The sequence below is a fragment of the Paenibacillus sp. FSL R5-0928 genome (assembly GCF_037970385.1).
GTDB lineage: Bacteria > Bacillota > Bacilli > Paenibacillales > Paenibacillaceae > Paenibacillus_AQ > Paenibacillus_AQ odorifer.
Genome location: NZ_CP150225.1, coordinates 1,326,441 through 1,557,126 on the forward strand (window position 1 = coordinate 1,326,441; position 230,686 = coordinate 1,557,126).

General features: G+C 44.6%; 215 protein-coding genes, 6 tRNA genes, 1 pseudogene, 1 riboswitch and 1 other annotated feature (2 of these 224 only partly in view). Of the genes and pseudogenes, 171 read left to right on the forward strand and 51 right to left on the reverse strand.

Going from position 1 to position 230,686, the window contains the following annotated elements:
* A protein-coding gene (locus MKZ16_RS05730) for an S-layer homology domain-containing protein (protein ID WP_076104661.1) crosses the window boundary here: on the forward strand, nucleotides 1-725 show its final stretch. It extends 6,139 nt beyond the left edge of the window; the window shows 725 of its 6,864 coding nt (coding positions 6,140-6,864); its start codon lies beyond the left edge, outside the window; it ends in the stop codon at nucleotides 723-725.
* A gap of 422 nt (nucleotides 726-1,147) precedes the next feature.
* Here MKZ16_RS05730 and MKZ16_RS05735 read toward each other — a convergent pair whose 3' ends face one another.
* Complete coding sequence (locus tag MKZ16_RS05735) at nucleotides 1,148-1,576, reverse strand: Lrp/AsnC family transcriptional regulator (RefSeq protein ID WP_076104660.1); 429 nt, start codon at nucleotides 1,574-1,576, stop codon at nucleotides 1,148-1,150.
* Between the two features lie 129 nt (nucleotides 1,577-1,705).
* Between MKZ16_RS05735 and MKZ16_RS05740 the strand changes: the two genes are divergently transcribed.
* From MKZ16_RS05740 to MKZ16_RS05800, 13 genes are all read left to right on the forward strand, one after another.
* Nucleotides 1,706-2,458, forward strand: a complete 753-nt coding sequence (locus MKZ16_RS05740) for an MBL fold metallo-hydrolase (RefSeq protein ID WP_076104659.1) — start codon at nucleotides 1,706-1,708, stop codon at nucleotides 2,456-2,458.
* A 142-nt stretch (nucleotides 2,459-2,600) separates the two neighbouring features.
* Nucleotides 2,601-2,676: transfer RNA gene (locus tag MKZ16_RS05745), tRNA-Asn, on the forward strand.
* 7 nt (nucleotides 2,677-2,683) lie between these two features.
* A tRNA-Ser gene (locus MKZ16_RS05750) sits at nucleotides 2,684-2,772 on the forward strand.
* Nucleotides 2,773-2,946: 174 nt separating this feature from the next.
* Nucleotides 2,947-3,393, forward strand: a complete 447-nt coding sequence (locus MKZ16_RS05755) for an oxidoreductase (protein ID WP_076106957.1) — start codon at nucleotides 2,947-2,949, stop codon at nucleotides 3,391-3,393.
* Between the two features lie 144 nt (nucleotides 3,394-3,537).
* Nucleotides 3,538-4,143: a class I SAM-dependent methyltransferase gene (locus MKZ16_RS05760; protein WP_076106955.1), complete on the forward strand. Its 606-nt coding sequence runs from the start codon at nucleotides 3,538-3,540 to the stop codon at nucleotides 4,141-4,143.
* A 401-nt stretch (nucleotides 4,144-4,544) separates the two neighbouring features.
* Nucleotides 4,545-5,006, forward strand: coding sequence for a DinB family protein (locus MKZ16_RS05765; protein ID WP_036681655.1), 462 nt, complete (start codon nucleotides 4,545-4,547; stop codon nucleotides 5,004-5,006).
* Nucleotides 5,007-5,477: 471 nt separating this feature from the next.
* Entirely contained in the window at nucleotides 5,478-6,383 is a 906-nt protein-coding gene (locus MKZ16_RS05770) for a branched-chain amino acid ABC transporter permease (protein ID WP_076106953.1), read from the forward strand.
* 11 nt (nucleotides 6,384-6,394) lie between these two features.
* Nucleotides 6,395-7,363: a branched-chain amino acid ABC transporter permease gene (locus MKZ16_RS05775; RefSeq protein ID WP_036681661.1), complete on the forward strand. Its 969-nt coding sequence runs from the start codon at nucleotides 6,395-6,397 to the stop codon at nucleotides 7,361-7,363.
* Nucleotides 7,332-8,114 carry an ABC transporter ATP-binding protein gene (locus MKZ16_RS05780; RefSeq protein ID WP_076106951.1) on the forward strand — a complete coding sequence of 261 codons (783 nt, stop codon included), beginning with the start codon at nucleotides 7,332-7,334 and terminating at the stop codon, nucleotides 8,112-8,114. The genes MKZ16_RS05775 and MKZ16_RS05780 overlap by 32 nt, the downstream gene beginning before the upstream one ends.
* A gap of 6 nt (nucleotides 8,115-8,120) precedes the next feature.
* Nucleotides 8,121-8,822 (forward strand): ABC transporter ATP-binding protein, encoded by a 702-nt coding sequence (locus MKZ16_RS05785; RefSeq protein WP_076106949.1) that lies wholly within the window; start codon nucleotides 8,121-8,123, stop codon nucleotides 8,820-8,822.
* Between the two features lie 71 nt (nucleotides 8,823-8,893).
* A complete protein-coding gene (locus tag MKZ16_RS05790) occupies nucleotides 8,894-10,084 on the forward strand; it encodes an ABC transporter substrate-binding protein (protein WP_036681667.1) in 1,191 nt (396 codons plus the stop codon).
* Between the two features lie 138 nt (nucleotides 10,085-10,222).
* Nucleotides 10,223-10,294: transfer RNA gene (locus MKZ16_RS05795), tRNA-Glu, on the forward strand.
* 6 nt (nucleotides 10,295-10,300) lie between these two features.
* A tRNA-Leu gene (locus tag MKZ16_RS05800) sits at nucleotides 10,301-10,383 on the forward strand.
* An 87-nt stretch (nucleotides 10,384-10,470) separates the two neighbouring features.
* Here MKZ16_RS05800 and MKZ16_RS05805 read toward each other — a convergent pair.
* Nucleotides 10,471-11,094 (reverse strand): hypothetical protein, encoded by a 624-nt coding sequence (locus MKZ16_RS05805; protein ID WP_051491199.1) that lies wholly within the window; start codon nucleotides 11,092-11,094, stop codon nucleotides 10,471-10,473.
* A gap of 227 nt (nucleotides 11,095-11,321) precedes the next feature.
* Here MKZ16_RS05805 and MKZ16_RS05810 point away from each other — a divergent pair, with 227 nt between their 5' ends.
* Nucleotides 11,322-11,687 carry a helix-turn-helix domain-containing protein gene (locus tag MKZ16_RS05810; RefSeq protein WP_036681672.1) on the forward strand — a complete coding sequence of 122 codons (366 nt, stop codon included), beginning with the start codon at nucleotides 11,322-11,324 and terminating at the stop codon, nucleotides 11,685-11,687.
* A gap of 88 nt (nucleotides 11,688-11,775) precedes the next feature.
* Nucleotides 11,776-11,858, forward strand: a tRNA-Leu gene (locus MKZ16_RS05815).
* A 67-nt stretch (nucleotides 11,859-11,925) separates the two neighbouring features.
* On the opposite strand, the gene MKZ16_RS05820 is transcribed toward MKZ16_RS05815, so the two are convergent.
* Both MKZ16_RS05820 and MKZ16_RS05825 read right to left on the reverse strand, forming a co-directional pair.
* Nucleotides 11,926-12,435: a GyrI-like domain-containing protein gene (locus MKZ16_RS05820; protein WP_076104853.1), complete on the reverse strand. Its 510-nt coding sequence runs from the start codon at nucleotides 12,433-12,435 to the stop codon at nucleotides 11,926-11,928.
* A 170-nt stretch (nucleotides 12,436-12,605) separates the two neighbouring features.
* Nucleotides 12,606-13,085, reverse strand: a complete 480-nt coding sequence (locus MKZ16_RS05825; RefSeq protein ID WP_036681674.1) for a glutathione peroxidase — start codon at nucleotides 13,083-13,085, stop codon at nucleotides 12,606-12,608.
* A 180-nt stretch (nucleotides 13,086-13,265) separates the two neighbouring features.
* Between MKZ16_RS05825 and MKZ16_RS05830 the strand changes: the two genes are divergently transcribed.
* The 15 genes from MKZ16_RS05830 (at nucleotide 13,266) to MKZ16_RS05900 (ending at nucleotide 26,677) form a co-directional block, all read left to right on the forward strand.
* Nucleotides 13,266-13,688: an organic hydroperoxide resistance protein gene (locus tag MKZ16_RS05830; RefSeq protein WP_036681676.1), complete on the forward strand. Its 423-nt coding sequence runs from the start codon at nucleotides 13,266-13,268 to the stop codon at nucleotides 13,686-13,688.
* A 190-nt stretch (nucleotides 13,689-13,878) separates the two neighbouring features.
* On the forward strand, nucleotides 13,879-14,157 hold the full coding sequence (locus tag MKZ16_RS05835; protein ID WP_036681678.1) for a hypothetical protein: 279 nt from the start codon (nucleotides 13,879-13,881) through the stop codon (nucleotides 14,155-14,157).
* Nucleotides 14,158-14,251: 94 nt separating this feature from the next.
* Nucleotides 14,252-14,671: a thiol-disulfide oxidoreductase DCC family protein gene (locus MKZ16_RS05840; protein WP_038569098.1), complete on the forward strand. Its 420-nt coding sequence runs from the start codon at nucleotides 14,252-14,254 to the stop codon at nucleotides 14,669-14,671.
* A 79-nt stretch (nucleotides 14,672-14,750) separates the two neighbouring features.
* Complete coding sequence (locus MKZ16_RS05845; RefSeq protein WP_076104852.1) at nucleotides 14,751-15,662, forward strand: copper amine oxidase N-terminal domain-containing protein; 912 nt, start codon at nucleotides 14,751-14,753, stop codon at nucleotides 15,660-15,662.
* Nucleotides 15,663-15,693: 31 nt separating this feature from the next.
* Entirely contained in the window at nucleotides 15,694-16,128 is a 435-nt protein-coding gene (locus MKZ16_RS05850) for a DUF6526 family protein (RefSeq protein WP_036681683.1), read from the forward strand.
* Nucleotides 16,129-16,313: 185 nt separating this feature from the next.
* Entirely contained in the window at nucleotides 16,314-17,477 is a 1,164-nt protein-coding gene (locus tag MKZ16_RS05855) for a hypothetical protein (RefSeq protein WP_051491201.1), read from the forward strand.
* Entirely contained in the window at nucleotides 17,470-18,702 is a 1,233-nt protein-coding gene (locus MKZ16_RS05860; protein ID WP_076104851.1) for a CpaF family protein, read from the forward strand. The genes MKZ16_RS05855 and MKZ16_RS05860 overlap by 8 nt, the downstream gene beginning before the upstream one ends.
* 29 nt (nucleotides 18,703-18,731) lie before the next feature.
* The gene (locus MKZ16_RS05865; protein WP_076104850.1) at nucleotides 18,732-19,535 is read left to right on the forward strand and encodes a type II secretion system F family protein; all 804 of its coding nucleotides are present in this window, start codon (nucleotides 18,732-18,734) and stop codon (nucleotides 19,533-19,535) included.
* A gap of 13 nt (nucleotides 19,536-19,548) precedes the next feature.
* Nucleotides 19,549-20,421, forward strand: a complete 873-nt coding sequence (locus tag MKZ16_RS05870) for a type II secretion system F family protein (RefSeq protein ID WP_076104849.1) — start codon at nucleotides 19,549-19,551, stop codon at nucleotides 20,419-20,421.
* A gap of 13 nt (nucleotides 20,422-20,434) precedes the next feature.
* Nucleotides 20,435-20,623, forward strand: coding sequence for a Flp1 family type IVb pilin (locus MKZ16_RS05875; RefSeq protein WP_036681690.1), 189 nt, complete (start codon nucleotides 20,435-20,437; stop codon nucleotides 20,621-20,623).
* On the forward strand, nucleotides 20,620-21,291 hold the full coding sequence (locus MKZ16_RS05880) for a TadE family protein (protein WP_235219464.1): 672 nt from the start codon (nucleotides 20,620-20,622) through the stop codon (nucleotides 21,289-21,291). Before MKZ16_RS05875 ends, MKZ16_RS05880 begins: the two co-directional genes overlap by 4 nt.
* 27 nt (nucleotides 21,292-21,318) lie before the next feature.
* Nucleotides 21,319-23,547, forward strand: a complete 2,229-nt coding sequence (locus MKZ16_RS05885; protein WP_076104848.1) for a hypothetical protein — start codon at nucleotides 21,319-21,321, stop codon at nucleotides 23,545-23,547.
* Nucleotides 23,548-23,565: 18 nt separating this feature from the next.
* Nucleotides 23,566-24,546: a TadE/TadG family type IV pilus assembly protein gene (locus tag MKZ16_RS05890; RefSeq protein WP_076104847.1), complete on the forward strand. Its 981-nt coding sequence runs from the start codon at nucleotides 23,566-23,568 to the stop codon at nucleotides 24,544-24,546.
* A gap of 25 nt (nucleotides 24,547-24,571) precedes the next feature.
* A complete protein-coding gene (locus MKZ16_RS05895) occupies nucleotides 24,572-25,081 on the forward strand; it encodes an A24 family peptidase (protein WP_076099045.1) in 510 nt (169 codons plus the stop codon).
* Between the two features lie 18 nt (nucleotides 25,082-25,099).
* On the forward strand, nucleotides 25,100-26,677 hold the full coding sequence (locus MKZ16_RS05900; RefSeq protein ID WP_256715483.1) for a DUF6382 domain-containing protein: 1,578 nt from the start codon (nucleotides 25,100-25,102) through the stop codon (nucleotides 26,675-26,677).
* Nucleotides 26,678-26,704: 27 nt separating this feature from the next.
* On the opposite strand, the gene MKZ16_RS05905 is transcribed toward MKZ16_RS05900, so the two are convergent.
* Both MKZ16_RS05905 and MKZ16_RS05910 read right to left on the reverse strand, forming a co-directional pair.
* On the reverse strand, nucleotides 26,705-27,607 hold the full coding sequence (locus MKZ16_RS05905) for a TIGR01777 family oxidoreductase (RefSeq protein ID WP_305953732.1): 903 nt from the start codon (nucleotides 27,605-27,607) through the stop codon (nucleotides 26,705-26,707).
* 48 nt (nucleotides 27,608-27,655) lie between these two features.
* Complete coding sequence (locus MKZ16_RS05910) at nucleotides 27,656-28,117, reverse strand: DUF2621 domain-containing protein (RefSeq protein WP_036681700.1); 462 nt, start codon at nucleotides 28,115-28,117, stop codon at nucleotides 27,656-27,658.
* A 172-nt stretch (nucleotides 28,118-28,289) separates the two neighbouring features.
* Here MKZ16_RS05910 and MKZ16_RS05915 point away from each other — a divergent pair, with 172 nt between their 5' ends.
* The 14 genes from MKZ16_RS05915 to MKZ16_RS05980 all read left to right on the forward strand — a co-directional run bounded on the left by MKZ16_RS05915 (nucleotide 28,290) and on the right by MKZ16_RS05980 (nucleotide 43,846).
* A complete protein-coding gene (locus tag MKZ16_RS05915; protein WP_038569120.1) occupies nucleotides 28,290-29,399 on the forward strand; it encodes a deoxyribonuclease IV in 1,110 nt (369 codons plus the stop codon).
* A gap of 65 nt (nucleotides 29,400-29,464) precedes the next feature.
* A complete protein-coding gene (gene purU / locus MKZ16_RS05920; RefSeq protein ID WP_036681703.1) occupies nucleotides 29,465-30,364 on the forward strand; it encodes a formyltetrahydrofolate deformylase in 900 nt (299 codons plus the stop codon).
* Between the two features lie 175 nt (nucleotides 30,365-30,539).
* Entirely contained in the window at nucleotides 30,540-31,289 is a 750-nt protein-coding gene (locus tag MKZ16_RS05925; RefSeq protein ID WP_076099042.1) for an SAF domain-containing protein, read from the forward strand.
* Nucleotides 31,290-31,300: 11 nt separating this feature from the next.
* Entirely contained in the window at nucleotides 31,301-32,365 is a 1,065-nt protein-coding gene (locus MKZ16_RS05930) for a hypothetical protein (RefSeq protein WP_076099041.1), read from the forward strand.
* A gap of 110 nt (nucleotides 32,366-32,475) precedes the next feature.
* On the forward strand, nucleotides 32,476-33,807 hold the full coding sequence (locus MKZ16_RS05935) for an ATPase, T2SS/T4P/T4SS family (protein ID WP_178420242.1): 1,332 nt from the start codon (nucleotides 32,476-32,478) through the stop codon (nucleotides 33,805-33,807).
* A gap of 12 nt (nucleotides 33,808-33,819) precedes the next feature.
* Entirely contained in the window at nucleotides 33,820-34,869 is a 1,050-nt protein-coding gene (locus MKZ16_RS05940) for a hypothetical protein (RefSeq protein WP_036681709.1), read from the forward strand.
* An 11-nt stretch (nucleotides 34,870-34,880) separates the two neighbouring features.
* Nucleotides 34,881-35,750, forward strand: a complete 870-nt coding sequence (locus tag MKZ16_RS05945; RefSeq protein ID WP_036681711.1) for a hypothetical protein — start codon at nucleotides 34,881-34,883, stop codon at nucleotides 35,748-35,750.
* 57 nt (nucleotides 35,751-35,807) lie between these two features.
* A complete protein-coding gene (locus tag MKZ16_RS05950) occupies nucleotides 35,808-36,017 on the forward strand; it encodes a hypothetical protein (protein WP_036681712.1) in 210 nt (69 codons plus the stop codon).
* 5 nt (nucleotides 36,018-36,022) lie between these two features.
* Nucleotides 36,023-36,166: a hypothetical protein gene (locus MKZ16_RS05955; protein WP_155288092.1), complete on the forward strand. Its 144-nt coding sequence runs from the start codon at nucleotides 36,023-36,025 to the stop codon at nucleotides 36,164-36,166.
* 15 nt (nucleotides 36,167-36,181) lie between these two features.
* On the forward strand, nucleotides 36,182-36,562 hold the full coding sequence (locus tag MKZ16_RS05960) for a hypothetical protein (protein WP_036681716.1): 381 nt from the start codon (nucleotides 36,182-36,184) through the stop codon (nucleotides 36,560-36,562).
* 20 nt (nucleotides 36,563-36,582) lie between these two features.
* Nucleotides 36,583-37,080, forward strand: coding sequence for a hypothetical protein (locus tag MKZ16_RS05965; RefSeq protein WP_036681717.1), 498 nt, complete (start codon nucleotides 36,583-36,585; stop codon nucleotides 37,078-37,080).
* Between the two features lie 36 nt (nucleotides 37,081-37,116).
* Nucleotides 37,117-37,773, forward strand: a complete 657-nt coding sequence (locus MKZ16_RS05970; protein ID WP_076104844.1) for a hypothetical protein — start codon at nucleotides 37,117-37,119, stop codon at nucleotides 37,771-37,773.
* Between the two features lie 7 nt (nucleotides 37,774-37,780).
* Nucleotides 37,781-40,039, forward strand: coding sequence for a PKD domain-containing protein (locus tag MKZ16_RS05975; RefSeq protein WP_076104843.1), 2,259 nt, complete (start codon nucleotides 37,781-37,783; stop codon nucleotides 40,037-40,039).
* Nucleotides 40,040-40,051: 12 nt separating this feature from the next.
* A complete protein-coding gene (locus tag MKZ16_RS05980; protein ID WP_076104842.1) occupies nucleotides 40,052-43,846 on the forward strand; it encodes a hypothetical protein in 3,795 nt (1,264 codons plus the stop codon).
* 88 nt (nucleotides 43,847-43,934) lie between these two features.
* Here MKZ16_RS05980 and MKZ16_RS05985 read toward each other — a convergent pair whose 3' ends face one another.
* Nucleotides 43,935-44,567 carry a hypothetical protein gene (locus tag MKZ16_RS05985; RefSeq protein WP_036681725.1) on the reverse strand — a complete coding sequence of 211 codons (633 nt, stop codon included), beginning with the start codon at nucleotides 44,565-44,567 and terminating at the stop codon, nucleotides 43,935-43,937.
* Nucleotides 44,568-44,870: 303 nt separating this feature from the next.
* Between MKZ16_RS05985 and tkt the strand changes: the two genes are divergently transcribed.
* Nucleotides 44,871-46,913, forward strand: coding sequence for a transketolase (gene tkt, locus MKZ16_RS05990; RefSeq protein ID WP_036681727.1), 2,043 nt, complete (start codon nucleotides 44,871-44,873; stop codon nucleotides 46,911-46,913).
* Between the two features lie 33 nt (nucleotides 46,914-46,946).
* Nucleotides 46,947-47,264: a pyrimidine/purine nucleoside phosphorylase gene (locus tag MKZ16_RS05995; protein ID WP_036681729.1), complete on the forward strand. Its 318-nt coding sequence runs from the start codon at nucleotides 46,947-46,949 to the stop codon at nucleotides 47,262-47,264.
* Between the two features lie 779 nt (nucleotides 47,265-48,043).
* On the opposite strand, the gene MKZ16_RS06000 is transcribed toward MKZ16_RS05995, so the two are convergent.
* A complete protein-coding gene (locus MKZ16_RS06000; RefSeq protein ID WP_076099037.1) occupies nucleotides 48,044-48,946 on the reverse strand; it encodes an NAD(P)-dependent oxidoreductase in 903 nt (300 codons plus the stop codon).
* A gap of 235 nt (nucleotides 48,947-49,181) precedes the next feature.
* Between MKZ16_RS06000 and MKZ16_RS06005 the strand changes: the two genes are divergently transcribed.
* The 3 genes from MKZ16_RS06005 (at nucleotide 49,182) to MKZ16_RS06015 (ending at nucleotide 51,901) form a co-directional block, all read left to right on the forward strand.
* Nucleotides 49,182-50,537 carry a glucose-6-phosphate isomerase gene (locus MKZ16_RS06005; RefSeq protein WP_036681734.1) on the forward strand — a complete coding sequence of 452 codons (1,356 nt, stop codon included), beginning with the start codon at nucleotides 49,182-49,184 and terminating at the stop codon, nucleotides 50,535-50,537.
* Nucleotides 50,538-50,683: 146 nt separating this feature from the next.
* Nucleotides 50,684-51,316, forward strand: coding sequence for a YigZ family protein (locus tag MKZ16_RS06010; RefSeq protein ID WP_076104841.1), 633 nt, complete (start codon nucleotides 50,684-50,686; stop codon nucleotides 51,314-51,316).
* A gap of 3 nt (nucleotides 51,317-51,319) precedes the next feature.
* The gene (locus MKZ16_RS06015) at nucleotides 51,320-51,901 is read left to right on the forward strand and encodes a TetR/AcrR family transcriptional regulator (protein ID WP_036681739.1); all 582 of its coding nucleotides are present in this window, start codon (nucleotides 51,320-51,322) and stop codon (nucleotides 51,899-51,901) included.
* A gap of 146 nt (nucleotides 51,902-52,047) precedes the next feature.
* On the opposite strand, the gene MKZ16_RS06020 is transcribed toward MKZ16_RS06015, so the two are convergent.
* Nucleotides 52,048-52,449 (reverse strand): secondary thiamine-phosphate synthase enzyme YjbQ, encoded by a 402-nt coding sequence (locus tag MKZ16_RS06020; RefSeq protein WP_076099035.1) that lies wholly within the window; start codon nucleotides 52,447-52,449, stop codon nucleotides 52,048-52,050.
* A gap of 208 nt (nucleotides 52,450-52,657) precedes the next feature.
* Between MKZ16_RS06020 and cysT the strand changes: the two genes are divergently transcribed.
* The 7 genes from cysT (at nucleotide 52,658) to MKZ16_RS06055 (ending at nucleotide 60,343) form a co-directional block, all read left to right on the forward strand.
* Nucleotides 52,658-53,473: a sulfate ABC transporter permease subunit CysT gene (cysT, locus tag MKZ16_RS06025; RefSeq protein ID WP_076104840.1), complete on the forward strand. Its 816-nt coding sequence runs from the start codon at nucleotides 52,658-52,660 to the stop codon at nucleotides 53,471-53,473.
* Nucleotides 53,470-54,267, forward strand: coding sequence for a sulfate ABC transporter permease subunit (locus MKZ16_RS06030; RefSeq protein ID WP_076104839.1), 798 nt, complete (start codon nucleotides 53,470-53,472; stop codon nucleotides 54,265-54,267). The genes cysT and MKZ16_RS06030 overlap by 4 nt, the downstream gene beginning before the upstream one ends.
* 1 nt (nucleotide 54,268) lies before the next feature.
* Entirely contained in the window at nucleotides 54,269-55,333 is a 1,065-nt protein-coding gene (gene cysA, locus MKZ16_RS06035; RefSeq protein WP_076104838.1) for a sulfate ABC transporter ATP-binding protein, read from the forward strand.
* A gap of 317 nt (nucleotides 55,334-55,650) precedes the next feature.
* On the forward strand, nucleotides 55,651-56,718 hold the full coding sequence (locus tag MKZ16_RS06040) for a sulfate ABC transporter substrate-binding protein (protein WP_076104837.1): 1,068 nt from the start codon (nucleotides 55,651-55,653) through the stop codon (nucleotides 56,716-56,718).
* 139 nt (nucleotides 56,719-56,857) lie between these two features.
* Nucleotides 56,858-57,643 carry an MBL fold metallo-hydrolase gene (locus MKZ16_RS06045; protein WP_076104836.1) on the forward strand — a complete coding sequence of 262 codons (786 nt, stop codon included), beginning with the start codon at nucleotides 56,858-56,860 and terminating at the stop codon, nucleotides 57,641-57,643.
* A 316-nt stretch (nucleotides 57,644-57,959) separates the two neighbouring features.
* Nucleotides 57,960-58,541, forward strand: coding sequence for a GNAT family N-acetyltransferase (locus tag MKZ16_RS06050; protein ID WP_076104835.1), 582 nt, complete (start codon nucleotides 57,960-57,962; stop codon nucleotides 58,539-58,541).
* A gap of 17 nt (nucleotides 58,542-58,558) precedes the next feature.
* Nucleotides 58,559-60,343, forward strand: a complete 1,785-nt coding sequence (locus MKZ16_RS06055; protein ID WP_076104834.1) for an ABC transporter ATP-binding protein — start codon at nucleotides 58,559-58,561, stop codon at nucleotides 60,341-60,343.
* Nucleotides 60,344-60,414: 71 nt separating this feature from the next.
* Here the strand turns inward: MKZ16_RS06055 and MKZ16_RS06060 are convergent, their stop codons facing one another.
* Complete coding sequence (locus MKZ16_RS06060; protein WP_036681768.1) at nucleotides 60,415-61,218, reverse strand: Cof-type HAD-IIB family hydrolase; 804 nt, start codon at nucleotides 61,216-61,218, stop codon at nucleotides 60,415-60,417.
* 12 nt (nucleotides 61,219-61,230) lie between these two features.
* Nucleotides 61,231-62,178 (reverse strand): DMT family transporter, encoded by a 948-nt coding sequence (locus MKZ16_RS06065; RefSeq protein ID WP_076104833.1) that lies wholly within the window; start codon nucleotides 62,176-62,178, stop codon nucleotides 61,231-61,233.
* Between the two features lie 228 nt (nucleotides 62,179-62,406).
* Between MKZ16_RS06065 and MKZ16_RS06070 the strand changes: the two genes are divergently transcribed.
* From MKZ16_RS06070 to MKZ16_RS06095, 6 genes are all read left to right on the forward strand, one after another.
* On the forward strand, nucleotides 62,407-63,120 hold the full coding sequence (locus tag MKZ16_RS06070; RefSeq protein WP_038569151.1) for a metal-dependent hydrolase: 714 nt from the start codon (nucleotides 62,407-62,409) through the stop codon (nucleotides 63,118-63,120).
* Between the two features lie 59 nt (nucleotides 63,121-63,179).
* Nucleotides 63,180-64,991, forward strand: coding sequence for a sensor histidine kinase (locus MKZ16_RS06075; RefSeq protein WP_339815467.1), 1,812 nt, complete (start codon nucleotides 63,180-63,182; stop codon nucleotides 64,989-64,991).
* Nucleotides 64,984-66,183: a response regulator gene (locus tag MKZ16_RS06080; protein ID WP_076104831.1), complete on the forward strand. Its 1,200-nt coding sequence runs from the start codon at nucleotides 64,984-64,986 to the stop codon at nucleotides 66,181-66,183. Before MKZ16_RS06075 ends, MKZ16_RS06080 begins: the two co-directional genes overlap by 8 nt.
* A gap of 189 nt (nucleotides 66,184-66,372) precedes the next feature.
* Nucleotides 66,373-67,704 carry an extracellular solute-binding protein gene (locus MKZ16_RS06085; protein WP_076104830.1) on the forward strand — a complete coding sequence of 444 codons (1,332 nt, stop codon included), beginning with the start codon at nucleotides 66,373-66,375 and terminating at the stop codon, nucleotides 67,702-67,704.
* A gap of 107 nt (nucleotides 67,705-67,811) precedes the next feature.
* Nucleotides 67,812-68,687 carry a sugar ABC transporter permease gene (locus MKZ16_RS06090; RefSeq protein ID WP_038569153.1) on the forward strand — a complete coding sequence of 292 codons (876 nt, stop codon included), beginning with the start codon at nucleotides 67,812-67,814 and terminating at the stop codon, nucleotides 68,685-68,687.
* A 30-nt stretch (nucleotides 68,688-68,717) separates the two neighbouring features.
* On the forward strand, nucleotides 68,718-69,545 hold the full coding sequence (locus MKZ16_RS06095; protein ID WP_036681776.1) for a carbohydrate ABC transporter permease: 828 nt from the start codon (nucleotides 68,718-68,720) through the stop codon (nucleotides 69,543-69,545).
* A gap of 90 nt (nucleotides 69,546-69,635) precedes the next feature.
* Here the strand turns inward: MKZ16_RS06095 and MKZ16_RS06100 are convergent, their stop codons facing one another.
* A complete protein-coding gene (locus MKZ16_RS06100; protein ID WP_076104829.1) occupies nucleotides 69,636-70,637 on the reverse strand; it encodes a lipoate--protein ligase in 1,002 nt (333 codons plus the stop codon).
* Nucleotides 70,638-70,864: 227 nt separating this feature from the next.
* Here MKZ16_RS06100 and MKZ16_RS06105 point away from each other — a divergent pair, with 227 nt between their 5' ends.
* The 4 genes from MKZ16_RS06105 to MKZ16_RS06120 all read left to right on the forward strand — a co-directional run bounded on the left by MKZ16_RS06105 (nucleotide 70,865) and on the right by MKZ16_RS06120 (nucleotide 74,513).
* Nucleotides 70,865-71,953, forward strand: coding sequence for a threonine-phosphate decarboxylase (locus MKZ16_RS06105; RefSeq protein ID WP_076104828.1), 1,089 nt, complete (start codon nucleotides 70,865-70,867; stop codon nucleotides 71,951-71,953).
* 124 nt (nucleotides 71,954-72,077) lie between these two features.
* Nucleotides 72,078-72,815, forward strand: a complete 738-nt coding sequence (locus MKZ16_RS06110) for an adenosylcobinamide amidohydrolase (protein WP_076104827.1) — start codon at nucleotides 72,078-72,080, stop codon at nucleotides 72,813-72,815.
* 49 nt (nucleotides 72,816-72,864) lie between these two features.
* Nucleotides 72,865-73,824, forward strand: a complete 960-nt coding sequence (gene cbiB / locus MKZ16_RS06115) for an adenosylcobinamide-phosphate synthase CbiB (RefSeq protein ID WP_076104826.1) — start codon at nucleotides 72,865-72,867, stop codon at nucleotides 73,822-73,824.
* A gap of 8 nt (nucleotides 73,825-73,832) precedes the next feature.
* Nucleotides 73,833-74,513 carry a histidine phosphatase family protein gene (locus MKZ16_RS06120; protein WP_076104825.1) on the forward strand — a complete coding sequence of 227 codons (681 nt, stop codon included), beginning with the start codon at nucleotides 73,833-73,835 and terminating at the stop codon, nucleotides 74,511-74,513.
* Between the two features lie 98 nt (nucleotides 74,514-74,611).
* Here the strand turns inward: MKZ16_RS06120 and catA are convergent, their stop codons facing one another.
* Nucleotides 74,612-75,271, reverse strand: a complete 660-nt coding sequence (gene catA / locus MKZ16_RS06125; RefSeq protein ID WP_038569162.1) for a type A chloramphenicol O-acetyltransferase — start codon at nucleotides 75,269-75,271, stop codon at nucleotides 74,612-74,614.
* Nucleotides 75,272-75,413: 142 nt separating this feature from the next.
* Between catA and MKZ16_RS06130 the strand changes: the two genes are divergently transcribed.
* From MKZ16_RS06130 to MKZ16_RS06165, 8 genes are all read left to right on the forward strand, one after another.
* A complete protein-coding gene (locus MKZ16_RS06130) occupies nucleotides 75,414-75,950 on the forward strand; it encodes an ATP-binding protein (protein WP_036681786.1) in 537 nt (178 codons plus the stop codon).
* A gap of 124 nt (nucleotides 75,951-76,074) precedes the next feature.
* The gene (locus tag MKZ16_RS06135) at nucleotides 76,075-77,526 is read left to right on the forward strand and encodes a PLP-dependent aminotransferase family protein (protein WP_076104824.1); all 1,452 of its coding nucleotides are present in this window, start codon (nucleotides 76,075-76,077) and stop codon (nucleotides 77,524-77,526) included.
* A gap of 13 nt (nucleotides 77,527-77,539) precedes the next feature.
* On the forward strand, nucleotides 77,540-78,472 hold the full coding sequence (locus MKZ16_RS06140) for a D-alanine--D-alanine ligase (protein WP_076104823.1): 933 nt from the start codon (nucleotides 77,540-77,542) through the stop codon (nucleotides 78,470-78,472).
* Nucleotides 78,465-79,628, forward strand: coding sequence for an aminotransferase class I/II-fold pyridoxal phosphate-dependent enzyme (locus MKZ16_RS06145; protein WP_036681793.1), 1,164 nt, complete (start codon nucleotides 78,465-78,467; stop codon nucleotides 79,626-79,628). Before MKZ16_RS06140 ends, MKZ16_RS06145 begins: the two co-directional genes overlap by 8 nt.
* Before the next feature lie 95 nt (nucleotides 79,629-79,723).
* A complete protein-coding gene (gene cobT / locus MKZ16_RS06150; protein ID WP_076104822.1) occupies nucleotides 79,724-80,785 on the forward strand; it encodes a nicotinate-nucleotide--dimethylbenzimidazole phosphoribosyltransferase in 1,062 nt (353 codons plus the stop codon).
* Complete coding sequence (cobU, locus tag MKZ16_RS06155; protein WP_036681798.1) at nucleotides 80,782-81,330, forward strand: bifunctional adenosylcobinamide kinase/adenosylcobinamide-phosphate guanylyltransferase; 549 nt, start codon at nucleotides 80,782-80,784, stop codon at nucleotides 81,328-81,330. The genes cobT and cobU overlap by 4 nt, the downstream gene beginning before the upstream one ends.
* A complete protein-coding gene (gene cobS / locus MKZ16_RS06160) occupies nucleotides 81,327-82,142 on the forward strand; it encodes an adenosylcobinamide-GDP ribazoletransferase (protein WP_076104821.1) in 816 nt (271 codons plus the stop codon). The genes cobU and cobS overlap by 4 nt, the downstream gene beginning before the upstream one ends.
* 300 nt (nucleotides 82,143-82,442) lie before the next feature.
* The gene (locus MKZ16_RS06165) at nucleotides 82,443-82,769 is read left to right on the forward strand and encodes a YnfA family protein (RefSeq protein ID WP_036681801.1); all 327 of its coding nucleotides are present in this window, start codon (nucleotides 82,443-82,445) and stop codon (nucleotides 82,767-82,769) included.
* A 1,131-nt stretch (nucleotides 82,770-83,900) separates the two neighbouring features.
* Here the strand turns inward: MKZ16_RS06165 and MKZ16_RS06170 are convergent.
* Nucleotides 83,901-85,589: a methyl-accepting chemotaxis protein gene (locus MKZ16_RS06170; RefSeq protein ID WP_076104820.1), complete on the reverse strand. Its 1,689-nt coding sequence runs from the start codon at nucleotides 85,587-85,589 to the stop codon at nucleotides 83,901-83,903.
* 366 nt (nucleotides 85,590-85,955) lie between these two features.
* A riboswitch (PreQ1 riboswitch) is annotated at nucleotides 85,956-86,001 on the forward strand.
* 10 nt (nucleotides 86,002-86,011) lie between these two features.
* Between MKZ16_RS06170 and MKZ16_RS06175 the strand changes: the two genes are divergently transcribed.
* From MKZ16_RS06175 to MKZ16_RS06220, 10 genes are all read left to right on the forward strand, one after another.
* Nucleotides 86,012-86,725 carry a queuosine precursor transporter gene (locus MKZ16_RS06175; RefSeq protein WP_076104819.1) on the forward strand — a complete coding sequence of 238 codons (714 nt, stop codon included), beginning with the start codon at nucleotides 86,012-86,014 and terminating at the stop codon, nucleotides 86,723-86,725.
* A gap of 279 nt (nucleotides 86,726-87,004) precedes the next feature.
* A complete protein-coding gene (locus MKZ16_RS06180; RefSeq protein WP_076104818.1) occupies nucleotides 87,005-88,489 on the forward strand; it encodes an AMP-binding protein in 1,485 nt (494 codons plus the stop codon).
* The gene (locus MKZ16_RS06185) at nucleotides 88,486-89,637 is read left to right on the forward strand and encodes a thiolase family protein (RefSeq protein WP_076104817.1); all 1,152 of its coding nucleotides are present in this window, start codon (nucleotides 88,486-88,488) and stop codon (nucleotides 89,635-89,637) included. Before MKZ16_RS06180 ends, MKZ16_RS06185 begins: the two co-directional genes overlap by 4 nt.
* Entirely contained in the window at nucleotides 89,634-90,035 is a 402-nt protein-coding gene (locus MKZ16_RS06190) for a MaoC family dehydratase N-terminal domain-containing protein (RefSeq protein ID WP_076104816.1), read from the forward strand. Before MKZ16_RS06185 ends, MKZ16_RS06190 begins: the two co-directional genes overlap by 4 nt.
* Entirely contained in the window at nucleotides 90,010-90,351 is a 342-nt protein-coding gene (locus MKZ16_RS06195) for a MaoC family dehydratase (RefSeq protein WP_051491210.1), read from the forward strand. Before MKZ16_RS06190 ends, MKZ16_RS06195 begins: the two co-directional genes overlap by 26 nt.
* Before the next feature lie 2 nt (nucleotides 90,352-90,353).
* Nucleotides 90,354-91,175: an SDR family NAD(P)-dependent oxidoreductase gene (locus MKZ16_RS06200; RefSeq protein ID WP_081386965.1), complete on the forward strand. Its 822-nt coding sequence runs from the start codon at nucleotides 90,354-90,356 to the stop codon at nucleotides 91,173-91,175.
* The gene (locus MKZ16_RS06205) at nucleotides 91,176-91,976 is read left to right on the forward strand and encodes an energy-coupling factor transporter ATPase (RefSeq protein ID WP_036681818.1); all 801 of its coding nucleotides are present in this window, start codon (nucleotides 91,176-91,178) and stop codon (nucleotides 91,974-91,976) included.
* Nucleotides 91,961-92,818, forward strand: coding sequence for an ATP-binding cassette domain-containing protein (locus MKZ16_RS06210; protein WP_038569181.1), 858 nt, complete (start codon nucleotides 91,961-91,963; stop codon nucleotides 92,816-92,818). Before MKZ16_RS06205 ends, MKZ16_RS06210 begins: the two co-directional genes overlap by 16 nt.
* Nucleotides 92,811-93,614, forward strand: coding sequence for an energy-coupling factor transporter transmembrane component T (locus MKZ16_RS06215; RefSeq protein WP_076104814.1), 804 nt, complete (start codon nucleotides 92,811-92,813; stop codon nucleotides 93,612-93,614). Before MKZ16_RS06210 ends, MKZ16_RS06215 begins: the two co-directional genes overlap by 8 nt.
* Nucleotides 93,615-93,620: 6 nt before the next feature.
* The gene (locus tag MKZ16_RS06220) at nucleotides 93,621-94,586 is read left to right on the forward strand and encodes a nitronate monooxygenase family protein (protein WP_076104854.1); all 966 of its coding nucleotides are present in this window, start codon (nucleotides 93,621-93,623) and stop codon (nucleotides 94,584-94,586) included.
* A gap of 85 nt (nucleotides 94,587-94,671) precedes the next feature.
* Here MKZ16_RS06220 and MKZ16_RS06225 read toward each other — a convergent pair whose 3' ends face one another.
* Complete coding sequence (locus MKZ16_RS06225; protein WP_036681827.1) at nucleotides 94,672-95,766, reverse strand: Xaa-Pro peptidase family protein; 1,095 nt, start codon at nucleotides 95,764-95,766, stop codon at nucleotides 94,672-94,674.
* Nucleotides 95,767-95,991: 225 nt separating this feature from the next.
* Here MKZ16_RS06225 and MKZ16_RS06230 point away from each other — a divergent pair, with 225 nt between their 5' ends.
* Both MKZ16_RS06230 and MKZ16_RS06235 read left to right on the forward strand, forming a co-directional pair.
* Entirely contained in the window at nucleotides 95,992-96,834 is an 843-nt protein-coding gene (locus tag MKZ16_RS06230; protein WP_076104813.1) for an SDR family oxidoreductase, read from the forward strand.
* Between the two features lie 25 nt (nucleotides 96,835-96,859).
* Nucleotides 96,860-97,363 (forward strand): GNAT family N-acetyltransferase, encoded by a 504-nt coding sequence (locus tag MKZ16_RS06235; RefSeq protein ID WP_076104812.1) that lies wholly within the window; start codon nucleotides 96,860-96,862, stop codon nucleotides 97,361-97,363.
* A gap of 17 nt (nucleotides 97,364-97,380) precedes the next feature.
* Here the strand turns inward: MKZ16_RS06235 and MKZ16_RS06240 are convergent, their stop codons facing one another.
* Nucleotides 97,381-97,725, reverse strand: coding sequence for a helix-turn-helix domain-containing protein (locus MKZ16_RS06240; protein WP_076104811.1), 345 nt, complete (start codon nucleotides 97,723-97,725; stop codon nucleotides 97,381-97,383).
* A 91-nt stretch (nucleotides 97,726-97,816) separates the two neighbouring features.
* On the opposite strand from MKZ16_RS06240, the gene MKZ16_RS06245 reads away from it, so the two are divergent.
* The 10 genes from MKZ16_RS06245 (at nucleotide 97,817) to MKZ16_RS06290 (ending at nucleotide 105,961) form a co-directional block, all read left to right on the forward strand.
* A complete protein-coding gene (locus MKZ16_RS06245; protein ID WP_076104810.1) occupies nucleotides 97,817-98,077 on the forward strand; it encodes a YqkE family protein in 261 nt (86 codons plus the stop codon).
* 228 nt (nucleotides 98,078-98,305) lie between these two features.
* Nucleotides 98,306-99,253 (forward strand): ABC transporter permease, encoded by a 948-nt coding sequence (locus MKZ16_RS06250; protein WP_076104809.1) that lies wholly within the window; start codon nucleotides 98,306-98,308, stop codon nucleotides 99,251-99,253.
* Nucleotides 99,254-99,255: 2 nt separating this feature from the next.
* Complete coding sequence (locus tag MKZ16_RS06255) at nucleotides 99,256-100,200, forward strand: iron chelate uptake ABC transporter family permease subunit (protein ID WP_036681842.1); 945 nt, start codon at nucleotides 99,256-99,258, stop codon at nucleotides 100,198-100,200.
* On the forward strand, nucleotides 100,194-100,949 hold the full coding sequence (locus tag MKZ16_RS06260; RefSeq protein WP_036681845.1) for an ABC transporter ATP-binding protein: 756 nt from the start codon (nucleotides 100,194-100,196) through the stop codon (nucleotides 100,947-100,949). The genes MKZ16_RS06255 and MKZ16_RS06260 overlap by 7 nt, the downstream gene beginning before the upstream one ends.
* A gap of 121 nt (nucleotides 100,950-101,070) precedes the next feature.
* Entirely contained in the window at nucleotides 101,071-102,075 is a 1,005-nt protein-coding gene (locus tag MKZ16_RS06265) for a siderophore ABC transporter substrate-binding protein (RefSeq protein ID WP_303396593.1), read from the forward strand.
* Between the two features lie 166 nt (nucleotides 102,076-102,241).
* Nucleotides 102,242-102,745 carry a sigma-70 family RNA polymerase sigma factor gene (locus MKZ16_RS06270; protein WP_038569189.1) on the forward strand — a complete coding sequence of 168 codons (504 nt, stop codon included), beginning with the start codon at nucleotides 102,242-102,244 and terminating at the stop codon, nucleotides 102,743-102,745.
* Nucleotides 102,738-103,931 carry an anti-sigma factor gene (locus MKZ16_RS06275; RefSeq protein WP_076104808.1) on the forward strand — a complete coding sequence of 398 codons (1,194 nt, stop codon included), beginning with the start codon at nucleotides 102,738-102,740 and terminating at the stop codon, nucleotides 103,929-103,931. Before MKZ16_RS06270 ends, MKZ16_RS06275 begins: the two co-directional genes overlap by 8 nt.
* A 202-nt stretch (nucleotides 103,932-104,133) precedes the next feature.
* Nucleotides 104,134-104,640: a metallophosphoesterase gene (locus MKZ16_RS06280; protein ID WP_036681852.1), complete on the forward strand. Its 507-nt coding sequence runs from the start codon at nucleotides 104,134-104,136 to the stop codon at nucleotides 104,638-104,640.
* Between the two features lie 102 nt (nucleotides 104,641-104,742).
* Complete coding sequence (locus tag MKZ16_RS06285; RefSeq protein WP_076104807.1) at nucleotides 104,743-105,204, forward strand: GNAT family N-acetyltransferase; 462 nt, start codon at nucleotides 104,743-104,745, stop codon at nucleotides 105,202-105,204.
* A gap of 34 nt (nucleotides 105,205-105,238) precedes the next feature.
* Nucleotides 105,239-105,961, forward strand: a complete 723-nt coding sequence (locus tag MKZ16_RS06290) for an HAD family hydrolase (RefSeq protein WP_076104806.1) — start codon at nucleotides 105,239-105,241, stop codon at nucleotides 105,959-105,961.
* A gap of 321 nt (nucleotides 105,962-106,282) precedes the next feature.
* On the opposite strand, the gene MKZ16_RS06295 is transcribed toward MKZ16_RS06290, so the two are convergent.
* Together MKZ16_RS06295 and MKZ16_RS06300 are read right to left on the reverse strand one after the other, a co-directional pair.
* Nucleotides 106,283-107,389 (reverse strand): FAD:protein FMN transferase, encoded by a 1,107-nt coding sequence (locus MKZ16_RS06295; protein WP_076104805.1) that lies wholly within the window; start codon nucleotides 107,387-107,389, stop codon nucleotides 106,283-106,285.
* Between the two features lie 173 nt (nucleotides 107,390-107,562).
* Nucleotides 107,563-108,495, reverse strand: coding sequence for a glycosyltransferase family 2 protein (locus MKZ16_RS06300; RefSeq protein ID WP_076104804.1), 933 nt, complete (start codon nucleotides 108,493-108,495; stop codon nucleotides 107,563-107,565).
* A 235-nt stretch (nucleotides 108,496-108,730) separates the two neighbouring features.
* Between MKZ16_RS06300 and MKZ16_RS06305 the strand changes: the two genes are divergently transcribed.
* Nucleotides 108,731-109,453 (forward strand): DsbA family oxidoreductase, encoded by a 723-nt coding sequence (locus tag MKZ16_RS06305; RefSeq protein ID WP_036681863.1) that lies wholly within the window; start codon nucleotides 108,731-108,733, stop codon nucleotides 109,451-109,453.
* 139 nt (nucleotides 109,454-109,592) lie between these two features.
* Here the strand turns inward: MKZ16_RS06305 and MKZ16_RS06310 are convergent, their stop codons facing one another.
* The 9 genes from MKZ16_RS06310 to MKZ16_RS06350 form a co-directional block, all read right to left on the reverse strand.
* Nucleotides 109,593-111,173: an oleate hydratase gene (locus tag MKZ16_RS06310; RefSeq protein WP_076104803.1), complete on the reverse strand. Its 1,581-nt coding sequence runs from the start codon at nucleotides 111,171-111,173 to the stop codon at nucleotides 109,593-109,595.
* Between the two features lie 157 nt (nucleotides 111,174-111,330).
* A complete protein-coding gene (locus tag MKZ16_RS06315; RefSeq protein WP_036681438.1) occupies nucleotides 111,331-111,900 on the reverse strand; it encodes a TetR/AcrR family transcriptional regulator in 570 nt (189 codons plus the stop codon).
* Between the two features lie 19 nt (nucleotides 111,901-111,919).
* Nucleotides 111,920-112,315: a hypothetical protein gene (locus MKZ16_RS06320; protein ID WP_076099011.1), complete on the reverse strand. Its 396-nt coding sequence runs from the start codon at nucleotides 112,313-112,315 to the stop codon at nucleotides 111,920-111,922.
* Between the two features lie 47 nt (nucleotides 112,316-112,362).
* A complete protein-coding gene (locus MKZ16_RS06325) occupies nucleotides 112,363-112,884 on the reverse strand; it encodes a hypothetical protein (RefSeq protein WP_036681441.1) in 522 nt (173 codons plus the stop codon).
* Between the two features lie 153 nt (nucleotides 112,885-113,037).
* On the reverse strand, nucleotides 113,038-114,018 hold the full coding sequence (locus MKZ16_RS06330) for an RluA family pseudouridine synthase (protein WP_076099010.1): 981 nt from the start codon (nucleotides 114,016-114,018) through the stop codon (nucleotides 113,038-113,040).
* 95 nt (nucleotides 114,019-114,113) lie between these two features.
* Nucleotides 114,114-114,302, reverse strand: coding sequence for a CLC_0170 family protein (locus MKZ16_RS06335; RefSeq protein WP_038569199.1), 189 nt, complete (start codon nucleotides 114,300-114,302; stop codon nucleotides 114,114-114,116).
* An 18-nt stretch (nucleotides 114,303-114,320) separates the two neighbouring features.
* On the reverse strand, nucleotides 114,321-115,544 hold the full coding sequence (locus tag MKZ16_RS06340; protein WP_038569201.1) for a Ger(x)C family spore germination protein: 1,224 nt from the start codon (nucleotides 115,542-115,544) through the stop codon (nucleotides 114,321-114,323).
* Nucleotides 115,537-116,640 (reverse strand): endospore germination permease, encoded by a 1,104-nt coding sequence (locus tag MKZ16_RS06345; protein WP_036681452.1) that lies wholly within the window; start codon nucleotides 116,638-116,640, stop codon nucleotides 115,537-115,539. The genes MKZ16_RS06340 and MKZ16_RS06345 overlap by 8 nt, the downstream gene beginning before the upstream one ends.
* Nucleotides 116,588-118,246, reverse strand: coding sequence for a spore germination protein (locus tag MKZ16_RS06350; protein WP_076099009.1), 1,659 nt, complete (start codon nucleotides 118,244-118,246; stop codon nucleotides 116,588-116,590). The genes MKZ16_RS06345 and MKZ16_RS06350 overlap by 53 nt, the downstream gene beginning before the upstream one ends.
* Before the next feature lie 169 nt (nucleotides 118,247-118,415).
* Between MKZ16_RS06350 and recQ the strand changes: the two genes are divergently transcribed.
* Together recQ and MKZ16_RS06360 are read left to right on the forward strand one after the other, a co-directional pair.
* The gene (recQ, locus tag MKZ16_RS06355) at nucleotides 118,416-120,251 is read left to right on the forward strand and encodes a DNA helicase RecQ (RefSeq protein ID WP_036681455.1); all 1,836 of its coding nucleotides are present in this window, start codon (nucleotides 118,416-118,418) and stop codon (nucleotides 120,249-120,251) included.
* 15 nt (nucleotides 120,252-120,266) lie between these two features.
* Nucleotides 120,267-122,174, forward strand: coding sequence for a B12-binding domain-containing radical SAM protein (locus MKZ16_RS06360; RefSeq protein WP_076104802.1), 1,908 nt, complete (start codon nucleotides 120,267-120,269; stop codon nucleotides 122,172-122,174).
* A 1,372-nt stretch (nucleotides 122,175-123,546) separates the two neighbouring features.
* Here the strand turns inward: MKZ16_RS06360 and MKZ16_RS06365 are convergent.
* The 4 genes from MKZ16_RS06365 to MKZ16_RS06380 are packed head-to-tail and all read right to left on the reverse strand — an operon-like array spanning nucleotide 123,547 to nucleotide 127,100.
* A complete protein-coding gene (locus tag MKZ16_RS06365; RefSeq protein WP_036679539.1) occupies nucleotides 123,547-124,497 on the reverse strand; it encodes an alpha/beta hydrolase in 951 nt (316 codons plus the stop codon).
* A gap of 27 nt (nucleotides 124,498-124,524) precedes the next feature.
* Nucleotides 124,525-125,493, reverse strand: coding sequence for a type I phosphomannose isomerase catalytic subunit (locus MKZ16_RS06370; RefSeq protein WP_076107278.1), 969 nt, complete (start codon nucleotides 125,491-125,493; stop codon nucleotides 124,525-124,527).
* Nucleotides 125,494-125,541: 48 nt separating this feature from the next.
* Nucleotides 125,542-126,144: a class I SAM-dependent methyltransferase gene (locus tag MKZ16_RS06375; protein ID WP_036679532.1), complete on the reverse strand. Its 603-nt coding sequence runs from the start codon at nucleotides 126,142-126,144 to the stop codon at nucleotides 125,542-125,544.
* Nucleotides 126,144-127,100 (reverse strand): TIGR01212 family radical SAM protein, encoded by a 957-nt coding sequence (locus MKZ16_RS06380; protein ID WP_076107276.1) that lies wholly within the window; start codon nucleotides 127,098-127,100, stop codon nucleotides 126,144-126,146. Before MKZ16_RS06380 ends, MKZ16_RS06375 begins: the two co-directional genes overlap by 1 nt.
* Before the next feature lie 324 nt (nucleotides 127,101-127,424).
* On the opposite strand from MKZ16_RS06380, the gene MKZ16_RS06385 reads away from it, so the two are divergent.
* Together MKZ16_RS06385 and trmB are read left to right on the forward strand one after the other, a co-directional pair.
* The gene (locus MKZ16_RS06385; protein ID WP_036679526.1) at nucleotides 127,425-127,604 is read left to right on the forward strand and encodes a hypothetical protein; all 180 of its coding nucleotides are present in this window, start codon (nucleotides 127,425-127,427) and stop codon (nucleotides 127,602-127,604) included.
* A gap of 196 nt (nucleotides 127,605-127,800) precedes the next feature.
* Nucleotides 127,801-128,517 (forward strand): tRNA (guanosine(46)-N7)-methyltransferase TrmB, encoded by a 717-nt coding sequence (gene trmB, locus MKZ16_RS06390; protein WP_036679523.1) that lies wholly within the window; start codon nucleotides 127,801-127,803, stop codon nucleotides 128,515-128,517.
* Between the two features lie 86 nt (nucleotides 128,518-128,603).
* Here the strand turns inward: trmB and MKZ16_RS06395 are convergent, their stop codons facing one another.
* Complete coding sequence (locus tag MKZ16_RS06395) at nucleotides 128,604-129,719, reverse strand: UDP-N-acetylglucosamine--LPS N-acetylglucosamine transferase (RefSeq protein WP_038569210.1); 1,116 nt, start codon at nucleotides 129,717-129,719, stop codon at nucleotides 128,604-128,606.
* Between the two features lie 51 nt (nucleotides 129,720-129,770).
* Nucleotides 129,771-130,298: a phosphatase PAP2 family protein gene (locus MKZ16_RS06400; RefSeq protein ID WP_036679516.1), complete on the reverse strand. Its 528-nt coding sequence runs from the start codon at nucleotides 130,296-130,298 to the stop codon at nucleotides 129,771-129,773.
* Nucleotides 130,299-130,703: 405 nt separating this feature from the next.
* Between MKZ16_RS06400 and MKZ16_RS06405 the strand changes: the two genes are divergently transcribed.
* The 4 genes from MKZ16_RS06405 (at nucleotide 130,704) to rplT (ending at nucleotide 133,372) form a co-directional block, all read left to right on the forward strand.
* On the forward strand, nucleotides 130,704-131,942 hold the full coding sequence (locus MKZ16_RS06405; protein WP_076107274.1) for a glycosyltransferase family 2 protein: 1,239 nt from the start codon (nucleotides 130,704-130,706) through the stop codon (nucleotides 131,940-131,942).
* 78 nt (nucleotides 131,943-132,020) lie between these two features.
* Nucleotides 132,021-132,165: a sequence feature (ribosomal protein L20 leader region), on the forward strand.
* Between the two features lie 57 nt (nucleotides 132,166-132,222).
* Complete coding sequence (infC, locus tag MKZ16_RS06410; RefSeq protein ID WP_036679510.1) at nucleotides 132,223-132,720, forward strand: translation initiation factor IF-3; 498 nt, start codon at nucleotides 132,223-132,225, stop codon at nucleotides 132,718-132,720.
* Nucleotides 132,721-132,780: 60 nt separating this feature from the next.
* Nucleotides 132,781-132,981 carry a 50S ribosomal protein L35 gene (rpmI, locus tag MKZ16_RS06415; RefSeq protein ID WP_036679507.1) on the forward strand — a complete coding sequence of 67 codons (201 nt, stop codon included), beginning with the start codon at nucleotides 132,781-132,783 and terminating at the stop codon, nucleotides 132,979-132,981.
* 31 nt (nucleotides 132,982-133,012) lie between these two features.
* Complete coding sequence (rplT, locus tag MKZ16_RS06420; protein WP_036679505.1) at nucleotides 133,013-133,372, forward strand: 50S ribosomal protein L20; 360 nt, start codon at nucleotides 133,013-133,015, stop codon at nucleotides 133,370-133,372.
* 129 nt (nucleotides 133,373-133,501) lie between these two features.
* Here the strand turns inward: rplT and MKZ16_RS06425 are convergent, their stop codons facing one another.
* The gene (locus MKZ16_RS06425; protein ID WP_076107273.1) at nucleotides 133,502-134,044 is read right to left on the reverse strand and encodes an acyl-CoA thioesterase; all 543 of its coding nucleotides are present in this window, start codon (nucleotides 134,042-134,044) and stop codon (nucleotides 133,502-133,504) included.
* 309 nt (nucleotides 134,045-134,353) lie between these two features.
* Between MKZ16_RS06425 and MKZ16_RS06430 the strand changes: the two genes are divergently transcribed.
* The 5 genes from MKZ16_RS06430 (at nucleotide 134,354) to MKZ16_RS06450 (ending at nucleotide 139,658) form a co-directional block, all read left to right on the forward strand.
* A complete protein-coding gene (locus MKZ16_RS06430; protein WP_076107271.1) occupies nucleotides 134,354-135,403 on the forward strand; it encodes a BMP family ABC transporter substrate-binding protein in 1,050 nt (349 codons plus the stop codon).
* A 179-nt stretch (nucleotides 135,404-135,582) separates the two neighbouring features.
* Nucleotides 135,583-137,121, forward strand: a complete 1,539-nt coding sequence (locus tag MKZ16_RS06435) for an ABC transporter ATP-binding protein (protein ID WP_036679500.1) — start codon at nucleotides 135,583-135,585, stop codon at nucleotides 137,119-137,121.
* Nucleotides 137,114-138,187 carry an ABC transporter permease gene (locus MKZ16_RS06440; RefSeq protein ID WP_076107269.1) on the forward strand — a complete coding sequence of 358 codons (1,074 nt, stop codon included), beginning with the start codon at nucleotides 137,114-137,116 and terminating at the stop codon, nucleotides 138,185-138,187. Before MKZ16_RS06435 ends, MKZ16_RS06440 begins: the two co-directional genes overlap by 8 nt.
* A complete protein-coding gene (locus tag MKZ16_RS06445; RefSeq protein WP_036679496.1) occupies nucleotides 138,188-139,144 on the forward strand; it encodes an ABC transporter permease in 957 nt (318 codons plus the stop codon).
* A gap of 184 nt (nucleotides 139,145-139,328) precedes the next feature.
* Nucleotides 139,329-139,658 (forward strand): hypothetical protein, encoded by a 330-nt coding sequence (locus MKZ16_RS06450; RefSeq protein ID WP_036679494.1) that lies wholly within the window; start codon nucleotides 139,329-139,331, stop codon nucleotides 139,656-139,658.
* A 21-nt stretch (nucleotides 139,659-139,679) separates the two neighbouring features.
* On the opposite strand, the gene MKZ16_RS06455 is transcribed toward MKZ16_RS06450, so the two are convergent.
* A complete protein-coding gene (locus tag MKZ16_RS06455) occupies nucleotides 139,680-140,126 on the reverse strand; it encodes a GNAT family N-acetyltransferase (RefSeq protein WP_036679492.1) in 447 nt (148 codons plus the stop codon).
* 591 nt (nucleotides 140,127-140,717) lie between these two features.
* Here MKZ16_RS06455 and ilvB point away from each other — a divergent pair.
* The 5 genes from ilvB to MKZ16_RS06480 all read left to right on the forward strand — a co-directional run bounded on the left by ilvB (nucleotide 140,718) and on the right by MKZ16_RS06480 (nucleotide 149,980).
* Nucleotides 140,718-142,460: a biosynthetic-type acetolactate synthase large subunit gene (gene ilvB / locus MKZ16_RS06460; RefSeq protein WP_036679490.1), complete on the forward strand. Its 1,743-nt coding sequence runs from the start codon at nucleotides 140,718-140,720 to the stop codon at nucleotides 142,458-142,460.
* On the forward strand, nucleotides 142,457-142,945 hold the full coding sequence (ilvN, locus tag MKZ16_RS06465; protein WP_170914191.1) for an acetolactate synthase small subunit: 489 nt from the start codon (nucleotides 142,457-142,459) through the stop codon (nucleotides 142,943-142,945). The genes ilvB and ilvN overlap by 4 nt, the downstream gene beginning before the upstream one ends.
* Nucleotides 142,946-143,122: 177 nt before the next feature.
* Nucleotides 143,123-144,115, forward strand: a complete 993-nt coding sequence (gene ilvC, locus MKZ16_RS06470; protein ID WP_036679485.1) for a ketol-acid reductoisomerase — start codon at nucleotides 143,123-143,125, stop codon at nucleotides 144,113-144,115.
* A 102-nt stretch (nucleotides 144,116-144,217) separates the two neighbouring features.
* Nucleotides 144,218-145,759 (forward strand): 2-isopropylmalate synthase, encoded by a 1,542-nt coding sequence (locus MKZ16_RS06475; protein WP_036679482.1) that lies wholly within the window; start codon nucleotides 144,218-144,220, stop codon nucleotides 145,757-145,759.
* A gap of 288 nt (nucleotides 145,760-146,047) precedes the next feature.
* Nucleotides 146,048-149,980: a collagen binding domain-containing protein gene (locus tag MKZ16_RS06480; RefSeq protein WP_076107267.1), complete on the forward strand. Its 3,933-nt coding sequence runs from the start codon at nucleotides 146,048-146,050 to the stop codon at nucleotides 149,978-149,980.
* Nucleotides 149,981-150,047: 67 nt separating this feature from the next.
* On the opposite strand, the gene MKZ16_RS06485 is transcribed toward MKZ16_RS06480, so the two are convergent.
* The gene (locus tag MKZ16_RS06485; protein ID WP_051491105.1) at nucleotides 150,048-151,193 is read right to left on the reverse strand and encodes a response regulator; all 1,146 of its coding nucleotides are present in this window, start codon (nucleotides 151,191-151,193) and stop codon (nucleotides 150,048-150,050) included.
* Nucleotides 151,194-151,277: 84 nt separating this feature from the next.
* The gene (locus MKZ16_RS06490) at nucleotides 151,278-154,382 is read right to left on the reverse strand and encodes an ATP-binding protein (protein ID WP_076107265.1); all 3,105 of its coding nucleotides are present in this window, start codon (nucleotides 154,380-154,382) and stop codon (nucleotides 151,278-151,280) included.
* 118 nt (nucleotides 154,383-154,500) lie between these two features.
* On the opposite strand from MKZ16_RS06490, the gene MKZ16_RS06495 reads away from it, so the two are divergent.
* The 4 genes from MKZ16_RS06495 (at nucleotide 154,501) to MKZ16_RS06510 (ending at nucleotide 157,198) form a co-directional block, all read left to right on the forward strand.
* Nucleotides 154,501-155,067 carry an RNA polymerase sigma factor gene (locus MKZ16_RS06495; RefSeq protein ID WP_051491104.1) on the forward strand — a complete coding sequence of 189 codons (567 nt, stop codon included), beginning with the start codon at nucleotides 154,501-154,503 and terminating at the stop codon, nucleotides 155,065-155,067.
* Nucleotides 155,064-155,516 (forward strand): zf-HC2 domain-containing protein, encoded by a 453-nt coding sequence (locus MKZ16_RS06500; protein ID WP_038569222.1) that lies wholly within the window; start codon nucleotides 155,064-155,066, stop codon nucleotides 155,514-155,516. The genes MKZ16_RS06495 and MKZ16_RS06500 overlap by 4 nt, the downstream gene beginning before the upstream one ends.
* 75 nt (nucleotides 155,517-155,591) lie before the next feature.
* Nucleotides 155,592-156,089, forward strand: coding sequence for a hypothetical protein (locus tag MKZ16_RS06505; RefSeq protein WP_036680114.1), 498 nt, complete (start codon nucleotides 155,592-155,594; stop codon nucleotides 156,087-156,089).
* 17 nt (nucleotides 156,090-156,106) lie between these two features.
* Complete coding sequence (locus MKZ16_RS06510; RefSeq protein WP_076107263.1) at nucleotides 156,107-157,198, forward strand: DUF5668 domain-containing protein; 1,092 nt, start codon at nucleotides 156,107-156,109, stop codon at nucleotides 157,196-157,198.
* 74 nt (nucleotides 157,199-157,272) lie between these two features.
* Here the strand turns inward: MKZ16_RS06510 and MKZ16_RS06515 are convergent, their stop codons facing one another.
* The gene (locus tag MKZ16_RS06515; protein ID WP_036680109.1) at nucleotides 157,273-158,253 is read right to left on the reverse strand and encodes an aldo/keto reductase; all 981 of its coding nucleotides are present in this window, start codon (nucleotides 158,251-158,253) and stop codon (nucleotides 157,273-157,275) included.
* Nucleotides 158,254-158,479: 226 nt separating this feature from the next.
* Here MKZ16_RS06515 and leuB point away from each other — a divergent pair, with 226 nt between their 5' ends.
* The 5 genes from leuB (at nucleotide 158,480) to MKZ16_RS06540 (ending at nucleotide 164,013) form a co-directional block, all read left to right on the forward strand.
* On the forward strand, nucleotides 158,480-159,562 hold the full coding sequence (gene leuB / locus MKZ16_RS06520) for a 3-isopropylmalate dehydrogenase (protein WP_036680106.1): 1,083 nt from the start codon (nucleotides 158,480-158,482) through the stop codon (nucleotides 159,560-159,562).
* Nucleotides 159,563-159,733: 171 nt separating this feature from the next.
* Nucleotides 159,734-160,273 (forward strand): peroxiredoxin, encoded by a 540-nt coding sequence (locus MKZ16_RS06525; protein WP_036680102.1) that lies wholly within the window; start codon nucleotides 159,734-159,736, stop codon nucleotides 160,271-160,273.
* Between the two features lie 225 nt (nucleotides 160,274-160,498).
* Nucleotides 160,499-160,906, forward strand: coding sequence for a hypothetical protein (locus tag MKZ16_RS06530; protein WP_036680100.1), 408 nt, complete (start codon nucleotides 160,499-160,501; stop codon nucleotides 160,904-160,906).
* A gap of 391 nt (nucleotides 160,907-161,297) precedes the next feature.
* Nucleotides 161,298-162,401: an ATP-binding protein gene (locus MKZ16_RS06535; RefSeq protein WP_036680098.1), complete on the forward strand. Its 1,104-nt coding sequence runs from the start codon at nucleotides 161,298-161,300 to the stop codon at nucleotides 162,399-162,401.
* Nucleotides 162,402-162,507: 106 nt separating this feature from the next.
* The gene (locus MKZ16_RS06540) at nucleotides 162,508-164,013 is read left to right on the forward strand and encodes a leucyl aminopeptidase (protein WP_143759125.1); all 1,506 of its coding nucleotides are present in this window, start codon (nucleotides 162,508-162,510) and stop codon (nucleotides 164,011-164,013) included.
* A gap of 98 nt (nucleotides 164,014-164,111) precedes the next feature.
* Here MKZ16_RS06540 and MKZ16_RS06545 read toward each other — a convergent pair whose 3' ends face one another.
* The 4 genes from MKZ16_RS06545 to MKZ16_RS06560 form a co-directional block, all read right to left on the reverse strand.
* Nucleotides 164,112-164,258 (reverse strand): hypothetical protein, encoded by a 147-nt coding sequence (locus MKZ16_RS06545; protein WP_176462669.1) that lies wholly within the window; start codon nucleotides 164,256-164,258, stop codon nucleotides 164,112-164,114.
* Nucleotides 164,259-164,361: 103 nt separating this feature from the next.
* Complete coding sequence (locus MKZ16_RS06550) at nucleotides 164,362-164,541, reverse strand: FeoB-associated Cys-rich membrane protein (RefSeq protein WP_038569228.1); 180 nt, start codon at nucleotides 164,539-164,541, stop codon at nucleotides 164,362-164,364.
* 44 nt (nucleotides 164,542-164,585) lie between these two features.
* Nucleotides 164,586-166,598 carry a ferrous iron transport protein B gene (gene feoB, locus MKZ16_RS06555; RefSeq protein WP_036680095.1) on the reverse strand — a complete coding sequence of 671 codons (2,013 nt, stop codon included), beginning with the start codon at nucleotides 166,596-166,598 and terminating at the stop codon, nucleotides 164,586-164,588.
* Complete coding sequence (locus tag MKZ16_RS06560) at nucleotides 166,595-166,837, reverse strand: FeoA family protein (protein ID WP_036680093.1); 243 nt, start codon at nucleotides 166,835-166,837, stop codon at nucleotides 166,595-166,597. The genes feoB and MKZ16_RS06560 overlap by 4 nt, the downstream gene beginning before the upstream one ends.
* A gap of 238 nt (nucleotides 166,838-167,075) precedes the next feature.
* Here MKZ16_RS06560 and MKZ16_RS06565 point away from each other — a divergent pair, with 238 nt between their 5' ends.
* The 4 genes from MKZ16_RS06565 to MKZ16_RS06580 all read left to right on the forward strand — a co-directional run bounded on the left by MKZ16_RS06565 (nucleotide 167,076) and on the right by MKZ16_RS06580 (nucleotide 171,582).
* A complete protein-coding gene (locus tag MKZ16_RS06565) occupies nucleotides 167,076-168,035 on the forward strand; it encodes an aldolase catalytic domain-containing protein (protein WP_170914180.1) in 960 nt (319 codons plus the stop codon).
* Nucleotides 168,036-168,279: 244 nt separating this feature from the next.
* Nucleotides 168,280-170,406 carry an EAL domain-containing protein gene (locus tag MKZ16_RS06570; protein ID WP_036680073.1) on the forward strand — a complete coding sequence of 709 codons (2,127 nt, stop codon included), beginning with the start codon at nucleotides 168,280-168,282 and terminating at the stop codon, nucleotides 170,404-170,406.
* Between the two features lie 64 nt (nucleotides 170,407-170,470).
* A tRNA-Gly gene (locus MKZ16_RS06575) sits at nucleotides 170,471-170,544 on the forward strand.
* A gap of 147 nt (nucleotides 170,545-170,691) precedes the next feature.
* Entirely contained in the window at nucleotides 170,692-171,582 is an 891-nt protein-coding gene (locus tag MKZ16_RS06580) for a cation diffusion facilitator family transporter (RefSeq protein WP_036680071.1), read from the forward strand.
* Nucleotides 171,583-171,884: 302 nt separating this feature from the next.
* Here the strand turns inward: MKZ16_RS06580 and MKZ16_RS06585 are convergent, their stop codons facing one another.
* A complete protein-coding gene (locus MKZ16_RS06585) occupies nucleotides 171,885-173,240 on the reverse strand; it encodes a dipeptidase (RefSeq protein WP_036680069.1) in 1,356 nt (451 codons plus the stop codon).
* 158 nt (nucleotides 173,241-173,398) lie between these two features.
* Nucleotides 173,399-174,082, reverse strand: coding sequence for an SDR family NAD(P)-dependent oxidoreductase (locus tag MKZ16_RS06590; RefSeq protein ID WP_038569235.1), 684 nt, complete (start codon nucleotides 174,080-174,082; stop codon nucleotides 173,399-173,401).
* Between the two features lie 115 nt (nucleotides 174,083-174,197).
* On the opposite strand from MKZ16_RS06590, the gene MKZ16_RS06595 reads away from it, so the two are divergent.
* From MKZ16_RS06595 to MKZ16_RS06610, 4 genes are all read left to right on the forward strand, one after another.
* Nucleotides 174,198-174,593 carry a helix-turn-helix domain-containing protein gene (locus MKZ16_RS06595; protein ID WP_244886429.1) on the forward strand — a complete coding sequence of 132 codons (396 nt, stop codon included), beginning with the start codon at nucleotides 174,198-174,200 and terminating at the stop codon, nucleotides 174,591-174,593.
* A gap of 42 nt (nucleotides 174,594-174,635) precedes the next feature.
* A complete protein-coding gene (locus MKZ16_RS06600; RefSeq protein WP_076107259.1) occupies nucleotides 174,636-175,589 on the forward strand; it encodes an RNA methyltransferase in 954 nt (317 codons plus the stop codon).
* Nucleotides 175,590-175,621: 32 nt separating this feature from the next.
* Nucleotides 175,622-176,239: an NUDIX hydrolase gene (locus MKZ16_RS06605; RefSeq protein ID WP_076107257.1), complete on the forward strand. Its 618-nt coding sequence runs from the start codon at nucleotides 175,622-175,624 to the stop codon at nucleotides 176,237-176,239.
* 202 nt (nucleotides 176,240-176,441) lie between these two features.
* Nucleotides 176,442-176,594, forward strand: coding sequence for a hypothetical protein (locus tag MKZ16_RS06610; RefSeq protein WP_155288093.1), 153 nt, complete (start codon nucleotides 176,442-176,444; stop codon nucleotides 176,592-176,594).
* 101 nt (nucleotides 176,595-176,695) lie between these two features.
* On the opposite strand, the gene MKZ16_RS06615 is transcribed toward MKZ16_RS06610, so the two are convergent.
* Both MKZ16_RS06615 and MKZ16_RS06620 read right to left on the reverse strand, forming a co-directional pair.
* Complete coding sequence (locus tag MKZ16_RS06615) at nucleotides 176,696-177,163, reverse strand: ASCH domain-containing protein (protein WP_036680053.1); 468 nt, start codon at nucleotides 177,161-177,163, stop codon at nucleotides 176,696-176,698.
* Nucleotides 177,164-177,192: 29 nt separating this feature from the next.
* Entirely contained in the window at nucleotides 177,193-179,154 is a 1,962-nt protein-coding gene (locus tag MKZ16_RS06620) for an ABC-F family ATP-binding cassette domain-containing protein (RefSeq protein WP_076107255.1), read from the reverse strand.
* A gap of 466 nt (nucleotides 179,155-179,620) precedes the next feature.
* Between MKZ16_RS06620 and MKZ16_RS06625 the strand changes: the two genes are divergently transcribed.
* From MKZ16_RS06625 to MKZ16_RS06730, 22 genes are all read left to right on the forward strand, one after another.
* Complete coding sequence (locus tag MKZ16_RS06625; RefSeq protein WP_036680049.1) at nucleotides 179,621-179,998, forward strand: PH domain-containing protein; 378 nt, start codon at nucleotides 179,621-179,623, stop codon at nucleotides 179,996-179,998.
* Between the two features lie 694 nt (nucleotides 179,999-180,692).
* On the forward strand, nucleotides 180,693-182,270 hold the full coding sequence (ggt, locus tag MKZ16_RS06630; protein WP_076107253.1) for a gamma-glutamyltransferase: 1,578 nt from the start codon (nucleotides 180,693-180,695) through the stop codon (nucleotides 182,268-182,270).
* Nucleotides 182,271-182,588: 318 nt separating this feature from the next.
* Nucleotides 182,589-184,025, forward strand: coding sequence for an amidase family protein (locus MKZ16_RS06635; protein ID WP_256715558.1), 1,437 nt, complete (start codon nucleotides 182,589-182,591; stop codon nucleotides 184,023-184,025).
* Nucleotides 184,026-184,917: 892 nt separating this feature from the next.
* On the forward strand, nucleotides 184,918-185,130 hold the full coding sequence (locus MKZ16_RS06640; protein ID WP_076107251.1) for a hypothetical protein: 213 nt from the start codon (nucleotides 184,918-184,920) through the stop codon (nucleotides 185,128-185,130).
* Between the two features lie 750 nt (nucleotides 185,131-185,880).
* A complete protein-coding gene (locus MKZ16_RS06645; protein ID WP_076107249.1) occupies nucleotides 185,881-187,455 on the forward strand; it encodes a PucR family transcriptional regulator in 1,575 nt (524 codons plus the stop codon).
* Nucleotides 187,456-187,529: 74 nt separating this feature from the next.
* Nucleotides 187,530-188,654: an XdhC family protein gene (locus tag MKZ16_RS06650; protein WP_076107247.1), complete on the forward strand. Its 1,125-nt coding sequence runs from the start codon at nucleotides 187,530-187,532 to the stop codon at nucleotides 188,652-188,654.
* Complete coding sequence (locus MKZ16_RS06655) at nucleotides 188,596-189,168, forward strand: NTP transferase domain-containing protein (protein ID WP_179090050.1); 573 nt, start codon at nucleotides 188,596-188,598, stop codon at nucleotides 189,166-189,168. The genes MKZ16_RS06650 and MKZ16_RS06655 overlap by 59 nt, the downstream gene beginning before the upstream one ends.
* A 242-nt stretch (nucleotides 189,169-189,410) precedes the next feature.
* Complete coding sequence (locus tag MKZ16_RS06660; protein WP_036680038.1) at nucleotides 189,411-190,571, forward strand: BMP family ABC transporter substrate-binding protein; 1,161 nt, start codon at nucleotides 189,411-189,413, stop codon at nucleotides 190,569-190,571.
* A gap of 109 nt (nucleotides 190,572-190,680) precedes the next feature.
* Nucleotides 190,681-192,213, forward strand: a complete 1,533-nt coding sequence (locus tag MKZ16_RS06665; protein ID WP_076107244.1) for an ABC transporter ATP-binding protein — start codon at nucleotides 190,681-190,683, stop codon at nucleotides 192,211-192,213.
* Complete coding sequence (locus MKZ16_RS06670) at nucleotides 192,210-193,352, forward strand: ABC transporter permease (protein WP_076107242.1); 1,143 nt, start codon at nucleotides 192,210-192,212, stop codon at nucleotides 193,350-193,352. Before MKZ16_RS06665 ends, MKZ16_RS06670 begins: the two co-directional genes overlap by 4 nt.
* 3 nt (nucleotides 193,353-193,355) lie before the next feature.
* Nucleotides 193,356-194,285, forward strand: coding sequence for an ABC transporter permease (locus MKZ16_RS06675; protein ID WP_036680033.1), 930 nt, complete (start codon nucleotides 193,356-193,358; stop codon nucleotides 194,283-194,285).
* Nucleotides 194,286-194,343: 58 nt separating this feature from the next.
* Nucleotides 194,344-195,291: an FAD binding domain-containing protein gene (locus MKZ16_RS06680; protein WP_076107240.1), complete on the forward strand. Its 948-nt coding sequence runs from the start codon at nucleotides 194,344-194,346 to the stop codon at nucleotides 195,289-195,291.
* Nucleotides 195,278-197,572, forward strand: coding sequence for a xanthine dehydrogenase subunit D (gene pucD, locus MKZ16_RS06685; RefSeq protein WP_076107239.1), 2,295 nt, complete (start codon nucleotides 195,278-195,280; stop codon nucleotides 197,570-197,572). Before MKZ16_RS06680 ends, pucD begins: the two co-directional genes overlap by 14 nt.
* Nucleotides 197,559-198,095, forward strand: a complete 537-nt coding sequence (locus MKZ16_RS06690) for a (2Fe-2S)-binding protein (RefSeq protein WP_081382493.1) — start codon at nucleotides 197,559-197,561, stop codon at nucleotides 198,093-198,095. Before pucD ends, MKZ16_RS06690 begins: the two co-directional genes overlap by 14 nt.
* Nucleotides 198,096-198,099: 4 nt before the next feature.
* Nucleotides 198,100-198,612 carry a 2-oxo-4-hydroxy-4-carboxy-5-ureidoimidazoline decarboxylase gene (uraD, locus tag MKZ16_RS06695; protein WP_076099506.1) on the forward strand — a complete coding sequence of 171 codons (513 nt, stop codon included), beginning with the start codon at nucleotides 198,100-198,102 and terminating at the stop codon, nucleotides 198,610-198,612.
* 51 nt (nucleotides 198,613-198,663) lie between these two features.
* A complete protein-coding gene (gene pucL, locus MKZ16_RS06700) occupies nucleotides 198,664-199,614 on the forward strand; it encodes a factor-independent urate hydroxylase (RefSeq protein ID WP_076107237.1) in 951 nt (316 codons plus the stop codon).
* On the forward strand, nucleotides 199,614-200,018 hold the full coding sequence (gene uraH, locus MKZ16_RS06705; protein WP_076107235.1) for a hydroxyisourate hydrolase: 405 nt from the start codon (nucleotides 199,614-199,616) through the stop codon (nucleotides 200,016-200,018). Before pucL ends, uraH begins: the two co-directional genes overlap by 1 nt.
* A gap of 33 nt (nucleotides 200,019-200,051) precedes the next feature.
* Complete coding sequence (locus tag MKZ16_RS06710; protein ID WP_076107234.1) at nucleotides 200,052-201,446, forward strand: allantoinase; 1,395 nt, start codon at nucleotides 200,052-200,054, stop codon at nucleotides 201,444-201,446.
* Nucleotides 201,443-202,699 carry a Zn-dependent hydrolase gene (locus tag MKZ16_RS06715; RefSeq protein WP_076107232.1) on the forward strand — a complete coding sequence of 419 codons (1,257 nt, stop codon included), beginning with the start codon at nucleotides 201,443-201,445 and terminating at the stop codon, nucleotides 202,697-202,699. Before MKZ16_RS06710 ends, MKZ16_RS06715 begins: the two co-directional genes overlap by 4 nt.
* A 34-nt stretch (nucleotides 202,700-202,733) precedes the next feature.
* Nucleotides 202,734-203,966: an alanine--glyoxylate aminotransferase family protein gene (locus MKZ16_RS06720; RefSeq protein WP_076107230.1), complete on the forward strand. Its 1,233-nt coding sequence runs from the start codon at nucleotides 202,734-202,736 to the stop codon at nucleotides 203,964-203,966.
* A 234-nt stretch (nucleotides 203,967-204,200) separates the two neighbouring features.
* Nucleotides 204,201-206,018, forward strand: coding sequence for an adenine deaminase C-terminal domain-containing protein (locus MKZ16_RS06725; protein WP_076107291.1), 1,818 nt, complete (start codon nucleotides 204,201-204,203; stop codon nucleotides 206,016-206,018).
* Between the two features lie 358 nt (nucleotides 206,019-206,376).
* The gene (locus MKZ16_RS06730; protein WP_076107289.1) at nucleotides 206,377-206,829 is read left to right on the forward strand and encodes an IDEAL domain-containing protein; all 453 of its coding nucleotides are present in this window, start codon (nucleotides 206,377-206,379) and stop codon (nucleotides 206,827-206,829) included.
* Nucleotides 206,830-206,919: 90 nt separating this feature from the next.
* On the opposite strand, the gene hemH is transcribed toward MKZ16_RS06730, so the two are convergent.
* Nucleotides 206,920-207,933: a ferrochelatase gene (gene hemH, locus MKZ16_RS06735; protein WP_036680010.1), complete on the reverse strand. Its 1,014-nt coding sequence runs from the start codon at nucleotides 207,931-207,933 to the stop codon at nucleotides 206,920-206,922.
* A gap of 454 nt (nucleotides 207,934-208,387) precedes the next feature.
* On the opposite strand from hemH, the gene MKZ16_RS06740 reads away from it, so the two are divergent.
* Both MKZ16_RS06740 and MKZ16_RS06745 read left to right on the forward strand, forming a co-directional pair.
* Complete coding sequence (locus MKZ16_RS06740; RefSeq protein WP_076107229.1) at nucleotides 208,388-210,685, forward strand: FMN-binding protein; 2,298 nt, start codon at nucleotides 208,388-208,390, stop codon at nucleotides 210,683-210,685.
* A gap of 197 nt (nucleotides 210,686-210,882) precedes the next feature.
* Nucleotides 210,883-211,839, forward strand: coding sequence for an HD domain-containing protein (locus MKZ16_RS06745; RefSeq protein WP_076107227.1), 957 nt, complete (start codon nucleotides 210,883-210,885; stop codon nucleotides 211,837-211,839).
* A 69-nt stretch (nucleotides 211,840-211,908) separates the two neighbouring features.
* Here MKZ16_RS06745 and MKZ16_RS06750 read toward each other — a convergent pair whose 3' ends face one another.
* Nucleotides 211,909-212,565 carry a 3'-5' exonuclease gene (locus MKZ16_RS06750; protein WP_036680002.1) on the reverse strand — a complete coding sequence of 219 codons (657 nt, stop codon included), beginning with the start codon at nucleotides 212,563-212,565 and terminating at the stop codon, nucleotides 211,909-211,911.
* Between the two features lie 111 nt (nucleotides 212,566-212,676).
* Here MKZ16_RS06750 and MKZ16_RS06755 point away from each other — a divergent pair.
* The 4 genes and pseudogenes from MKZ16_RS06755 to MKZ16_RS06770 form a co-directional block, all read left to right on the forward strand.
* Nucleotides 212,677-213,192: pseudogene (locus MKZ16_RS06755) on the forward strand (TerD family protein); the annotation flags it as partial.
* A 111-nt stretch (nucleotides 213,193-213,303) separates the two neighbouring features.
* Nucleotides 213,304-213,975: a VWA domain-containing protein gene (locus tag MKZ16_RS06760; protein ID WP_036680121.1), complete on the forward strand. Its 672-nt coding sequence runs from the start codon at nucleotides 213,304-213,306 to the stop codon at nucleotides 213,973-213,975.
* Between the two features lie 183 nt (nucleotides 213,976-214,158).
* Nucleotides 214,159-214,776, forward strand: coding sequence for a DNA-3-methyladenine glycosylase (locus MKZ16_RS06765; protein ID WP_038569263.1), 618 nt, complete (start codon nucleotides 214,159-214,161; stop codon nucleotides 214,774-214,776).
* A 22-nt stretch (nucleotides 214,777-214,798) separates the two neighbouring features.
* Nucleotides 214,799-215,509 carry a DNA alkylation repair protein gene (locus MKZ16_RS06770; protein ID WP_036679998.1) on the forward strand — a complete coding sequence of 237 codons (711 nt, stop codon included), beginning with the start codon at nucleotides 214,799-214,801 and terminating at the stop codon, nucleotides 215,507-215,509.
* A 28-nt stretch (nucleotides 215,510-215,537) separates the two neighbouring features.
* Here the strand turns inward: MKZ16_RS06770 and MKZ16_RS06775 are convergent, their stop codons facing one another.
* Together MKZ16_RS06775 and MKZ16_RS06780 are read right to left on the reverse strand one after the other, a co-directional pair.
* Nucleotides 215,538-216,230, reverse strand: coding sequence for a PspA/IM30 family protein (locus MKZ16_RS06775; RefSeq protein WP_076099515.1), 693 nt, complete (start codon nucleotides 216,228-216,230; stop codon nucleotides 215,538-215,540).
* 59 nt (nucleotides 216,231-216,289) lie between these two features.
* Nucleotides 216,290-216,508: a PspC domain-containing protein gene (locus MKZ16_RS06780; RefSeq protein WP_038569266.1), complete on the reverse strand. Its 219-nt coding sequence runs from the start codon at nucleotides 216,506-216,508 to the stop codon at nucleotides 216,290-216,292.
* Nucleotides 216,509-216,794: 286 nt separating this feature from the next.
* Here MKZ16_RS06780 and MKZ16_RS06785 point away from each other — a divergent pair, with 286 nt between their 5' ends.
* Nucleotides 216,795-217,208, forward strand: a complete 414-nt coding sequence (locus MKZ16_RS06785) for a zinc ribbon domain-containing protein (RefSeq protein ID WP_036679993.1) — start codon at nucleotides 216,795-216,797, stop codon at nucleotides 217,206-217,208.
* Between the two features lie 543 nt (nucleotides 217,209-217,751).
* Here the strand turns inward: MKZ16_RS06785 and MKZ16_RS06790 are convergent.
* Nucleotides 217,752-218,855 (reverse strand): endospore germination permease, encoded by a 1,104-nt coding sequence (locus MKZ16_RS06790; RefSeq protein ID WP_076107223.1) that lies wholly within the window; start codon nucleotides 218,853-218,855, stop codon nucleotides 217,752-217,754.
* A 145-nt stretch (nucleotides 218,856-219,000) separates the two neighbouring features.
* Here MKZ16_RS06790 and MKZ16_RS06795 point away from each other — a divergent pair, with 145 nt between their 5' ends.
* The 9 genes from MKZ16_RS06795 to MKZ16_RS06835 form a co-directional block, all read left to right on the forward strand.
* Nucleotides 219,001-220,515 carry a spore germination protein gene (locus MKZ16_RS06795; protein ID WP_038569269.1) on the forward strand — a complete coding sequence of 505 codons (1,515 nt, stop codon included), beginning with the start codon at nucleotides 219,001-219,003 and terminating at the stop codon, nucleotides 220,513-220,515.
* Nucleotides 220,512-221,735 carry a Ger(x)C family spore germination protein gene (locus tag MKZ16_RS06800; RefSeq protein ID WP_076107222.1) on the forward strand — a complete coding sequence of 408 codons (1,224 nt, stop codon included), beginning with the start codon at nucleotides 220,512-220,514 and terminating at the stop codon, nucleotides 221,733-221,735. Before MKZ16_RS06795 ends, MKZ16_RS06800 begins: the two co-directional genes overlap by 4 nt.
* A gap of 6 nt (nucleotides 221,736-221,741) precedes the next feature.
* Nucleotides 221,742-221,972 (forward strand): hypothetical protein, encoded by a 231-nt coding sequence (locus tag MKZ16_RS06805; RefSeq protein WP_036675888.1) that lies wholly within the window; start codon nucleotides 221,742-221,744, stop codon nucleotides 221,970-221,972.
* Between the two features lie 287 nt (nucleotides 221,973-222,259).
* A complete protein-coding gene (locus MKZ16_RS06810) occupies nucleotides 222,260-223,819 on the forward strand; it encodes a response regulator (protein WP_076107220.1) in 1,560 nt (519 codons plus the stop codon).
* Entirely contained in the window at nucleotides 223,816-225,606 is a 1,791-nt protein-coding gene (locus MKZ16_RS06815) for a sensor histidine kinase (protein ID WP_076107218.1), read from the forward strand. The genes MKZ16_RS06810 and MKZ16_RS06815 overlap by 4 nt, the downstream gene beginning before the upstream one ends.
* Nucleotides 225,607-225,790: 184 nt before the next feature.
* Nucleotides 225,791-227,092: an extracellular solute-binding protein gene (locus MKZ16_RS06820; protein ID WP_036675885.1), complete on the forward strand. Its 1,302-nt coding sequence runs from the start codon at nucleotides 225,791-225,793 to the stop codon at nucleotides 227,090-227,092.
* Nucleotides 227,093-227,320: 228 nt separating this feature from the next.
* Nucleotides 227,321-228,133 (forward strand): sugar ABC transporter permease, encoded by an 813-nt coding sequence (locus MKZ16_RS06825; protein ID WP_235219373.1) that lies wholly within the window; start codon nucleotides 227,321-227,323, stop codon nucleotides 228,131-228,133.
* Nucleotides 228,133-228,954, forward strand: a complete 822-nt coding sequence (locus MKZ16_RS06830) for a carbohydrate ABC transporter permease (RefSeq protein WP_076107217.1) — start codon at nucleotides 228,133-228,135, stop codon at nucleotides 228,952-228,954. The genes MKZ16_RS06825 and MKZ16_RS06830 overlap by 1 nt, the downstream gene beginning before the upstream one ends.
* Nucleotides 228,955-228,991: 37 nt before the next feature.
* On the forward strand, nucleotides 228,992-230,686 hold the 5' portion of the coding sequence (locus tag MKZ16_RS06835) for a glycoside hydrolase family 2 TIM barrel-domain containing protein (RefSeq protein WP_076107215.1). 1,377 nt of this gene lie beyond the right edge of the window; the window shows 1,695 of its 3,072 coding nt (coding positions 1-1,695); it begins with the start codon at nucleotides 228,992-228,994; its stop codon lies off the right edge, out of view.

The window sequence follows — 230,686 nt, forward strand, 5'->3', positions numbered from 1 at the left end:
AGGAGGCGCTGGATGCGAAGACAGGTGTAGTCTTTATTTACGATGAACAGACGGGTTCCTTCCGTTATGTACCTGCATTGTTTGAGCCCGTTAATGGGATGACCAAGGTTACTGTTAAGAGCAGTATTGCGAGCGGTGTATTTTTCGCTGCGCTGCACCCTGTGACTTTTGGGGATATTGCTACACATTGGGCGAAAAATGAGATTGAGGGACTTGCTAGCCGACTGATCTTGACCGGACAATCCACAGATACCTTTGCACCTCAGAAATCTGTCAGTCGTGCCGAGTTCGCAGCTATGTTGATTCGATCATTGGGTCTTGTAGCTGCGAACACGACGAAGACCTTCAGTGATGTGTCCGATTTATCTTGGTATGCAGCGGATGCTAGAGCTGCTGCAGCCTTAGGACTGGTTCAAGGCTATGAGGATGGAACCTTCCGTCCGAACGCCCCTATTACACGGGAGCAAATGGCTGTTATGGCAGCCAGAGCAATGAAGCTGCTGAACCTAGAAGCTGAAGGATATGGAGCAAACGTTGCTGCAGATGTTTTCACAGACGCTTCAACTATTTCCTCATGGGCTAAAGAAGCAGTGTCTGACCTGGCTGCAAAAGGCATTATGAAAGGTCAATCATCAGGCAGCTTTGCACCTAGCAGTGATACTAGCCGTGCAGAGGCCGCCGTAATTCTTGTCCGGTTGCTTAGAGCAGCTGAATTATTGAATTAGCTACCGTAGTAGAAGCTACAATATAGCATAAGTAAAAAACAGCAGAGCAGCGATCTCCTCCGGTTATTGGAGAATCGCTGCTCTGCGTTTTTAACGTTGGCTGGCCTGCTATAAAAGCTTATGGGCAAGCAAAAGCTCATTGACTTTGAGTAACCCATTCACTTGCACCAACACCAACACCAACATCGCCGAGCTATCATTGGCTGAGGCTTACGGACCCCAATGACGCTATTGGCAAGTTTTTAGCCTTTTGGGCAGGGTTTCGGACTCAAGTGACGCTATTAGTTCGAAAGAGGCTCATATTTGGTGTTTTTCGTGCCAATAGAGGCAATGGGGTCCGATAGTATGCCAAATATGCGATTATGCTGAGTATAAGGTCAACTGGGTCCGATAGTAGCTTCATATCCTATTTCGATGCAGCCTTACTTCAGTTTTCCCATCGATAGATTGACTCTGTAATTTCCGAAATTCAGCAGTTCGTCGAGAAAGCTATTCAACTCCTCTTGGCTTCCGATATTAACACGTATCCAGTAGCAGCCTTCTCCGCTGACCCTATGTATTTCTTTTACACTATCATGCTGCTTTGCGAATGTCTGAAGGGCTGGGTGGACGGTATTCGAACCCAAAAAAACAGTAATAAAGGCATGAATAGTCTCCCCAACCTTATCCGGATTCCAGCGGACCGTGTAGCCTTCAATCACTCCAGTGTCTTGCATTTTGCGAATACGTGCGCCCACAGCCTGACCGGTCATATGCACTTGCTGCCCAATATCTCTGTGACTGATCGTGGAATCTTCAATTAGAAGCTGCAGGATGCGAAAATCTACATCATCTATAAAATAAGAACTCATTATTATCTAAAATCCTTTCTGCGTGAAAGTAAAACGGACCAATCTTTTTCCAATCTCAATGTATTCTGTTTCAAGGTCCAACTATAATTAATTGTAGCAGAAGATATCTGAAAGAAAGAAGGGCTTCCGATGAAAATACAGCATATCCGCAACGCGACCCTATGGCTAAAGTATGGTGGCAGTACATTTTTAATTGATCCTATGTTGAGTGAACAGGGTGCTAATCCGCCTATTTTTAATACTGAAAATGATCGCCGCAATCCGCTCGTTCCTTTGCCGGGAGCCGTAGAACAATGGCTGAGTCCTAATGCAATTCTTGTCACACATCTTCATCAGGATCATTGGGATGCCGCTGCCATTTCTTTGTTGCCGCATGATCTACCACTATTATGTCAGGAAGGAGATGGAGATAAATTAGCGAAGCAGGGGTTTGAGCATACCACGGAAATTAGCGATTCACTGACGTTTAATGGAATAACTATAACACGTACGGATGGACGGCATGGCACTGGAGTGACTGGTAAACTTATGGGTAAGGTATCCGGGTTTGTGTTTCAGGCGGAAGGCGAACCTGTTCTATATGTGGCTGGAGATACGATTTGGTGTGATAAGGTGAAAATGGCATTGGACGTTTTTAAACCTGAGGTGACAGTTGTGAATGCTGGTGGTGCGCAGTTTTTAAGCGGATGTCATATTACAATGAATGAGCAGGATGTCGTAGACCTATGTGAATATGCTCCTTCTACTAAAGTGATTGCTGTGCACATGGACGCCATTAACCATTGTTTGGTTACCCGAGATAAGCTAAAAGCTCATTTAGAGAAGGAATCGTTGGGGGATCGGGTACAGCTTCCGCAGGATGGAGAATGGTGTAATCTATAGTCGGAGAGGGATGGAAATCTCTTTAAAAAATCTAGAAGCGGCCGAATCATAGCATAAATTTGAAAACGATCACAAAAATTATTTTGCCCGCTTGACTAGACCTTGAAATCATGATAAATTAATTCATGTTCACTTGTAATGTTCCCTGATAGCTCAGTTGGTAGAGCACTCGACTGTTAATCGAGTTGTCACAGGTTCGAGTCCTGTTCGGGGAGCCATTTTCATGGAGAGATACCCAAGTGGCTATAAGGGGACCCTCTGCTAAGGGGTTAGACTGCGTAAGCGGTGCGTGGGTTCGAATCCCACTCTCTCCGTTCTGAATTACATAAGAAGAGCTTCCATTCTGGGAGCTCTTTTTTGTTGTGTGAATTTATTTTTCGGTTGCTATATGCGATTCTGAGAAACGGTGAATTCAATATTTTGGAAGGTGAATGGTGTGGAGGGATCGAATGTTTATTTGATAAGTGTGAAGAGTTTAAAGGAGGAGCATGAAAACTATAAATCAAATACAAACAAAACCGTCAAGCCGATATGATAGTTTTGATCCGGATCAAGAGGGAAATAAAAATACTATTTTTGCCGACGTAATAATTGATGGTAGATCTCTTTACCAAATGTTAAAAAAATATGATAGGGTTCCTTCCCTCGGGTGGGGTAGTGAAGAGCATCAAAGGAAAATGATTAACTATTTTTTGTTAAACGAAATGCATGAATATTTGTACTGCAGGTACCCAATATTAGTCTGTCCCTGGTGTGGTGATGAAGAATGTGGCTTTATATCAGTGTTTATTGAGAGAGAAGGGGATCTTATTATATGGAGAGATTTCAAATTAGAATCCGGTAATAAGGCTATTGATATAGGCCCTTTTTGCTTTAAATGGGATGAATACGAAAAAGTTATTAGAGAGACATTTGGAACTGCGGGGATTCAATAAAGTATTTTATGAGCGCATATTATATTTCCTGCAAATCATATTAACCAACCTGAAAACCCATGGAAGAGATGTGCTCAAATAATTTATATGGGAAAGATCTATGAGTAAATCCAATAACTACATGGTCAAAGGAGTGGAATCAACATGGAACTGTTTAAGCAAATCCCCTTGTACAGATTTTTGGCATTATGCAATGAAAGTGGTATGGAAAAAAACATATTAGACTGCGGAGCGGGAGGGGATTCACCTCCACTAAGTTTGTTTGCGAACTATGGATACAGTACAAACGGAATTGAGGTGAATGACGAACAAATTAAAAGAGCTAATCAGTTCGCAACTGAAAGGGGACAGATTCTAAATATACAACAAGGCGACATGAGACAGTTGGCGCTAAGTGATGAGTCAATGAGTTTTGTGTATTCGTATAACTCTATTTTTCATATGAGAAAACAAGATGTAAAAAAAGCGATAAATGAAATGAAACGAGTTCTAAAACCTAATGGATTATTATTTGTAAATTTTTTAACCCTAAAGGATTTTCGAGTCGGCGATGGAGTTGATTTGGGGGATAGTCAGTTTGAACAAATGGAAGATGATGAATTCGTAATACACTCTTATTATGATTATCATGAGGCGGATTCTATGTTTGATGATTTGCAGTTAATATACAAAGAAGATCGAGTACTGGAAAGAAAGTTTGAAGGTGAATGGATACGACAAGGATTTATCGATTACATATATAAAAAATAGCTGGATGCTGAAGAACATATTAGTAGCTCCGAAAAAGCTAGATATCTGCGAACAATACGTTCACGCTGTGGACCACGAGGTGTTGGTTCGATAGAAGGTAAAAGGTTTGAAGAAGAGTTAGCCAGGTGGACAACCCCACGAGTCTAATGCTAACGACTGTTTCCTAGGGTGATTTAAGCCGCTTGAATGTCAATCAGCACTTGATACTTGTTCGCAACTAATATACTTCGGGGGGGATTTCAGATGGATGTAATTATAAATAACTCAATGATTCATAATAAGTCGGAAATAAATAAGATTGTTTTTATATGTTTCGATGAAGCGAACTATGAACTATATAGGAATGAATTAAAGAGATTTTGTTAGAATTTTGGTGTTTATCAAAAAAAGGAGATGTGCCAATGAATAACAGATCAGATTTGCTAAATCAGTTTAAGGAATGGAATGGATTTGTTCTAGAAATTATTGATTTAGATTGGAAAACACCCATCGCTGAAGGAAAATGGACCATTCATGATGTTGTTAGTCATATTTTATTATGGGATAAATACTTCTATGAATCGACGATAGAACCGATAGCATGCGATAAAGCGATAACACTTCAACTTATTGATTTCGATCAATTCAATAATGATGCTGTTACATATGGTCAAACAAAAACCAAAGACGAATTAATAGAATTGACTGTGAAGTATCGTAACTTAATATTAGATTGTATAAGTAGTCTTGAAGAGGGGAAATACTCAGACAAATATGTGGACGGAAGGTTTTCCTTTGAGTCCTATTTAAAGGATTTTATATCGCATGACCTACATCATATGACGCAGATTAAAGAATTAAAAAAGAAAATGATGAGTAATTGACTCGTGACGGAAGTTCAAAGAATGGAGCTGACCACCATAATTAGCTTTCTCTCACTCGATTATTGTGTGGGACAGAGCTTTTTTTTGCGCGAAAATAGAGAAACAACTTGACCGGTAACTCATAATAAACTCGAAAAACACACGTCGAAAGAGACAAATGTTATATTATTTATCATTAAATGCAATCTGTAGGTAAAATCAAAGACTCTCCCTCTGAAAATCAAACTTTAAAAATCTCCATAATTCTCCTATTTTCTTCTCTTTACCCACTTTCTATCTTTATACATCCCAAAGGATTAACTTAAAATGTTATGTAATATAACATAAAATAATGAATATTATAGTAAAAACCACAAATTTTACTGACGCATGTATATTACTGTGTTAATATAAGTGACATAAAACGATGAAAATGAATGTAAGCTAAAGAAAGGTGTTTTTAAAAATAAATATGGGGATTGGGGGACGGCGATGGAGTATTTCATTCAACAGTTAATTAACGGGATTTCTGTAGGGAGCATCTATGCTCTGATCGCACTTGGGTACACCATGGTTTACGGGATTATTAAATTGATCAATTTCGCCCATGGGGATGTGTTTATGGTTGGGTCGTTTATTGGATTGTTCAGTGCCAGGTACTTGGCTTCAGCAGGGCTTCCTCCGATCCTGGTCTTACTTATCTCATTGGTGGTCTCTATGACAATCAGTGCGTTGCTGGGGATGTCAATCGAACGGCTAGCATACAAACCTCTACGAAAAGCTTCGCGAATCGCTGTGTTGATTACTGCAATTGGCGTTTCTTTTTTGCTGGAATACAGCGGTGTGTTTGTGCTTGGTCCTCAGGCTAAAGGATTTCCGGAGATTCTTAATAAGCAGCAATACAACTTGTTTGGTTCCTCGATTCAGGTGGACTCCAATCAAATCATGATCTTGGGGACGACGGTTATTTTGATGATCATCCTTCAGTATATTGTGCACCGAACAAAGATTGGTAAAGCGATGCGGGCCGTTTCTTTTGATATGGAAGCAGCACGGTTGATGGGGATTAATGTAGATCGGACCATTTCAGCCACCTTCGCGATAGGATCTGCACTTGCGGCAGCAGCAGGCGTTATTTTCGGAATGACTTACAATTCAGTGGATCCGATGATGGGGGTACTTCCGGGGCTTAAAGCTTTTGTGGCTGCGGTTTTAGGTGGCATTGGCAGTATTCCTGGTGCTCTGGTAGGGGGACTTCTGCTGGGCACAGTCGAGACAGAGGTTTCTTCTCTGGGATACTCTTCGTGGCGTGATGGTGTGGCATTTGCTGTACTCATCCTAATCCTTATCTTTAAACCATCCGGGCTATTTGGTAAAAATGTCCGCGAGAAAGTGTAGGGTGATGCCGTATGAAGAAGATAAACAAGTCATTTTGGATAGGCATTGTCTTTTCTATCATGCTATATATCGTCATTCAAGTTCTTCTAACAACGGGAATATTTGATGATGTCATGGAGTCTACGCTAATTCTAATTTGTATAAATGTCATGCTGGCGGTGTCTTTGAATCTGATTAATGGGATAACGGGGCAATTCTCAATCGGGCATGCTGGATTTATGTCCATTGGTGCTTATGTTTCTTCCATTTTAACTTTGAACTTTGATATGCCATTCGTGCTGGCGCTAGTGATCTCTGGACTGGTTGCTGCATTTTTCGGTGTGCTTATCGGGATTCCGACCTTGCGGCTGAATGGAGACTATCTGGCGATTGCTACGCTGGGATTTGGTGAGATTATCCGGATTGTCCTGCTCAATACAGAATATGTGGGCGGAGCTTCAGGCCTAAGCGGCATCCCTAATCAAACGACTTGGACGATTATGTTTCTGTTCACATTGGTCACGATTGTTGTGATCAATAACTTTATACGTTCCACTCACGGCCGGGCTTGTATAGCGATTCGTGAGAATGAAATTGCTGCTGAAGCGATGGGGATTAATACAACTTTGTACAAAGTCATTGCTTTTTCACTTGGAGCATTATTTGCGGGGATAGCTGGTGGTCTCTCTGCTCATAAGTTCTACGTCATCAATCCTGGAAGCTTTAATTTTCTAAAATCATTCGAAATTCTAGTCATGGTTGTGTTAGGTGGACTAGGAAGTACAAGCGGGGCCATCGTGGGTGCGATTGTACTGACGGTGCTCTTCACGGTGCTTCAGGAATATCCGGAGCTGCGGATGATTATTTACTCGGCGATTCTAATTCTGATGATGATTTTTCGGCCTAAGGGGCTGCTTGGCAGCACGGGTTTTTCTTTCTTGAAATGGTCTAAAAAGGAGGTCAAACCAAGTGACAGCATCAACAGTGGAAGTGCTTCTTGATGTTCAACAAGCAAGTCGTGCATTTGGCGGGCTTAAGGCGCTTAACGAGGTATCTCTCCATATTAATAAAGGCGAGTTGATTGGGCTCATCGGACCTAATGGCGCGGGAAAAACAACCCTTTTTAACTTGCTGACAGGTGTATACCCGCCTTCCAGTGGCGATATTATCCTCAGCAATCAGGCAGTAGGCGGGATGAAGCCTTATCGGATTAACCGAAAAGGGGCAGCACGGACATTTCAGAATATCCGTCTGTTTACCTCTATGACGGTGCTGGATAACGTTAAGATCGCATTTCACCAGCATGCCAGACATTCGATGTTCACTTCCATGCTCCGCCTGCCTAAGCATTTTGCAGAAGAAAACGAAATTACGCAAAAGGCTATGGATATTCTCAAAATATTTAATCTTGCCGATCAATGTGATGAATGTGCCGGGAATCTTAGCTACGGAAATCAAAGGCGTTTGGAAATTGCGCGCGCGCTTGCAGCAGGACCTAAGCTTTTGCTATTGGATGAACCAGCCGCAGGGATGAACCCGAATGAAACTCGGGATCTAATGAATCTTATTGCCTGGATCCGTGAAGAGTTTGAGCTGACGATCCTGCTTATCGAGCACGATATGTCCCTGGTTATGGGGGTGTGTGACCGGATTTATGTGCTGGATCGCGGAATGTTGATTGCTGAAGGTACGCCCGTTGAAATACGGAATCATCCCAAAGTCATAGAAGCCTATTTGGGACAGGAGGCGTAGTGGACCATGCTTAGCGTACAGGGGATCAATGTATATTATGGGGCTATTCATGCTTTGAAGGATTTAAGTATGAATGTAAAAGAAGGTGAGATTGTAACTCTAATCGGCGCAAATGGAGCGGGTAAGTCCACATTGCTTAAGACGCTTTCGGGGCTACTGAAACCCAAAACAGGCAGTATAGATTTCATGGATAAGTCTATTACGAATCAGAGTGTTCAGTCCATCGTAAAACAGGGGCTTATTCATTGTCCGGAAGGCAGGCGTGTATTTGCTAATATGTCTGTGGAAGAAAATCTGGAGCTAGGAGCTTTTTTACAAGATTCGGGCAGCTTAGCTGCTGATTTTGCCAAGGTCTACTCCACCTTCCCGCGTCTTTTAGAAAGAAAAAAACAGCTTGCCGGCACATTATCCGGCGGGGAGCAGCAGATGCTTGCTATGGGGCGTGCGATGATGGGGCATCCCAAGCTTTTATTATTAGATGAACCCTCGATGGGGCTTGCTCCATTACTCGTTCAGGATATTTTTCGGATCATCCAGGAAGTAAATGCCTCTGGAACAACAGTGCTTCTTGTAGAACAAAATGCCCATCAGGCGCTTAAAATTGCTCATCGGGCTTACGTTCTTGAGACGGGCAGAGTGGTGCTTGAGGGAGATGCCAAGGAATTGGCAGATTCGGAAGAGATCAGAATGGCTTATCTGGGACATTAATTCATCGGCTAGTTCATAACAGCATCACAGAAAGAACCTATAAATTATTTATTTTGGGAGGCTGGAAGAGGATGAAGAAAATCGGGGCCATATTGCTGACTGCGTTACTGGCTGGTGGATTGCTGGCAGGCTGTGGGAACAAGACAGACAACACTACTGCTGAAGGTGGGAATGCTGGTGGAGGGACCATCAAGATTGGAGCAGACCTTGAGCTTACAGGCGGCCAGGCTTCCTTCGGTGATTCTGCACTCAAAGGGGCAAAGCTGGCGGTAAAAGAAATTAATGACGCAGGTGGAATACTAGGCAAAAAACTTGAACTGATTGAAGCGGATAATGCCTCCAAGTCGGAAGAGGCGACACGCGCAGCGCAAAAGCTGATTACTACCCATAAAGTTGTAGCTATTATCGGTGCAACTACATCTACGAATACCCTCGGGATTGTTCCCGTTGCTCAAGAAAAAGGCATCCCGCTGGTTAGCTCCTCAGCCACCAATCCCAAAGTGACAGTTGATGAACGTACTGGAGATTTGAACGAATGGGTATTCCGGGCCTCTTTTATTGATCCTTTCCAAGGTGAAGTAATGGCTAACTTTGCTAAGGATACACTTAAAGCGAAGACGGCTGTTATTTATACGGATGCTTCAAGCGATTATTCCAAAGGGCTGCAGACCTTCTTTAAAGCAACGTTTACTAAGAACGGTGGCTCTATCTTAAGCGAAGAATCCTATCAACAAAAAGATTCTGATTTTAAAGCTGTATTAACACGTATTAAAGAAGCTAATCCCGATGTTATTTATCTTCCAGGCTATTATGAGGAGGTCGGCAAAATCGTAAAGCAAGCTCGCGAAATGGGGATCACCGTTCCGTTTATGGGCGGGGATGGCTGGGATTCACCTCAACTGGCTGAGATTGCCGGAGCGGATGCCCTAAACAATACGTTTATGTCCAATCACTATTCACCTGAAGATAGCTCGCCAGAAGTAAAATCGTTCGTAGATGCCTTCAAAGCTGCTAACGGTGATCTTGTTCCAGATGGGATGGCTGCGCTTGGATATGACGCCGTGAAACTAGTGGCAGACGCCATTACACGTGCGGATTCCACAGAACCTGAGAAGCTGAAGGATGCACTGGCGGGGACGAAGGATTTACAACTGGCCACGGGTAAAATCACTATGAATGAAACGCATGACCCGGTAAAAGCAGCTGTGGTGCTAAAGTTTGTAGATGGAGTACAAACCTTTGAGGCAAAAGTAAATCCATAAGCGTTGTGATTAGAGGCGCGTACCTTTATTGGTGCGCGTTTCTTTTAGTTTAAACTTTTTTTAAAAAAAGGCTTGTCAAAATTCTTATGGTTTGATATACTCATTTTTGTTGTGACAAGAAAATAACTTGTAAAGCATGGCCCGTTGGTCAAGGGGTTAAGACACCTCCCTTTCACGGAGGTAACATGGGTTCGAATCCCATACGGGTCATATTATGCGGTAGTGGTGGAATGGCAGACACGCTATCTTGAGGGGGTAGTGGGTGTATACCCGTGGAGGTTCGAGTCCTCTCTACCGCATACAAATAAAAAGTAAGAAACCCTTTGTTCGCAGAGGATTTCTTACTTTTTTTTATAAGATCAGAAGTGAAATTCAGTGGCCTCAGGTCATCTCTTAAAAGCCCCAGCATACTGGGGATAGAGCTGTCTTATGCAGTCTGGGCAGATATCATGGGTGAATTGCAAAGAAAGCTGATGCTTTAAGAAATGTTCAATGGTGATCCATTCATCCTTGGGATTACGAATACATTTACAGGAAGCACAGATTGGGATTAGCTCAAAAGATGATGGTAAGGTTGAACGGAGGTTTATGATCTCCGGATGAAGAGGTTCTTCTTTATAGGGGCCCACATCATATAGTGAAATTATAAAAGTGGCTTCTGGGTGCGGATCTGAGAGAAATGGATAGATCTCCAAACGGAAGATTCGTTTCCCTTTATTAGCGGTTTGTATGGAGAATTCGGAAGTATAAACCTGATGCTCTCTGCGGAGTATATATTTCACTGATTCATAAAGCTTGGCCCATTGATCGGGATCGATAATCACATCTTGCATGAGCTCTGAGTAATACGCACCAATCCATTTCTTATTAGTAGACAGACCATATTCATGACTAAAGGCCTTCCACCTACTGTTGGTGAACTGGATAATCCCATGACTGTTGATCACCACCGCATTGTGCGGTAAAGCTTCAAGTGAATGGATAATGGAAGATGATAAGCATTTTGACAAAAGTCACCGCTCCCTCCTAGAGATCATTCAGGATGATAAGTTAACAAAGGGGGCCAGACGGTATTCTAACAGATACTTGTCACCTGAGTCGCCTCTTATCGTCACTCCAGCCATATGATATAATCGGATAATACATAACAATACTAATTATATACTTTTTTACGTTATTTTGCAATAGGAAATTACGTAAATAAGTAATTTATTTTTAGATGGAGGGCGATTCACCGATGCAGACCATATACGAACGTATAGAATACCTGATTAAGCAGAAAGGTTTGACCAAAAAATCATTCTGTGAGCAGTTAAATATCAGCACAGGTAATATGGGAGATTGGAAGCGGGGGAAGACTACTCCAGGAACACATAAGCTGATTGAGATCGGTGATTTTTTTCATGTTAGTCTGGACTGGCTTATTCTCGGCAAAGATACACCGGATACTGTACGAGAGAGCGGCGTAGACTATGATTTGAGTGATGTTCAGCTATCGGAAAGCCGAGTAGATGAATTGCTTCCAGCAGAAAAGAATTTTATCAAGGAATATATAGCTTTTGCTGAATATCGTAAACAGAAAATGGTCGACGAAGAATCTTAAAATCTGTATCTTTACTTTTGAGAAAAGTACATTTATAATAATGAATGTTGACCTCAAACAAATTTATGTTCTATGTTTAACACACCGCGCGGTAGTGGTGGAATGGCAGACACGCTATCTTGAGGGGGTAGTGGGTGTATACCCGTGGAGGTTCGAGTCCTCTCTACCGCATACAGAATGAAGAAAGAGGCCTTGCGATGCAAGGCTTCTTTTTTTGTACATTCCTCAATCACATAACCTACTTCTTTACAAGCGGCACGCATAGATTGGCTTCGAATCCTTCATCATCCGGACCGGACTTTTCCGTGTATTGGATGTAAAAGACTCCATCAGGGTTGAACTTATAACCGGAATCCGGCAGCCATTCATTATGTATATAATTCCAGGTGTGTTGAAAAGCCAACTGAGGGAAACCTTTTGCAGTAAATATAGCATAGGTAGACGCAGGAAGTTTCTTATGAACAAGGCCTTCAGGGATACAATCTAACTGCTCGACTTCAACACCAAGGAAAAAATCAGTATCCCATGCGGTATGCTCCCACAGTGTAGGCACGGATGTACGGTTCTGAAATAGACCGAGATAACAACCGCTGCTTTGAACTTTTGTGGGTATAGCATCAAATTTTGCATCAATATCCAGCTCGCCAAAAACATATTCCCAAAGATTCGCGTATGGCTCCCCGGATGAGTTTACATTTGCCCAGCCAATAACATTTAGTTCGGGTATATCAAGCAGTTGAACAGTCACCGATTATCCCTCCCAGAAAAAATATTCCAACCATATTATAAAATATTCCAAGAGATTAAAGGGTGCTGATATATAGCGATATTATGACGTTCTTTCAAGTTGAAAAGGATACTTTACCGCATAACAACAGGGGGGCTGTGTGATGTGGTGAGTATCCTTTTACTAAAGAATTATTTTAAAAGCTTGGAAATATCGGATTCGATCTGCTGTGGAGTGGTTTTAGGAGCAAACCGTTTTAGAACACGGCCATCTTGGTCAACTAGAAACTTCGTAAAGTTCCATTTCACGTTTTTTGAGCCTAAGACACCAGGGGCTTCCTTAGATAAGTATTTGAATAATGGATGTGCTTCATCACCTTTTACATCAATCTTCTCGAACATAGGAAAGGTTACCCCATAATTAATCTCGCAGTATTCCGCAATTTCATCACTTTCGCCAGGCTCTTGTCCAGCAAATTGATTGCTTGGAAATCCTAATACTTCGAACCCGCGGTCCTTAAACTTCTCGTACACTTCCTGAAGACCTTTATACTGGGGAGTAAATCCACATTTGCTGGCAGTATTCACAACCAGGAGTACTTTACCTTTGTACTTTGACAATGATTCCTCTTCACCCTTAAGAGTGTTGACCTCAAAATCATAAATACTCATGGATGACACCTCCATAGTTAATTTAAGTTTTTAACAATTTAATTGTACACTATTTATGGTCTGGAGCCAAATAAGAAAGTATTATGAATCATTCCTCATCTTCGTTTCAAATCATACCTGTTGTTTAAAGTATAAAGTATGAGCATGACCAATACAGCTTGATGAAGGAGAAGATGACTCATGAAAGCATTATACACAGCAACTACAACAGTCCATGGCGGTCGTGAAGGCTCCATTGAATCCTCGGATGGCGTGTTAAAGCATAATCTAAGCATGCCTAAAGAGCTTGGAGGACCGGGAGGTTCTGGTACCAATCCAGAGCAATTATTCTCGGCTGGTTATGGAGCGTGTTACGAGAGTGCACTAGCGAATATCGCTCGTAAAGAGGGCGTGAAACTCCATGACGTGGAGGTAACTTGTAATGTGTCCATTGGGAAGGATGACAGTGATGGAGGCTTTAGACTAGCTGTGAGAATGGATGTGAAGCTGCCAGGGATTGAGCATGACAAAGCAGAGGAACTGGCGAAGAAGGCTCACGAATTCTGTCCTTACTCCAAAGCAACCAGAGGTAATATCGAGGTTGAATTAAAGATTGTTGATTAAATGTATCTGTATATATTTTATGGAAATAATGGCTAAATAGAGACGTAAATCATAAAAGAGTAATAAATAGCTGCCGTGTTAGGCGTCTTTGGTTGACATCACCCTTAAAATTCTTTAATATGTCTAAGTATCTGAGAATGTGCCTGCGTGTGCAATTTACAACCAAAAATTTAAATAATGGGTGATGAAGATGTCTTACAGACCGAATATTACGAATGTGACCAAAGCCAGCAGCAACGATAAGGAAGGATTGTACGAGTTCATTATCAAGCTTGCTGATGGAACGGAGTGCCGCGCGTTTTATCATCGGTTTCCGGAATGGAAAATGACGAACATCAGCCGCCTGCTTAAAACTCCATGTCCAATTTGCCGCAAAGATTTCATCTGCAAATGCATGGAGGCATTCACTGCTGATTTCGAAGGGCAAATGATCGGGGATCAATGGATTGAGAAAGCAATCGCAGAATAATTAAAGAACGGCACTTGATGGCGCGGGAGGATATCCCGCGTTTTTGTTTACCCAAAAAAGCAGAAATTTACGCCTTTAAGACGGAGGGGGAGCCATGAACGAAGAACTGAACCTTATGAAAGATAAGTCCATTGTGTTGATAGACGGAGTGTGTCATCTTTGCCAGGGGGTAGTTCGTTTCATTATCCCGCGTGACCCCGAGGCTAAATTTCTATTCGCACCTTTACAGAATGAGATTGCGGCAAATCTAATGAAAGAGTCCGGACTTCAGCCTGGACAATTAAACACGGTGATTTTACTGGAGAACGGAGTGTATTATACAGAGTCGGCCGCTGTGCTAAGAATTGCCCGTAAATTGAGATTTCCTTGGCCTGCCGCATACGTGTTCATCTTAGTACCACGCCCATTGCGCAATGCCCTTTATCGGTATGTAGCTAAGAACCGCTATCGTTGGTTCGGACGTGATGAGCAGTGTATGCTCCCTACCCCAGAGATCAAACGGAGATTTTTGTAAACCATAATCTGGGAGAATGTTATAATGAAACTATAAATTGGTATAGTTTTTTCATACTATCACTAGGAGTGAACGAATAGTGAAACGGAAAGGACTTCTGCTTTTTATAGTCATGTTGTTATCTTTAAGTATGATCGGTACGGCCTCAGCTGCCCCCAAGCTTCGTATTATGGTGAACAATTCAAGTGTGGATGTTGGTGTGCAAATCGTGTCGGGGAAGACGCTGGTTCCGCTGAAAGCTTTTGAAAGATTCAAGAATACTTCTATTCAATGGGATGCCAATACCAAGCAAGCTACGATTGCTAGAGATTCTATGAAGATTAAGCTTACGGTTGGTTCACGGACGGCTTGGAAGAACTCGGAAGCTGTACAATTGGATGTATCGGCCAAAATAGTGGATGGAAGAGTAGCGGTACCCCTGCGATTTATTGCGGAGGCTCTTGGAGCGAGAGTAACAGTAGATGCTGCTACGAATACAGTCTGGGTTCAGGAACGGGCCAATGCTAAACTTGTGCAGAATTATAATAGTAATGACTTAGTTGTTTCCCGCATAGCTGCTTTGCAATTCCCGGTTGAAGAAAGAGAACCCTCCAAATTGACGGGTGATAATGAAGCATTGTCCATGGCGTATTATTTTCCTGAAGGCAGATCTGATGGTTATTTTATAATGTATGGACATTTCGTAAAGTATTATGAGATCAAGGATAATATTGTAAAAGTAGTTTGGGAAGCTGATCTAGATATGTCCAAAGAGGCTACAAATAAAGATTTTACCGCGATATTCGGTTACCCAGTTGCGAAGGAATATGGTAAAGCACCTGTTCTAGCTCCATCTTATGCCTCTTTTTATACGAGTGTTTGGGGAAGTCAGATTATTTATGGAATGGTTCATGCGGATGGAACTACTAAAGTTTCAGGACAGTCTCTGACGTGGGACGATACTAGAAAACCATTTGTCGTGGCTATACCTGGAGAGACCAAGCTTCAGTAATATATAAGTCAAATAAATATGGAGATGAATTATGAATAAGGGGAAACCTAAAGGTTTTATGCGTTTTGATTGGCCTTATCATTTTGTAACTATGCCGCTTGCGCTGATTATATTTGTATGGTCGGGAATTTATGTCGTTCAGGTGTTACGTGATGATGGTGCTTTAACAGTGCCCTTGCTATTATTTGGTTTATCTCTATGCCTGTTATTTGCGATTACTCGAATTCGAATTTATGCGACAAAAAATCAGGATCGAGTAGTGAGGGTGGAGGAGCAATTCCGGTATTTCCGATTGACAGGTGAAGCATTAAATCCAGAGCTTGAATTAGCTCAGATTATTGCGCTTCGGTATGCAGGAGATGAAGAGTTTCCGGCACTATGTCAGCGGGCGGTGAAGGAAAAGCTTAGTCCTGCCGATATCCGGTCTGCCATCAAGAATTGGCGTGAAGATACGATGAGAGTCTAAAAACCACTTGATGTGCGAAAAAACTTATTGCTGCCTTCTTATATATATGCTACTATAGCTGTAAATTAAAGGGATAGTAACGGAAGCACCGTTCAATGTACCGTATCCACGGTTATTGTCGGTGCTTTTTTGCTGTCTTTTTTTTGATAATATTTATAAATTTCTTACGAAAGGAGAGAGGTTTTATGGCGGCAAGGATTGTACTCGCAGTGCGTGAAAGCCAATATATCGAACCATTGCTACACTATCTTCATCATAGTGAGTATGGAGAAATGCTGCGAATTACGGCTTTTAGCCGGCTGGATGCTTTTATCGAATTTATGAGGGGAGAGGATATGCCGGATGCTGTTGTAGGTGACGTTACTTTTATCGAGGCTTGGCTTGTGGAGGGAAGAAATAAGGTGCCTTGGGCAGTTTTGAGTGAGGAGGGTGCTTATCTTAGCAGGAGTTCTAAGAGCTTGGCTGGAGGCATTATGATTGCGAAGTATCAGGCGCTGCCTTCTCTGCTAGGAGCATTTCTTCAGCTATGTGAAGTGAAACGAGCTAGAGGTTCCTCTGTATTAGATGAAACGCTGCTGCTCGGTATCGTCTCCTCAAGCGGGAACACGGGCAAAACCACAGTAGCTATGAATATGGCTAAGCAGCTAGGTGAAATGGGGCTTTCAGTCTTTTATTTGAATCTTGAAAGTGTGGACAGCAGTGGATTATTTTTGCGCCCCCCTGCAGGGGATACGCCTGGACTAGAGCGGCTCCTTTATGAAATCAAAGCTAGTCGAGATAAGGGCGGAGCCGATACGATTGATTTGGGACAATACGTCATCAGGTATGATCACCTTCGAAGCGCTGCATTTAGGCCAATTATTAATGTAAAAGAAATGCTGCAGATGACTACGCAGGATACGCTAGATTTATTGGGGCTGTTGGTTGCCGAAAGGAATTTTGACGTAGTGATTGTAGATACCGGCAGTATTGAAGAAGAACGTGCCAAAGCTGTGTTACATAAATGCGGAATTCTATTGTGGGTAGTTAGAAATGATGAGGTAAGCATTCATAAGACCATGAGATGGCTATCCCATTGTAATGCTCCTAATTCTGGTATGCCCTCCCAAGTGATGGATAAAAGTAGATTTGCAGTGAATTTTGCTGCAGATGGTTTGGAGGTGTGGGCACCTCCCGAAGGGATAACCGTTGAAGGTGTACTTCCATATATCCCATCTTGGACACTGCAGCATCGTGAGGAGCTTTTTCTAAACTCACCACAATTCCAAAGGGAGATCTTACAGCTGTGCAAGCAGATTATAGAACCGTCGCTTCCGCAAGTATTCACTGGTAAGGGTTTACATGAATGAGGAAATGTTTAAGGCACTTCGTAGTGACATCCGGGCAGGATTAGATGTTACTTCTGCAGTTGGAAATCGTGAACTCACCCAATATATTGAAAGGACAATTTTGGACAGCGAAAATCTGCGTTATTTAACAGCACAGGAGAAACATGAGCTCGTGAAGAGATTGTTCGATTCTTTTCGAGGGTTGGATGTGCTTCAGCCCTTAGTGGATAATCCGGCGATCACTGAGATTATGATTAACAGCCATACTGAGATTTTTGTAGAAGAGGAGGGTCAGATTCGTCGCCTTCATTTGGAATTTGAGTCCAGCAGCAGGTTGGAGGATATTATCCAGACGGTTGTATCCGGTGTGAACCGGGTTGTAAATGACTCTTCTCCTATCGTTGACGCTCGGCTAAAAGACGGATCGCGTGTAAATATCGTGCTTCCGCCAGTAGCTCTGAAAGGCCCAGCGATGACTATTCGTAAATTCCCAGAAACACCGATGACGATGCAGGATTTAGTCCGTCGTGAAGCCTTAAGCTTGGAAGCCGCAGAGCTGCTGCAAATTTTAGTGGCTGCTAAATACAATATTTTTATTAGTGGCGGGACCGGCTCTGGGAAGACTACTTTTCTTAATGCGTTATCTCAGTATATCCCCCCACAGGAGAGGGTCATTACGATAGAGGATTCCGCTGAACTGCAGATTGTAACCGTGCCGAACCTTGTTTCACTGGAGACCAGGAATGCCAACACGGAAGGTAGAGGGGAGATTTCCATCCGAGATTTGATTCGTACTTCCCTGCGAATGCGGCCCAACCGGATTGTTGTGGGGGAGGTACGGGGAGCGGAATGTCTCGATATGCTGCAGGCGATGAACACCGGACACGATGGAAGCTTGTCTTCGGGCCATAGTAACAGCGCACACGATATGGTCAGTCGACTGGAGACGATGGTGCTGAGTGCTGCGGAGCTTCCGGTAGCTGTTGTTCGCCAGCAAATTTCATCGGCAATTGATATCTTTGTACACTTATCCCGTCTTCGTGATCGTTCCAGGCGGGTGATGGAGATCAGTGAGGTTGCGGGGTTGAAAGACGGGGAAGTGATCTTGAATCCCTTATATGAATTTCAAGAAGCTGGTGAACGAGAGGGAAGGGTGCAAGGGGGGCTGCTTCCCTGTGGTAACCCATTGTTGCATACAACGAAGCTTAGGATGGCTGGTGTAACCTCCTATCCATTGGCTCAATAGAGATTCAAAATTCCAGAAGGGGGGAGGTCATGCTTAAGTTTAAATTTGTTGCTGCAAAGCCTGTAGAAGCGGATCCTGATGGTCCTTCGTTATTACCAGATTATAAGGTATACGAATTGACCTTGCTGCAGAGGATTCTGACCCTTATTGCAGGTGGACTGCTGATGTATGGAATTGGATATCTTTTTTATCATCATTGGCTGCTGTCGTTGCTGCTTATGCCGGGCGGAGCTTATGCCCCGCATATACTGCGTAACTATCTACTGAAAAGACGTCGAAATGCACTGAATTTACAATTTAAGCAGACGTTATTTTCGCTGTCTTCCTCCCTTTCAGCTGGGCGTTCGGTGGAGAATGCATTCCGAGAGGCGGTTCAGGATTTACGTATGCTCGACCCGGAGGGAAGCAGTGATATGATCTCCGAGTTAAACATTATCTGTGCACGCATGGAATATGGACAGCCTGTGGAAGAAGCGCTGCGGAACTTTAGTGTAAGAGCGGGAATGGAGGACATCGAGCGATTCGCGGATGTGTTCTCGGTCTGTAAACGTACTGGCGGTGATCTTGTAGAAGTGGTGCGCCGTACATCAACGATTATCGGTGAGAAGCTGGATATTCAGCAGGATATTGCTGTAAGTATTGCTCAGAAGAAATTTGAGGCTAAGGCACTGCTGATATCTCCGCTGATCATGGTGATGTTTATGAGTTTGACGGCTGGAGAATATATGCAACCTATGTATACAGGAGCGGGTATAGCCATATCGACAATAGCGCTTGTTGCTTTATTCCTATGTTATCTCTGGACTACTAAAATAATGGACATTCCACTGTGAAGGGGGTGAAAACATGCGCTGGCTATGTGCGGTGGTTACTGTTATTTTGCTGATAGTCTGGGTTCTACTGCGAATTCAATGCGGCAACAGATATGTCGCGTTACGCAGTCTTCCTATGGAAGGATTACGGCTTCGGAAGTTAGGCGAACCGTTATTACTGCTTATTGAGAAGAGTGGTATCGCCAGTCGGTTTCCCTCACTGCTGTTCAGAATTCAGCGTTCTCTACAGCGCAGTTATGGGATGCGTTATAGCGCAGAGCGGACCCTGCTGTTCATGGGTGAGATGATAAGTTACAGCTGGCTGTTGCTTGTAGGTGGAAGCTTGATCACAGCATTTAGTGGCGAACAGGCAGGTATGATATTGGGTGCTTTTTTGGCAATTGCTCTACCAACCGCTATGGTCAGTGATCTGCACAAAAAGGTGAGGGTAAGGGAGCAGAATATTATGCTCGAATTGCCAGAGCTGCTGAACAGTATTGTGTTGTTGGTTGGCGCAGGAGAGACCGTGCAACGAGCTATTATTCGCTGTGTGGAAAGCCACCGAGGGGATACGAATCATCCTCTGTATAAGGAGCTAATGATTATGACTAGTGAATGGGAGGGCGGATATTCCTTCCAGCAGGCGTTTGAAAATTTCAGCAAGAGATGCGCTGTGCAGGAGATATCGGTATTCACAACGACAGTTCTGCTGAATTATCGCAGAGGTGGAGCGGATTTTGTGCTATCGCTACGTGATCTGTCGCGGATGCTGTGGGATAAACGAAAGGCACTTAGCCGGACGCGCGGAGAGCAGGCATCCTCCAAATTAGTTTTCCCGATGGTAGTTATCTTTTTAATAGTAATTGTACTGGTGGGAACGCCAGCATTTTTGATGTTAAAAATGTAGGAGGCTGAAGCTGATGGTATCAACAATGTTGGACAGTATGAAGAACTTTTGGGAAGACGAGGAAGGTTTAGGAACTTTGGAGATGATTTTGATTATTGCTGTCTTGATTGCGGTTGTTCTTTTGTTTAAGGACAAAATTCAAGAGGTAGTAGAAGCCTTAATTAAAACGGCGGGTGAAAAGAGCCAGGAAGTATTCGATTGAACAAGCTTAAGGGTGATCAAGGCAGCTTTACCATTGAAGCTTCACTTCTGTTGCCGATCGTCATGTTTATTACGATGCTTCTTTTGTTTTTTTGCTTGTATAGCTATCAGAAGTCCATGCTGTTGCAAGTGGCCTCAGGAGCTACTGAGCGGGCGGCTTACAACTGGGACAACAGTCACAAGGAGGTCTCTGGTTCTTACATGGCTGGTGAGTATGACTCCCTTTATTGGAGAATTGGGGATGATGCCTTGCTAGCCTCATTATTCGGTGCAGAAGCTGGCAGTGCTGGCGTGACAATAGAGTTGCCCGGTGAAGTATCAGATAAGGGTGATTTGCCAGTGCTTAAACTGGGCCATTCGTCTACCATGATTCCGGACAATATGCCAGGAACTATGCGTTATGCTCACAGCCTTACAGGACGGAGAGTAAGTGCTGAGTTAAACCGTCTGCTGAGCTTACCTGTGCTTGATAAGGTTCTATCGGATGAGGCTAAACCAACTGTTGAAGCCCAGTCTATCATTGTTGAGCCTGTTGAGTTTATTCGTACGGTCGACCTGATGCGTTATTTCGGAGCTAAATTTAAAGGGGGCCCTGAGGGCAGTGGATCAGCAGTTTACATGGATAAGAAGGATGCTTCTGCTATGCTGACCAAGCTTCAGGATAAGTAAAATCTCTGCTCAAGGGAGGGGGTTTTAATGAAAAGTAAATTTACCGGTTGTCCTGCTAAGGGCAAAACAGAAGGCTCAGTTACAATTTTTCTAATCATGGTGCTGGCTTTCGTCTTTCTTTTTACTGCTGTGCTGATTGATTATGCGCGAATTGCTGCGTTCAACGTTCAGGAGGAACGATTAGCGAGAGCCAGTGTCCGCTCTGTTATGTCTTCATATCATGTTGAATTACGAGAGAAGTACGGTTTGTTTGCATTTGGTGATAGCAATGGAGATATGCTGCTGTCCAAAGTGCTCAACGAAAATTTGCATAAAAGTGGGCGGGGGGATACGTTCAATCTCTTACCCTTTGCACTGGAATCCTCCTCCTTGGAATGGAGCCGGCCGCTGGGAAGTTATGATGTTTTTCGTCATCAAATACTGGAAGAGATGAAGTATAAGGCTCCGGTAGATTTCGCCTTGGAGCTGGCAGGTAAATTCAAACCGCTGTCAGGCGTAATGGCAGAGGCCTCAAGAGCTACCGAATTACTTAGTAAGCTGCAACCTTTATATGATGAACGTGAAGAGAATTTGGATCTAATGTTAGAGAGGAGAAGCCAAGCGGCGGAGAGTGGAAGAAGAATACTGCTATGGATTATGAATCCGCCCGGGGATTCTATCTCGGCCCATTCGCTCGGAAGCATGCAAGCAGCCGCGGATATACCAGCACAGTATAGTGACTATCTCGGGAAATATTACGACGATCTGTATCGTGATAGTAAAAAGCCTGCAAAGTACACTTATCAGTTGGCACTTTATCAGAGCCGAACTTCAGAAATGTTATCGCGGCTCCCAGCCTTATTAACAACCTTTCGTGAAGAACATGGACAATCAATGGAGGAAGCGAAGGATGCGTTAAACAAGGCGCAGCAATTGAATGACGAGATGAGAGATGTTTTGGCAGCTTCCCGAATAAGTGGCGTAAATCTGGCGGACGATCCTGCTAAAGACTGGGATATTCCGGGAAGTTCAGGGGAAATAAGTGCTGAGCCACTTAAAAAGCTGCATGAACAGGAAGATGCCTTGATCCTCTCTTCGGCTGACATTAGTAGTATGGAGAATAGTTTATTTATGCAGCAAAGTGTGTACGAATCCATTGAACCGACGGTAACAGGATTGTCAGCAGAGCTGCATGAAGCTTTGGGAGTCAACGGCGATTCCTACCAAATGATTTCCTCTGTTCTAGGGGCTTCGCATGTAGTGGACAACTATTATAAAAAATACGGTAAGAAGGGAAGTGTTATCGCTAGAGATTTGGCTTTTCTTGAACAGCATCGCAGCTCGGATAAAGCACGTAAGCAAGTAGAGTGGGAAGCCAAATCCAAGCTGGGCGAGGTTAGAGCACTGCTGGACAAAATTAGAATGCTAGGTAGCGGAGCGGCAGCTTCGATGGAACGTTATCAAATCCTTCATCAATTTTATGAGGACAATGTTTCATTTAACAACGGATTGGAGTCTCAATCCTCTGATAAATCTGAAGTATCCTCAGATCCCTATGCTGCTGGAAGTTCGGCGATGAAGGATATTGACGGGATTTATGCAGCAATGAGTGGCATTATGGGGGGCGCTAGAGACAGGCTTTTTCAAACGGAGTATTCCGCGCTTTATTTTCAGCATTTTGATGTTTCAAAGTTAGCTAGTCTGGCACTGAATTCTCTGGAAGACACTAGTGAGCTCACAGATCAGCTTGATCCTCGCGCTCAGGAGCTGGAATACATTTTATACGGATTTCATAATCCCGCGGGGAATGTGGCCGCAGCCTATGCCGAAATATTCGCGATGAGGTTGTCCATTCGCACGATGGAAGGTTTTATAGAGAAGGCAACCTTGGGAAATCCACTGGCTGTTCTAGCGGCGGCACTGTTGTATGGAATCCAGCATGCCATTCAGGATATGTTGCAGCTTTGTGAGAAGGATGCGATTCCTTTATCTAAATATATGCCGGCGCAGCTGACTTACCGTGATCATCTGCGACTGTTCATGATAATGCATGGAGGCGGGGAATTGCAGCTATCGCGGATGCTGGCTCTGATTCAACTGAACACAGGAATAAATCCAGAGGAAAGAAACACCTATGTATCATCGGACATTAAGCTCCAAATGCAGTTATGGTTTCTGCCAGGTGTAGCTAAAATGTTGAATTATACTGCTGATTTTCCGGGAGATGTACAAGGGAATAAGTATCTGAGGGCAGTAAAAGCTGATTATTCTTATTAGCGGGAGGTTGGTAAGGAGATGGGGGATGGGTATGGAATCAGAGGGGAGGACAAGGAAGAAGGTAGCATGGTAGTAGAAGCGGCGATGATTCTTCCGTTCTTCCTGCTATTCGTCCTGTTCCTGATATCTATCGTACAGATGACCTTGTATTCGACAGCTTTGCAAAGTACAGCATCAGACACTGTAAAGTCTATTTCAACTCATATGTATCCTGCGGCTTTGGCAGTGCAGAAATGGGGAACATCCAGGGAAGTAAGTGATGATTCAGGGTGGGATGACAGTGATCATTCTGCTGGCCTGAATTGGACTATTCCTCGCTTGTCACTTACTGATTGGGGCAATAGTTATGCTGAGTCTTTACCCAATCCGTTAAATGAGTGGGTTATGTCCGCTTTAGAAAGTGGTGAGGGACCGTTGCAGAAGCTTCAGGCACAGACCAGTGAAAGTGTACTTGATCTTGCGATCAAACCTTTATTGAAACCATACCTGACATCAGATTTACTGGATTATGAGCGAATTCATGTATCCAATGTTATGGTGCCGGAGCTAAAAGAGGGTACTTGTCCATACCTTGGGCTAGTGGTTAGTTATAAGCTGCCGATGAAAGTCCCTTTTCTAAACCAAAGTATTGTATTAGAAGCAAGTGCTGTTGAACGTCTCTGGATCGGGGATACAGGAGAAGGCACAACCAAGGAGGGGAACGGTACTGGCCAACCAGAAGAATTCATTGAAATCTTAGAAAAGCCGAACCCGGCTGTAGCGAATAAGCAAGGCAAGGTTCGTGCCAGAATACCGCCGGATGCTTCTGCCAGCTTGTCAGTCTTTTATAAGAGCGGGGGCAGTACTGCCAAATATTTAGGCTGGAAACAAGCGGATGCAGATGGATATATCGAGTGGGAATGGAAAATTGGCGTAAATACCACACCGGGCTCGTGGCCGTTTGTTATACAACTGGATGACGGTAGATCTGTTGAGGTTATGTTCACAGTAGTGAAGTGAAAGGGTGGAAAAAGGAGTGTAATAAATGGCAGAGTGGGCATTTTGGGGATGTCTACCGTTTTTAGCAGCGGCACTTATTACAGATTTAAAGTCGATGAGAATACCAAACTGGATCACCTTGTCAGGCTTTTTCACTGGTCTGCTTGCACAAGGGGTGATAAATAGCTGGCATGGACTGCTGAGGGCTTTCGGGGGAGCTGCTGTAGGATTTACAGTCCTTCTGATCATGCATTTAATAGGGGCGGTTGGCGCGGGGGATGTTAAGCTTTTTGCTGGAATCGGCGCGTGGACAGGGATGTTTTTTACGCTGCAAGTCGTGATGTACTCCGTACTATTTGGAGCTTTAATAGGCTGGCTAATTGTTTTAAAGAGACGGGAGGCGATCAGTCGTTCGCGTAAGATCATCAGCAGAATTTCTGGATTCATTTTATGGAAGAGCCCGTTACTATTAAAAAATAACGATAGTGAACTGTTGAAATTCCCTTTCATGCTGGCTGTTATCCCTGGTTCCATATGCGCTTATCTATACTTTTAGTTCGGGAGCTGATGTTTGTTGTTCGGATTAACCCATGATTTTATACAACAGGATGGTATATATATGATCCTTGGTGAACCCGAAGGAATACCTGCGGAGAAGCTTAATTTGATTCAGGCACGCATGCTGATGAACACCGACATTCCTCATCATTTGAGGCTGTTACTTAGAGAGATAGATATGAAGGTTACTATGGAATACGCTGTTTTACGCAAAAAAATGCTTAGTCATCTACTCAAAGGAGAGAAGCTAAGTATGAACTCGTTTTTCGGGTTATTGCTGCAAATTGCCCAAGGCATGGAAGATGGCAGGTTATATATGCTGCGGGCGGAACAGTATGCTTTGCATGCAGATTACATTTTTATTGAAGGGTCGTTACAGAGCGGTAAAGTATACCTAACCTACATACCCATTCAGGAAAATAAGTCTGGTTCAAAGCTTGGAGAGTCACTCAAGACACTGATTATGGTGTTAATGGCATCTATCACAGAGCTTACTGGCAGTGGTGTGCAAAGACTATTGCAATATTGCAGTGAAGAGGGAGTTACTCCAGCTGGCTTAAAGATTCTTTTATCAGAGTTGCTGACAGAAAGAGAGCCCGTTACACCTGAAAGACAGCTTCATGAAGGCGTAAAAGAATATCTAGTGAAAGAGGCAGCAGCTCCACCATTAAGAAAAATATATGAGCATCGCGAAGATAAGGAATTGGAGCTGCAGCCGACTGCTACTCCTTGGATCAGCAGCTATCCTAATCTTAAGATAAAAGAGGAGGAGAGCCTGTCTCTAAGCTTGGAGGATGAGCAGGTAACGAATCCACAAGCCTCAAGCTCAAGAACCTATATAGTGCTAGGGTTTCTATTAGGCGATGCACTACTGTGGAAGTTTCTATATTTGGATAGTCCCAAGCCGTTATGGCTTGCCGTCTGTGGAGTTGTGACGATTGTATTGGCTGTTTTAAGCTGGATGGTTTGGAGCGGAAGGCTAAAGGTTGGTAAAGAAGATGTTGATGGCCTGGGTGAGGATTCTGAAGATACTAACTGTAATCCGAGTCGAAAAGAATTGGAGTGGAATTTTGGCAGGAACCCTGTGACTTCTACGCGTTCTCCAGCAACAATTCCAAAGATAACTCCGCAATCCTCGGATTCAGCAGCTAGCGTTCCGGCGACACGTTATGAATCACTAGCAGAGGAACAAAGTTCTGTTAAAGCACCAGAAGCAATAGCTCCAACAACCTTATTATCACAGGAGAAACCGCCTGAGCAAGGACGACAAATCGAAAAGCTGGATCGGAGTATTCCTTATCTCCAAAGAAGCGGTGAGGAGGGCGAAGAGGCAGAGATGATCGAGTTAAATCGAACTAGCTTCATTATCGGCCGATCGGCAGAGGTGGCTCAATATGTGGAAAGATCAGAAGGCGCCTCTAGAGTACACGCTGAGATATCTAGAAGCACCAGCGGATATATTCTGAAGGATCTTGACTCCAGAAATGGAACGCTTTTTCAAGGTGAAGCCATGGTCCCATATAAAGAGTATCCACTAACAGAGGGGACCACATTTAAAATTGTAAAAGGAAGCTACACATTCCATACAGTATGAAGGTGAGTTCTAACGATGAATGTGGCTCTATAATTTTTGTTTTTTCAAATCATCTAAAGCGTCTTGAAGTGTAGGGAAGGTAAAGTCAAAGCCATGATTTAATGCCGCTGCGGGCAGGACGCGCTGACCTTTGAGTAAGATTTCGGATAATTCTCCGGCTGCTGTTTTTAACAGGAAGGCTGGCAAAGGGAACCAGTGCGGCCGTTTGTAGACTTTGCCAATCGTTCTGCCGAACTCTTCGTTCGTTACCGGATGTGGAGCAGTCGCATTAACAGGTCCGTTAATCGTTGGATTTTGCGTACAGAAATCAATTAGACGGACGATATCCGTCAGATGGATCCAAGAGAGCCACTGCTTTCCAGAGCCAATGTTTCCGCCAAAACCTAATAAATAAGGCAGCTTCATTTTGGGGAATGCTCCGCTCTCATTGCCGAGCACAACTCCGGTACGCAGCTTGACCACGCGGACATCATGGTAGGTTTCATCTGAAGCTTCTTCCCATGTCTTAACTACTTCTGAAGGGAAATCCATGACCTGGGCTGATGAGGACTCATTAAAAGTATCCTCTAAAGAGGTACCGTAAATCGCCACGGCGGAAGCCTGAATGATTACGGAAGGCTTTTGCTTCATTTGATCTACTAACTTAGCTGCTGCGGAAACGGTTGCAAGTCGGGACTGCATAATCGCTTTTTTGCGACTTGGACTCCAGCGCTGGCTAAGGGAAGCTCCGGCGAGATTAATTAGGGCAGCTGCATTTTCCACTGGAGCGGGATTAGAACTTAGACTGTCCCAGGTGTGGTAACTCAGCTTAGGATGAATTGTTGTTGCGTCTTTTGGTAAATTCCGACCTACAATAGCAACTTCATTACCTGCTTGCAGCCAGTATTTTGCTAGTTCGCTACCTATAAAACCGGTGCCGCCACATATCACATATTTCAAAGGAGGGCCTCCGTTCTAAATCGTACAATTCATTAAAAATTACTTAAACAAATGCTGGTAAGCAGAGTAATCGATTTTATTCTTTTCGAGAAAATTGACAAGAAAACGGTTATCGCGCCGCGGTGTGGCAACTATGTAACCTTTAATACAGTGATCGCGAGTAACTTCTTTTGCATTGCTCTCGACTGCGATTTTTCCGATCTCGGCAGCAATAGAATGCTTCGCAATATCACGAAATGGCCCAGGTACAGGTTGAACAAGCTGGTCCAAAAAGGCCTTTGTTTCGTCACTCCAGAGCGGGCGGCTACGTTCCACCCAGTAATTTTGCCAGTCAAGCTTTGACTTTCCATCAGCTTTGGGCAGGACCTTTAGGAATTTGCGGAACATAAAAAAACCGCCGATACACATGGAACCAAGCAGCATAAATGTCCAGAAAGCGATAGAGTTCATAAACCAATTGCTCGGTGTGGATAATAAACCAAGTCCTGATTGGATAAACATGCATACACCACCTTTTGGCAATGAGGATTCTCACACGAATTATTCTCATATTAAAGTATAGCTTATTTCCAAAGTTTTGCGAAGCAGAACCCGGCATATTGGCCTCGTCTAGATTTATTTTTCCGATCACGGTAGAATAGGGGTTAATTCGTGAAGGAAAGAGGGAAGAAGTATGCTGAAAATAGGTTCACACGTGTCTTGCTCGGACAAGGGTCTTTTGACCGCAGCAAATGAAGCAAATGAGTATGGTTCCAGCTCGTTTATGATATATACAGGAGCGCCGCAGAATACGCGCCGCAAGCCGATTGATGCCATGTATCCCAACGAAGGGAAGCAGGTTATGAAAGAAAATGGTGTAGAGGAGATTGTTGTCCATGCACCTTACATTATTAATCTCGCTTCCTATAAAGAGAATACGTATCAACTGGCTGTTGATTTCCTGCAAGAGGAAATTCGCCGTACCCATGCACTTGAGGTCAAGCATATTGTATTACATCCAGGTGCGTTCACTGATAAAGATGCTGAATATGGTATTCAGCGGATTGCAGATGGCCTGAATGAGGTGCTTGGAGGCACGAACGAAACGGAAGTGCATATCGCTCTAGAAACTATGGCTGGCAAAGGAACAGAGATCGGCCGCAGCTTCGAAGAGATAGCTTCTATTATTGCTAAGGTCGAACATAATGAACGTCTGTCGGTCTGTCTTGATACTTGCCACATTCATGATGCTGGCTATGATATCGTTAATGATTTGGACGGTGTTCTCAACAAGTTTGATGAGACTATCGGATTGAACCGTCTTGGTGTAATCCACATTAATGACAGTAAAAATCCATGTGGCGCTCGCAAAGACCGTCACACTCCAATTGGCTCGGGTTGGATTGGCTTTGATACGATTAACAAAATCGTACACCATGAAAAGCTGGAAGGTCTGCCTTTCATCCTGGAGACCCCATGGATTGGTAAAGATGCTAAGACACAACGTCCGATGTATGAGGTGGAGATCGCTTTGCTGCGTGGTAATGTAGCTGAACGATTTGGAGCGGAATTCGTGCAGGATGTTGAAACATTACGTGAATTTTTTGCCAAGCAGGAGATCGATTCCCGTCAATATGTACTTAATGTCTGGGAGCTGCTGAAGAACGATGCCAAAGCTAAAAAAGCTGATCCACGTGAACCACTGGAGCGTCTATACGATGAAGTTGTCGCTGCCCAGCTGTTCCCGCAGCTAAGCGAGGAAGCTATTAATCATCGCTTAATTGCTTGGTTAGCAGGCAAATAAGTGCTCGTGAACGCTTAAGCTATACTTCAGATTGCGTATGTAGATGAGAGGATGGGAAGAGGGTCATGGAATTACACGTAAAAAGAAACAATTCGTCAGGTGTCGAGCATTATTCCAACCGGGCACGTATGCTCATTTCCTGTCCTGACGGACCGGGAATTGTGGCGGCTGTATCACACTTTCTGTATCAGCATGGCGCAAATATTGTGCAGTCGGATCAGTATACGATGGATCCAGATGGTGGAATGTTCTTTATGAGAGTCGAGTTTGACCTACCTGAATTAGGCGATCGTCTGGAAGAGATTCGCTCTCAATTTGGCGGAGTGGCGGAGCGTTTTAAGATGGACTGGAAGATCTTTAATGTCCGTCATAAGAAGAAACTTGCCATATTCGTCTCTAAAGAAGACCATTGTCTTGTTGAACTGCTCTGGCAGTGGCAAGCGGGCGATCTCGATGCCGATATTGCCCTCGTCGTTAGTAACCATTTGGATATGAAATCTTATGTCGAGTCGTTTGGCATTCCATTTCATCATATTCCAGTCACAGCGGATACTAAGGCTGAAGCAGAAAAACGCCAGTTAGAGGTCATCGGAGACGATATCGATGTTATTATATTGGCACGGTATATGCAGATTATCTCGCCGTCCTTTATTGAGCATTATCGCCATCAGATCATTAATATTCATCACTCTTTCCTGCCTGCCTTTATTGGCGGCAATCCATACGCCCAAGCGTATCAACGTGGGGTGAAAATTATCGGGGCAACTGCTCACTATGTTACTGAAGAACTAGACGGTGGACCGATTATTGAACAGGATGTACAGCGGGTAAGCCACAGTGATGATGTTATTGAGCTGAAACGGATTGGACGTACCATTGAACGTGTTGTTCTGGCTCGTGCGGTGAAATGGCATATCGAAGACCGGATTCTCGTCCATCAGAATAAAACTGTAGTATTTAAATAAAGGTATTCTCCGGTGAAAGCAACGGTTATGCCCGAGGGCTTTCACCGGAATCCTTTAATTTAATAGTTCACTAAATCTCTATCAGGTAAAAAAGCATTTTACCAGCAGCTTGGCTATTTATGCCAAGGTGCTTTTTGTCGTTCTCAAAAATCATGTAGTTAAGGAGGTGGAAGGTTTGGCGTTACAGCGGGGACGTTTGTTAAAACGTAATTATTTTTTCGCAAGTCTCATTTTGATTACTGGATTCGGGGGATTGCTAGGTTATGATCTCTATTTCAAGCCCTACGTGCTTTCCCAAACCGTGGTCAAAGTTAAGGTGCGAGCTGGGGAGTCTCTACCTAAAAATTATGAGCTGAAAGCAAGTGATTTATATCTGGATTCTGTTCAGACCAAGGACATACCCTCTGGTGTAATTACGGAAATCGCACAAGTGGAGTACAAAATTACGAATGTGAATCTGACTAACGGTAGTATTTTGACAGCATCACTGGTGGATGTTAGTGATTTAGAGCCTTTGCGGGATGAAGGTATATTTCCTATTCCGAAGGAGGCCATCTATGCCATTAATGGTTCGTTGCGAAGCCGGGATAAGGTAGACATTTATCTTGTAGAAGGTGATCGAGAGAAGCAGCGAGAGGCGCTCGTTTCAAATACAGGGGAAAAAGAAAACGAGGAGCAGGTGAAAGAACAAAGCTGGCTTAGCGATCCTGCTAAAGAGATCTTTTTATCTGGAGTTACCGTGAACTATGTGCGAACAGAAGACAATAATGATGTGCAGGATTCTGAGAAAGGTAACAACAATAACCGATTCACTTCTACTGGCAAGGTGGCGACACCAGAATTGAAGCTGAAGAAAAATGAGGGTCAAAGGCTAGGGGAATTTTTGGAGCAGGGCAAAAAGCTGTGGATCGTACGGGTAGAGTAGGGGGGATTGCCTTGAAAATATTTAGTCTGGGCATAGATCAGTTAACGATTAATGATATCAAAAACGCGGGATTTAATGTAGTTACACAAAACGTGTATCCCGATCCGGCGCATACCGAAGGTCATATGTTAATGGTTACTAGTGACCAGGTACCTGTTCAAGCGCTTAGCGAGCTGCGATACAAATATCCAAGCTCTATGATCCTGTATTTATATCTGCAAAAGGGAATTCGGGGCTATCAAGCTGTGCATATGTTATGTGAAAGCTTAGGTCTATATTTTATTCCTCCTCGTTCTACCTCGTCAGCAGTGATAGAGAAGATTCGTTTTATCCTGGAAGAGGATGGGGAGGAACGGAGCAATTTGGTTGGTTTTTTTGGCTCAGGTCCAGGCATTGGTTGCACAAGTGTGGCGAAGCTGTTTGCAAGACGAATTGCTGCGGCAGGTCTACGTGTTCTTGTACTTGGTTTGGATCTATATGATCCCGGGTATGAGCGCAAAGCTACGATCAGTCTAGACAAACTGCGCCCCAAGCTTACAGGGAAGATGATTCATGATGAAGATTTCCAGCAATTGATTAGAAAGGATGGCTATTTGTATCTACCGGGAAATTACGACTACTTAAGTGTTCAGGATTATCTGGAGGAGGAGATCGAATATTTCTTGGCTAGAGCTGGAGCAAATGCAGATGTGGTTATTGCTGATTTCGGTTCAATTCCCGAGAGTGCTGCGTGGTATGTCGGTATGCAAAAGTCGTCGTTACGCATGATTGTCACTCATCCTAAACATGAATACAGACTTGAACCTCTACTCGAGCTTGCGGGGCATATAGATCTGCGTCCGCAGGATTTCCAGCTGATCATTAACCGCAGTAATGTGGAGGAAATATCTTCGTCCAAAAATATGGCCCTTAGATTTGGCACTGAAATCTTGCTGGAGTTACCGTATTACCAGCCCTTGCAGGAAAGCTTGCCTCTAGGCAAAAAAGAGCTGCAGCATGTGGATGATAAGGTACATTCTCTATTGGTGTCGATGGGATTAGCGCCAGAGGCCAAAAAGAAAGGGATATTTCTATGATTGAAACTCTCGCGAGTCGTCCACTCTTTTCTCTAAAACAAAGCGTGTTACGCACTAGCAAACCGGGCAAGGAAGATTTTTATGCTTTTTTACAAAAAATGAAGACCGAGATGAACGAAGGATTAGAACGTGAGGATGACGCTTACTTCGAGCTAAATGCAAAGGCTTTGATTGGCGATCCGCAGGCAGTTAGTTTTTTTATGAATGAGATTGAGAAGTACTTACGAAAAACACCTTTTACTGGAAAGGTTCCAGAAGCGTACCGAACGGCGGCAGAGGCGCTGTATCACGAGTGGAAGGGCTTTGGGCCAGCGTATCGTTGGTTTACTGATCGTGCATACAGCGAGTCAACCGGATTACAAATGATTGGGAAGCAAATTTTTTATAACTATAAAGGTGAATTTATAGCTTATCCGTATGAGATGCCTTCACTGGATCGGGTGGAGCAGCTGAAGCGTTCCTTACTAAAAAGTGATCCCAATAAAAAGCTGAACAAGGATAATCCTTCGGTGGAGTTCAAAATGGATGATCCGCTCTGGCCAGGTCGATTTATTCGGCTTGCGATTTGGGTATCACCTAGGGTCTGGGAGGGTTTTACTACGATATCACTGCGGCGACAAGTTGTAGAATTTCTGGATTTGGAGGATCAAGCGGGTACGGAATGTATTCCTGCGGAGGCGGTTGAGTTCATTCGGGCGTTATCGTCCACGTTTCGTAATACCATTATTGCAGGTGCTGTAGGGTCAGGAAAAACAACCTTTGCCAATACGATTGTTGGTGAGCAGCTGCTTGGCTCTTCATCCTGCATGGGAGTGGTGATGATAGAGAAACATCCGGAATCCATTTTACCGTATCAAATTAAAGGCCATCGGATTATTCCAATTCAAGCTGCGAATGAGGAACTGATGGAGGTGGGAGTAGAGTCGCTGCGGCATGACCCAAATATTTTGTATATGACGGAGATGCGTTATAACGAGTGGGAATTTTATTTGTGGAGTGGGGAAAAAGGGTACGACGGGATTACCGGAACCTTCCACACCGTGGATTCGGAGGACATTCCTTATCAAGGTGCGTTTGCTGTGTCGACAAGAATTGGCGGGAGTCTTAAGGGGCATTTGATCTCTGCGCTGAAATCATGCGAGCTAGTGTTTATTTTGGAGAGTGTTCCGAACGGGAAGAAGCGGCTGGCGCGAATATCAGAAATCTTTTACGAAGAGGATAGAAATTCAGTGTTTGCTAATGATCTTATGCGCTGGGAGCCGCAGGAAATGTGTTGGTCTTACAATGACAAGCTGACGAAAAATCTGATGCTGAAAATGACTAAGAAAAATGCGCAGGCTACGCAGATTGTCCAAAAAGAGCTGGGACGACTTGCTTCAACAAAGCCGATGGATCAGCCGCTTAAAGAAAGCTTGAAATCTAAGATAGTACTTAATGAGTGAGGAGGTGCAGCTATGGATTTACTATTGTATATTTTTCGTTTTGTCCTTCATTTATGGATTGCGTGGGGACTGTGGTTACTCACCAAACTGCTCATCGAAAGGCATTTACGGCAGGTAGTCCAGAAAGTGGATTTTCGAATTAAACATAAGATGAGTATTTTTGGCAAAAGAGTCAGCTCGGTTAAAAAAAGGCTGTGGCTCTACCGCCATCTGGACAAGCTTCTCTATTTCGTACACCGGAAGTATGAACCGGGCATTAGCGTTATGCGTTTTGTTATGCGTACAGCCATTTTGTTTATTGCGGTTTTCTTATCAGGACTACTGACACTTAGTGAGCTCCCTGGAAGGTTGCGTTTTAACAATCCTTTTTTTGAGGGGATTACTTTTAATGAGGGACAGCCGATTCAGGGGGCGTGGAGATTTCCGCTTTTTATAGCTGTAATATCTGCGACGATTCCTTATTTTCGTATGAGATACATCTATGCACAGCGGAAGGTACATGGAAGCTACGATCTCCTCGATGTAGTCAAAATCTCCACCAAATTCACTCATTTGTCGGTAGATTCGATTCTTGATCGTACAGCGGATTTTCTAACAGATAAAAATGTACTAAAGAGTCCTCTGAAGCTGCTAGGTGCCGCATTTTCTAATTACAGTAATGAGAAGGAGCTTGTTGAGGAGGCAGGGAGATTCTCCAGCGCGATTGGCACCACCTTCGCTTTAGAGTTTATATCAGATTTGCTCTATGCCGAGAAGGAGGGAACCCGTTATTTAAAAAGCTCGCTAATGCTGTTGAATCGTTCTATGGAGCAGCAGAGAGAGACGATTTTGACTGTAAAAGCAGGAAGTAGAGATGCGATCAGCCTTGGCTTATATGGGAATCTTCTGGTGCTGGTATCTACGGTTGGAACCTTTATGTATATGCTGAAGCCCGATGTCTATTTTCAACTGCAGTTCGAAACTAAGGTAGGTCTTTCCTTTTTGATGGTGATCGTCTCCGGCCTTTTTATCTCTTTTGTGATCAGTACTATTCTTGCCAGGCCCAAACTGGACTACCACTAAGGTGATGAACTATGGATAGATTATTACTACTAATTACAGTGATCGGAATCGTGTATGTCGCATTACTTGTGTTTGTGAGCAGCAGCAGTAAGCAGGAACGATATCTTGTCCGACTGGGCATCCGGTGGAATTCGCTGGGTGAACACGTGCAGAGTGATAGATTTCAGCAATTGTTGAATGAATGCGGTTTATCAATTTCAGCTCGAAAAGTTACGCTATTTCGTTATTCAGCGGCAATCATCTATTTATTTAGCCAAGTCGTCAGCGATTTCATCCGATCTGTTCCTTTTTCATTCTATGACCCTCTAATTGCTCTACTTATTCTCGTAATCAGCAGTCCGATGCGTTATCTTCCGCTTGGTTGGGTGTTGGCGTGGCTTCACCAAAAGACGAATATTCAAAAAGATGGCGAGTTGATCTCCTTCATTCGCCTCTATGAGAATAATCGCCTACGTAAGCGCGGATATGTGCAGTTTGGTGCTTTTTGTGGGAGTACAGCGGGACATTTTCAATATATACGTCAGGACTTGTATGAGCTGTCAGAACGGGCAGTAGATGAGGGTGTGGAGGGGGCGATTGAATGGTTTTGTGCCAAATTTCCGGATAACCATCACTTTATTAATGACATCCGGTCCATTTTACTGGCTACAGAAGGTATGGATGATGACACGGAAGCTGCAAACTATTTGCGTGAACAAGGCAAGATTATCTCCAAAATCTCCAGCGATCAGTATTTAAAAAAATGGTCATTCATCGGTGATCTATCGACGATTATTAATGTTATTCCATCGATTGCTACTTTTTTGATGATCGTTGCGATGGCGATGCAGTACATTTTGCTAATCAAAGGAAATTTTAATGGAGTCGGCATGTTCCAGTGAAAAATTGTATATTCAACCTTATTTTTAAAACCTAAAATAAAAAGGGAGAAATTAACAATGAAAAAAGACGCTATTTCTACAGGTTTGTTTATCGCTATCGGTTTTTTGTGTGTAGCCATCGTAATTGCCATTTTGATTCCTCTGGTGCGTGACGTGATTAATGCTGCCGATGATAATAGACCGACGATCCCGGGGGTATCTCTAACTCAACCGCTGGTTCCTAGCCAAACTGCTGTAACTATGTCCATGACTCACGTTTCGGTATAAATCAGATGAAAAAAGACTCTATTTCCGTCGCTATGTTTTTGGCCATTGGATTTATAATTGCGGGGATGTTTGTCACGGTAGCTACGCATATGATCGGCAGCAGTCAGGACGACATCATCTCACATACTAAGCAAGTGGAACAGTATTAGAAGGAGGCGTATCTAATGAAGGAGACTGTCCTCCGGGCATTGTTCATGTGGCTAGTCCTGTTTATTATCCTGCAGCCTATCTTCACCTACATAGATTATCTGCTAGATTTACAGGTCAAAGCTAATACGTCCTATATCACACAAAAAGCAGCAACAGAGGGGATGGTTACAGCTTCTATGCGGAATGAAGTAATTTCAAATCTGAAGGCGATTGGATTTTCTGAAGCTTCGATAGAAATTACGAGCAGTACAGACACCGTTCAAGAGCGAAAGCAACGAATTGATGTGTATGTAACCGCGCCGCGGATAAATCTGTTTCCTTATAATTTTTCTACGGTTTCGCAGCCGACTCGATATTATGGGCATGGATCAATTATGAGTGAGTATCTCGATTGACTAAGGGATGAGCGTAATTTATGGATTACATTATTAAGCTGGCATTTGTCCTACTGATCTTTATCTACTCCTGGTTCTTTCAGATCCAGAATCAGGAGTGGGACCAGCTGCGCAGCATGTTAAAAGACGCAAATAATATCGCTGTTCACGATGCCGCACAGGAATTAGATGAGACCGAATTGACTCGTGGTCGTCTGATTATAGATCCTACAGAAGCGTACGATACTTTTCAGCAAACCCTACAGAACAATCTAGGCCTTGATAGCGGCCTTTCCCCCCAAGGGGGCAGTCGTTTTAAGACACAAGTAAAGATTGTGAAATTCGATATTATTGACGATTCCGATGGGGTGACTTTTCCACTTTTATACGAGGATAGCGAATATGGCATAACCAAATACATCGCAGGTCCTTCGGTTATTGCCGTCATTGAGACGGAGCACCCGGTTCTGATCTCCAGATCCAAAACGCAACAGCCCATCAGGGTGCCAGCAGTTCAGGAGTATAAGATCAATAAGTAGTGAAAAGCCAATTAAAGAAAAGGGAGAGATTCAGTGATGAAGAAGACCATTGTAAGGGCAGTTTTGACTACGACAATGTTACTTAGCATGGTATTGGGGCAGAACGTGATTACTAACGCAGCAGCGGTTACACCAATAGCCGCAGCTACACCAACAACTACAACTACAGTAAAATCTACTGCTACACCAGTACCTATTATGAGGGATAACTTAAGTAAATATGGTTTGAAAAAGGATTTGGAGTTACCGATTACGGTTACGGCGGGTGGGCTTAGTTATACGCTGGAGAAGTTTATGATTTATGATTTCAAGTCAAAAGATGCACAAAATCTAGTGAAGAAATATGATTATGATTCTTTTGGAGGGCTTGTTAGTAACCCAAAGTATTTTATTTGGACTAAAATTACTATTAAGAATAACAGCAAAAACACTGTGAAAAGATCATTGAATGATCGTGAGAAATTATGGACGTTAAGTTTACAGGGTAAATCTCAATTAGATACAATTTGGCCCAAAGCTAATGTGAAAAAATTAAATAGTAAGGAAGCCTTTTATTACTACACCATTAAGCCAGGTGAGCAATTAAGTACTTACCAAGCTTATTTGTATGAGGAAGACTTTAGATACTTTGTTATTCGTTTGTTCTATGGCGGTGAATTTGACGAGAAATTTGTAGTCAACTCACAGGAGTAGAGTAGGAATGAAAAAAATAATCATCTCATGTCTATGCATTATGCTACTCACTTCCCTAATGACAACCATTTCAGTAGAAGCAGCTGAGATGAAATTGATCTCGGTTGCTGTTCCTATTACTACAGGATTGCAAGGATCAAGCAATGCTGCTAAGGACTTTTATCTGGAACTTCCTAGTGGAGTATCTAGTTCATCAGTTAAGACAGGTACTTTTAAATATAGTGGATCTAACGAAAAAACCAACCTTTCTCTTGAGAATGGGAAAATTAAGGTTACATTAAAGGGAGTATCTAATCAAAAGTATATAAAAGAGGTTCAGGGTTATAGAGCTTCTTTTGAGTCGCTTTATGAGTCTGAAATATACAATTCAATATGGTTATACTCAGACGGTAGAAGATGGCAAATCAACGAGTACGATGAATACAAAGATCAAATGAAGACAAAAGACGTAGCTGCTGCAGATGGTTATCCCTCTAAGAATCCACCAACAACGGTAGTAACTGCAGGACCTTTTCAAAAAAATGAATACCTAAAGTGGTATAACGGATCGAAGACGGAAGTTATTGATTCTCAAGATATTATTCAATCTACTATAAAATCTTATGTTGTTAAGAAATCTTCTTATGCTCAAGATCCAAAGTTTAAAAATGGAAGAATTATTTTGAACTATATGATTCCTGCAGGGGTACCTTGGGACCCTGAAGATAATACGGGTTTAACTGGAAAAGCAGAAGGTCGGAAATATTATGCTTACACACATTATTATTATAAGGCTGACGCCAAAGTAACCACCTACAGCTACGGGGGAACAGTCAGCTTTGAATACGGTCTCCCAGATGAAGCTACACTCACAGGTTCCGCAATTATAGAACAACCTAATCCAAACCCAATTAAGTTTGATAATAAGAACGTGCCAGTTAAAATCGCTTTGAAGGGCGAACTCGTATCCTATAAAGATACTTCGAACATTTCAGAATGGATTTTTTATGCCAAAGAAAAAGGGAATGACAGTTCACTCCAGACAAAAAAGGTGTATACCAAAACCCTAACGGCAAACGAAACTTTCAAATTTGAAATTCCAAAGGAGAAAGTGGCAGGTAAAAGTAACTACAGTCAAGAGTACGAACTAAGTATAGTAGTGAGATTTAAGAATGAAGTCGTGACCAAAAGAAGTAAGTTCGACTCGTTAAAAGAATCTTTTACAGTCAAAGCAGGAGTGTATACAACCTCAGATCCTCCGGGAGGAGGGTTTCCAGGTCCTACATCACCGCCAGAACTACCGAGAGAGTTAAAACCTCCAGTAGCTCTTATAAATGCACCCAAAACTGTAAAAGCAGGACAAGAGTTTGTAGCCAGTGCAGCAGGGTCGTATGACCCTGATGGTTATATTACGGATTACTTTTGGGATACGCCTAATGCTAAGGGAGAATTGAGCACTTTGCCAAGGGGAACGCTTTGGTATGATAAAGACCATTTGGGGGAACAAACACTTGCTTTGACTGTAATAGACGATGACAAAATGACTGGAAGTACTAGCACTGAGATCAATGTCATCGAGCCAAAACCAGATGCATCTATCAGGGTAGATGGTACATTAAAGCAAAATCGAAAGGTTATCATACAAAGTTACGTTAGTAGCCCGACTCACTATCCGTTAGTAGATGCTAAGACTAAAATCACCATCACAGCCGTATCAGGTGGAACGAATTCTGATATTAAATATAGCGGATCCCTGAACGGAGTATATAGCAAAGATGTGCTATTCAAGAAGCCAGGGAAATATAAAGCAACCATTTTTGTGGAGAATACATTAGGGCTAACTGCGAGAAACGAAACAACTTTTGATATAGCACCAGACCAGAAACCTTTTGCGTACTTTACGATGGCTGGAACTGCGTATCGTAATCCTTCAGATGGTAATCAAGCGACCATATCAATAGATGATATGTCTTACTCTCCAGATCAAGATATTGTGGTTAGTAGGCTTTGGGAATACCGCTACGATTCAGATAACAACGGTAGTTTTACAGGTGAGCCATGGGCTATTTTTAGCAATGAGAATTTAGATCGTTTGAATCTCAAGGTAAAGGAAGTCGGAAAATACGAAGTAAGACTAACTGTATTTGAAGAGTTTGGTCAGCCGACTATTGCTGAGTTTGTGACGCAGGCTGATCGGCAATCCATAGATTCGGAAGCTACACAAAATGTAATCGAACGAATCTTTACGGTTAAAAATCAAGCACCTGATGTCGATTGGTCATGGTAGAGAGGATTAGAGATGCGGAAATTAAAAAAAACAATTTCAACGTTTATGGCCCTTGTATTACTACTTCTTTCATTCCCTGAATTTTATTCGGGGAGTGTTAAGGTAGAGGCGGCAGGTGACCCAAATATCGTCAATTTTATGGATATTCGTCTTGAAGGATTTAATAAAACAACTCCTTGGGAGCCTGCTATGGGGAATATAGGATCTTTGAATTTGAATATGCCTGCTATGACCCTAACCAATATTACTTTTAATCTAACAACAAGAATACTGCGCTACGATTATGTACCTGATGCGCCTGTAATTTTAACATCAGGGGATATTAATTGGTACTATGATACGCAGCGTACTAGATTTCTTAATATTTACAGTTATATGTACAGGACAGATGGAAGTGGTAATACTGATTATGCTACTGATGCCTCATGGAGAATTGAAGAAATGCCACCTGTGAAAAGTTCGGATAGTCTTCAGTTTAACCTTGACAGAAATACGACCGCTTTTTATGAAAGTTATGCTTATCCAACGAAGTATGGAATTCCAAAAGCTCTTAAAGTCGCACTAAGAGCAAGTGATGCGCAACACCAACCTAACGAATGGATGAATGGTTGGCATAACAACGTATATTATGATTGGGATAACATACCTCTAATAATAAATTCAGCACCTACGCTCACAGTGACTACACCAAGCGAGCAGCAGCTACTGAATGAGCCAGGATTCAGTGGTATGAACATCGAGGGATATGTTCGAGATGTGGACAATAATGATCTAGTCGTTAGTGCTGAAATCCCTAATGTGTTCTATAAACAAGTCAATATCCAACAGGCATTAAATAATAAATGGTTTTCCATCCCAATAGATGTTTTGGCAGACGGAATTCCTCCTGGACGGCACAATATCATTATCAAGGTTGTGGATCCTTATAATTATAAGGATGAGAAATCGTTGGTCGTTAATGTATCCTATAGGCTTAGGAATAAATCCTTTATATTGATTAACACTCCTATAGACATATCAACCACATACAAGGACTATGAAGGAGATTTTAAATATCAAGAACGCTATAGATACGATCATAACCCGTATTTCTTCGATAATTCGATGGGTATCATTTCGGATAGTGGGTTATGGCGTTCAGAAAGGTATACCTCCTTTCCATATAGCGGACTCTATAACGCAACCTTTCAAGCACGAGATAATCCTAAAAACGATGACCGATTCGATGACTATCGTTTATGGAGTCGAGATAATTTATCCTCAATGACCTATCATGTTCATCGGAAGCCCATTGCATTGTTTGCTGCCAAACTGGCGTGGGGATCTCTTCAGCTAACAGATAGTTCCTACGATTTGGACCACATCATGGCTGTTAATAAGGGACTTATAGCTTGGCAATGGCAGTATAAAAAAACTGATTCTGAAATATGGACAGACGGTCAACCGCCAGCTCAATTACCGAGTTCTGGACAATATGACATACGCCTTAGAGTACGTGATGTCGATGGCGAAAATGGGTTAGGGGTCTGGAGCGACTGGTGTGTAAGGACGGTGGGGGCTGCAGGTAATCTACCTCCCGTAGCGCTATTTACTGTTGATCCTAATATTGTTTCCTATCGCAAATCTACTACCATAACAGACAAATCGTTTGATCCGGATAATGATCCATTAGATATGTATTACTGGACGGTTATCAAAGATGGTTGGAACAAAGTTTGGGAGCATTGGGGTGGAGCTACAACGCCACCTAATATCGCAGCTTTTGGAATCGGTAATTATCAAATTAGTTTACAAGTGCATGACAACCGAGGTTTATGGTCAGATTGGTATCGCCAAAATGTCCAGGTGATTAATCACCCACCCGCAGCAGCATTTAACATGCCAGCTGAAGTATATCGAGATACTGTAATTACAATGGATAATCTAACACCAGATCCTGATGAAGATGGAGATTCGCTTGCTTATTTATGGTACGCCAAACTCAACAATAGTCCTTATTATTATGCTGGCAGCAACCGCAACCAATCTTTGACGATACGAGATCTTATTGCTGGAAACGGAATTTCACCGCAACAGGCTATATCAGAAGGATGGGAAATGCGCCTTAAAGCAACAGACGTACCTAATCCCTCAAGTATTGGAGCTTTAAGTTCCAATGCAACACGTGTATTTACTGTTAAAAATCATGTTCCAACAGCTGCTATTAATGGTCCATCGGCAGTATTCCAATATGATACCCGACAATATACATCTTTTGATGAGGATGGAGATCCCTCAGATCTCGCTAGTCTGCAATACTTCTGGAAAGTAACAGATAGTGATGGCATTACGCAATGGTTTCGAACTCCTAATATTGATGTTAATTTTCCTGAGTCCGGTATCTATACATTGGAACACTGGGTTATCGATCAGATCGGTGATAAGTCTAATATAGCTACGTTGAAGGTGAATGTTACTAAGAATCTAGCGCCCTCGATGACATTGATAACCCCGTCGGGAACCGTAACCAATCCATCCGTAATAGATGCCGAAATACAAGGAGATCCATTAATTAAATGGAATTATACAGACCCAGAGAGTGATCGGCAGGAGAAGTACCGTTTAGAATTTTTTTCAAAAGACGGACTCTTAGTTAAGACAGTTGAGAACCTTGACACCACAGGTCAGCTGCGGCAATATCAACTCCCTAACCATACATTCAATCGATTTGAATACTTCACTGTATATGGGCGGGCTTATTCCAAGTTATCCTGGTCAGAAATATCTAACGAAAAAACGTTTATCATCGACAATCCGCCGCAGCCTGGATTCACACTAATCACGGATACAGGTAGAGATGCTGCCAAAGAGCCGATTTATCGGACGGATCTTCTTAATATCAAGAGCAAAGCGACGGATCCAGACATTCCAAAAGGAGATACGATCAGCTATAAGTATGATTTGAAATCATCCAACGGGACGTACGGATTGGCTAGTACTCAAGCTGAATTTACGAAGAAATTCACCTCAAATGGCGTCTTTACCTTGAAACAAACCGTTACGGATTCTCTAGGACTGTATCGAGAGATATCTCTGATTATCACCGTAGCCAACCGTAAACCGACCGTAACGATAACGTACCCAACAAGTACTGACTCAAGTAAGCCTATGATCGCAAGTACGCTTACACCAATCATCAAGTGGGATTATCAAGATGAGGATGGAGATGAACAACAGCGGTATAAGGTACAAATTATCAACATGGCGACAGGGATGGTTAAGGTTCAATCTGGCGAACAAAATTCAAGTGCCAAACAGTGGCAAGTGCCCGCGGGAATATTGGTTGAGAACGAAAAATATGCCGTGGAAGTGGAAGCTTTTGATGGTTATAACTGGAGTAATATCTCAGCGCGTAAATATTTCATGGTTAATCTGCTGAGTATTAAAGGTGGGGTCCAGCACACAGAGGAATGGAATAACAACCGTAAAGGCTACAATTTGAACAAGAGCGGTAATGAGGAGAGTCCAAGAGGCTACAATGTGTTTTGGGCAGGTGAGCGATTTATATTGCAAGGGATAGCAACCGGTCTACCTGATACTGTTGAGGTAACGATGACGGGAGGTTATTCTACGCAACTAAATCCAACGAACAGTGACAAAACCTTGTGGACAGGCGAATTATATGATCCAGCATTTGTGAAACTTCCCGATGGTCCAGTGAAATTTACCTTCACAGCTAAGAATGAGTACAATACCAAAATAGATACAGTTACTGTTGTGATCGCTGGCGATTGGTCCGAATATTTTCGGAACCATCGTGTGAAGTAATGATATATCTACGACTTTATCCTTTTTTCATCTAAAAAGGGCTACGCGGAAATACGATCCGCATAGCCCTTTTTTTACGAGCAACAACTTATATAACTCCTTCAGTCCGTTCTTCATTCATTCTCATCATTCTTGTCGCAACGGAAGGTGTATGTAAAGGTATATTCGTCGAACGCGCAGAGGCTCTTTGAGCTCTACGCACATAATAGGATAACTTGCCGCTGAATATTTTATGGGAACAGAGTGAAAGAGCGAAATCCTCCGGGGTAACAAAGCAGGAAGGCTTATTCACAGGCTGAACTGCGGTATTTTCAAATAAGGAAGCAACAAAATGAGAGCAGAAATAAGCGTTCTCTCGATCTATTTTAACATTTAGAAGTACGCCGATCAGGCCTAAAAGATGGTATTTATAACGTTCCTGATTTTTCATCATCCCTTGGACATGATTGTACATGGCATCGTATTCCGTGGCACTAACACGTAACTGATAAATAGAGCAATTTGCGCTGCTATAAAAAGGGTGAATGAAATTTTCTTGAATCAGACCCGCGACGAATGGATTGTGCATTTTTTTTCTTCCGAAGCTGTACACCTCACGTAGTTCACTATCAAAGGCGATCGAAGCATGGTTCAGATCAGCTTTTGTAAACCACTTAATGAAACCACTGAAGGCTGTACCTGTACCGGTAAGCACAATATAAACATCCTTTTTCGAAGTCATGTTCAGAATTCCTTTCCACTTGGAGATATTGGATAATGAATGAAAATTTTACTTGAGTAACTCCATCTTACTTTATATTCGAGCATTGTAAAACAAACTTTAGTCGCAATAGAAAACTAGACCATAGGCTAAGTAAAAACCCGTCTCATGACATAGTTACTTTTGCGTATATAAATGCGTAGATATTGCAAAACATAAGCTGTCAAACAAAGAGTTTTTAAAAACAATTGGAATTGCTTCCACACTAGTGATACAATAAGAGTCAAAATGACATTCTTGAGATTTCAGAGGAGGAACTATTAAATGAGTGAACAAGAACAAGCGATCCAGAAGGAAGAAAACTCAACAGTAGATAACCTGTCTATCACAACAATTCGTACGTTGGCTATTGATGCTATCGAAAAAGCGAATTCCGGCCATCCAGGTATGCCAATGGGTTCTGCACCAATGGGCTACCAACTGTTTGCAAAAACAATGAATCATAACCCTGATCATCCAACATGGGTAAACCGCGATCGTTTTGTATTGTCCGCTGGACATGGTTCCATGCTTCTGTACAGCTTGCTGCACCTTAGCGGCTATGATCTTCCTATGGAAGAATTGAAACAATTCCGTCAATGGGGTAGCTTGACTCCTGGTCACCCGGAAGTTGGTCACACAGCTGGTGTTGATGCAACTACAGGTCCGCTTGGACAAGGTATTGGTATGGCCGTTGGTATGGCTATGGCCGAAGCTCAATTGGGCGCAACCTACAACAAAGAAGGACATAACGTAGTTGACCACTATACTTATGCTATTTGTGGTGATGGTGACCTTATGGAAGGGATCTCTTCTGAGTCCGCTTCTCTTGCGGGTCATTTGAAACTCGGAAAATTGGTTGTATTGTATGATTCAAATGATATTTCCCTTGATGGTAAATTGAATCTTTCTTTCTCCGAAAATGTAGCTCAACGTTTTGATGCTTATGGTTGGCAAGTTCTGCGTGTAGAAGACGGAAATGACCTTCCGGCTATTGAAAAAGCTATTGCTGAGGCGCAAGCTGAGACTAGCAAACCGACTTTGATCGAAGTGAAAACAGTTATTGGTTATGGTAGCCCTAACAAACAAGGTAAAGGCGGCCATGGCGGTACTCACGGTTCCCCACTTGGAGCAGAAGAAGCTAAGCTGACCAAAGATTTCTACAAATGGGTATACGAAGAAGATTTCTATGTGCCTGACGAAGTTCGTGCACATTTTGCAGAAGTGAAGAAAAACGGAATCGCAGCTAACAAAGCTTGGGACGATAAATTTGCAGCTTACAAAAAAGCATATCCAGAGCTGGCTGCACAATTCGAAACAGTAATCAATGGCGATCTTCCAGAAGGCTGGGATGCTAACCTTCCAACTTACACTACTGAAGATAAAGCAGTATCGACTCGTGTCGCTTCCGGTAGTGCGCTTAACGGTCTGACTGCTGGCGTTCCTCAGCTAGTGGGTGGTTCCGCTGACTTGGAAAGCTCCACTATGACGCATTTGAATGGTTTGACATCTTTCACACCAGAATCTTATGATGGCCGCAACATTTATTTCGGCGTACGTGAGTTTGGTATGGCTGCTGCAATGAACGGTATTGCTCTGCACACTGGTCTTAAAGTATTCGGAGGAACATTCTTCGTATTCACAGACTACCTGCGTCCAGCAATTCGTTTGGCATCGATCATGAAATTGCCAGTAACCTATGTACTGACACATGACAGTATTGCAGTTGGTGAAGATGGTCCTACGCATGAACCAATCGAACAATTGGCTTCCTTGCGTATCATCCCAGGTCTAACTGTTATTCGTCCGGCTGATGCTAACGAAACTTCTGCAGCATGGGCTTATGCTATGGAAAACAAAGAGAATCCGGTTGCTTTGGTTCTGACCCGTCAAAACTTGCCAATTCTTGCTGGAACCGTAGATGGCGTTCGTGAAAATATCAAACGTGGTGGTTATGTTGTCTCTGATTCCAAAAATGGCACTCCACAAGCACAACTTATCGCAACTGGTTCTGAAGTACAGTTGGCAGTTAAAGCGCAAGCTGCTTTGGCAGAAGAAGGCATCGATGTTCGTGTAATCAGCTTGCCAAGCTGGGATCTGTTCGAAAAACAAGACAAAGAATATCGCGATTCCGTAATTCTTCCAGGAGTCAAAGCTCGTCTTGCTATCGAAATGGCACAAACCTTCGGCTGGGAACGTTACACTGGTGACCAAGGCGATATCCTAGGCATCACTACTTTCGGAGCTTCCGCCCCTGGCGATAGAGTTATGAAAGAATACGGCTTTACTGTAGAGAACGTAGTTAGCCGTGTGAAAGCACTTCTGTAATTAACTGAATAATCATTAGGGGGAGAACAAGTAATGAGTCAGTTTAACAACGCAACGATCGAAAAAGCAGCCAATGTATATTATGGCGGACAAGTAACCAGCCGTACGGTAATTTTGCAAGATGGATCTAAGGTGACACTGGGCATCATGTTGCCGGGTGTGTATGAATTTGGTACAGATGGTCCTGAAATTATGGAGATTCTGTCCGGCGATCTTAAAGTGCTGCTTCCCGGCACTGAGGTATGGCAGGAGATTAAGGGAGCGTCAACGTTCAATGTTCCTGGCAACTCTAAATTTGCGTTGGAAGTATTTGAAGTAACTGATTATTGCTGTTCTTACCCGGTTCTATAGAAAACAGACTTTTCTAAGGGTTGTCCTATAAGTAGCTTTTTTCATTGAGTGAGACGACCCGGATACACTTTAAAAATCGTAGAAGTCAGCAAAGCAGCGGTTCTCCCGTTATTGGAGGATCGCTGCTTTTTGTTGTGGCTGGTGATTGCTTGATGTTCAATTATGTATTCATCATTCTATTTTGAGGCTTAAGGACTCAAATGACGTTAGAGCTGAATCGGATAATCACTAAATTAGCACTGAGTCATAACCATCCCCACCGCGCACGGACCCAGACGACGTTAGCGCTGGAGCAACACTAATTTAACACTGGGTCAGCACCATTCCTACCACTTAAGGACCCAGATGACGCTATTAGCAAATTTATAGCCTTTGGAGCAAGCTTTCGGACTCCAGTGCAGCTATTCCATAGAAACAGCCTCATAATTGGCATTTTTTATGCCAATAACGACTATGGAGTCCGATAGCCAGCGACTAACTAGCCTAACCAGTAACTAACCAGCATTTCACCACTAATTCAGTAACTTTTTGCGACTAACCAGTACTTCGCGACCTTCTTAGTAACTATCCCACCAACACCGCCACAACGTCCCGAGTAACTCTACAGCAACCAATATTTTCTTGCACTACAACTGTTAATTTGGTATTATAAAAATACAAACAAACGTTCGTATATTTGATTTAACAATGGAATTCTCCATAAAGAAAAGACCGTATCGCAATATCATGTGCGGGGCGGTCGTAAATGTTCTTATGAAGTAGGTATTGAGTTCTTGAATTTATTTATCGGATACATTTGCACCCATCTTTTGGCCGATCCACTCTTCGTAACATTTCACTACAGCAGAGAGATCTTCTTCACCATAACCTTGGGTGAATCCAGCTTGGAACATGCTTTTAGCCAAGCCCAGCATAGGAGAAGGAACGCCTGTTGAATCGCTGTGGGCAGAGGCAAGCTTCAAATCCTTAAGCATTAGAGCTAGAGAGAATTGATTGCTGAAATCATCTTCTATGATTTTACGTCCTTTAAGCTCAGCTTGTTTGCTGCCCGCTGAACCAAGTTGTACCAGTTCCAAGAACTTGTCTGCTGGTACGCCTGATTTAACGGCAATGGCGAACCCTTCGGCTAGGGCAACATTATGAATGCCGACCATAGCATTGTGAGCCAGCTTGGCCACAGCGCCGCTGCCGTTCTCACCCATATGTAGCAGCTTCTTACCCAAAGTATCAAAGATATCACGATGTTGTTCTATGACCTCAGCACTACCGCCGACCATGAACACTAAGGTTCCTTCAATCGCTGCTGGTTTGCTTCCAGTTACTGGCGCGTCTAGGAAATGTCCACCGCGAGCTTCTACAGCAGCGGCAATTTCACGAACTAGTCCTGGTGAAATTGTGCTGGAATCAATAATTAGTCCACCAGGCTTCACAGCATCAAGAATACCATCTTGACCATAAAACACTTCACGAACCGAATCATCATTGCTGATCATGGTAATAATAACATCCTTACCCTCAGCCGCTTCGCGGGGCGTGAGAGCAGTCTGGGCACCTTCTGCTTCAAGAGGTTTACATTTGGCTGCCGTACGGTTGTATACCGTAACCTGAAAGCCGCCACGTAGTAAATTGGAGGCCATAGGCGCACCCATTGTTCCGAGTCCGATAAAACCGATTTGTTTCATTTATATAGCCACCTTCCGTTTTCTTTATTCTATCACGGCACTTTGTCCAGCACCACAGCACACCTATGTCTTTTGATACAGGAAACGCTTCCAAGGAACTTTGAAAAACTTGGTTCTAATGCCCTCTATGTGCCCTAAGACCTTGCCAGTCAAGGCAAATTAAAGTATCCTAATTATAAAGTTGTAACAAACGGTTTTAAATTTAAAGAGATAAAACAGGAGGTTACCATTACCGATGTCTAAGAAGATTAATTTTGACTACACAAAAGCTCTTTCGTTTTTTAACCAACAAGAAATCGACAACCTTGCCGCCCCAGTTAAGCTAGCACACGAACAGTTGCATAACAAAACTGGTGTAGGTTCTGACTACCTTGGATGGATCGATCTGCCGACAGCATATGATAAGGAAGAATTTGCTCGCATTCAACAAGCTGCTAAGAAGATCCAAAGCGATTCCGAGGTACTGATTGTAATTGGTATCGGAGGTTCTTATCTGGGAGCACGCGCAGCTATTGAGGCGTTATCGCATTCTTTCTACAATAACCTTTCTAAAGATAAACGCAAAACTCCAGAAGTTTATTTCGCTGGTAATAACATTAGCTCTACATACATCACGCATCTGCTTGATCTAGTAGAAGGCAAAGACTTCTCCGTGAACGTAATCTCCAAATCAGGAACTACTACTGAGCCAGCAATTGCTTTCCGCATTTTCCGCGCTGCGCTGGAGAAGAAATACGGCAAGGAAGAAGCTCGTAAACGCATTTACGCTACTACAGACAAGGAAAAAGGTGCCCTTAAGAAATTGGCAACTGAAGAAGGTTATGAATCCTTCATCATTCCAGACGATGTAGGCGGACGTTACTCCGTATTGACACCTGTAGGCTTGCTGCCGATTGCTGTAGCTGGCATTAACATTGAAGAAATGATGCAAGGTGCTGCTGCCGCTGCGGATGAGTTCAACAATCCAGATGTAGCTACTAACCAAGCTTATCAATATGCTGCAGTTCGTAACGCTTTATACCGTAAAGGTAAAACAACTGAAATCCTCGTCAACTATGAGCCTTCCTTACACTTTGTATCTGAGTGGTGGAAACAATTGTTTGGCGAAAGTGAAGGTAAGGACTTCAAAGGAATTTATCCTTCTTCCGTTGATTTCTCCACAGATCTACACTCCATGGGTCAATTTATCCAAGAAGGTAACCGCAACATTTTTGAAACGGTTATCCAAGTAGATCAAGTAGCTCATCATGTTACGATTGAGAATGATCCGGATGATCTGGACGGCTTGAACTTCTTAACAGGAAAGACTATGGATTTTGTGAATAAGAAAGCTTTCCAAGGTACAATGCTTGCACATACAGATGGTCAAGTACCTAACCTTATCGTTACTATTCCTGATCAAACACCATACACCTTTGGATATTTGGTGTACTTCTTTGAAAAAGCCTGCGGTATCAGCGGATACTTGCTCGGTGTTAACCCATTTGACCAACCAGGCGTAGAAGCATACAAGAAAAACATGTTCGCATTGCTTGGCAAACCAGGTTACGAAAAAGAAAAAGCAGAGCTAGAAGCAAGACTTACTGAATAGTATTGCAGTAGGTTTTACAATAGCTAGTTATCACAGAACATTCATACTAATGTAAGTCACCAGGAGCAGTCCATAGGTAATCCAATACCGGGACTGCTCCTGACATTATATGAAGACATCATATGTAAATAAGGACTGGAATAATTATGTTAGAACACTATCGAACGGTCCGCTCTTCCGGCTCAAAGGAAGTTGTGATCCGCAAATCTCGCTTCATTGGTCATGTTATGCCAGTGGAGAATGAAGAAGAAGCTTTGTTGTTTATCGAGGACATCAAGAAGAAACATTGGAACGCAACGCATAACTGTTCTGCTTATGTGATTGGGGAGAGAGACGAAATCCAGAGGCAATCGGACGACGGGGAGCCGAGTGGTACAGCCGGCAAACCGATTTTGGAAGTAATCCGCAATCAGGGAGTTAAAAATGTCGCAATCGTAGTTACCCGTTATTTCGGAGGCATTATGCTGGGTGCCGGTGGGCTGATTAGAGCTTATACGGATGGAGCAGTGCTTGCGCTTGAAGCAGGAGAAGTAATCACCCGTGTACTGAGACGAGAGGTATTCGTAGAGATCGAGTACACTTGGCTGGGCAAGGTTGAGAACGAACTTCGAGGAAGAGGGATTCAGACTGGCGAGACTTTGTTCACCGACAAAGTAACGTTGTTATGTTTGCCGCGAAATGATGAGGGTGAGACTTTTATGGCATGGATAACAGATCTAACCCAAGGGCAAGCCCTGATAACAGAAGGGCGGCGGATTTACTACAGCGAAGGGGATTAGTATATGGCAAGGAGAGCAGTGGAGCAGGAGTTGTCGAGGGAAAGGATTCTAGAGGCCGCTAGGCATCTATTTATAACCAAAGGGTATCGGGCAATTTCAATGCGAAGTATTGGTCAGCATTTGGGATATAGCCACGGCTCTCTCTATTATCATTTCAAGGAAAAGGCGGAGTTGTTCTACGCTATTGTTGTAGAGGATTTTAATCATGTGGCTGCTTTACTCAGCCAAGTAATGAATAAACCGCCTGAAGAAGGAATGACAAGGGTAGAACAGCTGATTATGGAATTTATTAGATTTGGAATAGATCATCCCTATCAATATGAAATTATGTTCATGATTCGCGATGAGGAATTGCTAGCTTATTGTAGAGCAGAACAGGGACGATGTTTTGATTTATTCTCAAGTATTGTACGCCGTCATATGAAGGAAGAGGGATATGTGTCTGAGGACTGGCAGAATGTGCCGTTAACAATGTTCTTGTCTGCACACGGATTTATTTCTTATTATATCCAGGATAAAGTATCGTTTGACGATGTGAAAGAGGCAGCGTTAGCTCATATAAAGGTTTTATGTCGCAGCCTTTAACATGCTGTTTTTTTTATAGATCTTCACTTTAAAGCTGTGCATTGGTATAACACTGCTTCTCTGCTTGATGAAAGTATTACTAGACTCTAGTTATAGTCTAAATGGCCGCTCCGTAGCGATAACGGAAGCGGCCATTTGTATGTTTATTATCCCTCTACTATTTTTAAGAAACATTGCCGGCGTCTAGGTCCATCGAACTCACAGAAATAAATACCTTGCCAACGACCGAGAATTAATTCACCTTCGTGGATGATCAGGGTCTGGGAAGGCCCGGTAGTAATAGATTTAAGATGAGAGGCAGTATTGCCTTCCGCATGCCGATACTTCGGATGCTCCCAAGGGTAGACCTCATCCAGACGCATCAGAACATCATGCTTCACATCAGGATCCGCATTTTCATTAATAGCAATACCAGCAGTGGTATGAGGACAATAAACTACAATCAATCCGTCTTGAACTCCACTTTTTTTTACATAAGAAATGACTTCCCGAGTAATATCACGCAATTCATCCCGCTTTGTAGTAGTGATCTCCAGAGTATGCAACATAATCATTCTCCTTCCTGTGAGGTGCCATTTTTTAGTGTACCTTTGATACATATATTTTAACCCAAATTCACTTGAAAGTAATTGACGGCGGTGAGAAGGATTTGGTAAAGTAGTAATAATATAAAACCAAGTATATAAATAGGAATAATTAATGAGGATTTTGGTTAGTATACCGACCGGTTATCCGGAGGTGGGAGGGCAAAAATCATTGAATTCGCTGCTTAGACACAAAGGCTGGACTTGGGGTTTCCGAACTACAATTTTGCTCTATTTTGTAGTATTGATCGTGTTGCCCATACTCGGGGTCTATTACAACTCTTTTTCTCTTGGTTTTGGCAATTTTGTGGAAAGCGTCAGCGATCCAATTGCTTGGAAGTCGGTGCTGTTAACCTTAAAGCTGGCGATTATCGCTACTTTAATTAATGTCTTCTTAGGAACTATGATTGCTTGGGTCCTTATTCGTTATCAATTTGCTGGTAAAGCGCTGCTAAACAGTCTGGTCGATTTACCTTTTGCACTTCCAACAGCTGTCGGAGGTTTGATGATTCTACTGCTGCTTGGACCAGGTAGTCTTATCGGCAAAGCAGTTGAGGCACTTGGATTTGAAATTGTTTTTCATCAACCGGCTATCGTAATTGCTATGGTGTTCGTGACGTTTCCATTCGTGATTCGAGCGGTTCAGCCCTTGCTGGAGGAGTTGGATCCATCCGAAGAGGAAGCAGCATATACAATGGGTGCCAAGGGAGCAAGGGTATTCTGGCAAGTTATTCTTCCATCTATGGCGCCTGGGATGATCAGTGGTGGGATGCTCGCATTTTCAAGGGCACTTGCGGAATTTGGTGCAGTGGTACTCGTCGCAGGGAATATTCCGGGCCGTACGCTTGTATCTTCTGTTTTTATTTTTGGTGAAGTTGAAAGTGATAATCCGGTCTCCGCCGCTGCGGTTTCTGTTATTCTCTTGACCTTATCCTTTCTCATTCTTTGGCTGATTAATATGCTGCAGATGCGGGGGAGATGCTCATGAGGAAATTATGGATTGCTCTTACTTATTTAGTGTTTTTTCTGCTGATTGCTGCTCCATTAGGAAAAATGGCTATTGGTGCTTTTAGTGAAGGATTTGGTGGTTTCTGGAATGCTCTGACTAGGCCCGAAGCGCTGCATGCGCTAATGATGACTGGGCTTGTTGTGATAGTAGTTACGTTATTAAATACATTGTTCGGTATTATGATGGCTCTGTATCTTGTTCGGGCGAACTGGATCGGCAAGCGTCTAAAAGGATTATTGAACAGTATTGTAGATTTGCCTTACGCAGTATCCCCTGTAATCGGAGGATTGATGATTGTCCTGTTGCTGGGTCCCGATAGTACCTTGGGGGCGATTTTTGAGGGGATTGGACTAAAGATCGTTTATGCGATTCCCGGAATGATCATTGCCACTTTATTTGTTACCTTTCCTTTAATGGTGCGCGAGGTGATGCCGGTGCTTCAGGAGATTGGTTCACAGCAGGAGGAAGCGGCTTCGACATTGGGCGCTCGTAGCTGGACTATTTTTTGGAAGGTAACTTGGCCTTCGATTCGTTGGGCGGTTGTGTATGGTGTCATTCTTACGGTGGCACGTTCACTTGGAGAGTTCGGTGCGGTGCTCGTGGTCTCGGGGAACATTATGAATAAAACCCAGACGGCGACAACTTTAGTCTATCAGGATGTTGAGAATTTTAATGTAACGGCTGCTGGAGGAATAGCGCTAGTTCTGGCTGCATTTTCCGCAGGTCTGCTGCTGTTGATGGAATGGACCAAGAGAAGAAAGGAAGTGCAGTAATATGCATGTAGAAGTGCGGGGGTTAAACAAGCATTTTGGAGATTTTCATGCGGTCAAGGACGTCAATTTCACCATTACAAAAGGTCACCTGATTGGATTGCTCGGCCCAAGTGGAGGCGGGAAAACCTCAATTCTACGTATGCTGGCGGGACTGGAGTCACCGGATACCGGAGAGATTATTTTTCATGGTCAAACGGTGAACAATCTTCCTCCTCAAGAACGTGGGATCGGCTTCGTCTTCCAGAACTATGCACTCTTCAAACATATGACTGTATTTGATAATATCGCTTTTGGTCTAAAGGTTAAAAAGGCTAACAAAACAGCCATCCGCGATCGTGTTATGGAACTTGTGGAGCTTACAGGGTTAAAAGGGTTCGAGAAACGTTATCCGCATCAGCTATCAGGGGGACAACGTCAACGTGTGGCTTTTGCACGTGCGCTTGCGCCTGAACCACAGCTGCTGCTTTTAGATGAACCTTTTGCCGCTATTGATGCGAAGATCCGCCAGGAGCTGCGCGCTTGGCTGCGTGAACTGATTGAACGTGTAGGTATCACCTCTATTTTCGTAACCCATGACCAAGATGAAGCGATTGAAGTAGCGGATGAAATCATGATTATTAATCAAGGACGCTTGGAACAAAAGGGTACCCCGTGGGATATTTACAAGGAGCCTAAAACACCGTTCGTGGCAACATTTATCGGTGAATCTACGCTGATTGAGAACGCTTCTGAGGTTAAAGGCTTTACAGGTGCGGGGGACGGCAAGCCTACCAAAGCACTGATTCGTCCTGAATATATTGAAGTGGGTAACCTGCATGAGTTCAAGATGGCTTCTGCCACGGAAAAAGGTGTTGTGAAACATCTGCATTTCCGCGGAAGCGAATGGCTCGTTGAGGTTGAAGTAAATGGCCACAAGCTGGTCACCTACCGTTCGTTGGAGAAAGAAACCTTGCAGCCGGGTCAGGAAATTTCAGTACTGGTACATCGGGCTTATTTATTTAATGATGAGCGCAGCTGGATCCAGGAGAACAACCTGAAAGAAGATCCAATGCCGATTTTTATTTAAAAATAAATAAAATGATTTTCAATTTTTTTTGATAGTAGCGAATGTGATGAGCTAGGATTAGAGGAACTGATGTGAAGGTAAGAAGTAATGAAGTGGAAGTTTGGAACTGTAGGAGCGGAGTGACCGCCTTTGTTTCCGGATTTAATCCGCTGAGATTATAAAATCAATAAATCTGGGAACAACAGCGGCCGAAAGTCCAAACATTCCACGTAATTACGGCAAAGACCAAACGTTGGTTACTTGAATTTTAAGTTTCAGCCATAGAGCTACTTTCAAGGAAATATTAAAAATCATTACCTCGAAGGATGTGGGCCGCAATGAATGTCAAAAGGAGCAGACAACTGCACGGATGTTTTGCTGCCCTAATGCTGGCCATACTCACGCTGACAGCAGTCGGTTGCGGGAATGTGAAGGCAGTTACGACGATGGCAGAGCCTTCGAAGCAAGGGGATGTTACGCTGGTAATTGGCGCATACAGTGTGGCTAAGGATGCAATGCAGGATATTTTGCCGTTATTTGCTGCCAAGTGGAAAGCGGATACGGGTCAGGATATTAGTTTTCAGGAGTCTTATGAGGCTTCAGGGACACAGGCACGAGCGATTGTAGGTGGATTTGAAGCGGATGTGACGCTGCTAGCCATGGAAGGTGATGTCGAGAAGCTAGTTAAGGCTGGACTCGTAGCGTCAACATGGAAAGAGCAGGGTGAACAAGGTATGGTGACACGTTCAGTAGTTGCTCTTGGTACCCGCGAGGGAAATCCCAAAGGCATTCGCGATTTTGCGGACTTAGCCAAGCCGGGAATTAAAGTGTTATATCCCAACCCCAAGACCTCTGGTGGTGCGCAATGGGATATCAACGCGATCTATGGGGCTGGTCTGAAGCTGTCAGAGGAGCAGGAGGGCGCAAAGGATCCAGCAGCAGCCAAAGCTTTTTTGGAAAGTATCCATGCCAATGTAGAGTCTCTGGATAAAAGTGGCCGCGCTTCTATGGCAGCCTTCGAGTATGGAGTGGGGGATGTAATTGTCACCTATGAGAACGAACTGCTGGCGCGGATTGCCCAGGGAGTCAAATACGAAGTTATTATTCCTAAAAATACAATTCTGATTGAGAATCCGGCGGCTGTCGTAGAGAAATATGCGGATGAGCATGGGACTCGTGTAGCATCAGAAGCACTGGTTGATTTTTTGATAACCCCACAGGCACAAGAGATCTTTGCAAACTATGGCTTTCGTCCCGTGGATAAACAAGTCTATGCTGAGCACAAAAGCGATTACCCTGATCCGGCGGGCCTCTTTGATATTAACTATTTAGGAGGCTGGGATGAGGTGCGAAGCTCACTTTATTCCAAGCGTGGAATTTGGTATCAGGTACTTGCCGGAATATAAGGTAGAGGTATAACAAAAGAGTCATCCCAGCAGTTCTTCTGTGGTGGGGATGGCTTTTTTTGGTGGGTCTCTTTAAGATAGAGAGAGGGTAATTTAGATTTATTACTTCGTTGAAGAGAACCTGAAGGAGAGATAACAGATGGATACGTTGGTGTTTTTGGGTACAGGGGATGCCATGGGGGTTCCTCGGGTATATTGCAGCTGTGAGACCTGTACAGAGGCAAGGGAACAGGGGGAAAATATTCGCCTGCGCTCTTCTGTACTTATAGATAATGGCAGTGACTTTTTAGTGATCGATTGTGGGCCTGACTGGCGGCGTCAGATGGAAGCGCAGGGAGTACGAAATATGCGCAGACTGCTGGTGACGCACGCTCATTTTGACCATATTGGTGGGCTGCCGGAATGGGCGGATGCCTGCCGCTGGATGGGATATAAAGGCCAGCTCTATGCCCCAGCAGAAGTGATTCCGATTATTGAGCGGCAATATCCATGGCTGCGCAATCAGATCGAGATGATTCCTTGTGATGAAGGCATAGAGCTAGACGGCTGGACAATAGATATCTGGAAAGTGAACCATGGCAAGAATGGATACTCGTATGCTTTTCGTCTGGAGAAGGAGGGCTATGTATGGGTGTATTGTCCAGATTCCATTTCTCTTGGAGCTGAAGAGACACGCCTGATGCATGGAGCTGACTTGCTGGTATTAGGTACAAGCTTCTATTACGAAGCAGCGGAGTTATCGACTCGTTCTGTATACGATATGACGGAAGCAGCGGAGCTGCTGCAAACTGTGAAGCCTCAAAAGGCAATCTATACCCATATGTCGCATGATGTGGATATGAGAAAATCATATATTTTACCGGAAAATGTTACGCTGGCCGAAACGGGGATGAGAATACCCTTAGGATCTTCGGAAATTAGATGAAATTTAGATAAAAAGAAAACTCCCCTCATTTGCTGGAAGGGAGTTTTCGTGATCCCATTTAAACCTGTTATATTCCGCCTTGTTGAATCCGTTTAATTAACTCTTCAAGCCAATAAACGGAGTGCTCTGCTTTAGTTGAAATATTCACTAAATCAAAAAGGGACATCATTCGGGCAACTTCAGCCTGTTGATGTTCCTTTTGTGATTTCTATTGCATTCAGTATTCAGATCCCGATATATACTATATAATCAAAAAGCATATCGTATTATTTTTACATATTTAGAATAATAATCATCGCCAGAGGAGGAGTACGAAGTGGCTGACTCCAAGGATCCAATCCTGCTTGATTTTCCCGAGAGTTTTGAAACAGAGAGGCTGCTCATTCGTGCCCCTTTATGGGGAGATGGAGTTAGCATGAATGAGGCTATCCGTGAAAGTATAGATGAATTGAGACCTTGGATGGCTTTTGCTCAAGTAATACCCACATTAGAAGAATCAGAGAAAGTTACTAGAGAAGGCAGACTGGAGTTTCTAAAAAGGTATAAGCTACATATGCGTATTTTTAGAAGGGATACGGAGGGTTTTATCGGCTGCATTAGCCTGCATCATCTAAACTGGGAACTCCGCAATTTTGAGATTGGTTATTGGATCCGGAGCGCCTGTGCAGGCAAAGGATATATGACAGAAGCCGTAAATGGAATCACCAATTTTGCCATACGGGAACTAGGGGTGAATCGTCTCGAAATCTTTTGTAGTGAACGAAACACCAAAAGTGCCGCGGTAGCCGAACGTGCGGGTTTTACACTGGAAGGGATCCTGCGCAGTGCGAGTCTTGGGTATGACGGGGAACGGCATGATAATAAGGTGTTCGCTAAGGTTAGAGGTATAGAATTTTAAGTGAGAGGGCTGGTTCTTTGAAGCAGAAAGGCGTTTTCTCAAGATTAAGTACATACATGTTAAGGCACAAGCTCTTATATACGATTTTATTATTTACGACTTTATTTGGGATTGTTCTGGATTTAACGATTGCTTGGCTGCTCTCAGTAATTACGGATGCTGCGGTTAGACTCGATGTGAAAGCTTTTAAAGGGCTGGTTATTTTTGGATTAATCTACTTATTAGTGAGTGCAATTAACGGTTTCATCGATCGATATTTCAAAAATAAAATCTCTGCCAAGATCAGAAATGAGCTGCGGTTGGATATGATGCGGCATGCCTTAGCTCTTCCTCAGTCTTATTTTGACCGTAATCATTCCGGGGATTTATTGTCCCGCTTTACTAATGATAATCAATCTGTTGGTAATGCTGCAGGCGAGGTAATGATTGATCTAATCCGTAACCCTTTACTAGCCCTCGCGGCTTTTGGTTATTTGCTCTATATTAACTGGCTGCTGGCGTTGATCTGTTTTGCAATGGGGCCTTTGATGTTCCTTACGGGAAAAATCTTCGGTTCAGCGATGCGTGAGAACAGTGTGAAGATTCAGACTAATATGAGCAAGATTACTTCCTTTTTACATGACGTTCTAGGCAGTAGTATGGTGTTTAAATCCTTTAGCATTGAACGCAGACTAATGAAGCAGTATCAGGAACATAGTGAGAATATCACTTCCGAAGAATTAAAACGGGGAAGAATTGAGGGAGCTACTGGCTCGTTCTCCTCTTTTTTGGGAAACTTTACGTTTCTTCTGGCGCTGGTCGTGGCTGGTTATTTTGTGGCAAAAGGATCACTTGAGGTTGGTGCGATGATTGCTTTCATCCAGCTCATGAATTATTTAGTAATGCCGTTCTCGTCATTGCCGGGACTGATCAATTCGATGCAGCAATCACTTGGGGCGGCGGGACGGATCTTTGAGGTGTTGGATAGCCCGGTGGAGGTTGAGACCCTTCCAGAAGTGGAGACTAAGCAAACAGAATTTGAGAGTATGGTTATGTCGTCGATCTCTTTCTCGTATCCGGGAGCAGAGAGACAAAGTATAAACAAGATTAGCTTAGAGCTTCAAAAGGGAACACAGATGGCGGTTGTGGGACCGAGTGGTGGAGGTAAATCTACGCTTTTTAAACTATTGCTGGGATTGTATGAACCCGATGAAGGCGAAGTAACAATCAATGGGCAGCGGATCAACGAGATGAGTCTGGCTAAGCTTAGAAGTTATTTTTCCTATGTGCCGCAAGAGGCAGGTCTTTATACGGGAAGCATTCGTGATAATATCCGGAATGGAAATCCAGAGGCGGATGAGCAAGAAATTCTGGAAGCTTTGCGAAAAGCGAATGCCTATGATTTTGTAATGGAATTGCCTGAGGGACTGGATACTGATATTGGTGAGGAAGGTTCACGACTGTCCGGGGGACAACGTCAGCGGCTTTCCATTGCAAGAGCAATTCTGAGAAACGCTCCTATTCTGCTGTTGGATGAAGCTACTGCTGCACTTGACAATGAATCAGAAAAACTGGTGCAGCAGGCCATTCGTAAACTAATGGGAGACAAAACTACACTCGTTATCGCGCACCGTTTATCTACGATTCAGAACGCTGATATCATTCTCGTGATGGAGAATGGTGAAATTGTGGAGAGTGGAATGCATGATGTACTGCTTGCTGCCGGAGGAAGATATAATGATCTGTACTATTCTCAGCTAGAGCAGGAAGAAGAGAGTGGAATGGGACCCGAGAAAGTGGAATTAGCTTCTACAGGAGTTTGAGTTTTGGAATAAAAAAGGGTGTAGCAACGTCATGAAATATGGCGTTGCTGCACCCTTTTGCTTAAGGAAATTTAGTTTACTTTATTAAGAATGAATTTATCAATCGCATATTTCACGCCATCGTCATTGTTGCTTAAGGTCACGAAATCAGCAATTTCTTTCAGAGCAGGAATAGCATTCTCCATAGCGACGCCAAGTCCGGCAGCTTCAAGCATCTCATGGTCGTTCCAAGAATCGCCTACAGCGATGGTCTCGGAAAGATCACAGCCGTAATGTTTGGCTAGGAATTCAAGTGCAATGCCCTTGGTTCCTTCATGATGCATGATTTCCAGAAAGTGTGGTTTGGATTTGGTAATATGCACGGAATCACCAAGCAATTCATGCAGGATTGGAGCCAGTTCATCCAAGAAATCAGGATCATCGATAATTAGCATTTTTGGTGTTTTTTGCGGGACAAGCTTTTCCCAGTCAGGCTCAATAAAATATTGCGTTTTATTCAAGTCCGTATAGTCTTTGATCTTTTGGTTGTCTTCACGGGCATATAGCTTGTCGTCAATGTAAGTTTGCAGATGCAGATTATGCTCCACGCAGTAAGTGAACAGCTTGCGGACTGCATCTTGCGGGACGTAACGCTCATACAGTACTTTTTCATCGAGCAAGTTCTTAACGAGTGCACCCTGGTAAGTAATGATAGGTACGTTTAGTCCAGTTTGACGGGCAATGGCTTGAGCGGAAGCGTAAGCACGGCCTGTAGCAAGGGTTACAACAACACCTGCGGCAACTGCCTCTTCAAGCGCAGTTTGGGTAGCGGGTGTTACTTCCTTGTCATCATTAATCAGAGTGTCATCAATATCAATCGCGATCAATTTGTACATTTGTCTCTCTCCTTATCTCTTTCTAAATAAATGTAATTTGGAAAAATAACTCTTCTTATGTTGATTCTGACCCGGTTCCGGGCTCAGCTCTGCCATAAGCATAGCCCCCAGAATACAACCACAACCGAGCAGAGCGGACAACCCGAGTGTTTCCCCGCCAAAGGCTAAACCCGTCAGAACGGCAAATACCGGTTCTGTGGCATAAATAATGGCTACCCGCGATGGGGTAGTATATTTCTGACAGGCGGTTTGAATCCAGAAGGCAAAAGCGCTGGTTGGCCCAATGGAGATCAGCAGAGCCCAAAGCACATCTGGGTCCTTAATCAGCTCCCCGCTGTGGGCGAGCGGTGTTGCCCCTTCAAAAATAAGCGAGGCAGCAATACTGAACAGCCCAACGAAAGCAAGCTGCAGAGTAGCTAGCGGCAACGCCGGATAATGAGGTGCATAAACGCCAGTATAGGCTACCTGTAACGCAAAAGCTATGGCACATAGAAGAATCAAGGCATCGCCTTTATTCAAGGATAATGCAGAGCCCGTGAACGTCAACAGATAAAGCCCGATTGCGGCGAGTGCTGCACTGAACCAAGTGTATCGTGAAATCGCATGCTTCAATAGGGCTAGAGACAGAAAGGGAACTAGGACAACTGATAGCCCGGTAATAAAGCCGGTATTAGAGGTTGTTGTATATAGAAGTCCCATAGTCTGAAAGCCATAGCCCAAAAACAAAAAAAGGCCAAGCAGCAGAGAATCGCGTACCATGCGGAAACTTAGCTGTTTCCAATCCTTGCGGTAAAAAATAACTGTGATTAGAGCCAGCAACAGGGCAGCGCCCATAAAGCGGATGCTATTAAACGCGAGTGGTGGCAGCACCTTGACAGCATTTTGTACAATCAGAAAGGTACATCCCCACATCATCGCCACCAATAGCAGGCTAAAATCGGCTATACGGGAACGCTTCACTACTTAGGTCATCCTTTCTTCAGCAGCTGCCGTCTCTATGTAGACGACAAGGTCAAGTTGTCCAAATTGTATCGTATATTCATGGGGAGGACAAGATAGAAATCGCGCAAAGGCTTATATACTAAGCGATTTCAGCGTTTTATGTAGACAAAAAAACCGGGTCTTGATATACTTCGATAACCGCACATTTGTTCTTGTTTTTGCATCTTAGAAAGGAGCGGTTTCACTATGATGGGCAGATCCCATTTAATTATCAGCACCGGGGTTACCCTATCTGTTATGAGTTTGATGGCCCATGAGATTACAATCCCGGTTATTGCCGTCGCCGCATTAAGCTCGCTCCTGCCAGACATTGATGAACCGAATTCGTTACTGGTACGCAAGGCGATTCCTGACTTTCTGCTCAGGATACTACAGGTTGCTTTGATAGGAGCAGCGATTTATCTTTATTTTGCAGGAATCGTTGAAAGCCCTTGGAATATTGTACTGGCCCTACTTGTGGGGAGTGTAACTTTCCTGCCGGGAAGAAAGCTGCGGCATCTGGTGATGGTACTAATCGCTACTGCGGTATTTGCATACGGAGGGGCGTATGATCCTTGGAACTACATAGTAGCTTGTATACTCGTAGTTACATCACTTGTCCCGCATCGTGGATTGACTCATACCTTATATGCTGTTGCAGGCTGGAGCACTTTATTGTATTTTGCTTCATCGGGTATACAGGATGGTGGTAGTCTATGGATAGCAGGCGGCATGTCTTATGCGCTTCATCTATTGGCCGACTCTCTCACCCAAAGGGGAATTACGCCCCTGCCGCCCATTCCATTTAAGCTGCGTCTAAAGCTAATGAGTACAGGCACGAAAAAAGGTGGAGCTGTAGAGAATGTTTTTATCCTGCTCACACTCGCCCTAGTTGTATATGTATTTATACTTTCTCCTTGAGATTTACGGATATGAAGCACATAATGAATTACCGCTAGAACACACAGGAGGCGGCTGTTATGCGGGGGGATTCCTTAGTGAAGTGGTTTGGAAGATTGCAGATTCGTAATAAAATAATCCTTATTTTTATACCGTTGATCATTTTTCCATTGCTTGCTTTAGGCTTGCTCTCAGGGCAGATGTTCAGCCGTTCGATGATCGAAAAGGCTAAGTACAATTTTAAAGATGAATCCAAGCTCATCATGCAGCAAATAGATACGATTGTAAAAAATACGGAGAGCAGTGCCAACATTATAACTACCGACATCCATCGGATGTATGCTGAACGTCCGTTGTTATCCTCGACAGTGGAGCAGACGCGGTTTCGCAATTTAATGCAGAGCCAGCTTTCTATCGATCTGATTATTTTTCCGGATGTCGATTCTGCTGTATTTGTGGATACGGAAGGCCAGATTTATTCCTCTTACGCCTACGGTAATCCTAACGAGCAGAAGGTATTTACCAGCGATATGCTGGAGAAGGCTAAAGAAAAAGGCAGCTACGGTGTCAACCGTTGGCTTCCCATGGAACAGAGAGATTATCTGGTTAGTGATCCGGCAGTTCCGGTGCTCACACTGAGTAAAGTCGTGTACAATCTTAAAACGGGCAACCTAATAGGTACATTATTTGTGAACGTAAAAGAAGATGCTCTCTCTGCTTTTCTGGAAACCGCTAGAGAAACCTCTTCGGACAAGAAATATTTTATAGTAGACGGAACGCAAAGGACCGTGTCTACCCCTGATAAATCAAAGCTTCTACTGAAGCCTGAGGACAGACTGAACGGCAGTCTTAGGAAGACGGGAAGCTCTGTCTCGGAAATTATCGGCAAGGGGAGCGGGCGAGAGCTGGTCACTGTGACGTATTATGATAAGCTGAATTGGAAGCTTGTGAATACGATTTCGCTGCAGAAGTTAACTGCGGATATTCACCGTAATATAACGTTAACTATATTCGTGGGAATAGGATGCCTGTTACTGTCTCTGCTGCTTGCAGGAAAGCTGTCACAGATTATCGTAAATCCGCTTCTTCAAGTGACGAAGGCGATGCGTAAAGTAAGGGAAGGCGATCTGAATGTCACCTCACCAGTGACTACAGAGGATGAGACTGGGCTAATCTCCACCGTATTCAATTCCATGGTTGGTCGTATTCAGGAGCTGATGCGGACGATTACAAACGAACAAGTCCGGAAACGTGAATATGAACTAGCTCTGATCCATGCCCAGATTAAACCCCATTTTCTGTACAACACACTGGATACGATTTATGTACTCAACGATTTGGAGCTTAATGAAGCAGCTCGGGATACGACCAAGGCACTGGCAGATTTCTATCGGGTTGTTCTTAGCAAAGGGAACGAGGTTATTCCACTGTCCGAGGAAGTATCAAATGCAGCTGATTATTTGGTTATTATGCAGGTTCGCAACCCCGACGTATTACGTTACGAGATTAATATCCCGAAATTTCTCGAAGGAGTCAAGGTACCCAAATTGTCCCTGCAGCCGCTCATCGAGAATGCAATCTACCATGGATTAAAAACAAAGGGCAGTCAGGGGCTAATCTCAATAGAGGCTTATACACACGGAAGAGAAGTTATCATTACCGTGGAGGATAACGGTGTTGGCATGTCCGGGGAGCAGGTGTCGCGGATTGTAGAATACCGCTCACGAGAAGGAAAACCGGCATCCATTGGCATTTACAGCGTTCATGAACGGATTAAGCTGTATTTTGGAGAACCATATGGCCTATCGGTAGAAAGTAAACTGGGAAAAGGTACTGTTATGAAAATGACGATTCCCGGTACGGAAGCGCAGGGGGGCAGCGTAGATGTATAAAGTGATGGTTGTAGATGACGAGCCGCTGTTTCGTTATTATATGCGGACCAAGCTGGATTGGAGTAAATATGATTTCAGTGTCTGTGGTGAAGCGTCAAATGGCAGAGAAGCGCTGGAAGAAGCGGAACGGACGAAACCAGATTTGGCTTTAGTGGACATTAGTATGCCCTATATGGACGGTATGGAGCTGGTTACCCGGTTACAGGCCAATGCTCCTGATATGCTTATTGTTTTTGTAACAGGGCACAATGAATTTGATTATGCACAAAAAGCGATTCGCTTAGGTGTACAAGATTATTTATTGAAACCGTTTAACCAGCAAGAGTTTAACGAGATGATGATCAAGGTGAAGCAGCGCCTTCAGTCACATAAAATAGGTGCACGCAAAGCTGGGAAGCCGGAAATAATTGCAGAAGGAACGGCTTCCAATAAGCTCTTTCCACTCCAAATGGACGAGGAGAATTCCTCTGAAGGGATAGAGGAGTTCTCCTTTCCATCCAAAGAAATCACTCATCTTGGAATTCAGGATGCCATGCTGATGGCGTTAAAGATGGGGGATGGCGATGCAGCGGCGAAGGACATAAGCAAATTAATTGAGATTCTACGACGCCAGAGAGGGGGAGGCAGCTATTCCTTTACTCTATTAATGAGTATAGTATCCCTTTGCCTTGCCTATGCTGGAGAAAGAGGGATCAATCCGGAAAGTCTCTGGAAACCAGCAGGTTCACCGGAGCAGCGGCTACGGGAGATGGATAACTGGGATGAGACTGAAAGCTGGATAAAAGGCTTGTACAGTAAAGTCATTGATCAAGGTCGTGAGCACCGCCCCTCTAAGTCGTACAATTTATTCATTGCCGCCAAAGAGTACATCCGGGAGCATTATTCCGATTGTGAGCTGACAGTTGACCAGGTGGCGAATGGCGTTTATGTAGATACCAGCTATTTACGGAAGGTTTTTCGAAAAGAAGGTGGAATCTCTGTACTTGATTTCATTACCTATACTCGTATGAAGCAGGCCAAGGAACTGCTTGCTGGAGGAAATGTGAGACTGTCTGAAATCGCCGGTAAAGTGGGCTATAATGACCCGAATTATTTCAGTAAATGCTTTAAAAAACACTATGGCATGCCGCCGTCTGAATTTGAGCAGCTGGCTGCCCGTTCCCGCCATATTGGCGTTAATAATGAAATTTAATAAACATATTTGGTGGCGGCTCTCTGGTGAGGCCGCTTTCATTTTGTCCTGTTTATTACCGATTGTGCCCGATATGGCTCTTTTTGGGTCTTCAAGGCTCAAATATAATAGAAACAGGACGATGAAAACGCTAACAAATAGCGGATTCAACTAGCTCCACTAAATAGAGCATCAGAAAGGGGATTCATTATGAGCAACAAGTTATTCAGAACACTGGGGGTTGCAACCGTTTTATCCTTAGCTTTCTCACTTACAGCCTGTGGTGGTAACAATGCCGGAAACGGTGGTTCAACCTCTGAAGGTTCCAATACGACCGCTGGGAATACCGATAAGAAAATTCAAATAAAAATTTATGCACAGCATTTTGACGAAGATACTTCAAAGCCATTTGATTATGCCGTAGAGGAATTAAAAAAGGAAATGCCGGAGGTGGAGATTGTACTGGATGAGGCTGTTCAAGATGGCTACCAGAAGCTGAAAACATATGCCGCGACTGGGAATATGCCGGATATTTATGAAACAGACTGGCCTACGCTGCAAACCTTCGCCAAATCTAAAAATGTCGAGCTGCTAGATGAATACCAAGCCACCAAAGATTTCAAAGCGAATCTAAACACAGGGAATGAATCCCGTCTGATTGCCCCAGACGGTCATGTATATGCATTCCCATATACGGGAATTGAATTCCAAATGTTGTTTTACAACAAGGATATCTTTAAAGAGGTAGGCATCGAGATGCCGATCAAGACGATCGATCAGCTGGCTGAAGCGGCTAAGAAGCTTTCTTCAGCAGGTTATACACCGCTCTCAATTTTCGCGAAAGAGAAATGGATCACTACTTCTTTTTATAGCGGACTTGTGACTCGTGAGGAGACGAAAGGGTTTGGCCCACTCGAAACGAAGGGAACGACAACATTGCCTTCGCCTTATGTAACAGCAGCAGAACAAATGAAGAAGCTGGAAGAAGCAGGCTTGTTCGACGTCAATGCTACGAATACCAATTATGATCAAGCTTCATCTTTGTTCTACCAAGGAAAAGCTGGCATGTTCGTCAACGGTCAGTGGGAAATCTACAGCAGTGCTGAGAAGCTTGGGGATAAAGTGGATTGGATGTACTGGCCAGCTAAGGACGAAGCGACTTATGAGAACAACAAAATGTACATTAACGGTGCAGGAGGTCCTGGTGGCTTTGCCGTTTCTCCAAGCAGCAAGAATGTAGAGACTGCAGTGAAAGTAGCTAGTTTCATCGCACAAAAATATAGCGAATACAAATATACACAGCTGGGTAGCCCGATCGTAGCGACTAAAGTGGATAAAGAAATGACCGGTGAAGTGCCTGCCATGATGAAAAGAATCGCTGAAGAAGTGCTGCCAAACGTGAAGGGTTACGCCAATGCGGTAAGCAGTGTTCAAATTAAAAATGCACTGGACGACAATACACAAAATATGTTGATTGAAGGATTCTCGGCTAAGCAGTTCACGGATAACATGAACCGAGTGCTGAACAAAGAAAATAAATAATTAGAGAAATAAAATAAATAAAAATTGGTCCATGCCCTGCCGCTCACCCGGATCGAGCCCTTATATCGGGTGAGCGGCTTGGCAAGGAAGGAGTGGAATCTTACCGCATGCATAAATACTTAGGTAATAAGAAAGCCATAATGCTGTTTCTGCTTCCCGCTCTGCTGATTTATAGCGTAGTGATTATCTATCCGGTGCTTCAATCCTTTTATCGTAGCTTTTTCGAGTGGGACGGGCTCAGTACGGCTACTTTTAACGGATTGTCCAACTATGTAGAGATGTTTGATGATCCATTGCTTTTGACTTCCCTTCGTAACGGCCTTATTTTTGCACTGGTACTCGCTGTATTTCAGATCGGATTGGGAACCATTCTTGCGCTTGCCTGTGCCGATCCTCGAATCAAAGGGCGTAAATTGTTGAAAACAGCTTATTTTATTCCCGTAGTTCTGTCGGTTACGGTTGTTTGTCAGCTATGGATTGCCATCTACGATCCGAATAACGGATTGATCAATAGGCTTTTTGAAATTTTGCATATTCCTTATCAACAAAACTGGCTTACTTCTCCAACCACATCCATAATTGCGATTGCCTTTGTTAATGCCTGGCAGTTCATGGGTTACCAGTTCAGTCTTTTATATGCGGGGGTTAAATCTGTCCCTGAGCAGTACATGGAAGCTGCCACGATTGACGGTTGCTCCAAATGGATGGCGCATCGTAAGGTGACAATTCCAATGATGAAGGAGACGTTCAAATTCTGTCTGATCATTGCCATTACTTCAGGAATCGGTGCTTTTGTACAAATGTTGATTATGACTAACGGCGGACCGGGAACGAGTAACTATACGCTTACCTTTATGATTTATCGTTATGCATTCTTGGAAAGCAACTACGGCTATGCCTGTGCGGTATCGGTTGTGCTTGTCCTTCTGTCGCTTCTGGCCACCATTATTATCAACAAGACATTTGACCGAAATGAAGCATAAGGCAGTACGCCGGAAAGGAAAAGGAACGTTATGAAAAAAGTGAGAGCATTGCTCATACAGCTTCCCTTATGGATTTATTTTATCATTTCCATCTATCCGCTATTATGGATGATTTCTTATTCTCTGAAAAATAACGATGAGATTTTTGTCACCAACCCTTTCGGATTTCCGACTAATTTCCGGATTGAAAACTATGTGGCCGCTTGGTCACAGTTCAATATACCGCGATATTTTACGAATAGCTTGGTAGTCTCTACGATTTCAACGCTACTTATTATCATATTATCGCTGATGTTCTCATTCGCAATTTCCCGGCTGCGGTGGAGATTCCGTGAAGGGGTCAGATTGTATATGACGATCGGAATGTTCATGCCGCTGCAGGTAATTATGATTCCACTTGCCATACTCGTACGGGATTTACATCTGACTAATACCTACGGTGGGCTGATTGTTCCTTATGTCGCCATTGGATTGCCGTTCTCTTGTCTGGTATTCTACGGCTTTATGAAGGGTATCCCTGGGGAGCTGGAGGAATCCGCTTGTATGGACGGCGCGAATGTATACCGGATGTTTCTGCAGATTATTGTGCCGGTTGTAACGCCAGCTGTCGCAACAGTAGCCATTTTTCAATTTCTGAACAACTGGAATGAATTTTTGCTGGCTTATATTCTGATCTCTGATGAGGGGATGAAAACACTGCCGCTGGGTCTATTGTTCTTCCAAGGCCAATACAGCACAGACTGGGGTGGCATGGGGGCGGTTATGACGATGGCGAGTCTGCCAATGGTTATTGTCTATTTGTTCTTTAGTGAGCAGGTGGAACGGGCAATGACAGTTGGATCTGCTGTAAAAGGATAAAGCGAAGAGTATTAATTCATGCAAAAGAGGACTTCTGGCGAATGCGCAGGAGTCCTCTTTTTGATTCAAATCATGACCAGTGAATTCATCCTATTCCTCTAGGAAGACCAATCCGATAAAATCCTCCGGCTCAATACGACCGAAATAATGCTTCAAATCGAGATCAGCTAATGCTTCTCTAACCTCAGCCTCGTCATAACGTTTGCCACGAAGTGCATTTTCAACATCTACTACGTCACCGACTCCGAAGAAGTCACCATAGATTTTGATGTCTTTAATGAGGGAATCTTCAATATCCATCCGAATATCAATAATTCCGGCAGGGAATTTGCGCGTGTGCTTAACGTTGCTTTTTGGTGACAGACCGTAGTTCCAGTCCCAGTTCTGGTAGTGCTCCTTGGAGATCTCGCTAATTTTGTCCCAGTCGGCTTGTTGCAGCTTGTACTGAGGAACCTCAGAAGAATCCATGCCAAAGATCGAACGCAGCAGGCCGGCGCGGAACTCCTCGATCGTCATATCTGTACCCAGCAGCTCTTTGATATTCGCTACACGACTGCGTACGGATTTGGTGCTCTTTGATTTAAACTTCTCTGGATTCACTTTTAGAGAGGCTTGTACATCATCTAAATTAAGATTGAACATCAAGGTACCATGGCTGAACATACGTCCGCGTGTGGAGAACTGAGCGTTACCGGAAATCTTTTGCTCACCAACTTGCAGATCATTCCTTCCGCTTAGCTCGGCGTTAACGCCCATGCTTTGCAGGTAATCGATGACCGGTTGGGTGAATTTCAAAAAGTTATGAAAGGATTGGCCGTCATCCTTGGTAATAAAGCTGAAGTTCAAATTTCCAAGATCGTGATAAACAGCTCCACCGCCGGATAGACGACGTACGACCTGAATATTATTATCTTTTACATACTCTTGGTTAATTTCTTCGATAGTATTCTGATGTTTCCCGATGATGATGGATGGGCTGTTGATATAAAAAAGCAGGTAACTCTCGTCCATCGGCAAGTGCTTCAGCGCATATTCCTCAATCGCCAAATTGATGGATGCGTCAGTAATCCCTGTGTTATCAATAAAAAGCATAGTGAATTCCTCCGTCGCAGCAAAATTGATTACAACCTTCATTTTAAACCAAAAGCGGTTTTTTAACAAAAGAGATCACATCTTTGAGATTCATGTCGGTTTGGGGGAAGCAGGGGATTTAGCTGGTTCCTTCTGCGAAAGCATTGACGTTCTTCCGGCAAAGAGTCAATAATGGTGGCAATGACATACATATCGTGCTAGAGAAAGTAGATAGAGGGAGTGTAATTATGCTTGAAAAATATGGACATGGCGGTGATTTGCTGACGGCAGCGGAGCTCTATGGAGAAGCTGGGGGCACATTTCTCGACTATAGTGCCAACATCAATCCACTCGGTCCTCCACCGGAAGTTTTGGAGCTGCTCAGAACAGCACTGTCAACGGTGGTTACATATCCGGACCCTGGACACCGACGCTTTAAACAACTACTGGCGGTAAATCTTGGCGTAGATAGTGGCTGGTTAACCGTGGGTAACGGAGCAGCGGAATCTATGGCTTTGCTGCTGTTGGCGATAGCTCCGCAAAAGGTTGGCATCGTGGAACCTTGTTTCTCTGAGTATAGGCAGCTTTCCGGGCAATTTGGTGCTGAAGTATTGTCGGTCCAGGGGACTAGGGAACAGCATTTTCGCGCTGGAGTGGAGGAGATTGCCGGGCTGCTGGAACAGGTGGAGCTGTTATTTCTCGGACAGCCGAATAATCCCAATGGAGTTCAGTATGCTGTGGATGAACTGCGCTTGTTAGCGCAGAAGGCTGAAAGCTGCGGGACTTATTTGGCTGTGGATGAAGCTTTTATTGACTTTATCCCGGAGTCAGAGCGAAATACACTCCTGCCGGAGCTGGAGCAGTTTCCGCATACGGTTCTGGTGCGGTCGATGACGAAGTTTTATGCGATTCCCGGACTGCGTCTCGGGTTTGCGATTTCGCATCCGAAGCTGGCGAAGGCGATGAGCGGAAAGCAGGTCACCTGGAGTGTGAACGGCTTGGCGCTGCTGGCAGGGGAAGCCTGCCTTACAAGCGGACGTGACTATGAACAGCGCACGCGTGAGCTTATTGCAGCAGAACGCGAAACGCTGCGGCAGGGTCTAGTGCAGCTGGGTTGCGATGTCCCACCGGGAGAAGCCAATTTTCTGCTTTGTGGCTTGCCGTCACCGTGGAGTGCGGCTGAGCTGCAGACTAGGCTTGGCCGCGTAGGTATACTTGTGCGCAGCTGCGCTATGTATGCAGGGTTAGGTTCAGGGCATATTCGAGTTGCTGTTAAGGGACATGAGGATAATGCCCGCCTTTTGCTGCAGATGGCGGAGATTCTAGCGACTAAGTGACAGGTGCACGTATTCCTTAATGATGTGCGGAGGGAGCTGACAGCGCTATTGGCGGGGCATCCTTTCGAGGATGGTTGTAAGTATTCAATGAAAGAAATGAGCGGTGAAAGGAGCGGGATCGGCTATGGTGGAAGTGAAGATTCCATTTAATCTTGCAGGGGGAATCAGGGAGTATCGTCCGGCCGTCTGGCCAGGGCTTGCTCTGCAGTGGAAGGATAAGCATCTGCTGCTGGAGCTGCCAGCAGCAGCGGATGGTTTATCGAGCGCGTTCTACGGCGGAGGAATGAACCGGCTGCAGCGGGCGGTCAATTTATATGTAGATCGCAATTACGAATGTAGTGATCCTGTCCAGGATATGGAGAATAAGCTGCGCGATTGGGGTTATCCTTTATCCGGCTGTGCCGGTCTGATGACGGCTGTGCCGCTAGAGCATGCAGCGGTAGCTGAAGAGGACACGGGTTCAGCGGGGATTTTTGTTTGCGTTACAGCCGCCGCAGGAAATGCTGCGCGCTCAGGCGTGGAACGCAATGTATTGGCTGTGTATCGGCCGGGTACGATTAACATCATGCTCTGCATTGATGGCCGCCTGACACCGGCGGCCATGGTCAATGCTGTGCAGACAGCTGTCGAAGCCAAAGCTGCTGCGCTGGCAGATCTCGGGATTACCGATCCGGAGAATGGCCTAATCGCAACCGGCACAACTACGGATGCTATTGTGCTCGCTGTGAGCCAAAGCGGGAGATACAGCGCCGAGCATGTCTACGCCGGAACAGCAACCGATCTTGGAGGCGCTATCGGCCGGCTTGTATATAGCGCTGTGACGGGCAGCCTGCTGTCGGTGCAGGCAAGGAAGGACAGCTAATGACAATGGATAGCTGGAGAAGTAGAAGATTGTTCAGAGGTGATTGCCTGTGACAATCGCTTTGGTGTTGCTTGCGGCTTATGTGATTGACCGGATCGTAGGTGATCCGCGTAACCTGCCTCATCCCGTAATTGGTATGGGCAAAGCAATTACGGCTCTGGAGCGGGCGATCCGTCGTTTATGGTCCCGCCCGCAAAGCCTGCGCAGAGCTGGGGTGTTACTTCCGCTATGTGTGGCGGGCGGTGCTTGGGCACTGACAGCCATCCTGCTATGGATGCTGTCATATATCTCACCTTGGCTCGTCTGGATAGCCGAGGTTTGGTTGATTTCAACCACGATTGCCTCCAAGGGACTAAAAGATGCAGGAATGGCGGTGTACGTGGAATTGCAGAAGGGCGATCTCCCTGCTGCCCGCAAGGCTTTGGGGATGATCGTGGGACGTGATACGACTTCGCTAGACGCCCCTGAAATTGTCCGTGGAACGGTGGAGACCGTCGCAGAGAATATTGTCGATGCGATTATTTCTCCGCTTTTCTACGCGCTGATTGGCGGTGCGCCGCTTGCTATGGCTTATCGGGCGGTCAATACACTCGATTCAATGGTTGGTTATAAGAACGATAAATACCGTGATCTCGGCTGGGCATCTGCCCGGCTCGATGATGTTGCTAACTTCATCCCGGCACGGATTACGGCATTACTTTTGGCTCTATGTGCAGGGATGCTTCGTCTGGATTGGCGTAGTTGCCTGCAAATGGTGAAGCGGGATGCACATCTACATCCAAGCCCTAACAGCGGTTATCCAGAATCAGCTGTGGCTGGCGCACTTGGCATCCGACTCGGAGGCGAAAATGTGTATCATGGCGTCGCTTCTTTTCGGGCTTATATGGGTGATCCGGTACGTACGATGGAACCAAATGATATTATCCAGACCTCGCGGATGATGATGCTCTGCTCTTCAATATTTGTAGGTCTCTGCGCGGTTGCGGCATGGATATGGATTGGAGGCTGAGCGTCGGTATGGCAATTCCCTCTATAGAGCTTGAGCTAGTGCTTATCCGACACGGGCAGACGAAATGGAATGTTGAGCATCGTTACCTGGGACATACGGATCTTCCATTGCTTACTGACGCAAGTGAGCGGCTATCCCAACTTCAGCAGCAGAGCTGCATGCAGACTGAGTTATCAGGTGGTTTTTGGCGTGTGTTCTGTAGCGATTTGCTAAGATGTCGGGAGACCTTGGCTTTCGTAGCACCTTCACTAGAGCAGGACGCTGTTTACGATCAGCGGCTTCGTGAAATGAACTTCGGAGCTTGGGAAGGCTGCACCTATGAGCAGTTGAAAGATAACTCTCTATATAGAAGTTGGATTGATGATCCTTCAAAGGTTACACCGCCAGAAGGAGAATCGTGGACAGAATTCGATGCACGGTTGCGTAGTTTCCTGTTAGATCTAGGTCAAGCTGCTATGGCTGCATTTGGATGCTGTGCTATCAAGGAGAAAAAAAGTGAGGTTACATCGAATAGAGTAATGGTAGTGACGCATGGGGGTGTAATCAGGAATTTACTTGCACAGTTAGTTCCTGACCTCACATTCTACAGTGCAGTGGCTCCTTCTCCAGGGAATGTAATGGTACTAAAAATACTCTGGCAGCATGGACAATGGTCAGCTGATAAAGCTGATATTGTGGAAAAAGGATGAGTACATGAAAAAAGGGTTCCACATCATTAGGAAAACCTAATAGGTGGAACCCTTTATGTTTGAACTATCGTTTGCTGTCAGCAGAATAACGTGGTTAATTAGAGGTTAGGTAACCATTCCGTATAGGTATCTGCACGTGATTGTAATTCATTATACAGCATGCTGGCATGGTAACCGTCGCACACAGCATGGTGGAATTGCCCCGAGATGGGTAATAGTATTTTTTTGTCTTGCTGAAAATATTTCCCTATCGTAAAGATGGGAAGTAGGTAGGTTCCTTCGTTATACACGTTCAGGTTAAAGCTCGTGAAGCTGACCCACGGAATGCTGGAAATAGGGAAGGTGTTCGATGGTTCGTTTGCTTTAGCGATAAATTGTTTCACACTTCCGTACATTTTCATATCATCGAGATAACGGTTATAGAAATCATTAAACTGTTCACCGTACGAAGTCCAGATGCTTGAGAAAGTTTTATCATCATCATGGAAAATTGTAAAACTAGGTGACAAGCTATCCCAATAACCTAATCTACCTTCAGAATCAAAACATGTGCGGAATTCACTATGACGGTTCACCACCGTAGTTATCATGTGGATTAGTGCTGGGTACAGCTTAATTCCCTTATGCTTAAGCTCTGACAGTAGAAGGGTGATATCAATATTTACGGTCATGCTATAGGTGCATCTGACATTGTTTAAATAATGTTCAAAATAGGGTTTTCTACTCCAGTTATCAATGACAATCGGGTTAAAAATCATTTATTATGACCTCCTAAAATTATTTCGTTTTTCATTTTAGGAGGTCTGCTGGACTGATTTCACCATATCCTTATCACTATCCCTTGAGAAAGTATTTTGTAACGATGAGTATACCATCAATTGGAAGGGAGATGCATTTATAATGCTGAGCGAAAAGTTAGTTATTGAAAAATTGCTTCAGCAAAAGCGTACGAGTGTTGCTTCCATCGTAGTGATGATGTGCGGTGTAGCGGGGTCGGGTAAAACAACTTTTGCTAAAAAGCTGGAGAAAGAGGGATTCGCCAGACTTTCGATAGATGAAGATATTTGGGCCACGCACGGCCGTTTCGGGGTGGATTATCCAGAGCAGAATTATGAGTTCTATAAAGAAGAGTCGGAGATAAAACTGCGGGGGGAGCTGGTGAATCTGCTTCAGGCAAAACATCATGTTGTCATCGATTTCAGCTTCTGGCAACGTCAGAGACGGAACGATTACAAGCAACTTATTGAGGATTATGCTGGCGTGTGGGAACTGATTCACTTAAAGGTTCAGCCGGATGAATTACGTCAGAGACTGCTTATCCGGAGTGAACGTTTTGACGCCAATGCCGCATTTCCGATTACTGAGGACATATTAACCCGGTTTTTAAATGGTTTTGAGATCCCTGCTGGAGAAGGGGAGCTTGTGATCGAAGCATAGATCTGTAACTTGATTTTTGGGCATTTGTCCCCTCATAGAACCACAGCCGGATTAAAATCCCATGGCTGTGGTTCTTTTTTTAAGCGAGTGATTGTGCCATGATAGTCATGGGGGCGATTGAGAGATGTTTAAGGATTTTAAGCTCATAGCCGGACGGCCGGTGTATATACAAATTAAAGACTATATGAAGCACTTAATCATAAAAGGCGGTCTGCAAGGCAATCAAAAGCTGCCCTCCACACGAGAGCTCAGCACATTGCTTAAGGTTAGCCGCAACTCCGTAATCTCTGCTTATGCAGGGCTTGAGGATGATGGCTTTGCTTATGCCGTGCAAGGGCAAGGAAGTTATGTTGCAGCTACGCCGCCCGGCAGTGAAACGATCTCTTCCTGGACGATGGACTGGAAGTCACGTCTCAATGATCGCGCGGTGCTGGCGGAGGAACTGGATATCATGAAGCGCGGGATTCGAGCGGAGAAGGGGACGATCTCCTTCACCAGCATAGCGCCTGATGAGAGTCTTTTTGATCTGGATAATGTGAAGCGGTCCTTTATGGATCGGATGTCGGTAGAAGGCAACGTTCTGCTAAATTACGGCTATGCCAAAGGGTATAAGCCTTTAATAGACTATTTGAAGCAGTATATGGAGCACAAGGGCGTTGAAATGAGGGGCAAGGATATATTGATCACCAATGGTTTTACAGAGGGGTTCGATATTGTATTGTCTGCTCTGAGTAAAAAAAATGGTTCGGTCATTTGTGAGAATCCGACGCATCATACAGCGATCAAAAATTTGAAGCTGAACGGTTTTGAGATCACCGGGATTTCGATGGAGCGTGATGGGATTGATTTGGCGGAGCTGGAGAAAGCATTGCAACAGCAAGCTTTTGACTGTGCATACTTCGTCCCTTCTTACCATAATCCGACCGGAATTGTAATGTCTCCAGAGAAAAGACAGCGGCTAATGAAGCTGATGAATCGCTACCAAGTCCCGGTGATTGAGGATGGTTTTAACGAGGAATTACGATATTCGGGCTCACATGTGGCTCCACTTATCGCAGCAGCAGGCAGCGGCAACAGCGTGATTTATCTCGGCAGCTTCTCCAAGGTATTATTTCCGGGACTACGTGTAGGTTGGGTGCTGGCGGATCAGGAGTTGATTAATTCCCTCGAAAGCGTCAAGCGCGCCCGTACCATTCATACCTCGACGCTGGATCAATCCATTTTATATCAGTATTTATTGGGTGGCCATTTAGAGAAATATTTGAAAAAAGCCAGAGCGGAATACAAACGAAAGTATGAATTAACCCTGCAATGCTGCAAGGATTTTATTCCTTATACGGCGCTGTCAGGGGACGGTGGCCTGCATCTTTTTGTAACCTTCGCGGAGGGCTTTAATACAAGGACGCTGTTGGCGGCCTGTCATGAGCAAGGGGTTATTTTTACAGCAGGAGATATATTCTTCACAGACGGTAAAGGGCAAAATACGATACGGATCGGTTTCTCCAGAGTGACGGATGAGGATATCCGCAAGGGGATCGAGGTTATTGGCAGAACAGCTCGACAACTAATGGGATAAAGAGGTGCTTGAGATGAAAGTAGGCGTAATTATGGGCGGGGTATCCTCAGAGTATGAGGTATCCATGAATAGCGGTAGAGAAATATTGAAGAATCTAGACCCCAATAAATATGAAATTATTCCAATTGTGATCACCAAGCGTGAGGAGCTTATTGAGCAGGCAAAAGGGATCGATATCGCACTGCTTGCACTTCATGGAGCTTACGGCGAGGATGGTACGGTTCAGGGAACGCTGGAGACGATGGGGATTCCGTATACGGGCAGCGGGGTTTTGTCTAGCAGCATTTGCATGGATAAAGATCTCTCCAAAAAGCTTATGCGCTGCGCAGGCGTCAATACAGCAGATTGGCTATGCTGGGACAGCATAAAGGATTATTCGGCTGAAGCGGTGGAACGGCTTGGATATCCTGTTATGGTGAAGCCATGTTCAGGCGGCTCGAGTATCGGAATGGAAAAAGTGAGCAGCAGCGAGGAGCTGTTGTGCGCAGTGCAGAAGGCTTTTGCCTGTGATCAGTCGATTTTGATTGAAAGCTACATTCAAGGCCAAGAAATCACCTGTTCTATTCTAAACGGAGAGCTGCTGCCTATTCTGGGAATTACCTCAGCAAATGCCGAGTGGTTCGATTACAGTGCTAAGTATGAAGAAGGCGGAGCAGATGAACGGGTCATTGAATTGCCTACTGAGGTGCATGAGCGGGTACGCGAGGCTGCCTTGAGCTGTTATAAAGCACTAAAATGTAGCGTGTATGCACGGGTTGATATGCTGCTTAAAGAGGGTATTCCTTATGTGCTGGAGGTGAATACGTTACCAGGCATGACGAAGGCCAGTCTTTTACCCAAAAGCGCGCAAGCGGCAGGCTACACCTTCAGCGGACTGCTGGACGAAATCATCTCCCTTTCCCTAACGGAAAAGAGTGCAAAAGAAGAGGTGTACAGCCATGCATAATGAATGGATTGCTCCACGAGTGCGGGAGATTGCGCCATCGGGGATTCGGGCTTTTTTTGACCTAAGTACGGGGAATCAGGATATTATATCGCTGGGTGTAGGGGAACCAGATTTCGTTACACCGGAGCATGTAAGAGCTGCCTGTATTCGTGCCTTGAACAATGGGGAAACGATGTATACGCCAAATTCCGGTTTACTGGAGCTTAGAGAGGAGATCGCTTCTTATCTGCACACAAGTTTCAAGCTTCGCTATGAGCCAAACGATGAGATTATGGTTACGGTGGGAAGCAGCGAGGCTGTGGACTTGGCATTACGAGCTTTCATTACACCTGGGGATGAGATTATCGTCCCTTCTCCGAGCTATATCGCATATTCGCCGATTACCCATTTGAACGGGGGGGTTACGGTGGAGGTAGAATCTTCGGCCGAGCAGGGGTTTAAGCTTACTGCTGAAGCGTTACGGAAGGTGATTACCCCGCGTTCCAAGCTTCTTATGGTGAATTTTCCGACTAATCCTACAGGTGCAGTAATGACTTATGAAGACTGGCTGCCTATTGCACAGATTGTAAAAGAGAATAACCTACTGGTCATTTCAGATGAAATTTATGCCGAGCTTACGTATGACAGTCAGCATGTCAGCATCGCCTCTCTTCCCGGGATGCTGGAAAGGACGATTGTGATTAGCGGCTTCTCCAAAGCTTTTGCAATGACTGGCTGGAGAGTGGGTTATGCTTGTGGCGATCGAGAATTAATTGCTGCGATGCTAAAAATCCATCAATATACTGCGATGTGTGCCCCCGTGCTCGGTCAAATTGCTGCGATTGAATCATTGCGCAACGGAATGCAGCATAAGGAACATATGAAGCAATGCTTCGATGAGCGGAGAAAGCTGCTGGTTAGTGGGTTTCGATCCATAGGACTACCTTGCCATGAACCTGCGGGCGCATTTTATGCCTTTCCTTCCATCGCTCACACCGGAATGAAATCAGAAGACTTCGCTTTGCAGCTGCTCAGGGAGGTCGGTGTCGCTGCGGTTCCGGGTCATGTGTTTGGAGCAGGCGGAGAGGGTTATATTCGCTGCTCCTATGCCGCTTCCTTACAAAAATTGACAGAGGCGCTGGAGAGAATCGAAGATTTTATGAAAGTGAAGTTGTAATTCTAGAAGTCCCCCTCTATCATAGATGGGGGCTTTTCTGCGAATATGAGATAGAATAGGTTATACGGATACATTTAATAGGAGGTCGTAATTATATGCTTTCAGATATTCAAGACGTAATTAAACAAATCATTCCGGCTGATGATCAGTCCATCCTCAAGGCGGAGCATCGGCTGAACATTCTGACCAAACCTCCGGGCAGTTTGGGACAATTGGAACCTCTAGCTGTTAAGCTCGCTGGAATTTCGGGTACGGAGCAGCCTAGTTTCACCAAACGAACAGTTGTTGTGATGGCTGCTGATCATGGGGTGTGCTGCGAAGGGGTGAGCGCATTTCCACAGGAAGTCACGCTGCAGATGGCCCATAACTTTCTCAGCGGTGGAGCGGCTGTAAATGTATTGGCACGTCAAGCTGGGGCAGAGGTACAGTTTGTTGATGTTGGCATAAACGGCGATCTTAGTCATGTCGATCTGATTGATCGTAAAGTGCGCCGGGGAACGGATAACATGGCTGTGGGACCTGCGATGAGTCGTGAGGATGCCATGAATGCTCTTCTTGTTGGGATAAGAGTTGCGCAGGAAGCGGTTAAGAACGGAACGGAGATTTTTATAACAGGCGAAATGGGCATTGGGAATACTACGGCTAGTGCTGCCATTCTATGTGCTCTCAAAGGAATAGCCCCTGAAGTAGCTGTGGGACGAGGAACGGGAATTGATGATGAACGTTTACTACATAAAATTGCAGTAGTGGAACGCGCCTTAAAGGTAAATCAGCCGAATTCAGCAGATCCGTTGGATGTATTATCTAAAGTTGGCGGACTGGAAATAGCTGGCTTGGCGGGACTGATTCTTGGTGCGGCTGCTAATCGGACACCTATCATTTTGGATGGTTTTATTTCGGGGGCGGCAGCGCTTGTGGCAAAAGCCCTTGCACCTGAATCCATCGCTTATATGATAGCCTCTCATGTATCAGGAGAACGGGGTCATAAGCTAATGCTAGAGCAGCTTGGACTTGAACCGCTGCTTAATCTCGGTCTGCGATTGGGTGAGGGAACAGGGGGAGTATTATGCCTTCATTTAATCGAGGCGATCTGCCGCATTTTGAGCGAAATGGCAACCTTTGAAAGTGCAGGCATCTCTGGAGCTGGTCAACGATGAGCATTCTTGTAACGGGAGGCGCACGTAGCGGTAAAAGTGGTTTTGCAGAAAAATTGATGCATTCACTGGCAGATCAGGCCTTCTATGTAGCAACCGGACAGGCTTTTGACGACGAAATGAAGGAACGGATTGCTCTGCATCAGCATCAACGAATGGAAAGTGGTTACGCTTGGGAGACGCTTGAGGAACCGTATGATTTACCAGATCTGCTAAAGCGATTATCGGGTGAAAAAGCGGTGCTCGTAGATTGTTTAACCTTATGGTTATCCAATGCATTATTGGCCGTGGAAGGTTTTGAAAATAGGCAAGAGCTTGTTGAGAGTGAGATAACAAGACTTGAAGACAGTGTGCGTTCTTTTCAAGGGACGCTTATTCTGGTCACTAATGAGGTTGGCGACGGGATTGTTCCGGAGTATGCGCTTGGCCGATTGTATCGTGATCTGGCGGGACGAATGAACGCGCTGATCGCTCGGCAATGCGAACAGGTCTTTCTAGTAACTGTTGGGATTCCGATTGAGCTGAAGAGCAGGGAGTATCGTTTATGAGGGAGCGTAGGGATGCGGCCGTAGCTGCCTTTCAGTTCTTATCACGATTTCCTGTAAAAGGTGATCCGGGATTCTCTCCTGAACTGCTACGCCTGAGTGTAATCTTCTATCCCATGGTAGGCGCAGCAATTGGGCTGTGTGTAGCTGCTGGAGCAGCCCTGACGGGATTGCTTTTACCTGCTTGGCCAGCAGCAGTGATCACTCTGATTCTGTGGGTAAGCCTCACTGGCGGGTTGCATCTTGATGGCTGGATGGACAGCGCAGATGGTCTGCTCAGCTATCGGCCACGGGAGCGTGCCCTGGAGATTATGAAGGACAGCCGTGTGGGTGCGATGGGCGTACTCGCCTGCGTGCTGCTCCTGCTGTTTAAAGCTTCTTTGCTGGCAGCTCTAATCGAAGGCTACGCCTACTACGAGCTGCCGCTGCTCTTGGTACCAGCGGTCTGGAGCCGCTGGTATATGGTGCGGGCAATGGTGCGTTATCCCATTGCCCGTGGAGACGAGGGGCTGGCCGCGAACTTCGCCGGCCTAGCTTCCTCGCATGAGCGGCGCGCGCTGGCAATCGCCGCGCTGCTCTCGCTGGCCGCCGCCGCTGCGCCACTGGCGCTCGGCGCTGGCTTAGCCGCGTGGCCGCTGCATCTGGCGGCAGCTCTGCTGCTGCCGGTCGCGGCCTTGGCCTGCGGCACCGCAACTGCGCGGCGGATCAGCAGCCGGCTCGGCGGGCTCACCGGCGACGTGTACGGCGCGCTGAACGAGCTGCTAGAGGTTGTGCTGCTGCTAGTGTTATTGCTGCTCCAGCACAATTTAATGTAAGCTCCACGGATGAACCTTGAGTAATTTGCAGTAGGTAGCACCATGAGGGAACATTAAGTGATTTGTAGTAGGTAGCACCATAGGTGAACTTTGAGTAATTTGCTGTAGTAGCTCTACGGATGAACCTTGAGTAATTTGCAGTAGGTAGCCTCACGGATGAACCTTGAGTAATTTGCTGTAGTAGCTCTACGGATGAACCTTGAGTAGTTTGCTGTAGGTAGCTCTACGGGTGAACCTTGAGTACAATTTGTTATGAGTAACCTTTGCGTTTTTAGGAGATTGACAGGGAAGAGGGATGACATGTTATTTGCCATTCTGCTATTTATAATTGCTGGCCTTGCTGAGATCGGTGGCGGATATTTAGTGTGGTTATGGTTGAGAGAATCAAGGCCACTTTGGTACGGCTTAGTGGGGTCCTTGATTCTGATAGCGTATGGGATTATCCCTACGTTGCAGAAATTCCCTTCCTTCGGCAGAGTGTATGCGGCTTACGGCGGGGTGTTTATCGTGCTCGCGGTCTTATGGGGATGGCTTGTAGACAAGAAGACACCAGACGTATATGACTGGGTCGGAGCAGGTATTTGTGTGATCGGTGTATCGGTCATCCTCTGGGCACCGCGACACTAAGTTGAGTGATGTTTGCTTAGCCATAAAAGCTGAATGAAAGCTGAGTAACCTAGTTTTTACTGAGTGAGTAACTTGGCTTCGGACTCAGGGGACCTTATTTGCGAAAAAAGGGTTATTTTGGAGCGTTTTCGGACACCAGAGGCGCTATTTGAACAAAAAAGGCTGAGTCTGGGTTGATTATGAGGCCATAGCGTCTCTCGAGTCCGAAAAAGCCTCCAAATGGCGGTTTTTCGAGTAATAGCGGCATCTGAGTCCGCAAGCCAGCAGCAAATGGTGTGTTGAGTCTAAGTGAGAGCTTCGCGCAAGCTAGCGCATGTAGCCGATTCTATTGCAGTAGGTAGCATCCACGGAGGGACTTGGAGTAATTTACTGTAGGTAGCATCGACGGATGAACTTTGAGTAATTTGCAGTAGGTAGCGCCACGGAGGCACTTTGAGTAATTTGCAGTAGGTAGCGCCACGGAGGCACTTTGAGTAATTTGCAGTAGGTAGCGCCACGGAGGCACTTTGAGTAATTTGCAGTAGGTAGCGCCACGGAGGAACTTTGAGTAATTTGCAGTAGGTAGCATCGACGGATGAACTTTGAGTAATTTGCAGTAGGTAGCGCCACGGAGGCACTTTGAGTAATTTGCTGTAAGTAACTTGGCTCCGGACTCAGGAGACTTTATTTGCGAAAAAAAGGGTTATTTTGGAGCGTTTTCGGACACCAGAGGCGCTATTTGAGCGAAATAGGCTGAGTCTGGGTTGATTATGAGGCAATAGCGTCTCTCGAGTCCGAAAAAGCCTCCAAATGGCGGTTTTTCGAGTAATAGCGGCATCTGAGTCCGCAAGCCAGCAGCACATGACGCGCCGAGTCTAAATGAGAGTATCGCGCAAGCCAGCAGCGCATGACGCGCCGAGTCTAAATGAGAGTATCGCGCAAGCCAGCAGCGCATGACGCGCCGAGTCTAAATGAGAGTATCGCGCAAGCCAGCAGCGCATGACGCGCCGAGCTAAACGAGAGTATCGCGCAAGCCAGCAGCACATGACGCCCGAGTCTAAGCGAGACCTCCGCAAGCGCTAGCGAGCCATCGTAAACTAAAAACCCCTGTTCAACACTTTCGTGTGAACGGGGGTTTTTGGTTTACAAGCGTTAAATCTTAAATTGCTGCACAGCTTCTTGGAGTTTCTTGGCTTGCTCGTACAGATGTTTAACGGTTTCTGCATGGCCTTCCAGTTCGACGCGCTGCCGCTCTGAGTTAGCAGCGAGTGTGTCCGCACTTTCTTGCGATCTGGATGTAATTTGTGCAGTTTCTTCGACGGAAGCGCTGACTTCTTCTGTACTTGCCGAGATTTGCTGTGTAGCCGCAGATACGGATTGGATGCTGTGATTGATGCTTTGGATAAGAATCAGGAGGTGATTAAAGGCATCACCTGCTTCTGCTACTTTGCCGACTCCAGAGGCAACCTCAGAATTCACATGGTTCATCTCGGTAACGGAGCGGCTCATATCTTCCTGAAGTCCAAGTAGGAAGTCACGGATCTGTTCGTTTGCGTTGCGTGATTGTTCGGACAGCTTGCGTACTTCTCCAGCAACAACAGCAAAGCCGCGTCCATGCTCTCCTGCGCGTGCAGCTTCAATTGAAGCATTCAGCGACAGCATTTGGATTTGTTTCGTAATTTCAGTAATGCTGTGAACGACTTCTCCGATCATTACTGAACGCTCATTCATGATTTGTAACTGATCCAGTGACTGTAGGGAAGCACGTTCAACCTGGCGCATTTGCAGCACAGCGCTTTGAGCAATTTCATTACCGCCACTTGCTTCAGCGGAAGCCTCACTGATTTGCTCCGTGACTTCATTCGCTGCTGAGGCAATACTTTGAATGCCTAAATTGATTTCTTCCATTGCTCTCGAGTTATCTGATGCACTGCTAGCGATAGTCGTACTACCTTTGCCGATTTCTACTACCGATGAGCTGGAGTGTTCTGCCATATCATTGAGAACCTCAACACGTTCTTTTAAAGAGTTGGAATCTGCAACGACAGTATTAGAGGTTACCAGTACATGTCCGATCATTTCTTTCAGGCGTTGGGTCATCGCTTGGAAGCTTACGGACAACTGTGCAACTTCGTCATTTCCTTTAATTGATAATTCTTCGGTGAAATCTCCCTCTGCGAGCCGGGCACTATAAGCTGCCAGTTTTGAGATTGGACGTGTTATACGCACACTCATAAACCATGCACCAGTTAGGCCGATGATCAACGTCAGAAGTGTGATGCCGGCACTTGTCCATAGAATGCTGTCTGTTTTTTCTTGAATGAAGCTTACGTCACTGCTTACACCGATGATCATCGTACTTCCGGGAATACCGATATAAGCTGTTTTATGTATACCATGCGCGTCGCTATATGTATCGCTTAGTCCAGTTTTTCCTTTAGAGGCTTGTTGCATTGCAGAGGATACGGTGACACTTTCTGCCCGTTGCAATTTTGCATCGTGATCTGCGGATAGAATCTCAGCTTCTTTCCCTTTCAGATTGACCAGAAAAATGGTTTCCACTCCATGTTGTTTCCTCTTTTCCTGAAAATAGAACTCGAGATTGGTGGCAGACTGATCGTTCTTATTTAGGGTTTGCTGGGCGTGCATTACGTTGAGATTCTTATATACGTCCTGAGCAGCGGCAGTAAGGATTTTGTTAATCTGCGGCATAACATAGCTGTTGAAGATACTGATAGAGATAAAATAGAAGCTGGTGCTTAACAAAAGAGACGTGAGCAACAGAACAACAAATAATAAACGCGTAAATTTGCGACTGATCGAATGCTTGATACGAAACATATCGTTCTCTCCTTTTTTTATGGACGGTGAGGTCATTTCTTTTTTGGTCTTCACTAGATACTCCATGCCAACTGCTGGAAATTGGCGACCCGAGATATATTCCATAGTTATGTCATATTTCTACTAAATGGATCGGGAATAAGGTGTTTGATACTATTCTATAGAATTAACCTCTGGATGAATAGTGAAAGTTTTGTCCTATAGAGCATTTTTTTCTGAAAAAAATGAATTATTGCTGACTATTTTAGATAATTGTCGAAAAAAAAGAACTGGAACTACCAATTTCATATAAAAATATTATTTTTATGGATTGTTTAGCGCTATTGTGATAGAGTATTAATGTTTTGTTCCGAAAATTTAATATTGTAAGCCGCGGTTCGTAACCATCCCGCGTAAACAAAACTAGGAGGAATTTCAGTAATATGTTTAATTTGCTGTGGGGAGTTTTATTTGTTATTGTCAATTTTGCTTTTTTTCTGCTCTGTTACCGCCTGTTCGGGAAAAGTGGAATGTATGCCTGGGTAGGTATTGCTACTGTAATTGCTAACATTCAGGTAGCTAAGACGATTGCTATGCCATTTGATATTGTGATGACACTCGGAAATACGATGTATGTCACTTTATATATGACCAGCGATTTACTTAATGAGAAGTACGGAAGAGCGGAAGCACGTAAAGCGGTCTGGTTTGGTTTCTTCACCTTGCTTATGACTACAGTCATTATGCAGATGGTACTAGTATTTAAGCCGCAGGAGACCGATATCGCTCAGTCTTCTTTGGAGACGATTTTTGGGCTGATGCCTCGACTAGCTTTGGGTAGTCTTACTGCTTACTTCATTAGTCAGTTCCTAGATGTTCGGTTGTACTCTTGGATTCGTAAATATTACAGCACCTCAAGTCAGCTGTGGATTCGTTCCAACGGCAGTACGATGATTAGCTCCTTTGTGGATACACTTATCTTCTGCACCATTGCGTTTGCGGGCTTGTATGACTGGAATGTATGGCTTGAAATTTTGCTTACAACTTATCTAGCGAAGTTCTTACTAACCGCAGTAAGCACACCTATCTTATATATCGCCCGAACCTTTACTTTTGCTGAAGAGGGTACACCATCATCTGTTCAAAAGAAGGACTAAACAACAATACAGCCAGCGCGTACCGATCATAATCGATGCGTGCTGGCTATTTTTTTAGTTGTAGGATGGACTTAATAGTTGCATGAAAAATGTGTACATAAAAATAATATAAAGCTAAAATAAGCTATCGTAGCAATTCTAGCGGATTAGTTTAACAGGAGCGCCTGCGATGGCGCTTATCACATATCCTTTGGTCTGGGCTGGACTTGCGAGGCAGTCCGATTGAAGAGAATGTATATAATCGGTAGTCACAGAAATTACGAACAGGTGTGATCAAGGATGAATCTAGTAGTGCCTATACTGCGTCATGCAGCACAGCAGCCCGACAGCATTGCCTTAACCCATGACCAAGCAAGTCATACCTATGCCACATTAGTAGAAACGATGCGGAGAATCGCGAATGGCTTACAGCAAAAGGGTCTGAGGCATGACAAAATCGCGATTTTATCTACGAATCGTATTGAATTTGTTGAGGTTTTTTTGGGGGCGATTTATGCGGGATGTGTTCCCATTCCCTTAGATCCCAAATGGAGTGCTAATGAACTGCAGGTTATTATAGAGCAGTGCCAGCCGACAATGATTTTTGCCGAGCCGGAAGCCGCAAAGAATCTGGTCTTCAAGGATCAAGTAATAATCCAAACATTGATCTTCTCAAATGAACGAACAGGTTCCTATGATCAGTGGCTGGCTGCCCTGAAGCCGGAGGCTGAGTTGGATGAGACGAATGAATTATTATTTATTGGCTTTACTTCAGGCACAACCGGGTTGCCCAAAGGTTATATGCGTACCCATTTATCATGGTTAAAAAGCTTTGAGGTCTCGAATATTGCTTTTGAATTGGACGCGATGAAGGATGTTTTGGCACCAGGTCCATTTGTGCATTCCCTATCCTTATTCGCCGTAATGCAGAGTCTATATTGTGGAGCAACCTTTCATATCACACAAAAATTTAGTGCCACGAAGGTGTTAGAGCTGTGCCATCAAATTCCGGGTGTGGTGCTGTTTGTCGTACCAACAATGATCGAATCCATGATGCAGCAGGCTGTACCTGGGCAGATACAGATTGATGCGATTATTAGCTCAGGTGCAAAGTGGTCGGAGTTGTCCAAGAAAAGGGGCATGGAAGTGTTTGGTGGAGCGCGCCTATATGAATCCTACGGTTCTTCAGAAGCGAGTTATATTAGTTATTTGGATGTTCTGACCGAGCATAATCCGACCTCTGTAGGCAAACCTTATCCCGGGGTGCAAATTTCCATTCGTGATGAACAGTTCCGGGAAGTCCCTACTGGGGAGATTGGGCAGCTATATGTGCGTAGTGATATGATATTTTCAGGCTACCATCAATTGCCGAATGAGACAGCAGCAGCTTTTAGAGAGGGATGGCTTATTTTAGAAGACTATGTTTATCAGGACGAAGCTGGTTATTTATATATGGCGGGACGTTTGAAGAATAAAATCATATCCGGAGGCCTGAACGTTTATCCAGAAGAAATAGAGAGGGTGCTGGAGTTTCTTTCGGAAATAGATGAAGTGATGGTGCTTGGCGTGCCTGACGATTACTGGGGAGAACAGCTGATAGCCCTCGTGAAGTGGAGCGGAGAGCAGCACTTATCTGTCGACGAAATTAAGAATTATTGCCGCCAGTATTTAGCGAGCTACAAAGCGCCGAAGCAGCTGCTAACCCTGGATGAATTTATCTATACAAGCAGCGGCAAAATTGCCCGGCAAGCGATGAAAGACTATCTGAAAAGAGCGATGGTATGATAGAAGCAGTAATTGTCATGGCAAAACGTACATCGATTGGCAGAATGGGTGGCTTATTAAGTACACTTGAGCCGGAAGCATTACTGGCGCCGCTTATTCAGCATATTGTAGCCGAAACGAACTTGCCTAAAGAACTGATCGATGATGTCATTATTGGGAATGTTGTGGGCCCAGGAGGTAACATTGCCCGGGTAGCTGCGCTTGAAGCGGGGCTGCCTGTTTCGGTTCCGGGCGTCACCGTGGATCGTCAGTGCGGATCTGGGCTAGAGGCTATTAATATAGCAGCAAGACTGATTCAAAGCGGCGCTGGTGAGATTTATTTAGCAGGTGGTGTCGAAAGTACGAGCCGTGCTCCATGGAAAATGGCTAAACCACAGACGTTAATGGGGGTTCCACAGCTGTATACCCGTGCACATTTTACGCCTAGCTCTTACGGTGATCCGGATATGGGAATTGCTGCAGAGAATGTAGCAAGGAAATACGGGATTTCTCGAGAAGAGCAGGATCAATATGCCTTAAAAAGCCATCAAAAGGCGGTTTATGCTCAGCAAAGTGACCGGTTTCGGCAGGAGATAGTACCTCTTCAGGTAGAGGGGCAGTGGGTGAGCACCGACGAATGTCCTCGGGCAAATACGAGTCTGGACAAGCTGCAAAAGCTGCCGCCAATTTTTGAAGAAAAGGGTACCGTCACTGCTGGAAATGCCTGTCCTATTAATGATGGCGCAGCGCTTCTATTAATGATGTCTCGGGAGAAATGCCAGCAGCTTAAGCTTACGCCTATTTTGCGGGTCGTGGATGCGCAAGCTGCGGGTGTAGATCCGAACTATTTAGGGATGGGGCCTGTACCAGCTGTGCAAAAGGTGTTAAAACGCCAAAAGCTTACCGTTGCCGATTTAGATATCGTAGAGTTTAACGAGGCTTTTGCTTCACAAGTATTGGCTTCACTGAATGAGCTTCAAATTCCACAGGAAAAGGTCAATCTTGGCGGGGGTGCTTTAGCAATAGGCCATCCATACGGAGCTTCCGGGGCTATTTTAATGACTCGGTTATGTGCTGAAATGCAACATGCTCCTTACCAACGAGGGCTTGCTACTCTGGGAATCGGCGGCGGGATAGGTCTGGCAACACTCGTGGAGGTTATAGAATGAACAGTGTCCGACATCAGATCCGTATGACGGCTGACTGGATTTCGGACTACGCACAGAGTATTGAAGCACCCGTGCAGACGATAAATGGAAAGCTGATCGCTCCTGCGACGATGCCTATTATTTTCTGGCAAAACTTCGATATTCCTTGGTTAATCATCGGTGAACCCTTGCTTCACGGCACTCAGAAATTTTCATATCGGGCGCCGATTACGGCGGGGATGATTTTGGATTGTGAATTAGCGTTAACGGGCGAGGTGCAAAAAGAAGGAAGACAGGGTAAACTGACTTTTTACACACATACGCTGGTTTGTAGGTGTGAGGGTGAGCTTATAGTCACCGCAGAAACAGTGTTAATTCGGGTAGGTGATGATCATGATAAAAAAGTGCGTAACAGCTGAAGCTATCCGGCAATATGCAGCTGCTTCCCAAGATTTGGCGCCTATACATTTAGATGTAGATGCCGCTGCCAAGGCTGGCTTGAAGCGACCCATCGCACATGGGATGTATCTTATGGGATTAGCCCAATCCTTGTACATTGCTGAGCACCCTACACAGTGGATCACTCAATATGATATGAAATTTCATAAGCCTATAGAGGTCGATAGTGTCGTGATTTTTGATTTTGCAGCTGACGACTGCTTTGTGAAAGTGATCCTTACAACAGAAGCTGGCGATGTTATTGCTGCGGGAGCTTTTGCAGTGAAAGAGGTGTAGTGATGAATAGAGTAGCCTTAATTACTGGAGCAACAAGAGGGATCGGACGTAGTATCGCCATGCAGCTTGGCAAGTCAGGTTATATAGTGGTTGTAAATGGTACGAAACAAGTCTTAATCGATGAGGTTGTGCGCGAGATCCGCCAGGCAGGCGGAGAGGCGCTAGGGTACGCTGCTAATGTAGCCGATCCAGTCGCAGTCACTGCCATGGTAGGTGAGGTCATTGCCCGATACGGTCGTATCGAGGTATTGATAGCTAACGCGGGAATTGTGCAGGATCAGAAATGTCAACGTATGACGGATGAACAGTGGAAGACTGTTCTGGATGTGCATTTAAATGGTACTTATTATTGCATTCAACGAGTATTACCGCATATGCGTGAAACAGGTGGGGATATCCTGTTGATGACCTCTGCTGCTGGACTAGCAGGTTCCGTGGGTCAGGTGAATTACAGTGCAGCTAAGGCTGGAATACTCGGCATGATGTGGACGCTCGCAGCAGAGCTGAAACGTGACCAGATTAGGGTCAATGCGATTTCTCCAGCGGCGTTAACGGATATGACCAGACCAATAATTGACCATCTGAGGGAAAAACATGCCAGTCGGAATGAACCTTTGCCTGACTTTTGGAGAATAGGTGACCCGGAGGCTATTGCTTCCTTCGTGACTGCATTATTGAGGGAGTCTGACGCGGATTTAACCGGTGAAATCTTTGCTGTGAATGGATCAAAAGTGACAAAATGGGAGAAGCCTGCACCTGCATTTTCCGAGAACAGCATTGAGGCATTTTTTGCTGCTTGGCACCTTCAAAAGGGGAGTGAATAAATGCTTACCTTCGATCAAGTTTGTTTTTATTATAAAAAGGGACAACCTCTCCTGGAGGATATTAGCTTTACGATAGAAGCAGGGGAGTTTGTGGCGATAGTTGGCGCGAATGGTTCTGGCAAATCCACTATTGCAAAGCTCATGGACGGACTGCTGCTGCCACGAAAAGGGGCTGTACAATTTAAGAGCTTGGACACGGCAAAACCAACGGATCTTGCGGAGATCCATCAGCAAATCGGTTTTGTTTTTCAGAATCCAGAGGATCAGTTTATCACCACAACCGTTATGGATGAGGTGCTTTTTGGTTTGGAGAATATCCGTGTGCCGAGGGAGGAAATGCGCAGCCGATTGGATCATGCCTTGCAGGCCGTTCAAATGGAGGATTATCTGGAGGCTATGCCACATCAGTTATCTGGAGGTCAAAAGCAACGTGTCGCTATCGCAGCTATATTGGCGATGCGCCCGCAAGTCATTATTTTTGACGAGGCTACCTCAATGCTTGATCCTCAGGGAAGACAGCAGGTTCTTTCCATCATGCAAGAGCTGCATCGTCAAGGCCTGACCCTTATTCATATCACCCACCATATGGAGGAAGTGCTTGCAGCAGAACGCGTATTACTCCTGCACCAAGGACGACTTGAGTTTGACGGCGATCCACTGACTTTTTTTGAAACCATGCCTGTTGCGGACTATCAATTACATCTGCCCTTCGCAGTGCGTGTACATACATTGCTCCATTCAGCAGCACCGCTAACAGCCGATTGGAAGGGGATAATTCGATCACAATGGTCTACCAATTAAAAAATCTAAGTGTGAACTATGCCGATCATGTGGCTTTGCACAATATAAACTGCACTATTCCTGAGGGCAAATGGATTTCTATTATCGGTCCAACAGGCGCAGGAAAGTCTACCTTTGTCAAAGTGCTGAAGGGCTTGATTCCCACCGTAAAAGGAGACTATTGGATTAATCAGCAGCCTGCCAGCAGAGATGCCAAAGGGCGCTTAAAGGTTGTCCCTGAGTTGGGTTTCGTTTTTCAATATCCTGAGCATCAGCTATTCGAAACAACGGTGTATAAGGAGCTTGCTTTTGCTCTGAATCAACAGGGCGCTTCACGTCAGCAAATTACAGAGGCGATTGAAACGATTTTGCCACAAGTGGGTTTGCCTGAGGGAATTCTCCCCTTAAATCCATTCCAGTTAAGCGGTGGTGAAAAGCGCCGTGTAGCTATTGCCTCTGTACTGATGACAAATCCGAAGCTGCTGATTTTGGATGAACCGACAGCGGGTCTCGATCCTGCTAGCCAAGTGTCTTTGCTGAAGCTACTAAAGGAATGGCAGCAACAAGACAATCACACGATCCTCTTCGTTTCGCATCAGATGGATGATGTTGCCGAATACTCGGATGAGGTCATTGTTTTTCATGAAGGTCAGTTAAAAGGGCATCATGATATCAGAACATTGTTTCTGGAAAAGGAAGAATTACTGCTGGAACTTGGACTATCCTTGCCTGAACCCGTACAGCTCTTGAAGCTAATGGAGGAATTATCTGACCAGAAGATTGAAGTTGCCAGCTGTAAAGAGCAGGATATCCTCGAAGCGATTTTGCCGATTTGGCATTCGAGGGGGCAAGAGCATGGCTGATTCCGTATTAGTCGGTCAATATGTGGAGACACATTCGATTTTTCATCGTTTAGATCCTCGTACAAAGCTTGTAAGTATCGTGATACTCATGCTTAGCTTTATGATGCTTGGAACGGGGATTAGTTATGTTGTTGCAACCTTTTTTGTACTGGGAATGTTGTTACTGTCGAAAGTTCCTGTGCATTTTTTTTGGCGAGGGCTGCGGCCGGTATTATTTATTTTATTGTTTACTTTTGTTTACAATGCCGTGTTCACCAAAGGGACGGTTCTCTGGTCATGGTTTTTTATCGAGGTGACTGAAGAGGGACTGCGAACAGGATTACGTTTTGTATGGCGTATTATATTGCTCATCTTGTTAGCCTCAGTTCTAACCTTAACTACTAAGCCGCTGGACTTAGCTTATGGTCTGGAAAAGCTGCTTGCCCCTCTATCCAAATTGGGGGTACCCGTAGAACAGTTCTCTTTAATGATAGTGATTGCGATCCGTTTTATCCCTACCCTCAAGGAGGAGCTTGATCGTATCTTTCTCGCACAAAAGGCTAGAGGTTATGATCTTACAGTATTGTCACTGCCTAAACGGATATACGCGTACATTCCGATCATTATTCCTCTGCTCTTCACAACGATTCAACGTGCTGAACAGCTGAGCTATGCAATTGATGCGCGTGCTTATGGTAATGGTAAAGGAAGGACTTCTTTTAAAAGACTGCAATTTCAGCAGATAGATTATCTGGCAGGGGGAGTTGCCCTTTTATTTGCCGTGATTCTGCTTTGCTTAAAGATAGGAAAGGTGTAGATGAAGATGAAATGGAACACCCGTATTACGGAGTTATTGCACATAGAATATCCTATTATTCAAGGAGGACTTGCTTATTTAGGTTATGCAGACCTCGCGGCTGCGGTTTCAAATAGCGGTGGACTGGGTCAGGTCACAGCAATGAGTCTTCCGGATGCTGAGGCCTTACGTGCAGAAATACGGCGGGTACGAACACTAACAGACAAGCCATTTGGTGTTAATTTTGCTATCGGCATGCATGGGATTGGTTATGAAGACCGGGTGCAGGTCGCCATCGACGAGCAGGTTCCCGTGGTGAGCCTCACTGGAGGGAATCCAGCCCCTATACTGGAAATGTTACTGCCCACCCATATTAAAACGCTCGTGCTCGTCTCCTCACGCAGACAAGCCCAAAAGGCCGAACAATTAGGCGCTTCTGCAGTTATTGTTGTTGGGCAAGAGGGCGGGGGTCACTTAGGGCGTGACGATGTTGGAACCATGGTGCTCGTTCCTCAAGTGGTCGATGCGGTTAATATCCCTGTGATTGCTTCCGGAGGGATCGGAGATGGCCGTGGATGGATGGCTGCTCATGCGCTTGGGGCTGAGGGAATCGAAATGGGCACTCGTTTCGTTGCTACAGTGGAATGTGTGCACGCGGCTGTTTCTTATAAAAAAGCTTTAGTAGAAAGCTCAGAGTCGGATACGGTTGTAATCAAACGTTCTATTGGAGCACCCGCACGAGTGTTGCGTAGTGACTACATTGATCAAATTCTTGAAATCGAGCGCGTGACACCGACCTATGAAGCATTAAAAGAATATATCAGTGGTGCAGCCAACAAGCGCTGGATTTATGATGGTATCAAAGAAGAGGGCATCGGCTGGGCAGGTCAAGTAACAGGAATGATCCAAGATATACCTACAGTCGCGGAGCTGGTCGGCAGGATGGTTAAAGAGGCTGGGTCGATTCGCGGGATGTGGGGAACACAGGTTTAAATAAAAACAAACACAGAGCGGTGATTCTCTCATTATTGGAGGAATCGCTGCTCTGTGTTTTTGACCGTGGGCTTGTAATTCTTTTCTACAAATGAAGAATAGTCAGTTCCTTAGGGAAGCTTGTTAAGGTCTCTGCGCCTTCAGCTGTAATAATCAGATCATCTTCGATACGCACACCCGCTAGTCCAGGCACATAAATTCCTGGCTCAACGGTGAACACATTGCCGATCTCGATAATGTCATCGTTCTGTCCGTGAAGTGATGGATATTCATGAACATCCATGCCCAGTCCGTGTCCGACACGGTGCAAGAAATATTCCCCGAATCCAGCTTCCTCAATTACATCACGTGCAGCTTTGTCGACTGAGCCGAAAGGTGCTCCAGGATTGGAGGCAGCGATCCCAGCTTCGTTGGCAGCCAGCACAGTGTTATAAATAGTGATTAGCTTGTCGTCCACGGATTCAATTGCAAAGGTACGTGTAATATCAGAAGCATAACCATCGGCATACACCCCGATATCAAACATCAGGAAATCGCCTGGCTGAATGACCCGGTTGCCAGGAACACCGTGAGGTAGGGCAGTTTTCGGACCAGAAAGCACCATAGTGTCGAAGGAAGGACCGGAAGCGCCAACCTTTTTCATTAGATATTCTAGCTCCGCTACTAGATCGTTTTCTGTAACGCCTGTTTTTACGTGGGTAAGAACGCGGCGCAAGGCTTCCTCAACTAGCTCAGCGGCATGTTTCATGCGCTTAACTTCATCCGGGGTCTTTTTGGAGCGCATGCTGCGCAGCAATGGACCAATATCACTAAACCGTTCAGCTGGAACAGCAGCGGTTAGGTGTTCAAAACGGGCTACTGAGAAATGTTCCTTCTCTATGCCAAGAGTTCCAAGCTTGCTGCTGCCGAAACAATCTTTTAGCAGGTTATAGGGATTATCAGTGTCACTGTGAGTTAGGATTTTGGTGACCGAAGAAGCCGCTTGAGCCGCTTCTGCATCCAATGCAGGCAGAATGAGCATAGGCTCTTCTCCGCGTATCAGCAGCAGACCCAGAAAACGTTCATGCGGATCGCTGGCGAAGCCGGTTAAGTAGTAGACATGCTTGGGATCTGTTACGAGCAGGGCATCCAGACCTTCGCCCGCCATTTGCTGCTCTAGGCTTGTCAGAGCATTATTCATAGTTGGTGTTCCCCTTTCAACTTCACGATTAGAACTGCAATATTCCTATTATAGATCAAAAATAGACCAGACGCACCTGACGAACTATAACTATCGTTGGCTAATCATGACATGAAGCTTTTCTTAACCCTACTAGTTGGTGTAACATATCTTTAAATATACTTCTCCTAAGGTTAGGCTAAAGCTTATTCGGGTACGGTTGTTGAGAGAGGAGTGATTCTTGGAATGAGAGGAACAATCGCACTTGTTACCGGAGCGAATTCCGGTATGGGGCTGGCTACAACAGTTGAACTGGCTCGCAAGGGAGCCAAAGTCATTATGGTTTGCCGTAATCGCCAGCGGGGAGAAGAAGCACTTGCTGCCGCCAAACAAAAGAGCCACTCCGAGGATATCGAGCTCATGTTGTGTGATCTGGCTTCACTTGAGAGCATTCGCAGCTTTGCTGAGGAATTTACTATGAAATATCCGATGCTAGACATACTTATCAATAACGCCGGGGTAGTCACGATTAAGCGTCAGCTTACGAAGGACGGCTTTGAGATGGATCTTGGCGTAAATCATTTGGGGCATTTTCTACTTACAAATCTGTTACTTGAGTCGTTGCAGGCAGCAGAGCAAGGCCGTATCATTGTGGTTGCCTCCGGTGCTTACAAAATAGGTGCGCTCCATTATGAAGATCCAACCCTGGCTCGCCGTTTTAATCCTGCAAAAGCCTATGCCCGATCCAAGCTAGCCAATATTCTGTTCACGCGGGAGCTGGCTTCGCGTCTTCACGGAACAAGGGTGACGGTGAATTGCTTGCATCCAGGTGCAGTGGGGACGAATATAGGTGTAAACCGGCAGACAGGCTTCGGCAAGTCGGTACTTAAGTTACTCTCATACTTTTTCTTAACACCTGAACAAGGCGCCGATACAGCGATTTATTTGGCTACAGATCCTGATCTTGGAGAGGTAACCGGTCAATATTATTATCGAAGAAAGATTAAACAACTGTCTCCCAGAGCGCAGAATACAATAGAGGCCGAACGGCTGTGGCAATGGAGCCAGGAGCAGGTCGGCCTGAGTTAATTAACACATTTGGAGGAATTAAGGGATGAATTGGGAGAACAGCAGAATTGAAGATGCGACATCTGCAGACTTAGCAGCTATTGTAGATATTTATAACTCAACGATTGCTGGGAGGATGGTAACTGCAGATCTGGAACCCATTACTGTTGCAGACCGGGAGAAATGGTTTCTTGAGCATAACAGCCATCACCGTCCCTTATGGGTACTGAAGCAAGGAGATGAAATTGCAGCATGGTTCAGTTTTCAATCCTTCTATGGTCGTCCAGCGTATAATGTAACAGCAGAAATCAGCGTATACGTGAATGAAAAGTTCCGTGGTGGTGGTGCTGGCAGAATTCTTCTGACAGAGGCCATTGAGAAAGCTCCTAGTCTCGGAATTAAGAATCTAGTCGGCTTTGTGTTTGGACATAATGATCCAAGCCTTGGTTTGCTGAAAAAATTTGGTTTTAAAGAGTGGGGAATGCTGCCTGGTGTGGCTGAACTTGACGGTATAGAGCGCGATTTAGTCATTGTAGGCCTTAAAGTCTAAAATACCAGATAAAACGCTTACATTTTGAGAGTTGGATCTAGGTTATCGGTGTCGCAATCGACCCATTCTTTGGACCAACTCTGTAAGTCTCGGATGACTGATTCCAGGGCAAGACCTTTATCCGTCAAAGAATATTGGATTCGCACGGGGGTCTCTGGGAACACTTCTCGAAGAACGATCCCTTCCTGTTCCAGCTCTTTGAGCCGTTCGGAGAGCAGTCTTCCACTGATGGGCAATGCCGCTTCAATTACATTGAAACGTTGGGGTCCTTGAAGGAGCTGGTAGATAATTAAACCAGTCCAACGCCTGCCGATAATATCCATACTTTTTTGTAGCCGGGGACATAAATCATTGGACTTCATAGGGCTCACCTCTTAGTAAACATTATAAACGAAAAGACCAATAACTTAAACAAATTCCAATTTAATTCAGTACTAGAAAGGATGATGGACAGTGGCTAAAAAAAAGAAAATGCCTACCACACCAAGAGCCGCTACGAATGATGGTCCTGCTACGTTAAAAGACCTGCTAAGCAGTGATGTTCTAGGAAAGCTGAAGGCGCAATCTGATGCGTTGAAAGCGGAGGAAAATGACCGTAAAGAAGCTGCCCGTAAGGCAGTGGAAGATCAGCGCAAGGCTGAGCAGAAGCGGTTGGAGAATGATTTTGCACATCTGCTGGAGAACAGTAATCAGGATTGGAAGAAATTCAAATAAATCCTATGGCTTAGCGCTAAAAATATGGCAGAGATTAAAGAGGCACCCGTTAGGGTGTCTTTTTTTATGTAACTTAAGCAGATAAGCCTAAGTCTTAATTATTTTAAATTTAAGTATATGAAAGGGTTGACCCTCAAAGTGGGCTTAGGTATAATTTAAAACATTGCGAATGAAAATCATTATCATAATATCGCATTTGTAAACTATTAAACAGATAAGGAACAACTCATGAAACTAAAATATTTGTCCCTACTTCTAATAGTATTTTCATTTATATCTTTGTTTATAGGCGTTAAAAATATATCCCCATTAGATCTCTTTCATCTTACAGAATCTCAAGCACAGACCTTGCTGGTAAGCCGGATTCCCCGGTTAGCCGCATTGATTATCGCTGGAGTCAGCATGAGTATTGCCGGATTAATTATGCAACAGCTGTCACGCAATAAATTCGTCTCACCGACTACGGCAGGGACGATGGATTCCGCAAAATTTGGTATTCTCGTATCCCTCATGTTATTCACAGGCGCAACGCCAATGCAGAAATTGCTTGTTGCTTTTGTTTTTGCGCTATTGGGCACCTTTATTTTTATGAGAATCCTGGATCGGATCAAGTTCAAGGATAGTATTTTTATCCCGCTGGTCGGACTCATGTTCGGCAACATTGTAGGCTCGATTACAACATTTTTTGCGTATAAAAATGATTTGATTCAGAATATCTCATCTTGGATGCTTGGGGATTTCTCGACGATTATCAAAGGCCAATACGAATTAATTTATATCAGCATTCCACTTGTCATTCTGGCGTACCTCTTCGCTAATAAATTTACGGTAGCCGGTATGGGCGAGGATTTCTCCGTTAATCTTGGCATGAACTACAAAGCGGTGGTCAACGTGGGATTGGTAATTGTAGCGTTAATCTCTTCTGTTGTCATTTTAACCGTAGGTACGATTCCATTTCTGGGTCTAGTAGTACCTAACATTGTAACGTTGTACATAGGGGATAACCTCAAAAAAAGTCTGGCGCATACAGCCATTCTCGGAGCGGTGTTCCTCCTGTTCTGCGATATTCTGGGCAGGCTCATTATCTATCCATATGAAATATCAATCAGTCTCACGGTAGGCGTCATCGGTAGTGGTCTGTTTATCTACTTGCTGATGAGAAGAAAGGCGAACTAGAGATGAAGACAAAACTAACTATATTATCAATAAGTGCTGTCGCTCTCATCGTCTTGTTTATGACGTATCATGCTTTGGGAAATTGGGACTACGTTCTGCCCAGCCGGGGAAGAAAGCTGGCGGCCATTCTGATTACCGGAGCTGTGATAGCTGTCTCTACCGTAGTTTTTCAGAGCATCACGAACAATCGTATTTTGACACCAAGTATTCTCGGGCTCGATTCCCTGTACATGTTAATCCAGACGTTCGGTGTTTATGCCTTAGGTTCATCGAATATGACCTTTATGAATAAAAACATCAACTTCTTGTTCTCTGCGTGCCTCATGGTCCTGTTTTCAGGCGTATTGTATAAGCTAATGTTCCGTAGGGAAGGACAAAATATTTATTTCCTGCTGCTGGTAGGGCTGATCATGGGGACGATGTTCCAGAGCGCGTCTTCTTTTATGGAAGTGCTTATTGATCCGAACGAATTCCTGATTCTACAGGGGAAAATGTTCGCCAGCTTCAACAATGTCAGCAGTGACCTATTGATTCTTTCCACCATTGTTCTGACGCTAACTACGTTGTACTTCCTGCGATTTGTTAAGTATTTGGATGTTATTTCGCTTGGAAAAGACGAAGCCATTAATCTGGGGATCAATTATGACTATGTAGTCAAAAGGCTGCTAGTTATTGTATCTATCTACGTTTCGATCTCGACGGCTTTAGTGGGGCCAATCACTTTCTTAGGTTTGTTGGTAGCTAATGTAGGACACCAGTTGTTCCGTACCTATAAGCATGCCTATCTGATTCCTGGAACGATTCTGCTGAGCATTGTTGCGCTTGTCGGCGGGCAGTTCCTGGTCGAACGTGTTTTTGGATTCAATACTACGGTTAGTGTGATTATCAATTTTGCAGGCGGCGTCTACTTCGTCTATCTGCTGTTAAAGGAGAATAAGTCGTGGTAGAAGTTAAAAATTTAACCAAACGTTATGGCGGAGTAACCGTCGTTGATGATGTGTCCTTGTCCATTAAAAAGGGCGCAATCACCTCGTTTATCGGACCAAATGGTGCGGGTAAAAGTACACTGCTCTCCATGATCAGCAGACTTATCTCCAAAGACGCGGGAGAGGTGCTGATCGAAGGTAAGGAAATCGGTACCTGCAAAAGTAATGAGCTTGCTCGTAAAATATCGGTGTTAAAGCAGTCCAATCATATTAGCGTACGCCTCACTGTGAAGGAGCTCGTTTCTTTTGGGAGATTCCCGTATTCACAGGGGAAGCTGAGTCCGGAGGATCGGGCGTTCGTTGACGAAGCGATTGCTTACATGGATCTCCAAGAGATGCAGGATAAATATATTGATCAGCTCAGTGGAGGGCAACGCCAGCGGGCATATATTGCCATGGTCATGGCTCAGGATACAGAGTACATTCTGCTCGACGAACCGCTCAACAACCTTGATATGAAGCATTCCGTCCAAATTATGAAGGTGCTTCGCCGCTTGGTGGACGAGAAGGGGAAGACGATTGTGCTCGTTATCCACGATATTAACTTTGCTTCTTGTTACTCTGACTACATTGTTGCGCTTAAAAATGGAAGAGTAGCTTCCTCGGGTACAGCGGATGAAATTATAGATTCTGCAGTTCTTAAAGAGGTATATGACATGGACATTCCTATTGAAACTATAGGAGGCCGAAAAATCGGTGTCTATTTCTAAAAGGTAACTATTACTATGCGGATATTATTATGACGTAACGTAAGAAGTGAAAGGCGCCAGCTTCTTAACGCATACGCGAATAATTCAAATAGCTTCACTATAAAAATTAGGGGTGAATACATTGAAGAAGAACTTATCTTTACTGATTATGACAGTATTTCTTGCGGTAATCTTGGCGGCTTGCGGCTCCAATAATGCAGCAACTTCAAATAACAACACAGCAGCGGCAGGCAATTCGGAGGCTACTACTGCACCAACAACGGAAGCAACTACAGCACCGACAGAGCTTACTTTCAAGCATGCGCTTGGCGAAACAACTATCAAAAGCAATCCGCAAAAAGTGGTTGTTTTTGACTTCGGTACACTGGATACGCTGGATAAACTGGGCGTAGAGGTGACTGGAGTGCCTCAAAGTAATGTACCGGCTTATCTCTCTAAATATAACGATGCTAAATATGAGAATGTTGGTGGTTTGAAAGAGCCTGACTTCGAAAAAATAAACAGTCTTTCTCCGGACCTGATCATCATTTCCGGCAGACAACAGGATTCTTATGAAGAATTCAGCAAAATTGCACCTACTCTGTATGTGGCTGTAGATAATGCAAACTATATGGAATCTTTTACGAATAACGTGAAAATGCTGGGTCAAATTTTTGGAAAAGAAGCAGAAGTAGAAACTGAGCTTGCGACTATCAATGATTCCATCAAAGCTTTGAATACGAAGGCAACAGCTGATGGCAAAAAAGCACTTGTTATTCTCGCGAATGAAGGAAAAATCAGTGCTTACGGTGCAGGTTCCCGTTTTGGGATTATCCATGATGTGTTCGGATTTGCACAGGCAGATGATAAAATTGAAGTATCCACTCACGGACAAAGCGTATCTTACGAATATGTAGCGGATAAGAACCCGGATTATCTGTTTGTAGTAGACAGAGATGCGGTTGTGAAGAGTGATGGCGGTGAATCCGGTTCAGCTAAAAAAGCAGTTGAAAACGATCTAGTGAAGAATACAAATGCCTTTAAAAACGGTAAGATCATCTACTTGGATCCTAACTACTGGTATTTGTCCGGTGGCGGTTTAATATCCGTTAGCGAAATGCTCAAAGAAGTTGAAGTTGTTCTGTAAGCAGAGTAACTTGGTGAATTAAAAAGCCTGTTGGCGGGAGTAATACTCCTTGCCAGCAGGCTTTTTTCGCTTTTTTCCATAGATTTACTGGTATATTCATACTAGTTGCTAAATTTATCTGTAACTTTTCAGGCTGGGATACGTGGTTAGGTTAAGGGGGGAGTGCATGAAGCGAAATTCATTGGATGAAATATATCAGATGTATGTGATGGATATTTACCGCTATTTGCGCTCCCTTTGTGGTGATCATTATGCGGCTGAAGATTTGATGCAAGAAACCTTTTATCGCGCTTATCTACATTTGGAGAATTGTAAAGAAGAGAAGATTAAACCATGGCTGTTCCGTGTCGCTTATAACGCCTTCGTAGATTACAAGCGAAAGGAAGGCCGCAGTACAGTTCAGAGTGAGGATTATTTCAAAAAGCTTGCTCATCCAGATACCACAGAAAGCACACTGCTTCATCAGGAACGTTGGGAAGAGATGAGGATAGCGGTAAGTGAGCTACCGGACAATCAGAGAAATGCACTGCTGCTGCATGATTTTCATGGGCTGAGTTATCGGGAAGCATCGGACATTATGGATGTGGGCTTGTCCCAATATAAGATATTGATCTTTCGGGCCAGACAGAAGCTGCGTGAGGCAGAGCGGAGGAGAAATGAACATGAGTGAAGAGTTTAAGGAGAAGTTAAGAAGGTATGGTGAAGGCACTCTTGCTGATGAGGATAGGGATGAGGTTGAGCGTGAGTTAGAGAAGATGGAAGCTTACCAGGCTTATCTGGATGAACTCATGGGCGAAGAAAAGCCGGCTCCAGATGAGGAGAAGAGCATAAAATTCGGAAAGGGTAAAAGAAACAGACCCGGCAAAGAAAAAAAGATCATCCGCCGTGGCAAGTGGAAAGCACGTATATCGAATACTTTAACGGTGATTTCTGCGTTTTTGATTTTTTTGATTGTCAGCAGTATCATCACAGCGGTATTTTATAGCACTGGAGAAAGAGGAGAGACTTACCGTGATGTCGTTTCTTCCGCAATTGCTGTTTCACAGCCGAATACGATCGTCCATTTGAGTAGCGATTCCGGACCGTTTTTTAGTATGAATCTGCAGGGTGAAATAATAAAACAAATTGGTGATGCGCGGATTAATGTTGGAGATTATTCGATGAAGTTTCTATTAGGCTGGCCTAGAATCTATAGTTATTCATGGACATATGAACGCAGTGGGACAGGTAATTACTTTATCTATCCCATTGAGAACCAGTCTGCAGAAAATAGGATGGATGACAGCAGTGAGTGGGAAAAACTAGAGAAGCTCCCTGAAGGTACGGTAGGAGAAACCTATTTGTCTTTTGAACAATTTTTTACGACAGATGAGCTATTGAAGAAGTTTCAGCATAAAAATCTTGAACTTTTATGGTTCGCAGCAGATACAGGTCCAAGGACACAAGAGCCAGTAATAAATGATCCCTTAGGATTTCCAAGTATGCCTATCTGGCATGCTGATGATATGAAGGTGACACAAGAATCAAAGAAAAAGTGGGGTTGGTTTGGAGGGGTGACTAGCCGCACGAGTGTTTCTCCATCTGTTGACTCATATGGGGATGGTGAACTGCGTAATGCGAACTTCCTTAAGACACTGCACTTAATGCAGGAGCATAAATCGATCGCCAACAAGGTAATTCCGTTTATTGATCTGGATGACTCCATTAGCTATCTGGAGAAGAACGGAGTTAGGCTGTATGGAGCTGTCGTAACCGGTCCGGTTAAAGAGTTGCTCAAGTTAAAGGAAGAAAAATGGGTCAGTAATATTCATGTTGAAGAAGTAAGATTATGGAATTGGCAGGATAGAGAGAACTGAGTTGGGATGCTAAATACTGTAGAAGGTAGTAAGCGTAAATGATTTCTTCGTAATTACTTAATGGCAGTCGGATATGCCCTGTGTTAGTGGGGTGTACCCGGCTTTTCTGTGTGGGAGAAGTCACAGAACTTGCTTCTCGTTTAAGCAAATCGTACAATTATTTGAATATGAGATGAGTATGATAGATTAGGAGCTGAGTTATATGAAAGTAGGCGTGGTATCAGATACACATATGACAAGAATGGCTAAGTCTCTGCCCAAAGCGCTTGTTGCTGAATTCCGGAATGTAGACTTGATTCTGCATCTTGGAGATTGGGTGAGTATGGGAATCTACGATTTGTTGGCTGAATTAGCTCCAGTGGAAGGGATTGCTGGAAATAACGATGGAATAGAGATCATTGAGCGTTTCGGGGAGCGCAAGCTGCTAACGCTTGAGGGAGTCCGGATCGGAATGGTCCATGGGCATACGCCACACTCCCGCAAAGGAACGGACGGGAATGCGCTGCTTGCTTTTGCGAACGATAAGGTGGATTGTATTCTTTTTGGTCATTCGCATCAGCCTTTATTGCGGGAAGAGAATGGGATTCTGCTCTTTAATCCAGGATCGCCAACAGATAAACGACGTGAGAAACTGTATTCCTTCGGAATTTTGGATATCGAAGAGGGTAAAGTCAGTGCCCGGCATGTGTTCTACGATTCCAAAGAATAAGAATAATTGTCCAAATGATCTGGCGTTCGCTCCATGGTGCACGGTACGGCTGAAATATACAATAACGTTAAAACGGCCCAAGCCGGAAAGTGAGCGCTGAGGATGAACAACTATCGTATTGAACGTGTGATCTATGATGATTTGGAACGGCTTATCCCATTGTTTGATGAGTATCGGGTATTTTATGGGTCAGTCTCTGATCTGGATGGTGCACGTACTTTTTTATCAGATCGATTGAAGCTGAACGAATCGGTAATCTTTATTGCGGTGGAGGGAGAAGGCGAGGAGAAACGAGCGTGGGGCTTCACTCAGCTCTATCCCTCTTTTTCATCGGTTTCTATGGAGCGTCTCTGGATATTGAATGATCTATATGTAACTGCGGAACTGCGAGGCCATGGGCTCGGCTCCAAGCTGCTGGAAAGTGCCAGAGCTCATGCGCTCGCTACGAATACGAAGGGCTTGTCCATGACAACAATGACGGCGAATGTGGGGGCACAGCGTTTATATGTAGCGCATGGCTACATTCGGGATGATGATTTTTATACCTATAACCTTTTTTTCTAAAAGCTAGAGAGAAAGACGAGTAAGGGGCGTTAAAGTGGATACAAGTAATAAGCTGGCAATCTTTTTTGACCTTGATGATACTTTATATGATCATTTGGTTCCTTTTAAAGAAGCGGTGCGTCAAGTGCTTAGACCGGATGAGAACAGTCTGGACTTTGCAGAATTATTTTATAAAGTAAGACATCATAGTGATGTATTATGGCCTATGTATTTACGTGGAGAAATTCCGCTGGAGGAAACTAGGGTACGCCGATTGGAGCTTGCTTTTGCAGAGTATGGTTTACAGCTTGATCGTGACCAAGCCACGGCGGTACAAGCGGCATACATTGGCCGTCAGTACACCATTCAAATGATAGATGGAGTCCGGGAGCAATTGGAAAGGTTCATTGCTGCTGGTCATAAAGTAGGCATCATTACGAATGGACCCAAAGATCATCAAATGAAAAAGATTCGCGGATTAGGTCTGGATCAGATGATCCCCGAGGAGATGATTTTTATTTCTGACGCTGTAGGTCTGGCCAAACCAGATCCGCAACTCTTTTTGCATGTAAATCAGCAGTCTGGCACTTCACCAGACCATTCACTTTATATAGGCGATACCTGGGCTAATGATGTAGTAGGAGCGCTTGCGGCTGGCTGGAAGGTCTGCTGGTATAATCCGAGAGGCAGACAGCCGGCTACGGATCATAAGCCTAGTTATATTTTCACGAATTATAAGGAATTTAGCGAGTTGCCTTTGGTGCTGCAAAAATCTTGATCGGGAATTAATTAGGGAAAAACTCCCTGAAATTAACCGGTTAAAGCGCGAAATTGAGGTTATTGGGGAATTCCTCCCTAATAAAACCGAAATAAACATGTTTATAGCCATATTCGGGTGATTTTTAGGGAGGTTTTCCCTAATCGAAGGTTTACATTGAAAAAATCTATTGATTTTAGGGAGGAATTCCCTAATTATCAGGCTGCTGGGCGATGAATGGGCGATGAATATCCCTCAGCCACGCCAAAGAACCTTTATCCACAACAAAAGAGCTTGCCTCCCAAAGCCAACAACGGCCTTATGGGGGCAAGCTCTTTTCGTTTAATCAGCGAAGCTGTACGTAGGATCAGTCAGATTCATTCTTTCTTTAATGCCTGGTGTGGCGTAGATTTTGTTGTCATCGGTAATAAAGAAAGCTTCTACATCTTCAGGTAACGACTCCAGATATTTCATACCTTCTTCGATCCCCATCAAGAACACCCCAGTGGACAAAGCATCCGCATCTGTTGCATTAGGGCTCATAATGGTCAAGCTTTTGAGACCGTTCTGAGAAGGGTAACCTGTGCGTGGATCAAGAATATGGTGATAACGAACATTGTCTTGCATAAAATAACGTTCGTAAACACCAGAAGCATCGATGACCTCATCCGCGATTTTAATCGTTCCTAGTTGTGTGCCGCGGCTTTGGTCAGGGTCTTGCAGACCAATATTCCAATCCGTTCCGTTTGGTTTCGTACCTAACGCAATAATACTGCTGCCGCCGAGGTTGATCATTGCACTGTTAAGGCCTTGCTCTTTTAAATAATCAGCGATACGGTCAGCAGCATACCCTTTGCCGATACCTCCAAGATCCAGTACCATATTTTCCTTCAGTAGCTTCACGGTCTTAGCAGCTTCGTCAATTTCAACGTCCCTGTAATTGGTTAGGCTCTTGGCTGCATCGATAGCTGCTGGATCAGGGACTTTATCTCCGCCACTACCGATGTTCCAGAGGTCGATCAGCGGACCAATCGTGGGATCGAATAGCCCGTCCATTTCTTTTGCATATTGCACGGATTGTTTTACAACATCTAAGGTCTCGTCCGAAACGACAACCGCTTCTTTTCCTGCTGCTTGATTGACTGCGTAAACCTCACCGCCTTCTTTTGTACGGCTAAGCTCCATATCCATTCGCTCCAGCATTTGCTGGATATCATCCATATTTTTTTGGGCTACATTTTCTCCGAACACTTTGATATTCACGACCGTGTCATAGATATAAAAGGTCTGTGAGAGTGACTTGGCTTCACCTTTTCCTGAAGCTGTTGCGCCACCCGGTGTTTCCGTCGCTTTGTCATCCTTATTTTCAGTAATTAGCCAAGCGCCGACAGCTATGACGGCGATGAGGATAACAACGAGGATCAACGTCGTTTTTTTGTTCTTAAACATATTCCACCATCCATAAAGTTAGTTTCTAAAACACATTATCACTATCATACCCTAGATCAGAAGTTGATGGAAATTAATTTCATGGCATATTTAGGTACAACTCCGTCTGCACGAAAAAAAAGCCCCGCAATTTGATTCGGAGCAACGCTGTGGATATAGAGGTAGCTATTAAGCTAATCTAGCATGTATTCACGGTATTTGTTTTTACGAGGATTCATTACGAAAAGGATTCCTTTGGCATAACCGCTAACGGCTTTAAAATTTCGTTTGAGAGTTTCTTTACCTGTAAGACAGGTTAACGTCCAGATCAATGCGGCATAATTCATAGGGGGTGCTTTACGTAAGTTGAGCAGATAATAATGATTGATGGCAGTAGCTCTTGCAACAACGCCCGCCTTATCCCGAGATCCCGGCGACTCATGATGAATGATTTTCATAGCCGGGTTAATGACAAGCTTGCCATAACGGCTAGCCAAATGAGACAAGTAAATATCCTCGGCAATGGAGTAACTTGTCATCCAGGGATAGGGTTTCATATCTTGTAATGCTGAGCGCCGGAATGACATATTACAGCCGTGAAAAAAATCCGTCTCAAAAACCTGCTCCTTCTCTCCCCAGAGGAATAGGGAGCCTGCAAACATGCTTGGGGATAATCTGCCCGGGGATCCGGACATTTGTCCGGTCAGCATGCCAAACAGCCGGCCCGGTTTGCTGCTGCGCATTCCTTTTGCCACACCGCCTACACCGACAATTGAATCGTCCGCTGCATAAGTATCAAGCAATCGTCGAATATATAAGGAATCATCTAATTCTGCATCATCGTCTAAATGAAGCACAATTTCAGCATTTACTAGTCCAAGTGACTCATAACGGGAAAGCCAGAGTCCCGGATTAGTCTTACGATGATATCGAAACTCAGCCTGTGGCAATTTGTTCATTATGTTACGATAATAGGTTAATCTTTCTACAGGAATCTCACCGTCATCTACAATCCAGAGCTCGATGGAGACATTGTTTAGCTGTGTCTGCTTGCTTATAGACTCTATGCACACTGTAAGGTCGTTTATACGGTTACGGGTAGGTATCACTATAGATACATCATGCATATGGGGATCTCCCTTCGGAATTTCTGGTGTAACTTCATTTTATCTGCCCTGAAGGGGAGCGTATATACCACTTTCGTTTACTTTTTGCTTTAGCATTCACATCTATAAATGTTATTTTAATAAAAGTTAAGTTTGTAATTTTGAGTTTTTAACTATATAATAGTAAGCGACATATATTTAGTTATTACTCTTATATAACAGCTACAAATTATCAATAATATTAGGAGGTTTTTTCGTGAGAATAGATATCTGGTCCGATTATGCATGTCCTTTTTGTTATATTGGCAAAAGACGTTTGGAGAATGCGCTAAGCCAATTCCCGAACCGTGATCAAGTAGAGGTAGTATTCCGTAGCTTTCAACTGGATCCACATGCAGAGGTAAGTACAGACAAGAGTATTCATGAGCTGCTGGCTGCCAAATACGGGATGACCGTAGAAAAAGCAAAAGCAATGAACGCACAACTAGCGGAGCAAGCTAAAGATGTGGGCTTGGAATTTAATTTTGATACAGTGAAGCATACCAACACTTTCGACAGTCACCGACTGAGTCATTTTGCAAGCACAAAGGGAAAAGGTGCAGAAATGTCCGAACGTCTGCTGCGCGCCTACTTTACGGATTCATTAAATCTTGGAGATCGCAGTGTACTGGCTTCACTCGCTGCTGAAGTAGGTCTGGATCAAGCAGAAGCTGCGGCAATGCTGGAAACGGATGCTTTTGCGAATGAGGTTAATGGCGATATTGAAGAAGGAAGCCGTCTTAATATTACCGGTGTACCTTTCTTTGTATTCAACAATAAATATGCTTTATCTGGTGCACAACCAGGTCCTGTATTTACAGAGGTACTGGATACTGTGTGGGCGGAGGAACAAGCAGGACCAACGTTGCAAGTGGTTGGTAAGGGGAATTCTGAAGTATCTACCGATGATGGCTGCGCAGATGGATCTTGCAATATTTAAAGTTTGGATTCGAGTAAAACAAAAGAGCTGAGGGAGCCCTCAGCTCTTTTTGTTTTGATAAAACTGTTCTTTTGTTGCTTCCCACACCCAAAAACAAACGCTCCCGATATCCGGAAGCGCTTGTCGCTGTAATGTGGTTTTATCTGAAAGATGTAACAAAGCTTGAGAATAGTGTACGTACATCGTATTGATATTGGTTGATTGGCTCAATAGGCCGTTCGATACCAAGTAGAGTATATACCGCAATTCTCGCTGCTCTTACGGAGTATTCTTCAGTGAATACAACGTCATCTGGAATTTCACAGAATTGTCCAATAAAGGCCAGGTTCGTGGAACCCTCAGGGATAACTTTTGGTCGGTCACTATTGAGTCTAGGCATGAACTGAGAAGTGATATAAGGCATCATGCAAGGAATACAATTGGCGGTAGCCATGATCTCGTCCTTATGTTCTTCAAAGTGAAGATGACCGATCAATTCTTGCATAATTTCTTCGCCGGTACAATCACACATTCTCTTTTTCACGAAATCTCCAACTTTGTCTGGATACAGTCCGTAACCCCAGAACACTTTAACATGCTCAGGCTGATTGCGGAAATGCGGTTGGAAGGCCAGTACAACGGACATAAACCAGCTCGAATCCTTAAATGTGACCAAAGCGCCTGTGCCGGCACGGTTACGTGTGAATTTTTCCATCAGATCGAAGAATTTGGAGTCATGGAAAGTTACAGTAAAGGACTCCCATTTCGAACCGTCTACATGATCATCGAACGAAGAAGGATTGCCAAGACTTGGTTTCTTGGAAGCGATGTTTTCCCATAATTTCCACGAGCTTCCCTTGCCGTTAAGGCGTGGAGCAGAAGTCATAGAACCAAGGCTGGAGCCTTCGGTCATAGAACCGTTTGTGATAATCACGAGATCATCTTCTTTTACATCAATCACATCTTTGACACCTTCGCGCACTACATTCATTTGGGTTACGGTAATTCCGTCACCTTTTTTGAACTGCAGATCAGTAACTGTACATTTCAGTGTGAAATCGACACCGAATGGTTCAAGATATTTGTGCAAAGGCAGAATGATGGAATCATATTGGTTATAAGGAGTGCGAGTTACACCTTCCAGTGTTTGAATTCTTGGGAATTCATGGAAGAAACGAAGCATATATCTTTTAAACTCTACAGCGCTGTGCCAAGGTTGGAATGCAAAAGTAGTAGCCCACATATACCAGAAGTTTGTTGTGAAAAAGTGAGGGGCGAACCAGTCGTTGATACGCGCTTTACCCATTTTATCTTCTGGTGTAATAATCAGCTTGCCCATAGCGAGACGATCAGCCATATCAAAACCCATGGACAATACATCTTCTACTTTGCCGTCTTTGTTTACAAGTCTGGCGTTTGAGTGTGTTGGATTTGCGGTATCAAAAGCAATAATTTCATCCCGCACAGACAACCCCGGACGGTCGACAGAAGGAATCGTTGTTAATAGCTCCCAGAGATTCTCATAAGCTTCATCGTTGAGCATACGGCCGCCGCGGACAACGTAACCATGTTCAGCGTCACCTGCGCCGTCATTGCTACCACCAAGAATCTTCATCTCTTCAATAATGTGAATGTTTTGTCCCGGAAAATCACAGTCTCTGACCAGGTAAGCAGCGCCCGCTAAGGATGCAATTCCGCCACCGACAAAATAAACCTGTCTATTACCGTACTCTTTTTTCACAATGGTCGCCTCCAAGTAGTTGTTTAAATAATCACACTCTTAATGTAAACCAACTCCTATTTTGAAGGTATAATCAAACTCTTTAGAGTGTCTGGATTTTTGTCATTATGGGTGATCTGTCTAGTTTTTAGACAAAAAAAACCGCTGCAACCAAAGGTTACAACGGATGGTTCTCATATTTGTGTAAAGCTTTCAGAAAATTTCCTTCAATTAGATCACTTAGCTTCTCAATCATATGGTGCGGCTGTTCCTTCATGCCTTCTCTCATCCACTGAATGATTAGGCCTGTGAAGGCTAGCGTATAAAAATTGGCTATAAAGTGCTTGTCTTCTTCGCAAACCTCCATCCCGGAGGACAGCTCGTTTATAACCCCCATGATGAGATCGTTTGTCACCTCGTACAGATATGCATCCAGATGATTTCTGCCTAATGAATTTAGCGTGTTACAGCAAAAGGATTTATTCCGCTCAATGTAGCAGAAGATTCTATAAAACCCGTCTGTCCAAGTGCTGTAGCTGCGATACTGGGCGAGGCTTTCGACAGCCTCAGTCTTATAAATCCAACCTAGCAAATCAAATATATCCTGGAAATGATAATAAAACGTTTGTCTGTTTAGTCCGCAATGGTCCACTAGTTGTTTAACAGTAATTTTATTGAGCGGTGTATGCTCCATTAGCTCTTTTAAAGAATGCGACAATGCATTTTTGGTTAGAAAAGAATTGGACAACAGCGTTCACCTCTTCCATTCAAGACTTCGATGCTCGCTTATACAGCAGACGAATACCTTCGGCTAATAAACCCAGTGCAAATCCGGCGCATGAAAATAAGGAAAACGCGAGGAAGCCTGCGAGATCCTCCCAACCGGACATCTCTTGGTAGGTGTAGCCCAGCATAAATGCCGCACCTATGATTATTCCCGCCGTGCTAAATACCCAGAGCAGACGCGCTCCGAGCCAGCCTAATGTGTTGACGATCCCAGCCACTACAACGGAAAAAAGAGCAAAGCGCAGTAAGAGTGTGGCATCCATTTCCTGGGCCAGCATCACGAATCGGTGTAGAGGGAAGAGAAGCCATAGAAGAATGGCATAAACGGTCATCCAGAGAAACCAACTTTTACTTTTGGCAGCAGGCAGGAATTTCATTTCATGCACACCTCTTTTCCCATAGTACGAACGTTAAAAAGTAGGGATTATACCGTGAAGGATTCTAGTTCTTCCGCACTTTGCAGCAGGTGGCTTAGCAGGTTTGGAATGTCCTCCATTTGCTCTTCTGTGAGTTGTCTTTTGAATTGCAGCTCGATGCAGTTATTGTAAGTTTCACTTTCCTGGCCATATATGAAGCTTAAAGATTGCACAGGCTGGAAATCAGGTCCCCAGATCGCTTTTAGAATACTGTCTATCGCCTGACATTCGCTAGGAATATCTTCGACTTCCATATAAAAACGAAGTGAAAGATTACAGCCGGGATCCGTATTAGGAACCTCCAAGATTTCATCGCTGAGATCTTTCGTGGACGAAGTGAGCAGGATTTCGGCGGTTACTTTCCTGCCTGCAGTTAATTGGAAGGAGAGACTGAACTCTCTGGACATCAGCGCCATATTCAGAAGGTCGGAGCGATCCGTAACCACCAATATTCCGTCTAAATTATCGTAGTCATAAATCTGGTTCTCAAAGGCGATCTTAATATTATCGAAAACTGTAGGGTGGAACAATAAGAGCACCTTCTTTGTTTATTTATATTGTAACATGATGTGATAGGAAGTTAAAAAAAGACGCCCAGGACCAAATGGACCGGGCATCTTGTGTAGAAGTTACGGCTTCCCATAAGAGGGAATACTCCTCGGTTGTGGGTATACGTTCACTTCTTAGTTTGTAGGCGCAGGCGCAGTATATTTCAGGAACGTCTTCGGAATCGGGCTCTCAAAGGTCATCAGTTCTCCAGTGGTTGGATGAATAAAAGAGAGCACTCGAGCATGTAGGCCAAGTCTTCCTACCGTTTTGGTCTCTGCACCATATTTCTTGTCACCTGCGATAGGGTGGCCGATATCTGCCATGTGCACCCGAATCTGATTTTTTCGTCCGGTTTCGAGCTTAACCTCTAGCAAGGAAAAATGGCGGTTAGCCTGAATGAGTTTATAATGTGTAATTGCATGTAGTCCATCGCCTTCATGAGGACTGGAATACATTTTAAGGGTTGAGGTTTCTTTGAGCCACGAGCTTATCTTGCCTTCAGGTCTTTTAACCGCGCCTTCCACGAGCGCTACGTAAGAACGTTCCTTCACGGTATCTTTCCAAGTAGTTTGTAGCGCTTGCTGAATCCGTTCGCTTTTGGCAAACATCATTACACCTGATGTATCTCTGTCCAAACGATGTACGACAAAAATCCGATTTTGTGGATTGCTAACACGGACATGCTCCATGAGCTGGCGGTAAGCCGTCAATTCATTTTCTTCCGCAGTGGCGATAGATAGCAGTCCAGCATCCTTTTGAACAATAATCAGGTCTTCATCCTCATGAACGATTTTAAGTCCGATCATCTCTGCTGTTTGTACAGGCTTCTCTTGATCAATAGTAACGTTTTGACCCGGATGCAGTTGGAAATTATGCTGTGTAACTACCTTATTATTCACCGACACTTGTCCACGCGATAGGATGGATTTAATCGCATTTCGTCCGCGACCCGTGACGTGGGTGAGTAAGAAGGGCAATAGTTCAGAAGGTTCGTTTACAGTAAATGTTTTGGGTGCTGCGGGTGCTTTAGTTTTATGATTAAGCTTGCCAGTAGGCTTGCTGTGAGAACGAGTACCTCTTTTGGCTGTTTCTTTAGGATTTCTTCTTGAGTTCATGGATGCATTCTCCGTCCTTTAATATTGTACTCCTCAATATACCATGGGCTGTTAAGAAATACTATGGAGAGGCAGGCGTACTGGTTTGCTGCTGCTCAAAGATAGAACAGCTGTGCTAATCCAAGAAGCAGGAATAAACCGAGATATACCCAGCCTAACCTGCGGGCATATTTCTTTTCCCGGGGCATGGCGCTTACAGCATAGATCTTGGTATCCACAGTAAGCAGGAATAGTCCGGAGAGCAGGAGCACGAGAGTTAAATAAGTTAGTTGATGATAGATCATTTGAACACATCCCCATATCTAGTCTTCTTTAAGACCGACTCTTTCAATATTCGTCTTCACATTAAGTTCTATAGAGAGATCAGAATACTGTTGCTCCCAGTCATGTTTGTCACGAACATTAGCTTTCCAGTAGGAAGGAGCATATGCACGAACATATTCACCCATGCCAAAGATATCCGAGTGAGCCTGTTGCGTCTGTTTAATCAGATGGTCGAAGATGGTGAGGACTCCTTTTTGAAAGTTGGCCTCAAGTTTTTTTAAATCCTGGCTGGAATCAATACGAATATTATTACCTAGGTGCTCATCTAGCGCTGCTTCTAAATAAATATTTATAGTGATATGGGGTTTGCCGTCTTTGATTTTAACTTTAGACCTTGTAAATCGGTCGTTAACTTTAAGAGTCAGTGGGCCAAAGTCCTCTGAATTGAACATGACGGAATAGCCCCCAGGATCAAGACCTTTCATGGACATATATGCGCCAATCTCAATGGGAGTAGTCGAACCGACCATAACGCCTCCGCTAAAGTAAGCAAGACCTTTTATCAACATATTGTCTTTTTGATGTAAAGACACATAAGGCAGATAACCGCTCTCTCCCCATTTAGATTCAGCTGACCAGAATACGCCTATATAGTTAGCTGGGAACTTTCCGGATCTCACGGCTTTTTCCATGGTGGATAGGATATAGAGGGTTGGAACTCGCTGAAGTGGTGGATTAATATTCATAAATTTAGAAGCCTCGCCTTCGGACACTAATAACCAGGTACGGCGACGGACTTCAGGGTTGCGGCGTAAATAATCATTTAAATCCGACAGGTTTTTGCGTGCAAAATCCTCGCTGATGATAATCACCCGAAGATGGATGAGGTAACGTGGGTCAGAGATCTGTTGTTGCAAATTGTTTAAGGCATCATCTAGTGAGTAACCGTAAACTTGTACAACCCAAACCGGATTTTGATTCCCCCCGCTACCTTCTCCCCCGCTGCTAGGACCTAACGGAACTCTCCCTGGAACTGCAATTTGGGCGGTCACACGGATTTTGGGCAAATTAATATTTGCGCTTTTTAGATGTGTCGTTTGATCATCTTCGGTTTTACTATTTGCCGGCACTGAATCTATAGACAATCCCAGCACTAATGCACGATCTTCAATTTCGAGCTGGTCCCAGCAGCCCGTAAGGAATACAAATACCAGAGAGAGAAGGAGGAGAAGACTAATACGCTTGTTAATTACTTTATTCATTCGATAGCCCTCCTTTTTGCCGAATCAGAGCTATTAACCATAAAAGAAGAGGGTAGAGAGTCAAAAAAATTAACCCGATAATCGCTGTGACGGAAGAAAAGGTATAAACCTGGTAAATATTTCTTGGCAAAAGTGAAAAGACGAAGATAAGTGGAAGTGAGAAGCTTGATACAAGGCGGTGATCTTTGTACCGAAATACTTGCTGAAGTGAATATGCTGCTAAGTAGTAGTTCGTAAAAATGGTAGTAAATATAGATATTACCCAAACAGTAATAAACAGCGCATCGAATCGTTCTAGTAGTCCTGCACCAATAGAAATGGAGCGGGCGGTTTCTAAGGTTGGATAAGCGAGTAATTTGGTTTCTTGCGCTCCGAACATTCCTAAAGTGGCCGCAACAATCATTACATAGATGAAGCCAATAATAAAAAGGGCAGCAGCTCCTGCTTTAAGCACTTGCTGAGGTTTTTTCATTAAAGGAACCAGCAGTGTGATGACAAATGTGCCCTGATAAAGGGCAGCTGAAGTGACAGTCCCTTTGGAAAAGCTTGAAAAGGTGATGTAATTTCCAGTGAGTGGAAGTAAGTTTAAAGCATCTACATTTTTCATGGCTACTAATATAATGCTGAGAACGGTTAACAAGATGAAAGGCAAATAAAAAATATGTACATAGGTGAATTTCACAATGTTTCTGCGGATAGATAAAGCAGCCAAAATAAGCATTAATAGAATGACCGCTTCGATAGGTGTTTTTTTAAACACGACCGCAACACATACCTCTCCGAATTGACGCATGGTAATCCCGGCAGAGAAAGCAAAAAACAAAGAGATAAGTACATTGAAAATATCCGCGATGCTTCTCCCGACTAACCGGCGGCTGAATACAAACAGAGTTTCATTGGGGAATTTCCGACATACAGCGGCTGTAAACCAGCAGCCTAGAAATGCAACAGGGATGCCTGAAGCCGAAACCAGCGGCGCCCCGCTGTCTCCGGCTTCAGCCATATAACGGGGAATACTCAAGATACCTATTCCAATAATCGTACTAACGACTACTGCGACGACTTGGATCGTTGTTATGGGGCGGTTGTTGTTCATCGAGTTCACCCTTCTCCTTAAAAATCTGATCTGAATACGTCGTTGGTAACTCATGAGCGAGACGAGTAAGGTCTTGAGTGTTCAAGAAGCTCGGACGTCTTCTCATCCACCATAAGGGGACACGAATCAGACTGTCCTTCAGATCTCTCCATTTCGTGGGCACATATGGTGTCATGTAAGGAACGCCAAAGGATTCCAAGAATAATAAGTGATTCACGATAACGATGGTACCTAACATGACTCCGTAAAGACCAAAACAACCGGCTAGAATAATCAGTGGAAATCTTAGCATTCTGGATGAGATAGCGGCATTATAGGCAGGGGTGGCAAAAGAACCGATAGTGGTTATAGCGACAATAACAACGGTTGTCGGACTTGCTAGGCCTGCTGAAACAGCAGCCTGACCAATAACAAGAACACCTACAATAGAAAGGGCGCCCCCAATCATTTGTGGTAGACGAATAGTTGCTTCGCGGAGCACCTCCATGAAGACCTCCATAATCAGAACTTCCAAGACCGCTGGAAAAGGAACGCCTGCTCTACCCCCTGAAATCGCTACGGCAAATTCGGTAGGCATAAGCTCCGGGTTGAAGGAGATGACGGATACATATAGAGCAGGGAAAAAAAGAGAGAACAACAGGGCAATTAGTCGAATCCCCCGGATTAGGCTGCCTACAATAAAACGTTCCGAATAGTCGTCTATGGTCTGAAAAAATTGATTGAACAATGCAGGGACGATGAGCGAGAATGGGGAGCCATCTACCAGAATGATGACTCTTCCTTCCAATAAGGCTGCCGCTGATTTATCCGGACGTTCTGTTGGTTGAACCTGAGGAAAAGGAGATAATGGGTTATCCTCAATGAATTGCTCGATGTACCCTGCATCAAGGATGCTATCTGTGTTTATCATGGATAATCTCTTCATCACTTTTTCAACCAATTCAGGATCTACTATCCCTTCTATATAGCACACAGCAACCTGTGAGCGTGTCCGCACACCAAGCGGAGCAGTAATAACCCGGAAATCTGGCGTTTGCAGCCGATAACGGAGTAAGGAAAGGTTTGCCTCCAAGTTTTCTATAAAACCTTCGCGTGAGCCACGAATTACCTGCTCGGTCTGTGGCTGTTCAATGCTGCGATGTTCGATTTTACGCAAATTGAAGTGAAGTGCTTGATCCATACCATCTATAAGGAGTACAACGCTCCCTTCTAATAGAGCGAGTGGCAGAGAATTTAAGTCCTTCGTTCGGTTCCCAGCCGCTATTTGTATGGTCGTATTCCAGATGAAATCAGGCAGATCCTTGCGCTCTTCAGGAATTGTCGAGAGATCAGCGGGAGGGCTCATTAACGGTTTAAGCACATGCTCATGAATTTGATTTTGGTCCACCAAAGATGAAAAAAAGATAATTACCGCATCATATAAACCGTATACCCGAAAATTACGCACAACGAGATCTGCATCTTCTCCAAAAATTTGGCTAATGGCTTTAATATTATTTTTTAGGTCGGGATCTAGTGGCTTTTCCGAACGCTGATCAGGAATGGTGGGATCTTCGTGCGTTTTTTTTTGCTTAAAAGAACTATAGTTTTGCTTCCAGTTTTGCACGGCTATTCCCCTTTCCTAAAGAATGATGATTTTTAAAGCTTGGCTCAAAAGCGCTCCTTTTATGTAATTTTTCCAAAAGGAGAAACGAAAGAAGGACTTCTAGAGTGTTGCTCATTACACCATTGACCGCTAAACTAAAGATAGAAACGCCTAAGGAGTTATGAGAGATATGAAGATGCAAGCACCTACTATTGAACAGGCGCAGGCTGAGCTGCAAAAATATTACGGTTATCCAGACTTTCGGGATGGCCAGAAAAAGATTGTTCAGAACTTGCTGGAAGGACGCGACACACTGGGAATCCTCCCTACGGGTGGCGGGAAATCGATCTGTTATCAGGTTCCTGCACTGCTCCTGCCAGGGCTGACTTTGGTGATATCACCACTGATCTCGTTGATGAAAGACCAGGTGGATGCGTTAACTACTGCGGGTATTCCGGCAGCCTTTATTAATAGCACGTTAAGCGGAAAAGAAGTGAATGAGCGGATTCGGGCTGCCCGGCGGGGCGATTTGAAGCTGCTCTATGTTGCGCCCGAAAGACTTGAGCTGGACTGGTTCCGTCTGGAAATGGCTGAGCTGTCTATTTCCTGCGTGGCTGTTGATGAAGCGCACTGTGTATCCCAGTGGGGACATGATTTTCGGACAAGTTATCTGTCGGTATCTCCATTTGTAGATGAGCTGCCTGAACGTCCGATCCTGGCAGCATTTACCGCCACGGCGACGCCGGAGGTTATGGAGGATATGGTCCGGCTGCTGCGTTTGCGCGAGCCGGGTATTTTCATGACGGGACTAGGAAGAGACAATCTGGCAATGTCCGTGCTGCGGGGAGAGAACAAGCGGGAGTTCGTTATGGATTATGCGGCTACGCATTCCCACCAGCCGGGGATTGTATATGCGGCAACCCGCAAAGAAGTAGATGATCTGTATCAGAGGCTGCAGGCCTCTGGCATAGCAGCAGGTCGCTATCATGCGGGTATGAATGATCAGGAGCGGGCAGATAGCCAGGAAGGGTTCCTCTATGACGATATCCGGGTTATGGTGGCTACGAATGCCTTTGGGATGGGGATTGATAAATCCAATGTCCGATACGTAATTCACTACAATATGCCCAAAAATATGGAAGCTTATGTTCAGGAAGCGGGTCGTGCTGGACGTGACGGGGAGCCGAGTGAATGTATTTTGCTGTTTAGTGCGCAGGATATTATGACGCAAAAGTTCCTGATCGAGCAGAATCCACAGGATACTGACCGTAAAGCTAACGAATATCGCAAGCTTCAGCAAATGATTGATTATTGCTATACTACTCGCTGCTTGCGCAGTGCCCAGCTGGATTATTTCGGGGAAGAACATGGGGACAAGCCATGTGGTATCTGCAGCTCATGTACGGATGAACGAGAGCTAGTGGATATGACCGTCGATGCGCAAAAGATCTTCTCCTGCATTCACCGCATGCGGGAGCGTTATGGTGTAGCGTTGGTAGCATCTGTGCTGAAAGGCTCTCGCAATCAAAAGGTGATGCAGTACGGCTTCGATAAGCTGCCCACACATGGGGCGATGTCGAGCCGGACGGAGAAGGAAATCTCAGAGAGTATCAATGTGCTTATCTCAGAAGGGTATCTTGCCTTGTCGGAAGGCCAGTACCCTGTAGTACGGCTCCAGCCTCTGGCTGCCGAGGTCCTGCGCGGACAGCGTGAGGTGATGCAGCGTGTGGCGCGGCCTTCGCGGGCAGGCACAACATCCGGTACGAGAGTTCGTAGTCGGGGGCATGACCTGTCGCCATCAGCCGTCAATGAGACTGTCTTTGAGCAGCTGCGTCTTATCCGGCGTGAATTGGCAGGACGCGAGCATGTGCCATCGTACATTATTTTTAATGATGCCACGCTGCGTGAGATGAGTGTGGTTTGCCCGCAGACCGAAGCGGAAATGCTGAGGGTAAAGGGTGTTGGGGAAGTGAAATACCGGAAGTACGGTAAGGCATTCTTAGAGTTTTTTCAAAATGAAATGTAGAAAAGGTCGTGTAACATGAAAATCGTCCTGACCACGTTAAACGCCAAATATATTCATACCTCACTCGCAATCCGCTTGCTAAAAGCGTACAGTGAGCATGAATTTAAGGATATTCATTTGGCAGAGTACACCATCAAAGATCCCGTGATGAATATCGTGTCCGACTTGTTTCAGAAACGGCCAGATGTGATTGGCTTCTCCTGTTATATCTGGAACATCGAAGAGACGCTGAAGCTGATTGGTATTCTTAAGCAAGTGATGCCTGAAGTTACGATTGTTCTCGGAGGACCGGAAGTTTCGTATGAGCCGCTTCATTGGATGAAAAGAGAAGCTGGCATTGATTTTATAGTCAATGGAGATGGGGAAGAGACGTTCCACCATTTGCTGCAGGAGCTAAGGGATGATCGTAAGTTTCACTTTGTGTATGGAGCCGCTTATCGCAAGGGAGAAGAGATCATCGTCAATCCTCCACGTCCCAAAAGCGATCTGAATACGCTGCCTACGCCGCATCGTTTTCCTGAGGATATTCCAGATTTGAGTAAACGTATTGTTTATTTTGAGACGAGCCGCGGGTGTCCATTTAACTGCCAGTTCTGTTTATCCAGTATTGAAGTAGGTGTACGTTATTATGATATTGAACGAGTGAAATCTGATCTGCTTTATTTAATACAGAATGGCGCCAAAATCATTAAATTTCTGGACCGTACCTTCAATATCAACCGCAACTATGCGATGGAAATGTTTCAATTCCTGATCGATAATCATCAAGGCTGCGTGTTTCAGTTCGAAATTACCGCAGATATCATGCGGCCGGAAGTTCTGGATTTCCTATCTAAGAATGCACCTCCGGGTATTTTTAGATTTGAAATTGGGGTGCAATCTACCAACGATGAGACAAATGAGCTTGTTAAACGCCGCCAGAATTTCAAAAAGCTGTCCCGTACCGTAATGAAGATTAAGGCAAGCGGCAATATCGATCAGCATCTGGATTTGATTGCCGGACTACCTATGGAGGATTACAGCACCTTCCGTAAAACGTTTAATGATGTATTCGTTATGGAGCCGGAAGAGCTACAGCTTGGATTCCTCAAAATGCTGCGGGGAACGGGGCTGCGGGCGCAGGCGTCTAAATATGAGTACACGTATATGGAACACGCACCTTATGAAATCCTTAGCAGTCATATGATGCCTTTCTCAGACATTATTCGTTTGAAGCGGCTTGAGGATGTGCTGGAGAAATACTGGAACAGCCACCGGATGGACCATACGGCTAAGTACTTGATCCGTCATGTATTTGATTCGCCATTCGATTTCTTTCAGGAGTTCGGTGACTACTGGGAGGAGCGAGGCTGGCAAAAGATCGGCCATCAGCTGGAAGATCTCTTCACCCGCTTGCAGTCCTTCCTGATAGATCGCGGGACGCCGTCTATGGATGTTATAACTGGCTTGATGAAGCTGGATTATTTTCTTGGACACAAGTACAAGCCGCGCAAAATCTGGTGGGATTTCGTGCTGGATAAGTCGGATTGGTCGAGTTATTTGAAAGATATCGCGGCTAATCCGGGTCAAATTTCTGCCCAGTTAGCAGAAGCAGGACTTAACGAAAGAGAACTGCAAAAGTATACTGTGCTGGAAGTGTTGCCATTCTCGCTGGAAGCGGTGCTGGATTCCATCAGCGGCATGCGTGCTGATGAGGGCCTTGAGGATGGTGAAGCTGATATGGCTAATCTGGAGGCTTTGCCTTCGGTAGACTCGCCATTACAGGGAGCAGCAGATAGTAGTTTAGAAGAGACTGCGAAAGCAGCAAGCTCGGCTGTAGCAGTAGCGGATCCCGCTTCCATTAGGGAAGGACGCACGCTACTAATCGTAATGTATCAGCAGAACGAGAGCCAACGCGCTCAGTACTACACACTGCCTTTGTGATAGGCGGGTGGAAGGATAGACCGTTCCTTAATGGGACGGTCTATTTCTTTTGCCTTGTGCGCTAGCGCATCTGAGTCCGGAAGCGGCGTGGGAAGTGATGATGTGTAGTTAGCGTCATCTGGGTCCGAAAGCGGTGAGTAACCCGTCGCAGGCGGACCCAGGGGACCTTATACGTGGAATTATCCTGTTTTTTGGATGCTAACGGACCGCATAGTCGCTATTGGCATGAAAAACACCCAATATGGACCTGTTTCGCTTGAATAGCTGCACTGGAGTCCGAAACCCAACTCGAAAGGCTATAAATTAGCAAATAGCGTCATCTGGGTCCGGAAGTAGCGGGGAGAGTAATGATGTGTAGTTAGTGTCAACTGAGTCCGGAAGTGGCGGGAGAAAGTGATGTGTAGTTAGCGTTAGCTGAGTCTGAAAGTAGCGGGAGAAAGTGATTAGTGTAATGACTCGGCGCAGGCGGACCCAGCGGACCTTATACGTGGAATTATCCTGTTTTTTGGATGCTAACGGACCGCATAGTCGCTATTGGCATGAAAAACACCCAATATGGACCTGTTTCGCATGAATAGCTGCACTGGAGTCCGAAACCTAGCTCAAATGTCTGGAAATTAGCAAATAGCGTCCACTGAGTCCGGAAGTAGCAGGGGAGAGTAATGATGTGTAGTTAGCGTTAGCTGAGTCCGGAAGTGGCGGGAGAAAGTGATGTGTAGTTAGCGTTAGCTGAGTCTGAAAGTAGCGGGAGAATGTAATTAGTGTAATGACTCGGCGCAGGCGGACCCAGCGGACCTTATACGTGGAATTATCCTGTTTTTTGGATGCTAACGGACCGCATAGTCGCTATTGGCACGAAAAACACCAAATATGGACCTGTTTCGCATGAATAGCTGCACTGGAGTCCGAAACCTAGCTCGAAAGGCTATAAATTAGCAAATAGCGTCATCTGGGTCCGGAAGTAGCGGGGAGAGTAATGATGTGTGGTTAGTGTCAACTGAGTCCGGAAGTAGCGGGGAGAGTAATGATATGTAGTTAGTGTCAACTGAGTCCGCAAGCGGCGTGGGAAAGTAATGATGTGTAGCTAGTGACAACCGAGTTTGTACGTGGTGTGGGAGAGCGATGAGCTGAAGACAGCGTCAACTGAGTCCGAAAGTGGTGGCGGAAGTTTATTTACTAAAGTTCAGATGCGCGGAGGAACTGGAGATTGTTAGATTGAGAAGTCTGCTGAGAAAAGCTACGCAAACCGCAAACCGCAAACCGCAAACCGCAAAGAAGCGATCTCCCAAATACCGGGAGCATCGCTTCTATGTTGCCACATTTGTAATCTCGTTTCTCGTCTCATAAATTCACTAACAACCGCGTTTTTTTCTTAACTTATCGTAGAAACCTCTGAAGGAAGGTGGCTCTCTAACCAGTTGAGTACATCGGCTGTGACTTGATCTCGATTTACTTCATTTAGCATTTCGTGTCTGCCTTCTGGATAGAGTCGGTACTCAACGTCTGATACTCCTCGTTTCTTATACAACTCCGCAAGACGGGGAATACCTTGACCGTTCATCCCGACAGGGTCCTTATCCCCACCAAATATATAAATGGGCTTACCTGTACATAATGTGCTAAGTGATTCCTCAGTATGAATCTCTCTTAGGAGGTGGAAGAAACCACGGAAAAAGCGGGTTGTACAAATAGCTCCGCAGAATGGATCGGAAATGTACTTATCTACTTCTGCAGTATCGCTGCTCAGCCAGTCAAATGTTGTTCTGACCGGGGAAAAGGCGCGGTTATAGCTACCGAATACCAGACTGTTCAGCAGTACACTACGATGATGCTCACCCTTTAGCTTAAGCTGCGCGCTAGCCAAAGATTCTCCAATACGCAGCATACTGCGTGGACCATTTGTCCCGCTGAGGATAAACCCTGAATAGATTTCGTTGCCTTCTTCGCACATGAGTTTTTGACCCAGAAAGGAACCCATACTGTGAGCGAATAAAATGATGGGCTTTCCTTCATGCTTGGAGAGTGCTGCGGCACCTACCTGCAGAAGATTGCGCCGCATCCAATAAAATCCGTCCTCCCCAACATCACCAAGCAGATTGACTTGACCAGCGGTTCTACCATGTCCCCGGTGGTCATTGGCATATACTGCATAACCAACCCCGGTTAAAGCTTCCGCAAAACGAGCGTAGCGGGCAGCAGTTTCACACATCCCGTGTGAAATTTGCACGATTCCTCTAACTGGAACATCGGACTCAGGTAACCATTCATAGACATGGATGGTTACACCTATGGGATCCGTTAGAGTAAAGCTGTTTTCCTTCATGGTCCATTCCTCCTAAAGGTTCTCGACTTATGGTAAATAAGAGCGAAGCACAGTAGAATGACCCTCGATAGTATAACGGCCTAGGTTGGAAGGAATCAGATAACATTCCCCTGCGGCATAAGGCTGGGAGCCGCCTTCCCAAGCCAGATGTCCGCTGCCTTCGCAGATAACCAGAATAGTGAAGCTGTCTTCTGAAGTGGTGAGATCCCACGAACCATTTACGATCCCTTTTTCGACAATAAAATAAGGTGAAGCGGCAAGCTGCAGCCACTCTCCAGGCACTGCATGATCGGTCTTCATCGAAGTAGCGCCGGCGCCTTCATAAGCTGTAACATTCAGAGAATCCTCGATATGAAGCTCGCGTGGTTTTCCATCTAGACCTGGACGGTCGTAGTCATAAATACGGTATGTAGTGTCGGAATTCTGTTGAATTTCCGCTACAACGACACCAGCGCATAGAGCATGTACCGTTCCGGCAGGGATGTAGAAGGAATCGCCCGCGGAGACAGATACCTCTTGAAGGCTATCCATAACCGTGCCGTTTTCCAGTGCTTCGCGTAATGTTTCACGGTCTACGCCTTCTTTAAGGCCGTAGATGATTTTTGCATCTGGCTTAGCGTCTAATACGTACCACATCTCTGTTTTGCCCAGTTCACCTTTAGGCAATCCTACATAATCATCCGTAGGGTGGACTTGAACGGAAAGGTTGTCGTTGCAATCCAACAATTTGATCAAGAGTGGAAATCTTCCGCCAGCTTCTGATATTCCCTTGCTTCCGAACCACTCATGACCAAATTGCTCACGAATTTGATCCAGACCTTGTCCAGCTAATTCTCCATTAACCACCGAAGATGTTCCATTCGCATGATCGGCAATCATCCAGCCTTCACCAATATGACCTTCTGGTAGATTCAGGCCGAATTTCTCCAGCGCGCGGCCACCCCAGACACGTTCTTTAAACTCCGGTTGAAATTTTAAAGGATATGGTTGTGTCATTCGTAATCTTCCTTCCCAATTACAAGATTGTTTGATTGTTTACAAAGCTTAAGATGGGGAACCTTTTTTCTTCTCGAGGGCAATTACATAAGGTGCGTCCGTGCGCTGCAGCTGACGGTATACAATGCTCTGCGCTACCTTAGGGGAAACAGTCGTTGCCCAAGCTTCAACAGCGGCGGCTTCGAGATCTCCGCCTGCATGGCCAGGATACAGTACAGCCGTAATAATTCCCCCCGGACGCAGCAGCTGGAGTGAAGCTTCCAGGGCTGCAATAGAGCTATCCGGCTCAGTAATGATATTCTTGTCGGCATCGCCTGAAGGCAGATAGCCAAGATTGAACATTACAGCACCAACGGTGCCTGGCCAGTTAGCCGGGACGGCTTCTGCCATTTCGGCATGGCTGCGTTCCAGTAAGGTAACGCCAGAGAGTGAAGAAGTTTCCTCCCGCGCAAGCCGGAGACGTTCTTCTGCCAGCTTCAGCGCCGCAGCTTGAATGTCAAAGCCGTAGACTTCGCCACGAGCTCCGGTTGTTTTGGCTAGAAAAAGCGTGTCAGCACCAGTACCTACAGTTGCATCAATCGCACGGTCACCTAAAGTCAGCCGCTCAGAGATTAATTTATGAGCAAAGCTTAGAACGGACATAAAGCCCATTAGCCCTTCCTCCAATACTTACCCTGCCAAGTATCACGAGCAACAAGCTCATCGTCAATGGCATTTAGCACTTCCCATTTCTTGAGACTCCACATCGGTCCAACTAAGAGATCCCGTGGGGCATCTCCAGTCAAGCGATGAACAATCATCTCAGGGGGCAGAATTTCAAGTGAATCAGCAATCAGCTTCACATACTCGTCCTGTTCCATGAATCGGAGCAATCCTGCTTCATACTGCTTCACCATTGGTGTTTTGCGCATGAGGTGCAGAAGGTGAATCTTAATTCCCTGCACATCCATGCGAGCTACAGCAGATACCGTTTCAAGCATCATTTCGTGCGTCTCCTGTGGGAGACCGTGAATGATATGGGTACAGATTCGAATATTGTGACGGCGCAGCTTCTCCACAGCCTCCACATAACACTGCGTATCATGCGCCCGATTAATAAGCTCAGAAGTGGAGTCATGTATAGTCTGAAGACCCATCTCTACCCAAAGATACGTACGCTTGTTGAGCTCTGCTAAATATTCGACTACATCATCGGGCAGACAGTCAGGGCGGGTAGCAATAGACAATCCAACGACACCAGGCTGCTGCAAAATAACTTCGAAATATTCTCTCAGCTCTTCGACCGGAGCATACGTATTAGTATAGGCTTGGAAGTAACCGATATATTTAGCATTTGGCCATTTCAAATGCTGTCTGTCACGGACGTTATTGAATTGTGTGACTAGGTCATCTCGGCGGCTTCCGGCAAAATCACCAGAACCTCTGGCACTGCAAAATGTGCAGCCTCCCTTAGCGATGGAGCCGTCACGATTGGGACAGGTAAAGCCTGCATCAAGCATAACTTTGAATACCTTGGTGTTCATGTGTTCACGCATTTCGTAATTCCAAGTATGAAAACGTTTATCTCCCCAAAGTTGCGGAGGAGAAGTGTATTGAAGATTAGACACGAGAAGCCCCTTTCTGAAAATATAATTATGGATAAGTTCCCTTATCCTTATATTTTTCTGAGACAGATGGCGTCCTTATCCCAGAGAACGCACAGCCGTTTCTTATAATCCAATACATTGTATCAAAAAACCGAGCTCGGCGTAACATTGACTCCCCATAACGGCATGAAAAATAGGCAGGAAATAAGGCGCTTTCGGCTTGAAAATGCTTACATAGTATGTTATATTCAGAGTGTGAAAAGCTGCTGTGGCATAAAGAAATTCATCCAGGAGTTCATAATTTCGTGTCGTCCGATCCATAATAATAACCGTGAGGTGATAGCAATGAATTCTCAAACGGTATATGCTGAGGGTAAAGATTCGATTGAAGTCCATTTAACGCCAGATGAAGCCCTTGCACTAACGGGCGTGGAATTTAACGGCAACCCTAAGATCAAGACAGATGCGCAGCGTAAAATTCGTAGCGCATTCGAAAAAAAGACATTTGCCACAAACACAAAGTAAATCCTGATCTGCCAGACAAGAACGAAATTTATTTCCAATATACAACAACGAAGGAATTCCTCTGAACAGCTCATTTAAGAGCTGAACCAGAGAATTCCTTTTTCTTTTTTACCGCAATCCCTTTACTTTTTGGGACAATTTCGGCACAATATTGCAAGTGACAGTTATCGTATAAGAGATAATCGGAGGAATACCTATGCGTTTACGCGGAAGAAAAGGAATACGTGAAAGTTTGGAAGAACAGACGGATTTAGTCATTCTAGATCCTCGGAGTTATAAAGGTGAGTGGTCCAAGCTGTTCGGTAACGATCATCCGATCCATGTGGAGTTCGGAATGGGCAAAGGACAGTTTATCAGCCAAATGAGCTTTAAATATCCTGATATTAACTTTATCGGAGTGGATATGTATGATGAGCTGATCCGCCGTGCTGGAGATAAGGCTAGAGCAGTATGGGAGCCGGCAGGACATGAAACACCGCCTAACCTGAAATTGGCACTTGCAAATATCGATTATGCTGAGGAAGTATTTGCTCCGGGAGAGCTTGAACGGATTTATCTTAATTTCAGCGATCCATGGCCTAAAAGCAAGCATGCCCGGCGTCGTTTGACACATCCGCGTTTTCTTGACAAATATCGCGGTTTGCTTAGCGATCTAGGTGAAATTCATCTGAAAACAGATTCCCGCAGTCTTTTTGAGTTCTCATTAAATGCCTTTGCGGACTTTGGCTTGCAGATGAAAAATATTTCTTTGGACCTACATGCAGATGGCATCATCAACGAGGATCATATCATGACAGAATATGAGACGAAATTTGTCGGACGTGGCGTGAATATCCATCGTTGCGAGGCAATTGTAGGCGCAGAAGCACTCAAACAGTATCAGGCTACCCGATTGGATAAATATCGGTTGTAGTTACAAAGCACTGCTCCATAAGGCATGCTTCAATAAAAAAGCGGCAAGTCTCCATGTGGTTTGGAGGCTGCCGCTTTTTTTATTAACTATTCCAATAATTCGATGATACTCTGAGCACATTGTAACGGGTGATAGCGAGCGATTTCTTCAAGGTGGAGTTTGCGCTTGTTTTGCACATCCTCATAGTTGTTCAAGAGGCGCTCCATCCACATTTCTACAACCTCTAAAGATTCGATGGGTTCTCCGAAGCCGGCTGCAGTAAAGTAGCGGCAATTCTCCTCCTCCTGACCGGGAAGAGGGTGATGGAAGAGCATCGGAATACCCTTTGCCAGCCCTTCACTGCAAGTCATTCCACCCGGTTTTGTAACCAGCAGATCGGAGACCTCCATTAGCTTGTGGATTTCACGCGTAAAGCCGATTAAGGAAATATTAGGATGATTATAATGCGGGTCTTCTTTCATTTCCTTTAGCAGCAGCTCATTTTTGCCGAGACAGAAAACAATTTGAATCTTGTCACGCCATTCCGCCAGACAAGCATTTACCACTTGGTCGTTCATGATTCCCCAGCCGCCGCCCATGACTAGAACGGTTGGCATCTCCCGCAGATTGAATTGCTCTCGAATCTCCTGCTTTCCGGGATGCTTCCAAAAATTAGGGTGTATTGGTATGCCTGTTACCTGAATTTTCGTGGCAGGAATATTTCGGCTGCGCAATTTGGATTTAACCTCAGGTGTTGAAACCAGATAAAGGTCTACCTCTGGGCTAATCCAGGTAGCATGCGCATCATAATCTGTTATAACGGTGACGAGCGGCACTTTTAAGGTAGGATCTAGTCTCTTTAGGCGGGATACTACAGCACCTGGAATAAAATGAGTGCAGACAATTACGTCAGGTTTCAGTTGTCTCACAATATTTTTGGCATGCGTATAAAATATACGATGCAAGGCAAGCGTGGTAAGACGATTAAATGATTTCTGGTGACGGTAGACATAACCCATTAATTTTGGCTGTGTCGTTACCGTCTTTCGGTAAGCAGACAGAATAATAGGTGCCATCTTGGGGTTTAGAAAATTCCCAAGTTCTAGCACCTTCGTTTGTAAATTAGGCGATAATTGGCGCAGACTGCTCGACAACGCATAAGCTGCTTGTGTATGTCCGGCGCCAAAACCTTCCGAGAGTATTAAGATTCTTTTTTTACGCAATGTTGATTCACCTATTCTCAAGGGTTTTCCCGGTTATTAACAATAAATGCTTCACATCCATAAGGCTATAGTACCAGCTGCTACGCAGGAACCGATCACTGCGCCAGCTATAACATCTGATGGATAATGCAATCCAAGATAAATACGAGAAAATCCGACAATACAAGCTAGCGGCAGCAGAATAACGGTCATAGCAGGAAACGCCAGCATATAAGGGACCGTAGAAGCAAAGATAGCTGTAGTATGACCAGATGGAAAAGAATGATCCTTTAATGGATTACGAAAAGTATTGGTTTCCGGTAACGCCAGATATGGACGCATTCGCGGGTACAGCTTTTTGGCGATAGCTACGGGTATATGGCTGACAGCTAGTGCTGTCAAGGCTTGTAAACCTGTAGTTCTCCAAGGCTCAGGAGCTAATACCCATATCAGTATATTGATAACAATCGTGCTTGTAGCTCCACCCAAATGAGTAAGGTAAAAGAGCCAAAAGTTCAAAAAACGATTATGCATTCGTCCGTTGATCCACTTAAAAAGATGCCGCTCCCAGAGATGTAGTTTCATGAATAAATGTCTCATATCTAATTCCCTCCGCTAGTCCGGTTACCGTTAACAGATGTTAATGCAGTAATCCGTTCTATAGCTTAGATCTGTCTTAATCATACTTTTTAAAGGTAGTTCATTTCAAGGAAAAGCTCAGGTTTACTCGAAATTTGCCAGTTTTGACTTAGAGCACTATTACGCTTTACAATGATTCAAGCAGACTAAACCTGTTTAAAAGGGTAAGAGATAAATAAGGATTCAAAAAAAGGAATCCATAGAATTCTTTTAAACAGCATATATAAAAATTGTGAAGTCTGCCGAGAATAAGAATACTCTTGGTCTATTGTTAAGGGATGCAACAAAAGGGTCAGAAAGAACGTCAAGCAAGCTAGAGAGAAAAAAAAGAACACCAAGAGTGAAAAAAGGGGGCATCAAAAGGTCATGACAGACGCACTGTTTGTTACGCTCCAAGTGATCTTGGCAGCAATCGCAGTCTATCAGTTTACGTTTTCATTATTCGGGCTGCACAGGAAAAAGAAAAAGACGCAGTATAAGCCGGAAAAATCTTTTGCCGTACTTGTTGCCGCACATAACGAGGAAGAAGTTGTCGGCGCATTAATGGAGAATCTGAAGCAGCTTAATTATCCATCAGAACTGTACGATGTATTCGTAATTTGTGACAATTGTACAGACGGTACAGCTCGCATCGTTAGAGAACACGGCATGAACGCCTGTGTCCGCACCAATCCAAATCTGAGAGGTAAAGGCTACGCAATAGAATGGATGCTTAAAGAGCTGTGGGCTATGCCGCGGCAATATGATGCTGTTGTCATGTTCGATGCCGATAACTTGGCGCATACCGAGTTCCTGATGGAGATGAATAATGATCTTTGTTCAGGTGCACGGGTAATCCAAGGTTATATCGATACCAAGAATCCAGAGGATTCATGGATTACAGCTGCTTATGGTATTTCGTACTGGTATATTAACCGTTTGTGGCAACTTTCACGCCATAATTTAAATATGGCTAACTTCCTTGGCGGAACCGGAATGTGTTTTGAGACCACACTTCTTAAAGAAATGGGCTGGGGAGCTACAAGTTTGGTCGAGGACTTGGAGTTTACGATGCGTAGTGCAGCACATGGTGTATATCCTAAGTTCAATTATGATGCAAAGGTATTTGATGAGAAGCCGTTAACCTTCAAGGCCTCCTCAAGACAGCGTCTGCGTTGGATGCAGGGGCACTTCACTGTTGCTCGCCGCTATTTTTTTCCATTGCTTTGGCAAAGTATTAAAGAACGCAGCTTAACGAAGTTTGACCTCGCGCTTTATGGAGCGAATGTATATATTGTATTGCTCACTTTTTTAATGACGGCGGTAATGTGGGTGGATATGGCGTTCTTTAACGGACCGAATATCGCTAACATTTACGGCAGCTTGCCGATCTGGCTCAGCTTCCTAGCTATTGGCGCCAATCTGGTGACTTTTGGTATTGCGATGGCATTGGAGAAGGTTACGTTCAAGAAAGTATATGCTTATCTTGTATTCTTCCCGATCTACTTGATCTCGTGGTATCCGATTACGTTCTATGCGTTCTTCACGCAGAACAATAAGCAATGGAGCCATACCAAGCATACTCGCGTAGTGCGACTTGAAGAAGTACAAAGTAAGCAGGTATAAAATTCACGAAATTTCTGCATAAAAGGATTGACACCCCAAATAGTGTGGTGTATAGTATTCAAGTACGCAAATCATAGGGATTGCAAGAAGAAGCACCTGCTTCTCACCTGACTGGCATATTCGCCGGCTGGTTTTGATCTCAATGCTTTATGAATGTTAATGTTCATGAACGTTGATCAAACACGGGGTGTCGGGTGTTACCGGCACCCCTTTTTTATGGAGTTACGTGAGAATAGTTGTTAAAAAGATCCGGAGGTGGAGAGTTATCAGTAAGGAACATATGATCAATGATGAAATTCGGGCCAAAGAGGTACGGTTGGTTGGTGCGGAAGGTGAGCAAATCGGAATTAAACCGATCCGCGAAGCGCTGCAAATGGCGATCGATCTTAATCTGGATCTAGTCAATGTAGCACCACAGGCTAAGCCGCCGGTATGCCGCATCATGGATTACGGCAAGTTCCGTTATGAAACGCAGAAGAAAGAGAAGGAAGCGCGTAAAAACCAGAAGGTCGTTGATATCAAGGAAGTCTGGTTCCGTGCTAACATTGAGGAACATGATTATCAAACTAAGTTCCGCAATGTGATCAAGTTCTTGGGTGAGGGCGATAAAGTGAAGTGCTCCGTACGTTTCCGCGGACGTGAGATTACACACGCGAATATCGGCCAAAAAATCCTCGAACGAGTGAAGAACGAAGTGGCTGATATATCTGTTGTTGAGCGCCAGCCAAAGCTGGAAGGTCGCAGCATGATTATGATTTTGGCTCCTAAAGCTCAATAAATCTGGAGTCATTTGCTTATCTGCAATTTGGCGCCGCATAATATTCAAGGAGGAAACACCATGCCTAAGATGAAAACACACAGCAGCCTGAAAGGCCGCTTCAAAATTACCGGAACTGGTAAAGTAACACGTTACAAAGCTCACAAAAACCACTTGCTGTCCCACAAATCTAAACGCGCTAAGCGCGTTCTGAACGGAAATCCAGTAATGGCCCCTGGGGATGTAAGACGTTTGAAACAAGGATTGGCTAACTTGAAATAGTTTATTACACATTTTTGGGAGGTTTATTAATATGGCAAGAGTTAAGGGCGGATTTGTAGTTCGTCGTAAACATAAAAAAGTGTTGAAATTGGCAAAAGGTTATTTCGGTTCTAAACACCGTATTTTTAAAACAGCTAAAGAACAAGTAATGAAATCGATGGTTTACGCTTATCGCGACCGTCGTCAAACTAAACGTAACTTCCGCAGACTGTGGATCGTTCGTATTAATGCAGCAGCTCGTTTGAACGGTCTTTCTTACAGCAAGCTTGTATACGGCCTGAAATTGGCTGGTGTAGAAGTTAACCGTAAGATGCTGGCTGATCTGGCTGTGAATGATCTTAACGCATTCAACTCCTTGGCTGGTATTGCTAAAGAGAAAATCAACGCGTAAGTGTTGTAATATAACCGAAAAGCACCGCCTGCGGGTTGCCCATGCAGCGGTGCTTTTTTGTGCGGTAAGATAGGGATGAAGCAGCGTTGGAATTCCCTACATAAAAGAAAAAGCTCTGCATCTGCAGAGCTATTCCCAGTACTTTATGGTGTTTAATTGAGCGGCGAGTTTTTTGCTGATATTGCGGCGAACTTTTCGTAGCTCAGAACGTTCATTAGCAGATTCGTTGATCAGCTTCTCTTCGTCTGTTTCTGGGATGATAGCTGGAACCGGAGTAGGTGTGCCGTCCTCTTCGACTGCGACAAAGGTTAGAAATGAAGTAGCGGCGACAGCGCGCTCTCCAGTATATAGATTTTCTGAAATGATCTTCACAAACACCTCTATGCTTGTCCGTCCGGTCCAGGAGACGAAGGATTCAAAGCATACGGAGTCTGTAGGCCGAATGGGTCTCAAGAAGTCTACAGAGTCTGTAGAGGCTGTGACAACGTTAGTTCGACAATGGCGCATAGCAGAAATGGAGGCTACTTCATCGATGCCGCTCATAAGCTTACCGCCGAATAATGTTTTGTGATTATTGACATCATTAGGGAAAACGCGTCCGGTTTTGAAGACACGGGATTCACGGCAATATTTGAAGGCCGGTGTTGTTTGTGGAATTTTTTCTTCGGTCATGATCTGATAACTTCCTTTCAGTGCAATTACTAAGGAATCATAATAATAGAAAACACTTAAGTGTGCAATAATATTTGTAATGTGTTGGAATACTATACAGAGTAAAATCAGGGTTTCTGACATTAACCAGACATAACTGTAACATGCTATGTCATGGAAAGCGGTTACTTGCTAAAAAGTGCAAATTATTATTGACCTGAGGTCATTTATGCACTGGATTTTAGATTTTATTGCAGTTATAATTTGAACTAATGGAATGTCCAAGCAGAACACAGAAGACATCCAATATTTTAAGGGGGATTACATTCAATGAAAAAAGGTTTAAAGCTATCTCTTGCAATGTTGCTGTCTCTTACAGTCGTTTTGACAGGCTGTGGAAACAACAATAACAACGCCGCTAAAGGTGAAACTAATGCAGGAACCAATGCAGGAACAAACGCACCTAAATCCGATTTCAAATTTGGTATGGTTACTGACATTGGTGGCGTAAACGATAAATCGTTTAACCAATCCGCATGGGAAGCATTGCAAGCTCTTGAAAAAGAAACAGGTAGTGGCGTTAAGTACTTGCAAAGTAAATCAAATGCTGACTATGAGCCAAACCTTAACTCCTTCGTTAAAGATGGATACAACTTGACTTGGGGTATTGGTTTTGACCTTGGCGACGCAATTAAAAAAGTAGCTACTGAGAACCCAAATGCTAACTTGGCTATCATTGATAGCGTAGTTGAAGCTCCTAACGTAGCTTCCGTTACTTTCTCCGAAAATGAAGGTTCCTTCTTGGTTGGTGTGGTTGCTGGTCTGACTACAAAAACTAACAAAGTTGCATTCATCGGTGGTCTGGAAAGCCCAGTAATCAAACGTTTTGAAGCTGGCTTTAAAGCTGGTGTAGCAGCAGTTAACCCTTCAGCTAAAGTAACACCTACGTATGCTGGTGGTTATGACAAACCAGACGTTGGTAAATCTCTTGCGGCTACATTGTATAACGACGGAAACGACATTATCTTCCCTGCTGCTGGACAAACAGGAAATGGCGTATTCAACGAAGCTAAAGCTCGTAACAAAGCAGGCGGTACTAAAGTATGGGTTATTGGTGTAGATAAAGACCAATCCATCGAGTTTGGTACTGACGTTACTTTGACTTCCATGATCAAACGTGTAGACGAAGCTGTTCTTAAAGTTTCTAAAGAAGTAATTGACGGTACGTTCAAGGGTGGTACTACAACCGTTCTTGGTCTGAAAGATAATGGTGTTGGTATTTCTGATACTAAGGACAACGTTTCTGAAGAGATCCTGGCTAAAGTTGAAGAATACAAAAAACAAATCATTGATGGAACAATCACTGTTCCTTCCGAGTAATAGTTAGTCTCCATTTATTGCATTACAATAAGGATCAAAGAATAAGGCCGGTGTTGTGCTGGCCTTATTCCTTGTTAAAGCACTGGTTATGATAAGAGGAACATAGATATACCGCCTTACAAAGGGCGGTACATCCGTGTCTATAAGGTAGTTATATATTCTGTGATGAGGGTGATTCCATGAGTGCTGCGGCTCCTGTCGTAGAGTTGAAGCAAATCACAAAACGCTTTCCCGGTATTGTTGCTAACGATTCCATTAGCTTGACGCTTAAAAAGGGTGAAATCCTTGCATTGCTTGGTGAGAATGGTGCAGGCAAGTCCACTTTAATGAACATTGTATTTGGATTGTATCAACCGGATGAAGGCAGTATTGAAATCGACGGGAAACCGGTTATTATTGATAACCCCAATAAAGCTATTGAGCTTGGTATTGGTATGGTTCATCAGCATTTCAAGCTTGTGGAGCCTTTTACGGTGACCGAGAATATTGTTCTTGGGATGGAGCCGAAAAAAGGTCTTAAAATTGACTATAAATCCGCTGCGGAACAGGTTCGGAAGCTATCGGAGCAATATGGCCTGCAAGTGAATCCAAATGCCGTTATTCATGACATTTCGGTAGGTATGCAGCAAAGGGTAGAAATTATGAAGACCCTGTACCGTGGAGCGGATATTCTCATATTTGATGAGCCGACCGCAGTACTTACGCCTCAAGAAATTACGGAACTCATGGCGATTATGAAGCGGCTTGTTGCAGAGGGAAAATCCATTATTTTGATCACGCATAAGCTTAAAGAAATCATGCAAATATCTGATCGGGTCACCATTATTAGACGTGGGAAAGTAATTGATACTGTGAATACCGCAGAGACCAACCCTAATGAGCTAGCTGAAAAAATGGTTGGGCGTGGCGTAACTTTCAAAGTGGACAAGAAGGCTCCTGAGGTTGGCCAATCTGTACTCAAACTGAAGGATGTCAGCAGTAAGAGTAAAGACGGGGTTTCCGTACTGGATGGTCTTAGCTTTGAAGTTAAAGCAGGGGAGATTCTCGGGATTGCTGGCGTAGATGGCAATGGACAAAGTGAGTTGATCCAGGCCATTACAGGTCTGCGCAAAATTGATTCGGGTTCGATTACCGTGTCTGGCAATGAAATTGCTAATTTATCACCGCGGAAGGTTTCAGAGATGAATGTCTCTCATATTCCTGAGGACCGCCACAAGCATGGGTTAGTGCTTGATTTCACCATGAGTGAGAATATGGTTTTGGAAACTTATTATAAGAGTCCTTACAACAAAAATGGCTTTTTGCAAAATGATGTCATTGATAAGTATGCAGCGAAGCTTATAGAGCAATTTGATGTACGCACACCTTCAATAGAGACCAAAGCACGTTCTTTATCCGGCGGAAATCAACAGAAAGCGATTATTGCGCGGGAAATAGATAAAAATCCGACATTGTTAATTGCCGCACAACCTACGCGCGGTTTAGATGTTGGGGCTATCGAATTTGTTCAGAAGCAACTTATAGCTCAGCGTGATCAAGGAAAGGCTGTTCTACTTATTTCCTTTGAATTGGACGAGATTATGAACGTTTCTGACAGAATCGCTGTTATCTATGAAGGGAAAATTGTCGGTGAAGTGTTCCCGCAAGATACGAATGATCAGGAACTGGGTCTTATGATGGCAGGCAGCTTGCAGCGGGGAGGTAAGGCAGTTGAATAAGTTCAAAAAAATCTTCACAACTGACAGCTACATCGTTCCTCTGGTTGCCATCGTGCTTGGTTTTCTTGTGGGAGCAATAGTTATGCTTCTGGGCGGTTATGATCCGATAACTGCTTACTCCGCACTGTTCAAACGGGTGTTTGGTAATTTGTATAACTTTGGTGAAGCTGTGCGCGAAATGACACCATTAATGCTTACAGGGCTAGCCGTAGCTTTCGCATTCCGTTCAGGGATGTTTAATATCGGGGCAGATGGCCAAGTAATGATTGGTATGACAGCGGCAACAGTGGTGGGTATTAAGATGGCAGGTTTGCCATCCTTCCTGCTTGTGCCGCTTGCCGTAATTATTGCGGGTGTCTGCGGTGGTTTATGGGCAGGGATCGCCGGTTATTTGAAAGCAAAACGTGGGATTAACGAAGTTATTACCACAATCATGTTAAACTGGATCGCTCTTTACCTGTCGAATTATATCGTAAGAAACTTCTTGTTGCTTCCAGGACAAAATCGTTCCGAGGATATTCCGGCCTCGCTTTCCATGACCTTTTTGAATTCGATATTTGATAATGCGCGTCTACACTGGGGTACAGCTATTGCTCTTGCTGCAGCGGTATTCTTCTATGTGTACTTATGGAAGACCAAGCAGGGCTACGAAATGCGTGCAGTTGGTTACAATCCACATGCTGCCGAATATGCAGGGATGAATGTTGGACGTAACGTTATGAAGGCAATGTTCATAAGTGGTGTATTCGCCGGTCTGGCCGGAGCAGGAGAGGTGCTTGGTGTATTCCATTATCAAGCTATTTTCGCGGCATCGCCAGGATATGGATTTGATGGTATCGCCGTTGCTCTTCTTGGTTTAACACATCCACTTGGTGTTATTCTGGCTGCGATTCTCTACGGTACGCTGACTTATGGTTCTGCGGGTATGAGTTTTGCTGCAGATGTTCCACCGGAGCTTATTCGTATCGTTATTGGTTCAATCATATTCTTTATTGCGGCACAAGGGATTGTGCGCTGGGTGCTTAAGCCCTTTTACTTCAAGCGCAAGAAAGAGAAGGTGTTATAGATGGATCTGCAGACGTTAGGTCAACTGCTTAATACAACGCTTGTTTTTTCCACAGCGCTCATTTTTGCCTCACTTGGCGGCATCTTCTCTGAACGTTCCGGTGTCGTAAACATTGGACTTGAAGGTTTGATGATGTTTGGTGCCTTTGCGGCAGCAGTAGGCGGTTATTATGCTCAGGACGCTGGAATGGGCGAATGGGCTCCTTGGGTTGGTGTACTCTGTGCTATAGCTGTTGGTGTGCTAGGCTCACTAATTCATGCGGTTGCATCTATAACCTTTAAATCTGATCAGACGATTAGTGGTACGGTTATTAACTTTTTAGCTGCAGGCAGCACGCTCTACATGGTAAAGCTCCTGTTTGATGGATCTGCTGAAACTCCGATCATTGACGGATTCAGCAAGGTTGCAATTCCTGGGCTCTCCAAAATCCCAGTGATTGGTGAAGGGATTTTTAATTCCTATCCTACAACTTATCTGGCCATAATACTGGTCATCGTTATTTATTTGGTTCTGTTTAAGACGCCATTTGGATTGCGTTTGCGTGCTGTAGGTGAGCATCCAAGTGCTGCAGATACACTAGGTGTAAAAGTTAATCGGATGAGATATATCGGTGTAATGTTGAGTGGATTGATGGCGGGTATTGGTGGGGCTACAATCACTTTAACAACGACCGGAACCTTTGGACATAATACAATCTCTGGTCAAGGTTTTATCGCCATTGCAGCGATGATCTTTGGGAAATGGAATCCACTTGGTGCCTTTGGTGCAGCGGTATTCTTCGGATTCTCCCAAGCGATTCGCAACTATGTTCAATTGTATGAGTGGTCACAAAATATTCCTCAAGAGTTTATCTTTATGATCCCTTATGTACTGACTATCATCGTACTGGTAGGGGCTGTAGGCCGTTCCTCTGCTCCTAAGGCATTAGGACAGCCATACGATCCTGGTAAGCGATAGAAATGTAACTTTTCAAAGCCGTATTTCCGGTCTTTTCCCGGAAATACGGCTTTTTTATTAGGATCAGCAAGGATAAACATTGAGGTAGGAGGGCAAGTGTACAGGCGAAGGTCCTTTCCAACGAATAGACTGTTTTGTAGATGATGCGAATGAGAGGCGTACAAAACATTTAGGAGGGGATCATATGACTAAGCCAGTTACGAAGAAGCAAGTTATGAGACTCGTAGGTAAGCAGATCATTGCAGTAAAAAAAGACGGTACTCAGGTGACAGGTAAACTGCTGCGTGTATCCGGAAATCGTCTGATATTACAACGCGTAAGTGGTAAAAAAGTACAAACCAAAGCAATCATTCCTTTAGTGTTGTTTGATTTGCTTGCCATTGGTACAGCACCTTATGCTTTTGGTGGTGGCTATGGCGGTGGAGTGCCTTATGGTGGAGGTCCTGGCTATGGCAATCCTTATGGAGGCTATGGGTACGGAGGCACACCCTATCCACCTTTCGGATTCTTTTAAGTTCAGTTGAGTTTGATTTAATTAGATGAACCTTTTTTCCAGTTCGTAACAGAAGCTTAGGGATTGATAACGGGCTACGCTGTAGCCCAATTTTTGATAAAAGGCAAGAGCTGCTGTATTTCCTAAATCGACGGATACCTTAGCCCGATGACATCCGCGTGATAGTGCAAATCGTTCTGCTCGATCCATGAGCATATTCCCCAAGTGTTTGCGCCGTGCTGCGGGTGCTATGGCTAACATATCGATATAAAGTAAATCACCATGCAGCAGGAAATGGACAAACCCCATTGGATCACTCTCATAGTCGGGACAGGCGACTAAGGTGATACCGTGTCCCAGACGACGGGGGATATCTTTTTTGATTTTGGCAATCTCAGTCTTTGGCAAATGAGATAATGGTACAAGCTGTCGCTCGATTAAATCAAGGATAATGACGTCATCCTGCTTGGGTCGACGATAACGGATCATAGAGCGCCCCCTTTCTACGCATTGTCGTACATCATATGTCGGGAGCGTGGTGGGGGTTCCCAGCACGTAGAAGTAGGAGTTGTGACAATATTAAAAATAAGGGTATTGACTTATCCATGTTAGGAATCATATAATGTGTCTAAACATTTTATCGAACATACATGTATCGGCAATGATGAGGACGAAGTTTTAAGGGCTCTTTTGCTCAGAGAGTGTGAGGATCTGCTGCAACCTCCACCGAAATCCCTTATATACGAGCTCACCTCGGAGCTGTTTTCCTGAAAGGTCCACTGGCTAGAGTGGTGGAATTATTAGGGGAAATCGTTTAGTCCGCGTTAGGGACTTCAGGTTACAGAGATTAGGGCCCTTGCCTACATCGATGGATTTTTGTATACCTGATAAGGCGTTGCATCGCGAGATGTAATGCAAACATGGGTGGTACCACGGAAGATCAACCTTTCGTCCCTCACGCGCTAATACTGTGCGTGGGAGGCGAAAGGTTTTTTTGTTTTATTAAGAACCATTTGCTGATGTATAAAGGACGGTCCGTCATTTGCATAATGAATGTTAAATATCGGAGGAGGAATACTGATGAGCGCGCAAATACCGGAATTACGGTCTACTGAGCAGTTAAAAGAAAAATGGATGGAGCCGGAGGTCATTTCCGGTTCCGAGATATTACTCCGCAGCCTTGTATTAGAAGGTGTAGACACTGTATTCGGATATCCGGGTGGAGCTGTATTGTACATCTATGATGCATTGTACGGTTTTACGGATTTCAATCACGTGTTAACACGTCATGAGCAAGGTGCTATTCATGCAGCTGACGGTTACGCTAGAGCAAGTGGCAAACCAGGGGTATGTATTGCTACCTCGGGTCCCGGAGCAACGAATCTTGTAACAGGTATTGCTACAGCATATATGGACTCCACTCCATTGGTTGTAATCACAGGTAACGTATTCTCCAGCCTGATCGGTACAGATGCTTTCCAGGAAGCAGACATTACCGGGATAACGATGCCAATTACTAAGCATAGCTACTTTGTAAGAGATGTTGAGGATCTCCCGCGTGTTATACATGAAGCTTTCCATGTGGCGAATACCGGTCGTAAAGGTCCAGTGTTGATCGATATTCCGAAAGACGTGTCAGCAGCGAAGACGTTGTTCACACCAGTGAAAACAGTGAATCTTAGGGGCTACAATCCTTGTACAGTTCCAAACAAACTGCAGCTTGATAAATTGGTTCGTGCGATTGCGGTTGCTGAACGTCCGATCATCATTGCAGGTGGTGGAGTTATTTACTCCGGAGCACATGAAGCTATGTTCGAATTCGTGAAACGGACAGAGATTCCAATTACTACAACCTTGCTGGGTCTCGGAGCTTTCCCTAGTGCAGAAGAACTTTGGATGGGAATGCCGGGTATGCATGGTACGTATACCGCGAATAATGCGATTCAACAGTGCGATTTGCTCATTAATATCGGTGCACGTTTTGATGATCGTGTTACTGGCAGACTGGACGGCTTCGCGCCAAAAGCCAAAATCGTGCATATCGATATAGACCCTGCAGAAATCGGGAAAAATGTATCGCCTGATATTCCGATTGTAGGCGATGTGAAAACTGTATTGGAAATGCTGAATCCTGAGGTTGGCCGCGCATCTAATGCTGATGCTTGGAGAACACAGATTGCTCAGTGGAAGCTAGATCAGCCGCTTCGGTATAAGGATTCAGAAACAGAGCTTAAACCACAATGGGTGATTGAAATGATCAATGACACCACTAAAGGTGAAGCGATTGTCACAACGGATGTTGGTCAGCATCAAATGTGGGCTGCACAATACTATAAGTTCAATCATCCGCGTTCATGGATTACTTCAGGCGGTCTTGGAACGATGGGCTTCGGATTCCCGTCAGCTATCGGTGCACAGATGGCACATCCTGAACGGTTGGTAGTATCGATTAATGGTGATGGCGGCATGCAAATGTGTTCCCAAGAGCTAGCAATATGTGCGATTAACAATATACCAGTCAAAATTGTAGTAATTAACAATCAGGTGCTTGGCATGGTTCGCCAATGGCAGAATCTTATCTATGATAAACGTTACAGCTTTACAGATCTCGCAGGCAGTCCGGACTTCGTTAAGCTGGCTGAGGCCTATGGCGTAAAAGGTCTACGGGCGACGAATAAGGAAGAAGCACGTGATGCATGGCAGAAGGCACTGGAAACACCGGGTCCAGTATTGGTAGAATTCGTTGTTCCAAAAGACGAGAATGTCTACCCGATGGTAACTCAAGGTTCAACCATCGATCATATGCTGATGGGGGATGAATAACAGTGACAAGACATACGATTTCTGTACTCGTAAATGACCAGCCGGGTGTGCTTCAACGGGTGTCGGGTTTGTTCGGTCGCCGCGGATTTAATATTGAGAGTATTACGGTTGGCCAGTCTGAAGAGGTTGGATTGTCCCGGATGGTTATCGTTACTCTTGGAGACCAGCATACGCTTGAACAAATCGAGAAGCAGCTCTACAAGTTAATTGATGTAATTAAAGTCGTTGATCTTGGATCTAAGCCAATGGTTGCTCGTGAGCTGGCTCTGATTAAAGTGAATGCTGATCCAAGTGAGCGTCCGGAAATTATGGGCGTTGTAGAAACCTTCCGGGCTTCAGTTGTTGATATTGGCAGCACTACATTGTTAGTACAGGTAGTTGGAGATACAGTGAAGATTGATGCGATGATCGAGCTTTTGAAACCTTATGGAATCAGAGAGCTGTCTCGCACGGGTATTACGGCTATGGTACGCGGTAACTCTTAAATATTTTATTTTGCGACTTTAACGGATTACTGCTTGATTGCATTAATCTGATATGATATGAATGAACTTCCCGCTAAAGAGCGGGAGCTTGAGGAGCAGCTAGATCTTCTATGAATCCAGTTCTCTTGAAGCACCCGCTCTTTATGATGGGTCTCAAATTAAAGGAGGATATTGACAATGGCAGTTACAACGTACTATGAACAGGATGCAGAACTTAGTGTATTAAAAGGAAAGACAATTGCGGTAATCGGGTACGGTAGCCAAGGACATGCCCAAGCACAAAACCTGCGTGACAGTGGTCTTCAAGTTGTCATCGGTCTTCGTGAAGGTAAATCTTTTGAAACTGCGAAAAATGACGGTTTTGAAGTATTGCCAGTTGCTGAAGCAGTATCCCGTGCAGATGTTGTGCAAATCCTAATGCCAGATGAAACACAGGCTTCGGTATATAAAAATGAAGTAGAACCAAACCTCAAAAAAGGCGCAGCTTTGATGTTCTCCCACGGCTTTAACGTACACTTTGGACAAATCGTTGCTCCTAAAGATGCAGACGTGCTGCTTGTAGCACCAAAATCTCCAGGTCACATGGTTCGTCGTACTTATGTTGAGGGCTTTGGCGTTCCTGGCTTGATTGCTATCGAACAAGATGCAACTGGAAAAGCTAAAGAAATCGGTCTTGCTTATGCAAAAGGTATCGGCTGTACACGTGCAGGGGTTATCGAAACTTCTTTCCGTGAAGAAACCGAAACTGACTTGTTCGGTGAACAAGCTGTACTTTGCGGTGGTGTATCCGCACTGATCAAAGCTGGCTTCGAAACATTGACTGAAGCAGGATATGCTCCTGAAATGGCTTACTTCGAATGTCTGCACGAATTGAAGCTGATCGTTGACATGGTATACGAAGGCGGATTGTCCAGCATGCGCGATTCCATCAGTAACACTGCTGAGTACGGTGACTATGTAACTGGACCACGCATTGTAACTGAAGATACTAAAAAAGCTATGAAAGCTGTTCTGACAGATATTCAAGAAGGTAAATTCGCTCGTGACTTTATCCTTGAAAACCAATCCGGACGTGCTTTCCTTACCGCTACTCGCCGCAACGAAGCTGCTCACCCAGTAGAAGTTGTAGGTAGCCAATTGCGTGAAATGATGCACTGGATTAAGAAATAATCATAATCATACTTATGATTAAATAGTATTACCTTCAAATGCGGCCGTGACTTTGCGAGCCGCATTTGAGAGTTTCAGCACAATTTTTGGGAGGTGCTTAGCATGCGGAAAATTTATGTGTTCGATACGACACTGCGAGATGGAGAGCAGTCACCAGGTGTGAACCTCAACACGCGTGAGAAAGTGGAGATCGCTTACCAGTTAGAGAAGCTGGGAATTGATCGCATGGAAGCGGGTTTTCCTGCAGCTTCTCCAGGTGATCTAGCTTCTGTTAATGCGGTGGCAAGAGCTGTGAAGAACGTCACGGTAATCGGCCTTTCTCGTTCTAGAGAGACAGATATTGATGCTGTAAAAGAAGCACTACAGGGAGCGCAGGACCCTTGTATTCATATTTTTCTAGCTACATCTCCTATTCACCGCCAGCATAAGCTACGGATGGATAAGGCTCAGGTGTTGGAAACTGCACAGTCTGCTATCCGATACGCTAAAAAATATTTCCCTAAGCTCGAGTTTTCATTAGAAGACGCGGGCCGTACGGAGTATGATTTCATGGCTGAAATGGTCGGCATGGCTATCCGGGAAGGCGCTAATGTTGTTAATATCCCGGATACTGTAGGTTATTTGAATCCTTCGGAGTACGGAGCTATCTTTAAATATCTAAAAGAGAATGTGCCTGATATTGAACGCGTACAGCTTAGTGCCCATTGTCATAACGATCTTGGTATGGCTACAGCAAATACGCTGGCTGCGATTCAGAATGGTGCAGATCAGATCGAAGGAACGATCAACGGTATCGGTGAACGTGCCGGGAACACAGCGATTGAAGAAGTTGCGCTAGCGCTTGAGACACGGGCTGAATTTTTTGGCGCAAAAACATCGCTTACGTTATCCGAGATCTCTCGCACAAGCCGTCTGGTCAGCAAGCTGACAGGTATGGTGGTTCCAGGGAATAAAGCGATTGTAGGAGCTAACGCATTTGCTCATGAATCGGGTATTCACCAGGACGGGATGCTGAAAGAGAAAACTACCTACGAGATCATGACACCGGAGACTATTGGACTTAAAGAGAGCAAGCTGGTACTCGGCAAACACTCTGGACGTCACGCTTTCCGCGATAAGTTGAGTGATCTAGGGTATGATGTGTCCGAAGAAGAGCTGAACACCGCTTTTTCTAGATTTAAGGATTTGGCAGATAAGAAAAAAGAAGTATCAGATGAAGACATTTTGGCTTTGATTGAAGAGAAATTAATTGATACGCCAGAAGTCTTTAAGCTGCAAACGATGTTCGTTACTTATGGTAATGAAGCTGTTCCAACCGCCAAGGTTATTATTGCGGGTCCGGAAGACCAGCCGATTGTAGCTGAGGCAGAAGGTAATGGTTCAGTAGATGCCATCTACAATGCTATTGATAAAGCCACGAATGAGGAAGTTACCCTTGGAGATTATTCGATTAAATCGGTCTCCCGTGGTAAAGATGCGCAAGGTGAGGTTCATGTAGTACTGTCGCAGGGAGAAGTAGCTGCACAAGGCCGTGGACTTAGCACCGATATTCTGGAAGCAAGTGCCCGCGCTTATATTGATGCGCTGAACAAGCTTCTGGAGAAGCGTAAGACTTACACCAAACGTGATCACGCTAGTCTATAAGATGTACAATGTTGTTATTTTTATTTTCCACTAAGTAGTAAATAAGACAGGGATATGCGAGTTATTGCGCATATCCCTGTTTTTTTTGCAATAAAAAGATCTCCAAGACTGTAATAGGATGCTGTTCAGATTATGTATAGATGGACTATTTACAATAGTTGTTAGGTTGCAAATTTATATCATGAAAAAGAGTCAAGGAGGTTAATGCGGGGGAGTAGAGTACGGGATTCAAAGGATAAAGCTTAGGAAAGCACGATAAACGGAGTGACAAAGGAGGCATTTTTAATAATGTTATCAAAAAAGAAAATTAGCGCATTGCTCGTAGTATTCTTGCTTGTGACGCAATGGGCTTACAGCTTTGGCTTTGGAGTCAATTCGCAGGCATATGCGAGTGGCAACGGTACTGTAATTGGAGATGACCTCATTACTAGTGTTACGCTTGCTGTATACACCGATGATAAATACACAAATACGGTTACAGAAAGCGTATATGAACTTGATTCCTATTCGGAATTGAACTATACATGGTCACTTCCAGATGGGCATGGATATAAGGATGGGTCCACCTATACCTTTGATCTTCCAACACAGTTTGAACTTTATAACGATCTGAATGGTGATCTTATTTTTGACGATGAACCTGTAGGAACTTATACCGTCGACAAAAATACTAACCGCGTTGTATTTACATTTAATGCTTATATCGAAACCCACGATAAGGTGGGAGGGACTTTCTCCGTAAGGTCACTTTTGAGCTCCAAGAAGATTACTGGCTCCACGAAGCAAACCCTGATTTTCCCGATACAAGGCGGTACTCAGACCATTGAGCTTAATTTTAAGCCGAAGGTTAGCTCTACTATAGAAAAAGACGGTTCGCCTAAGCCGCAGTATTATAACCCAACAAGCATCGCTTGGACGGTTGATGTGAATAAGGCACTGGAAAGCGTAAAAAATGCAGTTGTCACAGACACACTCCCTGCGGGATTATCACTGAATACGGTATCTATTGCTGTTTATGAGCTTGATGTGAAGGTCGATGGGACTGTGAGTCTTGGCAATATAGTGGACAGCAGCAAGTATGATGTGACAGGATCCACTTTGGGAGAGTTAAAGCTGAAATTTGCGGATAACCCGCTTACTAAGGCCTACCGGATTGGCTTTTCTACGGATATTACTGGTACTGGTGTAGATGCGAAAACCTTTTTGAATGAGGCAGTCTTAACAGGAGATAACGGATTTTCTAAAAAGGCTAGCACTACAGTTACAGTAGGACGTGGCAAACCACTATCGAAAGAGTCCACTAAATACGATGCAGCGAATCAGGTGATTTCCTGGGCTGTTAATTTCAATTACAATGAAAAAACAATTTTAGCGGCAAATGCTATTTTGAAGGATACATTCAATAACACCCAAGATCTGATTCTCAGCTCGGTTAAAGTTTATCCTGTAACGATCGACAGTAATGGCAACGGGGTTAAAAGCGCGGAAATCGCTTCAAGCGAATATACAATAACTCCAACAACTGCAACGGGATTAAATGGTTTTGATCTGAAATTTAACAATGATATTAATTCTGCCTACCGTATTGAATATCAGACAAAGGCAAATGGCAGAGTATTTGATGATGGCAAGATTACGAACAAGATTACTTATGATGGAAAAACAGAAACGGGTTACAGTGATATCAAGCAGCAAATTCTCCAAAAAAATTATAGCAACGTTAATTATGCGACTAAGACCCTCGATTGGACTATCCAAATTAACGACGACAGCAAGACTATGGAAAATTTAGTGGTGACAGATACTTTTGGCAATGCCGGATTAAAGCTTGTCCCGGGTACATTAAAGGTTCAACCAACTAAAGGTGGAACTGCTACCGTCCATAGTGTTGTTTACAATGCGCATGATCCGGTTGCAGTAAACGATGGATTTGTGATTACTTTTAATGCGCCGATAAATGAGCCTTACACAATTACTTATACAACAAGCTTTAACTATGATTGGCTGGCTCCGGGCAAAACTCAATTCACTAATACAGGTGCACTCGATTGGAAAGAAACGGTTAATGGGGTGAAGGAGTCTAAGCATAAAGAAGCGACAGCAACCTTTAATCCAAGAGATGAGGTTAAAAACAATGGGAAGAAGAGTGGTTCCTACAATGCTGTAACTAAGGAGATCACTTGGAACATTGGGGCTAATTATAATCAGAAAACGTTAAGCCAAGCTCAACTGGTTGATACCATTTCAGCTGGCCAAGTTGTAAATATGGATTCTGTGAAAGTGAATAAATGGCAGTATGGAAAGGATGGAAATCCTTCTCCTCAAGCTAGTGTGAACTCCGCTGATTATAAAGTGGAGTTGGATGGCAGTGAGCTGAAGGTGACATTTAATAAAACGATTAATTATGCGTTCTACGTCACTTTCAAAACAACGTTCGCGGATCAAGCGATTGATTCAAATGAAATTAAAAATACAGCTACGTTATATGATGGTACGAAAGTAGAGTCCGCTAAACTGCAAGCTTCTGTTAATATCCCTCAGGGCGGGGAATATGTTAACAAAGAAGGTGCGCAGGATGGCAATAAAATTCATTGGACAATTTACATCAACCGTAACCAATCTTTTGTAAAAGAAGCGGTAATTACGGATATTCCAAGCGACAATCAAATCCTGCTGTCCAATACATTCCATGTCTACAAAACGAAAGTTGCGAGCAATGGGGATGTAACATCCACCAACCAAGAATTGGTGAGTGGTACAGATTATAAGCTGGAAATCACTACGGATAATGACGGAAAAGAAAGCTTTAAGCTTAGTTTCCTCAAGGATATTTCCGAAGCTTATATTTTAAAATATGATTCCCTGATCACAGCACAAAACAATGATAAAGTAACCAATCAGGTTAGTTTCGATGGTAAAAACATCAAGGTAGTTCCAGGTGTAAGTACCGAAGAAATTATCGTTAAGCTCTCTAGCGGCTCCGGTACAGGAAGCGGCGTAAGAGGACCGTTAACGATTACCAAAGTAGAAGACGGGAATACGAGTAAGGTGTTAAGTGGGGCCGTTTTTGATCTGTATCGCGTAGTTGATGCCGATAAGATCTGGATTAAGGAAGGCACTACGGATACCAACGGGATACTTGAATTTACTAAACTGACAGGTGGGAAATATGTATTAATTGAGAAAACAGCGCCTGCTGGTTATGTTCTTGATCAAACACCACATGAAGTGACTATTTCTTCGACGACAGGGATAAGCCTTCAGGTTAAAAACAAAGTTCCGGCACCAACAGCAACGCCTATACCGACCGTAACGCCAGCACCAACGGTAACACCAACGCCAGCGCCAACAGTAACACCAACGCCGACAGCAACACCAACGTCGACGCCGACAGCAACACCAACGTCGACACCAACAGCAACACCAACGTCGACGCCGACAGCAACACCAACGTCGACGCCAACAGCAACACCAACGTCGACACCAACAGCAACACCAACGTCGACGCCGACAGCAACACCAACGTCGACGCCGACAGCAACACCAACGTCGACGCCAACAGCAACACCAACGTCGACGCCGACAGCAACACCAACGTCGACACCAACAGCAACACCAACGTCGACGCCAGAGGAACCGACAGGTCCTATCTGGACACCATCACCGACTCCGGAAGTAGTCGTTACTTCTACGCCAACACCAACACCAGTTGTGGTGGCAACACCTTCACCAACACCGATGGTAACGCCAGTGTCGACAGCAACGCCAACAGCTACTCCAAGCCAGCCTGTGGCAACTAGTACGCCTGTTGTTCCGCAGGTAACTCCACCTGTGCAGAAAGAGATTACCAATGAAGATGTTCCTATTGAAGGTGAAATTCCACTTGGGGGAGTGCCAAGCCTGGGAGATGAGCCGGGACATGGTAAAGTAATTATTACTAAGGATGGCAAATGGGTCTACACACCTGATCCGGGCTATATTGGTAAAGATAAGTTCACCATTATTGTTACAGATGAGAATGGAAATGAAGAAGAAATCCTCATAGAAATTGATGTGGAGGAAGTACCAAAGGGTACAGTTACTAAGCCAGGAAATAACAGCAATAAACCGACTCAGCTTCCGAAAACGGGAGAAGACAGCGCATTTCCGATCTACTTGGTAGGTGGAAGTCTGGTACTACTAGGGTTTGTATTAACAAGACGATTCAAACGTAATAACTAGGAAGGTAATAATAAAGACACCCGGTTTTATCCGGGTGTCTTTATTATGTCTTGATAGGGTATTTAGCTCATCGCACTCTATGGTTAAACTGTTCCCATTGCTCGTACCAGTGCTCAACGCTGGCTGGAAGGCCAAGGTTAAGTTCCTTTTGGAACAAATCCTTGAGCAGCTTGTACTGCTCTTCCACAGCGGAACGTTCTCCAATACTGTCGTAGACCTTCATTAATCCTAAATGCCCTTGTTCAAAATAAGGCTGCAGCTGCACTACTCGTTGATAGACAGTAACGGCCTCGGCAATTCTGTTGCTTTCTATATAAAATTGGGCAATGCCCATTGCATGGTGCAGCCAAATGGTACGAAGGCGTTGCCGCTCACTTTCGGCCCATAAATAATCATAATCGTCAAAGTAATCTCCAGAATAAAGCTCGAATAAAACTTGATGCTCCGCACAATTAACTTCACTAATGGTTTCCAGAGCCAGAATCCCCTGTTCCCACTTATCTACATCGATCAACATTGATCCGGTTTCAAGGGTATAGCCTTCCCCCCCGCTAAGGTTGCTGATATGCAGGTCGACTTCATTCTGCTTTAAGCATTGCCGGACTTGATAAATTGTTGTATAGAGATGGGTAGAAGCCTTTTTCAGATTAAAGTCAGGCCACAGCAGTTCAATCAGCATGTCTTTACTTACAAAGCGGTTGCGATTATGGAGCAAAAAAGCAAATAACTCTTGGGCCTTAGAGGTTCTCCAACGCAGATTATTCAGAGATTGTCCACCTCGTTCAAAACGAAGCGATTGAAGACAACGAATGGTTACCTCTTCTGTTGCAATGATGAGTTTTGGGGCAAGTGACAATCTTTCTTCTAACCGTTGGACGGCCTTCAGTAGTCGGTCATTTCGCACAGGCTTCAAAATATAATCGAGCGCATTGATCTCAAAGGCTTCCACAGCATAATGGTTATACGCGGTAACAAAGATAATATTTGCGTTTGGACAGGTCTCTTGGAGCATCTCCGCAGCTTGAAGACCATTAATTTCAGGCATTTCAATATCAATAAAAATAACGTCAGGATGATAAGACGGAGCCTCTTGAATGGCCTGCGAGGGGTCCGTATAGGAAGCGGCTATATGTATGGATGGTATTTTTTTTAACATAAACTCTAATTTCACAAGGGCAAGCCGTTCATCGTCAACTAATATTGCCTGAATCATTATTAATCACCACTCAGATATAGTATTTTAGCCAAAAATACGTCGAATCCTTACTTGATATTTGGGTTCACAATAGTTTGTCTGTTAATCAGAAAGTTTTCGAATCGGATTTTTTTTGTCAGAAGGAATAATAAAACTCACAGAAGTTCCTTTCCCTTCGGAGCTTTTAATCTGCAGCCCTTTTCCGTAGACCCGCAACAGCCGTTTATGTGTATTTAAAAATCCGATTCCTCGTACATCATTAGACGGATTGCTGAGCAACTGCTGGAGTTGTTCGTTTTTCATGCCTTGGCCATTGTCTGATATCGTGATTTCAATATCGCCAGCTTGTTCCTTAATGGTTATGGACACCGTTCCTCCTTGGGAGCGACTCAAAATACCGTGCCGGACAGCATTTTCAACCAGTGGCTGTATAGTCAGAGGCGGCAGCTGAAAATGCAAGCTTTCCTCATAATCCCAATGAATGGTCATCCTATCTTCAAAGCGCTCCTTCTCTATGTAGAGGTAGGCATGAACAAGCTCAAGCTCTCGTTCAATCGGTATCATAGGCTCAGCATTCAGGAAATTGAAGCTTAAACGCAAATAAGAGCTGAAGGCATCCACAAGGTGACTCATTCTATTAATATCAAAAGAGGCCAGCGCGGATATTGAATTTAATGTGTTGAACAAGAAATGTGGTTGTATTTGCGCTTGAAGATAGGCAGCTTCCACACGAAGCCGTTCGTTTACGGACTGTTTTAGATCTGTTAAGGAGCGTACACGGGCCTTCAGCTCTATTGCATTCATAGGCTTCATTACATAGTCATTTGCACCTGAAATGAATCCGGTATAAATATCTTCTGGTTGGTTTCGTGCCGTCAGAAGCAAAATGGGAAGCTCAGCAATGGTGTAACGTTCACGAATTCTATGCGCCAGTTCATACCCGGACATTTGTGGCATCATTACATCTGTAATAATTAAATCCCACTGAGCGGTATCCAGCAATAGTAAAGCATCGTTTCCGCTGGTCACCGTAACGATTTCATAGTCCTTGATGGAAAGTACGTTGGTAAGTATTTTTAGATTAACCGGATCATCATCTACAGCCAGAAGCTTGGGTCTCCTTCCATGGGCTGATGAAACGATACCCGGCGCGGTTAATTTGGATAAAGTGATCATAGATGGCGTGTCCGAGAATTCAGTCATAGAGGGCAGTTCTGAATTCAATACCCGGCTGGTTGAATCGTATAACGGCATTGTGAATGTGAAGGTAGTACCTTCTCCAAGTGTAGAGACTACACTTATTTTCCCGCCGTGAAGTTCAACTAACTGCTTGCTGGTGCTTAATCCAAGCCCGATGCCACCGCTAACTTCGTTCATGCTGGAGTCGCCCTGTTCATAGGGCTGGAAAGCTCTGAGCAACGTCTCCTCGTTCATGCCAAGACCAGTATCCGTAATATGAATCTGCGCCGATTTTTTATGAATATCTGCATGGATTCTTATCGTGCCTACAGTCGTATATTTAACAGCATTTTGAAGCAGATTGAACAAGATCTGAATGAGTCTTTTTTCATCAGCCACAATAGAAGGGAATGAATCTGGTATTTCTGAGATTAAGGTTAAAGATTTCCCTTCAATTAAGAATTTGAACATATCAAGCACACCCACTGCGAAGGATTGAATCTTAAGTTCTCTGAGCTGCAATTGTATATTGCTTTCACGGAGCTGGGATTGATCCAGCAGATCGTCTACCAGAAGGGACATACGTCTTCCAACGGTAATGAGCAGTTTTAAATTCTCAGCATTTTGATGCGTTACAGTGTCACGCTCGCTGTCCAGAACAGTTTCGGCAATGTTAATGATACTGTACAGCGGATTTTTTAATTCATGTGAGGTGTTAGCCAAAAAAACATCCTTTTGCGTAACACTTCTCTGCAGGCTGTGCGCCAGTTTTTCTGTCTCCTTAGTATTCCAGTGATATCGCTTAAATCCAAAAGTCGCAAAGCACAAAAAGGCGATAATTAGATCAAAAGGATAATAGGTAACGTTGACCCAGTTATAATTCTTGAACATTCCCCAAAGTGTGCTGTTAACGATGGCAAGCATGGATAACAACAGGAAAATAGAGCCTTCGTAATTTTTAACAATAGATCTCAGAAAAAGAATTACGACACCTAATGCTAAAACTAATAAATTTATGCCGAAAATCAGTGTGTGAAATTCATAATAGTGAACAACGGGTCCAAATAATATGAACAGGATGTCTACTATGGACAGGATGGTTAGGATACGAATACTTTTTATTTTTAAATCCGCGAACAAAAGGTGTTTGCTTGTCTGCAGGATAAAAATAAATACAGCAATATAAGAGATAAAAAATAGTTTGAAATTCCATTGATAGTTCAAGGGAAGTACGTGCAATAAAAGCCTGTCATCATCTATAAGTACAGTAGTTATAGCGGATATTACCAGCAGAAAAAAATAGATCAACATCTTTTGCCGCAGCCCAATTATATATAAAATAACAGCATATACAGCGTGCAGCAGCAGTACAACACATAATAGCAACTGTAGGCTAATAGATAGCAGTCTTTCCTGTGTTAAAGCTTTTTCGCTGCCAAATACAATCGTTTTAGAAATTCCCCCCGTTTGGGAGAAGGAATAGTTGGCTACATGGATCACAATTTCAATCTCATTTTTATCGGTTGTAAAGGATACTGAATAAGGCAGTATGTATGGGATATAGTGCTCTTTATTCTCAGCAGGAGTGCCAGAGCTGCCCAGCCGTTCACCATTGATATACACTTCTGAAGAAGAGCGAGCTCCGGAAATGAGAAGACTATAAGATTGCTTCTTATTATTATCTGTAAGCACACGTAGTCGATAGGAGCCGTAGCCAAAAGCAGATTTATCACTATCGCTATCGCTAAGTGCATCTTTCCAGTTCCCCGGGACTTGTATATATTTTGTAGGAGCAGAGGTTAGAGATTGTTCGTTGAATGAAGGAAGCAGCATACCCGGGTAGAACTCCCACTGCCCATCTAAAATAAGAAGTTTGTCCGGATTCAAATTTTGATCCCGTAAATCCAACACCCCATTGATCAATGGTGGTTGTGTGGTGTGTGGAGAAATCATTACCCATAGGATACGAAATCCAGTGAGTATAATAAGAAACAATGCGATAATTAAGAAGAGTTTTCTTTTAGTCATAGTAGTTAAACATTATTCGACAACAAACTATATATTCCTCTCTTCGGCCTATTTCAAAAAATTCAAAAAAATTTATGCATAGGTTGCAGGGGGGAAGGATTGTCTGGCGTCTAACGTTATGAAGGTGAAGGAGGGGAGAAAGCTGGAAGAGGCAGAATGGATTGCTGCTGTGCTGAACGGTCAACATCAAGCCTTTGGGCATTTGGTGACACGTTACCAAGGCATGGTATACAGAGTATGCGTCAAAATCACAGGGGAAGCCGAATCGGCCAAAGATATGGCCCAGGAGGTTTTTATAAAAGCATATAAAGCGCTCCCCTCTTTCAGAGGACAGTCCTCCTTCTCGACATGGCTGTATCGGATTGCCTACCGCACCTGTCTGGACTGGAAACGGGCCAACGATAGGGAGTGGAAGTACCGAAGTGCAGCTGATTACACAGAAAATGATTGGGTAACGTCTCAAACTCCGGAGCATGAGGTACTTGAGCAGGAAACATCAGCTGAATTAGGAGAGAATGTGAACAGTCTGGCGGAACCGTACCGGTCGGTCGTCCAGCTGTACTATTTTCAGCGGAATTCCTACCAAGAGATTGCAGAGCAAAAGGGAGTTTCCGTGAAAACAATCGAATCGCAGCTTTATCGAGCCAGACAGATGATGCGTAAACAAAGGGAGGAATGGCGATGAATTGTGCAATAGTGAAGGAATGGATGCCACATTATATAGACGGCCTACTGTCTCCAGAGATGGAGCTGAGTATCCGATTGCACATAGAGTCATGTCCTGATTGCGCAGAGTGGCTGGAGGAAGCCAAAGCAATGTCGGAGCTGTGGTCGGAAATGGATGCTGACAGAGAACAGCTGCAGGCGCAGATGGACTTCCCGGATCTCGCAGCAGATGTTATGACACATATTGAGCAGCTCGAAACAGGGCGCAGATCACGAGCGACTAAGGCGACAAATGTAAGACGTCGTTCTGCCCCAAAAACCTCATGGATTCATTATGGAGTGGCTGCTTGCCTCAGTTTGTTATTGTTGCAGTTTGGGGTATTTGAGAATTTGGCCTATGGCATTACCGAAATAAACGGCCATATGTCGAATTCAGTAACCCAGTGGTTTGGTGGCTTTGGGAGATAGAAATAAAATAATTGATCATTAATAGATGTTTAAATTGGCTAAAGTTTTGCTACCCAAATTTTAGGAGGATGTATTATGATTAAGAAGAGACGTTGGCTCACTTTTATGCTGGCTATGGTACCTGGAGTAGGTCATTTGTACTTAGGCTTTAAAAAGCAGGGTTTACAGTTTATGATCGGGGCGTCCTTATGTATAATGTTTATTCCGTCCGAGCCCTTGATCTTCCCGTTTGCCCTGGCGGCGCTGTGGTTTTATCAATTGTTTGATGCCCTGCAGAAGGCGGCTTGGATGAAAATAACTGCTGCTGAACACGAACGAATGATGTTTCATCCAGACAGCTTCGGAGCCCCTTGGACCATGGGGATGTCCTCTATGCCTGGATATCCGCATGAAGAGATCAATCCAGCTTGGGTGGGAATCGGCTGTGTTGTTGCTGGATTCCTCATGTTGGTAATCACAGCTTTCCCTACCCTTTGGGATATGCTGACTGAGATCAACATCGGCACGATCCTATTATCAGTGGGTCTGATTGCGTACGGACTGAAGATGTTAAGGAACAATACGAGAGCATAAGAAACGGGGATTTAACTATGGGGAGATGGAAAATAGGAAGTTTCACAGCAGCCTTGGGCTGCATTGCCCTTGGTGTCATTATCGTGATGGCTCAGTATGATATGATCAGCTATGAGGTGCTTGGTTTTTTATGGCCGGCGTTGTTGGTCTTATTCGGACTTGAGATGTTGATTAGACTTTTTATCAAATCCGATGTCAAAAGCCGTGTAAGCGGCTGGGCCATCCTGTTAATTATTGTACTGATCGGAGCAAGTGGTGCTCAGACAGTAATGGCGGGAGGTTCACTCAGCAATCTGATCGGTAATACACATCTAACTCCGCTTAGTGGGAATGTGGAAGTGAAAGAGAATATTACGACGCTCAAAATCGTACTTCCAAGTGGAAAAGTAAAGGTTGAGGGTGTAGCTGGAAGCTCTTTGGATTATGAGGGGAGTTTACTGCTGCCTGGAAAATCGCAAAGTGATGCTGAAAGTGCACTGGAAAAGAAATGGAAGGTTAGTACTGAAGGAGATACACTGATTATGGAGCTTGATTCCGATCATAATTGGTTCTCTAACATTCAGTTTGGATTCAATACCAAAAGTCCTTATCTAAATGTAAGTGCACCCAATAACCTTGCTGTTGAGGTTGAGACAAGTGATGGCTCTATAGAAGCCTGGAATCTAAAGTCAGGTATAGAGGTTGAGACAAGTAATGGTGCATTAAATATTCATGATATAGTCGGCGAAGTGGATGCGCATACCAGCAATGGGTCACTATCCGTACAGAATATCCAAGGTGAAGTTGAACTCGTGAGCTCTAATGGAGCCATAGTATTGGATAACATTGATGGGACGTTGTCAGCCAAGAGCAGCAACGGCAAAATTACTATAAACTCAGCAGTGACCGGAAACTGGAAATGTACATCCAGTAATGGAAAGATTATAGTGGGCTTGCCGGCCGTGTCGGATGCGAAGATTATTGCAGATACAAGCAATGGCTCGCTGAAGGGGAATGTACCCTGGGATCGGGACGGCGATAGCTATGGTACCGCTGTGCTTGGTAAAGCCACTTATACTGTGGACTTAAGCACGAGTAATGGAAGTGTGACCGTGGACACAGCTGAATAAGAATGAATAAAAGGGAGCTGGGCTTCAGCGTATTGATTCTGCTGAGGCCTCAGCTCCTTTGTGATAGAACTTACCTACCAAGCATACGCTTTAGGGGCTTCACCGCCGGGTCCAGGGAATATTTCATCTAGTCGTTTAAGCACAGCTTCATCTAGCACAATCTCAAGACTGCGCAGCGCACTCTCAAATTGCTCCAGGGTGCGGGGGCCGATAATTGGAGCAGTTACAGCAGGATTAGCCAGTAACCAAGCAAGAGCGACATTATCCTGTGGTTCTCCCAGCTCCATACATAAGCTGGCAAAAGCCTCAAGCTGGCTCTTGTGCTGCTCTACACGATCTGCATTTCCGCCACTCCGGCTGCCCTCTATTTTTTTGAGTGCATTTCTTCCGAGCAGACCTCCATCGAGTGGGCTCCAAGGAATAATACCTAGCCCCAGATGGCGAGCGGCTGGCAAAACTTCAAGTTCAGGAAGCCGACAGGTCAGGCTGTATTTATGCTGCTCTGAGACTAGTCCAAGAAAACCACGAGCCTTTGCTTCTTGTTGAGCTATGGCGATATCCCAGCCTGCAAAGTTACTGGAACCGACATAACCAATCTTGCCTTGACTCACAGCCAGCTCGAAAGCCCCCCAGAGCTCTTCCCAGGACGTACTGCGGTCTATATGATGCATCTGGTACAATTCAATATGATCGGTCTGAAGACGCTGCAGGGACCCTTCAAGATGGCGGCGAATGATATATGAGGATAATCCTTCTTCATCATTAGGACCATCAAGGTTATCATTCATGGCTCCATAAACTTTGGTGGCTAGTACAACCTTTTCCCGCCGCCCGCCGCCTTGTTTAAACCAGCGTCCGATAATGGTTTCAGTCAGGCCAGAATTTTCGCCCCAGCCGTAAATGTTAGCGGTATCAAAAAAATTAACACCTGCATCCAGTGCAGCGTCCATGATGCGGAAGGCTTCTTTTTCATCCGTCTGCGGGCCAAAATTCATCGTTCCTAGACATAGGCGACTGACCTTCATGCCGGATTTGCCAAGCTTTGCATATTGCACTTCGCATTCACTCCTTTGATAGATGACTTCATATTAATTGTAAACATCTTCAGAACTAAGAGCAAATATGCTCAGCATTGACGGTAGTGGTCTGATCCTCTCTATTTATAGGCTATACCTATCAGCTCAATAGAATCTATATCTTTGTCCTTTACGACTGGGTATGATACAACAATATAAAGAAGAACTATGTCTGTTAGAGCAGAAAACTTGAGGAGTGACTGAGATGAGTGAAGTTAAAAAAATCGCCGTAATCGCAGGGGACGGTATTGGACCAGAAGTTGTAGCAGAAGCGGAAAAAGTATTAAAAGTAACAGAAGAAGTATTCGGTTATGCTTTTGAAACAGAGCATGCATTATTTGGCGGTATTGCTATAGACGAGAAGGGCACTCCGCTGCCGGAAGATACCCTTGAAATCTGTCGTAGCGCAGATGCTGTGTTATTGGGTGCTGTTGGTGGACCAAAATGGGATAATAATCCAAAGGAGCTTCGTCCCGAAACCGGACTGCTTGGAATTCGCAAAGCACTGGGGTTGTTCTCCAACCTGCGTCCAGCTGTCGTATTTGACTGTCTTAAGGATGCTTCGACTTTGAAGCCTGAAGTCCTGGAAGGCACAGATCTTATGGTAGTTCGCGAACTGACTGGCGGGATTTACTTCGGAGATAAATTGCGCCGTCAAGGAGAACATGGTGAAGAAGCTGTGGACACCTGTGTGTATAACGTAATGGAAGTAGAACGAATTGTCCGCCAAGCTTTTGAGATTGCCGGCAAGCGCCGTAATAAACTGGCGAGTGTTGATAAAGCGAATGTACTTGAAACTTCACGTTTGTGGCGTGAGGTTGTGAATAAGATCGCTCCAGAATATCCGGAGGTAGAGGTAGAGCATGTACTGGTTGATAACTGCGCAATGCAGCTGCTGCGCCGTCCATCTAGCTTTGACGTTATCGTTACTGAGAACATGTTTGGTGATATCTTGAGCGACGAGGCTGCTATGCTGACAGGTTCTATCGGTATGCTTGCTTCAGCTTCGATGGGTGACGGCAACTATGGTCTCTACGAGCCCGTTCACGGCTCTGCTCCTGATATTGCCGGACAAGGGCTTGCGAACCCGATCGCAACAATCTTGTCGCTGGCCCTGATGTTCCGCTTAACCTTTGGTTATGAGGATGCTGCTGCTGCAATCGAAGCGGCAGTTGCTGCAGTATTGGATGCAGGACACCGTACAAGTGATATCGCCGTGGATAAGAGCAAAGCGATCAGTACAACTGAAATGGGCGACCTGATTGTTGCAGCAATCCGCAAAGCCTAATCTTCTATTTATAATAATTATAAATAAATAATTGATCTAATCTTGACTTTGATTTTGTGCGATGATACCATTTGTTAAGTAGACAAGATATTATCTATTTCAGCATTTTTCAGTATATTGAGAGATACAAATGGTATTTTTTCTTACATAATCAGAGGGAGGATTCTAGCAATGGCGGAACGTTTAGTAGGTAGACCGGCTCCCGATTTTACTATGGAAACCGTATCAGGTGATGGTAAGGATTTTGGTAAAGTAAGCTTGTCTGATTATCGTGGCAAATGGCTTGTATTCTTCTTCTATCCGCTTGATTTCACATTTGTATGTCCAACTGAAATCACAGCTCTCAGTGACGCAGCAGCACAGTTTGAAGCACTTGATACAGCGATTCTCGGCGCAAGCATCGATTCGATCCACAGCCACAAAGCTTGGATTAATACCCCTAAGGATTCCAACGGCCTGGGTCGTTTGAATTTCCCGCTTGCAGCTGATATTACGAAACAAGTCTCTAAAGACTATGGCATTCTGATTGAAGAAGAAGGTATCGCATTGCGTGGCTTGTTCATTATTGATCCTGAAGGCGAATTGAAATATCAAGTCGTTAACCACAATGATGTAGGCCGCAGTGTGGAAGAAACTCTTCGTGTTCTGCAAGCCTTGCAATCTGGTGGTTTATGCCCAATGAACTGGAAGCCGGGCGATAAGAATCTGTAAATTTTAGACCGTTATCATAGTGATCTTTGATATTCTGATTTCTACCTCCTTGCAGAAAATTTTCTGTAAGGGGGTTTTTTGCACCAAAAGATCTTGTATATCTAAATAGATTTGAAAATAGGCGCGAAAAGTTATATTATGTCCTCGAGTGGAGGAATCTCCATTGGGGTAATGTAATACAATAATAAACAATCAAAGGGTTATTTCTAAGGAGGGCGAACAAATATGAGCTTTTGCTGTGGAGCGAGTATGGTAGGAACAAAGGGGACCCTAAAACATTATCGCACGCAAGTCCATAATGTTCCCCTGCTTTTTTGTCCGGTATGTCATCGTGTGGAGGTTCACTACAAGGTCGAGAATGAATATGAGATCTTAGCGGAATATGCACATGGAGATGGTGTTACCGACGTGGACTTTCAGGACTATGTCATGGAAGACGAAACTGCAATTTTCGAGAACGTCATTAACGTCGAGAGTGAAGATCCTCTAGCCGTTGTACGCAATCAAATCGATATGGCGCTTGATCTGCTAGCTGTAGCCAAACAGATCGAGGATACCAAGTGGGAACGGGAATTGAAAAAAAGGTTAGCTGTGATGAGTCAGCGCCGTCTACGCCTGCAACAAAAGGCATAAGTTTATTACTAATTTTTTGGGCATGCCCCATTTTTCCATGTAAGCCTCCGCAATCGCGGGGGCTTTTTAGCTTTTTATAATCCTTTTTAGTTTTTCGTGATCCTTTTTAGATTTTTTTAAATCATTTAGGCGAATAAATAGCGATAAATATAATTTGATGTGATGTTTCATATGTCTTTGGAATCATTTTATGAATTTTTTTACCATTCGACAGTTTCTCCGATTGCGTTGTCTAGTTCTCTTGGATATGATTGGAATATAATTGAACCGGTTGGAAAAAGTGCAACGATTACCGAATGTTCTGGCGGCTTCGTCATACACTCAAATACATAGTAATTTGATGTCGCTTAAGCGTCTTCGTCAAATGCAGTAAAAGGGGGAACTTCGTATCGTGATTAGCCAATATCAAGAAAGTCTTCTATTACCGGGAAGAACCTATCAAACTGGACCTGTGGATACTACATACGAGGATGTTCTAGAGAATATTGACAGCGGAATCATGCTTTTTGATGAAGAGGGAGTTATAAGTTTTGTAAATAAGCAAATGTACGGGATGCTCGAGCTTACCCGTCACTCTCTTGTGGGCTGCACATTTTCCCATCTGCTGTCTAATGTTCGACTGAGCCGTTCCAAGAAAAAACAAGTACTGCAGAGCTACAGAGAGATGGTATACAAAGGAAAATCAAATTATGAGTTTCTAGACGAGTATGGCCGTTACTGGAAGGTTACTTTATGCTGCGGAGAGCAAATGAAAGGCTGTTATTTGTTCACTGTCAAGGAAATCTCGGATTATAAGTTAATCGAACAAACGGCTTACCAGAACGATAGCTTAGCTATGCTAGGCAAATTATCCGCATCTATTGCCCATGAAATCCGGAATCCGTTGACCGCGATCCGGGGATTTATTCAACTGCTTCATCCATACTTGCACCAACTGGGGAAAGAGGAATATGCCAAGATTATATTGGCCGAGATCGATCGTGCGAACGATATAATCCATGAATTTCTGTCCTCCTCTAAGCCGTCAGTTCCGCAGGTGGGGATGATACCCGTGTCGGCATTGCTCAAGGAGGTTGTTCTCCTTACAGAGAGCGAAGCTTTAATGAAAGGCTGCCAGATCAATCTTCATCCTCTTCAAGAGGACATGGTGATTTCTGGCGATGTCAAACAGATGAAGCAAGTCGTGCTTAATATGATTAGAAATGCAATGGAGGCTGTAGCGGATCGAGAAGATGATTCGATGGGGAAAATCGAGGTTGGTGCCCGCAGAGAAGGCTCTGAGGTCCGTATGTTCATATCTGACAACGGTAAAGGAATGGATATTCGTACACTGGACAGGTTATTTAATCCTTTCTTTACTACCAAAGAGAATGGTACAGGATTGGGTCTTTCCGTAAGTGACCGCATCATCAAAAATCATGGCGGATGCATTTCTGTTAGCAGCAGAGTTAACGAGGGTACTCATTTTGTGATCTCTTTGCCATTAATCCATTAGAATAAGTAATAAGAGGCTGATCCCTGCGGATAATACAGATGCAGAGATCAGCCTTTGTTATGTTACAATGGGTGTTGGTTTTGGGAAACAAATGGAGGTAATCACAATGAATATAGAATACAACAGTGGTGTTGCCAACAATGTGCAGGGTGATGCCCTTATCCTTATTATTTCTGAGTCTGAGGTCGAGAATGGAGGCTTTTCCGAAGGATGGGATGACAGAATTCGCCTATTGGGAAAGACGGGTTTATTTAAAGGCAAGCTTAATCAGACTTATGTACTACCTGCTGAGAATTCATCTGGTTGTCCTGTTGTTATTTTGGTTGGCAGGGGGGACCAACTTCTCACGACTGAGGATCTAAGGCAAATGGGGGCTCAGACAGCCCGTGCAGCGCTTCGTTTGAAGGCGCTCAAGCTGGTATTTGAAGTGCCGGACAAATTACAGGAGCTTACCGTAGAGAAGGATGTGACTTCTATTGCTTATGCGCTGACGGAGGGGCTAATGCTAGGTTCCTATCGTCGGGCTACCTATAAGCAGGTGCAGTCTTTTTATACAGGCCCAACAGCAGTTGTTTTCACTATAAAAGAGAAATTAGAGGGTAATGCCGGACGGGATTGGACTCAAGGCATTCAGAAGGGGCTAGCTTTCGGTGAGGCCACGAATTTGGCGCGGAGCTTGACCAACATGCCTGGTAATCTATTGACCCCCTCAGACCTTGCTGTGGCCGCTATAGAGGTTGCTGAGCGATATGGCTTTCCTTCTGAGGTGCTGGATGAACGGGAAATTGAGCAAAAAGGAATGGGCGGATTGCTCGCAGTCGGAAAAGGAAGTGTAAACCCTCCACGAATGATCGTCATCCGTTATCAGGGGACAGGGAATTGGGATAACGTAGTGGGGCTTGTAGGGAAGGGAGTTACCTTTGACACCGGCGGGATCTCCTTAAAAAGAGCACCAGGTATGGAAGAGCTGATTAGTGATATGGGAGGGGCAGCGGCTGTACTCGGAGTAATGGAGGCGCTTGGCCGCTTACGTCCACGAATTAATGTCGTTATGGTTATTCCTTCTGCGGAGAATATGCCATCCGCCAATGCTTTTAAGCCTGGAGATGTTATTACCTCCATGAGCGGACGAACGATAGAAGTGTTGAATACCGACGCTGAAGGCAGAATTGTCCTGGGAGATGCGCTGACTTATGCTCGGGAATGGGGAGCGAAACGTATTATCGATGTAGCTACGCTGACAGGCGCTGTGTTGTCCACTTTGGGAGATATAGCAACAGGTGCTGTAACTAATGATGAAGCGTTTCTGGAGCGATTTCTGGCCGCTTCAAGCTATTCAGGGGAAAAGGTCTGGCAGCTTCCGGCATACCCGGAATTTCGTGAAATGCTAAAGAGCGAGGTTGCCGATATCCGTAACACTGCTGGAAGATATGGTGGAGCTACTACAGGCGGATTATTTGTAGGTGAGTTTGCTGAGGGCTTGCCATGGATTCATCTAGACATTGCTGGCACTGCATATGTATCTAAAGAACGTGGAGTTAATCCTAAGGGAGCAACAGGTGTCATGGTTCGTTCTATCATTCAGTGGCTGCTGAGCGAAAGCGAGATCTAAACATCCGGGGAGCTGTCCGTTCTAAACAACAAGGGGTGTTCCCTAAACCAGAGTCTGGTTTAGGGAACACCCCTTTATTGAAATCCAAGAGCAGAAGCTTAAACAGTACCACTGGATTTTTTGGCCTTCGATTGGGAAGTGTAAGATTGAATGCCGTTCATAATTTTATCGCGAGTTCCCTTATTCTTCAGTAAATATGCTGCTCCCAATGCGACCGTTGTAAATAATGTCTTTTTGGTATTCATAGGAATTACCTCCTTGGTATTGTCTGTAGTTGCTTATAACAAACATACCCGTTAGTTAAGGAGGCTAAACGATAAATCACTATTTATTGCCCATTTTACAAGCCTACTTCTTGTTGTTAACCGGTGTTGAACAACAAGAAAGCGGGGAATCCATCGATGCTGCCGAGCAGCTTTTTCCTTTATCACAGCCTGCACAAGCGCCCTGCTTTCCCTTTTGCACATGTCGATAGATGGTCCAGCCAGAATAACCGAAAATTAAGGCGACAATCACAACATTTATCATAATGGTACCCCACTTTCATCATGAGAATCTTATAATTTACAAGTCTACGACCATCCTAATAACCGTCCGCCTTGAAAAATAATTAAAGATACGATATACGCCAGAACGAGAGAATACCCCATGGAGAAGAAGGTCCATTTCCAAGACGCTGTTTCTTTTTTGATAACCCCTACAGTAGCCAAACAAGGAATATAAAGCAGGATAAAGGCCATGAAGCTGATCGAACTTAGCGGTGTGAAGACTTGAGAGATTTGATTTTCTAAACCAGCAGCATCTGGTGCATGATAGATGATATTCATGGTAGAGACTACTACCTCTTTTGCCAAAAATCCCGGAACCAACGTAGAGCCAGCCTGCCATGTTCCGAAACCAAGCGGTGCCAGTAGCGGTGCGATCATACCCCCAAACTTAGCCAGGAAGCTGTGATCCATGTCCACATCAAACCCGCCAGGACCGGCATAAGACATAAACCAAATAATTGCTGAGCCTGCAAGAATAATAGTTCCAGCTTTTCGCAGGAAACCCTTGCCCTTTTCCCAAGTGCTGCGCGATAAGGTCTTGATCTGCGGCATACGATAAGGTGGAAGCTCGATCATGAAAACTGAGGATTCATTTTTGAATAAATATTTAGAGAATACCTTACAAAGAATCAGAGCAAACACAATACCCATCACATACATGGACAGAACTGCTACGGCCTCTTGCGCCGGAAAAAACACAGCTGCGAATAAAGCGTAAACAGGCAGTCTCGCAGAACAGGACATCAGCGGCATTAGCAAGGTGGTCAGCATGCGGTCTTTGGGCTGTTCGATGCTGCGCGCCGCCATTATGGCAGGTACATTGCAGCCGAAGCCAATGATGAATGGAATAAATGCTTTTCCGTTTAGTCCCATACGTTCCATGGTGCTGTCCATTAATAAGCAAACCCGAGCCATGTATCCTGAATCCTCCAAGAAGGAAATGATCAGGAAGAGAATGAAGATTTGCGGGACAAAGACGAGGACGCCACCTACACCGCTAATTAATCCATCGACAATCAGGGCATGCGTGAAGCTGGATGCTCCAAGCGTCTGGAGCAGGGAATTGGCTCCATCACTAATCGGTCCGGAGATCAGGCCATCGAGGAGATCTGATAGAGGTCCGCCGACCCAGTCAAATGTGGTCTTAAAGAGAGCATACATAAAGAAGATAAATAAGGGCAGTCCTAGAAAACGATGCGTCAATATGGAATCTAATCTTTCTGTTAAGTTATGAGGTTTCTGCGTTGTTGTATCAAGTACAACCTCACAAATGGAGTGGATATAATCCATCCGCTGTGAGCGAATCCATTGGGGGAGCGTCAGGGCCAGCTTTTTGATCTGTAGCTCACTCTGACAGGATTCACAGATGTTTAGCAGGCGGGTGGTGTCCATACGTGTCTTCAGAAAATGAAGAATAACCGGATTCTGCTCCATAAGCTGTAAAGCAATCCAGCGGTGATTGGGTAAGTCCTTGATAGGAAGTAATTCCTTTTCTATAGAAGATATCGCATGCTCTACAATCTCACCGTAGTTCAACTTGAACTTTACAGCGGGAATCGCAGAGGATTTCTCTAAAATACTGAGGACTTGTGCGCAGCCTTTTCCCGTTCTTGCAACAAGCGGGAGGACAGTTATACCCAGTCGTGATTGTAAGACTTCATGATTGATGCGAATTCCACGTGCATTAGCGACGTCAATCATATTCAGTCCGAGTAAGGTAGGTTTGCCATACTCAAGTAATTGAAGCGTGAGCAGCAGATTTCGTTCCAGCTGTGAAGCATCCACGATATTAATTAAGGCTTCTGGAGATTCTTCTATTAGATACTGGGCAGCAACCCCCTCATCGCGTGAGAGTGGGTGCAAGGAATAGATGCCCGGCAAATCAATGAGCTTGCCAGCGCCGTTCTTCAGGCTGCCGATCTTCTTTTCTACAGTTACCCCTGACCAGTTACCAACATATTCGTATGAGGAGGTTAACGTATTGAAAAGAGAGGTTTTACCTGTATTGGGGTTACCTACAAGAGCTATTGAACTCAAGACACGTTCACCTCAATCAATGAAGCTTCCTTCCGGCGGATGGCGAACAGTTGTCCATTGCACTCTAAGGTAATAGGTCCTAAAAAAGGTCCTTTTCCTTTCAGGCGAATGCTCACACCCTCGGACACTCCAAGATCAGCCAGACGACGGCGTAGGATAGGATTGATTCCTTCTATTTTATGAATATATCCGGTCGAACCCGGTTGTAGTCGCAGCAATGAGCAAGAGGTAGAAGCCATTTTTATCCCTCCAAAAGAGACTGATAATCAATCTCAATGATTTTCTTGTAATGTAGCATTTTTAGGGCTTATTTACTGTGATCATTGTCGCTGACACGATGTGGTAATAGCATTAAGGAGAAGAAGATGAAATTCCTTTACATTTTATTCTTCATTAAAGTATGATTATACGATATAAATTGCATAGTAAAGCTATATTCGCGGTTATAATGATTGCAATAGTTGAAGGGAGATAATTATGAAGACTAATCAATGTAAGATTGTTGACTGCACCATCCGAGATGGGGGCCTAGTGAACAACTGGGATTTTAGTGTGGAATTTGTACAAAACTTATATGCCGGCTTGAATGAAGCTGGTGTTGATTATATGGAAATCGGTTATAAAAATTCACCAAAATTGCTCAAAGGAGCAGAGGGTGCCGGACCATGGCGTTTTCTGGACGATGATTTCCTGCGTAAAGTGATTCCGCAAAAAGGTCACACCAAGCTATCTGCTTTGGTTGATATCGGTCGCGTGGATGAGAATGATATTTTGCCCCGCAGCGAAAGTATGCTGGATTTGATTCGTGTGGCATGCTACAGCAAAGATGTAGAGAAAGCCCTCCAATTGGTACAAACTTTCCATGATCTAGGCTATGAGACAACGATCAACATTATGGCTTTGTCTAATGTTATGGAGAATGAATTGTTGGAAGCTTTTGAAATGATCCGTGAGAGCGTTGTTGATGTGGTATATATTGTAGATTCATACGGCAGCTTGGATCACAATGACATGAATTATCTGGTTGAGAAGTTCAAGACACATCTGCCAAACAAACGTCTAGGCGTACATACTCACAATAATCTTCAGTTGGCGTTCTCCAACACGTTGATTGCTGCTGAGAATGGTGTAGAGTTACTGGATGCTTCTTGTTATGGGATGGGACGAGCTGCAGGAAATTGCCCTACAGAGCTGTTAGTAACTCATTTGAAGAATACACGTTACTCCTTGCGCCCTGTGCTTGATATTATTGAACGCCTGATGATTCCTTTGCGTGAGAAAGAGGAGTGGGGCTATATTATTCCTTATATGATCACAGGTACACTTGATGAGCATCCACGTTCAGCAATGGCACTTCGTGCATCTGCAGACAAGGATAAATCCGTTGATTTTTTTGATAAGCTTACAACACCAGAAGTAACCTTTGGTGACAAATAAACCTGAGTTTCTTAGAAGCACTGAACCCTTTCGTAGGGGGAAGTGCTTTTTTGGTTGCCTGCTAGCAGAAAATGGTTTATATTTATGCAAGATTTATGAATATATAACTTATAAACGCGCCTTCCATTTGAATGCCGATAAAAGAAATGTAACTTAAAAGTCCTATCCCGCCGATATTTATACGTAGGACATAACTATACTTGAATGTTAATTAATAGATATTATTTTCAGACGCGAGGGACTTATGAGACAAGAAGAGAAAAAGACAATTCAAGCAGCTGCTGTAGGCGCCTTGCTGTTCCTTTTAATTCAAATTTTCCATACATCGCTTAACCGATTGGACGATTGGGATATTATTTCTTCTCTCTATCTCATTGTCGGCTGCTGTAATGTTGCTTTTGGATTTGCAATATTTGCACAGGGCTGGTTATTCTTCTCTAGCAGATTATCTAAAGGAAGATTATATGCCGCTGCTCTTTTTGGTGGAATATGTATTATTGATTTTTTGCATACACTGGGTTTTGTGGGCATCCCGTTGATTTCATCATTCATAACTTTTGAAGAATCGTTGTGGCTGCGAACCCTCTCACGACTAATCAGCGGTTTAGGAATGTTGTTTATTTTTAGCAGGGAAGATAAGCCCGTGTCTGTCTCTGAAAAAAGAAAGTTGTTTAGAATAGCCTTCATGCTGATTGTGCTTTCCATTGTTTTGTTTATATTCAGCCACTCGGCGTTGCCTCAGTTTTTAACTAAACCTTGGATGAATCCTTTGAAGCAGATTGCTGATTTGGCAGTTCTTTTTGTTTACTTGGCAGGTGTTGCAGTTATTGTATTTCCTGAAAAAAGTGAAAAGTCAGCCTCCCTGCTTATTATTATTCGAGCACTTATCTTTTTCTCTTTGGGCCAAGCCTTTTTTATGAGTCCATTCAGTAGTGGCAATATAGATGATCTTTTTGGAATGGTGTGTAGCGGTGTTGCATACTATTTGCTTCTTACTGGAGTATATCGTCTGACGATTGAAGAACCCTTTTACGAAAAGCAGTTGGCTGAGGAACGGATCAATTATTTAGCCTATCATGATGATTTAACGGGACTTCCCAATAGACGTCGTCTGACGCAGCGTGTAGAAGAGATGATTATTGCTGGAGAGAAGAAAACGAGCGATAAATTCTCAGCGTTAGCTATTATGAATATTAATCATTTCAAGAATATAAATGACTCCCTGGGCCATTTTGCCGGAGACCATTTATTGAAGCTGGTGTCTGAGCGGCTTGTGAATGAGGCCAAATCTACTGAAGAGCTTTATAGTATGGGGGCAGATGAGTTCGCTTTTCTTATGATGGAGAGAGCAAGTCTTGGAGAATGTTTGGTTCGAGCTACGGAGCTGCATCGATTGTTTGAGGTACCTATTGCCTTAGAGTCGGGGGAGTACCATATTTCGCTTAGTATGGGGTTAAGTATTTATCCCGGTGACGGTGAAACTGCGGAACATCTAATTCAGAATGCTGATACGGCTGTACATAATGCCAAGGAACAGGGAGTAGAGATTCGCAGGTATATCCCAGCCATGCAGATGAAAGCAAAGGAACGTCTAAAGCTGGAAAATGACCTCCGCAGAGCGCTTGAACGCAATGAATTCTTTCTGGTGTATCAGCCAAAGGTTTTGCTGGAGACGGAAGAGATCGTAGGAATGGAAGCTCTGCTCCGCTGGAATCATCCGAAGCGTGGTCTGGTCTCTCCTGCGGAATTTATCCCGTTAGCTGAAGAGAGTGGACTCATTGTTCCGATTGGGGAATGGGTACTCAAAACAGCTTGTCTGCAGAATAAAAAATGGCAGCTGGCCGGCTATGTGCCGATTTGCGTCTCCATCAACCTATCTATGCGGCAATTCCTTCAGCCCAATCTAGCAGGGAGGATTCATACCATCTTAACCGACATTGGATTAGATCCGTGTTATGTCGACCTTGAGATTACTGAGAGTATGACCTTGGATAAAGAAACAGCCTTTGATCAGCTGAAACGTCTGAAAGAGCTTGGTGTCTTCATCAGTATTGATGATTTTGGTACAGGCTACAGCTCCCTGCATTATCTAAAGAACATGCCGATCGACAGATTGAAAATTGACAGGTCGTTCGTATCAGAGGTTATGGAGGACAGCAACAATGCTGCTATAGTCTCTACAATCACTTCTATGGCGCATCATTTGAAGCTGAAGGTTACGGCTGAGGGTGTGGAGAACAAGGAGCAGCTGCAATTTCTGCGGGAGCAGCATTGTCATGAAGCTCAAGGATTTCTGTTCAGCAAACCTATTCAACCAGCAGAGTTTGAGGCGATATTTTTAAAAAAGGCACCCCTCGGCGCTTCCCTGTAAACTAAAAAAATGTTGATTTTTACTTGTAGAGATGATACAATAACTCTTGTATTCACTTTCTAGTGCGGGTGTAGTTCAATGGTAGAACTTCAGCCTTCCAAGCTGATAGCGTGGGTTCGATTCCCATCACCCGCTCCATAATTCAAACTTCCAAATCCTTGCGATGCAAGGTTTTTTTTATATCCCATCAGCCTATATTGGTTGGTGGGATTTTTTTTGTTTATACTATTTGCCTAATGGAAAAACTTTAATATAGCGTACTTTTAAGAAAAGGTTGTGAAAATTTTGAATGGTGCAAAGATTGCGTTCCTATCTGTACTTAGCAATACATTTATCGTTTCTTTAAAGCTTATAGTCGGAGTACTTACAGGTTCAGTAGCAATTATCTCGGAAGCGATCCACTCCTCCTTAGATTTAGTTGCTTCGTTGATTGCTTTTTTCTCGGTCCGATGGTCAAGTCGTTCTGCGGATAAAACTCATCCTTATGGTCATGGCAAAGTGGAGAATATCTCAGGGACGATTGAAACGTTGCTTATTTTTGTAGCTGGATTCTGGATTATAGATGAGTGTGTTCATAAAATAATGAATCCAACCGCGATCGAACTTCCCTTTTTGGGCATTATTGTGATGGTGGTCGGAGCGGGGATCAATTATATGGTTTCACGCAAGGTTAAAAAGAAGGCAGACGAACTTCACTCTGTGGCTATGAAATCGAATGCTCTGCATTTGCTTACGGATGTTTTCACCTCTTTGGGTGTTGCATTCAGTTTATTATTGGTTACCCTCACTGGATGGACGATACTCGACCCTGTCATTGGGATTGTGTTGGCTCTGTATATTATGGGTGAAGCCTATAAGCTTCTAAAGGAGTCATTTCCTCCGCTGTTGGATGCACGATTAACTGAGGCAGAAGAAAATGAAATATTACATGTCATAAAGTTATTTCAAGGGCGATATATTGAATTTCATGATTTTCGTACCCGCCGATCTGGTCCAGAAGAGTATGTCGACTTTCATCTTGTGATTCCTTCTAAAATGAGTGTTGCTACTGCGCATCAATTATGCGACGAAATTGAACTAGCCATTCAAGGCATATTTGAACGTGCCCAGGTGTTGATTCACATTGAACCCGAACATGAACAGTTGGCTAACAAACCGGTATTACATGAAGGGTAATAATGGTGATTACTCACAGAGTTTCTCTGCTATTTCAATATTTTGTATTAAGTGATATGGTGATTATATCTCTTTTATATTCATTCTATATGGGGGACGGATAATGATCGCTTATTTAAGACCTTTAATAATAAGTAGCTCAGTTAAAAGCCTGATTTTTCTTTTAATAATAATGGTGATAGCAATGGTATGGTGGTTTTATAAATGGACTAAGCAATGATGCTCTTTTGTTTGGCCGCATACTAAAAAGCCAGGCTCCCAACTTAGGGAACCTGGCTTTATTTGTTTGTAGCTTGTGTATCTTAAACAGTCTTTAGGAACTCAACAATGGTGAGTAATCCCTTGTCGAAGTTCTCCAGGTTGAAATGCTCATCCGGTGCATGCAGGTTCTCATCATCGAGACCAAAGCCCATCAGAACGACAGGTGCTTCCAGCACACGGGAGAAGCTCTCCATGATCGGAATGGAGCCTCCGTCTTTGGTGAAGAGGGCACGGGTTCCATATACTTTGCCATATGCGTCTGCTGCAGTTTGCAGAATAGGATTCGACGGATCGATGTTAAAGGCACGTGCCTTCTCCATTTGCTTAACATGCACTTTCGCTCCGGTCTGAATATTAGCCTTCAGATGTGCTTCAACGGCATCGAGGATATGCTGTGGATCCTGATCGCCAACTAAGCGGCAGGTAATTTTCGCATGTGCTTCTTTAGGGATAACCGTCTTACTGCCTTCCCCTTGGAAACCGCCGTATACGCCGTTAAGCTCAAGCGTAGGACGAGCGCCAATCCGTTCTACAAAGGAATAACCTTCTTCTCCGTATAACGATTCCAATCCAAGACCTTCGCGGATTTTATCTTCATTCACACCTTGCTTCACGAATTCTTCCCGCAGCATTGGGGAAAGTTCAGGAACGCCATCATAGAATCCGTCTACAGATACGCGTCCTTTGTCGTCATGAAGCGAGCTTAGCAAAGATACTAGGGCATGCAATGCATTCGGAACGCCACCGCCGTAAGAACCAGAGTGCAGGTCTGTCAAAGCGGTAGTTACATCAACTTCAAGGGAAGCTAGACCACGTAGCCCAGTGCAGATGGCAGGACGACCGCGTTCCAATAGGGATGTATCGGAGACTAACACCGCATCCGCAGCGAGCTTTTCTTTATTGGCTTCAAGGAACGGAGGCAGATTCACACTGCCGATTTCTTCTTCACCTTCGATGCAAAGCTTGAGATTCACAGGAAGAGTACCTTCTTGTTTCAGGATCGCCTCAATGGCTTTGAGGTGAACGAATACTTGTCCTTTGTCATCTGTTGCTCCGCGTGCATAAAGCTTGCCATCACGAATCTCTGGTTCAAATGGAGGTGTGGTCCATAGGTTTAATGGATCTACTGGTTGTACATCGTAGTGACCATACACGAGAATAGTTGGTTTGCCTGGAGCATGAAGATAATCGGCATATATAACGGGATGTCCCGCTGTCGGATGCAACTCAATGTTCTCAAGTCCGGCTTTTTTCAGGGTGTCTGTCAGCCAATGGGCTGCCTTCAGTACATCGTCCTTATGTTCAGATAAGGCAGAAATACTTGGAATTCTGAGCCATTGTTTTAGTTCTTCGAGATGTTCATCCCGGTGGGTTGAAAAATACGTTTCGTATGACATAGTGAGTATGTACCTCCTTAAGTTTTGCTGCGCAAAACCGGCTTTGTAAGCGCCTGGGCATAAGCTTATTGGCCATGCGTGACCGTCTTGTTTAGCATTCTATAGGAACCATTATACTGGAGAACTCACTATGGATCAAAAGCGATGGGGCAAACCTCTCACCAGATGATTGTAGCCGGTGTCACACCTTGGGGAAAAGTATCCTCAGCTTTGCTTTTGTTCATATACATCTCATACCAAACATCAGCGATGAGTCCTGGATCTGTAGCGGTGCCGGGTTTAATGAATACACCAAGTGCTAAATGACCTACATAGATTCCTTGTGGAGCCAAATCTGCATGCAGGTTAAGTGCGTAGTTTCTTAATCCGCTAAGCGCAATGCCTACATTACCCATCATCTGCATGGGATAGATGGAGGACAATCCGGTTGTGAACAGCAGTGCGCCGCTGCGTTTCTCCAGCATCTCAGGCAAGACCTGTGCTACGCTGCGGATAGCGGCTACAACCAGTGCCTGAAAGGCATCCTGTGCATTTTCTTCTGTTACTTGTGAAGCAGGAGTAGGAGGGTAATTTCCACTTGTCGGGCTGAACTCGAGCACATCGATAAAGCCGTATTTTTTCTTGATATTATCGAAGGCTGTGGCTACTTGTTCTTTATTGTATACGTCGGCAGGAAAAGCAGCAGCCTCGATATTCAGTGCTTGCAGTTCCTGAACAAGGGTGTTCAGCTTCTCTTCATTTCGAGAGATTAATGCCACTTGAAATCCGTTGGCTCCGAATTTTTTGGCGATTGAGAGTCCTAAGCCGGGTCCAGCACCTATGATGGCAATGGTCTTTTTCATGATTTATTAGTTCCTTTCCGGTTGTTGATTACTAACAGTAACCATGATAAGCTGAATAGGCTTGAGGGACAAGAAGGCACTATTACATGCTTAAGTTACATGGAGGTAACCACAGTTGGAACATTCAAAGGAAGAACCCACCCGGTTCATGCCGATGCTGGAGGATTGCTCCATTACCCGCCAGATTCTGGACAGGGTCGGAGATAAATGGAGTGTACTGATCATAGTCAATTTAGGTGCTGAAGCTTTGCGGTTCAAAGAGTTGCAAAGGCGCTCTGGAGGGATATCACAACGGATGCTGACCCAGACCCTGCGCCATTTGGAACGGGATGGATTAGTTTGGCGTAAAGCGACGCCTACAGTCCCATTGACTGTGGAATACGGTCTGACGAGCATAGGAGAATCATTGTTGGGACCTTTAACCTCGCTTGTGGACTGGGTCAACAAAAACAATGGGAAGATCGCCAAAGCGCGTATAGATTATGACCACCAGCACGACACACAGGAGTAACAAGACAGCAGAACAATTCACTGGGATAGAGGATGGATTATATTGCATAAGGAAAGTGGAACAAACACATTTATTTATACTTACACCTGTTCAGAGGACGAGTTATCGCTGTGTCAGATGGAGCTGCGATGTCTTTTTGGTGAGCAGGTGCCGACTGTTCTTTTTAAGAGTGAGGTTGAGGTGGATGTCAGCCGCAGTCCCTTCATTAAAGAGCGGATAGATGTAATGTATGAAGGGGACAGTCTGCCTGAGATTTATGATCAAACGGAGCAGGTGGAGCTTGGCGGCAAGACGTTTAAGGTTATTTTTGTGAAGACCAACGATCTGGGCCCTTCAGACAAAATAGAGTATGATGAGCGCAGAGTGATCGAGCGGGAAATTGGGTTGCGGATTGAAGGAGAAGCGGATGTTAACCATCCGGAGCTGGTATACGGCATTGTTACGCTGGGTGGACGCTGGTACTTCGGATCTTATCATAAAAACAAGGCAACTTGGTTCCGCCAAATGAAGAAGCCACGCAGCTATTCTATCGCGCTTAGTACACGTGTTGCCCGTGCCGCGGTTAATATGGCTATTCCGAATCCTGAAGGTATACGTGCTATAGATCCTTGCTGCGGTATTGGAACTGTAATGGTAGAAGCCTTGTCAATGGGAATCGATATGGTTGGACGTGATATTAACCCTATGATTGCTATCGGTGCGAGAACAAATATTGCCCATTTTGGATTCACCAGTGAGGTTACGCTCGGGGATATTGCGGATATCACTGATCATTACGATGTAGCCATTGTAGATATGCCATATAATCTATATTCTAGTATTACACCTGAGGAGCAGTTCGCGATTCTAGTGAATGCGCGCCGGATTGCAGATCGGGTGGTTATCGTTGCGATTGAACCGATGGACGAGATGATCACTGAAGCTGGATTTACAATCATAGACCGTTGTGAAGCTAAAAAAGGAGCCTTCTCGCGTCATTTAATGCTTTGCCAGTAATCCTAATCAGGTACCGAAAAAGGGGTGCAGCAATGGAGCAGAAGTGGTTAACGTGGGCCAAAGAAATTCAGGCCATCGCACAGACTGGATTAACTTATGCTAAGGATGTTTATGATATAGAACGGTATCAAGCTTTGCGGGAGCTCAGTGTAGATATCCTCGCTAATTATACCTTCGAAAGCAAGGAGAGAATTAGACTCTCCTTTGCGGGTGAAGGGGGTTATGCTACCCCAAAAGTTGATGTCCGTGGTGTTGTATTCCGGGAGGATAAAATTCTACTTGTTCGCGAGAATTTGGACGGGAATTGGGCGCTTCCTGGTGGCTGGGGGGACATTGGGCTGTCGCCGAGCGAAGTTGTTGTGAAAGAAATCAAAGAGGAATCGGGTTTTGAGGCAGAAGCAGTTCGCTTACTGGCTGTACTGGATAAGAAATTTCATAGCCATCCGCCGGAGCCTTATCACGTGTACAAGTTCTTTATTTTATGCCGCATCGTGGGCGGAGAGGCAATGGAAGGGGTAGAGACAAGCGAAGTTTCGTTTTTTGCTGAAGATAAGCTGCCTGAGCTTTCAGCAGAGCGGAATACAGAGGCACAGATTCGGACGATGTTTGAATATTTACGAAATCCGGAAAAAGTAGTAATATTGGACTAAGAATCTGCATATACTGTATGACTTCCGCAAATTTAAGTTTTTAATTATTCAAAATTTGGTTAATAACTAATATGTAAGCACTTACAACGGTTTGGCCGCTGAGCCTTTATATCTACCAAAATTCAAAATTTTAATTTTTTGGGTCGAGCGGTCTACATTTTTTCCTCTACTGTGACGATAAGATATTTTAGGAGGGGATCGCATGGAACAAGAAGAATTGAGCATTCCATTGAAACAGGAAAATGTGGTGCGTCCTGCAGAAGGCAATATTGCCACTGGGCTGGTTTGGGGTATTTTAATCAGCATTCCGTTATGGATCTCTGTTATTGGCTGGATTTTGGGATTTTGGCACTAAACCATAAATTAATGAGGATCTAATTCTGTTGATTTTATAGTATACACAAAAGGCTGTCCCTTCCTTGTGGAAGAGACAGCCTTTTGCGTTTTCTGAAGATCTTAGTCTTTTGTATATACCACTCTAAAGTTCTCACAAACAACTTTCATCTTTGGATCAAAGGGTTTGTTTAAGAATTTTAAGGATTCTCTGGTGAAGAACTGCTCATGATCATGACGCCATGACTTAAGCGTCCGGTCACCTTCTCCTTCAGTATAGGCAAACTCAGCGCTAACCTCATCAAAAGGTATAATTTGTACATCTGTAGTAACAATTATTGCCCGCGGATCACCAGATCCATCCAGCACGATACTGTGACCGCCAACTTGCGGAAACGTCTCGTCACAAGTTTCAAATATATCATAATTTGAAGCAGTTCCTGTCTTGATCCCACGAATCACCAGATCGAGCAGTTCATCGGCCATCTGGGGACTGTCACCAAAGGCCCAGGCGTCATAGTTATCCGCTGTTTGTGGATGAAGCTGGGTGTATTCTTTCCACAATAACTTAATCTTCTCTTTGTTGCTCATATGCTCATCTCCTTATAGATCAATCTATTCTATAGACCAGTTGTCTCCATCCATCCTGTATAGAGCTCATCCAACTGCTCCTGTATCGCATCACGTTCTTGTTGCAGCTCAGCAAGTTCAGCTGCATCGCTGCTGATCAGGGGATCTAACATCTTAGCATCGATCACGCCAAGGCGTTCCTCTACCTCTGCAATGGCCGTTTCCCAGTCGAAGGTGGTGTTTTTCCTACGGGAACTGGTGGATTTAGCGTTGGTTTCTTTCCCTGAATCGTTAGATTGAGGCTTATCAGGGCGTGAACTTGTTCGTTCTGCAGAGACAGGTTTAGCTTGATCCGCAAAAGAGGGAGCTAGTAATGCCTTTTCAGCTTGTTTTTCCTTGTAATATTCATAGTTTCCGTTGAACACTCCAAACCGCCCGTCTTCAATGGACCATAGTTTGTGAAATAGGCGATTGATGAAATAACGGTCATGAGATACCGCCAGAACCGTGCCTGGAAATTCCTCTAATGCTTCTTCGAGTGCTTCACGAGAATCTATGTCCAGATGATTGGTCGGCTCATCCAGAATCAGCAGATTTGGCTTGCGATGCATTAGTACAGCGAAACGCAGGCGGGTCCATTCACCACCGGACAGATTCGTAATGTCTTTGAATACATCGGGACCATAAAATAGGAAACGTGCAAGCTGCCCGCGTGCTTCACCTTCTTCAAGTCCAGCTTCTTCGCGGAAGTAGCGGAGTACAGACTGTTTGTTATTTTCAGGAACAGCCTCTTGTGCGAGGTAGCCGACCACAGTTCTTGAGCCGAGTGTACAGCTTCCGCTGTCCGGGGTTTCCTGCCCTAAAATAATTCTTAAAAGTGTACTTTTACCTGCCCCGTTACCGCCGATGAGTGCCGTAGTCTCTCCGTAGCGAAGCACTTCGTTTGCCTCTGCGAAAAGGCTTCGCTGACCATATGCTTTTCCGATATCCTCCAAAATGACAACCTGATTACCGGAACGGTCATTTTGCTGTAGCTGCAAATCCATCGATTTACGCTCCAGAATAGGACGTTTAACCTTCACCATACGATCCAGTGCTTTTTGCATGGATGCTGCTCTCCGGTAAAAGGAAGGGTTAGGAGGTGTCCCGCGATTGCCAAATTCAATGAGACGTTTGATGCTTTCCTGCATTTGTTTTATTTTTTTCTGCTGCTCTTGATAATCGGCAAATTGTTGAAGAAGTCGTGTTTCCTTCTCCACTTGGTAGCCGCTGTAGTTGGTATGGAAGGTAAAGGCCTCGCCATCCTCAATCTCGATCACTTTCTTGACTACAGCGTCCAGAAAGTAACGGTCATGGGAGATCGCAAGCACTGTTCCATCATAACTCTGTAAAAATTGCTCCAACCATTCAATGGCGTTCATATCGAGATGATTGGTTGGTTCATCCAATAGAAGGATGTCTGGACGGCGCAGCAGCAGCTCCGCAAGTCCGACTTTTGTTTTTTCTCCTCCTGAAAGAGAGGCGAACAATCGGCTGTATTGTCCGGTTCCAATCCCGAGACCCGAGGCTACGCGCTGAATAGAGGATTCGATCTCGTAACCTCCGGCGGCCTCGAACTTATCCTGCAAGCTGCCATATTCTTTCAGCAGCCGATTCCAGAGGATTTCATCCGTTCCGCTGTTAAAGCTGGACATTTCCAGCTCAAGCTCCCGCAGGCGGTGCTGCCATTGCAAAGGTTCGGCAAAGCTGCGCTGCAGAACATCATATACGGTTTCTTTTTCGTTAACTTCTTGAATTTGAGCTAACAGACCTACTACGCTGCCTTTGCGTATTGAGATTTGCCCTTCATCGGGGCGTTCCTCCCCGTTCAGCAGGTGGAATAGTGTCGTTTTGCCACAGCCGTTACGGCCGATCAGGCCAATTTTTTCCCCTTGGCGGATATCGAAGGTAATGCTATTCAGCACGAGTTGTGCCCCGTGGTATTTTTGAACATTTTGGCATTGGATGATCATATATATTCTCCTTTAAGAATGCCCTTCGCACCGCCAGTACCCTAAATGGCTCCGAAATCCTGTAAAAAACCATAAAAAAAGACCGTAGGGAAATTTCCCCACGGCCTTATCATTCTCCGGTTAACTGATCCGTCCGGGTGATGGCAGGAAAGGCATTTCACAATTGTGTAGTGTTATTAAATTCATACAAATGGACAGACTTCTCCCGTTATCGCCATTTACATGAGCAATGCCAGCTATCGCTTTAGGTAGCCGACTCATAACACTGTTGGTCCAATTGTGATCCATTCCTTCCACACCCCTCTCTTAGTAAATTTAATGACAGTGTAATCAAAAATCAGAAAATAAGCAAGTAAAAAGATGTCAGAGAGTATTTTTACACAGCATAGAATATGAAAAATAGAATAATATGGTTCTGTAGTGGGGGGCAAGTGGCTAAATTTAACGGATGAAAAGAGGAAGAGATATGGCACTTTTTGACGGATTAATGGGCAATGCATCACAAGTAAATCTTACGGAGGTCCAGCGGGAATACGCACAAATTCTTGCTCCTCAGGAGAAAATCGAACGCGCCTATAAGCTGATTAGAGATATGTTCATTTTTACGGACAAGCGGCTTATTCTGGTGGATAAACAAGGTCTGACGGGCAAGAAAACAGAATATCATTCGATCCCTTACAAAAGCATCTCGCATTATTCCGTGGAGACGGCAGGGCATTTTGACCTGGATGCGGAGCTATGTATCTACATTTCCAGCAGCACGCTTCCGGTGAAGAAGACCTTCAATAAATCCGTAAATATTTACGAGGTGCAGGCCGTGTTATCGCAATATATTTTAAAATAAATTGTTTATTCGGTGTTTCAAAGCACAAGCCCCCCTCTAAAAGTGGCTAAGATTACTAAGGTTAGATGCAGCTATACATATTTGAGATAGGTAGCCATTGGTGGCAAAAGGTCACTAAACATATTCGAGATGGGTAGTCATTGGGTGCAAAAGGTGACTAGACATATTCGGGATAGGTAGCTATTGGAGGAAATAGGTTAGAGACATAACCGAGATAGACAGCCATATGGCGGCAAAAGGTGACGGTAGTACGCCATGGCAGTATGCGGCTCCCTGTAATTAAAATGATTTTATAATATTCGTAGGCGTGAATCTACAAGGTTAAACAAAGATGACCTCTTATTTGTGCATAGCTCACAAAAAGAAGAGGTTTATTTTGCGTTTCAGCGTAACCGATTGACAAAGGATTTTCGTGTAATGTTAAATGACACTAATTAAGTTAGAAATTATAGGGAGTTCGCAGCTGAACCCGCCGCAGAATATAGGAGATTGAATATGATGGAGAAACCCGCCGCAAAAAAATAAGGAGTTGGGACATGGGCTGAGAAACTCGTAAAAAAACTAAGGGGGATGGATATGGCGGAGGGGTGGAACCCGTAAAACGTAGAGGAATGGCATGGGGAAGAAACCCGAAAAACATAGAGGGAAGGGCATGGCGGAGCGGAGAAACCCGTAAAAGATAGGGGGACGGAACATGGCGGAGAAACCCGTAATAGGCACAAAAACTATGGTAGTTAGCCCCCATTATTTAGCCTCGGCTGCTGGTGCACGTATGTTGGAAAAAGGGGGTAATGCTTTTGATGCAGCGGTGGCGATCAGTGCGACACTAGCTGTTGTATATCCGCATATGACGGGGCTAGGCGGAGATTCCTTTTGGTTGACCTATAACACGCAAGAGGCGCGTGTTCGGGCCTATAACGGAAGCGGGCGCTCCGGGTACGGAGTCCGCAGAAGCAGCTATGCCGGGGAAGCTTTCATCCCGCGGCGGGGGATTCGCAGCGCCATTACGGTGCCGGGGATGGCGGACAGTTGGGATGCCATACTGAGTAAGTATGGCCGCTTTATGCTGGCGGAGGTACTGGAGCCTGCCATTGGTTATGCTTTGGAGGGATTTCCGCTGTCGCCGGATCAGCGGAATAACACGGCTGTTGCGGGCTCTGCGCTGTCGCCGGAGGCGGCAGCGATTTACACGCCAGGCGGCGTGATTCCTTGTGCTGGATCGCGATTCCAGCAAAAACAGCTGGCGGCCACCCTGCGGACATTGGCGGCGGGTGGGCGGGATGCTTTTTATAAGGGGAAGATTGCGGAGGACATCTGTGACTATATGCTGGCAACTGGCGGGTATTTGACTCGGGATGACTTTGCGGATCATCAGGGGGATTGGGTCGAGCCGATTCATACGGATTATCACGGGCATACGGTATATCAAGTGCCGCCTAATTCTCAAGGTTTCACTGGACTAATGAGTCTTAATTTATTGGAACATTACAATTTTGAAGCAATCGGGCATGGTTCGTATGAATATTATCACCTGCTTGTTGAAGCGTTGAAGCTAAGCTTCCGCGATCGGGATAGGGTGCTTACAGATCCGGATTTTAGTGCTATTCCTTTGGAGCAGCTGCTGGATAAACGTTATGCAGGACAATTAGCGTCTACCATCTCGATGCAAAAAGCTGCACAACTGACAAGTCAGCCTATCGGCAGTGATACAGCTTATGCTGCGGTTGTGGATGAGGACGGGAATGCGGTCTCTTTTATTCAGAGTCTGTATTTTGAATTTGGTTCGGGCGTGGCCGCTGGGGATACTGGGATTCTGCTGCAGAATCGAGGTTCGTTTTTTTCGCTGGACCCCGGGCACATCAATACGCTTGAGCCGCATAAGCGCAGCTTCCACACACTGATGCCAGCGATGGCCTGCCGCGAGGGCAAACCTGCGATTCTGTACGGGACGCAAGGTGGCGAAGGTCAACCACAGACTCAAACCCTGCTGCTCACACGGATGCTGCATTATGGCATGAATCCACAAACGGCTGTGAATGAGCCGCGTTTTGTGTGGGGGAGAACGTGGGGAGAGCCTACGCAAGAACTGAAGGTGGAGAGCAGGGTAGCTGATGAGGTGCTGGCAGATTTGGCCGCAGCCGGTCATATTGTCCGGAAAGTAGATGACTATGATGGGATTATGGGTCACGCTCACATGATTTCGATAGATGACAATGGATACCGCAGTGGGGGAACGGACCGACGCTGCGATGGTGCGGCGATTGGGTGGTAGGTATAGGTGTGATGGAAGGATTGGAAGGACTCTGAAGGAATCATAGGTGGAATGATGGATGGAAAAGCTGCTGATGGGGTCGTAGGAGGAAAAATGGAGAATTGGAAGGACTGCTGGAGGAATCGAAGGCGGTATGGTGTGGGATCCGAAAGGCTGATGGAAGAATCGTAGGTGGAATGATGGATGGAAAAGCTGCTGATGGGTCGTAGGAGGAAAGATGAGGAATTGGAAGGAACGCTGGAGGAATCGTAGGAGAAGCGTGGGATCCGAAAGGCTGATGGAAGGGTAAAAGTAATGGTCTAGGGAGGAGGGGGAATTATGGTTTTGGATAATCGGTATGGTGCGTTTATAGATCCTGAGCTTACGGTTGAGAGTTTAGGAAGCGGGATATTGGATGGACTGACCTTTGCAGTAAAAGATGTATTTGCTGTAGCTGGACACAGCTCTTCTGCAGGTAATCCTGATTGGCTGCGTAGCCATCATCCGTCCACGGAGCATGCGGTGGCTGTACATCGTTTACTGTTGTCGGGTGCTACACTTCGTGGTGCTGCCCATACGGATGAGCTGATGTATAGTCTGGGCGGCGAGAACCATCATTATGGAACGCCGATTAATCCGCGTGCTGTAGGTCGTATCCCAGGCGGATCTTCAAGTGGTTCGGCAGTAGCGGTAGCTTCTGGTAGTGTTGATTTTGCGCTCGGAACAGATACCGGTGGCTCAATTCGAGTACCTTCCTCTTATTGCGGAGTATATGGCTTCCGGCCAACGCATGGAGCTGTGGATTTTCAAGGTGTTATTCCATTATCTCCGGCTTTTGATACAGTTGGCTGGGTGTCGGATCGCTTGGATGTGCTCCAGAAGGTAGGGGAAGTGTTACTTGTGGCTGGGAGTACATCTGTAAAGACGTCGAAGAAAATAGGAAGTAGTCTAGAAGAAACTGTAGGGAAGAGCATAGAGAAGAATGTATTGGAAAATTTGAAGAACAACTTAGAGGGAGACATGGTGAAGACTGATAAAAATAATTTAGAAAAGAGCCAGAAGGAAAGTTTAGAAACGATTTTGGAGAAACGTATTGAGAAGAGTACTGAGAAGAGTACGGAGAAAATTTTAGAGATTGGCCCGGAAAACAAGGTAAAAAAGAATATGGAAGACAAAAATAAAATGGGTACTTTATTTGTTGCTACTGACTGCTGGGCTTTGGTTAATCTGGAGAATGCAGCTATTTTATCGGAGGGATTAAGGTGTTTGCGATCCGGGGCAGATCATCTCATGGAGATAGAGATTGCTTTGGAGGGGTTAAAGGTCTGGATGGATGTTTTTAGAGAATTGCAGGGTAATGAAATTTGGGAAACTCATGGCGTTTGGATTGAGAACGAGAAACCAGTCTTTGGACCTGATATTACAGCGCGATTCTCGTGGGCTGCCAGTTTGGCGGAAGAGGATCATAGCGTTGCACAATGTAAGCAAAAAGAGATTTCTAATCATTTGCGCTTGCTGCTAGGAGAGGACAATTGTCTTGTGATTCCGACAGTTCCGGGACCAGCGCCGCTGCGTGGAGGGGATTTGCGCCAATTGGAGGTGAATCGTAGTGGTGCGATGATGTTGAGTTGCATAGCTGGGTTGGCAGGTTTGCCTCAGGTAACATTACCTATGCTCTCCACAAGTGGATTGCCACTGGGATTATCCGTTATCGCCGGACATGGTCAGGATCTCCGGTTACTCTCTTGGGTGAATGAAGTGTGGCAGCAGTCTTGAGAGGCTGAGTGCAGTGGTCTTGAAAAAGCAGCGATACTAAACAGACCGTAGCTACTGAACAACATATCTTGACACTTTTCTAGTTACATTTCTAGTTACATTTCTAGTTACATTTCTAGTTACTGTTAACCGATACTCCTCCATTACTCTCTTGGAATACACTCTAGAAATACATTCTAGGAAGACGCTTTAGGGTTACACTCTAGCAATACACTCTGGGAATACACTCTAGGATTACACTCTAGGATTACACTCTAGGATTACATTCTAGCAATACACTCTAACGCCACACTCACTTATTGATTCACAAATTAACGAAATACACATGTCATTCCCGCCTACTCTTAGTTTTATTTACACCGGGGAGCCCAGTGGAGTTGATTTAAAAACTAAGGTAGCTTAAGTTGGCTCAATAGTGGAGTGGTAGAGTGAAAAAGATAAATTCAGCGCTCGATTATGTGGTATAAGACCAGTTGAATTAAGTGAATACGTCGCTGGAGAGAAAAGAACGGTATAACTCCCGCAGAAATCGGGGGAAGTGCTTAAGTAACTAAAAAGAACGGTATAAATCCCGCAAAATCCAGGAAAGTGGAACAAGTAGCTAAAAAGAACGGTATAAATCCCGCAGAATCTGGGAAATGGCTTAAGTAACTAAAAAGAACGGTATAAATCCCGCAGAAACCGGGAAATGGCACAAGTAGCTAATAAGAACGGTATAAATCCCGTAGAAATCGTGGGAAGTGCTTAAGTAACTAAAAAGAACGGTATAACTCCCGCAAAATCCAGAAAAGTGGCCCAAGTAGCTAAAAAGAACGGTATAAATCCCGCAGAATCTGGGAAAGTGGCATAAGTAGCTAAAAAGAACGGTATAAATCCCGCAGAATCCGGGGAAATGGCTCAAGTAACTAAAAAGTACAGTATAAATCCCGCAGAATCTGGGGAAATGGCTCAAGTAACTAAAAAGTACAGTATAAATCCCGTAGAATCCGGGGAAATGGCTCAAGCAGCTAAAAAGTACAGTATAAATCCCGCAGAATCCGGGGAAATGGCTCAAGTAGCTGAAAAGAACGGTATAAATCCCGTAGAACCCAGGAAAGTAGCATAAGTAACTAAAAAGAACAGTATAAATCCCGCAGAATGTGGCGAAGACGCCTATGTAGTCAAAAAGAAGGGCAAAAAGGCCCTTCATCCCGGCAATTCCGGCCGAATAGCCAAAAAGAAGGGCAAAAGTGCCTTTCACCTCTACCGGCAGCAGTGGATCTATAATAGTTTGTACCTCCGCCACGGCTATAGTGGGGTGGTATTATCTCTGCTCGTACGGATCTCATACACCGCTCAATTCCCCGTCTTGCAGCGCTGGTGTGCCTGCGACTTCGATCTTGATGGCCAATTCGAATAGCCTGAGAATACCCTGCCACCTATTCCGACTCCCTATTCAGATTCCCGCGTGAACCCGTAAAAACTTGTTTTTACTCGAAAGCCCTCCCTCAACTCCACCTACTATTTTCCAATCCCCTTATACAGTTCACATGAACGATATGAGCTAAAGTTCAATAATTCATAATTAATAATTAATAATTCATCATTCATCATTCATCATTCATCATTCATCATTCATCATTCATCATTCATAATTAATAATTAATAATTAATAATTAATAATTAATAATTAATAATTAATAATTAATAATTAATAATTCATGATCCATGTTCGTTTTATGTTATGTTTATTAACATATAAATCATGAAAATTTAACTTCCCTCTATTCAACACGGTTCATTTTAATTATAATGTTACATAAAATAACATTATAAATCAGAAATGGTTCTATTGATTCTAATAAGGAGGGGTGGCATGCATCTTACGGTTGAAGAAGCGTTGTCCATTTATCCTTTGTCCGAGGCGAAGCTTATCGCTGGGTCTAAAGGGAAACATCGAATTGTGAAGTCAATTAATGTGATGGATGCCCCCGATATCTCGGATTGGATCAAAGAAGGCGAGATGCTGCTGACGACAGCCTATTTGATAAAGGACAATATGGAGGAAGCCTCTGCCTTGCTGCAGACTTTGAATCGCCGGGGATCTTCGGCCTTGGGTATTAAGCTGGGGCGATTTTGGGATGAAGTACCAGAGCAACTGGTTGCAGAAGCGGAGAGTCTTAACTTCCCGCTTATCCAGCTGCCTTTCGAGTTTACTTTTTCGGATCAGATGAATGGTCTGTTTCGCGCCGAGCTTAGCCGCAGCACTCACGTTCTGCAGAACATTATGGAGAAGCAGAAAAAGCTGATGCAATTCGCCCTAAGATCTGTCCGCAGCCGTCCGTTGTTTGATTCGGTGTCTGAAGTGATTGGCCATTCACTTGTGGTGGTTAGCGCACGGGGGGATGTGATCTACAACAACTCTGAATACTATCCTTCACAGCTGCTGGAGGGGTGGCCGTGGCAGAAACGGAATCAGCGCTTTCGTGTTGGAGATCATGTGGGCTACCGTACACCACTTTTGCAAGGAGAGAAGTGCTCCGGATATCTATTGTTTTGTGCCATCGACCCTTTATTGCTCCCAATGGAAGAAAGTTTGTTCGTTCAGGGAGCTGAACTTATTTCATATCATATTCATTCAGGATACGAAGATTATTTTGAACAGGCAGAATACAGGGAGTTTAGCGGATTGCTGAGACGTTGTTTGAGCGGTAATTTATCTTACACAGATTTGGCGCAGGCTGCTCTCGACTTGGAGATTGAGCTGCTTCAATCACCATTTTGTCTCCTATTGACCGATACAGCTGCGACTGGGGAAGAACGCCAAGGTGAGCTGCTCAGACTAAAAGAAGAATATCTTGAACATCCCGGGCTGCGGGAAGTAAAGGGAATTCATGTGATCATAGATCAAGGACTTTTGTCTATATATCCGGGAGATCGTCAGCGTCCTGAACAATTCCGGGATCTAATTCAGGCTTGTTTTAACAACATGAAGTTTGATAAGGGATATTATCCGCGAGCTGCGATAAGCAGTTGTAAAGCGAAGCCGGAGGGGCTGAAGGAGGCTTTTGCGGAGGTAAAGGATTGTATAGGAATGCTTCAGGGCGGGGGAGTAAAAGGGAATGTTGTTCATTACCGGCAGCTTGAGCTTAACCTGCTACTCGGGCAAATTCCGGCAGAGGTTATGGAGAAATATTGTAATGGAAGTCTTAGAGGGTTGCTTAACCGAGAACCGGAGTATGTCAGGGAAATGCTGCGGACGCTGGAAGTTTATCTAGAGAACGATGGTCATGTTAATGAGACGGCTAAGAAACTGTTTATTCATCGAAACACGGCTACCTACCGGATCGAGAAGCTTAGTGAGCTGCTGGACGTCGATTTTAAAAAAATAAATGATCTAATGAGGTTGAAGTTAGTATTCATGTTTCGGAGGATGCTCGGAAGGGACTAAGTTCTAAGTTCTAAGTTCTAAGTTCTAAGTTCTAAGTTCTGGGTTGAAATGCAAACACGGAGGAGGGGAACCTCGTGAATACACATGAAATCGCAATGCATATTCAAACCCATCAGGCGCCTGCGGTGCTGGCAACGCTGATAGAGGTGGAGGGACACTCGTATCGTAAAGCCGGAGCGGTGATGTTGTTTTTTGAAGAAGGTACGATTGGGAGCCTGAGTCCAGGTTGTCTGGAAAACGATCTGCAGCTGCGAACTTCTGAGATCTGGGAACGAGGGCTGCCCGAAATTGTGGAATACAACATGCTGTCTCCGAATGATCTGTCCTGGGGTGAGGTTGTCGGCTGTGGAGGCAAAATCAAAGTAGTGCTAGAACCCGTGCGGGGTCAGCTCTACAAGCTTTTAGTGCAGGCGAGTGACAGATTGGCTAGGGGAGAGAAGCTAATTTTGTTCCGCGAAGCAGTGGAGAAAGGTTTTATCTATAAGCTGGAGCTGGATCCAGACATTGTACTGCCGCAGAGCAAGAAACATCCGACATTATCCCACTCGGCAAAAGAAAGCCTGGCGGCAGGTCGCTTTATGGCCGCTCCAGCAGAATTGACAGCATTCCATACGTCTTTCGTGCCCAAACCGCGGCTTGTGATTTTTGGCGGGGGACGTGATGTGGTTCCTATTGCGGAACTTGCTGACAGAGTTGGCTTTCGGGTAGCGGTTGCGGATTGGCGTGAAGGAAGCTTGCACAATAAGTTTCCTCGAGCTGAACAAGTAATTTGTTCCCCTATGGAGGTTGTTCAGCGATTGAGCGTAGCTCGGGAGGATTATGTATTGATTTGCAGTCATCAACTTGGGCGGGATAGACAGTTCCTGGAGAGTGTGATTCCGCTTGCTCCTCTATATATAGGGATTATCGGTTCGAAGGCGCGGATATCTCTTTTACTGGAAGGGTTTGAGGTTCCTGCATCTTTGCATGCACCTGTAGGGTTGCCAATTGGAGGAGAAGGTCCGGAGGAGATTGCGGTCAGTATTATAGCGGAAATTATTCAAATTAGAAGGGTGGGCTCACGAGAGCTGCCCAAAGGAGCGGATAGTATTGAAGGTAGCAGGAATATATTTGGCAGCGGGGCAGAGCAGGAGGATGGGCGTGTCCAAGGGTTCACTGAAATTGTCGCAGGAGGTCTCACTCGGGAGCGTCGCGCTTAGTGAATTGGATCGTTGCAATCTAGAACCGCTAATCGTGGTAGTGCGTGCGGATGACAACTTGGAATGGCTGCCACCCGCGATTGAACCGCAAGCATCCAGACGTACCGAAACTTGCTTAACCGCACATCTAGGATTGTCTTTTTCACTGCGCTGTGGCCTTAATGCGGTATTACCTTTACAGCCCGATGCAGTAGTTGTGGCGCTTGCGGATCAGCCATTTATTACTACAGCATTAGTGAACCGTCTAATACAAACGTTTGAACAATCTCCGGAGATGGATTATGTCGCTAGCGTCAGCAATGGGTCGGCTATGCCCCCGGCTTTGTTCTCGAAGACGTTGTTTCCAGCACTACAGGGATTAGATGGAGATCGAGGAGCGGCGGGGATATTGCGTTCACCTGATTATAAGGGGATTGTTCTGGAATCTGAGTCTGCCCATTATTTCATGGACGCAGATACAAAAGCGGATTTTGGTGAGATTCAGGAGCAATGGATTCTGAGAAATGGAAAGTGAAGTAAAGAATAGTCTGAAAAGTAATCTGAAACAGTGTTCCTTTCCCACCTTTGGTCATATAATATGACATGTAACTCACCTTCCAAAAACCAATTAGTGCATTACACACAAAAAAAGTTCTGATTCTTATATTTATATACAAACGTATGTTATATAAATTTACGCCAAGGCCACCTCTAAGTATAGTAGAAGTACATTAATGGTTGCAGCCATGATGAGAGATGATTTGGAGGAGGAGAATTATGAAAAAAAGGGGTCAGTTCATAACATCTTGTCTTGCATTAATGGTTCTAATGACGGTGGCTTTGGTGGGGTGTGGCAGTAATAATAATACTTCTACAAATGCAACTGAGGCACCAGCGACAACTACAGCGGCAACAGAGGCAACTGCAACAACAGAACCGGCTGCAAAGAAACCGACGGTTGCTTTTGTTTATATCGGACCTCCAGGGGATGGCGGCTACACATACCAACATGATCAAGGACGGCTGTATATGGAGAAGGAGCTTGGGATTAAAGCTGACTTTGTAGAAAATGTCCCTGAAAGTGCTGACGCCGAACGAATCATCACCGAGCTTGCACAATCACACGACATCGTGTTTACAACGAGCTTCGGATATATGGATTTCACATTAAATGTAGCGGGCAAATTCCCCAACGTGAAGTTCCTGCATGCTTCGGGTTACAAAACCGCAGAGAACATGGGGACCTACTTCGGGAAGAACTATCAAGCCAGCTATTTGAGCGGCATAGCGGCAGGGAAAATGACCAAAAATAATCAGTTGGGTTATGTAGGGGCTTTTCCGATCAGCGAAGTGATCTATAACTTGAATGCTTTTACCCTTGGAGCACAAAGTGTCAATCCTGATGTAAAGGTGAATGTGGTATGGACGAATACATGGTATGACCCGACGACTGAACGTCAAGCGGCAATCAGCTTGCTGGATAAGGGTGCGGATGTGCTTTTGGCCTATCAGGATTCACCTGCAACACTGCAGGCTGCTGCTGAACGAGGGGCTTTTGCCGGGGGGAATGACTCGGATATGAGCAAATACGCTCCGGACAATTATTTGACGAATCCGGTATGGAATTGGGGGCCGTATTACGTAAAAGCTGTGCAGGCAGTTATGGATGGAACCTGGAAGAGCGAGCAATATTCTGGTGATATGGCTGACGGTATGGTGGAGCTGGCTCCTTTCGGGAACAAGATCCCAGATGATGTGAAAAAGCTTGTCGAAGACGCCAAAGCCAAAATTATCAGTGGTGAGCTGGAGGTTTTCACAGGTCCGATCTCAGATAATCAAGGGAATGTGAAGGTTCAGGAGGGTCAGAAGCTGACCTTGGAGGAAGTGCTGGGCATGAACTGGCTCGTAAAGGGTGTGGAAGGAACTATCCCGCAATAATGTTTAAAAATAGGGAATCAGATGTGCACAATCTATGGGTGGGGCGGGTTCCGTTAAGCGGAAACTTCCCCACCCGTACTACAACTTGAAGGAAGGAGGGGTTCAGGCCATGCGGGGAACTTCAGTTGAAATGCGGGGGATTGTGAAAAAATTCGGCTCGGTAACCGCCAGTGATCAAGTCGACTTTTCGGCAAATGCGGGTGAGATTCATGCGTTGCTTGGGGAGAATGGGGCCGGGAAGAGCACGGTGATGAGCATGCTGTCAGGGGTGTATAGAGCAGACGAAGGAGAAATCTTCATTCATGGGAAAGGTGCTCAGATCCGTTCTCCTAAAGATGCTGCGCAGCTGGGTGTAGGTATGGTGTTTCAGAACTTTAGGCTGGTGCAAAGCCTCACAGCAGCAGAAAATATCGTGCTTGGCGAAAAGTCGTCTTTCTGGCGCGGCCGTAAGTGGATGAAGAAGAAACACAAGGAGATCGAGGCATTAGCGGAACGGTTTGGACTGAATTTCCCGGTGGATCGCCCGATCTGGCAGTTGTCCGTGGGTGAGCAGCAGCGTGTTGAAATCGTTAAGACGCTGTATCGCGGGGCTGACATTATTATTCTGGATGAACCAACCTCTGTACTGACCCCGGGAGAGGTGGAACAGCTATTTGAAACGCTGCGGGTCATGAAGCAAGCAGGAAAGACGGTCATTATGACTACTCATAAAATGAAAGAGGTTATGGCGTCCTCCGATCGGATTTCCGTCATGCGCAAAGGGAAAATGATCGCCACGCTGACCACGGCAGATACAGATGAACTGGAGCTGGCTCGTCTGATGGTGGGCAAGGAAGTAACCATCACCCGTCAAGAACGGGAAGCCACTGAAGGGGATTCTTTATTAGAAGTGAAAGATGTGGACGTATATGCTGATCACGGGCGAAAAGCACTGGATCACTTCTCTCTGAACGTATGTAAAGGGGAAATTGTAGGCGTAGCTGGGGTAGCTGGTAATGGGCAAAAGGAACTGGCTGAAGTGTTAACAGGTCTTAGAGGCTGGAAAAGTGGTGAAATCACGTTTGATGGAAAGACGGTGAAATCGGCTTCGGTTAGAGGGGCAATTGATTCAGGAATCTCCCACGTGCCGGAGAACCGGATGAAGAGCGGTTTAGCTGGACGCCTCGGATCGGTGGATAATCTTTTGTTTAAGTCTTACCGCTCAGAGGAGCATTCCAAATTTGGTTTCTTGAAGTCCGCGAAGAACCGTTTGTGGTCACAGGAGCTGGTCCAGCGCTTTAACGTCAAAACACCTGAGCTCGAGACGCCAGTACAACAGTTGTCAGGTGGTAATCAGCAGAAGCTGCTCTTTGCACGTGAGATCAGTCATCGGCCGAAGCTGATGGTCGCCGTTCATCCGACACAAGGGCTGGATGTAGGTGCCACGGCTGGTGTTCACGACCTTCTTATGGAGCTGCGTGGTTCAGGTAGTGGCGTGTTGTTAATTTCGGAGGATTTAGATGAATTGCTTCAGTTGTCCGACCGGATTCTAGTGATCTATAACGGCTCAATTATTGGTGAGAGTACACATGAGGAAGCGAATCGAGAGAGCATCGGACTACTAATGGCTGGTATTCATAATAGAGAGGAGAGCGCCGTATGAGTCTGGAGAATGGAAGAAATACCGCAGCAGCAGTACTGGAACCCCTCCCCTCCCACTCCGGAAAACGATTCTCTCTACGTTTCGAATACGATGCCAGCCGCATCCGTTCTCCTTGGTGGACACCTATTGTATCTATAGTTTTAGCGCTATTGTTGTGTGCCCTATTTATTGCGGCGAATGGTATGAATCCGGTGCTGGTCTATGAAAAAATGTTCCGTGGCGCATTTGGCACTGCGTATGGGCTCACGGAAACGATGGTTAAAGCGATCCCGCTACTCCTATGTGGGCTTGGGATTGCTGTGGCTTACCGCATTTCGGTATGGAATATTGGAGCAGAAGGCCAGTTAACTGTTGGGGCTATGGCGGCCACAGCGGTCACGATTTATTTTCCTGACTTACCTTCATTCTGGTCCCTGAGCTTAATGCTGCTGTTCGGGATTGCCGCGGGTGCGCTTTGGGGATTGCTGACTGCTATTCCGCGGACACATTTTGGAGTGAATGAGCTAATCACTTCATTAATGCTGAATTATGTTGCCCTATTGGTGCTCGATTACGTGGTATTCGGACCTTGGAAAGATCCTAAAGGATTTAATTTCCCGGGATCACCTATGTTTACTGCGGCTCAGTCGCTGCCTGTTCTCGGAAGTACAAGATTGCATATTGGATTGTTATTTGGACTTATCGCCGTTGTGATTTATTACTTAATGATTCGTTTTACCAAGTTGGGTTACGAGCTCCGGCTGATTGGGGCCAATCCTGTTGCAGCCAGATACGCGGGGATTCCTATCAAGCGCCATATTATTATCGTCATGCTGATCAGTGGGGGGCTCGCCGGGATCGCTGGCATGGCGGAGGTCTCCGGTGTTACACACAAGCTGATGCAGGGCATTTCACCGGGTTATGGATACACCGCCATTATTGTAGCTTGGCTGGCCAAATTGAATCCACTCGGTCTAATCGTTACTTCTATTTTATTCGGTGGCTTAATTGTTGGCGGATATAGTGTTCAAACCATCGGGCTGCCCTCATCGATATCAGAAATGCTGCAGGGCTCCATCCTGTTTTTCTTGATTGCTGGCGATATGATCTATCGTTTCCGCATTCGCCGTAGCCGGGTTCAGCTGAAAGGGGGGAGATAGGAAATGGATTTTACAACACAGCTACTTATTGCCGCTATTTCCGCAGGGACCCCGCTGCTGCTGGCTACGCTGGGAGGCATTCTAAATGAACGAGCCGGCATTATACAGCTTGGGGCTGAAGGTCTGATGCTGATGGGAGCGGTCATCACTTGTATCGTGTATATTCGCTCCGGAAACCTGCTGCTGGCTCTGTTGGCTACCGTAGCTATAACGGCTGTACTTGGTTTGCTGCATTCTTTTCTCTGTGTGACCTTGCGGGCGAATCAAACGATGTCCGGTCTTGCGATGACCCTGTTTGGCAGTGGGTTGAGCGCTTATCTTGGTAAACCGATCAGCGGCATTCCTTTGCCGGGAACCTCCCCTAAGCTGCATCTGGCTTGGCTGGAAAATGTACCGTTCATCGGAAAAATATTCGGCAACATGGACTACCTAACCTGGTTCAGCCTGCTGCTAGTGCTTGCTCTGCATCTGCTAATTCACCGCACTTCATGGGGCCTGCATTTGCGGGCAGTCGGAGACAGTCCGGCTACCGCAGATGTGATGGGGATCCGTGTACAGCTTATCCGCTACAGCTATGTGATCACCGGTGCTGCTCTCATCGGCCTGGCCGGAGCGGATATGGTATTGGCCTACGCGCCAACCTGGAATGAAGGGCTGACAGCCGGCCGGGGCTGGATTGCGGTAGGGCTGGTGATTTTCGCCAGATGGAATCCGCTGCGTGCCTTGTTCTGCGCCTACTTTTTTGGGGCATTGGATTCACTTGGCTTCCGTATTCAATTGCTGGGCAGTGCAGTTCCGCCCTATTTTCTCAAAATGATTCCGTACCTTGTGACCATTCTGGTCCTGATGTACCTGGGGTACCGCAATCGCAACAAACCATCCGGCACACCGGAGGCGCTCGGAGTTCCTTATATTCGGGAACAAAGGTTTTAAGGCAGGCTATACGAGAAGGGAAGCAGCAATCTGGTACTCAAAAAGGGAGGCGGAGTGTATGGGAGCTATACGGGAAGAGGAAGGAAGGCTACCTGAAGTAATTCAACCCCGCAGCCTGCACGAAGCTTGGGAGAGAAAAACGGCGTTTGGAGACAGTGCTCGATATGTTGCAGGGGGAACACTGCTGAGAACAGGGTGGGAAAATGGAACGACTCATATGCCCAAACAGCTGATTGATCTTCGGCAAATTACAAATCTCGGCGACATTACCTTAACGGAATTTCACTTATCTCTGGGCGCTCTTGTTCCACTCTCCCAGTGCCGCAGTAATGAGCATTTGCAGGCCGTAGCTCCTGCGCTGCAAGAGGCTGCACGTTGCATAGCGGCTCCGTCGGTGCGTAATCTTGCCACGCTCGGGGGCAATATCGCTTCTGGCTTCGGAGATATTCTACCTGCGTTACTGGTCTATGACGCGGAGTTAATCTCCTTTGACGGCAAATTTATGACGGCACTACCTTTGATAGAGTGGCTAAACAATCACTGGAGCGGGATAAAACCTGCGGCGGATCTTGTGGCTGAGATTCGCATCTCACCTACTCGCTTAGAGAGTCCGTTAACGGATAGGCTAGAAATTTTTCGTAAGGTTGGCCGCAGGGAAGCGTTCACCCCTTCACTTGTAACGGTAGCAATCTCAGCATCAATCGATGAGGAACACCGTTTCCGTGAGGTGCGTATCGCCGCAGGTGGGGGCTCTGGGCGGCCACAGCGACTAAGTAGGGCTGAAGTTATGCTTGAAGGTGTGAGGTATACAGATGAGCTGTTGGCTTCTTTATATGAAGGGGTTGAGAACAGCTTTGAGACGTATAGTGATCCCTTTGCAACAGAACTTTACAAGAAAAAGACTGCTGGGAATTTGGTTGTATCTGAGCTGTGGAAGGCTATGAATATACGGAGTTTAGAGGTGAATAACCCGACGAAAGGAGAGAGGGAAAATGCTGCTGAATAAGGAATCCAGCGGTAGCCGCTGGCGTACACGACCTGATGGAGAGGGCAAGGTATCCGGTAAGCTGCAGTATTTGACCGACATGAGGGCAGAAGGAATGTTGATCGGCCGCGTGCTCCGCAGTGAGCAGGCACATGCTCGTATTTTGTCCATACGCATTGAGAAGGCCGTTGAAGTCCCTGGTATACACGCTGTAATCACTCATGAGGATGTGCCCGGACTTAACGGCTTTGGCATAGCTTTGCCGCATCAACCGGTATTTTGCAGTGACCGTGTGCGTTACACTGGCGATGCGATTGCGGCAGTCGCGGCTGAGACGGACGAAATTGCGGAATACGCCTTATCTCTTATCGAAGTGGATTATGAGCTTCTACCCTTGCTGGAGAATCCGGAAGAGGCGATGAAAAAGGACGCAATTTTGCTGCATGCCGAGGGAAACGTGCTTCATCATACGGAATATCGGAAAGGGGAGCCGGAAACGGTATTTACGGATTGCTGTCATGTGGTAGAGGAGACTTACTATACACCACGCCAAATGCACACCTATATGGAGACTGAAGGTGGACTGTTTATCCCAGAGGATAACGGACGGCTTACCGTATATTCAGCTACACAACATGGGTTGATGGATCGCCTGCAGCTATCCAGAATTCTGGCTATTCCTCAAGAAGATATTCGCGTCATCTCGAGTCCTATCGGCGGGTCCTTTGGAGGAAAAGACGAGCTGAATGTACAGCCGTATGGAGCGCTGCTCGCCTTGCGGACACTCCGTCCGGTAAGACTGCATAATTCGAGAGCTGAATCGGTACGTGCAGGACTAAAACGCCATCCCATGAAAATCACCATGAAGACTGGCTGCGACCCCGAAGGAATCATCAGGGCCCACCAGGTCAGAATTATTTCGGATACGGGAGCTTACGCAACACTGGGGGCGGAGGTGCTCAACTTTGCGACAGAACATGTGATGGGCCCCTATATCATCGATCATGTGGATGTGAAGGGTTTTGCTGTATATACCAATAACGGTGTATCTGGTGAATTTCGCGGGTTTGGCGGCAATCAGGCGATTTTCGCTTTGGAGGGACAAATCGATCGGTTGGCTGAGCGATTGCAGATCGATCCGTGGGAAATACGCCGCCGCAATTTGCGTAAATATGGAGATCTGGGGCCACTGGGTCAGGAAATTGCTCAGACCGATGGTGCCTTTCAGGTGTGGGAAGCGCTGGCGGGTTCGCCTCTTATGACTGAGGCCGCATCTACAGACAGTGATTCAGGTGTTGTGGAACCTTGGATCGTAACTGGAACGGGTGCTGCTATAGCTATGCATGGTGCAGGACTTGGTTATGGTATTCCCGATCCGGCGGGTGGCAGGCTCTCTTTGACGCTAGAGGGCAAGATTGAGGCGGTGTTTGGTTACGAGGAGTTTGGTCAGGGCTTAATTGCAACAATGGAACAAATGCTGATTGAACAGTTTGGCTTGGCGGCAGAGGATCTAAGCATCGTCATTGGCGATACGGATGTTGTGCCCGATAGCGGATCTAGTACGGCTTCCCGATCAACCAGCATGATGTGGATGGCCTTGAAACGGCTCCGTCCAGACTTCACCACTCAAGTACTGCAGGCAGCTGCGATGTTAAAGCCGGAGCTGGATAACTATGAAATGAAGCTCGGCCCTGGCGGCATTTGGCTAAAAGACGGCGGTCTGCTTCTGACTTACAAGGACTTGGCACAGCGTATTTCAGAACCCATTGTCTGTAATACAAAGTTTACTTATCCAACCACACCCTTTAAAAGAGTGGGGGCACATTTCCTATACACCTATTCTGCAATCGCAGTCCGCGTGGAAGTTAATCTGCTTACTGGACGTGTCCGTGTACTGGACCAATATCATGCGGTAGCGGCGGGACCGGTGGCTAATCCGCAAGGTTATCTCGGGCAGATCGAAGGTGGCAGCAGTATGGCGGTAGGCTTCACTTTGTCAGAGGATGCTGTGATGTCAGGCGGCAGCTATGTCACCAAAAATTTAGACACCTATTTGGTGCCGACCATTGCCGACATGAATGGCAGCATTCAGGTGCAGCCGATAGAGGATTTGCCGGATCATGACACGTACGGTCCTCGCGGCATTGGAGAGGTGGGTTCCGTCAATTTAGCTCCGGCAGTCGTGTCCGCCATATTTCAGGCTGTAGGGAAGCGGGTAACCAAGCTGCCCATTGATCCCGAATGGCTGCAGTCTACACCGTTTATTCCACAAAAGGTGGTGAACATCCATGCCGAGTCATAATTCAGATCACAATCTAGATGAAGAGAACCCAATCCCAGCTTCGTCTGAGGAAGCCTTCACAGAAGAGAGGTTCACCTTTAATTGCAATCTTAATGGGAAAGCGATATCCATGGAGATTCCACCCTCCCGTCGGCTTTTAAATGTCATACGTGAAGATTTGGAGCTGACCGGCACAAAACGTTCTTGTGAGATTGGCCGCTGCGGGGCATGTATGGTGCTGGTGGATGGACGTCCAGTGAATTCATGTCTGGTTATGGCCTATCAATGCTCAGGTGCGGAAATTACAACAATTGAGGGTCTTAGTGAAGTAGGCTTACATCCCGTTCAGCGGGCTTTTTTAGAAGAGGGGGGGTTCCAATGCGGTTATTGTACACCAGGGATGGTTATCTCGGTAGTTGCTCTGCTGGAAGAGAACCCGCATCCTACTCCGGCTGAAGTGGAAGAAGCTTTATCGGGTAATATTTGTCGCTGTACGGGGTACGGTGGCATTTTACGAGCTGTTAACAAAGCTATTGGAGGTTGAGTGGATGGTCGTTTCTGAAGGCAGGTTTACGTTGGAAGAGATAAATGCCATGAGTATAACGGATTTTGTGAAGCATCTAGGCGGCATTTTTGAACATTCACCGTGGGTAGCAGAGGAGATTTATAAGCAGATTCCGTTCCATTCTTTAGAGCATTTGCATAGCACAATGATGCAGACCGTACTGAGTGCTGACCGGAGCCGAATGGAGGGACTATTAAAAGCTCACCCAGATTTGGCGACTAGGCTTCAAGTTACGGCTTTGTCTGCCTCGGAGCAGCAGGGAGCTGGACTGGATCGGCTAACAACGGAAGAGTTCAATCTATTAAATGATCTGAATCGAAAGTATACGGACAAATTTCATTTTCCTTTTATTCTAGCTGTTCGTGGCAAAAACAAAGATGACATCATCAGCGCCATTGGAGTGCGAGTAGAGCGTTCCCCTCAGGAGGAATGGGTTCAAGCCTTTTCTGAAGTCGGTACAATTACGAGATTTCGCCTAAGTGATTTAATTATTTAATTATTCATTCACTCATTCATTCATTGATCATAAACGGGGAGGGTGTCAGCCATGCTGGAACCAATTAACGGACGTACAATGTTTTATGGAAAAAGTGATGTGCTAACTTATCGTACCTATGCTAAACCGCTGGCCGTTACCCCCGCTCCCGAATCTTCCTTCACGGGCTGCGACAACATTATATTCGCACATAATATTACATTCGCAGTCACGGGCGAAGCGTTTCTTCCTTCTTTTTCAGAGGGGAATAATTCCATGGTCGTTGCTACCGATTCTATGAAAAATTTTATCCTGCGCAATACCGCGGACTACACTGGAAGCACAACGGAGGGGCTACTGCAGCTTCTAAGCAGCCGTTTTCTCGATAAATACGATCATGTCACCGCAGTTTCAGTTTCCGCAGACCGGTTACCTTTTGAACAGGTGATGGTGCCCGGGGTTGAGGGGCTTAAACAGAGTCATTTAGTACTGCGTCACTCCAATAATGAATCTTATTCGGCTTCGTTAACTATAAAACGTGGAGAGAATGGGACTGAGGTTATCGCTCATGAATGCCGATTGAAGAATTTACAGCTGATAAAAGTAAGTGGAAGCTCGTTTTATGGATTCGTCCGTGATGAGTATACAACATTGCCGGAGAGCTTTGACCGTCCGCTTTATATTTTTCTGAATATTAACTGGACCTACAGTGATGTTGAGCATGCTCTGGATGGAGATTTAGGCCAATATGTGGCTGCGGAGCAGGTTCGCGATATCGCCCATAGCGCTTTTCATGAGCTGAACAGTCCTTCAATCCAATCGTTGATTTATCAAATTGGGCTGCGCGTATTGTCCCGTTTTCCACAGCTGGCTACCGTTTCATTTGAGTCCAATAACCGGACTTGGGAAACCATTGTTGAGCCTGAAGAAACTAAAGGTGGAGTCTTCACCGAACCTCGTCCACCCTATGGTTTTCAGGGCTTTTCTGTCAGCCGTGCAGATCTGGCCGGAGAGACAGCGTAATGAGCGGGCGTCTTACCACCCATGTGCTGGATCTGTCGCGGGGGATTCCTGCTACAGGTCTGACGCTTCAGCTCTGGAAGCTTACGGATGGGATGAGCAAGCTTCTGTGTGAAGAAGTCACGAATAGTGACGGGAGGCTGGATGCTCCGCTGCTGGAGGGAAACGAAATGGAGGCTGGATGTTACGAGCTGCTGTTTATGGTTGGCGATTACTACCGTAGAGCTGATGCCAAAGCGTCAGCAGCTGACATAGGAGTAACAAAAAGCGCAGTAGACACTCAACGTGAGATGTCTTTTTTTCTAGAACAGATACCTATTCGCTTTCATATAGAGAGCTCCATGCAACACTACCATGTACCTTTGCTAGTAGCTCCTGGTGGATATAGTACGTATCGGGGAAGTTAAGAGAAAGTTGACGACCGGAGGAGGTGGCAGCTCATGAAGGAATCCTATGAACTTGTGATTAAGAACGGGAATGTAGTGCTGCCCGATCAGGTACTCAAGCTGGATATTGCAGTATCAGAGGGTAAGATTGTCGAACTTGGAGAGGAACTTTCGCTTGCGCCGCTAACCAAAGTCATCGACGCAGATGGGTTTTATGTGCTCCCCGGTATGATTGATATGCATGTCCACTTTAATGAACCAACGTTTGGACGTTGGGAAGGCTTTCGCAGCGGTTCTGCGGCGCTGGCAGCTGGCGGCTGCACAACCTATGCAGATATGCCGCTTAACGGCAATCCACCGACTGTGAACGAGGCTGCACTTCGTCAAAAGGTAGATGCTGCGGCTGGAAACTCTGCCGTTGATTATGTGCTGTGGGGTGGGCTCGTTCCCGGCAATCTGGATGATTTAGAAGTTTTGGCAGCCTCTGGTGTCACTGGGTTTAAAGCCTTTCTCTCCAATCCTGGAGGGGAGGGCGAAGGCAGATTCCGTGAAGTGGATGAGGATACACTCTATCAAGGGATGCAGCGAATCGCTTCTCTGGGCGGGATTTTGGCGCTTCATGCAGAAAGTGAGGCTATCACGGCGGTGTTGACCGCAGATGCAGTGCGAAATGGCAGAACCAGCGCAAGTGATTTTGCGGCTTGCCGCCCAGCTGAAGCAGAGCTGGAGGCAGTGTCCAGGGCGCTGCTGTACAGTGAACGTACGGGCTGCCGGTTGCATTTTGTTCATATTAGCACGGCTGCTGCCATTGAGAAAATCTATGAAGCTAAGCTTCGAGGTCTGGACGTTTCGGCCGAAACCTGTCCACATTATCTGGTCCTCACTGAAAATGATATGGAGGCGTTAGGACCTGTGGCGAAGTGTGCGCCTCCGCTGCGAAGTGCGGTGGAGCAGGAGAAGTTATGGGAGATGCTAGCCCACGGCAAAATCGATCTGATCGCTTCGGATCATTCCCCCTGTCCAACGGAATTGAAGGTGAAGCCGGACTTGTCTTTTTTTGCAGCTTGGGGTGGGATCTCGGGTGCGCAGAGCAGTCTGGAGCTTATGTTCCATGAAGGCGTGAATGTGCGGGGATTGCCTGTGACGTTAATTTCTCGTCTGCTCGCAGGGCAACCCGCAAAACGGTTTGGAATAGAGCATCGTAAAGGCGCTATAGCCCTAGGTCTAGATGCCGATCTAGTTCTGCTGAATCCAAATACAACCTATACGCTGACTGCGGAGGATTTATTGTATCGCCACAAGCACAGCCCCTACATCGGAAGAACTTTGTCCTGCAAAGTAGTTGCTACGATCTGTCGCGGGAATGTGATCTATACCTCTGAAGAAGGAGTGATCAGTGAGGGGGGTGGACAGTGGCTGCGAATTAGGAAGGAGCAGTACAGCCTATGAATGATTCCAGAGTTCAAGCGTTGACTCAGAAACTGCTGGAGCTGCTGGAGGAGCTGGCGGCATTCAGCACACCTGGGCCAGGAGTTACTAGACTGCTATATACGGAGGAATGGAGCCGGGTGCAGATTTTTTTGCAGGAAAAAATGGCTGGGCTCGGCTTAGAGGTTTCCGTAGACAAGGTTGGCAATGTATATGGACGATTGAGTGGACGCGATCCGCAGCAAAAGGTTATTTTAACCGGATCGCATATCGATACTGTAGTCAATGGCGGAAAATATGATGGTGCCTATGGGATCGCTGCGGCTATGATTGCGCTTCAAGAGTTGCAGAAGAACTTTGGTCAGCCGCAGCGGACGCTTGAGGTCGTATCTTTTTGTGAAGAAGAGGGGAGCCGATTTCCGCTTGCTTATTGGGGCTCGGGCCATGTCACGGAAAGGTATGACGGAAGCGAGGCCGAGACCTGTATGGATGCAGAGGGCGTGACGTTAAAAGCAGCAATGGCACAATCCAGCTTCTTACAGGACATAACGGAGGAGAAAGCTTCTAAGCGGAATGGTGTCAGAAATGATATTGGTGCTTTTGTAGAACTGCACATCGAGCAGGGGATTATTCTGGAGAAAACAGACACTCAGATAGGCGTTGTTCAGGGGATTGTTGGCCAGAGACGATATGTGGTCAAGGTCAGGGGTATTGCTAATCATGCGGGCACGACACCGATGTTTATGCGGCAGGATGCACTGGCTAGTGCGGTTGAAATGCTGTACGTGCTTGAAAGTTCTGCTAAAACGGCTGGTGAACCTCTTGTAGCAACCTCGGGTAAGCTTGAGGTGTATCCGAATACGCCAAATGTGATCCCGGGTGAGGTTCTTTTTACATTAGATATCCGCCATAGTGAAGAGGACGAATTGGAACGTTTCTGTGAGAAGCTTCTTGCGGAATGTAATGAAATTGCCGTTAAACGTGGGGTAACTCTGGAGGTTACATCCGTGCTCCACACAGTCCCTGCACCTATGGATATGAAGCTATCTGCAATGCTGGAAAATATCTGCCGCCAACAGGGGAAGACGTACCGCACGATGGTAAGTGGAGCGGGACATGATGCCCAGCTATTGGCGCCGCGTTGCCCTACTGCGATGATATTTGTGCCAAGCCGAGCTGGCATCAGCCATTCTCCGGAAGAGTATACCTCCCCTGAGCAGCTCGCGGCTGGGCTTGAGGTTCTGACTGCGATGTTATATGAGTTAGCTTATTAAAAAGAGTTCGCCGAACTTTTAAGGGAGGATCATCATGAAGCGTTACGAAGATTTGTCGCCGTCCCAACGCTGTATTATGACTCCGGGTCCGGTCGAGGTAGATCCGCGTGTACTGCGGGCGATGTCTTTTCCGGTGCTGGGTCAGTTTGATCCAGAGTTCACCTCTATTATGAATGAAACGATGGAAATGCTGCGGGAGCTGTTCGCTACTCGTAATTCATGGGCTTACCCTATCGATGGTACCTCCCGTTCTGGAATTGAAGCCGTGATGGTTAGTTTGATCCTGCCGGGTGAGCGTGTGCTGATTCCGATCTTTGGCCGCTTCGGACATCTATTGCATGAGATTGCTGAAAGATGTGGCGCTGAGGTGTTCGTGCTGGAAAAGCCATGGGGGAGTGTGTTTGAGCCGGATGAAGTGATAGCAGCTATGGAGACTTTTAAGCCACATGTGGTGGCAATGGTTCATGGGGAGACCTCTACAGGACGTGTGCAGCCACTCGCGGAAATCGGTAGAGCTTGCCGCCGGATGGATGCTTTATTCATAGTTGATGCAGTTGCAACCATTGGGGGCCTTCCTGTCGAGACAGATGCTTGGATGTTGGATGCCGTCGTTGGCGGTACACAGAAATGTCTGTCCGTCCCTTCAGGAATGGCACCGATAACGTATAATGATCGTGCTGAAGCTAAGCTCATGACCCGAAAACGAGTAGAACGAGGGATTAGAACAAGTGATGTCCAGCCAGGTGACTTATCTTTTGTCCGCAGCAATTATTTCGATCTCGGCATGCTTCAGGATTACTGGAGTCCACAACGTCTCAATCATCATACAGAGATGACCTCAATGCTTTATGCACTGCGGGAGGGCTTGCGGCTTACCCTTGAAGAAGGACTGGATGCCAGATTCGCCAGACATATCCTCCATGAAAAAGCACTTGTAGCTGGATTAACAGCTATGGGTTTAGAACTATACGGGGATCCTTCCTGCAAGCTTACTGTTGTTACCTGTGTGCTGATCCCTGAGGGGATAGATGGGGAAGCTGTCCGTTCGCTGCTGCTGGGGCGGTTCGGAATTGAAATTGCCAGTTCTTTTGGACCGTTAAAGGGAAGGATCTGGCGCATCGGTACGATGGGTTTTAGCTGTCGTGAGAATAACGTGTTGCGGCTGCTTGGAGCGCTGGAAGCCGCATTACAGCGTCATGGATTTAAGGGGCCTTGCGGGTTTGGGGTTCAGGCAGCACTTGACGTATATGAGGCAAAAGTAAGATAATCGTTGGAATAGAGCGGATGGCGGGAGAGTAAAAACAGGGGCATGTCCGGATGGTTTGGACAATCTTTGGGAATAAGTAAACGGCTATCATCTACAGGGATGATTGAGCCGTTTTTTCTTACAAATACAGACCTGCGCAACTATATTATCCTAGGCTTAATAGTTAGGCAATCCTCTATGATTACGGATCTATTCACTACATCAAGACAACACTTGGATACTAACGGGGGAGAGATGAAGATGACAACTTTTACAAGAAAGCCTTTAGCAGATTGTGTACCTGAGCTTGTGGCTACGGCAAGAGGCGATAAACCGGCAACACTGGTAATTACAGGTGGAAAGCTGGTCAACGTATGCTCTGGTGAAATTCTAGAAGGAATGTCTGTTGGTGTTCAAGGTGGACGAATTGCTTATGTTGGTAAAGATGTGACACATATGATTGGCGAAGGAACGCAAGTTATTGATGCGAACGGCAAGTATATAGCTCCGGGATTGCTCGATGGCCACTGCCATATTGAGAGCACCCAGCTAACCGTTACTGAATTTTCCCGCGCTGTTTTGCCGCTTGGCACAACAGGTGGTTTCTTTGATGCGCATGAGATTGCTAATGTATTCGGGCTGAAGGGTATTCAATTGATGCTGGATGAGATGCGGGGTACGCCGTTAGCTGCTTACATGCAGGTGGCTTCTTGTGTGCCTGCGGCAGGTGCGGAATTCGAGACAACGGGTGCCTCAATTGGTCCTGAAGAAGTTGCCGAAGCTTTTACTTGGGGCAAAGATGTGATTGCTCTGGGCGAAGTGATGAATTTCCCTGGCGTTGTTTACGGCGATGAGAAAATGCTTGGAGAGATTCAAGCTACGCTGCGGGCAGGCAGATTTGTTGACGGTCATTTCACATGGCCTTCCAGCGACTGGAGACTGCCAGTGTATGCTGCGGCAGGGGTGACTGGTGATCATGAGTGTGTTACAGCAGACGATGTGATTGAGCGCGTTCGACTGGGCATGTATGCCAAAATGCGCCGGGGCTCGGCTTGGCATGATGTTGCCAAGACCATCACCGCTCATACAGAGCGTGGACTTGATCCGCGCCGCATGATGCTGGTAACTGACGACCGCAGCTCGGAATCGTTACGCGACGAAGGTCATATGGATTTCGTTGTTCGCCATGCGATTGCTCAAGGCGTGAAACCAGTAACAGCCTTCCAAATGGCAACTATTAATACAGCAGAGCGTTTTGGGTTGTCTCAGGATATCGGATCTATTACTCCAGGTTCTTTTGCGGATATTATTCTGCTGGACGGGAATTTGGCCGATGTTCACGTGGTACTTACGATTGCCGCGGGTGTAGTAGTTGCCGAAAATGGTGTGATGACGGCAGAGCTTGCTAAATTCACTTATCCAGAGGAAGTTTTGGCTTCGGTTCATTTGCCACAGCGTCCTACCGCCGAAGATTTCATTATCGCGGCTCCAATTGAAACAGGTGAACTTACTGCAAGAGTTATTAAAGTAAGAGAAAATCATGTAGAGACCATTGAACGTATAGTTTCGGTACCTGTAGTGGCAGGGCAGTTGGATGTAAATGCTGTGGAGGGTCTGTGTAAAATCGCTGTGCTCGAACGGCATAAAGGAACAGGAAATAAATCAGTGGCTTTTGTGGAAGGCATCGGTTTTAAAGAGCCGGCTGCTATCGCAATGACTGTTGCTCATGATAGTCATAATGTACTCGTCATCGGCAATGATAATGAGTTAATGGCTAAAGCTGCGAATGCGGTGGCGGACGCTCAAGGTGGGGTTGCCGTAATTACTTCTAGTGGAGAAACGTTATTCCCGTTGGCCATTGCAGGCCTAATGTCTACAGAGCCATTTGAAATTGCTGCTGAGAAATCAGCTGCGATCAGCAAAGCGTTGTATGATGCCGGCTGTACTTTGAATTACGCGTTTATGACTTTATCGCTGCTTGCTCTGGCGGTTATCCCAACGTTACGTATCACCGATAAAGGACTCGTGCGGATTTCACCTGAGGGAATACAGTTAGTGCCACTGTTTGTTTAAGTAAATTAACTGAAGCATAATCCTAATGCGAAAAACTGTTCTGAGGTCGTAATGACCATTCAGAACAGTTTTTTTTGTTTAAATATAAGAAAGTAAAAGCTTCACATGATGCGTAATCTTTATACATCTTATTGTAATGAACAATAATATTAAACAGATTTTTAGAGAATGAAACATTTTTTTGAGCGAAATCCTAAAAAAATATAAATAAAGCATAGTCAGGTGACGATAATAATGTTAAATTAGATAAAATTAAAGTGAATTAATGGAGTTAATTTTACAATAATGGCATATAAAGAATTATAGATAATGGCAGGTTTCGAATAACCCAACTAAGAGGGACGAGGTGCATGGAGAGATGATCAGACTAGAAACGCAAGATATTTTGAATATTAGCATGAAGCAAATTGCTACTATTTTTAAGATGAAGCCGCTTGAACTGAGATTTGTCACCGATTTTCAGGGTGAGAAATATCTCTTAACTAATGATAAGTTACACCTCAACAACCAGCAATATTGGGCAAAGGTTATGGAATGTGTCTTTGATGATCATGTTAGACCTGTGTTAATGTGTGAGGTATTATATTTCCTTCGTAATGAATTTCTGGAAAGTGACATTAAGTTATGTTTTTCTTATGATTACGCAGAGGATGGGAATGGCGCAGCTACAGCTATGGCTGAAGTATCCTTTAATGACTCAGCAGATTTACAGCCGAGTGAGATTGCCGAGCTGATTGATTTTGCGTTGACCTTACAGGACAAGCAGTGGTTCCATGAACTGACTACGAAATATAAGCAGCTTATAGCATAAGTATCCTTTCGATTCTTCATGCTTAACAATTGATATAGCTAACCGTCTTGTCTGCAACAGAGATGATCTGTGGACAAGACGGTTTTTGTTTTACCACCCTTGGGCATTTTTTTCTACAAGTTCAGCCAAAAAATCAAGCCAATCCTCATGGTTATTCAAACAGGGAATTGCCATAAATTCCTCTGCTTGTCCTCCACCAGCCTCGAATTGTTCTCGTCCTTCTATGGCTAGCTCATGCAGCGTTTCCAGACAATCGGTCACAAGACCCGGTGAAAAAATCAGAGGTCTACGTATTCCTCGTCCGGCAAGCTCTCCCAGAACATCCGCTGTAGACGGTCCTACCCATTCTTCTCGCCCGAAACGTGATTGAAAACTAAGCTGCCAGCGTTCGGGCTCCCAATTCATAGCAGAAGCAAGAAGACGTGCGGTTTCCATACATTGCTGCGGATAAGGATCACCGGTATCCGCATACCGTTTGGGAATCCCATGGAAGGTCAGTACAAAATAATCAGGTTCTATGCTCAGATTCTCCATTTGACGCAGCAGGTGTGACTTCAAGGCTGAAATATAACCGGGCTCATTATAGTAGGCATCAATAAATCTTAGAGCCGGAATTAGACGTTTAGTTACAGGTCCAGTGGAGCTTTGGCGACCTAAGGCTGCAAAGCTGGCTTGATCGAATACGGATGCGGTAGTCGTGGACGAATATTGCGGAAACAGCGGCACAATGATAATTCGGGTAACTCCGGCCGTGTCGAATTTCGCCATCGCTTGCTCCATGCTGGGTTCGCTATAAGCCAATCCAAGCTCTACCTGATACCTTGGACCCAGCAGTTCTTGCAATCCAGATTGCTGAGCTGAAGAATGAAGGAGCAGTGGTGATCCTTCGGTTGTCCATATTTGACTGTACAGCTCAGCGGACCGGCGTGGACGTGAACGCAGAATCACGCCTCGCAGCAAAGGCTGCCACAGCAGAGGAGAATAATCTATGATTCGGCGATCTGATAAAAAACGTTTCAGATAAGGCCGTACAGCTTTTGCAGTTGGTGCAGTAGGGGTGCCGATTTGGGCGAGTATAACTCCAATAGGTGGCTGTTTGCTCAAAGCACAGAACTCCTTTCCCATATAAGAGATCGTTCTAAAATAGCATAGCTAACCTTGAATGCACAGTTATTGAGATCACTTTGCGTGTATAAATTAATTTTAATCGCAAATAGTGATGTTTCTTATAGGGTGTGTGATTTTCGATACAGAAGAACCGCAGAAAGGTCTGGTAGTATCAAACCAGAAATTGATGGAAAACGGGTGTAAGTGTTTTTATAATAACTTATGTGAATTATTTCACCTTTTATGCAGCTTTGTGTTAAAAGGAAGAAATGAAATAGATTCAAGATATTTTTTTTATTGAAAATCGAGCGTGCAAAAGCATGAGAGGGGGGATGAGTTCTTATGAAGAGAGAAGTTATGCTTCATAAGAAGAGAAGGGGCGCATCGTACGAAAAAGGTTTGGTTAACAAAAAGCTACATATCACTGGGGTTTGGTAAAGGAGAATTTTCATTGAAAAAACTAATTTCTTTAACGGTTAGCGCGGCTATATTGTTAGCGCCGTTTGCTTACACACTTAATGTGCCTGCTGTAAACTTGAAGGTGGATGCAGTATCGGCAGCCTCCGAAGAAGCGGATGCACCGGCAGCAAAACCAACAGCAAAACCAACGGCAAAACCAGCAGCAACACCAAAAGCAACGGCAAAACCAGTAGCAACACCAAAGCCAACAGCAAAACCAACAGCAACGCCAAAGCCAACGGCAAAACCAACAGCAACGCCAAAGGCAACAGCCAAACCAGCAGCAACCCCAAAAGCTACAGCAGCACCAGTAGCAACCCCAAAAGCAACCGCTGCACCAGCAGCGACAGTAGTACCAGCGGAAACTGTTAAGCCTGTGGCTACAGCAAAGCCTGTTACAGTTAATGAAAACGTATACCAGGATGGAGTTTACGTAGCTTATGGCGATGCATACTCCAAAGGCACGGAAGGTGCCAAGATCGAAATTAAAGATGGCAAAATTACTAGCATTGAGCTTTTGAGAACCAGTCCTAAGCTGATTGATAGAGATGCCCGTAACAATTATAGTGCTTTATGGCAAGCTTATGGATTGATGAAGGATAGATTGCTTGGCAAAACAAGAGATGGAGCAGCGGCAGTTGATGCTGTTTCGGGAGCTACCCGCTCCAGTAATGGCTGGAAATTGTCTGTAGATAGAGCGTTTGAAAGAGCTCTAACAGTGAAAGATACAAATGCCGTTTACTTTGATGGAGTTCATATGGGCGTAGATCCTACAGGTAAATATTCTGTATTTGCGACCTACGAATCCAACAAGCTCACAGATGTTAAAGTGTATCCTATGAACAGCGCTGGTGATTTCATTGAGGAGAAAGCTTACACAGCTGAGCAAGCGGCAGCGGTTGCAGCTATAGCTCCAGCCTTGCTGGCCAAAGGAACAGAGGCACAACCTGCTGCAGGTCTTGAAGCCGACTTTAAAGCAGCGATTAACGCTTTCTGGGATGCTGAGCAGAATGCAATAATCAACAATACATCTGCTTATGTAGACGGATTCTATTCCTCTTATGGTACGGCAAGAAGTGTTGGCGTTGAAAGAGCTGACATCGTGATTCGCAACGGTAAGTTGGTTGATGTGAAGCTGTTTAGACTTGGCAATAACCTGATTGACAGAGGGGCAACAGCTTATGCGGAAGTAGTAAAAGCAAATGCTCCTATGACAGCTAAGCTGCTAGCGAATGGTTCATATATCGCTAACTATGATGAAAAGGTTGACGGAATTTCCGGAGCTACGGAAAGTAGTCACAGCTGGAACCAAGCTGTAGAAAGAGCATTTGAGAAAGCGCTAAAGGTTCCTGCTGAAGGTCAATATTTTGACGGCAAATTTGCCGGAGTAGATAATCAATCTAAAGTGCTGCTGCTAGTTGATGTTGATGCAGATGCGGTAACAGGCATTAAAGTAAGTCTGTTTGGAGCTGACGGCAAGCTGATTGCTGACGATAAACTGAGTGCAGAACAAAAAGGATGGGTAGCTACACTCACATCCGGGCTGTTAGAAAAAGGTGTGCAAATGGCCGATATTACAGGCCAAGAAGCATTGTCGGCAGCAGCTAAAGCAGCACTGACAGATGCTTTGACCAATGCATCCAAAGTCCAAGGAACCTATAAAGACGGAACCTTTACTGCATTTGGTGATGCTTATGATAAAGGAACGAACAGAGCGGACGTTACCCTGCGTAACGGCAAAATCGTAAATGTAGCATTGTATCGTGTAGGAATGAACCTTGTAGATAGAGGGAACGCTGCTTACCCTGAGGTGGTAAAAGCAATTCCTCAGTTGACGGCTAGCTTCCTCGCAGCAGGTACTAGAGAAGGCGTGCAGGAAGTAGATGCTGTGTCCGGTGCAACTAGCAGCAGCGTGGCTTTAAAGACTGCGGTGGATAGAGCATACGGAAAAGCTGAGGTTGTAGAAGCTAATAAAGCGGCTTATTTCGATGGAATCTTCATTGGTGTAAGTGCCGATAAGCTTGTAAATGTTATGGTGAATGTAGAGTACGGTGTTCCTGTCAAAATGCTTGTTTATTATTTGGATAAAAACGGAAGTGTAAGAACAATCAATCAGTTAACGGACGCGGAGCTGGCAGTGAAAGGTGAAATCGAGTCGACATCGACCGGATATAGCCTGCACAAATATGGTTACCGTCCAGCAGTCTTCGGAAAAAATGATGCAGAGAAAGAAATATCCGCTAAAGCGGTAGAAGCTATTAAATCAGCACTTGAATCGGCTGGTAAATAATTATCGTTTTATAATAAAAGGAGGATATTCCAGTGCCAGAATATGGCCGGGGAGTAGCCTCCTTTTTCAAATATTCTTGGCTTGTACATAAATATGAAAATAGATCGTATAGTGATTTAAAGGGATTTTGGAGGTGAGTGTCTAAAGTTTAATATAGAGAGCAGGCCGAAAGCCTGTTATTAATAGGAGGCTCCAACATGACACAAATTAAACAGCTCGCTCCACAAGATGAATTTGTTGGCTTTTATCTTTTAAGAGAGCTGGCAATTAAACAAACGAACGGCACTCCTCCAAAAGATTATTTTGACATCGTCCTGGGGGATTCCACTGGACAATTATCCGCGAAATATTGGGATGCCAGCACAACTGATAAAGAAACTTTTTTTCCTATGGCGCTTGTGAAGGTACGCGGGATTGCTCATACTTATCGTGAGAAATTACAAATAAAAATTACTAAAATCAGGTTGATTAACGATGAGGATGGCGTTGCACTTACGGATTTCATCCGTTCTGCCCCAATTCGTCCAGTAGACCTTATTCATACGATTAAAGGGGTTATGGCAAGTATTTCGGATCCGGAAATTGCTTCAATTGTCTCTTTTTGTGTGGGTAAAGTGGAAGAGAAATTGATGCATTATCCGGCAGCCAAAACACATCATCATGCTTATTTTGCCGGACTTGCTTATCATATGGTGCGTATGCTGGAAATCGGTGATTTTCTGTGCAAGCAGCGTCCGTTCTTGAATCCAGATCTAATGAAGGCCGGGATCATTCTGCATGATATCGCGAAGCCGGAAGAGATGGTCTCCCAGCTTGGGATTGTCTCGGAATACAGCGTTCAGGGCAAATTAATTGGCCATATCTCGATGGCGTCTAATTGGATCACGGAAGCGGCTATCCGTTTAGATATTGATTTGAATTCGGAAAAGGTTATGGCGTTACAGCATCTCGTATTGTCACATCATAATCTGGGCGAATGGGGTAGTCCTGTTCAGCCACAGACAGCTGAGGCAGTCGCTCTGCATCATATCGATGCGATGGATGCGAAGCTGCAAATGGTGGAGGATGCTTTGGATACCACACCGGAGACCGAGGAATGGACACCGTTCATCAGAGGTCTAGAGAATAAGGCTGTGTATCGTTTGAAGATTTAAGTGATGTTCTGTAAAACCAAACCCCCAATCAGCAGAAAAGAACTGGTTGGGGGTTTTTAATGTTCTTGATTATTTCGACAAAGTGGCGCGGCTGCTATAAATGGAGGGTTTATGTTTAGTGCCTTGTTTCTTAGCAGGCTTTTTCGCGCGAGTCGAAAATGGGGTATACCCACCGGCAAACATCGTTCCGCTAGTATATCCTTGACTGGCAGAGAGCAATAGAGGATCATAGTGCTCCTCCTGCTCCATAAGTTTTACTAGAATTGCAGCGGCTGCGCGTGCGTCATCCAAGGCATCATGGTGCTTTAGCGTAATGCCGAAAAAATCGGAGACTACATTAAGTTTATGGGAGGGCAGGTCGGGCAGCATTTTTTTGCCTAATAAATAGGTACATAAGTATTGAAAGCTTGGGTAGCTCAGGGACATTCCATCGAGACAATAACGCAGGACGCTCATATCAAAAGCAGCATTATGCGCCACGACGATTTGTCCGTGTAGTAAAGGTTCAACGGTGGGCCATAGCTCTTGAAAAGTAGGTTGGCCGATTACCATTGATGGTGTGATGCCGTGTATCGAAATGTTCATGCCATCAAACCGCTGCTGCGGGTCAATTAGCCAAGAATGCTCTGCGGTTATATTTCCAGCTTTAACTTCCACAAGTCCCAAGGCACATGCGCTGGATCGACTGGAGTTCGCGGTCTCAAAGTCAATTGCTATAAAGTCCATTCGTAAAGCTCCTTATCTATCATATATACGTTTCATATTAAAGTAGTAAAATGATAAATACAATCTAGTGAATCACAATGAGCTGTTCAGTAAAAATAAGGAGATGGTAGAGTGCGGCTTATAAAGGGGCAAAAGGTGGATATTACGAAAGGGAGAAACGTGAACAAGCTTTTGCTGAAATTTGGGTGGATGACTGCTGATATTAGGATTGGCATAGACTCTGCTGCTTTTTTACTGTCAGAACAGAACCGTTGCGAACGCGATGAGAACTTTATCTTTTATGGCAATCCGTTGTCTATAGACGAAGCTGTAACTCATTCTGTCTTACAACTAGGGGATAAAGAAGCTATCGCCATTACGCTTTCTCGACTTCCTAAGGATATTACTAGAATAGCTTTAACTTTAACGATCTATGAAGGAGAAAAATTAGGACACTCTATGAAGCAAGTAACCTCTCCTTATCTACGCTTAGTGGATGCTGATAGCGGTGAGGAATTATTCGTTTTCGAGTATGGCTCTGACCTGTCGACGGAGACAGCTATTGTGGTTGGAGAGCTATATCGCTATGGTTCAGAGTGGAAATTCAGTGCAATTGGAAGTGGCTTTGAGGGAGGATTGGCTGCTTTATGTACAAACTATGGGCTCGTTATTGAAGAAGACGAAGGAAACCTTGAGGTAGCGGCCACAGCTGAGTTAACCTTACCTTTAGAGACGATCCGTTATGAAGAGAAGAATGTACTGTCCTCTATTGATTTACGTAAAAAAATTGTTCAGATCACCTTAGAAAAAAAGAATCTGACAGGAGTCATCGCAAGGGTAGGCGTTGTCCTGGATATTACAGGATCTATGAGAAATCTTTATAATAATGGAACCGTTCAAGAAGTAGTTGAGCGTATATTAGCCGTTGCCTGCAAATTTGATGATAACCAATCGTTAGATGTGTGGGTGTACGATACGGAGTTTAGCCGGCTGCCACCTGTGACAGAGCAGGATTTAGGAAGATATGTGTTTACACATATTTTAAATAATCGTACCATTCATAAGTTTGGCCGCAATAATGAACCGCCAGTAATGGAGGATATCATTAAAAAATATACGGAGGAAGAACCCGATTCTACACCGGTATTTATCATATTTATTAACGATGGTGGTGTAGTGAAATCCACTAAAAATGTGATTATGGCTGCTTCGGTCCAACCAATTTTTTGGCAGTTTGTCGGAATTGGTAACTCGGATTTTGAAGTATTGAAGCAGCTTGATACGATGAAGGGACGTTTGGTGGATAACGCCAATTTTATTCATCTGGACCAAATTGAAAAGGTGACTGATGAAGATCTGTATGATCAGCTACTGAATGAATTCCCCATGTGGCTAAGGGCAGCGAAAGAAAAAAGAATCCTGCGAGCATAAAAATACATTATTCAGAATGAATAAGCCTATGCGCTACAATAAGCCATAACCACCTATCTTAGGGATGTTATGGCTTTTTCCAGTTTCGCTATCTTGCTATTCTATTCAACAATCCGTACACTGCCAAATAGGTATTGTATATTAGGATTAGGGTCATCACTATCAGATACGGGAGGAAACACTTTGAGCAGCGTAATTACTAAGTTTTTTGATTATGGGCAAGAAGACATAGATTATCTCCGAAGTGTGGATCCAGTACTTGGCGCAGCTATGGCACGGATGGGCAGAGTGGAACGTGTAATTATACCGGATCTTTTTACTGCGCTTATCTATGCTATAGTAGGACAGCTTATTTCAGTAAAAGCGGTTCGGACCATTTGGAACAGAATGTTGGCTCAGTTCAGAGACATCACTCCGCAGCAGTTAGCGTTACATACGGCGGATGAGATTCAAAGCTGTGGGATGACGATGAAAAAGGCACTATGTATCCATGAGATTTCCAATTTGGTCGCTCAGGGTGATTTTAAGCTGGAGGAATTGCCTGGGTTATCAGATCAAGAGGTTATACAAAAACTTATGACGTTAAAGGGCATTGGCAAGTGGACGGCAGAAATGATGTTAATCCATTCTATGGAACGACGGGATGTGGTCAGCTGGGGAGATATTGCGATTCGTCGGGGGATGATGAAGCTGTATGGACTTGATAAGCTTACCAAAGATCAATTTGAACAATACCGGCTAAACTATTCTCCTTTGGGTTCTGTGGCTTCTATATATTTATGGGAAATTTCATTTGAATAATGGACGGGTAAGGAGTACTACTATGGAAAAAACAATAAGAGAACAGCTATTGAATTTGGCAGAGGTGGACTACCAGAAGTTTTCTGCGGCCTTAATTCCGACGATAGATAATGTTATAGGCGTCAGGCTACCGGAATTGCGCAAGCTTGCTAAAATCATTGCAAAGGGTGATTGGAGAGCCTATTTGGAGCATGCCGAGACAGATTATTTTGAAGAAGTGATGCTGCAAGGTATGGTGCTTGGCTACGTGAAGACAGATCTTGAAGAAATCCTACGTTATATCGCAGACTTTATTCCCAGAATTGATAACTGGTCCGTATGCGATAGCTTTTGCACAGGCCTGAAGTTTACCGTAAAGAATAAAGAACGGGTGTGGGAGTTTATAATGCCTTACCTATTGTCAGATCAAGAATATGAAATCCGTTTTGCTGTGGTAATGATGCTTAATTTCTTTATTGAAGAGGCGTATATCAGCCGGATTTTACAATTGCTCGATAAGGTCAGTCATGAAGGCTATTATGTAAAAATGGCGGTTTCTTGGGCGCTTTCGATTTGTTATGTGAAATTGCCAGAGCCTACGATGAGTTATTTGAGAAACAACAGCTTAGATGATTTCACTTACAACAAAGCTTTGCAGAAAATCACTGAGTCTTATCGTGTGGATCCAGAAACGAAAAAATGGATTCGCGGGATGAAAAGAAGTAAAAAACAAGCCCCTTATTCAGCACAATAGCTGAGTAGTAAGAGGCTTGTTGTCCTATTTATTTTTTCTCAGTGTTTACTTCAGTGTTGGTTTTACGGTTGCGGATTCGCTCGATTTCGATGTCAACGGCGCTACGCAGGTTAGGATCGATGGAAGGACTTATTCCTGTGCCTGTATTGAATTTATTTTTGGAGTTTTCCGCCAATGCTTCCCACTCGAAAATCTTTTCTTCCATTCGTTCGAAACCTTGTGAAGCTGATCCTACATTTAGACCTTTCGTAGAAGAACGTGGAGCAGAGTTGAGTGTTTCTGTCGCTTGTTGAGCGCGAGCGATAAGTTCAGTTCTTTTCGCTTTGAGATGTTCACGCTCTTCTTTTGCTCTAGCGATATTGATCTCAAGCTCTGCAAGGGATTGCTTAGTTTGTACTTGGCTATTTATGGACTCTTCCAACTGTTCTACGTACCGTAACTTGGCTATGAGTGCCAGACGAGCTCTTTCTTCATTTCCTTGTTCAACTGCTTGAACGGCTTCGGCTTCACTTTGCTCTACTAACTGAGTATATTCTTGCTTGCGGCGTTCCAACACACTTGCTGTAACTTGCAGATCACGCTCATTGCGTTCCGCCTTAGCGATATCATTTTCAAGATCACGTAAATACTGACCTGTCAGCAACACCGGGTTTTCTAATTTGTTTAAACCTTCGTGTAGGGCTGCTTTAGTAATTGTGGAAATTCTTTTTAATAGACTCATGTTCTATCTCTCCTTTTTTATGGTTGGATTAGGGTTAGTTTGTATTAAACGACGATTTATTAATAGAAATCATGTCCATCTGAAAAGCTGTTAAAAGGTTCTTTAGGAACGATGATACTAGCGATGACGTAGAAGATAAGTACTGTTCCGAAGCTGAACAATGCTGCGGCAACAGCAACGAGACGGATTACTGTAGCATCAATACCAGACCAACGAGCAAGACCTCCGCACAAGCCACTTATCTTCTGATCACTTTGGGAACGATATAATTTTTTCATTTATTGTTTTCTTCCTCTCGTATGGGTGTGATTGTTATTGAATCCTGCAACCCGTTTGCTTATGTACTCATTCTAATGTCTTTTTGCATGCGAAAAAACGGCCTGGAGGCGGTTTTGTATACCAGACCTGAGTCGAGGTTCGTTCCCGCAGGAAGGCGGGGAAAGGGGTAGTAAATCGGTTATAGGCTACAAACCATGGACGAAGTTAGGTACAATAAAGAAAGGAATACTTCTGGCGGTGTCGAAATATGCTTATATATGACTACTACGGAATTGGGGGCTGAATATGAGTTTTTTTAACAAAGTAAAAGCAGGGGTAAGCGAGGCTGGGAATAAAGCAAAAACAGTGGTGGAGATTAACCGGTTGAAGCTGCAAAATAACGGTAAGCAAAATGATATTGACCAGCAGTATCAGGTTATGGGCAAACTGTTATTTGAAGCCGTAACTCAAGGTGCAGGGCCACTGCCAAGTGAGCAAATCGAGACTAATATCAATCGTATTCTCGAATTGAAGGCTGAGATTGAGACGAACCTTCAGCAAATTGCTGAGTTGTCCGATGTAAAGCATTGCAAAGCATGCGGTGGGAATGTGGCGATCGAGGCACGCTTTTGTCCGGCCTGCGGATCCACTTTTGAAGTGGCAAAAGAACCTGTCAGTGATGTAACTCCGTCCTCGATTTCTTTGGATAAGAAGGAATAGATTTACTTCATACAAGAAACTTATGAATAAAGAGGCTGTCTCAAAAGTAGTGAATACTACTTATGAGGCAGCTTCTTTTTAGTAAAAAGGCTATAAGCGGATTCTTGCTGTAGCCAATAGACTATGGGCTACGCACACAAAGTATTCTATGCCATTAGGTTGGGCGGCGGAATATTCATTTTGTGTGATACCTGTTGGGGACGATATCTATTGGACGGTGCGATAAGCAGTATGCGGGGGCCGTTTGTGTTGTCTGCGTTTATGAGTGTGCGAAGCCGGCCTAAAACTAATTAGGGAAAAACTCCCTGAAAATAACCAATATTCGCTCTAAATGAACGAATTTAGGGAATTCCTCCCTAATAATAAGGGGAATTTCTTTAATTGGTAACGAATCAGCTGAAATTTAGGGAATTCCTCCCTAATTATTAGTCTGTTGATCAAAAATCCCAGAAATTCCCCAATTATTTTAGCGGAGCTTAATTAGATCTTTAAGCGGGATTGTATCTACAATCTTAATTTCACTTGTCTATAATCTAGTGTCGTTTAAACCTTAGAAGCACGGCGTTTCTTAAATTGATACACAATTAGCAACATAAGCGGCAGAACAAATGCACAGGTGAAATCCCAATCTACCCAGTAGGCGGGGATCTCCTTTACATAGAAAATGATGTCTTTGGCAATCAGTTGTGACATACCGAATAACAAAAATCCAGTAGGTATGATCAGAGGACGGTGGCTTTTGAGTTTAAATAATTGGGCTGTACCTAAGGTTAAAGCATAGTAATAAACTGCTGTTTTGAAGTACGTGCTGATAATCCATGCTGTAGCCATAAGCGCTTCAATACGTTGCAGAGAATTAGCAATATTAATTTTTTGAGCAAGAATATAAGCGGCATAAAATTGATGTTCAGAAGCGTAAACACCTAGAACGGTAAGGGAAAACAATAAGATGAGGTTAAGGCCCAGAGCTCCGATGATCAAGGCTATGAAAATATCCCGGCTTGTTTTGCTATTTTTCTGAGCATAAGGATATATCATTAGAAACACGCACAATTCGCCAAAAGGATAAAAAACACCATACATCAAAGTATGAAGCATGTCCGGTACTGGTGTGTTTAAGATGGGGTATAAACGTTCCATTTTGACATCGGGGGTCAGCAGGAGCAGCAGACCGATCAAAAAAACTGCAAATAAAGGAAAAAAAAGCTGAGCTGCCCGGCCCAATATTTCTAGGCCAAGTCGTACCCCATATACCAGCAGGAAAATGGCCATGAAACGAATAACCCCACCGGGTGTTTTCTCGTAAATCTGTGTACACATGAAATCTTCAATTTCTCTTATGTAGGTGGAGGCAGCAATCAGGAAGAACCCTAAATAGAATAAGGCCACAGCAGTTCCGACCCATTTTCCTAAAATTTGTAGGCTAAGCTCGATAATATTCTTGTTGGGTTCAAGGTCTGCTAAGCAGAGTAACAATTTTATGGTCACTAGACCCAAGGGAATACTAATCAAAGCAGCAATCCATGCATCTTGTTTCGCTCCTGATATCATTAACGCCGGATACACAAGCGCCATATCCCCAATAAATGTGAATAGCCCGAGTATAATCATTTGATTGGTACTAATTCGATCTTTCTCCAAACTCATATACCCCCTCAAATTTATTGGACTAGTTTTAGTATGGTTGTAGTTACCAGAATTATGCCATCCCGATTTTTTAATCCGAAGGAATAATTATCATAATTAACATCAAACTATACTCATCTATCTATGGAGAAGTGGAGGCTGCATCATGAAAGATACGGAGATTGGTACATTATCAAGCCGGTTGGAAGTTAATATTGCTAATTTGTACCAATTGATGGGTGAAAGCTCTGATGTAGTGATAAAAGAGTTGCAGATAGAAGAGAACACTCATATTTCTTTGATTTACATAGATGGTCTTGTGGATACTCAGGTGCTGCATAATTCAATTTTGTATTCCTTGCAGGAACACATTCCTTACGAACAGCTGAGGGGGCTTTCTCCCGAGCAGAAGTTTGAGATCATTAAGAAACAGATATTAATAGCCGGCGATATAGCCGTCATTGACGATTACAGCCAATTTATTCATCATTTATTGTCCGGTAATATAATGCTGCTGCTTGACGGGTTATCCAGCGCTCTGCGGATCGGCTTACCAGGCTGGGAAGATCGTAATGTAGGGGAGCCTAGCTCACAGTCGGTTGTTCGGGGTCCAATGGAAGGATTCACTGAGAATTTACGGACGAATACGGCACTGGTTCGGCGAAAAATCAAAGATAGCCATTTATGGCTGGAAACCGTTCAGATCGGAAGGGTGACTCAAACCAGCGTATCCATTATGTATCTAAGTAACATCGCGAATAAGGAACTGGTGCAAGAGGTAAAGCGCCGTCTGAATAAAATAGATACGGACAGTATTCTCGAGAGTGGATATATTGAGGAGTTTATTCAAGAGACGGCAGTTACACCTTTTCCTACCGTATACAACAGTGATCGTCCGGATACGATTGCAGCGGGTATTTTGGAAGGAAAAGTGGCCATTCTTGTTGATGGAACTCCTTTTGTACTGCTGGTGCCCACATTTTTTGTGGCATTTTTCCAGTCAGCTGAGGATTATTACCAAAGGGCTGATATTGGAACATTGCTGAGATTAGTTCGTTTTATTTCATTTTTTATTACTTTGCTTGCCCCTTCATTGTATGTTGCGATTACTACCTATCACCAGGAGATGATACCGACCAATCTTGTAATCAGTTTAGCTGCCCAGCGGGAGAGTGTTCCTTTTCCTGCTTTTGTTGAGGCGCTGATCATGGAAATGACTTATGAGATTTTGCGGGAAGCCGGGGTGCGGATACCCAAAAATATTGGTCAGGCGATTTCCATTGTCGGAACGTTGGTGATTGGACAAGCCGCGGTAGCAGCGGGTTTTATTTCATCCGCAATGGTCATTATTGTATCGCTAACAGCCATTTCTAGTTTTGTTATTCCGGAGACAGGAATGTCTATAGCTGCGCGGATGATCCGTTTTGTGCTTATAGCTTTGGCCGGATTTATCGGATTATATGGAATTCTCTTCGGTATTTTCATCATCGTATTGCATTTGTCGAGTCTGCGTTCTTTCGGAATGCCTTATATGAGTCCGCTCGGACCGTATAATTCCAAAGATTTAAAAGACTCTATTTTTCGCTTTCCGTGGCCGTTTTTAAAGACAAGGCCTGCTGAGAATAAGACGCAGAACCTGTTTCGTCAAAGCACATCCAGTGATAAGGAACCAACCAAATGAATAAAAAATTAGTTAGAGGCGTTCTTCGATTAATGATAGCTCTCCAATTTACGTTAGTGCTAAGCGGCTGTTGGGAAAGAAATGAGCTGAATGAGATAGCTTTTGTCTTGGGGATAGGGATTGACAAGGCAGAAAAAGGTTATACCGTTTCGATGCAGGTCGTTATTCCATCTGCGATTTCCTCCCAAACGAATGGAGGAGGGGGAGGCAGTGGAGTCCCAGTGGTTGTATATAAATTTACTGTACCTACGTTTTATGATGCGCTGCGTAAGCTGAATCTGGATAGCTCTAGGTCAAGTTATCTCGGTCATATCCGGGTGTTGGTGATTGGGGAGGAGCTTGCCCGCACCGGAGTGGGTGAGATACTCGATGTATTTAAAAGAAGTCGGGAACCCCGGATGGATTTCTACGTTATGGTTGCCAGAGATACAACCGCCAGCAATGTCTTGAATGTCCTTACACCTATGGATAAATTACCAGCGAACAAATTATTTAGCTCCTTGGATAATTCTTATAAAGATTCAGCAAAAACAGTCGCTGTCACGCTGGATGATTTTATTGAGAATTTATTGTCTGAAGGTGAGAATCCTGTGCTAACCGGAGTGAAAATTATAGGAGATCCCAAAGATGGAGAAGACAAAAGCAATGTAGAGCGAACAATGCCTAAGGCAAGATTGGAATACCATACTGTAGCTGTGTTCAAAAAAGACAAGTTGATCGGTTGGCTAAACGAGGGAGAAACGATTGGTTACAATTATATCAACGATAAGGTAACCGCACATTCTGGCTCGATCGCAGGGGAAGACGGAAAGCCCATAGTAATCGAAGCGATCCAGGCTACAACTAAACGCAAAGTGAAAATCATTAATGGGGAGCCGCATATTTACCTTAGTGTTAAGACGCTTTGCAATATTGAAGAAGTGCAAAGTGTAGAAAATTTGGAATCGGAAAGCACTATAAAACGTTTGGAAAAGGAAACAGAGGAGCGGATTATAGAGCGGATGCAAAAAACTGTGGAGCATGTAAATGATCGTTTCAATGTTGATATTATGGGATTCGGACAATCGATCTACCATGCCAGCCCTAAAGCTTGGGCAAAGCTGCAGCAACAAAAGGGTGACGATTACCTTAAATCATTGTGCATCCATTACAAAGCCTCAGCAGTTATTAACCGCGTGGGTCTCACAGATAATTCTTTTCTTGAAAAAATCAAGGAGTGAAGTCAAATGCTAGTACTGTTATTCTTGGTGATTGCTGTAGGTTGTATGGCACTTGATTTGCCTAAATTAATGCGAAAGCGCCGAGTGCGTGATCTTAGCGTATATTTTATTTTTTGGATTTTGGGTCTTGGCGCGACCTTCTGCTCGTTGTTAAAATTGAACATCCCCAGTCCGCTGTTTCTTATTATCTTTATCTATAAGCCAATAAATAATTTATTTGGCTTATTGTTTCATTAACAATGAAGCTGCAATTATCGCGGCTTTTTTTGTTTTATCATGTAGAAGTTCTTGTCCTTAACTTAAGAATATTTCATAGAATGAAAATGAGAGGTTGACCATATTTGTCGGTGGGGCATATTATTTGGAATGAACAATTTTTAAGTAAGCTTTCGGCTTTACTTGTATAGGAGCTTGCTCCTTGTTGGATGTATTGTATACTAACGAATAAAAAGAAAACGGTTACAAAGAGATTTTCAATTCAAGGAAAAAGGCATAATCATTCTCAGGGCTGCAAGGGGGAAGAAATGAAACCAATATTCAAAATTATGATTGTTGATGATGAGATGCTTGTAAGACAAGGAATCAAACATCTTTTGGATTGGGAAAATGAAGGGTATCGAATTGTTGGTGAGGCTGCTAACGGTCTTGAAGCACTAAATATGATGGATGAGGTTAATCCTCATGTGATCATTACAGATATTGTTATGCCAATAATGGGCGGGGAGAAACTGGTCAAGATCGTTAAGGAGAAATACCCTCATATTGAAGTAATCGTCTTAAGTAGTTTCAGTGAATATGATTATGTCCGATCCACATTTCAAAGTGGTGTAGCGGACTACATTCTGAAGCCAAAGTTGGAATCTGATTATCTGTTAACCATCCTAAATAAAACCACTACTAAATTGGTAGGGATGGAGATGACCGATCAAGGAAAGGATCCTGGGGAAAAGCAAGTTTTGCTAGTTATCGAGAAGCTTATGACCGGATATGAGTCTGGGCTTGAGTCTGCTTTGCTTCATGCAAAGTTTCCACACACACTATTCTCGTTTTTCGGAGCGGATATGAAACATATTAAAGATTCTGGGGATAGGTTAACTTTCACACAAAAAATAGAAAAAGGGCTTAGTAAGCTCCCTTTGGGCGATACAGTGTTTATTCGGCTGAAGTTTGTCAATGATTCGGTTATATATTTGCTTAATGCAAAGCCGGAACAGTGGGACGAGCTTGTTATAGAGCTCCGATATCTAGTCTCGGAGATGGACCATTGGGCGAGAGAAACACATTTCGTTATCAGTCAAAGCTTTACGGATTTTAATAAGCTGGGGGAGATTTATCGAGACAATTATTTAAAGCTTACACGATACAGTTTCTACTTGCCGGATCGAAGCTTAATTGAAAATGATCATTTGCCCAGCCTTCCGAGTGCATATCAGGAATATGATATGGGCGAATTAATGGAACAACTGAAACGTAAGCAATACCAGAAGGCATTCACTGGATTTCTGGAATATGTTCATCTCCGTTCGATGGATTATCGGACCGATATTTTCGAATTCAAATCGTTATTGGGGAATTTTATATTTAACGTAGCGACCACACTTGGAAAAATGAAGTATGAGACCGGAGGCTTGGAGGAATCCAAATACGACTTCTTTCGAAAAATAGATGAAGCGATGTATGCCGGAGATGCAATCGCTGTTGCTGAAGCTTTTATTCGCGAAGCTGAACGTGCGATTGGTGAGACGAACCTAACGATCAATCCAAATATGACCCGCTTGCTTGAATACATTCAGGATCATTACGCTGATCCCATCACGTTGACTGGGGTTGCGCGGCAGTTTCATTTCAACGCTTCTTATTTATCGAGCCATTTCACAGCTCAGAATGGTGAAGGATTTAATGAATATCTGAACAAAGTCCGTTTGGAGAAAGCCATGGAGTTACTCGTGACAACGGAAAAAACAATTTCTGATATTAGCGCTAGTGTGGGCTATTCGGATCAGAGTTATTTCACTAAAGTGTTTAAGAAGCAGGCGGGCATTTCTCCGAGCCAGTACCGAAGACGGGACGTAGAGCGACCATGATTGGAACAATCATCAACAAGATTAGGAAACAGGGCTTATTTCTCAAGCTTTTTCTTGTGACCCTCATAAGCATTGTTGCCGTATCCCTTCTGACTTTGTCTATTACCATCCGTATGTCAGAAAATTTATTCTTAAAGACCTTCAGCATAACGAATGGCAAACTACTGAATCAGATGAAGACAAACTTGGAGTCCTACAACAACGTTGTAGCTACGGGTGCTACAATGACAGCTCAGAATGGTGCCATCCGCAGCTATTTGTCCGGGGGAGAGACGGATTCATTGACGCTTGCTATCAAAACCTACCAGATGACAGAAAGCATGCGTGCAGTCCGCTCCAACCTGAGTGCCTTTGATGTGGGTATTATGATTGTAGGTGCGAATGGCAGAAGTTATTCAACCGATCCTTGGTATTGGTCTGCTACTGCTGATGAACTGAAGAACCACCCGATTACGAAAGCGACAGTGGCCCATCCACAGCAAATTCTGTACCAACTTTATCAAAAAGAGGATGGTCAAACCAAAAAGAAAGAGATCCTGTTAGTGGCTTCTAAAGCTCTATTTGATCATTCGACCGGCCGTATCTATGGCACTATGTACATTGCAATTCGTGATAGCGATTTTAAGGCCTTCTATGCCAATTTTACGAGTGAAGGTAATGATGTTGTTTTGCTGAATGCAAAAGGGCAAATTGTATCCAGCAACAGGACAGAGCTGATTGGGCTGACCGATCAACAGCTGCTTCAAGAAGTAGTTGATGAACAGAGCACAGGAGACAATGGAGAATCTGTCTATGTGATGGGGAATGAACGGGTAGTATTCTCGGAATACTTGCCTGAATTTGATGTTTATTTGGTGAATCTGATCGATAAGAAAGCTGTAACGGGTCAGATGGTAAATGCTAAAGCAGTGTCGTTGACGATCATGGCTATCGTAGCCATTTCGCTTATTATTGTATTTTTAATTACCAGGAAAATGACGAAGTCCCTGCGTGTACTCGTTGAACAGATGTCGAGTATTCCTAAGGGGGGATTTGATAATCATGTGGATGTCGCCACTAGTAGTTATGAAGTTAAGGAGCTAGGAAATGCCTTTAATTTTATGCTTGATTCCCTACATGATTATGTTGATCGGTTGATGGAGACCCAGAAGCAGCAGCGTAATGCGGAGCTGGCCGCCCTTCAAATGCAGATCAATCCACATTTTTTATATAATACGCTGGCTTCTATCAAATTTCTGGTGCAACAGGGCAACAAGGAAAAAGCAGCTGGAACAATAAATTCGCTAATCTCACTCCTGCAAAACACTGTCAGTGATATTCAATCCACTATACCTGTTAGTCAGGAATTAGAATCGCTGAAGCATTATGTGTATATCAATCATGTAAGGTACGGTGAAAAGATTCGCGTGAATTATTTTGTGGAGCCTGAAAGCTTGGATTATCATATGCCAAAGCTAATTCTGCAGCCTTTTATCGAAAACGCGTTCTTTCATGCATTCAATCTTAAAGATGAGGGAAGAATTCTGATCATGATCGCCGTTCAGGGAGATCAGCTTGTATGCGAAGTTGTAGATAATGGTGATGGGATGGACCTTGATCCGAATTTGATGAAAGAAGAACAGCTGCCAGCCTCGAAGCACAAACGACAATTATTCTCCGGGATCGGTATACGGAATGTTGATGACAGAATCAAATTGTTGTACGGAGAGCGCTATGGTATTAACATTACAAGCAAACGAAATGAAGGTACGAAGATCATAATTACGCTTCCATTGTTAAAAAGCTAAAATTTTTACAAGAACCTAAAAATAATACCAGAGTCGATCTTAGAGTAAAAATAGAATCCAATAATAACACCAAAGCTAACAAAGATACTGCCAAAGAAAGCGAATACAAAATGATAAGATGGAAGCGTAGCAGAGAAAACGCTTCCATCTTTATTATTTTACAGATTATCAAGGGGGTTACGAAGTGAAAAAATTATTATCCGTAATGCTGGCTAGTGTGGTTCTACTTTCGGCATGTTCCTCAGGTGGAACGAAAAACGAAACGAGCAACTCCGGAAGCGAAGGTAGCAGCAAGCCACAAGAGATCACAGTTTGGGCTTGGGACCCAGCGTTTAACATTGCAGCCATGAATGTTGCTAAAGAAGCTTATGCGAAAGTCAATCCAGACGTAACGGTAAACGTCGTTGAGAACGCGCAGGCTGATATCGTGCAAAAGCTGAACACAGGACTGAACTCTGGATCTACGAAGGGTCTTCCTAACATTGTATTGATTGAGGATTACCGTGCGCAAAGCTTTTTGCAAGCGTATCCGGATTCCTTTTATGAATTGACGGATGTTGTAAAAGCTGCTGATTTTGCGGATTACAAAATTGGCCCGACCAGTGTTGACGGCAAGCAATATGGTGTTCCGTTTGATTCTGGTGTAACTGGAATGTATGTACGTACAGACTATCTTGAGCAAGCAGGCTATAGCCTGGATGCACTACAGGATATCGACTGGAAGCAATATATCGAGATCGGTAAAGCTGTAAAAGAAAAAACCGGCAAAAGCATGATCACACTGGATCCCAATGATCTTGGACTTATCCGGGTCATGATTCAATCGGCGGGTGCATGGTATACGGGTGAAGACGGTCAAACTCCGACCATTGCAGACAATGCTGCTTTGAAAGAGGCGCTTGTATTGTACAAAGAAATGATGGATTCCGGCATCGTGAAAGTTAACTCAGACTGGAGTCAATTTGTAGGCGCATTCAATAGTGGTGAAGTGGCTACTGTGCCAACGGGTAACTGGATTACACCTTCAATTAAAGCCGAAGCTTCCCAATCCGGTAAGTGGGCAGTAGCTCCACTTCCTAAGCTGGCAGCCACAGCAGGCTCCGTCCATGCATCCAACCTTGGGGGCAGCTCCTGGTATGTAATGAATGTAGATGGTAAAGAAGCTGCTGCGGAGTTCCTTGCAAAAACATTTGCTTCTGATGCGGAATTGTATCAGACGTTAAATACAAAAGTTGGTGTTATCGGCACTTTAAAAGCTGCGGCAAGCGGAGAAGCTTATTCAGCTGCGGATGAATTTTTCAAAGGTCAAAAGGTCGTATCCGATTTTGCGGCTTGGACCGAACAAATTCCTAACGTCAACTATGGCATGAACACTTACGCAATAGAGGACATTATGGTTGTAGCAGTGCAATCTTATCTTGGTGGAAAAGATGTAGATACTGTTCTGAAAGATGCCCAGAAGCAAGCAGATACCCAAGTTCGCTAATCACACTTAGGCTGTACAATCTAGGCCCTTGCTTCTTCTTCTCCTGTAAATTGGATTTCTACAGAAGGATGGGTAGCAGGGGCTTTCATCTCTAATTTATCAGACAGAAGGGTGTGGAGTGGAGTGGAAACTGTAAAGCCAGGGCTAAGCCCTCAAAGACATAAGAGCACTAAAGGTCAACGGCAAATCCATCTGACAGGCTGGTTATTCGTTCTTGTGCCGGTCATTATGATCAGTATTTTCTATTTTTATCCAATGATTCAAGCTTTAATTCTATCCTTCAAGACAGGCAGAGGCAACAATCTTCAGTTTACCGGCCTTGATAACTATATTCGTCTGTTTAGCGACACCACTTTCCTTACAGCCGTCAAAAACACTTTTATTTACTTGATTATTCAGGTCCCAGTTATGCTGGTACTGGCGCTCTTTATCGCTGTGCTGCTAAATGACGAAAGACTGAAATTTAAAGGATTTTTCAGAACGGCGATATTTCTGCCAACGGTAACTTCACTTGTAGCGTACTCCGTTGTTTTCAAGTACATGTTTGGAGCCGAAGGTATCGTCAATAAATTTCTGGTGAATCTGCATCTAATCAGCGAACCGATTCAATGGATTACCGATCCCTTCTGGGCCAAAGTTACTATCATTATCGCTATCACTTGGCGCTTTACTGGCTATAATATGATTTTCTATTTGTCCTCACTGCAAAATGTCGACAAATCAATATATGAGGCTGCTCATATAGATGGAGCGAGTGCATTTACACAATTTTTCAAAATTACAATTCCCCTATTGAAGCCGATTATCTTGTTCACGACGATAACATCGACCATTGGAACACTTCAGTTGTTTGACGAGGTGGTTAACATCACGAAAGGTGGACCCGGCAATGCAACCATGTCGATTTCCCAATATATTTATAACCTTTCCTTTGAATACACACCTAACTTTGGATACGCTGCAACCGTCTCCTATTCGATTGTTGTAATGGTGCTCATTCTGACGCTTATTCAGAACAAACTAGGAGGGGATAAGAGATAATGAAAACCAAACGCATGTTTACTTACGTATTTCTAATCATCGCTGCGCTGATCTCTATCTTTCCATTTATCTGGATGGTTATAAGCGCCACGAACCAGTCGGTTGATGTAACCAAAGGGACATTGTTGCCGGGTGTACATTTAGTGGAAAATATAAACAATCTATTTAGTTCAGTGGATATGTGGCAGGCTCTCTGGAACTCTGCAAAAATCTCTGTGGTGACTACTGTGCTTTCACTGCTAGTAGCATCGGCGGCTGGATATGGTTTTGAAATGTACCGCAGCCGGAGTAAAGATATCGTATTCAATATTTTGCTGGCTTCAATGATGATTCCATTTGCGGCGATTATGGTACCTCTATTTCAAATGTTCGCCAAAGTATCTAGTGTAGTGCCGTTTCTCGGTATCGATACAGCATCGGCAGTCATTCTTCCGACATTTACAACAGCATTCCTAATTTTTTTCTTTCGTCAAAGTACAAAAATGTTTCCTAAGGATATGATGGAGGCTGGGCGCATCGATGGGCTTTCGGAATTTGGTCTGTTCTTCCGCATTTATATGCCAACGATGAAATCAACTTACGCCGCCGCTGCGATTATCACATTTTTAAACAGCTGGAACAATTATCTGTGGCCTTTGATCGTATTGCAATCACCAGAAAATATGACTGTGCCCCTTCTTATCTCGAATCTAGGCTCAGGTTATGCCCCTGACTATGGTCTGATCATGTCAGCGATTGTCATTACGACCTTACCGACAGCATTAGTGTTTTTCATGATGCAAAAGCAATTTGTAGCTGGGATGACGGGTTCGGTTAAATAAGTTAGCGTTCATGTGAAGAATAGAGGAGGAAGTATAGATGAAGCAGCAGGTTGAACGAAATCTCACTCCAAGTCTGGAATGGTTATCAGACCCGTCCATTTATGCAATAGGCAGAGTGCACGCGCATTCTGACCATCGATATTACCAAACGAAAAATGAAGCCGAAGCGCTTGGAGAAATGCCCTGGCGCCATAGCCTGAACGGCAGCTGGAAATTTAGTTATGCCCAAAATGCCATGGAACGACAGGTTCATTTTTATAAGGAGGACGTGTCTTGCAGAGGCTGGAAGGATATTAAAGTTCCCGGTCATATCCAACTTCAGGGTTATGGGCAGCCTCAGTACGTGAATACGATGTATCCATGGGACGGTCATGAGCTTCTTAGACCTCCGATGATCTCTGAGGACCACAATCCTGTAGGCAGCTATGTCAAATATTTTGAAGTTCCTGCGGGCTGGGAGCAACGTCCGGTGTATATATCTTTTCAAGGAGTTGAATCGGCTTTTTATATATGGTTAAACGGGGAGTTTGTTGGCTATAGCGAAGATAGCTTTACACCGAGTGAATTTGATTTAACATCGTACTTGACGGAAGGCGAAAATAAGCTGGCGGTTGAAGTCTATCAGCGCAGCACGGGGAGTTGGTTGGAGGATCAGGACTTCTGGCGTTTTTCGGGAATTTTTCGTGAGGTGTATCTATACACCGTGCCGGATGTTCATGTGCGGGATCTCCACGTTCAAACCGATTTGGATGAAAAGTTTGAGCAAGGAACGCTGACGGCTGTCATGCAATTGATAGGTAAGTCTGCCTCAAAAGTGCTCCTTGAGCTTAAGGATAGAGCAGGTAATCTTGTGGCTAGTACTGAAAGTGAAGTTTCAGGAGATTCCCTTTCGCTTACGCTTGCGGCAACAAAGGTGCAGCTGTGGAGCGCAGAAGCTCCTAATCTGTATACCCTTTACGTATCAGTTTACAACGCATCCGGGGATCTTGTAGAAGTTGTGCCGCAAAAAATTGGTTTTCGGAAATTCGAAATGATAGATAAGATTATGCACTTAAACGGTAAACGTATTGTATTTAAAGGCGTTAACCGGCATGAGTTTAATCCGCGCTTTGGACGCAGTATTACAAAAGAAGATATGCTGTGGGACATAAAAACCTTGAAGCAGGCGAACATCAACGCGGTTCGGACCTCGCACTATCCGAATATGACACTGTGGTATGAGTTGTGTGATGAATACGGAGTCTATGTCATTGACGAGATGAATTTAGAGTCGCATGGATCATGGCAGAAAATGGGGGCAGTTGAGCCGTCTTGGAACATCCCCGGCAATAAGCCTGAATGGCAGGATATCGTGATGGATCGTGCGATTTCCATGGTGGAGAGAGACAAAAACCATCCCTCCATTCTAATTTGGTCTTGTGGGAACGAATCTTTTGCAGGAGAAGTAATTCTGAACGTAGCCAATTATTTTCGAGAGAAGGACCCTACTCGGTTGGTTCATTACGAAGGGGTGTTCCATAACCGTGAATATGATGATTCGAGCGATATGGAGAGCCGGATGTATGCGAAAGCAGCAGATATCGAAAGGTATTTAACAGAAGATCCGCTAAAACCATATATTAGCTGTGAATACATGCATGCGATGGGCAATTCCGTCGGGGGGTTGCATAAATACACAGAGCTAGAGCAGAAGTATCCAATGTATCAGGGTGGATTTATCTGGGATTATATG

Excerpts from the sequence above, each read along its gene's own strand:
- MKZ16_RS06005 (WP_036681734.1), top strand. The coding sequence starts at position 49,182 with ATGTCTAAGAAGATTAATTTTGACTACACAAAAGCTCTTTCGTTTTTT.
- MKZ16_RS06120 (WP_076104825.1), top strand. The coding sequence starts at position 73,833 with ATGGCAATTCCCTCTATAGAGCTTGAGCTAGTGCTTATCCGACACGGG.
- MKZ16_RS06585 (WP_036680069.1), bottom strand. The coding sequence starts at position 173,240 with ATGTCATACGAAACGTATTTTTCAACCCACCGGGATGAACATCTCGAA.
- MKZ16_RS06510 (WP_076107263.1), top strand. The coding sequence starts at position 156,107 with ATGGGGAGATGGAAAATAGGAAGTTTCACAGCAGCCTTGGGCTGCATT.
- MKZ16_RS06340 (WP_038569201.1), bottom strand. The coding sequence starts at position 115,544 with ATGAATAAAGTAATTAACAAGCGTATTAGTCTTCTCCTCCTTCTCTCT.
- MKZ16_RS05840 (WP_038569098.1), top strand. The coding sequence starts at position 14,252 with ATGAACGAAGAACTGAACCTTATGAAAGATAAGTCCATTGTGTTGATA.
- MKZ16_RS06370 (WP_076107278.1), bottom strand. The coding sequence starts at position 125,493 with ATGACACAACCATATCCTTTAAAATTTCAACCGGAGTTTAAAGAACGT.
- MKZ16_RS05860 (WP_076104851.1), top strand. The coding sequence starts at position 17,470 with ATGAATGAGGAAATGTTTAAGGCACTTCGTAGTGACATCCGGGCAGGA.
- MKZ16_RS06135 (WP_076104824.1), top strand. The coding sequence starts at position 76,075 with ATGTTTAAGGATTTTAAGCTCATAGCCGGACGGCCGGTGTATATACAA.
- MKZ16_RS06770 (WP_036679998.1), top strand. The coding sequence starts at position 214,799 with ATGGAAAAAACAATAAGAGAACAGCTATTGAATTTGGCAGAGGTGGAC.
- MKZ16_RS06335 (WP_038569199.1), bottom strand. The coding sequence starts at position 114,302 with ATGATCTATCATCAACTAACTTATTTAACTCTCGTGCTCCTGCTCTCC.
- MKZ16_RS05890 (WP_076104847.1), top strand. The coding sequence starts at position 23,566 with ATGGGGGATGGGTATGGAATCAGAGGGGAGGACAAGGAAGAAGGTAGC.
- MKZ16_RS06105 (WP_076104828.1), top strand. The coding sequence starts at position 70,865 with ATGCTTGAAAAATATGGACATGGCGGTGATTTGCTGACGGCAGCGGAG.
- MKZ16_RS06430 (WP_076107271.1), top strand. The coding sequence starts at position 134,354 with ATGAAAAAAGGTTTAAAGCTATCTCTTGCAATGTTGCTGTCTCTTACA.
- cobS (WP_076104821.1), top strand. The coding sequence starts at position 81,327 with ATGAGGGAGCGTAGGGATGCGGCCGTAGCTGCCTTTCAGTTCTTATCA.
- MKZ16_RS06360 (WP_076104802.1), top strand. The coding sequence starts at position 120,267 with ATGAAAATCGTCCTGACCACGTTAAACGCCAAATATATTCATACCTCA.
- MKZ16_RS05835 (WP_036681678.1), top strand. The coding sequence starts at position 13,879 with ATGTCTTACAGACCGAATATTACGAATGTGACCAAAGCCAGCAGCAAC.
- uraH (WP_076107235.1), top strand. The coding sequence starts at position 199,614 with ATGAGCGGGCGTCTTACCACCCATGTGCTGGATCTGTCGCGGGGGATT.
- cysA (WP_076104838.1), top strand. The coding sequence starts at position 54,269 with ATGCATGTAGAAGTGCGGGGGTTAAACAAGCATTTTGGAGATTTTCAT.
- rplT (WP_036679505.1), top strand. The coding sequence starts at position 133,013 with ATGGCAAGAGTTAAGGGCGGATTTGTAGTTCGTCGTAAACATAAAAAA.
- MKZ16_RS05785 (WP_076106949.1), top strand. The coding sequence starts at position 8,121 with ATGCTTAGCGTACAGGGGATCAATGTATATTATGGGGCTATTCATGCT.
- MKZ16_RS06070 (WP_038569151.1), top strand. The coding sequence starts at position 62,407 with ATGATGGGCAGATCCCATTTAATTATCAGCACCGGGGTTACCCTATCT.
- MKZ16_RS06365 (WP_036679539.1), bottom strand. The coding sequence starts at position 124,497 with ATGAAGGAAAACAGCTTTACTCTAACGGATCCCATAGGTGTAACCATC.
- MKZ16_RS06720 (WP_076107230.1), top strand. The coding sequence starts at position 202,734 with ATGAAGCGTTACGAAGATTTGTCGCCGTCCCAACGCTGTATTATGACT.
- MKZ16_RS06040 (WP_076104837.1), top strand. The coding sequence starts at position 55,651 with ATGAATGTCAAAAGGAGCAGACAACTGCACGGATGTTTTGCTGCCCTA.
- MKZ16_RS06540 (WP_143759125.1), top strand. The coding sequence starts at position 162,508 with ATGAATATAGAATACAACAGTGGTGTTGCCAACAATGTGCAGGGTGAT.
- MKZ16_RS05765 (WP_036681655.1), top strand. The coding sequence starts at position 4,545 with ATGAATAACAGATCAGATTTGCTAAATCAGTTTAAGGAATGGAATGGA.
- MKZ16_RS06710 (WP_076107234.1), top strand. The coding sequence starts at position 200,052 with ATGAAGGAATCCTATGAACTTGTGATTAAGAACGGGAATGTAGTGCTG.
- MKZ16_RS06140 (WP_076104823.1), top strand. The coding sequence starts at position 77,540 with ATGAAAGTAGGCGTAATTATGGGCGGGGTATCCTCAGAGTATGAGGTA.
- MKZ16_RS06345 (WP_036681452.1), bottom strand. The coding sequence starts at position 116,640 with ATGAACAACAACCGCCCCATAACAACGATCCAAGTCGTCGCAGTAGTC.
- rpmI (WP_036679507.1), top strand. The coding sequence starts at position 132,781 with ATGCCTAAGATGAAAACACACAGCAGCCTGAAAGGCCGCTTCAAAATT.
- MKZ16_RS05940 (WP_036681709.1), top strand. The coding sequence starts at position 33,820 with ATGGATTTACTATTGTATATTTTTCGTTTTGTCCTTCATTTATGGATT.
- MKZ16_RS06400 (WP_036679516.1), bottom strand. The coding sequence starts at position 130,298 with ATGAGACATTTATTCATGAAACTACATCTCTGGGAGCGGCATCTTTTT.
- MKZ16_RS06235 (WP_076104812.1), top strand. The coding sequence starts at position 96,860 with ATGAATTGGGAGAACAGCAGAATTGAAGATGCGACATCTGCAGACTTA.
- MKZ16_RS05950 (WP_036681712.1), top strand. The coding sequence starts at position 35,808 with ATGAAAAAAGACGCTATTTCTACAGGTTTGTTTATCGCTATCGGTTTT.
- MKZ16_RS06610 (WP_155288093.1), top strand. The coding sequence starts at position 176,442 with ATGGAACAAGAAGAATTGAGCATTCCATTGAAACAGGAAAATGTGGTG.
- MKZ16_RS05960 (WP_036681716.1), top strand. The coding sequence starts at position 36,182 with ATGAAGGAGACTGTCCTCCGGGCATTGTTCATGTGGCTAGTCCTGTTT.
- MKZ16_RS06500 (WP_038569222.1), top strand. The coding sequence starts at position 155,064 with ATGAATTGTGCAATAGTGAAGGAATGGATGCCACATTATATAGACGGC.
- ilvC (WP_036679485.1), top strand. The coding sequence starts at position 143,123 with ATGGCAGTTACAACGTACTATGAACAGGATGCAGAACTTAGTGTATTA.
- MKZ16_RS06020 (WP_076099035.1), bottom strand. The coding sequence starts at position 52,449 with ATGTTGCATACTCTGGAGATCACTACTACAAAGCGGGATGAATTGCGT.
- MKZ16_RS05870 (WP_076104849.1), top strand. The coding sequence starts at position 19,549 with ATGCGCTGGCTATGTGCGGTGGTTACTGTTATTTTGCTGATAGTCTGG.
- MKZ16_RS06445 (WP_036679496.1), top strand. The coding sequence starts at position 138,188 with ATGGATCTGCAGACGTTAGGTCAACTGCTTAATACAACGCTTGTTTTT.
- MKZ16_RS06195 (WP_051491210.1), top strand. The coding sequence starts at position 90,010 with ATGATAAAAAAGTGCGTAACAGCTGAAGCTATCCGGCAATATGCAGCT.
- recQ (WP_036681455.1), top strand. The coding sequence starts at position 118,416 with ATGAAGATGCAAGCACCTACTATTGAACAGGCGCAGGCTGAGCTGCAA.
- MKZ16_RS06145 (WP_036681793.1), top strand. The coding sequence starts at position 78,465 with ATGCATAATGAATGGATTGCTCCACGAGTGCGGGAGATTGCGCCATCG.
- MKZ16_RS05790 (WP_036681667.1), top strand. The coding sequence starts at position 8,894 with ATGAAGAAAATCGGGGCCATATTGCTGACTGCGTTACTGGCTGGTGGA.
- MKZ16_RS05955 (WP_155288092.1), top strand. The coding sequence starts at position 36,023 with ATGAAAAAAGACTCTATTTCCGTCGCTATGTTTTTGGCCATTGGATTT.
- MKZ16_RS06100 (WP_076104829.1), bottom strand. The coding sequence starts at position 70,637 with ATGCTTTTTATTGATAACACAGGGATTACTGACGCATCCATCAATTTG.
- MKZ16_RS06000 (WP_076099037.1), bottom strand. The coding sequence starts at position 48,946 with ATGAAACAAATCGGTTTTATCGGACTCGGAACAATGGGTGCGCCTATG.
- MKZ16_RS06210 (WP_038569181.1), top strand. The coding sequence starts at position 91,961 with ATGGTCTACCAATTAAAAAATCTAAGTGTGAACTATGCCGATCATGTG.
- MKZ16_RS06645 (WP_076107249.1), top strand. The coding sequence starts at position 185,881 with ATGCATCTTACGGTTGAAGAAGCGTTGTCCATTTATCCTTTGTCCGAG.
- MKZ16_RS06185 (WP_076104817.1), top strand. The coding sequence starts at position 88,486 with ATGATAGAAGCAGTAATTGTCATGGCAAAACGTACATCGATTGGCAGA.
- MKZ16_RS06280 (WP_036681852.1), top strand. The coding sequence starts at position 104,134 with ATGAAAGTAGGCGTGGTATCAGATACACATATGACAAGAATGGCTAAG.
- MKZ16_RS06230 (WP_076104813.1), top strand. The coding sequence starts at position 95,992 with ATGAGAGGAACAATCGCACTTGTTACCGGAGCGAATTCCGGTATGGGG.
- MKZ16_RS06605 (WP_076107257.1), top strand. The coding sequence starts at position 175,622 with ATGGAGCAGAAGTGGTTAACGTGGGCCAAAGAAATTCAGGCCATCGCA.
- catA (WP_038569162.1), bottom strand. The coding sequence starts at position 75,271 with ATGATTTTTAACCCGATTGTCATTGATAACTGGAGTAGAAAACCCTAT.
- MKZ16_RS06670 (WP_076107242.1), top strand. The coding sequence starts at position 192,210 with ATGAGTCTGGAGAATGGAAGAAATACCGCAGCAGCAGTACTGGAACCC.
- MKZ16_RS06815 (WP_076107218.1), top strand. The coding sequence starts at position 223,816 with ATGATTGGAACAATCATCAACAAGATTAGGAAACAGGGCTTATTTCTC.
- cobT (WP_076104822.1), top strand. The coding sequence starts at position 79,724 with ATGCTTTCAGATATTCAAGACGTAATTAAACAAATCATTCCGGCTGAT.
- MKZ16_RS06675 (WP_036680033.1), top strand. The coding sequence starts at position 193,356 with ATGGATTTTACAACACAGCTACTTATTGCCGCTATTTCCGCAGGGACC.
- MKZ16_RS06010 (WP_076104841.1), top strand. The coding sequence starts at position 50,684 with ATGTTAGAACACTATCGAACGGTCCGCTCTTCCGGCTCAAAGGAAGTT.
- MKZ16_RS06405 (WP_076107274.1), top strand. The coding sequence starts at position 130,704 with ATGACAGACGCACTGTTTGTTACGCTCCAAGTGATCTTGGCAGCAATC.
- MKZ16_RS06530 (WP_036680100.1), top strand. The coding sequence starts at position 160,499 with ATGAGCTTTTGCTGTGGAGCGAGTATGGTAGGAACAAAGGGGACCCTA.
- MKZ16_RS05775 (WP_036681661.1), top strand. The coding sequence starts at position 6,395 with ATGAAGAAGATAAACAAGTCATTTTGGATAGGCATTGTCTTTTCTATC.
- MKZ16_RS06805 (WP_036675888.1), top strand. The coding sequence starts at position 221,742 with ATGCTAGTACTGTTATTCTTGGTGATTGCTGTAGGTTGTATGGCACTT.
- MKZ16_RS06745 (WP_076107227.1), top strand. The coding sequence starts at position 210,883 with ATGACACAAATTAAACAGCTCGCTCCACAAGATGAATTTGTTGGCTTT.
- MKZ16_RS06495 (WP_051491104.1), top strand. The coding sequence starts at position 154,501 with ATGAAGGTGAAGGAGGGGAGAAAGCTGGAAGAGGCAGAATGGATTGCT.
- MKZ16_RS06320 (WP_076099011.1), bottom strand. The coding sequence starts at position 112,315 with ATGAAATTCCTGCCTGCTGCCAAAAGTAAAAGTTGGTTTCTCTGGATG.
- MKZ16_RS05935 (WP_178420242.1), top strand. The coding sequence starts at position 32,476 with ATGAACGAAGGATTAGAACGTGAGGATGACGCTTACTTCGAGCTAAAT.
- MKZ16_RS06665 (WP_076107244.1), top strand. The coding sequence starts at position 190,681 with ATGCGGGGAACTTCAGTTGAAATGCGGGGGATTGTGAAAAAATTCGGC.
- MKZ16_RS06660 (WP_036680038.1), top strand. The coding sequence starts at position 189,411 with ATGAAAAAAAGGGGTCAGTTCATAACATCTTGTCTTGCATTAATGGTT.
- MKZ16_RS06060 (WP_036681768.1), bottom strand. The coding sequence starts at position 61,218 with ATGTACAAATTGATCGCGATTGATATTGATGACACTCTGATTAATGAT.
- MKZ16_RS06795 (WP_038569269.1), top strand. The coding sequence starts at position 219,001 with ATGAAAGATACGGAGATTGGTACATTATCAAGCCGGTTGGAAGTTAAT.
- MKZ16_RS06480 (WP_076107267.1), top strand. The coding sequence starts at position 146,048 with ATGTTATCAAAAAAGAAAATTAGCGCATTGCTCGTAGTATTCTTGCTT.
- MKZ16_RS05965 (WP_036681717.1), top strand. The coding sequence starts at position 36,583 with ATGGATTACATTATTAAGCTGGCATTTGTCCTACTGATCTTTATCTAC.
- purU (WP_036681703.1), top strand. The coding sequence starts at position 29,465 with ATGGAATTACACGTAAAAAGAAACAATTCGTCAGGTGTCGAGCATTAT.
- MKZ16_RS05915 (WP_038569120.1), top strand. The coding sequence starts at position 28,290 with ATGCTGAAAATAGGTTCACACGTGTCTTGCTCGGACAAGGGTCTTTTG.
- MKZ16_RS06545 (WP_176462669.1), bottom strand. The coding sequence starts at position 164,258 with ATGAATACCAAAAAGACATTATTTACAACGGTCGCATTGGGAGCAGCA.
- MKZ16_RS06635 (WP_256715558.1), top strand. The coding sequence starts at position 182,589 with ATGGTTTTGGATAATCGGTATGGTGCGTTTATAGATCCTGAGCTTACG.
- MKZ16_RS05985 (WP_036681725.1), bottom strand. The coding sequence starts at position 44,567 with ATGACTTCGAAAAAGGATGTTTATATTGTGCTTACCGGTACAGGTACA.
- ilvB (WP_036679490.1), top strand. The coding sequence starts at position 140,718 with ATGAGCGCGCAAATACCGGAATTACGGTCTACTGAGCAGTTAAAAGAA.
- MKZ16_RS05735 (WP_076104660.1), bottom strand. The coding sequence starts at position 1,576 with ATGAGTTCTTATTTTATAGATGATGTAGATTTTCGCATCCTGCAGCTT.
- MKZ16_RS05885 (WP_076104848.1), top strand. The coding sequence starts at position 21,319 with ATGAAAAGTAAATTTACCGGTTGTCCTGCTAAGGGCAAAACAGAAGGC.
- MKZ16_RS06625 (WP_036680049.1), top strand. The coding sequence starts at position 179,621 with ATGGCACTTTTTGACGGATTAATGGGCAATGCATCACAAGTAAATCTT.
- MKZ16_RS05945 (WP_036681711.1), top strand. The coding sequence starts at position 34,881 with ATGGATAGATTATTACTACTAATTACAGTGATCGGAATCGTGTATGTC.
- leuB (WP_036680106.1), top strand. The coding sequence starts at position 158,480 with ATGAGTGAAGTTAAAAAAATCGCCGTAATCGCAGGGGACGGTATTGGA.
- MKZ16_RS06725 (WP_076107291.1), top strand. The coding sequence starts at position 204,201 with ATGAAGATGACAACTTTTACAAGAAAGCCTTTAGCAGATTGTGTACCT.
- MKZ16_RS06385 (WP_036679526.1), top strand. The coding sequence starts at position 127,425 with ATGAATTCTCAAACGGTATATGCTGAGGGTAAAGATTCGATTGAAGTC.
- MKZ16_RS05910 (WP_036681700.1), bottom strand. The coding sequence starts at position 28,117 with ATGTTTATCCAATCAGGACTTGGTTTATTATCCACACCGAGCAATTGG.
- MKZ16_RS05865 (WP_076104850.1), top strand. The coding sequence starts at position 18,732 with ATGCTTAAGTTTAAATTTGTTGCTGCAAAGCCTGTAGAAGCGGATCCT.
- MKZ16_RS06215 (WP_076104814.1), top strand. The coding sequence starts at position 92,811 with ATGGCTGATTCCGTATTAGTCGGTCAATATGTGGAGACACATTCGATT.
- MKZ16_RS06075 (WP_339815467.1), top strand. The coding sequence starts at position 63,180 with ATGCGGGGGGATTCCTTAGTGAAGTGGTTTGGAAGATTGCAGATTCGT.
- MKZ16_RS05980 (WP_076104842.1), top strand. The coding sequence starts at position 40,052 with ATGCGGAAATTAAAAAAAACAATTTCAACGTTTATGGCCCTTGTATTA.
- MKZ16_RS06285 (WP_076104807.1), top strand. The coding sequence starts at position 104,743 with ATGAACAACTATCGTATTGAACGTGTGATCTATGATGATTTGGAACGG.
- MKZ16_RS06255 (WP_036681842.1), top strand. The coding sequence starts at position 99,256 with ATGAAGACAAAACTAACTATATTATCAATAAGTGCTGTCGCTCTCATC.
- MKZ16_RS06570 (WP_036680073.1), top strand. The coding sequence starts at position 168,280 with ATGAGACAAGAAGAGAAAAAGACAATTCAAGCAGCTGCTGTAGGCGCC.
- MKZ16_RS06490 (WP_076107265.1), bottom strand. The coding sequence starts at position 154,382 with ATGACTAAAAGAAAACTCTTCTTAATTATCGCATTGTTTCTTATTATA.
- MKZ16_RS06095 (WP_036681776.1), top strand. The coding sequence starts at position 68,718 with ATGAAAAAAGTGAGAGCATTGCTCATACAGCTTCCCTTATGGATTTAT.
- MKZ16_RS06175 (WP_076104819.1), top strand. The coding sequence starts at position 86,012 with ATGTTTAATTTGCTGTGGGGAGTTTTATTTGTTATTGTCAATTTTGCT.
- MKZ16_RS06785 (WP_036679993.1), top strand. The coding sequence starts at position 216,795 with ATGAGTTTTTTTAACAAAGTAAAAGCAGGGGTAAGCGAGGCTGGGAAT.
- MKZ16_RS05850 (WP_036681683.1), top strand. The coding sequence starts at position 15,694 with ATGAATAAGGGGAAACCTAAAGGTTTTATGCGTTTTGATTGGCCTTAT.
- MKZ16_RS06435 (WP_036679500.1), top strand. The coding sequence starts at position 135,583 with ATGAGTGCTGCGGCTCCTGTCGTAGAGTTGAAGCAAATCACAAAACGC.
- ggt (WP_076107253.1), top strand. The coding sequence starts at position 180,693 with ATGGCGGAGAAACCCGTAATAGGCACAAAAACTATGGTAGTTAGCCCC.
- MKZ16_RS06830 (WP_076107217.1), top strand. The coding sequence starts at position 228,133 with ATGAAAACCAAACGCATGTTTACTTACGTATTTCTAATCATCGCTGCG.
- MKZ16_RS05895 (WP_076099045.1), top strand. The coding sequence starts at position 24,572 with ATGGCAGAGTGGGCATTTTGGGGATGTCTACCGTTTTTAGCAGCGGCA.
- MKZ16_RS05995 (WP_036681729.1), top strand. The coding sequence starts at position 46,947 with ATGAGTCAGTTTAACAACGCAACGATCGAAAAAGCAGCCAATGTATAT.
- MKZ16_RS06270 (WP_038569189.1), top strand. The coding sequence starts at position 102,242 with ATGAAGCGAAATTCATTGGATGAAATATATCAGATGTATGTGATGGAT.
- MKZ16_RS06205 (WP_036681818.1), top strand. The coding sequence starts at position 91,176 with ATGCTTACCTTCGATCAAGTTTGTTTTTATTATAAAAAGGGACAACCT.
- MKZ16_RS06240 (WP_076104811.1), bottom strand. The coding sequence starts at position 97,725 with ATGAAGTCCAATGATTTATGTCCCCGGCTACAAAAAAGTATGGATATT.
- MKZ16_RS06220 (WP_076104854.1), top strand. The coding sequence starts at position 93,621 with ATGAAATGGAACACCCGTATTACGGAGTTATTGCACATAGAATATCCT.
- MKZ16_RS06030 (WP_076104839.1), top strand. The coding sequence starts at position 53,470 with ATGAGGAAATTATGGATTGCTCTTACTTATTTAGTGTTTTTTCTGCTG.
- MKZ16_RS06800 (WP_076107222.1), top strand. The coding sequence starts at position 220,512 with ATGAATAAAAAATTAGTTAGAGGCGTTCTTCGATTAATGATAGCTCTC.
- MKZ16_RS05875 (WP_036681690.1), top strand. The coding sequence starts at position 20,435 with ATGGTATCAACAATGTTGGACAGTATGAAGAACTTTTGGGAAGACGAG.
- MKZ16_RS06110 (WP_076104827.1), top strand. The coding sequence starts at position 72,078 with ATGGTGGAAGTGAAGATTCCATTTAATCTTGCAGGGGGAATCAGGGAG.
- MKZ16_RS06810 (WP_076107220.1), top strand. The coding sequence starts at position 222,260 with ATGAAACCAATATTCAAAATTATGATTGTTGATGATGAGATGCTTGTA.
- MKZ16_RS06455 (WP_036679492.1), bottom strand. The coding sequence starts at position 140,126 with ATGATCCGTTATCGTCGACCCAAGCAGGATGACGTCATTATCCTTGAT.
- MKZ16_RS06080 (WP_076104831.1), top strand. The coding sequence starts at position 64,984 with ATGTATAAAGTGATGGTTGTAGATGACGAGCCGCTGTTTCGTTATTAT.
- MKZ16_RS06085 (WP_076104830.1), top strand. The coding sequence starts at position 66,373 with ATGAGCAACAAGTTATTCAGAACACTGGGGGTTGCAACCGTTTTATCC.
- infC (WP_036679510.1), top strand. The coding sequence starts at position 132,223 with ATGATCAATGATGAAATTCGGGCCAAAGAGGTACGGTTGGTTGGTGCG.
- MKZ16_RS06165 (WP_036681801.1), top strand. The coding sequence starts at position 82,443 with ATGTTATTTGCCATTCTGCTATTTATAATTGCTGGCCTTGCTGAGATC.
- MKZ16_RS06225 (WP_036681827.1), bottom strand. The coding sequence starts at position 95,766 with ATGAATAATGCTCTGACAAGCCTAGAGCAGCAAATGGCGGGCGAAGGT.
- MKZ16_RS06680 (WP_076107240.1), top strand. The coding sequence starts at position 194,344 with ATGGGAGCTATACGGGAAGAGGAAGGAAGGCTACCTGAAGTAATTCAA.
- MKZ16_RS05770 (WP_076106953.1), top strand. The coding sequence starts at position 5,478 with ATGGAGTATTTCATTCAACAGTTAATTAACGGGATTTCTGTAGGGAGC.
- MKZ16_RS06780 (WP_038569266.1), bottom strand. The coding sequence starts at position 216,508 with ATGAAAAAATTATATCGTTCCCAAAGTGATCAGAAGATAAGTGGCTTG.
- MKZ16_RS06715 (WP_076107232.1), top strand. The coding sequence starts at position 201,443 with ATGAATGATTCCAGAGTTCAAGCGTTGACTCAGAAACTGCTGGAGCTG.
- MKZ16_RS06560 (WP_036680093.1), bottom strand. The coding sequence starts at position 166,837 with ATGGCTTCTACCTCTTGCTCATTGCTGCGACTACAACCGGGTTCGACC.
- MKZ16_RS05855 (WP_051491201.1), top strand. The coding sequence starts at position 16,314 with ATGGCGGCAAGGATTGTACTCGCAGTGCGTGAAAGCCAATATATCGAA.
- MKZ16_RS05825 (WP_036681674.1), bottom strand. The coding sequence starts at position 13,085 with ATGAGTATTTATGATTTTGAGGTCAACACTCTTAAGGGTGAAGAGGAA.
- trmB (WP_036679523.1), top strand. The coding sequence starts at position 127,801 with ATGCGTTTACGCGGAAGAAAAGGAATACGTGAAAGTTTGGAAGAACAG.
- MKZ16_RS06375 (WP_036679532.1), bottom strand. The coding sequence starts at position 126,144 with ATGGGCTTTATGTCCGTTCTAAGCTTTGCTCATAAATTAATCTCTGAG.
- pucL (WP_076107237.1), top strand. The coding sequence starts at position 198,664 with ATGCTGGAACCAATTAACGGACGTACAATGTTTTATGGAAAAAGTGAT.
- MKZ16_RS06330 (WP_076099010.1), bottom strand. The coding sequence starts at position 114,018 with ATGAACTCAAGAAGAAATCCTAAAGAAACAGCCAAAAGAGGTACTCGT.
- MKZ16_RS06485 (WP_051491105.1), bottom strand. The coding sequence starts at position 151,193 with ATGATTCAGGCAATATTAGTTGACGATGAACGGCTTGCCCTTGTGAAA.
- MKZ16_RS06690 (WP_081382493.1), top strand. The coding sequence starts at position 197,559 with ATGCCGAGTCATAATTCAGATCACAATCTAGATGAAGAGAACCCAATC.
- cobU (WP_036681798.1), top strand. The coding sequence starts at position 80,782 with ATGAGCATTCTTGTAACGGGAGGCGCACGTAGCGGTAAAAGTGGTTTT.
- MKZ16_RS06505 (WP_036680114.1), top strand. The coding sequence starts at position 155,592 with ATGATTAAGAAGAGACGTTGGCTCACTTTTATGCTGGCTATGGTACCT.
- MKZ16_RS05970 (WP_076104844.1), top strand. The coding sequence starts at position 37,117 with ATGAAGAAGACCATTGTAAGGGCAGTTTTGACTACGACAATGTTACTT.
- MKZ16_RS06170 (WP_076104820.1), bottom strand. The coding sequence starts at position 85,589 with ATGTTTCGTATCAAGCATTCGATCAGTCGCAAATTTACGCGTTTATTA.
- MKZ16_RS06295 (WP_076104805.1), bottom strand. The coding sequence starts at position 107,389 with ATGTTTAAGAACAAAAAAACGACGTTGATCCTCGTTGTTATCCTCATC.
- MKZ16_RS06825 (WP_235219373.1), top strand. The coding sequence starts at position 227,321 with ATGATCAGTATTTTCTATTTTTATCCAATGATTCAAGCTTTAATTCTA.
- MKZ16_RS06615 (WP_036680053.1), bottom strand. The coding sequence starts at position 177,163 with ATGAGCAACAAAGAGAAGATTAAGTTATTGTGGAAAGAATACACCCAG.
- MKZ16_RS06590 (WP_038569235.1), bottom strand. The coding sequence starts at position 174,082 with ATGAAAAAGACCATTGCCATCATAGGTGCTGGACCCGGCTTAGGACTC.
- MKZ16_RS05740 (WP_076104659.1), top strand. The coding sequence starts at position 1,706 with ATGAAAATACAGCATATCCGCAACGCGACCCTATGGCTAAAGTATGGT.
- MKZ16_RS06475 (WP_036679482.1), top strand. The coding sequence starts at position 144,218 with ATGCGGAAAATTTATGTGTTCGATACGACACTGCGAGATGGAGAGCAG.
- MKZ16_RS06450 (WP_036679494.1), top strand. The coding sequence starts at position 139,329 with ATGACTAAGCCAGTTACGAAGAAGCAAGTTATGAGACTCGTAGGTAAG.
- MKZ16_RS05975 (WP_076104843.1), top strand. The coding sequence starts at position 37,781 with ATGAAAAAAATAATCATCTCATGTCTATGCATTATGCTACTCACTTCC.
- MKZ16_RS06775 (WP_076099515.1), bottom strand. The coding sequence starts at position 216,230 with ATGAGTCTATTAAAAAGAATTTCCACAATTACTAAAGCAGCCCTACAC.
- uraD (WP_076099506.1), top strand. The coding sequence starts at position 198,100 with ATGGTCGTTTCTGAAGGCAGGTTTACGTTGGAAGAGATAAATGCCATG.
- MKZ16_RS06180 (WP_076104818.1), top strand. The coding sequence starts at position 87,005 with ATGAATCTAGTAGTGCCTATACTGCGTCATGCAGCACAGCAGCCCGAC.
- MKZ16_RS05810 (WP_036681672.1), top strand. The coding sequence starts at position 11,322 with ATGCAGACCATATACGAACGTATAGAATACCTGATTAAGCAGAAAGGT.
- MKZ16_RS06250 (WP_076104809.1), top strand. The coding sequence starts at position 98,306 with ATGAAACTAAAATATTTGTCCCTACTTCTAATAGTATTTTCATTTATA.
- MKZ16_RS06275 (WP_076104808.1), top strand. The coding sequence starts at position 102,738 with ATGAGTGAAGAGTTTAAGGAGAAGTTAAGAAGGTATGGTGAAGGCACT.
- MKZ16_RS06130 (WP_036681786.1), top strand. The coding sequence starts at position 75,414 with ATGCTGAGCGAAAAGTTAGTTATTGAAAAATTGCTTCAGCAAAAGCGT.
- MKZ16_RS05755 (WP_076106957.1), top strand. The coding sequence starts at position 2,947 with ATGAAAACTATAAATCAAATACAAACAAAACCGTCAAGCCGATATGAT.
- MKZ16_RS06300 (WP_076104804.1), bottom strand. The coding sequence starts at position 108,495 with ATGCATGATGTATCTATAGTGATACCTACCCGTAACCGTATAAACGAC.
- MKZ16_RS06190 (WP_076104816.1), top strand. The coding sequence starts at position 89,634 with ATGAACAGTGTCCGACATCAGATCCGTATGACGGCTGACTGGATTTCG.
- MKZ16_RS06015 (WP_036681739.1), top strand. The coding sequence starts at position 51,320 with ATGGCAAGGAGAGCAGTGGAGCAGGAGTTGTCGAGGGAAAGGATTCTA.
- pucD (WP_076107239.1), top strand. The coding sequence starts at position 195,278 with ATGCTGCTGAATAAGGAATCCAGCGGTAGCCGCTGGCGTACACGACCT.
- MKZ16_RS05830 (WP_036681676.1), top strand. The coding sequence starts at position 13,266 with ATGAAAGCATTATACACAGCAACTACAACAGTCCATGGCGGTCGTGAA.
- MKZ16_RS05760 (WP_076106955.1), top strand. The coding sequence starts at position 3,538 with ATGGAACTGTTTAAGCAAATCCCCTTGTACAGATTTTTGGCATTATGC.
- MKZ16_RS06200 (WP_081386965.1), top strand. The coding sequence starts at position 90,354 with ATGAATAGAGTAGCCTTAATTACTGGAGCAACAAGAGGGATCGGACGT.
- MKZ16_RS06640 (WP_076107251.1), top strand. The coding sequence starts at position 184,918 with ATGGCTCAAGTAACTAAAAAGTACAGTATAAATCCCGCAGAATCTGGG.
- MKZ16_RS06750 (WP_036680002.1), bottom strand. The coding sequence starts at position 212,565 with ATGGACTTTATAGCAATTGACTTTGAGACCGCGAACTCCAGTCGATCC.
- MKZ16_RS06565 (WP_170914180.1), top strand. The coding sequence starts at position 167,076 with ATGAAGACTAATCAATGTAAGATTGTTGACTGCACCATCCGAGATGGG.
- MKZ16_RS06550 (WP_038569228.1), bottom strand. The coding sequence starts at position 164,541 with ATGATAAATGTTGTGATTGTCGCCTTAATTTTCGGTTATTCTGGCTGG.
- MKZ16_RS06620 (WP_076107255.1), bottom strand. The coding sequence starts at position 179,154 with ATGATCATCCAATGCCAAAATGTTCAAAAATACCACGGGGCACAACTC.
- MKZ16_RS06525 (WP_036680102.1), top strand. The coding sequence starts at position 159,734 with ATGGCGGAACGTTTAGTAGGTAGACCGGCTCCCGATTTTACTATGGAA.
- tkt (WP_036681727.1), top strand. The coding sequence starts at position 44,871 with ATGAGTGAACAAGAACAAGCGATCCAGAAGGAAGAAAACTCAACAGTA.
- MKZ16_RS06790 (WP_076107223.1), bottom strand. The coding sequence starts at position 218,855 with ATGAGTTTGGAGAAAGATCGAATTAGTACCAATCAAATGATTATACTC.
- MKZ16_RS06730 (WP_076107289.1), top strand. The coding sequence starts at position 206,377 with ATGATCAGACTAGAAACGCAAGATATTTTGAATATTAGCATGAAGCAA.
- MKZ16_RS06090 (WP_038569153.1), top strand. The coding sequence starts at position 67,812 with ATGCATAAATACTTAGGTAATAAGAAAGCCATAATGCTGTTTCTGCTT.
- MKZ16_RS06425 (WP_076107273.1), bottom strand. The coding sequence starts at position 134,044 with ATGACCGAAGAAAAAATTCCACAAACAACACCGGCCTTCAAATATTGC.
- MKZ16_RS06045 (WP_076104836.1), top strand. The coding sequence starts at position 56,858 with ATGGATACGTTGGTGTTTTTGGGTACAGGGGATGCCATGGGGGTTCCT.